192 protein-coding genes, 2 tRNA genes and 1 riboswitch (1 of these 195 only partly in view) are annotated in these 230686 nt (G+C 40.2%); of the genes, 92 read left to right on the plus strand and 102 right to left on the minus strand.

Translation table 11 applies throughout. The features are described 5' to 3' along the window. Positions 1-2253, minus strand: partial view of a M14 family zinc carboxypeptidase gene (locus QOL76_RS04860; RefSeq protein ID WP_283411906.1) — the 5' portion only. Its footprint begins 303 nt before the window's first position; only the first 2253 of its 2556 coding nucleotides appear in the window; it begins with the start codon at positions 2251-2253; its stop codon lies beyond the left edge, outside the window. A 94-nt stretch (positions 2254-2347) separates the two neighbouring features. On the opposite strand from QOL76_RS04860, the gene QOL76_RS04865 reads away from it, so the two are divergent. The 5 genes from QOL76_RS04865 to QOL76_RS04885 are packed head-to-tail and all read left to right on the plus strand — an operon-like array spanning position 2348 to position 5380. Continuing rightward, positions 2348-2614 (plus strand): PLDc N-terminal domain-containing protein, encoded by a 267-nt coding sequence (locus tag QOL76_RS04865; protein ID WP_283411907.1) that lies wholly within the window; start codon positions 2348-2350, stop codon positions 2612-2614. Next, on the plus strand, positions 2615-2848 hold the full coding sequence (locus tag QOL76_RS04870; protein ID WP_283411908.1) for a PLDc N-terminal domain-containing protein: 234 nt from the start codon (positions 2615-2617) through the stop codon (positions 2846-2848). Between the two features lies 1 nt (position 2849). Further along, entirely contained in the window at positions 2850-3023 is a 174-nt protein-coding gene (locus tag QOL76_RS04875) for a PLDc N-terminal domain-containing protein (RefSeq protein WP_283411909.1), read from the plus strand. Between the two features lie 44 nt (positions 3024-3067). Continuing rightward, the gene (locus tag QOL76_RS04880; RefSeq protein ID WP_283411910.1) at positions 3068-3349 is read left to right on the plus strand and encodes a hypothetical protein; all 282 of its coding nucleotides are present in this window, start codon (positions 3068-3070) and stop codon (positions 3347-3349) included. Between the two features lie 6 nt (positions 3350-3355). After that, on the plus strand, positions 3356-5380 hold the full coding sequence (locus QOL76_RS04885) for a MutS-related protein (protein WP_283411911.1): 2025 nt from the start codon (positions 3356-3358) through the stop codon (positions 5378-5380). Between the two features lie 30 nt (positions 5381-5410). On the opposite strand, the gene QOL76_RS04890 is transcribed toward QOL76_RS04885, so the two are convergent. Further along, positions 5411-6298 carry a TIGR01777 family oxidoreductase gene (locus QOL76_RS04890; RefSeq protein WP_283411912.1) on the minus strand — a complete coding sequence of 296 codons (888 nt, stop codon included), beginning with the start codon at positions 6296-6298 and terminating at the stop codon, positions 5411-5413. 179 nt (positions 6299-6477) lie between these two features. Here QOL76_RS04890 and QOL76_RS04895 point away from each other — a divergent pair, with 179 nt between their 5' ends. From QOL76_RS04895 to QOL76_RS04905, 3 genes are read left to right on the plus strand one after another with little or no spacing between them, the layout of a single operon-like run. Further along, positions 6478-7698: a voltage-gated chloride channel family protein gene (locus tag QOL76_RS04895; RefSeq protein ID WP_346771397.1), complete on the plus strand. Its 1221-nt coding sequence runs from the start codon at positions 6478-6480 to the stop codon at positions 7696-7698. A 27-nt stretch (positions 7699-7725) separates the two neighbouring features. After that, a complete protein-coding gene (locus QOL76_RS04900; protein WP_283411914.1) occupies positions 7726-9540 on the plus strand; it encodes a TrkH family potassium uptake protein in 1815 nt (604 codons plus the stop codon). 10 nt (positions 9541-9550) lie between these two features. Further along, the gene (locus QOL76_RS04905; RefSeq protein ID WP_283411915.1) at positions 9551-10240 is read left to right on the plus strand and encodes a potassium channel family protein; all 690 of its coding nucleotides are present in this window, start codon (positions 9551-9553) and stop codon (positions 10238-10240) included. Here the strand turns inward: QOL76_RS04905 and QOL76_RS04910 are convergent. The 4 genes from QOL76_RS04910 to QOL76_RS04925 all read right to left on the minus strand — a co-directional run bounded on the left by QOL76_RS04910 (position 10237) and on the right by QOL76_RS04925 (position 15478). Continuing rightward, positions 10237-11049, minus strand: a complete 813-nt coding sequence (locus QOL76_RS04910) for an ion transporter (RefSeq protein WP_283411916.1) — start codon at positions 11047-11049, stop codon at positions 10237-10239. The genes QOL76_RS04905 and QOL76_RS04910 overlap by 4 nt on opposite strands. Positions 11050-11086: 37 nt before the next feature. Continuing rightward, positions 11087-13549: a bifunctional UDP-N-acetylmuramoyl-tripeptide:D-alanyl-D-alanine ligase/alanine racemase gene (locus QOL76_RS04915; protein ID WP_283411917.1), complete on the minus strand. Its 2463-nt coding sequence runs from the start codon at positions 13547-13549 to the stop codon at positions 11087-11089. Continuing rightward, positions 13533-14621 carry a lysylphosphatidylglycerol synthase transmembrane domain-containing protein gene (locus QOL76_RS04920; RefSeq protein WP_283411918.1) on the minus strand — a complete coding sequence of 363 codons (1089 nt, stop codon included), beginning with the start codon at positions 14619-14621 and terminating at the stop codon, positions 13533-13535. The genes QOL76_RS04915 and QOL76_RS04920 overlap by 17 nt, the downstream gene beginning before the upstream one ends. 107 nt (positions 14622-14728) lie before the next feature. Then, complete coding sequence (locus QOL76_RS04925; protein WP_283411919.1) at positions 14729-15478, minus strand: segregation and condensation protein A; 750 nt, start codon at positions 15476-15478, stop codon at positions 14729-14731. Positions 15479-15655: 177 nt separating this feature from the next. On the opposite strand from QOL76_RS04925, the gene dxs reads away from it, so the two are divergent. Together dxs and QOL76_RS04935 are read left to right on the plus strand one after the other, a co-directional pair. Continuing rightward, positions 15656-17575, plus strand: a complete 1920-nt coding sequence (gene dxs, locus QOL76_RS04930) for a 1-deoxy-D-xylulose-5-phosphate synthase (RefSeq protein ID WP_283411920.1) — start codon at positions 15656-15658, stop codon at positions 17573-17575. A 1-nt stretch (position 17576) separates the two neighbouring features. Beyond that, the gene (locus QOL76_RS04935) at positions 17577-18350 is read left to right on the plus strand and encodes an alpha/beta fold hydrolase (RefSeq protein ID WP_283411921.1); all 774 of its coding nucleotides are present in this window, start codon (positions 17577-17579) and stop codon (positions 18348-18350) included. A gap of 91 nt (positions 18351-18441) precedes the next feature. Here the strand turns inward: QOL76_RS04935 and QOL76_RS04940 are convergent, their stop codons facing one another. The 5 genes from QOL76_RS04940 to QOL76_RS04960 form a co-directional block, all read right to left on the minus strand. Further along, a complete protein-coding gene (locus QOL76_RS04940; RefSeq protein WP_283411922.1) occupies positions 18442-18903 on the minus strand; it encodes an SRPBCC family protein in 462 nt (153 codons plus the stop codon). 14 nt (positions 18904-18917) lie between these two features. After that, the gene (locus QOL76_RS04945; RefSeq protein WP_283411923.1) at positions 18918-19400 is read right to left on the minus strand and encodes a GAF domain-containing protein; all 483 of its coding nucleotides are present in this window, start codon (positions 19398-19400) and stop codon (positions 18918-18920) included. Continuing rightward, positions 19393-20418, minus strand: coding sequence for a bifunctional diaminohydroxyphosphoribosylaminopyrimidine deaminase/5-amino-6-(5-phosphoribosylamino)uracil reductase RibD (ribD, locus tag QOL76_RS04950; RefSeq protein ID WP_283411924.1), 1026 nt, complete (start codon positions 20416-20418; stop codon positions 19393-19395). The genes QOL76_RS04945 and ribD overlap by 8 nt, the downstream gene beginning before the upstream one ends. Next, on the minus strand, positions 20418-21215 hold the full coding sequence (locus QOL76_RS04955) for a DUF4382 domain-containing protein (RefSeq protein WP_283411925.1): 798 nt from the start codon (positions 21213-21215) through the stop codon (positions 20418-20420). Before QOL76_RS04955 ends, ribD begins: the two co-directional genes overlap by 1 nt. Before the next feature lie 95 nt (positions 21216-21310). Further along, positions 21311-22135: a DUF4382 domain-containing protein gene (locus tag QOL76_RS04960; RefSeq protein WP_283411926.1), complete on the minus strand. Its 825-nt coding sequence runs from the start codon at positions 22133-22135 to the stop codon at positions 21311-21313. 105 nt (positions 22136-22240) lie between these two features. Here QOL76_RS04960 and dgt point away from each other — a divergent pair, with 105 nt between their 5' ends. Together dgt and QOL76_RS04970 are read left to right on the plus strand one after the other, a co-directional pair. Further along, complete coding sequence (dgt, locus tag QOL76_RS04965; RefSeq protein WP_283412535.1) at positions 22241-23587, plus strand: dGTP triphosphohydrolase; 1347 nt, start codon at positions 22241-22243, stop codon at positions 23585-23587. 175 nt (positions 23588-23762) lie between these two features. Continuing rightward, positions 23763-26774, plus strand: a complete 3012-nt coding sequence (locus QOL76_RS04970; protein ID WP_283411927.1) for an AsmA-like C-terminal region-containing protein — start codon at positions 23763-23765, stop codon at positions 26772-26774. A 118-nt stretch (positions 26775-26892) separates the two neighbouring features. On the opposite strand, the gene QOL76_RS04975 is transcribed toward QOL76_RS04970, so the two are convergent. The 19 genes from QOL76_RS04975 to QOL76_RS05065 form a co-directional block, all read right to left on the minus strand. After that, on the minus strand, positions 26893-29301 hold the full coding sequence (locus tag QOL76_RS04975) for a poly(ethylene terephthalate) hydrolase family protein (RefSeq protein ID WP_283411928.1): 2409 nt from the start codon (positions 29299-29301) through the stop codon (positions 26893-26895). Positions 29302-29390: 89 nt separating this feature from the next. Next, positions 29391-29672: a Trm112 family protein gene (locus QOL76_RS04980; RefSeq protein WP_283411929.1), complete on the minus strand. Its 282-nt coding sequence runs from the start codon at positions 29670-29672 to the stop codon at positions 29391-29393. Next, positions 29669-30313 carry a thiamine phosphate synthase gene (locus QOL76_RS04985; protein WP_283411930.1) on the minus strand — a complete coding sequence of 215 codons (645 nt, stop codon included), beginning with the start codon at positions 30311-30313 and terminating at the stop codon, positions 29669-29671. The genes QOL76_RS04980 and QOL76_RS04985 overlap by 4 nt, the downstream gene beginning before the upstream one ends. Continuing rightward, entirely contained in the window at positions 30310-31365 is a 1056-nt protein-coding gene (locus QOL76_RS04990) for an AIR synthase-related protein (RefSeq protein WP_283411931.1), read from the minus strand. Before QOL76_RS04990 ends, QOL76_RS04985 begins: the two co-directional genes overlap by 4 nt. Continuing rightward, positions 31365-32087, minus strand: a complete 723-nt coding sequence (locus QOL76_RS04995; RefSeq protein ID WP_283411932.1) for a class I SAM-dependent methyltransferase — start codon at positions 32085-32087, stop codon at positions 31365-31367. The genes QOL76_RS04990 and QOL76_RS04995 overlap by 1 nt, the downstream gene beginning before the upstream one ends. Before the next feature lie 69 nt (positions 32088-32156). Further along, positions 32157-32255, minus strand: a riboswitch (TPP riboswitch). Positions 32256-32589: 334 nt separating this feature from the next. Further along, positions 32590-33045: a GyrI-like domain-containing protein gene (locus QOL76_RS05000; protein WP_283411933.1), complete on the minus strand. Its 456-nt coding sequence runs from the start codon at positions 33043-33045 to the stop codon at positions 32590-32592. A gap of 326 nt (positions 33046-33371) precedes the next feature. Further along, positions 33372-35159 carry an acyl-CoA dehydrogenase family protein gene (locus QOL76_RS05005; protein WP_283411934.1) on the minus strand — a complete coding sequence of 596 codons (1788 nt, stop codon included), beginning with the start codon at positions 35157-35159 and terminating at the stop codon, positions 33372-33374. A 119-nt stretch (positions 35160-35278) separates the two neighbouring features. Continuing rightward, positions 35279-36454 (minus strand): thiolase family protein, encoded by a 1176-nt coding sequence (locus QOL76_RS05010; protein ID WP_283411935.1) that lies wholly within the window; start codon positions 36452-36454, stop codon positions 35279-35281. Positions 36455-36514: 60 nt separating this feature from the next. Then, positions 36515-38920 (minus strand): 3-hydroxyacyl-CoA dehydrogenase/enoyl-CoA hydratase family protein, encoded by a 2406-nt coding sequence (locus QOL76_RS05015; RefSeq protein ID WP_283411936.1) that lies wholly within the window; start codon positions 38918-38920, stop codon positions 36515-36517. A 45-nt stretch (positions 38921-38965) separates the two neighbouring features. Then, complete coding sequence (locus QOL76_RS05020; protein ID WP_283411937.1) at positions 38966-39436, minus strand: MarR family winged helix-turn-helix transcriptional regulator; 471 nt, start codon at positions 39434-39436, stop codon at positions 38966-38968. 245 nt (positions 39437-39681) lie between these two features. After that, positions 39682-41430: an AMP-dependent synthetase/ligase gene (locus QOL76_RS05025; RefSeq protein ID WP_283411938.1), complete on the minus strand. Its 1749-nt coding sequence runs from the start codon at positions 41428-41430 to the stop codon at positions 39682-39684. A gap of 463 nt (positions 41431-41893) precedes the next feature. Beyond that, complete coding sequence (locus QOL76_RS05030) at positions 41894-43492, minus strand: Ig-like domain-containing domain (RefSeq protein WP_283411939.1); 1599 nt, start codon at positions 43490-43492, stop codon at positions 41894-41896. 71 nt (positions 43493-43563) lie between these two features. Further along, a complete protein-coding gene (locus tag QOL76_RS05035) occupies positions 43564-44463 on the minus strand; it encodes a class I SAM-dependent methyltransferase (RefSeq protein WP_283411940.1) in 900 nt (299 codons plus the stop codon). Position 44464: 1 nt separating this feature from the next. Continuing rightward, on the minus strand, positions 44465-46330 hold the full coding sequence (mnmG, locus tag QOL76_RS05040) for a tRNA uridine-5-carboxymethylaminomethyl(34) synthesis enzyme MnmG (protein ID WP_283411941.1): 1866 nt from the start codon (positions 46328-46330) through the stop codon (positions 44465-44467). 79 nt (positions 46331-46409) lie between these two features. Then, positions 46410-46835, minus strand: a complete 426-nt coding sequence (gene ybeY / locus QOL76_RS05045; RefSeq protein WP_283411942.1) for an rRNA maturation RNase YbeY — start codon at positions 46833-46835, stop codon at positions 46410-46412. Between the two features lie 3 nt (positions 46836-46838). Continuing rightward, positions 46839-47240, minus strand: a complete 402-nt coding sequence (locus QOL76_RS05050; protein WP_283411943.1) for an ATP-binding protein — start codon at positions 47238-47240, stop codon at positions 46839-46841. 33 nt (positions 47241-47273) lie between these two features. Beyond that, positions 47274-48035 carry an exodeoxyribonuclease III gene (locus QOL76_RS05055; RefSeq protein WP_283411944.1) on the minus strand — a complete coding sequence of 254 codons (762 nt, stop codon included), beginning with the start codon at positions 48033-48035 and terminating at the stop codon, positions 47274-47276. A gap of 3 nt (positions 48036-48038) precedes the next feature. Then, entirely contained in the window at positions 48039-48401 is a 363-nt protein-coding gene (locus tag QOL76_RS05060; RefSeq protein WP_283411945.1) for a hypothetical protein, read from the minus strand. Positions 48402-48407: 6 nt separating this feature from the next. Next, positions 48408-48749: a carboxymuconolactone decarboxylase family protein gene (locus QOL76_RS05065; RefSeq protein WP_283411946.1), complete on the minus strand. Its 342-nt coding sequence runs from the start codon at positions 48747-48749 to the stop codon at positions 48408-48410. 81 nt (positions 48750-48830) lie between these two features. Here QOL76_RS05065 and QOL76_RS05070 point away from each other — a divergent pair, with 81 nt between their 5' ends. The 6 genes from QOL76_RS05070 to QOL76_RS05095 are packed head-to-tail and all read left to right on the plus strand — an operon-like array spanning position 48831 to position 52395. Next, on the plus strand, positions 48831-49523 hold the full coding sequence (locus QOL76_RS05070; protein WP_283411947.1) for a ComF family protein: 693 nt from the start codon (positions 48831-48833) through the stop codon (positions 49521-49523). Between the two features lie 5 nt (positions 49524-49528). Continuing rightward, positions 49529-50062 (plus strand): YfiT family bacillithiol transferase, encoded by a 534-nt coding sequence (locus QOL76_RS05075; protein WP_283411948.1) that lies wholly within the window; start codon positions 49529-49531, stop codon positions 50060-50062. A gap of 54 nt (positions 50063-50116) precedes the next feature. Further along, on the plus strand, positions 50117-50875 hold the full coding sequence (locus tag QOL76_RS05080) for an SDR family NAD(P)-dependent oxidoreductase (protein ID WP_283411949.1): 759 nt from the start codon (positions 50117-50119) through the stop codon (positions 50873-50875). 26 nt (positions 50876-50901) lie between these two features. After that, a complete protein-coding gene (locus tag QOL76_RS05085; RefSeq protein WP_283411950.1) occupies positions 50902-51495 on the plus strand; it encodes a hypothetical protein in 594 nt (197 codons plus the stop codon). 4 nt (positions 51496-51499) lie between these two features. Further along, positions 51500-51955 carry a PaaI family thioesterase gene (locus QOL76_RS05090; RefSeq protein ID WP_283411951.1) on the plus strand — a complete coding sequence of 152 codons (456 nt, stop codon included), beginning with the start codon at positions 51500-51502 and terminating at the stop codon, positions 51953-51955. Between the two features lie 26 nt (positions 51956-51981). After that, complete coding sequence (locus tag QOL76_RS05095) at positions 51982-52395, plus strand: hypothetical protein (RefSeq protein ID WP_283411952.1); 414 nt, start codon at positions 51982-51984, stop codon at positions 52393-52395. Here the strand turns inward: QOL76_RS05095 and QOL76_RS05100 are convergent. Further along, positions 52392-52925 (minus strand): RNA methyltransferase, encoded by a 534-nt coding sequence (locus QOL76_RS05100; protein ID WP_283411953.1) that lies wholly within the window; start codon positions 52923-52925, stop codon positions 52392-52394. The genes QOL76_RS05095 and QOL76_RS05100 overlap by 4 nt on opposite strands. An 89-nt stretch (positions 52926-53014) precedes the next feature. Here QOL76_RS05100 and mutS point away from each other — a divergent pair, with 89 nt between their 5' ends. From mutS to QOL76_RS05145, 9 genes are all read left to right on the plus strand, one after another. Further along, a complete protein-coding gene (gene mutS, locus QOL76_RS05105; protein WP_283411954.1) occupies positions 53015-55621 on the plus strand; it encodes a DNA mismatch repair protein MutS in 2607 nt (868 codons plus the stop codon). Positions 55622-55666: 45 nt separating this feature from the next. Next, the gene (locus QOL76_RS05110; RefSeq protein WP_283411955.1) at positions 55667-56464 is read left to right on the plus strand and encodes a LuxR C-terminal-related transcriptional regulator; all 798 of its coding nucleotides are present in this window, start codon (positions 55667-55669) and stop codon (positions 56462-56464) included. Positions 56465-56601: 137 nt separating this feature from the next. Continuing rightward, positions 56602-56674: transfer RNA gene (locus QOL76_RS05115), tRNA-Gly, on the plus strand. Between the two features lie 67 nt (positions 56675-56741). Further along, positions 56742-56825 (plus strand) — tRNA-Leu (locus QOL76_RS05120). A gap of 164 nt (positions 56826-56989) precedes the next feature. After that, complete coding sequence (locus QOL76_RS05125; protein ID WP_283411956.1) at positions 56990-60217, plus strand: CHAT domain-containing protein; 3228 nt, start codon at positions 56990-56992, stop codon at positions 60215-60217. Between the two features lie 154 nt (positions 60218-60371). After that, entirely contained in the window at positions 60372-60962 is a 591-nt protein-coding gene (locus QOL76_RS05130; RefSeq protein ID WP_283411957.1) for an RNA polymerase sigma factor, read from the plus strand. Then, the gene (locus QOL76_RS05135; protein ID WP_283411958.1) at positions 60959-61696 is read left to right on the plus strand and encodes a tetratricopeptide repeat protein; all 738 of its coding nucleotides are present in this window, start codon (positions 60959-60961) and stop codon (positions 61694-61696) included. The genes QOL76_RS05130 and QOL76_RS05135 overlap by 4 nt, the downstream gene beginning before the upstream one ends. 95 nt (positions 61697-61791) lie before the next feature. Then, positions 61792-64311 (plus strand): hypothetical protein, encoded by a 2520-nt coding sequence (locus QOL76_RS05140; protein WP_283411959.1) that lies wholly within the window; start codon positions 61792-61794, stop codon positions 64309-64311. 73 nt (positions 64312-64384) lie between these two features. Beyond that, positions 64385-65251 (plus strand): mechanosensitive ion channel family protein, encoded by an 867-nt coding sequence (locus QOL76_RS05145; protein ID WP_283411960.1) that lies wholly within the window; start codon positions 64385-64387, stop codon positions 65249-65251. Here QOL76_RS05145 and QOL76_RS05150 read toward each other — a convergent pair. Continuing rightward, positions 65246-65713 (minus strand): pyrophosphohydrolase domain-containing protein, encoded by a 468-nt coding sequence (locus QOL76_RS05150; protein ID WP_283411961.1) that lies wholly within the window; start codon positions 65711-65713, stop codon positions 65246-65248. The two genes, QOL76_RS05145 and QOL76_RS05150, sit on opposite strands and share 6 nt — an antisense overlap. A gap of 232 nt (positions 65714-65945) precedes the next feature. On the opposite strand from QOL76_RS05150, the gene dapF reads away from it, so the two are divergent. The 7 genes from dapF (at position 65946) to QOL76_RS05185 (ending at position 75368) form a co-directional block, all read left to right on the plus strand. Beyond that, positions 65946-66719, plus strand: a complete 774-nt coding sequence (gene dapF, locus QOL76_RS05155) for a diaminopimelate epimerase (RefSeq protein WP_283411962.1) — start codon at positions 65946-65948, stop codon at positions 66717-66719. Positions 66720-66817: 98 nt separating this feature from the next. Next, positions 66818-70198: a preprotein translocase subunit SecA gene (secA, locus tag QOL76_RS05160; RefSeq protein ID WP_283411963.1), complete on the plus strand. Its 3381-nt coding sequence runs from the start codon at positions 66818-66820 to the stop codon at positions 70196-70198. Positions 70199-70205: 7 nt separating this feature from the next. Then, positions 70206-70751 carry a hypothetical protein gene (locus tag QOL76_RS05165; protein WP_283411964.1) on the plus strand — a complete coding sequence of 182 codons (546 nt, stop codon included), beginning with the start codon at positions 70206-70208 and terminating at the stop codon, positions 70749-70751. Then, a complete protein-coding gene (locus QOL76_RS05170) occupies positions 70732-71922 on the plus strand; it encodes a M20 metallopeptidase family protein (protein ID WP_283411965.1) in 1191 nt (396 codons plus the stop codon). Before QOL76_RS05165 ends, QOL76_RS05170 begins: the two co-directional genes overlap by 20 nt. 62 nt (positions 71923-71984) lie before the next feature. Further along, entirely contained in the window at positions 71985-72752 is a 768-nt protein-coding gene (locus QOL76_RS05175) for a S1/P1 nuclease (protein WP_283411966.1), read from the plus strand. 85 nt (positions 72753-72837) lie between these two features. Continuing rightward, complete coding sequence (locus tag QOL76_RS05180) at positions 72838-74694, plus strand: tetratricopeptide repeat-containing sensor histidine kinase (RefSeq protein WP_283411967.1); 1857 nt, start codon at positions 72838-72840, stop codon at positions 74692-74694. Between the two features lie 23 nt (positions 74695-74717). After that, entirely contained in the window at positions 74718-75368 is a 651-nt protein-coding gene (locus QOL76_RS05185; RefSeq protein WP_283411968.1) for a response regulator transcription factor, read from the plus strand. A 97-nt stretch (positions 75369-75465) separates the two neighbouring features. On the opposite strand, the gene ruvB is transcribed toward QOL76_RS05185, so the two are convergent. Then, the gene (gene ruvB / locus QOL76_RS05190; RefSeq protein ID WP_283411969.1) at positions 75466-76500 is read right to left on the minus strand and encodes a Holliday junction branch migration DNA helicase RuvB; all 1035 of its coding nucleotides are present in this window, start codon (positions 76498-76500) and stop codon (positions 75466-75468) included. A gap of 122 nt (positions 76501-76622) precedes the next feature. Between ruvB and QOL76_RS05195 the strand changes: the two genes are divergently transcribed. From QOL76_RS05195 to acs, 5 genes are all read left to right on the plus strand, one after another. Further along, positions 76623-77693 carry an FAD:protein FMN transferase gene (locus QOL76_RS05195; RefSeq protein ID WP_283411970.1) on the plus strand — a complete coding sequence of 357 codons (1071 nt, stop codon included), beginning with the start codon at positions 76623-76625 and terminating at the stop codon, positions 77691-77693. Positions 77694-77783: 90 nt separating this feature from the next. Beyond that, complete coding sequence (locus QOL76_RS05200; RefSeq protein ID WP_283411971.1) at positions 77784-78539, plus strand: ZIP family metal transporter; 756 nt, start codon at positions 77784-77786, stop codon at positions 78537-78539. A 186-nt stretch (positions 78540-78725) separates the two neighbouring features. After that, positions 78726-78989, plus strand: a complete 264-nt coding sequence (locus QOL76_RS05205; RefSeq protein ID WP_283411972.1) for a DUF4212 domain-containing protein — start codon at positions 78726-78728, stop codon at positions 78987-78989. Positions 78990-79008: 19 nt separating this feature from the next. Further along, the gene (locus QOL76_RS05210; protein WP_283411973.1) at positions 79009-80694 is read left to right on the plus strand and encodes a sodium:solute symporter family protein; all 1686 of its coding nucleotides are present in this window, start codon (positions 79009-79011) and stop codon (positions 80692-80694) included. A 48-nt stretch (positions 80695-80742) separates the two neighbouring features. Beyond that, positions 80743-82635 carry an acetate--CoA ligase gene (gene acs / locus QOL76_RS05215; RefSeq protein WP_283411974.1) on the plus strand — a complete coding sequence of 631 codons (1893 nt, stop codon included), beginning with the start codon at positions 80743-80745 and terminating at the stop codon, positions 82633-82635. A gap of 64 nt (positions 82636-82699) precedes the next feature. Here acs and QOL76_RS05220 read toward each other — a convergent pair whose 3' ends face one another. Next, complete coding sequence (locus QOL76_RS05220) at positions 82700-82879, minus strand: hypothetical protein (RefSeq protein ID WP_283411975.1); 180 nt, start codon at positions 82877-82879, stop codon at positions 82700-82702. An 87-nt stretch (positions 82880-82966) separates the two neighbouring features. Continuing rightward, positions 82967-84370: a DUF4403 family protein gene (locus tag QOL76_RS05225; RefSeq protein WP_283411976.1), complete on the minus strand. Its 1404-nt coding sequence runs from the start codon at positions 84368-84370 to the stop codon at positions 82967-82969. 70 nt (positions 84371-84440) lie between these two features. On the opposite strand from QOL76_RS05225, the gene ytxJ reads away from it, so the two are divergent. Then, positions 84441-84776: a bacillithiol system redox-active protein YtxJ gene (ytxJ, locus tag QOL76_RS05230; RefSeq protein WP_283411977.1), complete on the plus strand. Its 336-nt coding sequence runs from the start codon at positions 84441-84443 to the stop codon at positions 84774-84776. A 125-nt stretch (positions 84777-84901) separates the two neighbouring features. Further along, a complete protein-coding gene (locus tag QOL76_RS05235; RefSeq protein ID WP_283411978.1) occupies positions 84902-87760 on the plus strand; it encodes a TonB-dependent receptor in 2859 nt (952 codons plus the stop codon). Positions 87761-88188: 428 nt separating this feature from the next. Here the strand turns inward: QOL76_RS05235 and QOL76_RS05240 are convergent, their stop codons facing one another. Beyond that, positions 88189-88755, minus strand: coding sequence for a fasciclin domain-containing protein (locus tag QOL76_RS05240; protein ID WP_283411979.1), 567 nt, complete (start codon positions 88753-88755; stop codon positions 88189-88191). A 279-nt stretch (positions 88756-89034) separates the two neighbouring features. On the opposite strand from QOL76_RS05240, the gene pheS reads away from it, so the two are divergent. The 3 genes from pheS to QOL76_RS05255 all read left to right on the plus strand — a co-directional run bounded on the left by pheS (position 89035) and on the right by QOL76_RS05255 (position 90774). After that, positions 89035-90063, plus strand: a complete 1029-nt coding sequence (gene pheS / locus QOL76_RS05245) for a phenylalanine--tRNA ligase subunit alpha (RefSeq protein ID WP_283411980.1) — start codon at positions 89035-89037, stop codon at positions 90061-90063. Between the two features lie 173 nt (positions 90064-90236). Continuing rightward, entirely contained in the window at positions 90237-90455 is a 219-nt protein-coding gene (locus tag QOL76_RS05250; RefSeq protein ID WP_283411981.1) for a hypothetical protein, read from the plus strand. Beyond that, a complete protein-coding gene (locus tag QOL76_RS05255) occupies positions 90445-90774 on the plus strand; it encodes a type II toxin-antitoxin system RelE family toxin (RefSeq protein WP_283411982.1) in 330 nt (109 codons plus the stop codon). Before QOL76_RS05250 ends, QOL76_RS05255 begins: the two co-directional genes overlap by 11 nt. A gap of 247 nt (positions 90775-91021) precedes the next feature. Here QOL76_RS05255 and QOL76_RS05260 read toward each other — a convergent pair whose 3' ends face one another. From QOL76_RS05260 to QOL76_RS05270, 3 genes are all read right to left on the minus strand, one after another. Then, entirely contained in the window at positions 91022-92374 is a 1353-nt protein-coding gene (locus QOL76_RS05260; protein ID WP_283411983.1) for an FAD-dependent oxidoreductase, read from the minus strand. A gap of 25 nt (positions 92375-92399) precedes the next feature. Further along, positions 92400-93677, minus strand: a complete 1278-nt coding sequence (gene kynU / locus QOL76_RS05265; RefSeq protein ID WP_283411984.1) for a kynureninase — start codon at positions 93675-93677, stop codon at positions 92400-92402. Between the two features lie 161 nt (positions 93678-93838). After that, entirely contained in the window at positions 93839-94351 is a 513-nt protein-coding gene (locus tag QOL76_RS05270) for a 3-hydroxyanthranilate 3,4-dioxygenase (protein ID WP_283411985.1), read from the minus strand. A gap of 117 nt (positions 94352-94468) precedes the next feature. On the opposite strand from QOL76_RS05270, the gene QOL76_RS05275 reads away from it, so the two are divergent. Both QOL76_RS05275 and QOL76_RS05280 read left to right on the plus strand, forming a co-directional pair. Beyond that, positions 94469-95461, plus strand: a complete 993-nt coding sequence (locus QOL76_RS05275) for a dipeptidase (protein ID WP_346771398.1) — start codon at positions 94469-94471, stop codon at positions 95459-95461. Then, a complete protein-coding gene (locus QOL76_RS05280) occupies positions 95461-96075 on the plus strand; it encodes a thiamine pyrophosphokinase (RefSeq protein ID WP_283411986.1) in 615 nt (204 codons plus the stop codon). Before QOL76_RS05275 ends, QOL76_RS05280 begins: the two co-directional genes overlap by 1 nt. Here QOL76_RS05280 and QOL76_RS05285 read toward each other — a convergent pair. From QOL76_RS05285 to prmC, 5 genes are all read right to left on the minus strand, one after another. After that, complete coding sequence (locus QOL76_RS05285) at positions 96029-96415, minus strand: magnesium citrate secondary transporter (RefSeq protein WP_283411987.1); 387 nt, start codon at positions 96413-96415, stop codon at positions 96029-96031. The genes QOL76_RS05280 and QOL76_RS05285 overlap by 47 nt on opposite strands. Continuing rightward, positions 96412-96696 (minus strand): class I tRNA ligase family protein, encoded by a 285-nt coding sequence (locus QOL76_RS05290; protein WP_283411988.1) that lies wholly within the window; start codon positions 96694-96696, stop codon positions 96412-96414. Before QOL76_RS05290 ends, QOL76_RS05285 begins: the two co-directional genes overlap by 4 nt. A gap of 4 nt (positions 96697-96700) precedes the next feature. Continuing rightward, positions 96701-97069: a helix-turn-helix domain-containing protein gene (locus QOL76_RS05295; protein ID WP_283411989.1), complete on the minus strand. Its 369-nt coding sequence runs from the start codon at positions 97067-97069 to the stop codon at positions 96701-96703. Continuing rightward, positions 97066-97584 carry a hypothetical protein gene (locus tag QOL76_RS05300; RefSeq protein ID WP_283411990.1) on the minus strand — a complete coding sequence of 173 codons (519 nt, stop codon included), beginning with the start codon at positions 97582-97584 and terminating at the stop codon, positions 97066-97068. Before QOL76_RS05300 ends, QOL76_RS05295 begins: the two co-directional genes overlap by 4 nt. Before the next feature lie 171 nt (positions 97585-97755). Further along, positions 97756-98589, minus strand: coding sequence for a peptide chain release factor N(5)-glutamine methyltransferase (gene prmC, locus QOL76_RS05305; protein ID WP_283411991.1), 834 nt, complete (start codon positions 98587-98589; stop codon positions 97756-97758). Positions 98590-98845: 256 nt separating this feature from the next. Between prmC and QOL76_RS05310 the strand changes: the two genes are divergently transcribed. Beyond that, positions 98846-100033: a methyltransferase domain-containing protein gene (locus tag QOL76_RS05310; protein ID WP_283411992.1), complete on the plus strand. Its 1188-nt coding sequence runs from the start codon at positions 98846-98848 to the stop codon at positions 100031-100033. 208 nt (positions 100034-100241) lie between these two features. Next, on the plus strand, positions 100242-101720 hold the full coding sequence (gene guaB, locus QOL76_RS05315) for an IMP dehydrogenase (RefSeq protein WP_283411993.1): 1479 nt from the start codon (positions 100242-100244) through the stop codon (positions 101718-101720). 99 nt (positions 101721-101819) lie between these two features. Here the strand turns inward: guaB and QOL76_RS05320 are convergent, their stop codons facing one another. From QOL76_RS05320 to QOL76_RS05330, 3 genes are all read right to left on the minus strand, one after another. Then, on the minus strand, positions 101820-102278 hold the full coding sequence (locus tag QOL76_RS05320) for an RES family NAD+ phosphorylase (protein WP_283411994.1): 459 nt from the start codon (positions 102276-102278) through the stop codon (positions 101820-101822). A gap of 3 nt (positions 102279-102281) precedes the next feature. Further along, positions 102282-102749, minus strand: coding sequence for an antitoxin Xre/MbcA/ParS toxin-binding domain-containing protein (locus tag QOL76_RS05325; RefSeq protein WP_283411995.1), 468 nt, complete (start codon positions 102747-102749; stop codon positions 102282-102284). A gap of 87 nt (positions 102750-102836) precedes the next feature. Continuing rightward, entirely contained in the window at positions 102837-103313 is a 477-nt protein-coding gene (locus tag QOL76_RS05330; protein ID WP_283411996.1) for a GNAT family N-acetyltransferase, read from the minus strand. Positions 103314-103375: 62 nt separating this feature from the next. On the opposite strand from QOL76_RS05330, the gene QOL76_RS05335 reads away from it, so the two are divergent. Next, the gene (locus QOL76_RS05335; protein WP_283411997.1) at positions 103376-104146 is read left to right on the plus strand and encodes a type III pantothenate kinase; all 771 of its coding nucleotides are present in this window, start codon (positions 103376-103378) and stop codon (positions 104144-104146) included. On the opposite strand, the gene QOL76_RS05340 is transcribed toward QOL76_RS05335, so the two are convergent. Next, positions 104143-104832 (minus strand): peptidoglycan DD-metalloendopeptidase family protein, encoded by a 690-nt coding sequence (locus QOL76_RS05340; protein ID WP_283411998.1) that lies wholly within the window; start codon positions 104830-104832, stop codon positions 104143-104145. The two genes, QOL76_RS05335 and QOL76_RS05340, sit on opposite strands and share 4 nt — an antisense overlap. A 68-nt stretch (positions 104833-104900) precedes the next feature. Between QOL76_RS05340 and QOL76_RS05345 the strand changes: the two genes are divergently transcribed. Further along, complete coding sequence (locus QOL76_RS05345) at positions 104901-105851, plus strand: pyridoxal-phosphate dependent enzyme (protein ID WP_283411999.1); 951 nt, start codon at positions 104901-104903, stop codon at positions 105849-105851. A 6-nt stretch (positions 105852-105857) separates the two neighbouring features. Here the strand turns inward: QOL76_RS05345 and QOL76_RS05350 are convergent, their stop codons facing one another. Continuing rightward, a complete protein-coding gene (locus QOL76_RS05350; protein WP_283412000.1) occupies positions 105858-108821 on the minus strand; it encodes a serine hydrolase domain-containing protein in 2964 nt (987 codons plus the stop codon). A gap of 280 nt (positions 108822-109101) precedes the next feature. Here QOL76_RS05350 and QOL76_RS05355 point away from each other — a divergent pair, with 280 nt between their 5' ends. The 4 genes from QOL76_RS05355 to QOL76_RS05370 are packed head-to-tail and all read left to right on the plus strand — an operon-like array spanning position 109102 to position 113092. Then, on the plus strand, positions 109102-109515 hold the full coding sequence (locus QOL76_RS05355) for a hypothetical protein (protein WP_283412001.1): 414 nt from the start codon (positions 109102-109104) through the stop codon (positions 109513-109515). Further along, positions 109508-111355, plus strand: coding sequence for a DNA mismatch repair endonuclease MutL (gene mutL / locus QOL76_RS05360; protein ID WP_283412002.1), 1848 nt, complete (start codon positions 109508-109510; stop codon positions 111353-111355). Before QOL76_RS05355 ends, mutL begins: the two co-directional genes overlap by 8 nt. 1 nt (position 111356) lies before the next feature. Continuing rightward, positions 111357-112148, plus strand: coding sequence for a rhomboid family intramembrane serine protease (locus tag QOL76_RS05365; RefSeq protein WP_283412003.1), 792 nt, complete (start codon positions 111357-111359; stop codon positions 112146-112148). A 2-nt stretch (positions 112149-112150) separates the two neighbouring features. Next, on the plus strand, positions 112151-113092 hold the full coding sequence (locus tag QOL76_RS05370) for a rhomboid family protein (RefSeq protein WP_283412004.1): 942 nt from the start codon (positions 112151-112153) through the stop codon (positions 113090-113092). A gap of 104 nt (positions 113093-113196) precedes the next feature. Here the strand turns inward: QOL76_RS05370 and QOL76_RS05375 are convergent, their stop codons facing one another. The 4 genes from QOL76_RS05375 to QOL76_RS05390 form a co-directional block, all read right to left on the minus strand. Continuing rightward, positions 113197-113673, minus strand: coding sequence for a porin family protein (locus QOL76_RS05375; RefSeq protein WP_283412005.1), 477 nt, complete (start codon positions 113671-113673; stop codon positions 113197-113199). Positions 113674-113733: 60 nt separating this feature from the next. Next, positions 113734-116409, minus strand: coding sequence for a TonB-dependent receptor plug domain-containing protein (locus tag QOL76_RS05380; RefSeq protein WP_283412006.1), 2676 nt, complete (start codon positions 116407-116409; stop codon positions 113734-113736). Between the two features lie 74 nt (positions 116410-116483). Further along, complete coding sequence (gene rlmN / locus QOL76_RS05385) at positions 116484-117551, minus strand: dual-specificity RNA methyltransferase RlmN (protein WP_283412007.1); 1068 nt, start codon at positions 117549-117551, stop codon at positions 116484-116486. Between the two features lie 69 nt (positions 117552-117620). After that, positions 117621-118103, minus strand: coding sequence for a peptide deformylase (locus QOL76_RS05390; protein ID WP_283412008.1), 483 nt, complete (start codon positions 118101-118103; stop codon positions 117621-117623). Between the two features lie 177 nt (positions 118104-118280). On the opposite strand from QOL76_RS05390, the gene QOL76_RS05395 reads away from it, so the two are divergent. From QOL76_RS05395 to QOL76_RS05410, 4 genes are all read left to right on the plus strand, one after another. Continuing rightward, a complete protein-coding gene (locus QOL76_RS05395; RefSeq protein WP_283412009.1) occupies positions 118281-118505 on the plus strand; it encodes a hypothetical protein in 225 nt (74 codons plus the stop codon). Positions 118506-118564: 59 nt separating this feature from the next. Beyond that, on the plus strand, positions 118565-119761 hold the full coding sequence (locus tag QOL76_RS05400) for a DUF4934 domain-containing protein (protein WP_283412010.1): 1197 nt from the start codon (positions 118565-118567) through the stop codon (positions 119759-119761). A 129-nt stretch (positions 119762-119890) separates the two neighbouring features. Further along, positions 119891-121792, plus strand: coding sequence for an ABC-F family ATP-binding cassette domain-containing protein (locus QOL76_RS05405; protein WP_283412011.1), 1902 nt, complete (start codon positions 119891-119893; stop codon positions 121790-121792). 75 nt (positions 121793-121867) lie between these two features. Beyond that, a complete protein-coding gene (locus QOL76_RS05410; RefSeq protein ID WP_283412012.1) occupies positions 121868-122338 on the plus strand; it encodes a hypothetical protein in 471 nt (156 codons plus the stop codon). 175 nt (positions 122339-122513) lie between these two features. Here QOL76_RS05410 and QOL76_RS05415 read toward each other — a convergent pair whose 3' ends face one another. Further along, complete coding sequence (locus QOL76_RS05415; protein WP_283412013.1) at positions 122514-124754, minus strand: TonB-dependent receptor family protein; 2241 nt, start codon at positions 124752-124754, stop codon at positions 122514-122516. Between the two features lie 133 nt (positions 124755-124887). On the opposite strand from QOL76_RS05415, the gene QOL76_RS05420 reads away from it, so the two are divergent. The 7 genes from QOL76_RS05420 to QOL76_RS05450 all read left to right on the plus strand — a co-directional run bounded on the left by QOL76_RS05420 (position 124888) and on the right by QOL76_RS05450 (position 133744). Next, positions 124888-126936 (plus strand): alpha-L-fucosidase, encoded by a 2049-nt coding sequence (locus tag QOL76_RS05420; protein ID WP_283412014.1) that lies wholly within the window; start codon positions 124888-124890, stop codon positions 126934-126936. A gap of 19 nt (positions 126937-126955) precedes the next feature. Further along, positions 126956-128344, plus strand: coding sequence for a sulfatase family protein (locus QOL76_RS05425; RefSeq protein WP_283412015.1), 1389 nt, complete (start codon positions 126956-126958; stop codon positions 128342-128344). A gap of 67 nt (positions 128345-128411) precedes the next feature. Continuing rightward, positions 128412-128984, plus strand: coding sequence for a gluconate 2-dehydrogenase subunit 3 family protein (locus QOL76_RS05430; protein WP_283412016.1), 573 nt, complete (start codon positions 128412-128414; stop codon positions 128982-128984). After that, positions 128977-130695: a GMC oxidoreductase gene (locus tag QOL76_RS05435; protein WP_283412017.1), complete on the plus strand. Its 1719-nt coding sequence runs from the start codon at positions 128977-128979 to the stop codon at positions 130693-130695. The genes QOL76_RS05430 and QOL76_RS05435 overlap by 8 nt, the downstream gene beginning before the upstream one ends. A 299-nt stretch (positions 130696-130994) precedes the next feature. Beyond that, positions 130995-132131, plus strand: coding sequence for an N-acetyl-alpha-D-glucosaminyl L-malate synthase BshA (bshA, locus tag QOL76_RS05440; protein WP_283412018.1), 1137 nt, complete (start codon positions 130995-130997; stop codon positions 132129-132131). Between the two features lie 116 nt (positions 132132-132247). After that, positions 132248-132874 carry a sterol desaturase family protein gene (locus QOL76_RS05445; protein WP_283412019.1) on the plus strand — a complete coding sequence of 209 codons (627 nt, stop codon included), beginning with the start codon at positions 132248-132250 and terminating at the stop codon, positions 132872-132874. A gap of 45 nt (positions 132875-132919) precedes the next feature. Next, on the plus strand, positions 132920-133744 hold the full coding sequence (locus QOL76_RS05450) for an NAD-dependent epimerase/dehydratase family protein (RefSeq protein WP_283412020.1): 825 nt from the start codon (positions 132920-132922) through the stop codon (positions 133742-133744). Here QOL76_RS05450 and QOL76_RS05455 read toward each other — a convergent pair. Beyond that, positions 133741-134079 carry a tRNA-binding protein gene (locus QOL76_RS05455; RefSeq protein WP_283412021.1) on the minus strand — a complete coding sequence of 113 codons (339 nt, stop codon included), beginning with the start codon at positions 134077-134079 and terminating at the stop codon, positions 133741-133743. The genes QOL76_RS05450 and QOL76_RS05455 overlap by 4 nt on opposite strands. A gap of 74 nt (positions 134080-134153) precedes the next feature. Between QOL76_RS05455 and QOL76_RS05460 the strand changes: the two genes are divergently transcribed. Beyond that, positions 134154-134510 carry a hypothetical protein gene (locus QOL76_RS05460; protein ID WP_283412022.1) on the plus strand — a complete coding sequence of 119 codons (357 nt, stop codon included), beginning with the start codon at positions 134154-134156 and terminating at the stop codon, positions 134508-134510. Here the strand turns inward: QOL76_RS05460 and QOL76_RS05465 are convergent, their stop codons facing one another. The 9 genes from QOL76_RS05465 to QOL76_RS05505 all read right to left on the minus strand — a co-directional run bounded on the left by QOL76_RS05465 (position 134511) and on the right by QOL76_RS05505 (position 149037). Then, complete coding sequence (locus QOL76_RS05465) at positions 134511-135245, minus strand: 1-(5-phosphoribosyl)-5-[(5-phosphoribosylamino)methylideneamino]imidazole-4-carboxamide isomerase (RefSeq protein ID WP_283412023.1); 735 nt, start codon at positions 135243-135245, stop codon at positions 134511-134513. It abuts the gene before it with no gap. 138 nt (positions 135246-135383) lie between these two features. After that, positions 135384-136418: a WD40/YVTN/BNR-like repeat-containing protein gene (locus QOL76_RS05470; RefSeq protein WP_283412024.1), complete on the minus strand. Its 1035-nt coding sequence runs from the start codon at positions 136416-136418 to the stop codon at positions 135384-135386. A 12-nt stretch (positions 136419-136430) separates the two neighbouring features. Continuing rightward, the gene (locus QOL76_RS05475) at positions 136431-137342 is read right to left on the minus strand and encodes a hydroxypyruvate isomerase family protein (protein ID WP_283412025.1); all 912 of its coding nucleotides are present in this window, start codon (positions 137340-137342) and stop codon (positions 136431-136433) included. A gap of 2 nt (positions 137343-137344) precedes the next feature. Next, the gene (locus tag QOL76_RS05480; RefSeq protein ID WP_283412026.1) at positions 137345-138655 is read right to left on the minus strand and encodes a Gfo/Idh/MocA family protein; all 1311 of its coding nucleotides are present in this window, start codon (positions 138653-138655) and stop codon (positions 137345-137347) included. Positions 138656-138673: 18 nt separating this feature from the next. Next, positions 138674-139633 (minus strand): formylglycine-generating enzyme family protein, encoded by a 960-nt coding sequence (locus QOL76_RS05485; RefSeq protein ID WP_377919243.1) that lies wholly within the window; start codon positions 139631-139633, stop codon positions 138674-138676. A gap of 51 nt (positions 139634-139684) precedes the next feature. Further along, the gene (locus QOL76_RS05490) at positions 139685-143035 is read right to left on the minus strand and encodes a VCBS repeat-containing protein (RefSeq protein ID WP_283412027.1); all 3351 of its coding nucleotides are present in this window, start codon (positions 143033-143035) and stop codon (positions 139685-139687) included. Between the two features lie 64 nt (positions 143036-143099). Continuing rightward, the gene (locus tag QOL76_RS05495) at positions 143100-144959 is read right to left on the minus strand and encodes a RagB/SusD family nutrient uptake outer membrane protein (protein WP_283412028.1); all 1860 of its coding nucleotides are present in this window, start codon (positions 144957-144959) and stop codon (positions 143100-143102) included. Positions 144960-144972: 13 nt separating this feature from the next. Continuing rightward, on the minus strand, positions 144973-148125 hold the full coding sequence (locus tag QOL76_RS05500) for a SusC/RagA family TonB-linked outer membrane protein (protein WP_283412029.1): 3153 nt from the start codon (positions 148123-148125) through the stop codon (positions 144973-144975). A 258-nt stretch (positions 148126-148383) separates the two neighbouring features. Continuing rightward, the gene (locus QOL76_RS05505; protein ID WP_283412030.1) at positions 148384-149037 is read right to left on the minus strand and encodes a Tll0287-like domain-containing protein; all 654 of its coding nucleotides are present in this window, start codon (positions 149035-149037) and stop codon (positions 148384-148386) included. Positions 149038-149183: 146 nt separating this feature from the next. Between QOL76_RS05505 and QOL76_RS05510 the strand changes: the two genes are divergently transcribed. After that, positions 149184-152000, plus strand: a complete 2817-nt coding sequence (locus QOL76_RS05510; RefSeq protein WP_283412031.1) for a YCF48-related protein — start codon at positions 149184-149186, stop codon at positions 151998-152000. 19 nt (positions 152001-152019) lie between these two features. Here QOL76_RS05510 and QOL76_RS05515 read toward each other — a convergent pair whose 3' ends face one another. Together QOL76_RS05515 and prfA are read right to left on the minus strand one after the other, a co-directional pair. Continuing rightward, positions 152020-152544: a GNAT family N-acetyltransferase gene (locus tag QOL76_RS05515; RefSeq protein ID WP_283412032.1), complete on the minus strand. Its 525-nt coding sequence runs from the start codon at positions 152542-152544 to the stop codon at positions 152020-152022. An 84-nt stretch (positions 152545-152628) separates the two neighbouring features. Continuing rightward, the gene (gene prfA / locus QOL76_RS05520; RefSeq protein ID WP_283412033.1) at positions 152629-153708 is read right to left on the minus strand and encodes a peptide chain release factor 1; all 1080 of its coding nucleotides are present in this window, start codon (positions 153706-153708) and stop codon (positions 152629-152631) included. Positions 153709-153822: 114 nt separating this feature from the next. Between prfA and QOL76_RS05525 the strand changes: the two genes are divergently transcribed. Continuing rightward, positions 153823-154047 (plus strand): Kazal-type serine protease inhibitor family protein, encoded by a 225-nt coding sequence (locus tag QOL76_RS05525; RefSeq protein ID WP_283412034.1) that lies wholly within the window; start codon positions 153823-153825, stop codon positions 154045-154047. A 31-nt stretch (positions 154048-154078) separates the two neighbouring features. On the opposite strand, the gene glmS is transcribed toward QOL76_RS05525, so the two are convergent. The 3 genes from glmS to QOL76_RS05540 all read right to left on the minus strand — a co-directional run bounded on the left by glmS (position 154079) and on the right by QOL76_RS05540 (position 158189). Then, positions 154079-155920 carry a glutamine--fructose-6-phosphate transaminase (isomerizing) gene (glmS, locus tag QOL76_RS05530; RefSeq protein ID WP_283412035.1) on the minus strand — a complete coding sequence of 614 codons (1842 nt, stop codon included), beginning with the start codon at positions 155918-155920 and terminating at the stop codon, positions 154079-154081. A gap of 120 nt (positions 155921-156040) precedes the next feature. Continuing rightward, entirely contained in the window at positions 156041-157450 is a 1410-nt protein-coding gene (locus tag QOL76_RS05535) for a DUF4270 family protein (RefSeq protein ID WP_283412036.1), read from the minus strand. Continuing rightward, positions 157371-158189: a glycogen/starch synthase gene (locus tag QOL76_RS05540; RefSeq protein WP_111609750.1), complete on the minus strand. Its 819-nt coding sequence runs from the start codon at positions 158187-158189 to the stop codon at positions 157371-157373. The genes QOL76_RS05535 and QOL76_RS05540 overlap by 80 nt, the downstream gene beginning before the upstream one ends. Positions 158190-158319: 130 nt before the next feature. On the opposite strand from QOL76_RS05540, the gene panC reads away from it, so the two are divergent. The 6 genes from panC to QOL76_RS05570 all read left to right on the plus strand — a co-directional run bounded on the left by panC (position 158320) and on the right by QOL76_RS05570 (position 163564). Then, positions 158320-159168: a pantoate--beta-alanine ligase gene (panC, locus tag QOL76_RS05545; protein WP_283412037.1), complete on the plus strand. Its 849-nt coding sequence runs from the start codon at positions 158320-158322 to the stop codon at positions 159166-159168. A gap of 21 nt (positions 159169-159189) precedes the next feature. Then, positions 159190-159537 carry an aspartate 1-decarboxylase gene (gene panD, locus QOL76_RS05550; protein WP_283412038.1) on the plus strand — a complete coding sequence of 116 codons (348 nt, stop codon included), beginning with the start codon at positions 159190-159192 and terminating at the stop codon, positions 159535-159537. Further along, the gene (locus QOL76_RS05555) at positions 159537-160541 is read left to right on the plus strand and encodes a lysylphosphatidylglycerol synthase transmembrane domain-containing protein (protein WP_283412039.1); all 1005 of its coding nucleotides are present in this window, start codon (positions 159537-159539) and stop codon (positions 160539-160541) included. Before panD ends, QOL76_RS05555 begins: the two co-directional genes overlap by 1 nt. A gap of 31 nt (positions 160542-160572) precedes the next feature. Further along, positions 160573-161262, plus strand: coding sequence for a zinc metallopeptidase (locus QOL76_RS05560; RefSeq protein ID WP_283412040.1), 690 nt, complete (start codon positions 160573-160575; stop codon positions 161260-161262). A 97-nt stretch (positions 161263-161359) separates the two neighbouring features. After that, on the plus strand, positions 161360-162499 hold the full coding sequence (locus QOL76_RS05565) for an acyl-CoA dehydrogenase (RefSeq protein WP_283412041.1): 1140 nt from the start codon (positions 161360-161362) through the stop codon (positions 162497-162499). A 138-nt stretch (positions 162500-162637) separates the two neighbouring features. Continuing rightward, complete coding sequence (locus QOL76_RS05570; RefSeq protein WP_283412042.1) at positions 162638-163564, plus strand: AraC family transcriptional regulator; 927 nt, start codon at positions 162638-162640, stop codon at positions 163562-163564. On the opposite strand, the gene QOL76_RS05575 is transcribed toward QOL76_RS05570, so the two are convergent. From QOL76_RS05575 to QOL76_RS05590, 4 genes are all read right to left on the minus strand, one after another. Further along, the gene (locus QOL76_RS05575) at positions 163550-164329 is read right to left on the minus strand and encodes a phosphoglycerol geranylgeranyltransferase (protein WP_283412043.1); all 780 of its coding nucleotides are present in this window, start codon (positions 164327-164329) and stop codon (positions 163550-163552) included. The genes QOL76_RS05570 and QOL76_RS05575 overlap by 15 nt on opposite strands. Continuing rightward, entirely contained in the window at positions 164301-164684 is a 384-nt protein-coding gene (locus QOL76_RS05580) for a hypothetical protein (RefSeq protein ID WP_283412044.1), read from the minus strand. The genes QOL76_RS05575 and QOL76_RS05580 overlap by 29 nt, the downstream gene beginning before the upstream one ends. Continuing rightward, the gene (locus tag QOL76_RS05585; RefSeq protein ID WP_283412045.1) at positions 164677-165042 is read right to left on the minus strand and encodes a phage holin family protein; all 366 of its coding nucleotides are present in this window, start codon (positions 165040-165042) and stop codon (positions 164677-164679) included. Before QOL76_RS05585 ends, QOL76_RS05580 begins: the two co-directional genes overlap by 8 nt. Before the next feature lie 70 nt (positions 165043-165112). Beyond that, positions 165113-165712 (minus strand): YkgJ family cysteine cluster protein, encoded by a 600-nt coding sequence (locus QOL76_RS05590; protein ID WP_283412046.1) that lies wholly within the window; start codon positions 165710-165712, stop codon positions 165113-165115. A gap of 172 nt (positions 165713-165884) precedes the next feature. On the opposite strand from QOL76_RS05590, the gene QOL76_RS05595 reads away from it, so the two are divergent. The 6 genes from QOL76_RS05595 to QOL76_RS05620 all read left to right on the plus strand — a co-directional run bounded on the left by QOL76_RS05595 (position 165885) and on the right by QOL76_RS05620 (position 173327). Further along, positions 165885-166607 carry an LOG family protein gene (locus QOL76_RS05595; RefSeq protein ID WP_283412047.1) on the plus strand — a complete coding sequence of 241 codons (723 nt, stop codon included), beginning with the start codon at positions 165885-165887 and terminating at the stop codon, positions 166605-166607. Positions 166608-166624: 17 nt separating this feature from the next. Then, on the plus strand, positions 166625-167563 hold the full coding sequence (locus tag QOL76_RS05600) for a lytic transglycosylase domain-containing protein (RefSeq protein ID WP_283412048.1): 939 nt from the start codon (positions 166625-166627) through the stop codon (positions 167561-167563). Between the two features lie 172 nt (positions 167564-167735). Beyond that, positions 167736-170567 (plus strand): excinuclease ABC subunit UvrA, encoded by a 2832-nt coding sequence (uvrA, locus tag QOL76_RS05605; protein WP_283412049.1) that lies wholly within the window; start codon positions 167736-167738, stop codon positions 170565-170567. Between the two features lie 80 nt (positions 170568-170647). Next, positions 170648-171700 carry a sensor histidine kinase gene (locus QOL76_RS05610; RefSeq protein WP_283412050.1) on the plus strand — a complete coding sequence of 351 codons (1053 nt, stop codon included), beginning with the start codon at positions 170648-170650 and terminating at the stop codon, positions 171698-171700. Positions 171701-171714: 14 nt separating this feature from the next. Beyond that, the gene (locus QOL76_RS05615; RefSeq protein ID WP_283412051.1) at positions 171715-172449 is read left to right on the plus strand and encodes a LytR/AlgR family response regulator transcription factor; all 735 of its coding nucleotides are present in this window, start codon (positions 171715-171717) and stop codon (positions 172447-172449) included. A 122-nt stretch (positions 172450-172571) separates the two neighbouring features. Beyond that, on the plus strand, positions 172572-173327 hold the full coding sequence (locus QOL76_RS05620) for a LytR/AlgR family response regulator transcription factor (protein ID WP_283412052.1): 756 nt from the start codon (positions 172572-172574) through the stop codon (positions 173325-173327). A 99-nt stretch (positions 173328-173426) separates the two neighbouring features. Here QOL76_RS05620 and QOL76_RS05625 read toward each other — a convergent pair whose 3' ends face one another. Further along, complete coding sequence (locus QOL76_RS05625) at positions 173427-173648, minus strand: hypothetical protein (protein ID WP_283412053.1); 222 nt, start codon at positions 173646-173648, stop codon at positions 173427-173429. Positions 173649-174105: 457 nt separating this feature from the next. Between QOL76_RS05625 and QOL76_RS05630 the strand changes: the two genes are divergently transcribed. Further along, positions 174106-175458 (plus strand): hypothetical protein, encoded by a 1353-nt coding sequence (locus QOL76_RS05630; RefSeq protein ID WP_283412054.1) that lies wholly within the window; start codon positions 174106-174108, stop codon positions 175456-175458. A 55-nt stretch (positions 175459-175513) separates the two neighbouring features. On the opposite strand, the gene QOL76_RS05635 is transcribed toward QOL76_RS05630, so the two are convergent. The 5 genes from QOL76_RS05635 to QOL76_RS05655 all read right to left on the minus strand — a co-directional run bounded on the left by QOL76_RS05635 (position 175514) and on the right by QOL76_RS05655 (position 185790). Next, positions 175514-176860 (minus strand): PhoH family protein, encoded by a 1347-nt coding sequence (locus QOL76_RS05635; protein ID WP_283412055.1) that lies wholly within the window; start codon positions 176858-176860, stop codon positions 175514-175516. Between the two features lie 361 nt (positions 176861-177221). After that, on the minus strand, positions 177222-180161 hold the full coding sequence (locus tag QOL76_RS05640) for a DEAD/DEAH box helicase (protein WP_283412056.1): 2940 nt from the start codon (positions 180159-180161) through the stop codon (positions 177222-177224). Between the two features lie 219 nt (positions 180162-180380). Then, positions 180381-181013: a lipoprotein signal peptidase gene (locus tag QOL76_RS05645; protein ID WP_283412057.1), complete on the minus strand. Its 633-nt coding sequence runs from the start codon at positions 181011-181013 to the stop codon at positions 180381-180383. A gap of 16 nt (positions 181014-181029) precedes the next feature. Then, on the minus strand, positions 181030-184404 hold the full coding sequence (ileS, locus tag QOL76_RS05650) for an isoleucine--tRNA ligase (RefSeq protein ID WP_283412538.1): 3375 nt from the start codon (positions 184402-184404) through the stop codon (positions 181030-181032). Positions 184405-184683: 279 nt separating this feature from the next. Continuing rightward, positions 184684-185790 (minus strand): Fic family protein, encoded by a 1107-nt coding sequence (locus tag QOL76_RS05655; protein WP_283412058.1) that lies wholly within the window; start codon positions 185788-185790, stop codon positions 184684-184686. Positions 185791-185962: 172 nt separating this feature from the next. On the opposite strand from QOL76_RS05655, the gene QOL76_RS05660 reads away from it, so the two are divergent. Then, positions 185963-186994 (plus strand): glycoside hydrolase family 43 protein, encoded by a 1032-nt coding sequence (locus QOL76_RS05660; protein ID WP_283412059.1) that lies wholly within the window; start codon positions 185963-185965, stop codon positions 186992-186994. 169 nt (positions 186995-187163) lie between these two features. Here the strand turns inward: QOL76_RS05660 and QOL76_RS05665 are convergent, their stop codons facing one another. Then, entirely contained in the window at positions 187164-188408 is a 1245-nt protein-coding gene (locus tag QOL76_RS05665; protein ID WP_283412060.1) for a M20/M25/M40 family metallo-hydrolase, read from the minus strand. Between the two features lie 72 nt (positions 188409-188480). Here QOL76_RS05665 and QOL76_RS05670 point away from each other — a divergent pair, with 72 nt between their 5' ends. From QOL76_RS05670 to QOL76_RS05685, 4 genes are all read left to right on the plus strand, one after another. Then, positions 188481-189590: a TolB family protein gene (locus QOL76_RS05670; protein WP_283412061.1), complete on the plus strand. Its 1110-nt coding sequence runs from the start codon at positions 188481-188483 to the stop codon at positions 189588-189590. A gap of 86 nt (positions 189591-189676) precedes the next feature. After that, positions 189677-190141 (plus strand): hypothetical protein, encoded by a 465-nt coding sequence (locus QOL76_RS05675; RefSeq protein WP_283412062.1) that lies wholly within the window; start codon positions 189677-189679, stop codon positions 190139-190141. 130 nt (positions 190142-190271) lie between these two features. Beyond that, positions 190272-191198 carry a mechanosensitive ion channel family protein gene (locus QOL76_RS05680; RefSeq protein ID WP_283412063.1) on the plus strand — a complete coding sequence of 309 codons (927 nt, stop codon included), beginning with the start codon at positions 190272-190274 and terminating at the stop codon, positions 191196-191198. Further along, positions 191195-191584: a DUF2306 domain-containing protein gene (locus tag QOL76_RS05685; protein WP_283412064.1), complete on the plus strand. Its 390-nt coding sequence runs from the start codon at positions 191195-191197 to the stop codon at positions 191582-191584. Before QOL76_RS05680 ends, QOL76_RS05685 begins: the two co-directional genes overlap by 4 nt. Positions 191585-191611: 27 nt before the next feature. Here the strand turns inward: QOL76_RS05685 and QOL76_RS05690 are convergent, their stop codons facing one another. The 5 genes from QOL76_RS05690 to lysA form a co-directional block, all read right to left on the minus strand. Continuing rightward, positions 191612-193141: a cryptochrome/photolyase family protein gene (locus tag QOL76_RS05690; protein WP_283412065.1), complete on the minus strand. Its 1530-nt coding sequence runs from the start codon at positions 193139-193141 to the stop codon at positions 191612-191614. Positions 193142-193190: 49 nt separating this feature from the next. Next, positions 193191-194216, minus strand: a complete 1026-nt coding sequence (locus QOL76_RS05695) for a PorP/SprF family type IX secretion system membrane protein (RefSeq protein ID WP_283412066.1) — start codon at positions 194214-194216, stop codon at positions 193191-193193. Between the two features lie 3 nt (positions 194217-194219). After that, on the minus strand, positions 194220-196262 hold the full coding sequence (locus tag QOL76_RS05700) for a T9SS type B sorting domain-containing protein (protein ID WP_283412067.1): 2043 nt from the start codon (positions 196260-196262) through the stop codon (positions 194220-194222). Between the two features lie 412 nt (positions 196263-196674). After that, positions 196675-197718, minus strand: a complete 1044-nt coding sequence (locus tag QOL76_RS05705; RefSeq protein WP_283412068.1) for a PorP/SprF family type IX secretion system membrane protein — start codon at positions 197716-197718, stop codon at positions 196675-196677. 224 nt (positions 197719-197942) lie between these two features. Further along, positions 197943-199175, minus strand: coding sequence for a diaminopimelate decarboxylase (gene lysA / locus QOL76_RS05710; RefSeq protein ID WP_283412069.1), 1233 nt, complete (start codon positions 199173-199175; stop codon positions 197943-197945). A gap of 211 nt (positions 199176-199386) precedes the next feature. Here lysA and QOL76_RS05715 point away from each other — a divergent pair, with 211 nt between their 5' ends. After that, positions 199387-201114 (plus strand): sensor histidine kinase, encoded by a 1728-nt coding sequence (locus QOL76_RS05715; RefSeq protein ID WP_283412070.1) that lies wholly within the window; start codon positions 199387-199389, stop codon positions 201112-201114. Then, entirely contained in the window at positions 201111-201806 is a 696-nt protein-coding gene (locus tag QOL76_RS05720) for a response regulator transcription factor (RefSeq protein ID WP_283412071.1), read from the plus strand. The genes QOL76_RS05715 and QOL76_RS05720 overlap by 4 nt, the downstream gene beginning before the upstream one ends. A gap of 274 nt (positions 201807-202080) precedes the next feature. Here QOL76_RS05720 and QOL76_RS05725 read toward each other — a convergent pair whose 3' ends face one another. After that, positions 202081-203094: a dipeptide epimerase gene (locus tag QOL76_RS05725; RefSeq protein ID WP_283412072.1), complete on the minus strand. Its 1014-nt coding sequence runs from the start codon at positions 203092-203094 to the stop codon at positions 202081-202083. 171 nt (positions 203095-203265) lie between these two features. On the opposite strand from QOL76_RS05725, the gene QOL76_RS05730 reads away from it, so the two are divergent. From QOL76_RS05730 to rlmF, 4 genes are all read left to right on the plus strand, one after another. Continuing rightward, positions 203266-204669, plus strand: coding sequence for a M14 family zinc carboxypeptidase (locus QOL76_RS05730; RefSeq protein WP_283412073.1), 1404 nt, complete (start codon positions 203266-203268; stop codon positions 204667-204669). A gap of 83 nt (positions 204670-204752) precedes the next feature. Next, positions 204753-205484 (plus strand): SIMPL domain-containing protein, encoded by a 732-nt coding sequence (locus tag QOL76_RS05735; RefSeq protein ID WP_283412074.1) that lies wholly within the window; start codon positions 204753-204755, stop codon positions 205482-205484. A 71-nt stretch (positions 205485-205555) separates the two neighbouring features. Beyond that, a complete protein-coding gene (locus QOL76_RS05740) occupies positions 205556-206047 on the plus strand; it encodes a CIA30 family protein (RefSeq protein ID WP_283412075.1) in 492 nt (163 codons plus the stop codon). A gap of 90 nt (positions 206048-206137) precedes the next feature. Then, complete coding sequence (gene rlmF, locus QOL76_RS05745) at positions 206138-207097, plus strand: 23S rRNA (adenine(1618)-N(6))-methyltransferase RlmF (protein ID WP_283412076.1); 960 nt, start codon at positions 206138-206140, stop codon at positions 207095-207097. Positions 207098-207208: 111 nt separating this feature from the next. Here rlmF and QOL76_RS05750 read toward each other — a convergent pair whose 3' ends face one another. The 16 genes from QOL76_RS05750 to QOL76_RS05830 form a co-directional block, all read right to left on the minus strand. Beyond that, positions 207209-207622 carry an OsmC family protein gene (locus QOL76_RS05750; protein WP_283412077.1) on the minus strand — a complete coding sequence of 138 codons (414 nt, stop codon included), beginning with the start codon at positions 207620-207622 and terminating at the stop codon, positions 207209-207211. 81 nt (positions 207623-207703) lie between these two features. Further along, on the minus strand, positions 207704-208879 hold the full coding sequence (locus QOL76_RS05755) for a DUF1972 domain-containing protein (RefSeq protein WP_283412078.1): 1176 nt from the start codon (positions 208877-208879) through the stop codon (positions 207704-207706). Then, positions 208855-210003: a glycosyltransferase family 4 protein gene (locus tag QOL76_RS05760; RefSeq protein WP_283412079.1), complete on the minus strand. Its 1149-nt coding sequence runs from the start codon at positions 210001-210003 to the stop codon at positions 208855-208857. Before QOL76_RS05760 ends, QOL76_RS05755 begins: the two co-directional genes overlap by 25 nt. Positions 210004-210018: 15 nt before the next feature. Then, on the minus strand, positions 210019-211137 hold the full coding sequence (locus QOL76_RS05765) for a glycosyltransferase family 4 protein (RefSeq protein WP_283412080.1): 1119 nt from the start codon (positions 211135-211137) through the stop codon (positions 210019-210021). Between the two features lie 107 nt (positions 211138-211244). Next, complete coding sequence (locus QOL76_RS05770; protein WP_283412081.1) at positions 211245-212654, minus strand: O-antigen ligase family protein; 1410 nt, start codon at positions 212652-212654, stop codon at positions 211245-211247. Positions 212655-212776: 122 nt separating this feature from the next. After that, positions 212777-213556 carry a 2OG-Fe(II) oxygenase gene (locus QOL76_RS05775; protein WP_283412082.1) on the minus strand — a complete coding sequence of 260 codons (780 nt, stop codon included), beginning with the start codon at positions 213554-213556 and terminating at the stop codon, positions 212777-212779. After that, on the minus strand, positions 213549-214481 hold the full coding sequence (locus tag QOL76_RS05780) for a glycosyltransferase family 2 protein (RefSeq protein ID WP_283412083.1): 933 nt from the start codon (positions 214479-214481) through the stop codon (positions 213549-213551). The genes QOL76_RS05775 and QOL76_RS05780 overlap by 8 nt, the downstream gene beginning before the upstream one ends. 100 nt (positions 214482-214581) lie before the next feature. Beyond that, entirely contained in the window at positions 214582-215877 is a 1296-nt protein-coding gene (locus QOL76_RS05785; RefSeq protein WP_283412084.1) for an oligosaccharide flippase family protein, read from the minus strand. Positions 215878-215889: 12 nt separating this feature from the next. Beyond that, on the minus strand, positions 215890-216957 hold the full coding sequence (locus QOL76_RS05790) for a GumC domain-containing protein (protein WP_283412085.1): 1068 nt from the start codon (positions 216955-216957) through the stop codon (positions 215890-215892). Next, positions 216957-219533: an SLBB domain-containing protein gene (locus tag QOL76_RS05795; protein WP_283412086.1), complete on the minus strand. Its 2577-nt coding sequence runs from the start codon at positions 219531-219533 to the stop codon at positions 216957-216959. The genes QOL76_RS05790 and QOL76_RS05795 overlap by 1 nt, the downstream gene beginning before the upstream one ends. A 119-nt stretch (positions 219534-219652) precedes the next feature. Next, positions 219653-220657 (minus strand): radical SAM/SPASM domain-containing protein, encoded by a 1005-nt coding sequence (locus QOL76_RS05800; RefSeq protein ID WP_283412087.1) that lies wholly within the window; start codon positions 220655-220657, stop codon positions 219653-219655. A 45-nt stretch (positions 220658-220702) separates the two neighbouring features. Next, positions 220703-221743 carry an adenylate/guanylate cyclase domain-containing protein gene (locus QOL76_RS05805; RefSeq protein ID WP_283412088.1) on the minus strand — a complete coding sequence of 347 codons (1041 nt, stop codon included), beginning with the start codon at positions 221741-221743 and terminating at the stop codon, positions 220703-220705. A gap of 11 nt (positions 221744-221754) precedes the next feature. Then, complete coding sequence (locus QOL76_RS05810) at positions 221755-222138, minus strand: response regulator (protein WP_283412089.1); 384 nt, start codon at positions 222136-222138, stop codon at positions 221755-221757. Next, positions 222135-223052 carry a sensor histidine kinase gene (locus QOL76_RS05815; protein ID WP_283412090.1) on the minus strand — a complete coding sequence of 306 codons (918 nt, stop codon included), beginning with the start codon at positions 223050-223052 and terminating at the stop codon, positions 222135-222137. The genes QOL76_RS05810 and QOL76_RS05815 overlap by 4 nt, the downstream gene beginning before the upstream one ends. Further along, a complete protein-coding gene (locus tag QOL76_RS05820; protein WP_283412091.1) occupies positions 223045-226758 on the minus strand; it encodes a sensor histidine kinase in 3714 nt (1237 codons plus the stop codon). Before QOL76_RS05820 ends, QOL76_RS05815 begins: the two co-directional genes overlap by 8 nt. A 2-nt stretch (positions 226759-226760) precedes the next feature. Continuing rightward, positions 226761-230525 carry a two-component regulator propeller domain-containing protein gene (locus QOL76_RS05830; protein ID WP_346771399.1) on the minus strand — a complete coding sequence of 1255 codons (3765 nt, stop codon included), beginning with the start codon at positions 230523-230525 and terminating at the stop codon, positions 226761-226763. Positions 230526-230686 lie beyond the last annotated feature (161 nt).

The raw sequence follows: 230686 nt of genomic DNA on the forward strand, positions 1-230686 counted from the left end.
ATAGCCGATGGGATGAGTCAGGTCTAGCGTGGCATTGAAGATTGCTCCACCTGTAACTTTTGCACCTGATTCATTTTCATAGTCCGCATAGCTTTTTTGTAAGCTTTTTTCAGGCTCGGCTCTATCACGGAACTTGAAATCGGCCACTTCATTTTGTGCTAGGAACTGAAGTGCTCCACCTTTGGCTAGTAAAGTACCTCCACTTGATACCCAAGACCTCAAGGTTGCAGCGCCAGACTTGCCAAGACCATTATATCTGCCATCGGGCATTAGGATCACGTTGTATCTATCCAGGGTGCTTCCTCCTATATTATCCATCGGAAGGAGTGTGATCGGAATTTCAAAACGCTGATCCAGTAGATGCCAGATCTCTCCGGCTTCGTAACTATCCACGCCACCTTCTATTAGCAATGCGATTTCTGGCTTATCAAGAGCCATAATATTTGGAGAACCAATATTCAAACCGCCAGTATATCCACTTGTCAATCCATATATATCTACAGTCGATACGCTCGCTATTTCAGAGAGCTTATTGAAAAAAGCCTGATCATCCAATCCACTTTCCCCTTTTCCAATCAGTAAAGAACCTCGTCCAAACGTCTTACCGTCTGCTGTGGTAAATTCCCCTGTAGCTACTCTTACCTGAAAATCAGCGTTCATCAATTTGAAGGCAGCTTTTGGCGCATAATAATCCGTCCACTCCATCGCATACTGATAAGCTCCTGCTTCACCGATTACTTTTCCAGGAGCTAAAGCAATAGAGCTTTTCGAGATTTCATTCACACTTGCCAAATTCAAAATCTGACTATTCAAGGCCATATAATCCAGATTGAAAGCCATAGGATAAGTCCAAGCAGAAATATCATAGAACAAGCTATCATTGAATGTGTTTCTTGTTTCAAACATTGCCTTGATCAATCTATACTGTGGCTGATCTGCTGGCACGATATAGGAATTTTCTTTATTGAATTCTTCACCATTTACCGTGATGTCGTCATTTAAGCTGAATACTTTAATGTCATGCTGAAGGATCAAATCAGCTAGATGATAGCTTCTTGCATCATCTTCCTTACTTCCAAAAATGTAAGCCTTATTCACATCTGCATCCACTTCCTTTTGAATGTCACTATAGAAATCCTTCATGAATTGATTTAATTCCTGACGCATTTCTTTAGCTGCCTGAAAAGAGGAAAGATTGGCCGTGAATTGATTTCTGATGGTAAAAGGAAAGCTGAGCATCCCATTTACACTTTCCTGCAAATGGCCTCGGGAACTGGCTTGCTCAAATAAAATACCTATGGAACCTTGGACATCCGGGTAGGTTGAGCCTTTTCCATAGTAGTAATCATCGTAATTCTCCTGATTGTAGTAAAGGGAGCCAATTTGGTCCAAAGCTTTCGCATGGTAGGTGCCTATTTTCTTTGTCAGTTCAAAGTTTTTCTCAGGTGTCAAAGGGTGCATTCTAGCTGGTACACCTGGCTGGAAAAAGAAGGTACTATTTGTTCCCATTTCATGAAAATCCAAGTGGATATTAGGAAGCCATTCTTGGAACACACGAACTCTGTTTCTTGATTCTGGATGCTGTACTGGTAACCAATCTCTATTTAAATCAAACCAATAATGGTTGGTCCTACCTCTTGGCCAAGCTTCATTGAATTCAGCATTGTTAGGATCGCCGTTCATGTTATAGGACTTGTGCGTATTTACCCATGAAGCAAAACGATTCAAGCCATCTGGATTAATTGCTGGGTCAAGTAGCAAAACCATATTTTCCAGATCTCCGGCTATTTCCTTTGCTGCCGCAAAATGATAGGCTGCCAAAAGTGAGGCATTGGCTCCACTTGGCTCATTACCATGAACGGAATAGCCCATGAACATCACAACCGGCATATTTGCTATGTCGGCAGATGCACCAGCAATTCTCAGATTCTTTCGATCAGCCTTGATTTGATCGATCTTGGTAAGGTTTGAAGGTGAGGTAATTGTCAAAAGAACCTGAGGCCTTTTCTCATACGTTCTACCTGTTTCTTCGAATGTCATCCGGTCCGATGCTTCCGCCACAGCCTTCATATACATCACAAGCTGATCGTGGCTCACATGCCATTCGCCCACTTCATAGCCCAAAACTTCCTTTGGCGTAGGGATGGACTCATCATAGGTATATCCAGCCGGCAAGTAGTAGCTTAGATCGACTTGAGCATAGCTACAAAGCGCGAAAAAGGATAAAATCAGCGAAAACAGACTTCTTTTCATATAGATTGGTGGTTTAACTTTTAGCTAAATTGATACTTTAGTTCCTCAAAAAAAGCTATTTTGGTTCAATGGTTAAAATAATTGAAGAATACACATGGATTTAATAGTACCTGGAGATGGGCAACTCATTTGGCAAATTTCATTCCTATTCTCTGTACTCTTCCTAGGTTTTTGGGCTTATGCGCTATTTGATGCGCTAGGAGCGGAATTTAGGGCGGCTCATAGCAAACTCATGTGGGTGGTGACTATAATACTTGCGCCAGTCATCGGCACATTTTTATATCTCGCAATGGCCAGAAGCCAGAGAAAAGAACGGCGTAGATTTAAGCCTACATTTTCAAAATCCCCTAATTCAAACTAAATGACACTTTCTTTTATTCAAAACATGGGCGGAGGCTCCATTATAGTTGTACTGCTGTTTGGTCTTATCTATGGCATATTATGGATTTACTGTCTGGTAGATATCCTTCGCTCGGAATTCAAAGATCCCAATATGAAAATAATCTGGATCGTAGTTATTCTATTTGCCCAGCTTATCGGTCCACTTGTTTACTTGGCGATGGGGAAAAGCACTAAAATAACAAATTACTCTTGATATGTTTGGACTAGGTGCTATTGGGTTAATAATTTATGCAATTACCATTTTTGATGTGGTGAGCAGTAAGTTCGCAAACCCAAACGACAAACTCATTTGGATTATTATCGTAGTACTAGTACCACTTTTAGGAGCCATTCTTTGGTTCTTGATCGGTAGAGGGGAAAGGATTTGAAATCAAAATGCTTTTCGATGTATGCCTTTTAGAGCCACTAAAGCATGAGAAGTCTTTTTTTATACTACAAGCAAATCAGCAGTTTCAACATTCCTTTTTCATTACTTATCGCTTTCCTAGCCTACATAAACGGTGGCAGTTTTGATGTTTTCTTTTTTCTCCCACTTTTGACAATTGGTTACTTACTCGCTCTATATTTATTTGAAGTAAGGTATGCGCATCAGTATTTCTTCTATTTCAATTTAGGGCATGAAAAGTTAAAATTGATTGGCTTTACTTTCGGGGTAAATGCAGCCATTGCCCTCACCTATTTCCTTATTTTTTAATTGCCTATGACTCATCACATCTTAGAAGTAGATAGTCTAATCAAGTCATTTGGCCATAAACATTTACTTACTGATATCTATCTTAAATGCTCCACAGGAGAAGTAATTGGAATTTTAGGTAGAAATGGAACAGGCAAATCCACTTTACTTCAGATAATTTTTGGGTCAACTGATGCAGAAAGTAAAAGCATTAGGATAAACGGTAAATTCCTGGAAAAAGCATTTTCAGATGGAGATAAAATAGCCTATCTACCTCAAGGCAATTTCTTGCCAAATGGCTTATCTGTTTCCTCGGTCATTCGAACATACTTTGATGAAGAAAACAGTAGAAATTCAGTTATTGCTAATACTCGAATAAAGCCGATTCTACATAAAAAGATCTCTGCACTTTCTGGAGGTGAAAAACGATACCTTCAATTACTGCTGATTCTCAATCTTCCAACAGCATTTGCCTTGCTTGACGAACCTTTTTCCCAAGTAGAACCACTCTACAGAGCGGACATCAAAGCACTCATTGATATACATAAGAAAGAAAAAGGCATCATCATTACTGATCACGATTACCTGAATCTGATGGATGTTAGCGACAAAACCTTCCTGCTTACGGGAGGAGCGCTGAAGCCAATATTGGAAACAAAACAACTCATCGAATACAATTACCTTCCTCCTGAGAAATCCGAAAAAGAGGCAGAAGCTGATGATAAGAATTTTCTTATTGACAAGCAGACATCGAAAGATCTGGGTCTAGCTATCAATTACGATGAGGAAAGTTTACTTTCTCTTTTTGAAAAGCCTGCATCCAAAGGTGGAAAAGCTTACTTGGAAAAGTTGTTTGACAACCCAACGAGAAGCAAAATCCTCCTTCAAAATAGACAGGAATCTATAAAATTCTTTCAGCAAAATGATGGCCTACTGAGGCTTGACAGAAAGCAACTTGATTTTATTACTGTCTACTTGGAGTCTGGCATAGCAGTGAATTCTTCCCAATACAGTTCGCTGTCAATCTATCTGAAAAACAAGTATCGCACCTCAAACAATTTTTACATCCAGGAAACAGGGATGCAACATGTGTTTGAATTTTTGAAAGAAGCATTACAACTGGCTACTAAAATCCAAGACCTGAACCCTAATTGGTATCTATCCAATCTTGCTTATCAGATTCAAGAACAAATCAACAGCAGCAATTTGCGGGACTTTATGGATTCCTATGGCCAAAAACCGCTTTACCTCCATTTTTCAGAGTTTGATTTTATGTTGAGAAGTAAGGGAAAGGAACAGCTCCTTTGGTTACTCGAACGCTTTTATGAATTTGATGCATACAACGCAGTAGCTCAGACAAGTAAAAAATTAAAATTCGCTTTTCCTGAATTTGAGAAAACTCAGAGTTCTCTAATAGAAATTGAAGGGTTGTTTCACCCAAAGCTGGCTAATGCTGTTGGTAATGATTTCACTATTTCAGCTAAAGAAAATATGTGTTTTCTCACTGGAGCAAACATGTCAGGTAAATCTACTTTCCTAAAGGCCTTCGGCTTGGCTATTTATCTTGCTCATTTGGGATTCCCTGTTCCTGCTGTCAAAATGAAAACGAGTATTTTCGACGGGCTTTTCACTACGATCAATCTCTCTGATAATATTAATCATGGACTAAGTCATTTTTATAGTGAAGTAAAACGAGTAAAAGAAGTAACGCGTGAGATCAAAAATGATAAAAATCTAGTCGTCATTTTCGATGAGCTATTTCGTGGCACCAATGTAAATGATGCCTCCACTGCTTCTTCTATGATAATTTCTGCTATCGCCCAGCAGCCTGGAAGTGTCTACATTATTTCTTCGCACATCATGGAGATTGCCCAGGAATTGGAAAAACAAAAGAACATTTTCTTCAAGTGCTTTGATGTGAGAGTAGTCAATGACGAAGCCATTTATACTTACAAGCTTGTAGATGGAGTTTCCAAAGACAGCCTGGGACTACACCTTGTTATCAAAGAGCAAATCTTAGAATTACTTCAAGAAAAAAAAGCTACTTCCTAATTCTACCAATAGGAAAAGCCATTACACCCATTAACTATAAATGTGCTTTAGCGCAGGGGTCAAATCTGGACATTCAAAGTCAAACCCAGCCTTCTGGATTTTTTGAGAAGAAACTCGATTTCCGCCAAGAACCATCGCGGCCATTTCCCCTAAAACTAACTTTAGTACGAAACCGGGTACTCCAATTCCAACATAAGGTTTACCCTTTGCTTTAGCTGCTGCCTGGGTTAATTGCTGATTGGTAGCAGGATTTGGTGCAACTGCATTAAAAACACCTTGAAGCGTAGTCTTTTCCAATGCAAAGACAAACATCCTTGCCAAATCCTCTATACTTATCCAGCTCATCCACTGATCTCCTTTTCCAAGTGGTGCAGCAATAGGTGGCTTCATCATTTCTCCAAGCGCTCCGCCATTTGCATCCAGCACAATGCCTATTCTCAGCATTACTGTCCGAAGATGCAATTCTTCCATTTTCTTCACCTCATTTTCCCAAGAGACGACCACTTGAGCTAAAAAATCTGATCCTGACTCATGCGTTTCATCCATTAAAGTTGTTCCGGTATCGAAACCGTAAAAACCAACAGCAGAAGCTGAAATAAACGTATTTGGCTTCTCAGCGGCATTCTCTACTGCTGTATAAAGCAATCGAGTACTATCAATTCGTGAATTTAAAATGATCTTTTTGCGCTCTTCAGTCCAGCGTTTCTCCGCCACACCTGCCCCGGCTAAATGAATGATAGCATCTGCCCATTCTACGGCTTCTGCATCTATAGTTTGCTTTTCCACATCCCATAAAAATGACTTTTGCTGTTGTTTAGATCTACTAAGCCAGGCCACTGAATATCCTTTCAGTTCCAGTAGCTGTGTGATTTTTTGGCCAATAAGACCTGAACCTCCGGAAATAAGAATATTTTTCATCTATGGGTAATTTAATTTAAGATAACCCTATATCAATCCAATATGTTAATCTTATCTGATAATATAAGACTAAGTACGCTTCTTTAAATTCAATATCTATTCCTAATTTGGCCCAACTAATTGAAAAAACTAGTTTGAACAGTACATCTATTTTTCGGTACGTACTACTCTGGATCGTTTTGAGTCTGCTAATCGGCTTACTTTCAGGGTCTGCCTCAGCTATTTTTCTGATTGCCCTGAATTGGGCAACTGATTATCGGGAATCTCATCTCTGGATCATTGGATTTCTGCCAATTGCAGGATTTGTGATAGGCTGGAGTTATTACCGATTAGGGGAAAATTCTGTAAAAGGAAATAACCTTTTACTCGATGAACTCTACAAATCCGAAAAGCCCATTCCACTTAGAATGACTCCTTTGGTCCTTTTAGGGACAGTTTTGACACATTTATTTGGTGGTTCGGCTGGACGAGAAGGTACTGCCGTGCAAATGGGAGGATCACTTGCAGACCAACTCACTAACTATTTTAAAGTTGATCCAGCAGATCGAAGAATCATATTAATAGCTGGAGTTTCAGGTGGATTTGCCTCTGTTTTTGGGACACCGCTGGCTGGAGCAATATTTGCGTTGGAATGGATGCTTCATCGGAAAATCCGATGGAAATCGCTCTTTCCTGCCTTTTTGACAGCATTCGTGGCAAATTGGGTTTGTAGCTCACTTTTCGGAGTTGCACATACGCATTATTTGGTGGATCTGGTGCCGCCGCATACTTTGATGAACCTACTCTGGATCATTCCAGCTGGAATTGCATTTGGGTTATCCGGGAGATTATTTGCCCAAAGCAATCATTTTTTTTCTCATCTATTTTCTAAACACATCTCCTACCCACCGCTTCGCCCGGTCATAGGCGGACTGGTGATCGCGGGAATTGTATACTTTTCGGACAGTACGACCTACATCGGACTAGGTATACCCAGGATAGTAGAAGCTTTCGAGACTCCATTACCTTGGTACGATTGGTTGGCGAAAACTGGCCTGACCAGCTTTACTTTGGGTGCTGGCTTCAAAGGTGGAGAAGTAACACCACTGTTCTTCACAGGAGCTACCCTGGGTAATGCCCTTGCTACTTGGATTCCACTTCCCTTGGCCTTGATGGCAGGTATGGGTTTTGTCGGTGTGTTCTCGGGAGCCACCAACACCCCATTGGCATGTACAGTAATGGGAATGGAGTTATTTGGATATGAAACAGGGATATATTTGGGAATTGCTTGTTTGATAGCCTACCTTTTCAGTGGCAAATCGAGTATCTATTCATCACAAAATCTGGATAAGAAATTCCATTTGTATCCTGCAGAAGGGATTTTTAACTTTTCCAGAAAAAAGTCCCAAGAGAAAGATTGATATTCCTTTAAAGTCTATTGCTAACCCATGAAGTTCAAGCTGAAAATTTTTTCTAACCCTGATCGCAATATCATCTTTCTCAATAAGGTGATTAAGGTGCAGGAAAAAGTCGTTCAGATCAGTAGCATGTTTGCCTTTGGTCTCTTGCTATTTCATTTTGGGTATTCTACAGACCCTCAAAATGAGGTCACTGCTTCTGAGCTCTTCAACATCTCCCTAATCCTCATAGGAGTTGGTTATCTTCTTAGAGTTTTATTGGTAGAAAAATCAATTTTTCCTGCACGTGTAATCCTTGAGTTACTTCTTTCGCTTTTAATGATTCTTACTTCATTAGTCCGCTGGAATGTGCTAGGAGATGAAATAACTCAATTGGTTTTGGATTTCACAGCACATTATCATCTCATTAATGGTCTGGTTATCGTCTTATTTTTCATAGAGCTCAGCAAATTTAGTCTCACCATAAATGAACTAAAACTCAGCCCTTCATTAGTTTTTATACTCTCTTTCATTCTGCTCATCTTCGTGGGAACGGGCCTGCTAAGCCTTCCTGAAGCTACTACTAGGGATATAAGCTTCATAGACGCCTTGTTCACGGCGACTTCTGCTGTATGTGTCACGGGCCTGATCGTACTGGATACTGCCAAGGATTTCACGTTTTTTGGCCAGGTAGTAATTATGATTTTGTTCCAAATTGGTGGACTTGGAATCATGGTATTCACGAGTTTCTTTGGCTTCTTTTTTAAGGGTAGTTATTCCATAGAAAACAGACTTTTCATACGTGATTACATCAATGAGAACAATGTAAATGAGATTTATACAACCCTATTTAAGATCATTTCCTTTACCGTTTTGGTGGAAGGATTCTGCGCCTTTTTGATCTATCATTTTACCGACTCTGCACAATTTTCAGGCCGTGGAGATCAGCTATTCTTTTCGCTTTTCCACGCGATCTCAGCTTTTTGCAATGCAGGGTTTTCTACGCTAAGCAACGGGCTCTATGAGGAAGGTTTCCGAGAAGCTTATAATATGCATTTGGCGATTGCACTGGCGATTGTACTTGGTGGAATAGGTTTTCCTGTAGTGCTGAATTATTATTCTTATGTAAAGCACCTAGTAGTAGGCTATGTGAAAAGTATCCTCGGGATAGAAAAATACAGACATACCCCAAGAGTATCCAGCGTCAACACACGATTGGTAGTATATACTACCGGCATTCTCCTGGTAATCGGTATGGTCGTCTATGCAATATCAGAGCAGGGGCATACCCTAAAAGGACTGAGTCCCTATGGTAAATTTGTGACTACAGTTTTTGGGGCAGTGACCCCAAGAACTGCGGGGTTCAATACGGTGGACATGCGGGAATTAGCTGTTCCCACCGTTCTGGTTTACCTTTTTCTAATGTGGATCGGCGCTTCGCCTGGATCTACAGGAGGAGGGTTAAAAACAAGCACATTTGCGGTAGCTATGCTTAACACATTTAGCATAGCTTCTGGCAAAACAAGAGTAGAGGTATTCAGACGGCAGATTTCAAATGAGACACTGAAGAAAGCATTTGCGGTGATTTCCCTTTCGGTGTTGGTCATGGGTTTAGGAGTTTTCCTCCTGATGGTTTTTGATCCCGAGCTCCCCATGATTGATGTTGCTTTCGAAGTTTTTAGCGCATTTTCAACAGTAGGACTCACGCTAGGCATTACCTCACAATTAAGTTTAGGAAGTAAATTAGTATTGATGGTAATAATGCTTATCGGAAGGGTGGGAACACTCACGATTTTAATTGCAATCGTTCGTAGGATAGGAGAACAACGGTACAAATACCCTGAGGAAACCGTTTATATAACGTAATCGAGAAGACATGAAATATATAATAGTAGGAATTGGAAATTTCGGAGGCTATCTAGCCAAGCGCTTGACTAATCTAGGTCACGAAGTGATTGGCGTGGATTCTAGTGAAAGTCGGATAGAGTTGATCAAAGATAGCATCACGCACTCTATCGTAATGGACGCCACAGATCAGGCAGCCGTAAAAAACCTCCCCTTAAAAGACACTGATGTCGTCATCATAGCGATCGGGGAGGATATCGGGGCTTCTATCATGAGCACAGCTATTTTTAAACAATTAAAGTCCAATCGTATCATCGCGCGAGCTATCAACCAACTTCATGAAACAGTAATTCAAGCCATCGGCGTAGACGAAATCATTCACCCAGAGGAGGAAACTGCCGATCGTCTGTCGAAACGCCTAGAGATGAAAGGCGTCCTGGATTCCTTGGAGATCTCTGATGAATATAACATCGTAGAGGTAAAAGTGCCTAGCCGATATGTGGGAATGACTGTAGCAGAAGCAGACATCAGAAAAGAATTTTACCTCAATATCCTTACGATTATTAAAATAGAGCAGCGAAAAAATCTTTTAGGAATTAATACGCCATACAAAAACGTGATCGGAGTAGTAACACCAGAATACAAATTCGAAAATGAGGATGTGTTGCTGCTTTTTGGGAAAATAAAAAACATACAAGATTTTCTAAAGCTCGGAGATTAAAATAGCTTTTCTCCACAATTTTTGCAGTAGTTATCTGCTGCATGAATTGGGCTAAATCTGCATTTTGGGCATCTGTTATTTTCTAACAGTTTCTCGTCCTTCCTTTTCTGTGCCGCCATTTCTGATGAAACAATCCCCGTAGGCACAGCAATTATTGCATAACCCAACAGCATAATTAGCGACGAAACTAACTGTCCGAGAGGAGTCACGGGATAAATATCTCCAAAACCCACCGTTGTCAAAGTCACTATCGCCCAATACATTCCGATTGGTATACTAGTAAAGCCGTGCTGTGGCCCTTCGATAATAAACATGAACGTGCCCATGATCAGTACAATTGTCACCACAAAACCTATGAAAATCAGTATTTTGTGAGAACTCGATTTCAGAGATTTAGTTAAATACTCCGCCTCCGCGACGTAGCGGCCAAGTTTCAAGATCCGTATCACCCTCAACAGACGCAATGCTCTTACTACCGTGAAAAGTTGGGAATTGAGCACAAAGAAACTGAGGTAAGAAGGCAAAATGGCTAGCAAATCTACCACTCCAAAAAAGCTAAAAATATACCCGCTAGGCTTGCGCGATAGCCAAACTCTAAGAAAGTATTCAATGGTAAATAGAATGGTAAAGACCCATTCCAAAATCAAAAAGACCTCTCCGAATCTAGCTCGTAGGCTTCCGACCGAATCTAAAATTGCCACGAAAATACTTCCGAAAATCATAAATAAGAGTACAATATCGAAGGTCTTCGAAGCCCAATCATCAGACTCAAATACAATATGAGCAAGGCGTTTTTTGGTGAGTTTCATAGGGGAATTTAGAAAAATTTATAAGCCAAAACCAACCCTAGTCTAGGTAATAAATGCGCTTCACTCGGGTACTAATATTAGTCAGAAGTTCATATGGGATCGTACCGATCTGATCCGCAAGCTCTTTCAACGAAATTTTCTCTCCGTATACAATTGCCTCATCACCAGCTTTCACGTCCATTCCGCTCACATCCACCATGCACATGTCCATACAGACATTCCCGATCACAGGAGCTTTTTTTCCATTGATTAACACATAGCCTTTACCATTGCTAAACCGCCGATCATACCCATCTGCATACCCAAGCGCAAGGGTAGCTATTTTACCTCCAGAGATTAGGATGCCTTTTCTCGAATACCCAATTGTTTCTCCTGGTTCAAGAGTTTTTATTTGAGAAATTGTAGTTTTTAAGGTACTGATTGGCCGCAAGGCTAACGCATGTTTTCCTGTCACTTCAACTCCATAAAGGCCGATTCCCAACCTTACCATATCGAATTGAAAGTCTGGAAACGCAACGATTCCAGCTGAATTGAGAGCATGAATGAGCGGTTTGTAAGTGATCACTTGCAGAATATCATTTTTCATCTTTTCAAAAGCCTTCAATTGAGATAAAGAAAACTCCTGATGAATCTCTTCATCCGCCCCAACCAAATGAGTATAAACAGAAGCAATCTCCAATTGCGGATTTGCCTGAATTAATTCCTTCAATCCATCCAGCTGCTTTCTCTCAAAACCCAATCGATGCATTCCCGTATCTATGTCGAGGTGAATACGCATGGTCCTATGATGAATGGTACACCAAGACGCCAAACTCTCAAAAAACTCAGGACTAAAAACTACCGGTTCCAAATCAAACTCACTACAAAGCTCAAACGATTCCTCCATAGTATTAAGCACCATTATTGGCAGCTTGATACCCTGCTTACGCAAAGCGACGCCTTCGTCAGAAAAAGCCACACCTAAGTAGTCCGCCCCCATGGTCTGAATTTGATTGGCGATTTCTACAGCTCCACCTCCGTATGCAAAAGCTTTTACCATTACCATAACTTTGGTCTTTGGGGAAAGAAGCTTTTTATAAAAATTATAATTATGAGTCAGCGCATTCAGATTGATCTCTAATGTAGTCCCGTGGATTCTCTGCTGAAGTCGATTGACTACTTCTTCAAATCCAAAAACCCTTGCTCCTGTGATCAATATCATATCATTCGCAAAAGCCTCAGGGTCAAGACTAGACAGAAGCTCTCCCGTAGAAGTAAATCCCTTGAAAAATTCTGGGAACTCCCTTTCCAATAAGAATATCTCTTTACCAACTCCAAATATCTGATCGAATTGATATTTTCTTATCAGCTCGGTGACTTCTTCATAAATTTTCTCAGGAGAACCTTGCTGAAGCAAATCCGACAAGATCAGTATTTTGCGACGTTTTGGACGCTGCTGTTGCATAAAGTCCAGCGCCACTTTCAATCCGGCCAAATCATTGTTATAGGTGTCATCAATCAGCAGGGAATCGTTTATTCCTGGCTTTAGCGTAAGTCGCATATCTACCGATTTGAGGTGTGATATGCCTTCTTGGATAGATTCTGGGCTTTGCCCCAAAGTCATCGCGGCTATGATGACATGGGTGATATTTTCGAGTGAAGCCATATCAGAAAAGGGCACCTGAAATGTATGTGTACTCAGGTCTGATTTCATCAATATAAGGCGAGCACCGCTCTCCTTCAATTTCACCGATCTGGTAAATTCATAGCCAGCTCTGTCCGACCAACCTATAAGCTTTTCAGCAGGAAATAAGGCCTCTATTTGATCAGAAACCAATTTTTGATCAGCACAGTAAATCAGGAGATTAGAATCTTCAAAAATCGAAAGCTTCTCATTAAGCTTTGATTCCAAGCTTTCAAACCCTTCCTGATGAGCGGTTCCAAGGTTGGTAAAAATCCCCAAATCTGGCTTGATCATTTCTTCCAAAGCTGCCATTTCTCCAGCCTTCGAAATTCCTGCTTCTAAAATTGCCACTTGATGATAGGTCTCTATTCCGAAGATGGAAAGAGGAACACCTACCTGAGAATTGTAGCTTTTTGGGCTTTTGGCTACAGCGTACTTTTGTCCCAAGATCTGTCCTAGCCATTCTTTTACAATAGTCTTACCGTTGCTGCCAGCGATGCTCACCACAGGATTTGTAAAGAGAGATCTTTCGTATTTGGCCAAAAGCTGCAAGGCTCTTCGGGTATCGGCAACTTTGATTATGCAAATATCCGGAAAGACGTTCTCATCAAAATCGTGATGAACCAAGAATGTCTTTACTCCAAATTCAGCTAATTGTGGAATGAAATCAGCTCCATCAGCTTTTGCTCCCCGGAGCGCTACAAATAGTGTTTTTTCGGGATGAAGAATCTGTCTGGAATCGATTGCAATTTGAGAAATAAAGAGCTCATCATTTCCATTGAAAAGCAATCCCGCGGTGATTTCTACGATTTGTGGTTGACTAACTTCCTGAAACATCTTGTCCCGGATTTATTTTCTTGTTCTTTTTCTTGAAAAACACCTGCTTAATCCATCTAGGAAGGAAAAATGCTCCCAAAATCAAGTATGGATAATAGGATAAAAGTCTCCATAAGATACTGGTAACGAATGTGTAATTTCCCAGAAACTCTGTAAAGAATTGCCCAAAGAAAAACTCAGCCGTTCCACTACTGCCTGGAGTCGGGGATATCATCATCACGATCCACATAATCACCTGCCGGGCAAATACGATAACATGCTCAAAGGCCGCCAAAGGGACAAATGCAGAAATCAAAGCATTAAGCATCAGATACCTTGAGCTCCAAATTAGGATAGTCGCTACGACAATTGGGACCCAGTAATTCCATTTTTTACCCGATAGTTCTCTTGATGCTATGATGATTTGGTCACCATATTCCTGAGCATCATGCTTCCACTTCCGAAGCCATTTAATTGAAAATATTTTGATTAAAACCCATTTGAAGACTCTGGGTCTATAAAATAATGCTGCAGCCATCACCATACTGTATGCAGCATACAGTGAATAAGAAATCCAGAATATGGCTTCCATACTGTTTTCCAATTGCATTTCCAGCACCTTACTCGTTGGGAAAATATTTCCTTTTGCAAAAAATAGAATAATTGGAGCTCCGATTACAAAAAATAGATTGTCCAAAATAGCGGTGACCATCACATAGGCAACAGCCCTTCCCAGCTTGATTCCTTCCTTATTCAATATAAAAATAGCCACTGCAGAACCTCCTACTACTGAGGGAGTCACTGCAGAAGCAAATTCCCAAAGGATGATTACATAAATAGCCCGCTTCCAAGTCAGATGCCTATCTGTAATCTCACGAATTCTAAAAACATACCCAGCATCGCGAAACAAAATGACTAAAACGGCCACAACAATCCACGGAATCGATGCATCAAAAATCCCACTTAATGAGTCTTTGTTTACCGAGGGATCAAAGTAAAACATCGCGAAAACAATGGCTAAACCTATGATAACCGGAACCCAGATTTTATTAGGATTGAGTGTTTTAAAGATCTTTTTGTTATCCAGTTTCATCTGTTTAATAGCTTTTTTGGTATCATTCCGATAAGTATCGGGCTGAATTTCGCGCCGAGAAGAAATATGGGGGTATTTGCCACCTGCGACATGCTCGATTTCATAGGCTAGGCTACAGCTATTGGCTCAGTCTTTTCCACCCAGAAATTATTAAAACCATCCCCTATAATGATGGTAACCAGTGAAAGTTGAAGTAATTCTAAAATTGCTAGAAAGGTATAAATCACAAAAATCTTATCGGGTTTGTAGCTGATGAATTCATCAAAAGGCACTTTTTTCTTAAAACTGATTTTCTCAAGGACAAAATCCTTTTGCTGGGCAATCGTATAGGGATACTGAATCACGGTGTGTTTTGTTTCATCTACACGGGCTGCCATTTTAGCCATTGTCCGCTGAAAAACCTTTAGCATTTTATATAAATCCATGTCCTGCATCTCTGCATCCACATCATCTATTTTACTAAGCGACTTCAATTCTGCTGCAATATTTCCCCGCTTTTGCTTGGACATTTCTTCACCTTCCATAGATGAAAGCTCTTCAATAACAGATTTGTACTTCTTGTATTCCAGTAGATTCCTGATCAGTTCCTCTCGTGGGTCAATTTCTTCTCCCTCCTCATTTAGCTCCGGTCTTGGCAAAAGCATTCGCGACTTAATCTTCATCAGCGTAGCTGCAAAAAGGATAAAATCACTTGCAACCTCCATTTCCATTTGCTCCATCTGGTGGACATAATCCAAGAAGTCATTGGTAATCTTGGATATAGGAATATCGTATATGTCCAGTTCATCACGCTCGATGAAGAAGAGCATGAGGTCAAAAGGACCTTCGAAGAGAGGTAATTTGATTTCGAAACTCAAAGGATATCTAAATTATTGGTTAATTTTGCCACCTTGTTGTCAAAGATATTCAATTAAGCTAAATTAATTGGAAACGGCAGGAGAAAGAGGCAATCGCCTAATGTCAATATTTATTGGATGGAAAAACAATAATGCACAATTGTTGTTATTCTAATTTGAACACATTACCGCTGAAAAATGCTGATTGAACCAGGAGAATTATTAGCTCAAATAAATAGTCCCGCAGACCTTAAAAAGTTTCCGAAAGAAAAACTGGTTCAAATCTGTGATGAACTCCGACAATTTATTATTGATAATGTATCCGTTTACGGCGGTCATTTCAGCGCAAGTCTTGGTGTAGTAGAGCTCACTGTCGCGCTTCATTATGTACTTAACACTCCCGAAGATCAACTAGTTTGGGATGTAGGGCATCAGGCTTACGGGCACAAAATCCTTACTGAAAGAAGAGAGCGCTTTCATACAAACCGCCTATATGGAGGCCTTTCAGGTTTCCCAAAAAGAAAAGAAAGTGAATACGATACCTTTGGCGTAGGTCACTCTAGTACTTCAATCTCCGCAGCCTTAGGCATGGCGGTAGCTTCACAATACAAAGGCCTGACCAAAAAGCAGCACGTTGCCGTGATCGGTGATGGGTCAATGACCGGAGGAATGGCATTCGAAGCCATGAACCATGCAGGAGTCAGTGATACCAATTTATTGATCATACTGAATGATAATTGCATGGCGATCGACCCTAATGTCGGTGCGCTTAAGGATTATCTTACTGATATCACTACTTCCAAAACTTACAATAAAGCAAAAGATGAGGTTTGGAAGATTTTGGGCAAACTGAGCAAGTTCGGTACAAGCGCACAAGATGTGATCTCCAAAGTGGAGGGAGGAATCAAATCCGCCTTATTGAATCAAAGCAATCTTTTTGAATCATTAAATCTTCGCTACTTCGGTCCTGTAGATGGTCACGATGTCAATCACTTGGCAGAAGTACTAAAGGATCTTAAAGATATTCCTGGACCAAAAATCCTTCATTGTGTGACAATGAAAGGCAAAGGATATGGTCCTGCAGAAAAAGGAAATCAAACTACTTGGCATGCGCCAGGGGCATTTGACAAAGTAACTGGAGAAATATATAAAAGCACTCCAAGCACTCCTCAAGCACCAAAATATCAGGATGTTTTTGGACATACTTTGGTAGAATTGGCAGAGCAAGATGATCGAATCATGGGTGTAACTCCCGCGATGCCGTCTGGGTCTTCTATGAATATCATGATGAAGGCAATGCCTGATCGCGCTTTTGACGTGGGAATTGCCGAACAACATGCAGTAACGTTTTCTGCTGGCTTAGCAACTCAAGGACTTGTTCCTTTCTGTAATATCTACTCTACGTTCATGCAGCGCGCTTACGATCAAGTCGTGCACGATGTGTGTTTGCAGAATTTACCTGTGGTTCTTTGTTTGGACAGAGCTGGCTTTGCTGGAGCTGATGGACCTACGCACCATGGAGCTTACGATATTGCCTATTTCCGTTGTATTCCCAATTTGGTCGTTTCAGCACCAATGAATGAGGAAGAACTTCGAAATATGATGTATTCCGCATCTCTTCACAATGGCCCTTATTCTATCCGATATCCAAGAGGGAAAGGTGTAATGCCTGAGTGGAAAACACCATTCGAGCAAATTCCACTAGGTCAAGGAAGAATTGTAAAAGAAGGTGAAGAAATCGCCATTTTAACAATTGGACACATCGGAAACTATGCTGTAGAGGCTTGCGAGAAACTTCAAAAAGAGGGATTAAATCCTGCCCAATACGATATGCGATTTGTGAAGCCTCTGGATGGAGAATTGCTTCATGAGATTTTTGGCAAATTCAAAAAGGTGATCACTGTAGAAGATGGTTGCTTGATGGGTGGATTTGGTTCTGCAGTAATTGAGTGGATGATAGATCATGGATACCAAGCTCAGGTGAAGCGTTTAGGCATTCCTGATGATATCATTGAGCATGGTGAGCAGCTTGAATTACATAAAGAATGCGGTTTTGATCCTGAAGGAATAGCTGCTACAGTTAGAAGCCTCACTGAGGTTTCCAAAACTATTTCCTAAGATGTCTTCCATTAGTTTTTTTGAAAAAGGAGAAGGGCAACCTGTTGTCTTGATTCATGGTTTCTGCGAAATCGGAGAAATGTGGAGAGGCTTTTCAAATGCTTTGTCCAGCGACTTCAGAGTAATATGTCCTGATCTTCCAGGATGTGGAGACTCCCCTCTGGCTCTTTCACAAAATAGCTTGGAGGAAATTGCAGTAAAGCTAGAAGATTGGATGGAGGAGAATTCTATAAAAGATCCCATCGTAATCGGTCACTCACTAGGCGGATATGTAATGTTGTCCTTATTAGAATTAATGGGGAAAAGGCTCAAAGCAGTTGGGCTTTTCCATTCCACAGCTTTTGCAGATGATGAAGAAAAAAAGGGAATGAGAGATCGCACAGTCATTTTTTTAAAGAAGCACGGTGTAGAGAAATTCGTTACTTCTTTTGTACCTCCACTTATCCCTGATGAGAGAAGAGAGGAATTAGAACAAGAAATCAACATTGCGATAGAACAAGCTAAACATTGTACTCTGGATGGATTGATCGCATTGACTAAAACGATGAGAAATCGGAAAGATCGTTTCGAAGTATTGAAAAACTACTCCGGCTCAAAGTTAATGATCGCTGGTACACTGGATGGAGCCGTAAAAATCGATGCGAGTCGAAAGCACCAAAAAGCTATCACAGACTATTTCGAACTCGAAAACACCGGACACTTGGGAATGATCGAGCGAAAAGAGGAAAGTTTGAAAATTGTGAAGGAGTTTTGTGAGAGGGTTGTTAGCAGGTAAGTAGGCTTGATATCACTCATCTTTTAGAAAGCCTATTGCCACTGGGTGAAAAATTTACCTCAAATTTGTATTCAAATTCTTAAAAAAGAGATTATAAATTTCCCTCAGCAATACTTTTTAACTTACTATTCCTCTTAAGTAAGAAATCGGTCATGTATTTTCTTAGAATTATTTTATCAAAAAAACTTCCCAATATCCCATAAGGAACTTGGTAATGAAAATAGTCAGTCATTCTTGTTATTTTATCAATACGTTCAAAAAAATGCTCATGACGCATAGATTTAAAAGCACCCTTAGTCATTTTGTCTTCAAAAAAGTAAGGCTTTTCAAATTTTGTAATCACAATAGACAACTGTTGTCTCACCCTTAAATGATTCGCTTCCCAAGTGACAGTATCACCAAGCTCGCATAGGCCATGCATTCTTCCCGCAATTGTTATTTCTTTCGTTTTCTCTGTTGAAAGTTTATGAAAATCTACATCCCTAGCTAGATCAAAACACCTTTCTATAGGAGCATTAATTTCTGTTATTAACTCAATTTTCTGTAAACCCATTATCTAGAAAATAATCACAACTGGCTTCCCAGCACTCCCATCAATTTCTCCAAATATTCCTGATCCACCCCATCAAAATCATCCAGCTGATCTGAATCCACATCAAGTACCATGGCAACTAAACCACCTTTGAAAACCGGTACCACGATCTCCGATTTGGAAGCAGAACTACAGGCGATATGCCCTGGAAAAGCATCCACATCAGGAACAAGAACAGTATTGCCTTCTTGCCACGCTGTACCACAAACACCTTTTCCTATAGATATTCTTGTACACGCAATCGGCCCTTGAAATGGCCCCAATACCAACTGATTTTCTTTCACCAGATAAAATCCAACCCAGAAGAAGTCAAATGCTTCTTTAAGAGCTGCTGAGATATTGGCTAGGTTCGCATATAGATCTGGTTCTCCACTGATCAAGGCTTCGATCTGTGGCAAAATAGCTTCGTATTTTTCAGCTTTAGTAGCTGATTCAGGTATGTATAGACTTTCAGACATGATGATAAATTCTTAAAGTGTCGTCCAAGATCTCTATAGTCTCGGAAACCGGGGTAGGGGGAACAGGAGCTGCTATTCCACTACCAAATTTGTTACTGCTTGTAAACACTCTAGCCTCATCCCAAAGTTCGGAAGCCAAAAACTTATTCAATAAATAACTTCCGCCTTCAATAATTACGCTTTGAATATTTCGCTTATTCAACTCATCCAGAATATCCTTAATCTTAAAGCCTGGGTTCAGCTTAGCATATTCTAAGGTGCCTTTTACTTCAGATTTCAGCGTATTAAAACAGATCGTAGGTACTGCTTCATCAAATAATTTAAGTGAATTTGGCAGCTCGAGTTTGCTATCAATTACTATTCGTAAGGGATTTTTCCCTACCCAATCTCTCACATTCAATGCCGGATCATCGTATTTAGCGGTGTTTTTACCGACCATTATCGCATCTTCCTCAGCTCTCCACTTGTGCACCAGTTGTCTGCTGGAAGAATTTGTAATCCATTTGGAGGAATAATCCTCCCTAGCAACAAACCCGTCTTTCGTTTGTGCCCACTTCAAAATCACATAAGGTCTTTTCTTCTCTATTTGGGTGAAAAACCGTTTGTTCTGAAATCTTGCTTCTTGTTCTAAAAGACCCGTTTGAACTACAATCCCTGCATCTTTCAAAATTTGGATCCCTTTTCCGCCCACTAGTGGATTACTGTCGAAACCTGCAATAATAACCTTCTTCACTTTTTTTTCCACCAGCAAATTAGCGCAGGGAGGAGTTTTCCCGAAGTGCGCACAAGGCTCCAGCGTTACATAGACCGTCGAATCAGCTAATAAATCCTGATTTGCTACCGAATTTATTGCATTGACTTCAGCATGCGGTTTACCATATTGCTGATGGTATCCTTCGCCAATAATCCTGTCTTGATGTACAATCACGCAACCCACCATTGGGTTTGGGCTAACTTTTCCCCTGCCAAGTTCTGCAAGTTCTAGAGCTCGTTGCATGTAGAGTTCATCAGCTTTCATCAGGGTTTTTTCTTAAATGTGATTGGAGCAAGTACACTATCTTCACTCACCACCAACTTTGATGCATAGGCTGTATCTAAATACAACTCGTCCTTCGGATCAAATAAAATATTGTAAGAACCTGCTTGAACTCTGAAATAATATTTGCCAGTGGCATCAGTATGCGTAGATATGGTATCCTCACCATTGCTTAGGTAAATCGCCGGATAAAGAGTCGTTGGTTTCAGCGTTCCGCTGATATCCACCGTACCAATTCCACTTATCAAAGTAAAGGTTGGATCTAGCTCGTAGGTTAGGGGAGATTCTGATACTTGGACTATGGACTTTTCAAGATCCAAATCCAGCAAGATATCATAGGAAATTCCCTGCTCTATATCGATTGAGGTTTCTAATGAAATTTCATTTCTTGTAGGATCCGAAAGCGCCAACACATATTTTTTCTCATTAAAAAACATGGAATGGTTATCCCCTAGAATAATCTTAGCACTTATTATTTGACCAATCGGCAATTCACTTCTTCCTAATAGCAGTGCAGTGCTTCCCACCAGATCACTAACTTTTATCCTTTTGTCACCGGATTTATATTCCAGGAAAAAAGTCTGGCTCTGAGTCTCTCGACCTTCTGCCAATACCTCTATATCGACTCCCTCAATCTCCACAAAAACAGAATCCCATTTGGCAGGACTATCTACCAATATCAGATTGAGTAAAGATCTTGGACTTGAATCAGGGTCTTCGCAAGATGCTAGGAAAAGCACACTTGCTACTGGAAATAGATAAAAGTAAAGTTTTTTCACAAAGCAAATTTAGGCCAAATCTATTGAATACAGTAGTTCAAGATAACCTAGATAAAAAAAAGACCAGCCTAAGCTGGTCTAAATTATCTAAAACCTTAATTTTCCGGTAAGACCTGTGAAGTCACCGTAGTAACCATTTCATCTTCAACGATAATCCCTTCTACCATTACAATTTCATAGGAATCATTTGGAGTAAAGGTAATTTTATAAACCCCTTCGTCTAATCCAGTGATTTTATAATTGCCATTTGCATCTACATATGTATTCATAGATTCTCCTTCCCCTTCAACAGTTACCTGAACTGGCTGAGCTTCCAAAGGTAGAACTTGACCCATAATACCAGTAGAAACTTCGTCTAAATATGCTCTCAATACAGGCTTAAGGATGATTTGCCCAGAATTTCCTGCCTCTACGATAGACTTAGCAGCATCAAAATCAATTACCAAATCATAAGACATCCCACCTTCTATGTATTCATCCACTTTAATTTTCAATCCACTCTGCTGAGCACTTGGTGTTTTCATGTCAAAACGCTGACCGTCTTTGATTACGTAATTGTTCTCACCAAGAATCAATCTGATTTGATCGATTTCTCCTTCAGGAAAATTCTCTGTTCCTAAATGCTCACTAGTTCCTCCTGTTAATTCTAAAAGGTTAATTGGTTGACTTCCGTCATAAATAATTTCTACCCAAGAAGACTCATCGTCGTCATCAATGTCATCATCCTCTATCCCGTCCTCATCTATCTTCACACGAACGGCTAGTACTTCTACCCATACTTCATCGTAAGAGGCTGGTGCATCCACTAATAAAATATTAACGCGTGCTGACTCTCCACTTGGATTCTCATCATCGGAAGAGCATGACATTGAAAAAACAGCCCAGCATGCTATAAGGAGATAGGAAAATATATTTTTCATACGAATCGAGTTTAGTTTAGTGGTAAGGAAATGCCAATGACCATGCCAACTCAAAAATGACAAATAGTAAAGTAATGTCTCAATACCTTCTTATTTTTGGGCATGATGAAATGGGAACGCCTTTTATCCCGAGGCAGATTTGGTGATAATCCGGGATTTATACCTACACAAGTAACCCGAAGCGAATTTGAAGTAGATTATGATCGAATAATTTTTTCTTCTCCATTCCGTAATCTTCAAGATAAAACTCAGGTTTTTCCTCTGCCTGAACAGGCTTTCGTACATACTAGACTTACCCATAGCTTAGAAGTGTCCAGTGTAGGGCGATCCCTGGGAAAAGCAGCAGGGGAAATGCTGTTGGAAAAGTACCCGCAGCTGAATAAAACCGGTATTACTCCATTTGAAATTGGAGCAATTGTGGCCGCAGCGGCATTAACGCATGATATTGGAAACCCTCCTTTTGGTCATGCAGGAGAAGAGGCTATTTCTGATTTCTTTAAATTTCATCCTGCCGGAAAATGCTGGGAATCGCATGTACGTACAGAGCAATTAGCTGATCTCTGCAATTTCGAAGGAAACGCTCAGGGTTTTAGAATGCTTGTTTCCAAGCAGTTTGGACTGAAACTGACTTATGCAACATTGGCGGCATTTACCAAATATCCACGTCCAAGCATGATAGCACAGCGGGATATTGCTCGAAGAAGCCAGAAAAAATACGGGTTTTTCATTAACCAATTAGCCGATTTTGAGCAAATGGGAGCTGTGCTTGGAATGGAAAAATCCAGTCCTGAATGCTGGTATCGCCATCCCTTGGCATTCTTGGTAGAAGCTGCGGATGATATTTGCTATAGCATTATTGATCTGGAAGATGGCTGTACCCTGGGATTGGTAAGCTTTGAGGAAACAGTGAAGCTTCTAGCTCCGATTTTGAAGGATAAATTTGATCCGAAAAAATTAAAGGAGCCTAGAACTGTCACACAAAACCTTGGTGCATTGCGAGCCTTAGCAATTGGGGAGTTAATCAGCGAATGTGTAGAAGTCTTTGCCAAGTTTGAGGAAAGTATGTGCAAAGGCAATTTTGACAAAGCTCTGACTGATATCATCCCTTCGGCTAAGGCACTTCAGAAAATCACTGACGTTTCGGTTCAAAAAATTTATCGTTCTCAAGTGGTTTTGGAAAAAGAGGCGGCAGGTTTTCAAGTTTTGGAAGGATTGTTAGAAGTATTTTCCAAAGCTCTTTACCATCAATTTTATGACCCAGAGAAATTCTCAGGGCAAGACAAAAGCATACTTCGACTTCTGCCGGAAGATTTCCCACTGAAGGGCTGGGGGGCTGAAGTTAACCCATATCCTTTACTTCGGTCGTTAGTGGATTTCATTTCTGGAATGACTGACAAATACGCCCTGAATCTCTATCGTAGAGTGAAAGGCATCTCCATTCCAGGGTCTTAAATTAAATATCCTTGTACTTAGTTTTCCTAAATGCAAGCTCTTCGGAGAATGTATAAGCTTCGCGGCTTAAATTTTGTAACTATTTAGCCTACAAAGGGCAATAATTACGTATCTATTGCCTGACTGGAATCTACCTATTCCAGCAAACCCACCTATTCGCTTAATAAAACCATATATGAAAAAGGCACTGATCATCATTTTAGGTGTATTTATATTTTTGATAGCTGCAGCAGTAGCTGTTCCTTTTCTTTTTAAAGACAAAATTGCTGCCCGAATTGACCGGGAAATTGCCCAATCTGTGAATGCAAAAGTCATTTATGACATTGATAATGTGAGCATAAGCCTCTTTAGAAGATTCCCAAACGTATCGGCAAGAATCACTGATTTCGATATTGTTGGGAATGCCCCTTTTGAAAAGGACACTTTGGTTTCACTTCGTGAATTGGCCATTGATTTCAACCTTAAATCCGTGCTTTTTGATGACTACCCTACGCTCACTGGCGTCCATTTGAATGGTGGAAATGTTTACATCAAGGTATTGGAAGATGGGAAAGCAAATTATGACATCACTTTCCCTTCAGAAACAGTGGCGGAAGATATGGCTGATAGCAATTTTAAAATCGGAGTGGATGAGATGGAAATCAGCAATCTCAATTTGGTCTATGACGATAGACAACTTGATTATTTTATGGCATTAGGAGGGATCAATGCACAGGGGTCCGGTGATTTTACAGCAGATGTGTATGACCTTCCGATTGACATGGAAGCTTTGATAGCAGACATTACCTATGAAGATGTAAGTTACCTTACCAACAAAACTTTCAAGGGCGAAACCCTGCTGAATATTGACATGGAAAATATGAGGTTCACGCTGGGAGAAGGTAATTTTCAGCTAAACGATTTTCTTTTTGGATTGAGCGGATTCTTGGCAATGCCTAACGATGACATAGAAATGGATCTAGTTTTAACTGGAATTGACAATGAGTTCAAGAGTATTTTATCACTTATTCCTGGTATCTACTCGGAGAGTTTTTCCAGTTTAAAAACCTCTGGAACCATGGATTTCAATGGAACTATCAAAGGGATTTACAATGATGTGAAAATTCCTTCTTTTGATATTTCGCTCAAAGTAGCTGACGGCATGTTCCAATACCCAGACTTGCCAAAGCCAGTGAAAAACGTGAATCTTGACCTCCAGGTAAAAAACGAAACGGATAATATTGATAATACTTCCATTTCAATTCCCACATTCAATTTAGACTTTGGAAGTAATCCTATTTCAGGAAAATTGTATCTATCTGATTTGGTAAGTTACACAATGGATGCTGCTTTGAAAGGCAAATTAGATCTGGAGGAATTGACCTCCATTTTCCCAATTGAGGGGCTTGCCTTAAAAGGAAATCTCGATGTGGATGCTACTGCCAAAGGTCGATATGATTCTGTCGCAGGTATTATTCCTGCCATCAATGCAAAGCTTTTGCTGGCTAATGGATATGCAAAAAGTGCAGATTATCCAGCACCCATTGAGAAATTAAACGTGAATGCCTCCGTGCAGAATTCTAATGGAAATATGACGGATTTTCTGGTTGATCTAAGTCAGTTTGGATTTGAGCTGGAAGGTGAAGCAATACGAGGAAACATGAAAATCCGAGATTTTGACAAACTCTTCTGGGATGGAGAAATTATCGGAGGAGTTGATCTCAGGAAGATATTAGCCATTTTTCCAATGGATGACATGACTATGGAAGGTCATATTCAAGCGGATATCAATACGAAAGGATCCTATGCGGCTGTTCAGGCTGAAAAATACAATCAACTGGAGACTCGCGGCAGCATGGATATCAGCAAGTTCAAGTATTCTTCTACTGATGTCCCTCAGGGTGTTGAGATCGCTAGCGCAAAAGCAGAATTCACTCCAGAGCGTATAAATTTAACAGAATTCGATTCGAAGATTGGAGAAAGCCCATTGCAGGCCACTGGTTACCTTTCCAATTACATGGAATACTTCCTTGGTGAAAATGGAACCTTGAAAGGTCAGCTCGCCATGAATAGTAGTAGGTTCAATGTAAATGAATGGATGAGCGAAGATACTTCGGCTGATACGACAAGTACTGAGCTATCAGTAATCGAGCTACCAAATAATATAGACTTTACCATGACTGCGGTCGCAAATGAAGTAATCTATGACAATTTGAACCTAAAAGAGGTGAAAGGAAATATGTCATTAAAAAATGGCGTTCTGAGCTTTTCCGATGCATCAATGAAAACGATGGGAGGTACTATTGGATTGTCAGGTAACTATGATCCTAGAGATTTGACTGAGCCCGCATTTAATTTCAGCTTAAACATTTCAGAACTCAGCATTGCAGAAGCTTTTAAGTCATTTAATACCATTAAAGCTTTTGCTCCAATTGCTCAAAACCTGACAGGAAAATTCAATTCCGATCTAAATTTCTCCGGAAAACTGGGCCAGGATATGATGCCATTATTGTCAAGTCTTGATGGAAAAGGTTTGCTGAAAGTGGCCGAGACAGCTCTGAAAGACAGTAAAATATTAGAAGGAATCACTAGTCTCACAAAGCTAAAAGATGTGAATACTCTTCAGCTCAAGAATATTACCATCCCTATTTCGATTGAAAATGGCGTGATGGATGTGAAGCCATTCGATGTGAAACTGTGGGATTATCAGGCAAACGTGCAAGGTACGGCGGGTTTTGATGGCTCGATAAATTACTTAGTAAATATGCAGATTCCTGCCGGGAAATTCGGATCCCAAGCAAATGCTCTTTTATCCTCTATCACTGGAACTTCCACGGATGAGAATACTACTATTCCATTGGCCTTGAACCTTTCAGGAACGTACAATTCGCCGAAAATTTCCCTTGCCGGAGGAAACAGTATAGAATCATTGCTTGCGAATGCACTGAAAGCTAGAGTAAGTGGTGAGGCAAAAAATCTCCAAACACAAGCTAATGAGCAATTCAATGCTGCTCAGGACAGCATGAAATTGGCACTCAAAGCAAAATCAGAAGTAGCACAGGATAGTGTAAAGAAGGAATTGGAAAAACAGGTGGATGTAGCAAAAGATAAAGCTGTGGATGAAGCCAAAAAGCTCTTGAAAGGATTTTTTCCTAAAAGCACACCAGCCTCCACTAAACCTGATACCACAACTGTGAAGAAGGATTAAACGTGGTACGCCTTTGATTATGGTTAATCAGGCTGAGCGAAGTCGAAGTCTAAATTCTATTGTGCTCGACTTCGTTCGACTTGACTACCTACAAGTTTGACCCTATTAACTATTTCTTCTACAACTCTCGGCTAAACCCAATATTATCCACTACCACAACTCCGGAGGTACTTTGATCAAAGACAAACTTGATAGTCTTGATTTGGGTGGGAGAGAAGCTAGGGTTTGATTTGGCAAATTTTTCTAGGTTGAAAGCGAAGGTTTGAAATACTTTTTCCGATTGCTTATTTCCTTGTATAAAATCAGATTTCCAGATGGTCACGGAAATTTCACGCTGCAATGGAGAAAATTCACTCAATAAGAATTTGACAGATTGCCCAGCAGAATCTAGTAAGTGAATGGTGAAATCCAGAGGCTTCTTCGCTTTCTTCTCTTCAGTGTCATCTTCATCTGATTCCTCAACCTCTTCAAGTTCCTCGTCAGAATTTTCTTCATCCACCTCTTCTTCAGTGTTATTATTATCATTAGCGTTAACAAGCCATTTTCCGGAGGATTTCGGGTTAGCATCTTCGGTTGATTCTGCCATGGAAAACATCAAAACAATGGTGGAATCGAGCAAAAAAGCCTCAGGACCAAAGTTTAAACTGTAGCTGGCAATTAAGGAATCTGCGACAATGTCTATAGCCTTTTCATCTTTCAAACTATCTTCCAACTCATAATTCCATCCCAAAAAAGCTGCTCTCGAGCCTTTTTTCCCCCATTTCAATTGGATTTCAGCTTCCCTCCAAACCGATAAGTTCGTGGATTCTACACCCGCCGAATCAGTGGTTAGAGTTTTAACATCAAAATCCTCGTCAAAATTTGCCAGGGTTTGCAGGTTTGAATCCTCAAACTGATTCAGGTAAATCGTCTCCGGAAGCCAATTCTTCCCTTTTCTGGCATCTAGGAAAAGTGGTAAATATTCCTTTTTCCCCTGCAAAGTAGCTTCAAGAAATGCTGAAATATAGACCTTGGCAATTTTCTGCTGTGTAGAATCATCAAGCTGCTGCTTAAGATTCAAAAGTCCCAGAAAAGGATTACCGGTATCGTTATTTCCCCAAGAAGTATTGAATTGCCCGTGATTGGCACCATAAACATAGAGTCCAGATTTGAAATGATAGGAGGAATCCTGAAAGCTGATCCGCTCGTATTGCATAGACCCCATGAAGGAAGAAACATCCGCATCCTGAGCTCCGTGAATCACGAAGTAATTGATATCCTTCAATTTTGTTCTACTATCTCCTGGCTCGTATTGCCCATCTACAGGAGCGATGGCGACGATCGACTTGATGTTATAATGATAATCCAGCTTGACAGAGGCATCGTCCGGATAAAAATCCAATTCGTTTAACATAGCGGCGTGAGCCACTGCTTCTCCGCCTCTGGAATGACCGATCAAAGCTATCTTTGTGGTGTCTATTTTATTGAAAAATGGGTGATCTGAACTTGAGTTCCAATCATGCCAAACCTTGAGATGCTCCAATAGCAACCAGCCTCTGGCATCATTTTCTTCGCTTAAGCCCTCCCTTATGTCCGTCCACGAACTGTTGATGAAATTCTCGTCGACTGATACCAAAACCATTCCCCTTGAAGCCAATAGTTCTCCCAGGTAATCGTAACCAGGATCAGAATAATCCTGCATGCTATGATTTCCATGAACTACTAAAACTAATGGGAATGGGCCTTGCCCTTCCGGGTACCAAACTCTACCATTGATTGGAAGCGATTTATCATCAAAACCCCAGTATTTCTCCCTCCACCAACCAGAAAAGCCCTTCCAGTTATCTAGAAAAGCAACTCCGTTCACAGAATCTGTTAAAAAATTAAAGGTTACTTTCTCAGCAAACTCAGGTCTATGTTTGTCCTTTCCACTGCCATAAGTAATTGTTTTGACCAAATACTCTCCATTGTCTCCAGGTGATTTTCCCAAAATCGCCGGAATTTTGTCTGCAGTAAGTAATGCTGCATTTTCAATTGGATCTACATCCAAGCCAATAATAGAATAGTAGTATACTGAGGCTCCGATTCCAAAAAGAGCAATACACAAAGCCAATGAAGCAACCATTTTTTTTGGTGTGGTCAATCTGGAGAAGCTCGAACGTACAAAGATAAAATATACCGCGCCGAGTATCGAAAAGAGCACTGCCAATAGTACTACCAATACCACCTGGAAATAAACTATCATAGCCAGAATAGGCAAGCACATAAGAAGCGCAAATTTGAACCCCCTAGGGATTTGGTAAAGAAGCTTTATAATCCAAACTCCCAACGCCCCCAGAAGAGCCATAACAATGATAGTCACTAGACCAAAAAGCAAATAGTACGGATCGCCTATCTGAAAAGAAAATATAACAACATTAAGGATAATCAATAAAACTGTGAATGCTATTAAGCCAAAGGCTGCGCCTTTAAATGCATAAAAACCAGGAGAGATAAGTGACAGCTTAGCAGTTATCCAGTTTTTGGCTTTCTTAATCCATTTCTTCATTTTTAAAAATAGTATGGTAATTCAAAAGTATTCCTAAGCTACTTTTTTCCTAGTAAATAATAGAACCATCCACACTCTTTTCAGCAACATCAGATAGTAGAAGGGCTTTCTTTTAACCTAAAATCCTTTATTTCTCTACCTTCCAATTGATTTTGCCATCTATCCAATACTGGCTGCTCCAAGTGTGCTTCCCTATACTCATCAGGATTCATGATGGGGATACCTTTGATAATTGGGTAGATTCTACTACAGCTTGAACAGTTTAGCCAGCCTTCTAAGATGTTTTCTTCTGCATTTTTGAGGATTATTTTTAAGGTTAAATCTTGCTTATCAAATGGACAGCAGAGCTTTTCTATCGTTTCTAGTTTCATTTTTTTAAGTCAGTAAGTAATTGTTTGTATTGAGAAATGGCTGTCTCTGGATCTGCAGCTTTCATCACACCAGACACCACAGCGATGCCATCAAATTCTAAGGGTTTTAGGTGTTCGATTCTTTGGGTAGTGATCCCACCTGCTAGGAAAATTGGGATGGATGTGAGTTTCCTTGTTTTTTGAACCGTTTCGAACTCCACCAAATCACAGCTATTTGCGGTCGATGAGGGAAACATGGAGCAAAAAGAGAGGTAATCCACATTGGCCCGAATAGCAGCTTTGATCAGGTTCAAGTCATTATTGATCGTCACGCCAATGAGTTTTCCTTGCTGTTTTAACTTAGGAAACGATACGGTATGATCAGGGGACAACTCGTCAAAATGAATTCCATCCATGTCAAACAGCTCGGCCCATTCAGGATGATTATTCATTAAAATAGGAATTCCAGTACCTCTACAGATCTCTTTTATTTTACAAATAAGTGGTGCTACCTGAACCGAAGAAGGGAAATTATCCCAAATCTGCAGAGCGCAAGGTTTTGCCGAAATAGCTTTTTCCAATGATTCTAAAAGCGTGCTTTCTTCCATCGAAGGATCAATCACCAGATATATTCCAGAGTTAATTTTCGCTTTTTCCTTCATTTCCATCCAGCTTTTAATGCATCAAAATAAGCTGCCCAATAGGGATCAGTCTCCATATAGACTAAGGGAGAGGTAATCCCTGATTTTTGGCTTTGAATGCCTGCTATACTTTCAGTCACTCTTCCCACTTGAGTGCAGAGAATATTTATTTCAGCAAGTCGCTTGATCACATCTTCAGATTTATTGCCATCGCAAGCAATGACCATGGATCCAGCACCTACGCAATATCTTGGATCCAGCCCAAACAATTCTGAAATCGCTGCAGCTACATTGCCAATTGGTAATTGGTCAATGTCAATTTCACCGCCCTTATCCGAAGCTACAAGCATTTCATAGATTGCACCCAACACCCCACCTTCAGTGACATCATGCATGGCATGGATTTCCGGGTATTTCTTATCCGCTCCAGCTGCGCAAAGTGCATCTTGAAGCGAGGAAGTTTGGTAAAATTGCTCACACGCAGAATGGTAAATTCCCATCCCAAGCTTTTGCTTGATAGTTTGGGGAAAACTCATCCCCAATATAGCTGTAGCTGTCAATGCACAGGATTTCGTCACCAAAATGGCGTCCCCTTCCTGAGCTCCTGTGGAGCAAAGCATTTCGGATTCTTTTGCAATGGTGATCAACGTACCTCCTCCGGCAAAAGTCGAATTTTGTCCCTGAACAAATCCAGTATGGCCTCCTGTGATAGCAACCCCGATTTCGTGGCAATATCGATCGATAAAACTCCAATAGGTATTGAAATCGGCCTTGGAAAGTGTATCCGGCAAATTCAAGACAAACTGTCCATACTGCGGTGCAAAGCCTGTCGTAGCCATATCATTGCCCATGAGGTGCACACTGAGCCAGGCGGACTCCTGCAATCCCAAAGAGGGAATCAAGGAAAGTGGATCGCTTGTAGTCGCCATCGCCAAACCTCCCGGAAGGGACGTAATAGCGACGTCTACACCGAATGCTGGGCCTTGTTTTACTTCTTTTCGAGCAGCTCCAAATCTACCTGCGAGCAAATCCTGGTACCCTTCAAAGTTGATTTTACCGAGTTGATCTGCCATTATTCTACATCATTCAACTTGACATATAATCCGAAAAAGTCGCCATACGGAACACTCCATTGCTGGACAGGAAACCATTTTGGCAGACCTGTACATGACCATTCAATTGTGTAATCTCTTCCTTCCAAAGCTTCCTCAATAATCTTAATGAGCGTCGCTGGTGTGTAAAAAGTAGCCGTGACATAGAACGGGTTTTTACCAAAAGCCTGCTGAACTCTTCTCCTAAGAACCTTTGGTGAATTTCGATTCATCATTCCCATTGCAATACCATATTTGGCAACACGGGCAGATTCACGAATTACTTTCACAGGATCTTTGTAATACTCGAACGTAGTGATGAATGCCAGCGAGTCGAAAGTATGATCCTTGAAAGGCATGTAATGGGAATCAGCCATTACCAAATCACCATCAAACAAATGGATAGCTTGGGATAGCATCAGAGGAGAAATATCGCCTCCTGTAGCTTTAATGCCAATTTCTTTCCACCAACGTGTAAAACGGGTGGTGCCACAGCCGAATTCCAAGAGTGTCTTTACTCGCTTGTCTTTGGACACCAACTGCTCCATGACCTTCTTTTGCCAGACTTCGGCGCGCTTGTATCGCCCTTCGTACCATAGCTCATAAGTATCTGTGTGTGCGCGGTTGAAAAACCACTCAGGTCGATTTTGCCAGTTTTTCTGCGCGTCGGGCAGTAATTCAAAGTTCTTTTTCTCTAGTTCCATAGGGAATTTAAGGTTGCAAAAATGTTAACTGCAATTCCTGCGGTCAGACAACCAAGAGAAAACAAAGGCGTTTTCTGGCTTTAGCATCCCTACGTTGGCATGATCCAAATCAGGTAATTCGGGTATTATCTCAGCCTCACCAAAAGGAAGGCACCCCGTGCAATTGATTCAAATATAGGTGATTTTTCTTAGCCGTAAAATTCTCTCACCACACCTGTGGCTATTTTAGTTAAAATGGCTAGCATAAAAAAACAGAGGCTTGTGACCTCTGTTTGTTGACTAATTATTTTTCTTACTTTCCTTTTTAGCGGCCTTTGCAGCACGCTTTTCCTTTAACGTTTTGGTAGCCGCAGATTTATCGTTCTTAGGTTTACCTTCTGGTTGCTTTGCCATAGTTTCATTTGAGAAATGATGTAACTGATTCCTGTTAAGGTAGTGGGAATTCTGCGACTCCCAACCTGAGTCAACAACTATTTTTTAGCGGACAATCTACCAGGAATCCTTACTTGACTGCAATAAAAATATCAACCTCAGAATTATCTCCTTGCTGCGATTTGGAGCTATAGACTTCAAAATCTGAAGTATATTTTCTGTCTATTTCAGAATCCTTGGACCAGATTTCCTGCCAAGTTTGGACGACTGCCTCAGGCATTTTTCCAGCAGCTACAAACTTGATATGACTGCCTCCATCGAATTCTCTGGCTACAAGGCCTTTGGCTACATTTTCTAAGCTAGATACTTGATATCCTATTAGGCAAGTATATTCTCCAGTATAGTCAGATTCATAATCAGTATAAATAGCGTAAATATCGTCATTAAGTTTTCCTGAAATTTTTGCTCCAACTTGCTCTTCAAAAAATCTTCCCCAAAGAGCTCCTAAGTCTTCGGCTGCTTTTCCGGAAGAATTAGAAGTTCGTGTGGTAATTCCTATAATTTTAAAAGGGGCTATACTGTGCATCGTGTTTTTGGTTACTGTTAAAAGCTTTAGTCTTTTAAAGAAGCAAGTTAAACCAAAAAGGACTCTATGATCCCAGTTAAACTTTAAGATAATTACAGACTCTGATCTACATTTCTATCAGTTCGGTCATTAAAAAATAGAACTAGAGCAGCTTTTTCATGAATTAGATCATTATGAAATACTATTAGGTCAAAATTGAGCCCTCATTCGCTCGAAAAATTAAGGACTTGTGCTCTCCGCATTTTATTTGTGGACTCTGCGGATAAAACCAAAAAAGCCTCCGAACTCTTTCATTTCGGAGGCTTTGGTACTCAAGTTATCACAACTTAGAACGGATATTTTCCCTGATCAATCATAAAATCAGCGATTTGTCTTCTTAATTCCTTGGTGTTATAAAGTTCAGTCTTGGTGAATCTCTTCAAACCCATAAGCATTACTTTTTGCTCATCGCCTTTGGTGAAGCTACCAATGGCTTCTTTCGCAGCTGTATTGATTTTGTCAACCGCCTCAGAAAGATAGATCTGCGCCATGGCAATTTGATTCTTGCAGGCATCTTCGCCTTTCATTGAAACCAATTTCTCGGTACGAAGGATCGCAGATTCACTTGCGTAGATTTCTATCATCACGTCAGCAAGATTCATCATGATTTCCTGCTCATCTTCAATTTTATCCTGAAGGGCCATGGCAGCTTTGCCACCAACCATCAGGAATACTTTCTTTAGCTTTTTCAGAACTTCTTTTTCAGCTGCAAATAGCTCAGAAGTATCAATTGTCTCAAATGAAGGAACAGAGGTCAGTTCTTTGGAAACTGCCATTGCTGGATCGAAAATATTAATCTCTCCTTTCATCGCTCGCTTCAGGAGCATACCTACCATTAACATTCTGTTGATCTCATTGGTGCCTTCATAGATTCTAGATATTCTAGCATCACGATATGCACGTTCCATTGGCGCATCCGCAGAGTAGCCCATTCCACCATAGATCTGTACCCCCTGATCGACCACATAATCCAGCACTTCAGAGCACTGCACTTTGGCGATGGCACATTCGATCGCAAAAGCCTCAACACCCTTCAGTTTTGCCTCATTAGCAGCCATTCCTTCTGCTTCGAGCGCATTGATCTTATTCTCAATATCCTGTCCAGCTCGGTAGCAAAGTGCTTCCGAGACGTAAGATTTGGTTGCCATTTCTGCCAGTTTGGATTTGATTGCTCCAAAAGAATTGATGCTTACGCCGAACTGCTTACGTTCTGTGGAATATTTGATCGCATGGGAGGTCACCGTTCTAACTCCGCCAAGTACACCAGCTCCGAGCTTTACTCTACCGATATTTAGGATATTTACAGCGATTTTAAAACCATTTTGACGATCAGAAAGCATATTCTCCACCGGCACTGGGCAATCATTAAAGAATACTTGACGGGTGGAAGAACCTTTGATTCCCATCTTTTTCTCCTCTTCATTCATCGTGATTCCGCCAAATGACTTCTCTACGATGAAGGCGGTCAAGTTTTTATCGTTTTCGATTTTGGCAAACACAATGAAAAGATCTGCGAAACCAGCATTTGAGATCCACATTTTCTGACCGTTCAGGTGGTATGTCTTACCATCTTCAGATAGAGTCGCTTTGGTTTTACCGCTATTTGCATCCGAACCTGCATCGGGTTCAGTAAGGCAATAACATGCTGCCCATTCTCCAGTAGCAAGCTTAGGAAGGTACTTTTTCTTTTGTTCTTCTGTACCGTAATACAAAATGGGCAGTGTTCCAATCCCCGTATGTGCTCCGTAGGTAGTAGAAAATGAACCCGCTGCACCAATAATATCCGCGATCAACATGGATGTATTGAAACTCATCCCCATTCCTCCGTATTCCTCTGGAACTGTGATTCCCAAAAGACCAAGATCTCCTGCTTTTTTGAAAATGCGTGGGACTAAATCAGGATCTTTCATGCTATCGATCTCCTGAGCGAAAGGGGTGATCTCCGTATCGATAAAATCCTGACAGGCCTGAGCCATCATTCTTTGCTCTTCTGTAAATTCTGCTGGAATAAAGATGTCTTGCGCATCTGTTTCCTTGATGAGGAATTCTCCTCCTTGGGTTGATTTTGTAGCCATTGTTCTATTGTTATTATCAGCTTATTTTCTTCATTATTCTGAATTCATCATTCACCATTTTACATTTTCAATATGGAATGATGAATGAAAAATGTTGAATAATGAAGTCTGGTGATTGGTTATTTCAAGAGCTCGTAAACCCCAGCAACACCCTGACCACCACCAACACAAGCAGTGACTAGTCCATATTTCTTATTCTGGCGTCGGAGTTCATTGAACATCTGTATGGAAAGTTTAGCTCCGGTACATCCCAGCGGATGACCAAGAGCAACAGCTCCACCATTTACGTTTACGATATCTGGATTGAGGTCCAGCGCCTTGATTACTGATAATCCCTGTGCGGCAAACGCTTCATTCAGTTCGATCAGGTCAATGTCATTTAGAGTTAATCCGGCTTGCTTCAGTGCCTTCGGAACAGCTTCTTTAGGTCCAATTCCCATAATTCTGGGATCAACTCCTGCTGCACTATAAGACATCATTCTAGCAACTGGCTCTATGTTTAATTCCTTCACCATTCGCTCTGACATCACTACTACGAAAGCTGCTCCATCAGAAGTTTGTGAGGAATTACCCGCTGTTACTTGCCCGCCATTTTTAAACGCTGGTTTTAAACTTGAAAGAACATCCATGGTCGTTCCAGGACGAGGTCCCTCATCCGTATCCACTACATATTTTCGGGTTTTCTTTTTGCCTTTTTCATCGAGGTACGTTTCTTCCACTTCTACAGGAACGATCTCATCTTTGAATTTGCCAGCAGCAATAGCAGCAATGGCTTTTTCATGAGATTTGACCGAAAAAGCATCTGATTCTTCGCGAGTGATTTCGTATTCCTTTGCCAGTTCCTCTGCAGTCAAACCCATACTGATGTAGTAGGAAGGATGCTCAGTAGCTATTTTGTAATTCAGCACAGTTTTGTAACCCATCATTGGCACCATAGACATAGATTCTGTACCACCAGCAATGATACAATCTGCCATTCCGGCTTTCACTTTTCCAACAGCCAAGGCAATAGCTTCAATTCCAGAACCGCAATAACGGTTGACGATAAAGCCAGGATTCTCTATTCCTAAAGCAAGAAGAGAAATCATTCTTCCCATTTGCATTCCTTGTTCCGCCTCCGGAACGGCATTTCCTACGATCAGATCATCCACCATTTTGGCTTCTAATCCTGGCGTATTTGCTACCAGATGCTTGATCACATCTGAAGCTAGATCATCTGGGCGGTAAAATCTGAATCCACCTTTTTTGGCCTTTCCAACCGCTGATCTATATCCATTTACTATATATGCTTCCATGTTATTTCGAGTTTTTTGAGTATTGAGTTACTTGGTACATTGTACTTAGTACTTTAGACATCAATTTCTAAGCGGTTTTCCTTTGAATAAAATACTGTGGATTCTCTCCAGCGTTTTCTTTTCACCAGTCAAGCTCAAGAATGCTTCGCGCTCCAAGTCCAATAAGTATCGCTCAGAAACTTCAGTTGGCGAGGACAAATCCCCTCCAGACATTACATAGGCTAGTTTTTTGGCAATCAAAGCGTCATGCTCAGATATGTATGCGCCATACCTCATTCCAGTGATTCCAGCTTCAAAAAGTGCCAATGACTCTTTTCCAAGTACACGAATATCTGTTTGCTCAATTGGCTGAGTATAGCCGGCTTCATTCATAGAAATGACTTTCGATTTCGCTTCCGCCAATTGTCGATTTCGGTTGAGGGTAATTCCATCATCCTTTCTCAAATAGCCCAAGTTTCTGGCTTCCTCAGCAGAGGTAGAAACTTTTGCCATGGCGATATTCATAAATGCATCCTGCAGCCTATTCAATTCTACATCTCCGGATTTTACAGCATTGGAAAATCTCAAGGTCATTTCCTTAGTACCACCACCGGCAGGGATTAATCCAACTCCAACTTCCACCAAGCCCATGTACAATTCTGCATGCGCCTGAATGTGATCTGAGTGGAGTGAAAGTTCACAACCACCACCCAATGCCATATTGTGTGGAGCAACTACCACGGGAACGGAAGAATACCTCGCGCGCATCATGGTATTCTGGAATTGTGCAATCATCAAATTGATCTCATCAAAGTCCTGGTCTCCAGCGAACATAAATAGCATGGCTAGATTTGCTCCTGCTGAGAAATTAGCACCTTCATTACCTACCACTAGGCCTTTGTATGATTTCTCAGCCATTCCAATGGCTGTGTTGATCCCTTCGATCACTTCAGCTCCCATTGAATTCATCTTAGTATGGAATTCCAAACCGATCACATCATCGCCTAGGTCATAGACTGATGCTCCGGCATTATTCCAAATGACTTTTCCAGCAGATTTAAGTGTATCCAAAATGATGAAATCATCCATTCCTGGTACCTCCTTATAGGACTTGCTTGGAATGTCGTAGTAGTGCTTTTTACCGTTTTCTACCTTATAGAAAGATTCATTTCCTGCTTCAAGCATTTCATAAACCCATGCAGCTGGCTTTTCTCCAGCAGCTTCCATTTTTTCAACCGTTACTTTCACACCGAGTAAATCCCAGTTTTCGAAAGGCCCGAGTTCCCATCCAAATCCAGCACAAACTGCTTGATCTATTCTGAATAGTTCATCTGCTATCTCAGGGATTCTATTGGAGCAATACTTGAACAAATCATAGAAAGTGGCCCGGTAGAATTCTCCGGCTTTGTCATCAAAATTCACTAAGAATTTGATTCTCTTTTTCAAGTCTTCAAACTCCTTAGCAGCTTCCAACGCTTTGAATTTTGGCTTTTCTAGATCTTTGTACTCAAAGGTTTCAAAATCAATTTCCTTCAATTCTTTTGTTCCGTCTTTGTGTCGGATCATATTGAAATATCCAGATCCAGTTTTGTCGCCTAACCATTTTTTCTCGTACAGTACTTCCATGATTTTCGGAAGTTTGAATTTCTCACGAGACTCATCATTTGGTAAGGCTTTGTAAAGGTTATTGGCCACGTTAACCGTAGTATCCAAACCAACCACATCCATTGTTCTGAACGTAGCAGATTTTGCCCGGCCGATTAGTGTTCCAGTCAATTTATCAACTTCAGATACACCTAAGCCCATTTTTTCGATGGTGTGCATTGCAGAAATAATCGCGTAAACACCAATTCTATTAGCAATAAATGCTGGAGTATCTTTACAAAGAACGGTTTCCTTGCCTAGGAATTTGTCTCCATATTCCATCAAGAAATCTATGTTTTTCTGCTTAGATTTTGGTCCAGGAATGATTTCTAATAGGCGTAAATATCTAGGTGGGTTGAAAAAGTGTGTACCTGCAAAATTTTCCTGGAAATCTTCGGATCTTCCTTCACACATCATGTGCATAGGAATACCGGAAGTATTGGAAGTGACCAGTGTACCTGGCTTTCTGTATTTTTCTACTTTTTCGAAAAGAGACTGCTTGATATCAAGTCTCTCAACGATCACCTCCATCACCCAATCGTAATCTTTGATTTTTGGGAGATCGTCATCAAAATTTCCTGTAGTAATCCTGGAAGCAAATGCCTTGTCATAAATAGCTGATGGATTTGACTTTAGTGTGCTTTGCAAAGCTCTGGTCACTATTCGATTTCTGACTATTGGATCTTCTTTGGTCAGTCCTTTTTTCTGCTCTTGCTCGGTAAGTTCAAAGGGTACTATGTCCAGTAAAAGCACTTGCACGCCGATATTAGCAAAATGACAGGCAATTCTGGATCCCATAACACCCGAACCTAAAATGGCAACTTTCTTAATGGTTCTGTTCATAATTTTGGGCTTTTGGTAGTTTATACCTTGTGGTCGTTATATGGTTTATAGTTCAAAGATTGGCTTGTTGACATCTATTCCTTTGGCGGTCTGTACTTGATCTATCACCAGTTGAATTTTTTCAAATACTTTGAAGAAATCCTGAAGCTCATCTTCAGTTACGATTTCCCGCACCTGATCATTGAATTCTTTGATTGTATTCACTGACCTTTCTTTTTTCTTCTTGCCTTCATCTGTTAAAAAGATCCTCACAGAACGCTTATCTATCGGGTCAGGCATTTTGTAAATCATTCCTTTCTCCTCCATTGTTTTCAGCATTCTGGTCAAACTCCTAGTCTCTAGACCTAGTTTTGGGGCAATTTTAGTAGCAGGCGTACCTTCTGTAGAATTGATATTGATCAGCACAAATCCAATAGCTGTAGTAAATCCCTCCTCAGCAGCTTGCTGATTGTACATTCTGGAAATCGCATGCCAGGCACTTTTTATATGATAATCAACTGTTTCTTCTCTTTTCATCTCTACGGAATTCTCCAATTATTGAGGAATTCTAATTTACTAAAAATAATGTATGCATGCATACTATATTTGAAAAAAGTTATGCATGCATCACAAATTATCGCCTTGAATACCTAGGTAATTCACTGCAATTATTGTGATAAAGCAAATATTTCACTAAAAAACAGAATAATTAATAAGAAAAAACTCCTTAAGTAAAAGGATATATTAATGTTAATAAATAGTAAAATCTACTTGGTTGGATTTCATTCATGATAAATATGCTCAATCTCTTTGGCATATTTCTGCAAGATGACCTTGCGTTTCAATTTCATTGTTGGAGTCAATTCTCCTGATTCTATTCCCCAAGCTTCCGGCAAAAGCTTGAATCGCTTTATCTGCTCCCATTTACCAAAGTACTTATTGATTTGTTCGATTTCTCGATCGTACTTTTCAACGATTTCGGCTTTGAGAATAATTTCCCTATCAGTGGTATAAGGAATGCCTTTATGCTTGCAATAGTCTTTCAATCCTTCAAAACTAGGCACAATCAATGCGCTTGGATAATTTTTATTTTCACCCACGACCATCAACTGATCTATCAGCGTGGATTCCTTGAATTTATTTTCCATCAGCTGAGGCGCAATATATTTGCCTCCGGACGTTTTGAACATCTCCTTCTTACGATCGGTGATTCTCAGGAAAGATCCGTCTAGCTCACCAATGTCACCGGTATGAAACCAGCCGTTTTGAAGTACTTCTGCGGTCATATCGGGTTGCTTATAGTAACCTAGCATTACATTGGGACCTTTGACTAGGATTTCGCCATCTTCAGCGATTTTTACTTTTACATCCTGAACAATTTTCCCCACCCACCCTATTCTCATTTCTTCATTTGTACAGACAGATGCTGAAATTACAGGAGAAGTCTCTGTTAAGCCATAACCTTCACACACTTTGATCCCAGCAGCCCAAAAAACCCGAGCTAACCTAGGTTGTAATGCTGATGCACCGGAATTAATTTGAAGTACTTCTCCTCCTAAAGCTTCTCTCCATTTACTAAAAATCAGTTTATTGGCCATTTTCAACTGAAAATCATACCAAGCTCCCATTTTTTTACCAGGTTCATAGTCCAATCCTAAATTCAATGCCCAGAAGAAAAGCTGTTTTTTAATCCCTGATAGCTCATAGCCTTTGGCTACTATCTTGTCATAGATTTTCTCTAGAAGACGAGGAACTGTATTAAATGCATTCGGTTTGACTTCTTTCATATTTTCCCCCAAAGTTTCTAAGCTCTCAGCGTAATAAATAGAGAAACCCAAGTACATAAAACAGAAAGAACCTGTGCGCTCATATATATGGCAAAGCGGAAGAAAACTAAGCACTCGGGAAGTGCCACGATCAGGAGTCATAATCGCAGCAATGGATAATACATTCGAAAGAACATTATTATGTGAAAGCATTACACCCTTTGGCCGCCCAGTCGTGCCAGAAGTGTAAATGATGGTGAACATGTCCTCACCCATTACTGTCTCTTTCAACAGCTCTAACGGTTCAATACTTTCATTTACACCTATCGCCAAGAAATCCTCCCAGAATATTGCACCTTTGATTGTAGAAAAACTATAAATTAATCGATCTCCGCTTACTTCTTTGGCTTTATCATAAATCTCCTGATCACCAACGAAAATCATTTTGACTTCGGCATGATCAAAAATATATTCAAAATCTGAAGAGGTGATTGTAGGATAAACGGGTACAGAAATAGCACCGATCTGCTGTAGGGCAAAATCAATGAAATTCCATTCTGGACAGTTTTCAGAAATTATCGCAACTTTTTCATCTTTTTTCAATCCGACCTTTAAAAAAGCTAAGCTTAGGTTGTCTACTATTTCTTTTAGGTCTCTCGATGAAAATGATTTCCAATCGCCATTTTCTTTCTTCGAAAGAGCTATCTCTTTATTGTAAGTAGCGATCTGATAAGGAATCAAATCAAAAAGTCTGGATGGCTTCATAGTTTGTCATTTTGGGTACTTTATAATATTACCAAAATGTGAGGCCATTACAAAGAGTTATCCACGCTCTCTTTTTATAATAGTTGTAAAATAGATTTTTAAAAAAATTCTTTACTAAGGTTATTAGGACTGTGGATTTGTGGAAAAGAAGAAGGTTTATTCTTCTCCACTCTTAGTGGGATAGTAAAGTTGAGTTGTCCACGGGTTATCCTCTTTTTGTCCACATGTAAGACGTTGAGAATTATTGTAGTAATTGAATATCCCAATTTTTGTGGATTAGGTCTTAATTATTCACTGTTGGTAAAAGGGCTGTTGATAGAATGATTTTGTTTAGTGGATAACTGTTGGCTTTTCCCCAATTCTAGGGCTTGATAGAATTGGGGAAGTTTGGTAGGTAGAAAAGTGTTCAGTTATCCTGAAGTAGTCCACTTTTATCCACAACTGATTTGGTACTTATCCACGCCTAATCCTGGTCGATTTTTATGCCTGTATTAGGTGTAGCTTTGATCACTAGATCTTCTACAATCCAACCACCTCTTATTAGAATGTTACCATTTCCTGTTTCTGGATCTAAGAAATTGAAAGTCCGTTCTGCATATCTTTTTTCTTCAAAATTTGCTGGATCCCATCGGTGGTTCTTGTTTGTATCTTCTATTACTCGTATTTGATAGTTTGCTGCTTCTATTAGTTTGAAGGAGAATTGATTACCGCTTTCTATATAGGACTCCCTTATCAGCTCTCCTTTACTATCCAAAAGTTGTACAATAAATGGTCCCTCTGATCCTTCAATTTTTCCTGATATTTCATCTGAGAGTGTTTCTTTTTTCAACTTTTTATAATTAGCACTCAAGGCAACTTCATTGTATTGCCCTTCTATATCTCTGAAGGTGGAATCTGCTGCTTTAAGTGAAAATGTCTCATAGGGTATAGAGTCCGGAACCAACAGATTAATTCTTAAAACATCTCTTCTCAAAGAATCTTTGAAACTTAACATTTCTGGAGAAATCTTAACAACAGAGGCTGTGTCGTAAGCTAGATAAAGGGAATCGTAATTTATGTCTGTGATAGGCTTGTTAAAGGTTAGTTCTATGGGTAGGTTTTGGTAAAAATTTTTGCCTGAATTAGCTGATATGGTAAGTTTCTCTGGTTTTCTTTCTGATTCTTCAAATTTGGCCCAGATTAATGAATCAACTTCATATCCAACCGAATCCTTTACGTTCAAATTAAATGATATGCTATCTGCTATTATTGACTTTGAATAAAGATTGATTCTTTTTTCTCCTATCGTATAAAATATTTCACTTCCAATTTTGTCATTCTTTAATAGTACTTCATTCGGTGTCTTGTTCAATACAATAGTATAATTAGAACCTATTGGTGACGAACGAAGTAAGTTTATAGGGTTTTGATCACCTTTTGAAAGATTGAAATGTAAGCCTTCTATGTTTTGGTTAATGGTGATTGTATCTTTTATGAAATCAAAAGCTTCGGATTTATACTCTGCTTTTAAGCTATTATTATCATCCTGCCACGCATAAGCAAAGTATTTTCCTGCTTTGATGTTGGATATGGAAAAGTTTGCAGCAGTGTCAACTTGACTCAAATAGTATGGAGGTGCTATAAAGACATTTGTTGTATCATCAATAGGATATAGACCTACTATGGCATTTTCTATTTTATCATTTTTCCCTGGAAAATACCTGTTGACAGATCCTGTTACTCTTAGGCTGTCTATTTGTTCTCCTGTGGAAAAAACTAGTTTTAGATTTTCTGCTGGGTTTCCCTCTGATAAATCCTGAATAGATTTCTGGAAATTGAAGACATAGGTTGTGTTATCTTCAAGTTCTTGATTTAATTCTATTTCAAGCGTGTTTTTTAAAGCTGTAATAATTACCTCATCCTTATTGATTCTTGGAGTGATCAGGATGTTTTTGTTGGCATTGTCTAGCTTAATGTATTCGTCAAAAGTGATTACTATCGCCTTGGGTTTTGTATTTAGACTCTGGTCTTTTGGAATCATTTCCAGGACTATAGGTGGGTCTTCGTCTTGAGGCCCTCCCATTGGCGTACTTTGTTTAGCACATGATAAAGCCAATAGGCTTAAAATTAAAAGTGCGATTAGATTTGAATGTTTCACTTCTTTTGGAACACAAATATGTTACTTGAATAATTTCCTGCAGTCTTACGCGCTTCACTGTTTGACTTTTTGCCTGACATGATGGCCTTCCAATATTTTTGTACTAAGGATTGATTTGGATTGATATATCCTTCAGACAATAATGATACATAGTAGCTATCGAAATTCATCGGCATTTGCTTCACAAGTTGTAAATCAAAAATCTCTCCGAAGCTTACAATAGACTTATGGTTAAAATGATATAGATGCCTTGGTACATCCCATCCTGCCCAATGCTCTAGATACTTTTTAGCATCATGACTTTCTGGGTTTGGAACAGCAATAATTATATAACCATCTGAATTTAAGTGATTTATAATTTTTTTTACAGTCTTTCTAAGTGAATGGACGTGTTCAAGTACATGAAAAAGTGTAATGATCTCAAATGAACTTCCTTTGGGTAGTTCATCAATGGATGCATAGACTTTTCCATCTACCTTAGAGTTTGCTAGGTTTCTCGCTTTTTCATTTGGCTCTATACCTTTTACTTTCCATCCACTTTCTTTTGCTTTGGTAAGAAGCTCGCCTGTGCCACAGCCATAATCCAGATATTTGCCTTTGGAAGGCTTTAGGCTATTTAGATGTTTTACTTTTTGGGAAACAGCATATTTTCTTACTTTATGATAAACAAGCTGGGTTAGATTTTTGGCTTTATCCTCGTGAGAGAAGTATTCAGGAAAATCATAGTATGGTCCTATCGTATCTTCGGTTGGTCTAGGATTCGTAAATTTCAATCCGCACTTTGTACAGTTGCATATGATAAATGACTCTTGGCTTACTGCAAAATCTTTAATTTCTTCAGAATTAAGAAAATGTCCACTTTTACAAAGTGGACATTTTGTAAGTCTTTCTAGCATTTTATCTTCCAAGGTAAACAGTGATTATTGATAAGTCTGCTGGTGTCACTCCGCTAATTCGGGAAGCTTGACCCATCGTCTCAGGTCTTATTTTAGTCAATTTTTGTTTTCCTTCTGTCGAAAGGGCGGGTATAGCTTTATAGTCGAAATTCAATGGAATTTTGAAGTTTTCCATGTTACTCAACTTATCTACCATTTGCTGTTCTTTTTCTATATAACTATCGTATTTGATTTGGATCTCTGCTTGTTCTAGTACTTCTATAGAATAGTTAGATAGGTATTCATTTATTTCTGGATTAAAAGATTTGAGGTCTTTAAGTCCTATTTGAGGTCTTTTGAGAAGTTTTTCTGCAGTTATTTTTTCCTTGATAATTGCTGTACCAGATTCTTCCAAACCAGTATTGATACTTACTGGAGATAGTTTTTTCTGTTTAAGGTCGTTGATAAGTCTTGCTGTTTCTTCTTTTTTGGTATTCATTTTGGCCAAACGTTCGTCAGAAGCTAGTCCAATATCATGTCCTTTCTGAGTCAATCTTAGATCTGCATTATCTTGGCGAAGTAATAGTCTAAATTCTGCTCTCGAAGTAAACATTCGATACGGCTCATCTGTGCCTTTATTTATTAAGTCATCAATTAGAACTCCTATATAGGCATCTGACCTTTTTAATAAGAATGGATCCTTTTCCTGCACTTTGAGACTGGCATTTATTCCAGCAACTAATCCTTGTGAAGCAGCTTCTTCATATCCAGTTGTCCCATTAATCTGTCCTGCGAAATAAAGATTTTCGATTAACTGAGTTTCTAACGTTAGTTTCAATTGAGTTGGTGGAAAATAATCATACTCAATTGCATACCCTGGACGAAACATCTTTGCATTTTCAAAGCCCGAAATTTTTCGCAAAGCCTTGAATTGTACATCCTCAGGTAGTGAAGTGGAGAAGCCGTTTATATACATTTCTACAGTGTTCCATCCTTCAGGTTCTACAAAGATTTGATGCCTGTCTCTTTCTGCAAATCGATTGATTTTATCTTCAATAGATGGGCAATATCTTGGACCTAGTCCTTGGATTCTTCCATTGAACATGGGAGATCTGTCAAATCCTTCTTCTAAACTTGAGTGTACATCTTTATTCGTATAGGTAATCCAGCAAGTTCTTTGCTCTTTCAGAGTTGTTGTTTTATCAGAATAACTGAACTTCTCTGGGTTTTCGTCTCCATGTTGAACTTCCATTTTAGAATAATCAAGACTTCTTCCATCTACTCTTGGTGGTGTGCCAGTCTTCATTCTTCCTGATTCAAACCCCAATTGCACCAATTGCTCTGTTATACCTCGCGCAGCTGCTTCACCAGTTCTTCCACCCCCAAATTGTTTTTCGCCAATATGTATTAGTCCGTTTAGGAATGTTCCATTAGTTAGTACGACACTTTTACCTTGGATTTCTAGTCCTATACTAGTTCTGACTCCTTTTAGTTCGCCATTCTTCACTAGTAGTCCAGTGATCATTTCTTGCCAGAAGTCCACATTAGGAGTTTGTTCCAAGGCGAGTCTCCATTCTTCAGCGAATTTCATTCTGTCATTCTGAGATCTTGGAGACCACATAGCAGGTCCTTTTGATCTATTTAGCATCCTAAACTGAATCATAGATTTGTCGGATATAATACCCGACATTCCTCCTAGTGCATCAATTTCTCGCACTATTTGCCCTTTTGCAACACCACCCATTGCTGGGTTACATGACATCTGAGCGATTGTGTTCATGTTCATTGTACATAGTAGTACTTTTGAGCCCATTTGTGCAGCGGCATGTGCTGCCTCACAACCTGCGTGCCCTGCTCCTACTACTATGACATCATATATTGGAAACATCGTATCCTATTTTTGTACTGTTTCACGTGGAACATGAATGTATTTCGTCTTTTGGAAAATACTGTTTCACGTGGAACGTTTAAATCTCTTCGAATAATTTTATAGCAAACTCCTCTTTACTTCTCATCATGATGGCCTCTGCTTTTGTTTTGTCCTTGTAGCCTAGGAGATGAAAAAGCCCATGGCTAATTACTCTACTCAACTCTCTTTCTTCTTTTACTTTATGTGTTGCTGAATTTTCTTTTACTCTCTCTATACTTATAAATATATCTCCTTCTATAATGTTTTCTTCTTCAGAATTATCAAAGGTGATGATATCCGTATATGTATCATGATCAAGATATTCTTGGTTTATGTTGAGTAAATATTCATCAGAGCAAAACACGTAATTGAGATCTTCAATTTTGTGGTTTTCAGATTCTGCAATTTTTTTTAACCAATCTTTTCTTTTTCTCTTTTCTTTCAAGGAAAAAGGGACTTCTTCTGCAAAGAAATTTATCGGCATAGTTTAGTTCATATAAAATGATAAAACCGTCTTGGTTCCATTTTCTTCAAACTTCACATCATCTGATAGGTGTTTGATTAGGAAAATTCCCCTTCCTCCAGGTTTTTCAATGTTTTCGGGTGCTGTCGGATCTTTTAGCTCATTGTAATCAAATCCATCTCCTTCATCCTGAATGGTGAACAAAAGCAATTCATCTTCTAATGCTAGTTCCAAATGTACCAGTTTGTTTTTATCCCCTTGGTTTCCATGGATGATGGCATTACTGATGCACTCAGTCACTGATATCATAATATTACCGTAGATATCATCATTGATCTCGAAGTTTTCTCGAGCGTTGTCGATGAAACTTTCAATTATTTTTATATTCTCAATGAGAGATGGAATGGAAATTTTTATGCTTTTCATCATAATTGTTTTCAATGAGTAGTATCTGCTGTTTTATTCTACTTCTAGTAATATTGGACAATGATCTGAATGTTTTGCATCAGCTAAAATGGTTGAACTTCTAAGACGCTCTTTCATTGGTTCAGTTGCCATATGGTAATCTATTCTCCATCCTAGATTCTTTGCTCTGGAATTTGCTCTGTAGCTCCACCAGGTATAATTATCTGGCTGATCATTAAATGTCCTAAAACTATCAATAAACCCTGATTCTGTGAATTTATCCATCCATGCTCTTTCTTCGGGTAGGAACCCAGAGGTGTTTTTATTTGACTTCGGATTATGGATATCTATTGCCTTGTGACAAATATTATAGTCTCCACTTAAAATCAAATTTGGATTAGTTTTTCTTAAATCCTGCATGTATCCATATATGTCATCAAGAAACTCATATTTGAATGTTTGTCTGATATCCCCGGTTGTACCAGAAGGAAAATAGGCAGTTAAGAATGAGAAATCCTCAAAATCTACTTGAAGTAATCTTCCTTCCTCGTCATACTTGGAAATATCCATTCCAAGCTTTACAGATTTTGGCTTTATTTTAGTCAATATTGCCACTCCACTATATCCTTTTTTGAAAGCTGGGTACCAATAGATTTCGTAGCCTAAATCGTGAAAAATACTCGCATCTATTTGTTCTAAATTGGCCTTAACCTCCTGTAAACCAATTATGTCTGGGTTTACCTGCTTTAGCCAATCTACAAATCCTTTGTTCATTGCGGCACGTATGCCATTTACGTTATACGATACTATCTTCACGATTTAATCAATTATTATTTCATATTCTTTTTCAAAATATTCCAATACCTGAATCTTTAAAAGCTTTTCCTGATCCAACAAATCAAAATGAGGAAGCTCTTTTACTAATTTCCAATGCGGCCATCCATCTTGATCTACATAATCAAGTTCATAAAAACCGTCATAGCTCAGCACCTTGCAAACAGCGATATGCATCAAATCTTGCTTTTGCTCCTTACTAAATATCCTATTGCCTTGACCAAGTTCTTGAACTCCAATAAGAAAGAGTACGCCATTTAAGTCCGCAGGTTTTTTTCCTATGGTTTCTTTTAGCCCTTCCAATAGTTTGGACCAACGTTTTTCTAATGCTAGATCGCGTTTAAACATTGTAAATTATTGATTTTCAAGTGTTTCCCAATATTCTGCAGCTCTTCTTAGGTGTGGGATAACTATTGTCCCGCCTATAAGTGATGCAATAGAAAATACCTCAAATATTTGCTCTTTCGTTAAACCAACTTCATGGCACTTTCCTAAATGGTATTTTACACAGTCATCGCACCTCAGAACCATAGAACAAGCTAGTCCAATCATTTCTTTTGACTTTACATCTACCGATCCTTCAGCATAAGCATTAGTGTCAAGATTAAATAAACGCTTGATTATTTTATTGTCTTCAGCCAAAATCTTTGTATTCATCTGACTGCGGTACTCGTTGAATTCTTCTATGAGATTCATTAACTTAACTGTTTAGGAAAGAATTAAGTAGCAAATATACCACTATTTGCCCTTGGCAGATAGGAACAAGCCTTTTTCACAATGCGTTTATTTTTTGTAAAAGATTTTTTGGATTTAGTTTTCCCACGCAATTGCCTAATGTGTGGAAGATCTCTTTATGACTCCGAGCAGAATCTCTGCATCGTTTGTAAGGGTACTCTTCCTGTCACAAGTTATCATTTGAGACCTATTGATAATGATTTGTGCGATAAGGTAAAAGGATTGAGTACCGTCGGGATGGTGATGGCCTTTCTGAAATTTACCAAAGGCGGAAGTAGCCAAAAACTTCTGCATCAGCTGAAGTATAGAAATAAGCCTCAACTGGGCCAAGAATTGGGGTTAATGTATGGAAAAATTCTAAATGAGAATGGATTTTCTAGATTTTGGGACCTGATTGTACCTGTGCCATTGCATCCATTGAAACAAAGCCGAAGAGGATATAATCAAAGTGAAAAATTTGGGCTTGGTCTTTCAGAAGCCTTATCTGTTAAGTTTGAACTTTCTCTTGTCCGTGGAAAATTTACCGAGACACAAACCCAAAAATCTAGACTCGAACGAATGTATAATGTAGATGATGTTTTTCAGATTGCACCTTATTCTAGTATTACAAGTAAATCTATTTTATTAGTTGACGATGTGATGACGACTGGTGCTACATTGAGTGCGTGTGCAAATGTACTTTTGGCGAACGGAGCAAAAAATGTAGATTTGGTTACTATCGCAGCAGGAGGATAATTACTATGATTGATATCGAATTATTAAAGTACCCTATAGGCAAATTTCAGAAGCCTGAATTGATTTTAGATCAAAATTTAGAGGAGGCAATTACATACTTAGGAATGTTTCCTCAGTACCTGGAAGAAACCGTACAGGGTTTTTCTGAAGAACAGTTAAACACCCCATATCGGCCGGGCGGCTGGACTGTAAGGCAATTGATTCATCACCTGTCTGATAGCCATATGAATGCGCTACTTCGCTTTAAATTGGCGCTAACAGAAGTAAATCCAACTATTAAGCCTTACGATGAAGCTGAATGGGCCAAATTAGAAGATTACTCCCTTCCGGTGTCAGAGTCACTCACGCTTATCAAAGGAATTCATTTGAAATGGGCAATCGTACTTAAATCTATGCAAGCTCAGGATTTTGAGAAAACGTATTTTCACCCAGAATCACAATCTACAGTTCCTCTTTCCGAAGTTACGCTTATGTATCAGTGGCATTCACAGCACCATTTAGCACATATTCAGCATTTGATGATTCGTGAAAAATGGTAACAAACCTGATTTTACAATCACCCATAAGAAGCATTTTGCCTAGTAATTTCTAATATGAATATTTCTCTCAAAAATCAACGAATACTTGTCACTGGAGCATCCAGAGGTATTGGTAGAGCTATCGCAAAACAACTTTCAGAATCCGGAGCTGAAGTGATTATTCATTGTAATAGGAATGCTAGTGAAGCAGAAAAGCTCAAAGGTGAGTTATCAAACCCATCTTATATTGAATTATGCGATCTTTCAGATATTAATCAAGTCGTTGGCTTTATCCCAAAATTGATTGAAAAATATGGAGAGATCTCGGGATTGGTAAATAATGCGGGAATCTCCCGCTCCGCTCCGGATAATTTGCCTACTGAGGATTGGGTCAAAGTTTGGCAAGAAACTATTCAGGTTAATACAACTGCGCTAGGTATTCTTTGTAAAGAATTTGTAGATCACGCTCTGAAAAATCAAAATGGTAGAATTGTAAATATTTCATCGAGAGCAGCTTTTCGTGGTGATACAACAGATTACATAGCTTACGCAGCCTCCAAGGGTGCCATTGTAAGTTTGACAAGATCAATCGCCAGACATTATGGGAAGCAAGGAATCAAAGCGTTTCTTATCGCACCGGGATTCACTCGAACGGATATGGCAGATGAAATCCTGGCTGAATATGGAGAAGAGTTCGCACTGAATGACATTGCTTTAACCGATCTAACTAGGCCGGAAGATATTGCTCCCATGGTGACACTTCTTTGTTCTGGACTTGCTGATCATGCTACAGGGGCTAGCATTGATATCAATGCTGGTTCGTATGTACATTAGTTATATAGTCACTAAAGTGAAATCCTATGCCCCAGCGGCAAAAACCCAACGAAGTATTTACCCCAGAATTAGTCAAGATTCTAAAGATTTTTGGACTGATCTCAATTGGTTTGGTGCTGTTGCTTTCCTTTTTCAATTCAAAAAGAGCAAATAACACTGGAGATGATCTCACATTTCGAATGACCTCTTCCAGTCGTCTTTATTTTTTGAATGTGCGAGCAATTAAATATGATAGAGAAAATAGATCAGATGCGGGAATGGTCCTTTTTCGTCATGGGAATAGAGAAGTTTCTGAGGCTGACCCCTTGCTGGATTTAGTGATAATTCTCAATAGCCAAAAAGATGAGGCATATTTATATCTAGAACCTGTTAATCTAGAGTGGCCTTTGCAAATCCGAGCTTCCAAGGCAGGAAAGGAGAAAATGTTTCAGTTTCAAAACAGTAATAATTCTGATTTTCTAACGTATGTGAGAGATCTCGAGCCCTGGATATTAGATGAAGCTAAATTTGAAATCTATCATGGTTCGGGTTGGGGGTCTCTGTGGGCAAAACCAAAAGAAAAGCAAGCAGTAAAAACTATATTGGAAGACTATTTTAGATTAATAAATGAACGGGAATAACCCTATGAAAAACCAAAGTCCACAGCTAGAGGAATTCAAGAAATTAATTGGTCAGAAGTTAGATAAAATGCCCTATATGGCTGGAAACTGGCTTGCAGGAACGCTTCTGGAAATTGAAAAGGATTATATCAAAGTATCTTACACGGTCACTGCAGCAATGAGTAACCCTGCCAAAATTCTTCACGGTGGTGTAGCTTCGTTGATGATGGATGACGTGATCGGAATGGCAAACTTTGCTGCGGGTTCTGAATTTTTGATGACCAGTATCAATCTGAACGTTGATTTCTTGTCATCTGCAAGAATTGGTGAAAAACTTGAAGTTTCTGCTAAATTAATTCGTTCTGGTGCAAACTTAAATCATTGGGAAGCCGTTATCACTAAAGATTCAGGTAAGCTGGTAGCTAAAGCCAGTTCAAACATGATCAAAACGCATGTAAAACTCAGCGATCTCGGGTTTTAGATTTTAGACAACTTAATTTTAAGCAAATGAAAAAAATTGTACTCATTGCCTGCTTTTGCCTATTTTCATCGGTCGCATTTTCACAAACTACCATTACTTTCCACCAAAGCAACCTCCCTTTTTTAGGAGTTAATTACCAATTTGGTGAGAAATTTATACCTGAATTTAGATTGGGGACTGATCAATATATTGAAGATCTTTCAGCAGAACTTGTAGCAAACTACATTTTTAAAAAGAAAGATAATTTTGAATTTTATGGAGGAGCTGGTTTTAGAGTTGGAAGTTTTGATGGAATAGTAATTCCTGTGGGGTTAAATATTTATCCTTTCGATCAAAAGGACTTTGGCTTCCATATAGAAGGAGCTCCAATTTTAGGTTTTAGTGATGATTCCTTATTCCGAGGGTCCTTTGGTATTCGATACCGTTTCGCCAAAAACTAAAACTGCTCCATTTTCACCATCAAATCCCAAACCGCTATCCCTAGCGAAACGGAAATATTCAAAGAGTGCTTAGTACCCAATTGTGGGATTTCCAGCACCGCATCACATGCATTAAGCACTTCTTCTTCTACCCCAAAAACCTCATTTCCAAACACCAACGCGTATTTTTTTCCTTTTTCGGGAATAAATTCATTCAACATCACCGAGCGATCTACTTGTTCAAGTGCACATATTTGATAGCCTTCAGATTTTAATTTATCCATTGCCAGCATAGTATTGAGACAATATTCCCATTCCACTGATTCGGTTGCACCCAAAGCAGTTTTCTGAATATCACGATGAGGTGGAGTACCGGTAATTCCGCAGAGGTAAATTTTTTCTACACCAAATGCATCTCCTGTTCTGAAAGCAGAACCCACGTTATTTAAGCTGCGAACATTGTCCAAAACGAGCACAATAGGCGATTTATCCATTTCTTTAAACTCCTCGACTGACACTCTTTCGAGCTCTTCCATGCTTAATTTTTTCATGCTTTTTTGTTCTGCTTTATGAATGGCTTATTTTCGACTTTATTCCCAGAGTGAATTTTCGAAATTACGTACAAAAGTAAGCATACCCCATGAGTAAGTCTAAAGACGGCAAAGAAACGCCTTTAATGAAGCAGTACAATGCGATCAAAGCCAAGCATCCTGGTGCGTTATTGCTGTTTCGGGTTGGGGATTTTTATGAGACTTTCGGTGAAGATGCCGTTCGTGCCAGCAAAATTCTGGATATCGTGTTGACCAAAAGAGCTAACGGTTCCGCATCTCATATTGAGCTTGCTGGTTTTCCTCACCATTCTTTGGATACGTATCTACCGAAATTAGTCCGTGCAGGAAATCGTGTCGCTATCTGTGATCAGCTCGAAGATCCAAAGTCGGTAAAAGGAATCGTGAAGCGTGGAGTTACAGAATTGGTGACACCAGGTCTTTCATTTAATGACCAGGTGTTAGACACGAAAAAAAACAATTACCTCGCTTCAATTTATTTTGGAAAGGACAAGCATGGAATCGCATTTCTGGATCTTTCTACGGGTGAATTTATGTGTGCGGAAGGCTCTGCTTCTTATCTAGAAAAACTGATACAAAGCTTTGCTCCAGCAGAAATTATATTTTCCAAAACTGCTAAAAAAGCTGCTTCAGACCTATTAAAGAATGATTTTATCACATTTCACTGTGAGGATTGGGTGTATCAATATGACTTCACGTATGAAAAACTAAAGACACATTTTGGCACTGCTAACCTTAAAGGGTTTGGTGTAGAAGAGCTGGAAATGGGGATCGTAGCAGCGGGTGCGATTTTGTATTATCTGGAAGAAACTGAGCACAAGGAGATTCAGCATATTTCTTCTATTTCAAGAATAGCAGAAGAAAAATATGTCTGGTTGGACAAATTCACCATTCGAAACCTAGAATTGGTTTTCCCTCAGCACGAAGGCGGTATTCCTTTGATCAATATCCTGGATCAGACGGTGACGCCCATGGGCTCTAGAATGATGAAAAAATGGATGGTGCTACCGCTAAAGGAGAAAGCAGCCATCGTGGAGCGTCAGAACGTAGTCGAATTTTTCTACCAAAATTCTGCTCTGATAGAAGAAATGGTCGATCCACTAAAGCATATCGGCGATCTGGAGCGATTGATTTCTAAGGTAGTTGTAGGTCGTGCAAATCCCCGTGAGATCAATCAGATCAAACGTGCGCTGATTAACATTCAGCCGATCAAAGAGCTTCTAAAAAACCAAAAGAACCCTACCCTTAAAAGGCTTTCGGATCAGCTGCACCCTTGTGAGTTCTTACTGGAAAAGATTAATACAGAGCTCAAGGAAGATGCGCCCATGCTCACTCACCAAGGTGGAATAATTAATGACGGTGTAGATTCGGAATTAGATGAATATAGAGGTCTAGCGAATACAGGTAAGGATTTTTTGGTGCAAATCCAGCAGCGGGAAGTTCAGAAAACAGGAATTACTTCTTTGAAAATTGCTTTCAACAAGGTTTTTGGGTATTACCTGGAAGTTAGTAACGCTCACAAAGACAAAGTTCCTGCGGAGTGGATTCGTAAGCAAACGCTAGTGAATGCGGAGCGATACATCACTCCAGAATTGAAAGAATACGAGGACAAGATCCTGAATGCAGAAGATAAAATGATTGCGATTGAGCAGCGATTTTTCTTGGCATTGGTACAAGAGACCGCTCAATATGTAACGCAAATTCAACAGAATGCTCGAGTGCTGGGAACACTGGATGTGTTACTTTCCTTTGCCCAAGTTGCACTTTCCAACGGGTATTGCAGACCAAAGATTTCCGAAACAGAAACACTTGAAATCAAAGATGGCCGTCATCCAGTAATTGAAAAACAGCTGCCTCCAGGCGAAAATTACGTTCCGAACGACATTTATCTGGATCATGATTCTCAGCAGATCATGATTATCACAGGTCCTAATATGGCTGGTAAATCCGCTCTGTTGCGTCAAACGGCTCTCACAGTGCTGATGGCTCAAATGGGTAGTTTTGTACCTGCATCCTTCGCGAGAATAGGTATTATCGATAAGGTTTTTACGCGTGTAGGTGCATCGGATAATCTCTCTAAGGGAGAATCAACCTTTATGGTGGAGATGACCGAGACGGCAAGTATTCTAAATAATCTATCAGATAGAAGTCTGGTTCTGATGGACGAAATCGGAAGGGGAACGTCAACTTACGATGGGATTTCCATTGCTTGGTCTATCGTGGAGTACTTGCACAACCACCCTACCTTTCGGGCAAAGACACTTTTTGCAACGCATTACCATGAATTAAATCAATTGGCTTCTGACTTCCCCAAAATCAAGAATTTCAATGTCTCGGTAAAGGAAGTTGGAAACAAGGTGATTTTCATGCGTAAACTGAAACAAGGAGGTAGCGAGCACAGCTTTGGTATCCATGTGGCCCAAATGGCGGGAATGCCTAATCCTATAGTGTTGAGGGCAGCTGAGATTATGTCGCACTTGGAGAAGGACAAGGCTATGGCGGAGCAAAAGGAAAATGTTAAATCCATTCCTAAAAATAATTATCAGCTAAGCATGTTCGAGATGGATCCAAAGATGAAGGAAGCAAAAGAGCTGATTGAGGGAATAGATATTAACGCAATTTCTCCGATTGAAGCACTCTTAAAATTGCATGAGATCAAAAAGAAAATTGAAACATAAGATGTTTGTTTTCGTGTCTTATCTTAAAAATAAAATGATTTTTTCATGGATAAAGTATTGCTAAAAGATTTGCGGAAGCAAAATAAATACACTCAATTTTTTCAGGAGTGGAAAGAGCAGGAGTTTCAAGACCATCCAGAAGAAGACCATAAAATGGAGCAACTCGAGCAATTGAGCCAGAATATTGGCATGCAGGAAGGTCTTACGATTGCCTGCTTTGACTATAGAAAATTGAGTTTGGCTTTTTTCACGGGCAATGTAGAGGAGTTGACAGGCTATCCAGCAGCTATGTTTCGTTCGCAAGGAATGGAAACTTCCTTTGCAATGATACATCCTGAAGATAGAGAGGAGCTTTTCCGCTTTCAGAAAATTGTTTTCGATAACTTCCATCAACTCACTTTGGCTGAGAAGCATACCTTTGAATTTTCATACACCACGCGTTGGGTTCATCGAAAGACGAAGGCCATTTCTTGGATGCTGGGAAAAGTAAGACCTTATTTAATTGATTCAGCGGGGAATTTTGCGATGGACTTGCATATCATAGTGCAAATGCACAATCCACCTAAATCTGGTGGGTACGATTGGAATTATTCCTACCAAAAAGCAGATGAAACAAGAGTATTTGTGAGTAAAAACTCTCCAAATAGCCGTGTGGTTTCTCTCACCAAAAAGGAAAAGGAAATTGTTGATCTGATTCTGGATGGTAAAGAGTCCAAGGAAATTGCTGCACACTTAAATATTTCAGTGAATACTGTAGGGACTCATCGGAAAAACATCCTTAAAAAGCTCAATGCCCGAAATTTGGGAGAAATGGTAAAAATATTATCTAGTTATCCATTTTGATACTTGTCTGTAAATCAACGGTAAACTCCAGTTTTTTTAGAATGTGTGAAAAAAATAACGAATGAATGCTTGCGATTTTATTAATGACGCTTACCTTTGCATCCACAATTCAACTGGATCACGTTTCAGTTAACAACGCGAGAGTAGCTCAGCTGGTAGAGCACGACCTTGCCAAGGTCGGGGTCGCGAGTTCGAATCTCGTCTCCCGCTCAAAAAGCCCTTGATTCAAGGGCTTTCTTGTTTCAAGAAAACAGTAGCTCCAAAAAGCTGGAGTGAAGCCGGGATGGTGGAATAGGTAGACACGCAAGACTTAAAATCTTGTGGCCGTAAGGCCGTGCGGGTTCGATTCCCGCTCCTGGTACATAAGCCTCACAGAAATGTGGGGCTTTTTGTGTTTTAATACTTTTTTGATGACTTTATTCATTTTGACCGATGTGAATTTGTCTGGGCATTTTTCACCCGGATTATTTCTAACTTTTAAGGGATATAATTTGCATCCTTTTTTCAAAGAAGCCTCTTATCTAAATGAAACCTCTGCAATATGCAACTTCTTTACTTTTCGTTCTTTTGTCTTTTTTGGTAGAAGGGCAGACTTTAGATTCGAGAATAAAGTCTTTAGATAGTTTGATCTCCAAGGATCAAGCAGCGGTTGCGTTAAAAGAGCTTAAGCAAGTTCTTTCAGAAGTAGTAAAGAATAAGCAACAGGAAGTAATACCTGATTATTTGGAAGTATATGGAAGAGCATTACTAGAGATTCATGCGTATCCAGTGGCAATTCAAATGATGGATGATTTGATTTTGGGATGGGAAAAGCAAATGCCTGGCCCTATCTATCAAAAAGACCTTTGGATGACTGCGGCCAATTGGTATGAATACCTTGGCGACACAGAATCAGCATATCAGTTTGAACTCAAAGCATTCGATGCTGCGATAAAGAGCCAAGGAGTAGTTAGTGATAAGGAAAAGGGAAAGATCAAGATGAATCTTGGCGCCTATTCTATCAATCGAATGGATCTGGAATCTGCCAAAATGCATCTCCATGAGGCACTTGATTTCCTCTTAAAAGACCCAGATCCAGAGTCGGTTTACCTCACAAATAGCTATCTGGGCAACCTTTCCTATTTTTCTTCCAAGTTAGATTCAGCAGAGTATTATTATGAACAATGCCTTGAGGCGATCTCTCTGCTGAACCAAACTCCAAGAAATAAGTATTATCGAACAGCCCTGATTTACAATAATCTATCCGGGGTTCAGAGTGCTTCAGGCCATATGAGCCAAGCAATTCAGTCTATGGAAAAGGTGCTCAGTAATCTTGTTTTCTATAAAGATTCATTGAGTGATCCAGCGGAAAAGAATAAAACTTTAGAGTTTTACCTACAAGCGGTAGATAACCTTGGAGGCATTTATAAAGAACTTGGGAATTTTCAAAAAGCTAAAAATCTGCTTGAATATGCTCATTCTAAGAAGTTGAGTTCATTTGGGTTAGCCAATAAAGAAGTAATCAATTCCAAAATTCTCTTGGGTCAGCTATACTATGAAATGTTTGAAATGGAAGATGCCAGAGCTATCCTTCAGACGGGTTTGGATGGACTGAAGCAAATTGCTGGAAACCGAGACTTTTGGGAGGCTGACGGATGGAATGCCTTGGCGAGAGTGGAAGATTATGAGGGAAATGATGAATTAGCTTTGACATACTATCAACGGGCAGATGCACTATATCAAAATGTACTTGGCGGTGATTTTGACCTTGTTTACCTCGAGTTTCTAACTAACTATAGTAAGTTTTTAGCCGAAAATAGAAACCAAAGTCTAGCGGAAAGTACTGCCTCTAAGGCATATCAATATTTAAATACAATTGGAAATGGGACTAGTCTCCAACTCTTTGATCAATCATTGAGCATGGCAGATGTTTCATTCATTTCTGGAAATTACAGAAAGGCTCAAAATCTGAGTATAGAGGCATTGCAAATCCTGAAAATGCATCTTGTAAATCAAACCGAAAGACTGGACTCTATCCGTGTAAATCTGAAAAAGCCTCAGGCAATTTTGCTTAAAGTGAAGTCTCAATATTACTTGGAAACGGAAAAAAGTCCAGCCTTTTTGAAGTCTCTGGTAAGTGAATTAGACGAAGGAGTTGAATTTCTGGAGAGGAGGAAAACATTTTTGGAATCCGAGGATGATGTAAATCTGCTGATTCAGGACAATAAGGATTATTTTGATTTCTTGAAGCAACTGACTTTTGAGCTTTATCAAAAGACCAACGACGAGTCTTATGTTGAGGATTTGCTAAGCTTACACGAATCTGGGATATATCAAAAGATCCGTCTGAGGCTAGAACAAAATGGACAGCTGCGCTTTGCAAATGTGCCAATTGAGATTTTTGAGGAAGAAGAAGCATTAAAATCAAAACTTGAAAATGCTCTTAATAATGAAGTAGATGGGGTGCAAAATTATCTCCTAGCGAATCATGAATGGGAGAGATTTGTGGAAAACCTAAGGACTCAATACTCAACCTATTATGATTTCAGGTACGCAAGTTTGGAAAGATCTATTGATAAAATCCAGGAATCAATCCCTAATAACACTTCTGTGATCCGATATTTTTTTGTTGGAACGGAGCTGAAGGCATTAGTAATGAAGCATGATCAGAAGAAACTTATAGAGTTGGAGTTTGAAGGCCTTGCAACGATTCTGAACCGATTGCAAGACAATTGGTCTGATGAAAAGCAATCGACCGCTGATTTGAAGCAGCTATATGACCGACTTTGGAAGCCTTTAGAGCCCTACATAACTACTGAGCATGTGCTGATCGTTCCGGATGGTCTGCTATTTAATTTGAGTTTTGAGATTTTGACCCCACAACGCATTCATCGTTATTCAGAATTAGCGACAAAAAGCCTGATTGCATCGCATAGCTTTTCTTACCATTATAGCACACTTTTGTTTGATTATGGTAGGAAATCAGCTTCGTATGAATCCGAATTCGTGGCTTTTGCTCCCGGGTTTTTTGATGTAATGAAAGAGAGCTACCTCAGGGAAGTGAAAGATTCGCTGACCCTTGATCGTGCTTATCTGACTCTTTTGCCCCAACCTTTTACCAAACAACTTGTCGCAGGGATTTCTAAAATTTTTGGAGGTAGGATTTTTACAGATGAAAAATCAACTGTGAATAGATTTAAACTAGAGGCCGGAAAGCACAAGATTATCCATATCGGAACTCATGCAGAATCGAATAATATTAGTCCTAATCTCTCTCGTTTATTTTTCGCGAAGTCAACGAATCATCCAGAAGACGAGAACTCGCTCTTCGTGAAGGATATTTATGCGATGGATTTGAGTTCGGAGTTGTCGGTACTCATTGCGTGTGAATCTGGAAAACCTTCCTATTCACCAGGCGAGGGGATGATTTCGCTGGCGCATGCTTTTAACTATGCAGGAAGTAAAAGCATGCTGATGGGTATCTGGAAAATAGACGAACATGCTAGCTCAGATATTGCAATGGATTTTTATGAAAATCTTGCCAAGGGCTTGACTAAAGATCAAGCATTAAGAGTCGCGAAGCTGAATTACCTATCTACTGCCGAAAGTCGCGCATTAGCTCCGAATTTCTGGGCAGGATTAATTGTCATGGGATCTACTGAGCCCTTAGCGTTGGAGAAACCGGTTCCTATGTATTGGATAGTCACTTTAATTCTTCTTGGTTTGATTGGAAGTTGGTTTGTTTTTAAACTATTCAAAAATCCCAAGGGTTGATGACATTTTTGCCTTTGGCCGATGATATAATGAGTTCAATCTTAATTGTGAAGGGAAGTAATAATCTCAATCCTAATATTTAGAAGCTGAGCATATGTCTATTGATCTATTTCCTCAAATATTCTTGAGCTGAAATACATTTAATTGTATCTTCTTGGCAATTGTAACAAGTATGCCAAAGGATATTTTTAATTCTTATTCACAGGAGGAACTCACTAAGGCAATTATCAATAACGATAATGTTGTGTTACAGTCGATATATAAGTTAGGTTTTCCAAAAGTGCAGCATTTTATACTGAGAAATAGTGGTAGTGAAGATCAGGCAAAAGATATATTTCAAGATGCATTTATTTCTTTCTGGACGAATATCAGATCGGGGAAATTTGCACCGGAAAATGAATCTGCCCTCGTTGGCTACCTATTTCAAATTGCTAAGAACAAATGGTTGGATCACTTAAGATCGTCTAAAACAAAAAAGACAGTACCCCTTGAAGAGCGAGATATAACCGATTTTCCGAATCTTGAAGTACATGATAAGGAAGCGTACTATTTAAAAATAGAATATGCTTTTCAGAAAATTGGCAAGGATTGTCATGAACTTCTGACAAGGTTTTATTTCAAAAAAGAATCGTTGACTCAAGTATCAAGGGCGATGGGTTGGACAGCCCAAACGGCCAAAAACAACAAATATCGCTGCATGCAGAAGCTTAAAAATATCATACAGGAAGGAGAAAAAGAGAGTTGAATAATAAAGCGCAAATATCGTCTGAAGACTTTGAGTTGATTGAAAATTACCTCGATGGGAATCTAGATTCCACTAGTATAGCAAAAGTGGAAGCCCGTCTGAGTCATGAGGAAGATTTTAGAATCAATGTGGAAGAAATTCGAGATCTCAGAGAGGGCATTCAACGAGCAGCATTGAAGGAAAAACTGAATGTATTCCATATGGACATAGAAAAGGTCCAACCAGAAAAAAACAAGATTCACCTGATGTATTGGGCAATAGCGGCCTCTATCAGTCTGTTTATTCTGGCTGGAATCTGGTGGGCAACTCAATCCATTTCCTCACAAGAAAAGATTTTTCAGTCCTACTATCATACCGATCCAGGGCTGATTTCCACGATGTCATCAGCAGGCGATTATGAATTTGCCAGAGGTATGGTGGATTTCAAATTAGGTGAATACAGTGAAGCTGTGAATCGATGGGACAAGTTATTAGCCGATAATCCTTCAAGTGATACACTTAATTACTTCTTAGGGCTATCTTATCTGGAATTAGATGATTTTCAAAAAAGTAAGCAGCTATTAGGCAATGTCACGGGCACAGAAGAAAGTTATTTTTACAAGGATGCCAATTGGTACTTAGGACTGATTATGGTCAAAGAAGGTAACTTTGAAGCAGCTATTCCTTTGCTCGATGCCGCTGATCGAGAAGAGTCAACAATGCTAATTTCCATATTGGAGAAAGAAGACAAGTAAGAGGAATGCATAAGTTTTTATAAGGAAATTATTTTTTAAAGTTTTGATGACCTATTGTAAAAGATTTCGATGGAGAAGTATAAACTACTTTTACCATGAAAAATTTACAACTCACTAAATGGATTTGCCTCCTTTTTTCGATACTGGCATTTGCATGTAGCGATCCGGAAAGTCCTATAGACCCTGATCCAGATCCTACAAAACCTCCTACTGGAGGATCCTCCCCACTTGCACAAACTGTGGATGTAGCAGTTTCATTCCCTCAAGGTGTCAATTTTGATTTATCCAAGGCAACGGTCTCTACGGGATTGATGACATTTCCGGTAGCTGCTGATGGCAAATCCAAAGCAATTTTACCAGATAGTGTAACTAGATTGGCTTTTTTATTCGATGAGTCGAATAAGTTGATTTTAATGGGTGTTCTCAACGAAAAAAATAAATCTATAAATGCTGAGACTACCGCCCAGGCGCTATTCTACTTGGGAGCTGGAGTATTTTACTTACCCGATGCGGTGGTCACTGAATTTTTGAACCCATCTATGCCGCTGCCTGGCTATGAGGAATTTAAGGCAAAAGTGGCTACAGGAATTAAGAACGATTTACTTTATCTCGAAAATCTCAAGTTTGAGCAGGACTTGACAGCTTTGCTGACTGAGTATAGTAAGGATGGAGAAGTTTTGGATATGCGAGCGCGGCAAATTAACGTGGACCCTACTGGTTTTCAAAGCGGTATGCAAATTTTCGAACATGATTTCCTGAATATAAAAATAGCCAATCACTACCGTAGACTAGGGAAAGCATTTATCTATAAAACTGCCTATAAGGCAAAAGGATCTAAAGAAGAGGTGATTTTGATCCCGACAATTGGGCCAACTCAAGCAGCTAAATCTATTCATGACGTAGATGGTACCAAAGGATTTAGCAGTACGCTTGGTACTATTGTGGATCAGATTTCTGGTAAGGGAATGGAATATGCAAAAAAGGAATCAGAGCCGATTTTATTGTCTTTGGGAGATAATGAAGATGAGGCGATTTATAAGGTACGCATAGTTGGTTCTGCTTTTAGGCCTGCCGGTTCTCTCACCATGACCACTGAAGAAAATGCTGCTTGGCAGAAATTGATGCTAAAGCAATTTTATGTGGACTATGCTCTACCCATTATTACTGAGATAATTTCTGAGATCAAAGGAACTGGAGATGCTGGTTTTGCTTTTGAGGCTTTCGAAGCTACAATTTCTCAGTCGCCACAAATCATGGATCTAGTTCTAAGTGGCAACTTTAAAAAGGGGATTGAAGAATTCGTGAAATTTATGGTTGATAAGGGAGGCCAAGAATTTCAAAAATTATTTATTCAAAAAGTTGTAGATAAGTATAAAAACCTGAATAAGCCTACTTGGATTGATTTGAATCGTGATTATACTAATGCTGCTGCTGTTGAAAAATATCTGAAAGTAATCAAGGCGGTAGAGATGTGCGTGAAACTTTTGGATATGGGCAAACTCACCACTGAGCTGATCCTTTCAGACCGGATTGTGGAGTTCACAGCAAAAGCGCGTCGATCTGAAGTCAAAATTAATCCTGGAAAAGAATCTACTGTTCCATTTGCTAACGTGGCATTGAAAGCGGACACGCAAACACAGCTGTCAGATGGACAGTCGTTTGTTTACGTTTGGTCCACTACTGGTAAATATGGCTTGATTGCAGCCGGAGCGTCCAAAGGCACTAAAATAGAAACAACTTCAGCCACTGTCAATTTCAGGAGTGAGGTAAATCCGGCCGACCTAGCTGAAAATAATTTTGAAACAGTTACGGTAGAAGTTTTTATTAAAAAAGGTGCTGACTTATCATTGATAGGTGACGCTACCGCAACGATAAACGTCAAAAAGCAAAAACTGCTGATGAAGCCAGATGGCATTACGCTTAGCGGGAAGGAGAAGCATTCCGTGCGACTTTACTTGGAACGAAGTGATAATATCAATGACATTGTCAGTACATCAGCCTTAGAGTACAAAGTGGAATGGTCCACAGAAGGGAAGTACGGAATGTTTGACGGAAAAAACACATTTGCAACTACTCGAGGCAATGCGATTAATTATCAAGCATTGGATGGAGATATCAAAGAAGGAGAGGAAGAGATCAAAGCCAGTGTTTATTTCAGAGTTCCTGGTTCAGGGGAATGGGTCCTACGAGAAGAAGTGATAGGGAAAGTGAAAGTCAATAACGATCCGAAGAAAATCATACTTAATGTCCCTGTGACGGCGAAGGATTATTTATATGAAGTAGTACCCGGTGCATTTTCAAATGGTGTACATGCACTAGTGATTGTCCCGGTCAATCCAGATGCAAAATCTTATACCGTGACAACCTACGGATTCAAAACGTCCTATAAACATCCCTATGAGGGGCGAACCGTTTCTTGGTTAAATGGAGGGTACCCGCCAAGTTATTACGGATGGCCACTTGGTGACACACGATATTATATTTATCAAAACAGTTATTATTATTCTTTAGGAGCGACTTGGTGTAGTGGGCAGTGTCCAGACGCTATTCCTGGGTGGATCGCCGGATCTTTGGCAGCAGGAGGGCAAGCAAATATAGTTATCACGTTGAAATAGCTTTAGGAGCACAGGATCAAGTTTAGACAGCATCGAGTAAACACTCGGTGCTATTTTTCGTATTTTGAGACCTATGAAAGAATTAGAATTTTTGTCTACTGATTGGCCTACTGTAAAGCATTGGCTGATTATAGGAGGAATCGCTCTTGCCACTTTTCTGATTTTCCTTTTTCTCGCCAGGAAATCAAGAACGCTTTTAAGTAGAAGATTGGTAAAGCGAATGGATGACGATCTGCTTGCGAACTTTCTAGCGGGAATTTTTGGCTCTATTGTGATTCTGATTGGCTTGCTGGTCGTCTTTAGGATTATAGGGTTGACAGGTGTCATCTCAGGAATGTTGGCAGGTGCTGGGATTTCTGCCTTTATCATAGGTTTTGCATTAAAAGATATTGGAGAAAATTTCTTGGCAGGAATTATTCTGGCTTTCAAAAGACCATTTCGGGTAGGTGATATAGTTGATATTAACGGGATGAGAGGTCAGGTGCTGACTTTGAATCTTCGGGATACTCAGATTAAAACTGGCGACGGAAAAGATGTTTTTATTCCAAATGGGATAATCCTGAAAAATCCATTGATCAATTTTACCATAGATGGGTTTCTTCGCTATGATTTTATCGTGGGATTGGATTACGGCTCGGATTATTATGCCGCTATTGAAGTGATCAAGTCTGCAATCGTAGAGGTGCCTGGCGTGTTGGATAGTTCCAAATTACCTTCAGTGTGGGTAACCGAGATGGCAGAAAGCACACTGAATATTCAGGTAACTTTTTGGGTTAACACATTTGATCGAGCGATATCTGACGCTATTGTTAAAAGCAGCGCGATTTTGATGGTGTTGACCGCATTAGAAAAGGCCGGCTTTAATATGCCGGCCCGAATTATAGAATTGAAGAATTATCAGGGTAAGGAGTTGAAAACCTCCGTCCCTAATTCCTTATGATTTGATAATTCCAGCTAAATCTGCTGGAGAATAAGCTACTGATTTCAGTGTTTTTCTATCGCCTTCCCTGAACACTAAGAATAAATCTCCTTCTTTTTCATAGAAGCATTCTGTCCCTTTTGCATTGTAGTGCGCCACAGTTGCTTTGGCTTCTTCTTCTGTTTTACAGGCTTTACTCATATTAGAGCGTTGGACTTCGTCGAAGAGCGTTTTGAATTTTTCGCCAAGTCCAAACTCCAAAATCGCCCCAGACAATACGTATTGCAAGTCACAAAGCGCATCAGCCACTTCGACCAAGTCATTGTTTGCAATAGCCTCTTCCAGCTCTTTCAGTTCCTCGGCCAAAAGAGAAACCCTAAGATCACATCTAACTTTCTCAGGGATAGTTGGAGATGGTAAAACCGGGTGTTTGAAAGTTTCGTGAAATAAAGCTACAGAGGTAAGTGACTTAGGATCTTGCATAATTTTGTAATAATTGAAAGCCTGAAATAACTAAAAAAGAACCGGTTTTCCGGACTTTTGCCCTGCGAATTCTAACTACCCTCAGGAGAATAAGAATTTAGCTAAGACAGTTTTCTGTCTTTTTTAAAATTGAGAATCAGACAATAAGTCTGATTTTGTGACAAGATGTTTAAGTTTGTGGTGATACATTGGCTTGGATGAGTTTTTGTCCCACTATTCACAATAATTTTCCATGGAAATTTCATTTTATAAATATCAAGGAACCGGCAATGACTTCGTCATGATCGATGATCGTGACCAGAAATTTGACGATTCTGATTTGAATCTAGTCTCAAAGCTTTGTGATAGAAGATTCGGAGTCGGCGCTGATGGATTGATTTTGATCAGAAATCATAAAGATTATGATTTTGAAATGATCTACTTCAATGCCGATGGTAGCCAGAGTATGTGCGGCAATGGTGCACGATGTGCAGTTGCATTTTCCGCATTTCTAGGGATTTTGGATAAAAAGACGAGTTTCCTGGCCATCGATGGAGCTCATAAGGCGATTTTGATAGATGGTTTGGTGCAGCTGTTGATGGGAGATGTAGCAGGCGTGGATAATAAAGGAGCAGATTTCTTTGTTAATACAGGTTCTCCGCACCATGTTCGCTTTGTAGATGATGTTCAAAACTATCCTATTTTCGCAGAAGGTAAAACCATACGCTACGATCAAATGTATGCTCCAGCAGGCACCAATGTGAATTTCGTGGAGAAAATAGGTGAAGATGAAATCTTTGTCCGTACGTATGAAAGAGGCGTTGAAGACGAGACGCTTTCTTGTGGAACTGGAGTTACTGCTGCTGCAATTGCCTTTGGAAAAAACCAGCAAGCAGCCGAGATAAAAATAAAAACCCTTGGCGGTCAATTATCAGTGAAATTTAAAGCTTCCGAAAATGAAAGTTTCAGAGAAGTCTGGTTGATTGGGCCCGCTCAGCAGGTTTTTGCCGGAAAAATAAGTGTTTGACAAATTTTTGAGTTCTCTTTAGATGAACTCGTTTTATTATCAATTATAACAAAAAGGGCTTAATTTTGAGCCTCAAAGTAGAATTACAATAAGCTAGCATGTTAGATATAATAGCAAAAGGACTTGCAAAAGTATTTGGAACCAAGTCCGACAGAGATATTAAGGAACTTCTCCCAATCGTCAAGCAGATTAATGATGTTTTTTCTGGATTAAAGAGCCTCAGTGATGACCAATTGCGTGCTAAAACGGAGGAAATTAAAGCTGAAATCAACACTCACCTAAAGGAGTTTGATGATAAAATCAGTAGCATCAGAGCTAAGGTAGAAGACTTGCCTGTGAAAGCTATTCATGAGAAGGATCAGCTTTTCAATCAGATCGATCAGGTCGAAAAAGAAAGAAATGAAGCACTTGAGGTTGTTTTAAATAACGTTTTGCCGAAAGCTTTCGCGGTCGTAAAAGAGACAGCGAGACGTTTTAAAGAAAACGGAAAGCTAATTGTAAGAGCGAATGACCGTGATCGAGAGCTATCTGCAAGTAAGCAGAATGTAGAAATACAAGGAGATGAGGCGATCTGGCATAATAGATGGATGGCCGCCGGTTCTGAAGTTGTATGGGACATGGTTCACTACGATGTTCAGCTGATCGGTGGTATGGTGCTTCACAAAGGTAAAATTGCCGAAATGGCCACAGGTGAAGGTAAAACGTTGGTTTCGACTCTACCTGCTTACCTGAATGCGCTTGCAGGACGTGGTGTACACATTGTTACTGTAAACGATTATTTGGCAAAACGTGATTCTGAATGGAATGCGCCACTTTTTGAATTCCACGGATTGACGGTGGATTGTATTGATAAATTCACTCCAAATTCAGCCGGTCGAAAGAAGGCATATAAATCAGATATCGTTTATGGTACCAATAACGAATTTGGATTTGACTACCTGAGAGACAACATGGCTCGTGAAGCCGGAGATTTGGTTCAGGGCAAGCATCATTTTGCAATGATTGATGAGGTCGATTCCGTTTTGATTGATGATGCGAGAACGCCATTGATTATTTCTGGTCCTGTGCCTAAAGGCGATGTTCACGAGTTTGATGACATGAAGCCAAGAGTAGCTACACTTGTTGATGAGCAACGCAAGTTGGTTCAGGGCTTTTTGACCTCGGCTAAGAAAATGCTTGCTGATGGCAATGAAAAAGAGGGAGGCTTGGCTTTATTCCGTGCATTCCGTGGTATGCCAAAATATAAGCCATTGATCAAATACCTTTCTGAACCAGGCATTAGAGTAATTCTACAGAAGACAGAAAATTATTACCTACAGGACAATAAGCGTCAAATGCCAGAGGCAGATGAGCCACTTTTGTTTACTATAGATGAAAAAACAAACGTAGTCGATCTGACAGATCGTGGTATCGAGACGATGACTACTAAAAATGAAAACACAGAATTCTTCATACTCCCTGATATCGGAATTGTGATTGCTGATTTGGAGAAAGAAGAAGGTCTTTCAGATACCGAAAAGCTTGTCCGTAAAGAGGAGGCAATCAAAGATTACAGCGTAAAAGCACAACGAATCCATACTGTAAATCAACTTCTTAAAGCATACTGTATGTTTGAGAAGGATACTGAGTACATTTTGGTAGATGGAAAAGTGAAGATCGTAGATGAGCAGACTGGTCGTGTGATGGAAGGTCGTCGTTATTCTGATGGATTACACCAGGCCATCGAAGCGAAGGAAAATGTGAAGGTGGAAGATGCCACGCAGACTTACGCTACCATTACCCTTCAGAACTATTTCAGAATGTACCATAAGCTGGCTGGTATGACTGGTACAGCGGAAACGGAAGCTGGGGAATTCTGGGAAATTTACAAATTGGATGTAGTAGTAATACCTACCAATAAGCCGATTATCAGAGCTGACCGAGAAGATAAAGTCTACAAGACTGTTCGAGAGAAATTCAACGCTGTCGGTGACGAAATCAATGAGCTAGTTGCAGCTGGAAGACCTGTTTTGGTGGGTACCACTTCGGTAGAAATTTCAGAGGTACTGAGTAGAATGCTTACTTTAAAGAAGATTCCACATCAGGTATTGAATGCAAAGCAGCACGCTCGAGAAGCTGATGTGGTTGCCATTGCCGGTCAAGCGGGCACGGTAACTATTGCAACTAACATGGCTGGACGTGGTACAGATATTAAGCTTTCTCCAGAGGCTAAAAAAGCTGGCGGTTTGGCCATCATAGGTACAGAGCGCCACGAATCCCGTCGTGTTGATAGACAGCTGAGAGGTAGATCTGGACGTCAGGGTGATGTGGGTTCTTCCCAGTTCTTCGTGTCACTAGAGGATAGCTTGATGCGTCTATTTGGTTCCGATCGTATTGCAAAGTTGATGGATAGAATGGGCCTTGAAGAAGGAGAAGTGATTCAGCACAGCATGATTTCCAAGTCTATCGAACGTGCGCAACGAAAGGTGGAGGAAAACAACTTTGGCACCAGAAAGAGACTACTTGAGTACGATGATGTGATGAACTCACAGCGTGAAGTCGTTTACAAGAGAAGAAGAAATGCGCTGAAAGGAGAAAGACTTGAGCTGGATATTCTGAACGTACTCTATGATGTATGTGAAGGCTTAGTGGATATGGGCAAATCAACAGCAGATCCTGAGGATTTCAGAATGAACGTATTCACTACCTTGGGTATAGATTATAATGTCACTGAAAATGACCTCAAAACCAAGGACGCAGGTCAATTGACCCAAGAGCTATATACTGCATCTTTTGAGGCTTATCAGAAGAAAAGCGAAACAATGATGAGTACAGCTCTTCCGATTTTCAAGAGAGTGCAGGAGGAAAGAGGAGCTACTGTGAAAGATATCATGGTTCCGATTTCTGATGGAATCAAACAAATCGGAGTAGTTGCAAATCTTGAAGCGACAATTAACTCTGAAGGTCGAGAGCTAGTACGAGCGATAGAGAAAAATGTAACACTTGCTATCATTGATCAAAACTGGAAAGAGCATTTGAGAGATATGGATGATCTAAAGCAGTCGGTACAAAATGCCGTTTATGAGCAAAAAGATCCGCTGTTGATCTACAAGTTCGAGGCATTTGAAATGTTCAAACGCTTCATCGGTAAGCTGAATGAGGACATGACCACATTCTTGACTAGGGCAGACTTGCCTAAGCAAGATCCAAATCATGTGCATGCAGCAGCTCCTCAACATACTTCAGAACCTCAAGTACAAGCTTCTAAAGCTGAGGCAGGAAGCACTCTAAACCCAGGTGCAAACCGTGCAGCAGTCGCAGCATCAAATGCTGGAAGACCAGCTCCGCAGGTAGTTGCTCCTAGAAAATCTGATAAAGCCTACGGAAGAAATGACAAAGTTTCTGTTCAATACACAAATGGAACTACCAAATCTGACGTGAAATATAAAAGTGTGGAACAGGATGTGCAGGAAGGAAAGTGTGTAATCATCGACAATTAAGCAAAGCATGAGAATTTTCTGGATTTTAGGATTGGTATTGATTTTAGCGAGTTGTAAAACCACTAGCAAAACGTCTAGTTCTGCCTCCAGCTATGCGAATTATCAGGAGAACCTTACTGCTTCTCTTCCGGTATACCCGGATTACCGTGCGCAAATGAGCTCCAAATCATCTTTCGAATCCGCAGAATCTACTGAGGCGATCGATGAACAACTTGATCAGATTCAGGCAAGCTTGGTAAGTAAAAATAAGTCTGAGCCATACTTTAATGGCTATTCCGTCTTGGTTTATTCAGGTATTGATCGCAACAAAGCTTTCAAAACCCGTGATGATTTAACCATGAACTTTCCTGATCTGACACCACAAATGCAATACGAACAGCCGAGATATTTGGTGAAAGTTGGAAAGTATGCACACAAAATAGAGGCTCAAAAAAGCTTCGCAGAAGTAAAAACACAATTCCCAACAGCGAGAATTATTCAAGATCGCTTTCAGCGTGAAGAATTCAAGACGCTAAACGAACTCAATCAAGAAGATGTTGAAGGACAAAATTAAATCTCTGGCTAAGGCCTATAAAGAAGAAGTAATTGCAAACCGTCGTCATCTTCATGCAAATCCCGAACTCTCTTTTCAAGAGTTCAATACGGCAAATTTTGTAAAGGAAAAGCTTCAGGAAATCGGAATTACCACGATAGAATCCAAAGCGGATACTGGGTGGGCAGCATTGATTGAAGGCAAAAACCCTAGTAAACGGGTTATAGCTCTTCGAGCGGATATGGACGCACTGCCGATCATTGAGGCAAACGATGTTTCCTATAAATCTAAGAACCCAGGTGTCATGCATGCCTGTGGACATGATGCGCACACTGCCTCTTTATTAGGTGCTGCCAAAATCCTAAATGAAGTCAAAGATGACTTTGAGGGCACAATCAAATTGATTTTTCAACCAGGCGAAGAAGTTGCTCCAGGCGGGGCTTCTTTGATGATTGCTGATAAAGTACTAGAGAATCCACGTCCAAATGGAATAATCGGTCAGCATGTGATGCCTTTTATAGAAGTTGGCAAAGTCGGCTTCCGACCTGGAATTTACATGGCAAGTGCTGATGAAATCTATGTTACGGTGAAAGGTAAAGGTGGTCATGCGGCAATGCCTGAGACCTTGATAGATCCAGTTTTGATCGCTTCCCATATGATTGTTGCTCTGCAGCAAGTGGTAAGTAGAGCCGCAAGCCCTAAGATACCATCTGTGCTTTCTTTCGGTAGAGTGGAGGCATTGGGAGCGACGAATGTGATTCCGAATGAAGTGAAGATTCAAGGTACTTTCCGCACACTAGATGAAGAGTGGCGAGCAAAAGCTCACACGAAAATGCTATCAATTGCTCACGGTATTGTAGAGGGTATGGGTGGAGAAGTAGATTTTGAGATCAAGAAAGGGTATCCATTTTTGAAAAATGATCCTGAACTGACTCATAGATCACATCAGGCGGCAATAGCTTACCTAGGTGAGGAAAATGTACTTGACCTGGATATTTGGATGGCGGCTGAAGATTTTGCTTTCTATTCACAGGAAGTAGAAGGTTGCTTTTACAGATTGGGAACAAGAAATGAGTCCAAAGGAATTACTTCCGGTGTACACACCCCTACATTTGATATTGATGAAGATGCACTGGAGATAGGTGCAGGATTGATGGCATTTTTGGCGGTTTCAGAACTTGAAAAAGCATAACCTTACAATAACCTTCATTTCTCTTTATTGAAGTATCTTCGCCTTTCTCATCCTAGACGAAAATGAAAAAATTCCTTGCTACCGCAATTTTTGTTTTACTTATAGCTACGCAAAGCTTTGCCTGGGGGCAGTTGGGCCACTATTTGATCGGCTATATGGCCGAAAAGCAGATGAAAAGATCTGTTCGAAAGAAGGTCGAGAAAGTTCTATACCCCATGTCTATAGGCAGAAGCGGAACTTGGATGGATGAGATTAAGTCTGACAGATCCTTTGATTATGCTAATTCCTGGCATTATATGACTAGTGTCGCAGGGGAATATGATGAATCCATTCAGGAGAGAGGTGGAAATGTTTATGCCGAAATTAATCGAATTAAACAAGAGCTGAAGGCTGGTGGTCTTGATCCGAAAAAGGAGGCTGAAATGCTTAAAATGCTCATTCATATGGTAGAGGATATTCACCAACCGTTACACGTGGGAACTGGTGAAGACCGTGGTGGAAACGATGTGAAGGTTGATTATTTCGGTAAACCTACGAATCTCCATGCAGTTTGGGATTCCAGTATAATTGAGGGCTGGAATATGAATTATACCGAAATCGGTGATGAACTTTCTAGACGTATTAATAAGGATTTGATTGCTGGATATCGCGCAGATAGGATGGATACCTGGCTTGCAGAAGCAGTTTCCTTGAGACCGATGGTTTACAACCTTCCAGAAAGCAAGAAGCTTTCCTATAATTATGGGTACGATACCCGAGAGGTAATCGAAGAAAGATTAATTGCCGCAAGCATACGCTTGGCAAAGATTTTAGAAGAAATCTACGGGTAGGGATAAAAATATTTCTTTAAATGCCGTGGGACCTGTGTAGGCCAACGGCATTTTTTTGTATTTTAACAGTCATAAACGCTGATAAATGCAAAGACTTTACACCCTAAGTCTCTTCTTTATTCTGATTTGTTCAACAGCTTTTTCTCAGGACCTGAGGAAACGGCTTGGTAGGACCTATTCCAACCCTGACTCTGTCGATATTATTTTCGAACTCGAAAAGAAGAATTTACATTCGGCGAATGACAGCGGGATCTACTATTTTTTTGTCGCTGAAAAGTATAATCGTGCATTTGAGAATGAGATAGCTCATAAGACTTTTCTAAAGAGCGCCTCTCTGCTTGATCCTAAGCTAAGCAATGACTTGATCAGCTTGTGTTATATTCGATTGAATCGTTTGGAGGCAAATTCCGGCAACTGGGATCAAGCTTTATATTACTCACAAAAAGGCTTAGAAAATGCAACTGTCGGACTAGATAGCAATTATATGGGTTATGCCCTGTTGGATATTTCTGTGGTCTATCATGATATGGAGGATTATGCCAAGGGAGTGGAATATGGAAAGAAAGCCCATGAATTGCTCACACATTTTACTAAAGCGAATCCAACTTTTGTAGCCTTTTCCTTAAATGCGATTGGGATAAATTTTGACGATTGGGGCAAGCCGGATTCAGCACTTTATTACCACTATAAGATCTTCGATAACATAGATAAATTAGACAGTTCCAGAATTACGTTTACTTTCAATAATATAGGCAACACACTTCTCAAACAAGAAAAATACAATGAAGCTGAATCCTGGATAAAGACTGCAATAAACCTCAATAGGAAGGATCAGGATCAATATAGTTTGGCAGCTAATTATACCAATTTGGCTACAATTGCCTACAAACTTCGCGACTTCTCAAAAGCGGAGATAATGATGGATTCTGCTTACAAATATGTAGAGGAAAGTCAATCTACGGAGAAAATGCGGGATTACTTGGAGGAGCAATACAGGTTCAATAAGGCGAAGGGAAATCTTGCAAGTGCAATGGATTACCTGGAGCAATATTCCACATTGAAAGATTCCATCTTCAAGGAAGAGCGAGTGAAAATGCTGGGAGAATTGGAGGCAAAGTATCAGGTTCAGACTAAAGAAAGAGAGCTAGCCGAATCACGTGCCGCATTGGTAGAAAATGAGTTACTGGTCAAAAACAGGAACAATCAGATATTACTACTTGTGGTATTTCTATTGATAATTCTAGGCGTAGCCTTTTTCATTTATTATCGTCAAAAAACTAAAAATAAGCACTTGGAGCAGGAAGCTAAGTTGCAGCAAATCTACGCCGAGCAGGAAACTCAAAAGCAGCTTCATGAGCAGCGCAATAGAATTTCCTCAGACCTTCATGATAATATAGGTGCTCAGTTGACTTTCATCGTTTCTTCCTTGGACAATCTAAAATACTTCGAGCTGAGTAAGGAGAAAATGGCGGGGAAAATTGACCAGATATCTGCCTTTACAGTGGAGACGGTTAATGAGCTCCGTGATACCATCTGGGCAATGAATAAGGATAATATCAGCTTGGGTGATTTACAGACTAGATTAGCAGGTTTGATCGCAAAAGCAAAGTCTGCCTGTCCTCAAATCAATTTTGAGCTGGAAATTCCTGATGACTTAGAAATGGACTTGTTACTCAATTCTATGGAAGGAGTGAATTACTATCGCGTGGCTCAGGAAGCTTTGAATAATGCTATCAAGCACTCTGGAGCAAGTCAAATTAAAATTGTTTTTTCTAAGCATAATGAGCAAATCCGTGTTTGCATCGAAGATAACGGCAAAGGCATACATCAAGCAGGGATTGGAAATGGCCTAGCTAATATGCGTAATCGTGCTGAGCGAATCGGGAGAGAATTGAAAATTGAATCTGCCCTTGGTCAAGGCACACAAGTTTGTATCTTTTAGGTGCTTTTTAAAACCTATTATCAATGTCAATAAAAATAGCAATCGCCGAGGACAACAGTTTTCTGCTCAAAACCATCTTAGAAAAACTTTCATTTTTTGAAAATATTGAAGTGAAATTCTCTGCTTTTAATGGCTTGGAGCTGTTGGAAAAATTGGAGAAAGACTCAAATGTTCACTTGATTCTGATGGATATAGAAATGCCAAAGATGAATGGAATTGAGGCCGTCGCGCAGGTTTCCCAGAAATATCCACAGATCAAAACCATCATGTTGACGGTGTTTGATGACGATGAGCATATTTTCAAAGCAATTCAGGCCGGTGCAAATGGCTATTTCTTGAAAGAGGTGGACCCAAAAACGTTAATGCAGGGAATCATAGATACCTTAGAAGGAGGAGCAGCAATGACTCCTTCAGTAGCAATGAAGGCTTTAAAACTTCTGCGTAATCCTCCGGATTTTTCAGAACCGGTGGAGGAGATCAAGTTGACGCCGCGAGAAATCGAGATCTTGGAGCAGACATCAAAAGGTTTGAATTACAATCAGATCGGTGAAAATTTGTTTATCTCTCCGAAAACTGTCCGAAAGCACACGGAGAATATCTACCAGAAATTGCAGGTTCACAGCAAGCTCGAAGCAGTGCAGAAGGCGGTTAAGAATCGGATAATTGAGGGGTGATGTAAATTTAAAATTGCTAATTAAGGAATTTAAAATGTGTAGACGCTGCCTTGTTTCACCTATCTAATTCTTCATTTTAAATTCAATCATTACTTTCTTACATCCCTTCAAACAACCCGCCCATTCCCTGAGCTGGTTTAATTTTCAAGTGCTTATAAGCCAATTCAGTTGCCATTCTACCACGTGCTGTTCTTTTCAAATAGCCTTCTTGGATCAAAAAAGGCTCATACACTTCCTCGATGGTTTCCGCTTCCTCACTGCATGCAGTAGCGATCGTACTTAGTCCAACTGGCCCGCCTTTGAATTTTTCAATTATAGTCAGCAGAATTCGGTTATCCATTTCGTCCAAGCCATTCATATCTACATCCAGTGCATCCAAAGCGATTTTGGAAATCTCCAGTGTAATCGTTCCGTTGCCTTTTACTTCTGCAAAATCACGTGTTCTTCGAAGCAACATGTTCGCAATTCTGGGTGTTCCCCTACTCCTTCTGGCTATTTCATATGCTGCAATTTCATCGATTGGCGTATTCAAAATCCCGGAAGAACGCATGACTATATCTGTCAATAGCTTAGCATCGTAATATTCCAATCTGGAATTGATCCCAAATCTGGCACGGAGCGGTGAAGTCAACAGACCAGAGCGAGTAGTCGCCCCGATGAGGGTAAATGGACTGAGAGAAATCTGAACCGAACGGGCATTAGGACCAGAATCCAACATGATATCGATCCGGAAATCCTCCATCGCCGAATACAGGTATTCTTCCACAATAGGGTTTAGCCTGTGGATTTCATCTATAAATAGCACATCACCTTCATCCAGATTGGTAAGTAAACCTGCCAAATCAGAGGGTTTATCAAGTACTGGTCCCGAGGTGATTTTTAGGCCAGCATTCAGCTCATTTGCGATAATGTGACTCAACGTTGTTTTGCCCAAGCCTGGAGGGCCATGCAGCAACACGTGATCCAATGGCTCATTTCTGTTTTTTGCAGCCAGTACAAATACCCGTAAATTCTCTACGATCTTGAACTGCCCCGTAAAATCCTCAAAGCTTAAGGGTCTTAATGCTTTCTCGAAATCCTTGTCTTTTGGGCTTAGACTTTCGTCATCGCCACTTAAATAATCTTCTCTCATAGTTTGTCCGTACGCACACAAATATAGAAAAATACGAACGCCTTCTTCTCCCTTTTTGAATTGCTAGCTTTCCTGCGAAACCAAAAAATAAGCCTTAAATTTGCCCTCAAATTCATAAGCTCATGCGCCCTAACGCCCGTAAAAACATCATTTATTCCATTGTTCTTCTAGTTGCTATTATGCTGGTTTACTCCTGGCGCAATCGTGACAAGACCGAGACAGAATTAACGGAAACTACAGTTGCGGTTGCTGGGAAAATGACTCTTTCGGGTAAAACCATGGGGACAACTTATAACATCACCTATCTGGATGAGGAAAGCCGCGATTTACAAAATTCTATCGATTCACTTCTGGTGGTTTTCAATCAAAGCCTTTCTACTTACATCCCAGACTCCGAACTAAGCCAGTTTAATCAAGGAGACACGCTGGATTTTAACTTGCCCTATTTACTTCCGGTATTGCAGCAGTCTAAGGTTGTTTTCGACAATACAAATGGAGCTTTTGATCCGACTGTAGGACCTCTTGTTAATATCTGGGGATTTGGACCAAGCGGACCAGAGCTGAAAGACAGTGTGGATATCAAAAACCTGCTCACTACTGTTGGCTTTTCAAAAATAGAGTTTGATCAAAAGCAGCTTCGCAAAAAAGTGTCAGGTATTTACCTGGATTTTTCTGCTATCGCAAAAGGCTATGGGTCCGATGTAGTTGCTGAGTTTTTGAAAAATAAAGGAGTATCAAATTACCTGGTGGAAATCGGAGGCGAGCTTGTGGCTAACGGGACAAACGAAAAAGGTGAGCTTTGGAAAGTCGGTGTTAATCGCCCAGAGGAATCCGCCAATGCCTCAGACTTGATCAGTATCATCGCTTTGCAAAATCGTGGAATGGCTACTTCGGGAAACTATAGAAATTACTATGTGCGTGATTCTGTAAAAATCTCACATACCATCAACCCTGCCACAGGTTATCCTGTTAATCATACGTTGCTCAGTGCGACTGTTTTGGCCGATAATTGCATGACTGCAGATGCCTATGCTACGGCAATGATGGTGATGGGAAAAGACAAAGCCATCGCCTTGGATTCTGCACTTAGTGAAATAGAAGTATTCTTGATTTACGATGATGGGCAAGGAGGATTTAAGACTTTTGCAAGTGAAAGCTTAAAGCCATTCTTGTCTTTTGTACAGGAAAATTAATTTTAAATGCAACATTATTGAATTTTATTACCTTTGCCTGAGTTATCACTTTCTCCTTTTCAATAGAAAAAAGAAAAGTAACTCAGGCCGATGGAATTCAAATTTTTACTTTTATTTCTCACAGCAATGATCTCCGGATCATTGGTGTTTTTCGCTCCCAATTTCAGAGAGAAATATTTCCGTCTGGTTCTGGTATTTGCAGGTTCCTATCTCTTTGCGATTACCATTCTCCATATTTTGCCCGAACTCTTTGACAGTGGATTTTCCAGTAAAAGAATGGGTCTATACATTCTGATCGGATTTTTGCTACAGCAATTGCTGGAATTCTGGTCCAGTGGCGTTGAGCATGGGCATATTCACGCACATGTGCATCAGGGCAGCAAAGCGATGATGACCATTATGGTAGGCTTGTTTATTCATGCTTTTCTGGAGGGTACGTTGCTTTCCCATGGAGAATTGATGGATCAAGGAGAGCATGTCCTTGGTCATGTGCACAATAGCAAAACGGTGTTACTGGGGATAATTCTACACAAAGGTCCTGCGGCATTTGCACTCGCAGCGGTGCTTTCCAGTTCTTTGAGTAAAAAGACAACTTTACTATTACTGACGCTTTTTGCCTTGGCTTCACCGCTTGGGATGATGTCAAGTTCATTTTTATTTGAAAGTGGAATTCTCGAAAAACAAGGAATAGGAATTTTATACGGTTTAGTAGCAGGAGGTTTTTTGCATATTTCTACCACGATCTTTTTTGAAAGCAGCCCTCATCACAAGTTTCAGCTCAACAAATTGTTAGTGAGTTTTCTCGCTGCTGGTCTGGCAATTCTGTCAGAGTTTTTTATGAAATGATTAGCTCTTTATAGCACTCATTTTTGAAGGTTTAATTCACAATTGTATCTGCTAAGTTTGTCAGAACTTAGTATTTTCTTCCAATACGGCTAGTTTTTGAATATTTCACAGAAAACAGTTTGCATTCCTACGGTTGCATTGACTAGTTTCAAGGGATTATTACGTTCTCAACCTAAATCCCAAAATATGCCCACACACAATGACAAAATGAAAGCTTACTGGAGGAAAAACCTCCAAACACTTTTTATACTCTTACTCGTCTGGTTTATCGTTTCTTTCGGCTGCGGCATTCTTTTCGTCAATGAACTTAATGAATTTCGACTTGGCGGATACAAGCTTGGATTCTGGTTTGCCCAGCAAGGATCAATTTTCGCTTTTGTGATTCTGATTTTTGTCTATGTAGTTCGGATGAACAGGTTGGATAGGGAATTTGATGTGGACGAGGAATAACTTTTTAAGCTAAAAAACTATGGAAATTTTAACCTGGACCTACATTCTAGTAGGCTTATCTTTCGCACTTTATATTGGCATTGCTATCTGGTCTAGAGCTGGATCTACCCAAGAATTTTACGTTGCTGGTGGAGGCGTTTCACCTTTGGCAAACGGCATGGCAACCGCTGCAGACTGGATGTCTGCCGCTTCCTTTATCTCTATGGCTGGCATCATTTCCTTTGCGGGATATGATGGCTCGGTTTATTTGATGGGCTGGACTGGTGGGTACGTTTTGCTTGCACTTCTACTCGCTCCTTATCTTCGGAAATTCGGAAAATTCACTGTTCCGGACTTTGTGGGAGACCGATATTATTCTAAAACTGCTAAGGTGGTTGCAGTGATCTGCGCTTTATTTATCTCCTTCACCTATGTGGCTGGGCAAATGCGGGGAGTTGGAATCGTTTTTTCCAGATACTTGGAAGTTCCTATCGAATGGGGTGTGGTCATCGGGATGTGCATAGTTTTCTTCTATGCTGTTTTGGGTGGAATGAAAGGCATCACGTACACGCAAGTAGCTCAGTATTGTGTGTTGATCTTCGCGTATATGGTGCCTGCGATCTTCATTTCTATGCAGCTGACAGGAAATGCGATTCCTCAACTTGGTCTGGGAGGATCTGTAGCAGATGGAACTCCGCTTCTCGATAAATTAGATGGAGTGCTCACTGAGCTTGGTTTTGCTGCTTATACTTCCGGAAGGAAAAGTATCACGGACATGTTTATGATCACGTTGGCTTTGATGGTGGGGACGGCTGGTTTGCCACATGTGATTGTTCGCTTTTTCACCGTCCCTAGAGTAAAAGATGCAAGACTTTCTGCGGGCTATGCTTTGGTATTTATTGCTATTCTATACACCACTGCTCCTGCGATAGCTGCATTTGGAATGTATAATGCTATAGAAACAACTTCAGAGAAGAATATTTCTGAGCTTCCAGAGTGGATTGCCACTTGGCAAAAAACAGACCTGATCAAAGTAGATGATAAGAATGGAGATGGGAAAGTCCAGTATGTCGCGGATCAGGATGCAAACGAGCTGACGATTGATAGAGATATTATGGTGTTGGCAAGTCCGGAGATTGCCAAGCTTCCAAACTGGGTAGTCGGATTGGTAGCTGCTGGAGCGATGGCAGCTGCACTATCTACAGCTGCTGGGTTATTATTGGTGATTTCTACTTCAGTTTCCAGAGACTTATTTAAGACTTTCAGACCTGAGATTTCTGATAAAAAAGAGCTGAGAATTGCACGTTTTGCAGCTGCTGGAGCAGTACTTCTTGCAGGATATTTCGGAGTGAATCCTCCTGGGTTTGTCGCTCAGGTGGTGGCCTTTGCATTTGGCTTAGCGGCCGCATCCTTTTTCCCGGTAATTATCATGGGTATTTTCTCTACGAGAATAAACAAAGAAGGCGCTATTGCTGGCATGATTACCGGCTTGGTATTTACAATTGCCTATATCGTTTATTTCAAATTTATCAGCCCAGAGATGAATACTGCGGATAATTGGTGGTTTGGAGTGTCTCCAGAAGGAATTGGGTCTATAGGAATGATCCTTAATTTTCTAGTATGTGGTATTATTTCTCACTTGACCCCCCCGCCACCTCAGGAGGTACAGGACATGGTAGAGGAAATAAGGATCCCACGTGGTGCTGGAAAGGCACAGGATCATTAAATTAGTAGATATTTTACCCAGATTTGAAAACAATAAACCAAACATAAAATGAGTGACAGAATACATACCCTCAGTGGATACCTCTACGAATACCAAAAAAGTGTAACTCAGCCTGAAGAGTTTTGGGCTAGAATTGCAGATTCATTTCATTGGAGAAAACGCTGGTCTAAGGTATTGAAATGGAACTTCGACGAGCCTGATGTAAAGTGGTTTTTGAATGCAAAACTCAACATCACGGAGAATATTTTTGAACGCCACCTATTTACTATTGGAGATCGCCCAGCAATAATCTGGGAGGCAAATGATCCTAATGAAGCAGGTAGGACGCTAACTTACCGAGAGCTTTTTTATGAAGTAAATCGCTTTGCAAATGCGCTGAAAAGGAAAGGAATAGGTAAAGGGGATAAGGTAATTATTTACATGCCAATGGTGCCGGAAGCTGCTATTGCAATGCTTGCCTGTGCCAGAATAGGTGCAATTCACTCCGTTGTCTTTGCTGGTTTTTCCAGTTCAGCTTTAGCAGATAGAGTAAATGATTGCGAGGCAAAAGCAATTTTAACTTCTGATGGGAATTTCCGTGGCAGCAAGAAAATAGCCGTGAAAGCAGTCGTAGATGAGGCTTTAGAGAAATCATCAGTAGAAACAGTAATTGTTTACGAGCGAACCAAACAAGAAGTGACCATGAAAGAGGGTCGCGATTTCTGGTGGCATGATGTGATAGCTGAGGAGTCTCAGGAATGTGCTGCGGAAGAAATGGACAGTGAAGACATGCTTTTCATACTCTATACTTCTGGTTCTACTGGTAAGCCAAAAGGCGTGGTTCACACGACAGGAGGATACATGGTTTATTCTCAGTATTCCTTTGACAACGTATTCCAATATTCCGAAGGGGATGTGTATTGGTGCACTGCGGATGTCGGCTGGATTACTGGACATTCCTACATAGTTTACGGGCCACTTTTGGCCGGTGCTACTACGCTAATGTTTGAGGGGGTTCCGACTTTTCCAGATTGTGGAAGATTTTGGGCTGTAGTGGAAAAGCACAAAGTGAATGTGTTCTACACCGCCCCTACGGCCATAAGAGCATTACAAGCATATGGAACAGTAGAGATTGAAAAATATGACCTAAGCTCTCTGAAGGTACTTGGTTCGGTGGGTGAGCCTATTAACGAAGAAGCGTGGCATTGGTACCACACACACATCGGTAAAAATAAATGCCCTATTGTGGATACTTGGTGGCAAACGGAAACTGGGGGAATCATGGTATCTCCGATTGCGGGAATCACTCCTACCAAACCCGCTTTTGCTACTCTTCCACTTCCTGGAGTTCAACTTTGTATCGTAGACCCAGAAGGAAACGAATTAACGGGGAATTCTGTGGAGGGAAATCTCTGCATTAAGTTCCCATGGCCATCCATGATACGAACCACTTATGGTGACCATGAGCGTTGCAAGCAAACTTATTTCTCGACTTACAAGGGAATGTACTTTACTGGTGATGGCGTGAAACGTGATCATGACGGATATTATAGAATTCTTGGCCGTGTAGACGATGTGATCAATGTGTCTGGCCATAGAATGGGAACTGCAGAAGTGGAAAATGCGATTAATGAGCATCCAAAGGTGATTGAATCCGCAGTGGTTGGTTATCCACATGAGGTCAAAGGTCAAGGAATCTATGCTTATGTAATTGCTGATTTGACTAATCGTACGGAGGATAATCTGATCAATGAGATCAAGGAAATGGTTTCTAAGATAATCGGCCCAATTGCCAAACCGGATAAAATCCAGTTGGTTCCAGGGCTCCCAAAAACGCGATCTGGGAAAATTATGCGCAGAATCCTACGCAAAGTGGCTGAAGGATCACTTGATAATATGGGCGATACGAGCACGCTGCTTGATCCAGATGTCGTGAAGCAGATTATTGAAGGGAAAAAGTAAATTTGGAACCAAAACTTCCAAGCCAAGAGCCAAGATCTTAGAATGAAGAGTCTTGGCTCTTTTTTTAATCTTTGGGAGAAGAATCATCCTGCTCTTCGTCGATTTGAATAGATGACACAATAGAATCAGCAGAGTCCATTTCTTGCTTGTAGAAGTTGTGAACACCCACCATGAAGGCCACAATCAAGGCCCAAACTAATCGGCGGGCAGGTCTTAAAAATTTGCGAAATGGTATAATTGGCATTGATTTACATGAATTTACCAATTATTATTCCATTTAATCAAGCTGTCTACATGGCAGAGAATCCAAGTTTCGCTGTTCTATTCTATCTCATTTCCACTTCACATCCACTTCTCCACTGGCTTTCATATGAATTACCAATTCTTTCGCCATTGGGTAAAATCCGGAAGGCTGAATAGTGAGGTCAGCAATTTTTAAATTAAGGATTGGGGTACTAAGACCCAATCGTTCTGTGATACTCCCGAAGCTTTCTTCCAAAACATCCCCAATAGGGAAAATGGCTCTGTCTTCGATTCTACGAATAATCTTGCGTTTTTTCAATCCAACTCCAGTCTGCGCTCCAAAGCTTCCCGTTTCCATTTTAAAGTTGATATCTTCAAATTTGAGGCTTTGAGAATCTGGATCATATGCTGGTTTTCCTACTACAAATAGTGTCCCGCTGACCGTTTTTCCATTGGTCTGCTCGGCCTTGAAGTCCATATTTATAGCTAATAAATCTCCGAAAGCTTGGGTACTGATATTGGAGGGAATCATTGTAGTCTTTTTATCCACTCGAAATGCTTTCCCATCCAAATTTTGCTGCAAGAGCTCATCCAGAGTGGAATAGCTCACACCTAGAGGAATGAGTATTTCTAGCTCATTTGCTGAGTTTTCATTCGAGCTGAGACCAGGAAGTGGAAATGCTCGAGTTGGCGCAGCATCAGCAGGATGAGAATTTACTTTCCCATCCATTCCTAGCCAGAGGTTATAATTCTGGTCAGCATCAAAAAACTCATTTATTTTTACCTGCTGAGGTTGGATGGAAAATGCAGTATTTCCTCCAATCCAATCTATGGAAAAAGGCTTCCCGACCTGGGCCCAGGCTAAATCCACTAGAGTTTTCAAACTTGCTATTTCCTTTCCGTCAGTAAGATTTACATTACCCCATTTTTGTAATTCCTTACTAAGTAGGCCACTTAGATCCACCTTCATTCCTAATACATCTATGGCTAAATTTCCTCCCAGCTCTACCAATTCAAAGCTTTCAGCACCGATTCCCCAATTAGCATTGATCACAGGGTCAATAATAAAAACAGGTGAAAAATCTTCATTCAGAGGCAATTTGGACTGAAATAAGCTTCCCAGCCCTTTCGGCTTGAGACCTAATTCTCCGACTACATTTATTGGGACAGTCAATTGAATTCGCTGACTATCCAGAGCCGTCCATTTGATGGTTCCATTTCTCTTGAGTTCTAAATCACCAGTAATTCCACTTCCCATGTCCATTCCTTTTTCTTGGAGTAAAGTAGTGGGGATTTGACTATTCAATAATTTGGTCAAAGTTTCCTTTGGGATTTTCAACGGCACATTTACTCCTGCTGAAGCAATAGGCGGAGGTGTGGATGGTCCTGGATTTGCAGCAGGATTTATGCTTTTGCAGGAAAACAAGGCAAAACCAATTAAAGCAATAGGTAAAGAAAGGTTTATAAATCTCCGGTGGAACTGTAATTTCATAATTGAAGTTTGGTTTTCAATGGTGATCTATCCTCTACAACTATTGCCCCAAAAATAAAAATTCGAGAATATGAATTGGAATAAACTTACTGAAGCTGGCCAAATCGAAGAAATAAAGTCTTTGAGCAAGGAAAAACCTGTTTTGATTTTTAAGCACAGCACGAGCTGCTCGATCAGTAGCATGTCTATGGATCGTTTGACCCGAAAATGGCAAACCTCCGATAATGAGAAAGTGGAGCCTTATTACTTGGATTTGATTGCCAATAGAGAATTGTCGAATCAGGTCGCAAGAGAATTTGGTGTACCGCATGAATCTCCGCAAGTTTTGTTGATCAAAAGCGGAAATGTCATCTATGACAACAGCCACTTTGGAATCTCTTATGCAGACCTAATGGGAAAAATTTAGTTTTTTGATTTTTAAATGGTTTTTACACCATTTATCCGCTTGAACATCCATTCTTATTTTTCTTAAGATGCTGAATAAACCTTTGACATTGCTTATCAGTCAAAGTGTTAGAAATTCGCATAATTATGAAAAAACACTACCTAGTTATAGTTCTGATTTTTAGCCTATTAATGAGCTATACAGCTTATGGACAACGGCCTACAGGTGAAGACCGTCCGGAAAGAAAATTCACTGGTACCGTCATGGATGGAGCTACTAAGACGCCGATGGCAGGAGCAAATGTCCTGATTAAAACAGTGACAGATTCTCTTCTGGCAGGCACGGTAACTGACGCCAAGGGGCAATTTGAAATCGCTAGACCAAGAATACCTTCAGTAAAAATAGAAATCAAGTTCATTGGTTATGAAACCATTTCCAAAGTCCATACTGGGCGAGAATCTGTAGAACTTGGGGTATTGACTCTTGTAGAAGATGCGCAGGTTTTAGGCGAAGTCATTATCGAAGGTCAAAGTCCATTAGGTGAAATGAGGGGCGATACGACTTCCTTCAATGCCAGTGCATTTAAGACAAAAGAAAATGGAATGGCAGAAGACCTTGTAAGGAAATTACCAGGGGTAACAATCCAAAATGGTCAGGTACAGGCGCAGGGAGAAAATGTTCAAAAGATATTGGTTGATGGGAGAGAATTTTTCGGCTCTGACCCAAATATTGCATTGAGAAACTTGCCAGCAGATGCTATTGACCGCGTGGAAGTGTTGGATCAGAGATCGGACCAAAGCCGGTTGACTGGTTTTGATGATGGTACGTATACAAAGACTATCAACATTATATTAAGAGAAGATCGGAAAAATGGACAATTCGGAAGAGCGTATGCCGGCTACGGGACAGACGATAGATATAGCGCCGGAGGAAGCTTAAATCTTTTCAATGGTGACAGAAGGGTTTCTATTCTTGGATTATTTAACAATATCAACCAGCAGAATTTCTCCAGTGATGATCTTGCAGGCGTTAATGCTAATGCATCTGGCGGTGGCGGAAGAGGTCGTGGTGGATTTGGTGGAGGAAACAGTAATTTCTACGGAGGAAATGACATTGGAACTATTACTACAAACGCTATGGGTCTTAACTATAGTGATAAATGGGGTTCTAAAGTCAATTTCACCGGCAGCTATTTTTTCAACAATACACAGAATACTCTAAGACAAATCACTAATCGTCAAACGGTAATTAATGAAAGCACTACCCAGAATTATCAGGAAAACCTGATCAATTCGGTGGAGAACTTCAATCACCGGGCAAATGCAAGAATTGAAGCAGATTTAAATGAGAAAAACTCCCTGATCATAACCCCTAATATTTCCTTTCAGACGAGCAACACCTTTAATGACAGAGATGCCTTGACTTTAGCCAATGGTACCGATTCGCTTTCTTCACTTCGTTCTATTACCAATGCTACTAACAGCTCATACAGTTTAGGCAATAATATTACCTACAGATACAAGTTTGATAAAAAAGGAAGAACCCTATCGACTGATATCAATACATCTTGGAGCAATAGAGATCAAGATTCTGAGCTTTCTGCTGCTAGTAAAGACTATGGTAGAAATCAATTAGATACGACCCTACAAGAAACGTATTTACTATCTAAGGGATTTAATTATAGGGTAAATGCAACTTTAACAGAACCTCTAAGCGAAAAATCAATCGCTACATTGGGTTATCAGATCGGAAACAATAAGACTGATTCAGATCAAAAAACGAGAGTGCTCAATGCTGACAATATCCCTGTTTTGGATACTGCCTTGAGTAATGAATTTATTAACAAGTTTGTCACGCAAAGATTACGTACGGGTTATGCATACAATAATGCAGGATGGAATTTGAGCGCAAACTTGGATTATCAATATGCAAAACTGGACAACGAGGCTTTTTTCCCAACAGAAGGGGTATTCGTACGTGATTTCAATAACCTACTTCCTAGCGCAAGTGTGAGCTATAGAAATAGAGAAACAGGTATGAACTTCCGGGTGAGGTATAGAACCAGCACAGATGAACCATCCGTATCCCAGCTTCAGAATGTGGTGAATAATCAAAACCCGCTGAGCCTTAGTGTAGGTAATCCGAATCTTGCTCAGAGCTATCAGAACAGTATCTTTGCCAATATTGGTAGGTTTAATATGGAGAAAAATAAAAGCTTCTTCATGTTTGTAAACCTTTCTACAACTAAGAATAACATCGGTAACAGTACGTATATAGCTTCTCAAGATACTTTAATCAATAACGAAATTCTGCTTCGTCCTGGAGGGCAAATCTCCATGCCTGTCAATTTGGATGGGGCTATGAATAGTACTGTTTTTGTGAGCTATGGTACACCTTTGAAGGGAATCAAAACCAATATGAACTTGAACACACGTATTGGATTTAACAGATCTCCCGGTATGATTAACGGTGAGAAAAACATCAATGATAACATTAACTTAGGTCAGGGGATTACTTTTACTTCAAACATCAGTAAGAACTTAGATTTTACCATTAGCACTACCGGTACCTATACTATTGTTAACTCAAGTTTGCAGGAAAGTCTGGAAAACAATTACTACGTACAAGAATCAAATCTTCGCTTGTACTATTCACCAAATGACGGAAAGTTATTTATGGGAAATACAATCAACAATAGCTTGTATCGCGGACTTTCCGAGGGATTTGATCAGTCTGTTTGGCTATGGAATATAGAAGCTGGGTACAGATTTGCCAAAAACAATAAGGCTGAGCTAAAAGTCGTAATCTTCGATTTGCTCAATCAGAACAACAGCATCTCCCGTACAATCTCAGATGTGTCAGTATCCGATGTTTATACCAATGTATTGACTCGTTATGGCTTGCTGACATTCACGTATATCTTGGGTAACTTCAAGCAGCCGGAAAACGACGGTGGGCAGATGCCTTGGAGAGGTGGACCTCCAAGAGGTGGAAGAACTTGGTAAGTTCTTAAATACGAACTTTGAATTAAGATTTGCGGGATCAAATGATCTTCAAACCGACTGGATATTTTCAGTCGGTTTTTTTATTATCAATAGTATCCTATCCTTTTTTTGACTCTGTACTGATCAATAGTCTAAATTCTAGTGTACGAGTGAATGAAGCTACAAACGAAATCTACGGACTGACCAGAGACGAAGATCCAGAGATTGCTGTTTTCAAATTCTCCGGGAGCTTTTCTGACAAAATTTTTTTGCCAATCACATCTCCAAAAAAATAGAGTTGAGGATTATTAACTACCGGCTACGGGAGAAGCAGGCTAACAAAAGTTTAGCGCCCTCCGCGAAAAACTTTGTGCGCTCTGCGGCTAAAAAATTCACAAAAAAACCGACCCCTTACGGAGCCGGTTTAGCAATTGAGCAACCAGCAACAATTACATTTTAGGAAGAACCACAGAATCTACTGAGTGGATCACTCCATTTGATTGCCATACATCCGCAATAGTCACTTTAGATTCTCCACCGTTTTCGTCTGTGATATAAAGGTCTTTGCCTTTCATCCAAGCAGTTAATTTTCCGCCTTGAACTGTAGTAAGTACAGCCTTACCATTTCCTTTTTTGATCGCAGCAGCGATTTCTTTGGATCCCATTTTACCAGCTACTACGTGGTAAGTAAGTACTGCTTGCAGTGTAGCTTTGTTTTCTGGCTTCAAAAGTGTCTCTACCGTTCCTTTTGGAAGCTTATCGAAAGCCATATTATCAGGAGCAAAAACTGTAAATGGACCTTTTCCTTGAAGCGTCTCTACTAAACCAGCTGCTTTTACAGCTGCTACTAGGGTGGTGTGATCAGCAGAATTCACTGCATTTTCGACTATATTTTTTGATGGATACATTTCTGCGCCACCTACCATTTTTGTTTTTTCCATTTGAGCAAAAGCTAGGTTTGCAGAAAGAAAAATAAAGGCTGCGAAAGCCACTTTGAAGAAATTTTGAATTTTCATGATCTTGTTAGTTTGATGATTTTTTTTGGTTTCTTATTTGGGAAGAGATACGGGAGTTGATTAGGGATTGGATTTACAGAGATTAAAAAATTTACGAATTTTGATATGTGATTTACGAGATCATCAGAACCTCTTCCGGTGATTTACCTTCAGGCCTTTTGATTTGTTTCTTTTTAAAGATTTTCTGACCTGTTGGGACTTGGAAGGCTAAAGACAGGTTTTAGGCTTTCCAAAAGACCTCAAAATTGGTAGCTTTGTCCCTCGAATAAATTGAATCCCATGTACCAAGAGAAAATCGAAGCTATCAAAGCCGCTATTTCAGCAGCTGACGCAACTAATCCAGAGGAGCTAGAAGCCTACAGAATGGAGTATATATCCAAGAAATCTGTGGTGGGTGAGCTTTTTGCAGGCATGGGTAAAATTCCTAATGAGGAGAAAAAAGCCTATGGTCAGCTGGTAAATGGAGTGAAGCAATTGGCAGAAGCGAAGTTTCAGGAGCTGATCGAAAAAGTCAATCAAGCCAATAAAAAGTCAAAATCGGCTGGTATCGATTTGACTCTACCTCCGTCTAATCAAAGTTTGGGAGGAATTCACCCGCTGACTGCTACCCGTCAGCGCATCATAGATATTTTCGAACGAATTGGTTTCAACCTCTCCGAAGGTCCGGAGATCGAAGACGATTGGCATAACTTCACTGCGCTGAATTTCCCTGAAAATCACCCAGCTCGGGAGATGCAGGATACTTTCTTCATTGAGAAAAACCCTGATATCGCGTTGAGAACACACACCTCATCTGTTCAGGTACGCGTGATGGAGAATCAGAAACCTCCTATCCGCACGCTTTCCCCGGGTAGAGTTTATAGAAATGAAGCCATTTCAGCCCGTGCACATTGTATTTTCCACCAGGTAGAAGGATTATACGTGGATGAAAATGTTGGTTTTGCTGATTTGAAGAATACGCTTTATCACTTCGCTAAAGAGATGTTTGGCAAGGAAACCAAAGTGCGATTCAGACCATCTTATTTCCCTTTTACAGAGCCAAGTGCAGAGATCGACATCACCTGTCTGATCTGTGGCGGCAAAGGCTGTAATGTCTGCAAAGGCAGTGGCTGGGTAGAGATTGGAGGATCAGGAATGGTGGATCCAAATGTTTTGGAAAACTGTGGTATTGATTCTAAGAAATGTACTGGCTTTGCCTTCGGTATGGGTATAGAGCGAATTGCTATGCTGAAATATCAGATCAAAGATCTTCGATTATTTACGGAGAATGATGTGAGATTCCTGAGGCAGTTTAGGCCCTTGCTTTAGCAAAATTCAGTTGAACCTTTCTTTAGATAGTTTTCGTAAACAAAATTACTTTAACTTAATTGTATGAAATCGTGTCAGGTTGATGCTAACAGTAATGACAAAAAAGGCAGACACTTGGATGATTTTAACCTTGCGAGATTCCATGTGACTTCTAAAAATCAAATTATAAAGGCATGAAAATCACATTAGAAATAAAAGATAATAAGGCATCTGCCTTTTTGAATTTTATCAAAAGTCTGGATTTCATTCAAATCAAGTCTGAAGAAAATTTGGACGAGCCTAGTAAAGCTGAACTTCTTGAGAATGTAGCTGATGGCATAAGAGAAGTAAAAGAATACGAAGCTGGTAACCGAACGATGAAAAGTGCTAAGGCTTTTTTAGATGAGCTATAAAGTTTTAGTCACTAGCACTTTTCAAAAGGATACTAAACGACTTTTTAAAAAATATCCTTCAATTAAATCTGACCTTCAGCACCTTATAGAGACACTTGAAACTAATCCAACTCAAGGAACTGCTCTTGGTAATGATCTCTATAAAATCCGTCTTGCAATCGGTTCTACTGGAAAGGGGAAATCAGGAGGGGCAAGAGTAATTTCACTTGTCAAAGTTATACGTGAGGAAGTGTTTTTGCTATCCCTTTATTCCAAAACAGAGAAAAGTACGATTTCTAAAGAAGAGCTTAGTGAGTTGATTTCTAAACTAAATAGATAGAATACTTTCTCTCATAACATAATCATTCTGCGGAGAAAGCATTTTTTTGCTGTTCGTGTGCTGAACAGCGGCGGAAGATTTTATGGCTTTAAAAACTGCTTTTTGCAATTCTTGAAAACAGCAACAATGTCAAATTTTAGGACAAAAAAAAAGGCTCAAATCTACCGACTTGAACCTGATTTTCTCTTGGTGCCAACTCTGCGATCCCGATGGCTGTCGGGACTCCACGTGCTCTGCGGTTAAAGAACTACACCGCTTTAGCTGTTTCCATTTTATAAATAATATCCTCGTAGTCGAGCTTATTCCAATTCTCTGTAATCAACGGATCAGCCATAACGCGATCCATAATTGCTTCCTGAAGTTTTCCCTGAGTATAAGCTTCAGAATACCTCATATCAGTAAAAGTAACCATGGAATAGAGCGGAATCCAGTCATTTGGGTACAATTCGTATAGCTTTGCTTCGATTTTTTTGCGAAGCACAAACTTCGGATCTGCCACGGAATCTCTCATTTCTTCAAAATTCTCCATTGCCAACTGACAGATGGCATCGGTATCTACCTTGCGTTTTTTCTGGAATTTCTCAAAAACCAAATCCCAGGAATTAGTCCCATACTTATCGATCAGACCATTCAAAATAGAGCAATCCTCAAAACCGCAATTCATACCCTGCCCATAGAAAGGAACCATCGCATGACTCGCATCACCCATCAGCAAACTTGTGCCCTGAACCCATGGGAAGCATTCCACATTGATTAGCGCCGAAGTTGGGTTAGCAAAAAACTCAGTCATCAGATCTGGCATGAGCTTATAGGCATCGTCAAAATAATTGGAGAAAAGGATCTCTAGATCATGCTCATCATTGATTTTGTCAAAGCAAACTTTTGATCCACTGTGAGGCAAAAACAAGGTACAGGTAAATGTCTTGTCTGGATTCGGAAGTGCGATCAGCATAAACTTGCCTCTAGGCCAGATATGCAAGGCATTCGGATCCATCGCAAATTCCCCGTTAGCAGTTGCCGGAATAGTTAGCTCCTTGTATTCGTGAGTGATGTATTCCTGCTTGTAGTTGAAACGGATCTGCTTTTGCATCGCCAATCTAAGCGATGAATAAGCTCCATCAGATCCAAATAGTACAGGAGCTTTGATTTTTTCCTCTCCCTTCGGAGTCTGGAAAGTAATTTCTTGGGAGTTGAAATCCACTTCCAGACATTTATGCTCGAAATTGTATTTTGCACCAAGCTTTTCTCCTTCTTCTACCAGAAGCTGGTTAAATTTTCCCCTAGAAAGGGAATAAATAGCCTGATTCTCTTTTCCGTAGGAAATAAAAGTAGTACCACCATGTTCATCATGAACTTTACGTCCATACATGGGAATAGCCAATGGCATTACCTTTTCTTTGAGTCCAACTTCCTCTAGTGCCTTCCATCCTCGATGGCTTAGCGCCATATTGATAGATCTTTTGCCTTCTTCGAAAGTAGATTTACGTTTGTCAGGTCTTTTGTCAAAAACAGCAACTTCTAAGCCTTGGCGCTTCAGATATATAGCCATTAGAGAACCTATCAATCCGGCTCCTAATACGGTAACTTGATTCTTTTCCATTTGGATTGTTTTATCCACGCTTCCTTTAAGCGAATTTCTTCAGAGATTGTTCCAAAATCTGTGCAAATCGGAACACGTCTAGGAAGCTGTTATAGAGCGGTGTAGGTGCTAGACGTATCACATTTGGATTGCGCCAGTCGCCTACGACTCCGTGTTTATACCATTCATCGAATACAGCCTTGCCTCCGCGATGAATGTGCAAAGATAACTGACAGCCTCTTTCTACAGGATTATTAGGAGTAATAATTTCCAAAACCCCTGAATTTCCGCTGATTTCCTCAATTAGATAAGCTAAATATGCTGTCAGCTGTTCTGATTTTCTCCTCAAATTTGCAATTCCAGCTTCCTGAAAAATATCTAAGGATGCCTGATGAACGGCTAAACCGATAATATCGGAATTGGAAAGCTGCCAGCCATCGGCTCCATGCATTGGCACAAATCCCTTTTCCATCTTGAAGCGCTGCTCCTGATCATGTCCCCACCATCCGGCAAAGCGATTCATATCTGGACGCTCCGCAAATCGCTCATGGATAAATACTCCAGATACGTTCCCAGGACCGGAGTTCATGTATTTATAACTGCACCAAGTCGCAAAATCAACATCCCAATCATGGAGGCTCAATGGAGCATTTCCAACAGCATGCGCCAGATCAAATCCAGCATAAGCGCCTACTTCATGGGCTGCTGCCGTAATGGCTTTCATATCGAAAACCTGTCCGGTGTAATATTGCAAACCAGCCATATTCACCATAGCTAGGGAATCACCCTGCTTTCTTATTTCTGCCAAAATATCCTCGGTACGAAGCGTATGCTCACCTTTTCTTGGTGCCAGTTCCACAATAACATCCTCAGGATCTAAACCATGAAACTTCACCTGAGTTTCCAGCATGTATTGATCTGAGGGAAAAGCGCCAGCTTCTACGATGATTTTGTAGCGCTCTTTTGTGGGCTGATAAAATGAAACCATTAACAAATGAAGGTTCACGGATAGGTTATTCATGGCTACCACTTCGTGCTCATGAGCTCCCACGATTTCAGCTAAAGCTGGCTTTGATTTTTGCTTCGCAAACATCCAGGCATCTTCTCCATGAAAATGTCCATCAACAGCCATTTCTGCCCAATTGGATAATTCCTTTGCTATGTAATCTTTAGCTGATTTGGGCTGTAAGCCTAGAGAATTTCCACAGAGATAAATCGCATCTTTTCCATCAACTTTCGGAAAAAGAAAACGATCCCGAAAGTGTGAAAGAGAATCTTTCTCATCCATCTCACGCGCAAATTCAGCTGAATATTGGTAGTTCATTCTAATCTATTTGGGGTTATATGAACTTCTGTCAAAAAGGCAAAAGTGTCTAAAGTTTTGGTGAGCCTATCTTTTAGGTGCATCGGTCATCGGTCACCCGGCAATTATTCAAAAGAAAACAAAAAGTTTAACTCTATATTAATGACCTTAATAACACAACTCTATTTCTCCATTACTGTTCCGCAATTCTTGCATGTCGTGTGCTCTGGATTGCCCCAAAACCTTTCTTGAACTGGAGGGAGCTGCTTAACAATGTCCGTAACTTCAAAAAATTCCTCATAAAGCTTTTCACCACAGTTTTCACAGTGCCAGATAAACCCATCTACCTCACCAGCTCTTCGATATCGCTCTATCACCAAACCAATTGTATTTGCCGGACGGCGAGGAGAGTGAGGTACCTTTGCAGGAAGTAGGAATATTTCTCCTTCGCGGATATGAATGTCTTTAGGCTTTCCGTCTTCAATAACTTTCAGGACAATATCTCCTTCTAGTTGATAGAAAAACTCTTCTCCTTCATTGGAATGATAGTCTTTGCGGGAATTTGGCCCGCCCACTACCATGACGATAAAGTCGTCATTTCCTTTGTAAACCTGCTGGTTTCCAATCGGTGGTTTCAACAAATGTCTATTTTCGTCTATCCATTTTTTGAAGTTGAACGGTTGAGCTAATGCCATATCGCTTATTTTTCTGGTGAAATTGAAAATCTATCTGAAGATTACCTAACAGTAATACTCCCTAAAAGTATTAAAAAACATACGCTTTTTTGGCTTACTTTGCCATAACCCCAAAAAATGATGAGCTTCCCAATAATTGACATGCACTGTGATTTACTGTCCTATTTGGCAAAAATTCCAGGTGCAAATGCCTATGCAAAAGATGAAATCACCTGCGCTATTCCTTGGCTGAAGGATGGAAATGTGCGCATGCAAATCTTGGCGATTTACACTGATGTAAAGCCAGAAAGCATGAGTTTGGCTACAAGACAAGCTCAGATTTTCTCAGAATTATTAGAAAAGCATGAGAATGATCTTGCCTTTGCTGATGCTGATTTTTTGCAAAACTGGGACAAACAAAACTGTGTTGGAATAAAAGCGTCTGTGGAAAACGCTGCAGGTATTGGCAATGAAGATGCGACTTGGGAGGAAATCTACAGGCAGTTTGATGCAATTCTGGAAAAAGTAAAATCTCTTGCATACATCAGCCTAACCCATCATACTGAAAACCGCTTTGGTGGGGGAAATTATACCAAAGGAATTGGGTTGAAGGACGACGGGAAAAAGCTGCTGGATTACATGGCTGGCAAAAGAATTCCGGTTGATTTATCGCACACCTCTGATTTGCTTGCTGAAGGGATTTTAAATCATATTGATAGTAATCAACTGGATATCCCAGTGATTGCAAGTCACTCCAATTTCAGAGAAATATGGAATCATCCCCGAAATCTTACCGATGAGTTTGCCAAAGAAATCATACATCGTGGAGGAATCATAGGAGTAAATTTCTTGAGAGCTTTCTTGGATCCTGAGGTTCCGGAGCGATTATTTGATCATATTTTCCATGGGTTCCAGATTGGTGGAGAAAAATCAATCTGTTTTGGAGCAGATTATTTTTACACCAAGGATTTTGGCGATCCTGAGAGGCATCCTTTTTATTTTCCATTAGTAGAAAATGCTGGAAAATATCCTTCTCTGCTGAAAAGTATGGAAGATAAATTAAGCGCTGAAAACCTGGAAGACTTAGCTTACAGCAATGCGCTAGAATTCTATCGAAAAATCCAATCCTAATGTCTTCACATCATTTCGTAAAAGATAAGCAGGAGCCAGCCGTTCTCATTTTGGAAGTTGATCAAATTAGCTTTGATCAAGTTTCCCCACTTTTGGAATGGGTTCCAACTGTCCTTGTCAGTGAAAAAGTGCTTGACCAAGTGTTGAGCTGGGGAATTAAAATAGATGTAATTCTAGCTACTGAGGCTTTTCAAGCAGAAAACCAACACTTACTGGAAGAGCAGTACCCTGTGAAATTCATCAACATACTAGATGGTAATTATTTGCAATCAGGGTTGGATTACCTGGTCTCCACTGAGCACAAAGCAGTGCATTTGGTAGGGATTTCACATCTGGAAGCGCTTGATCTTCAAGACATACTAGTGATGATGAATCTTACGATTTTGGATGGAGATTGGAAATATTACCCGGTGAAATCGGGGGAATTCAAAAAATGGTTTGCAGAAAGTAGCATCCACATCCATGGTAAGGAAGGTATGCCTGTACAGATTCAGAATGAAAATGGAGAATTGATTTTGCCCATCACCTATGCCACTATGCTGGAAGTTCCAGAAGGAATTACAGAGATCAAAGCGCCCGGGATTTTTTGGATTGGGGAGCAGGTTTATTCATAAACTTTAGGAACACTAACGTTCCCAATCCATAGCAAAACACATCGATTGGATCTGCTGTATAAGTCTTTGAAACCAGTGGTAATACGATTTCAAAAACAACAGAAAAATAAACCAGTCCAATTAAAACCTGTTTTTTGCTAAATGTAAGTTGATCGCCCATCGGATGAAACCATCTCATTAGCTGCAGGCAAAGACCAAAAACTACAGGCATTGCCATCAAATCATCACCGTATGATTGATAGAGTGGAACAAAAATTCCCATTGATTTTTCTAGGTATTGATTTGCCCAAAAAGCAATGGAAGCAAAAATAAAAATTGGGTTTTTGAATAGATTTATCATCCTGGTAAAGCTGCAATCAACCACATGATAAAGGTCATGATAGCCATGAAAACGGTATAAAATAAGTTTCCGGATTTCTTAAAGAATTTCTTAGCCCCAGAATCTTCAGGATTGATGTAAAACATCCAGTCTTTTTCTTGGCGGTCTTGCTCTAGAATGAATTTTTCCTTCCGCTCAAGCTCTACTGGAGACAGAAACTCTCCGCAATGCTCACAGCGATCCTCGTAATTGTTTGTCCATACAGACCATTCACCGCAATGGGGACATTTCTTCTGACTCATAAGCTTATACTACCGCTTTACTTGATTTACCTACCAATATATCGACTGGAAAATCAAGCTTCTCACTTAATCCACGAATCATATCAACAGTCAGGCTTCTTTTCCCCTTCAAAATTTTTGAAATATTACCTGGATCCCCCATTATGGGTTCCAGGTCTTTGTTCTTCAAACCCAAATCCTCCAATCGAATTTTAATTGCTTCTATCGGGTCAAGAGAAGGTAACTGAAAATTTTCTTGTTCATAGAGTTTGACTAGAGTTACTAATAATTCTAACTTATCACCTTTCTGTGTTCCTTGTTCAGCATCAAATATCTCATCTATTCTCGCTAGATAGTTTTGATACATCGCTTCATTTTGGATTATTTTAATCATTTGCTAAAGTATTTTCCGTAAGTACTTTCTGCATTGAATGAAGAGCATTGGTTGGTATATACTACGATTTCATTTTCCGCAATTTTATTCCAATGTTCTACAAGTTCCATTTCAATATTGTAACATTTCATCTTCCTAATTGTCAACCCTCCGATTGGTGGCGGGGGTGGAGAAGCGACGGTCTCAAAAATTTTATCTTCTTTATAAACTGCTTCACTGAAAGGGCGGAGGTTTTCAAATTTTTCTATTCGAGTACCAACTATGATATACTTTTCACCAAACCTGAAGGCTTGAATGCAATTGTCTGTTTCAAATTGATTGATATAAACGAATTCAGCTTGCAAGCTTCCTTTGTAAACCTTCTCTACTTTAAATTTTACATCTATTCCGAACTTTTCGCTATCCAAAGTAGCTTTTATAGAGTCATTATGATGAACATTTTCAACAGCAGTGCCCAATAAAACATAGTCAGCATTCTTTGTGATTTTTTTTACATTTTTTTTAGTTAGGGACATGCAGGTGCAAGTCCATCCAATAGTCGGAAGGCTTAATAAGAAAAGGATGAGCATTATCCTTTTCAGATATGAAACAAAATGATATTGATGATTCTCTGTTTGTTGAATTTTTTCTGTCATTATTACAATCTAATTACTTGATACTTAAGTCTAGTATCTTGCTACTCAAAGCTAGCGCCTACCTACTGCAATTCTATATTTCCCATTCAGATCTTTCAATATCTGAACTTCGGAATAACCCGAGTTCTGCATCAATTCTGCAACTTCTTCCCCATACTTTTCATTGATTTCAAAATACAATTTTCCTCCTGACTTAAGAAGTTGCTTTCCTTTTTCAGCTATTGTTCGGTAAAAAATCAGTGGATCATCATTGCTGACAAACAAAGCCAGCCCAGGCTCAAAATCCAGTACATTTCTATGCATTTGTGTTTTCTCCTGCTCAGGAATATAGGGAGGATTACTTACCAAAATATCCAGTTCCGAGACATCTGGAGTTTGCGTCAGAATATCACAGCTGGAAAAAGTGACATTTGCTTTCAACACATCCCCATTTTTCTTTGCGATTTCCAAAGCTTCCTCAGAAATATCCACAGCAAAAACCTCAGGATTATTCATCTCCAATGCCAATGAAATAGGAATGCAGCCTGTTCCAGTGCCTATATCCAAAATCCTCAACCCAGCTTTCTTATTCTCTTTGATGATCATGTGAACCAACTCCTCTGTTTCATTTCTTGGGATCAAAGTAGCCGAACTGACGATAAACTCTCTTCCATAGAAAGGCCCTTTTCCCATAATATACTGAATAGGCTCTCCGATTTTCAATCGCTCAAAGTCTTCAAATAGCTTCGGTGGAAAGCTAGCTTCATCAGCTTGATCCAAAATCTGAGTTCTCCTCCATCCCAGATGATGCTCCAAAAGCCAACTTACCAGTGATTCGGCTTCTTGTTTCTCATAAATGGGAAGTTTCGAAGCCCAAGAAGATAGAAGCTCTTGAAAGGTTGACATGGTAAGATAGATTTTGGAAGATTTAAAAATGTAAAGGTATCAAAACCAAAATTCCTATTTTAAACACTCAAGTCATATTCTCAAGACACAGTTTTTCAGTCCTTTTCAAAATCTCATTCTGACAGACTCAGAAAGAAAAACTACCTTTGTGCAGAATTTATTTGCCATGAAATCGAGCACAACTCTAGAGTCACACAAAGAGATGAATATATGTTGCGAGATTCCATCTGACCAATAAAGAACAATAAACAAACAGATGAAGCTACACAACAACACCATCCGCGGAGTTCATACCGCACTTGCAGCCATTTTTGAAGAAGGTCAGTACGCCGATAAAGTAATCGAGCGCACGTTAAAGTCAAACCCAAAATGGGGTGCGCGTGATCGCTCTTTCATTGCAGAGACTACCTATGAAATGGTTCGCTGGTGGCGTTTAATCAATTATTTGAGCCCAAGTAAGGAGCCCTATGATCTTTTTGGAACCTATTGGTTGATGCAGGGCCACACGCTCCCTCCATGGGAAGAGTTTGCAAAAATTAACCCTGATAAGCTTAAAGAAAAGTACGAGAAACTGGATGATCCAGCCAAATTGGAGTCTGTCCCTGATTGGCTTTTTGATCTAGGAAAGAAAGAATTGGGAGACAAATGGGAAGCTGAAATCCACAGTTTGAATCAGGAAGCTCAAGTAGTATTGCGTGTAAATACGCTTAAGACTACCCGCGAGCGTCTGAAAAATAGATTGGCCGAGGATAATATCCACACCCATATTATCAAAGGTTATCCGGATGCCTTGATTCTGGATGAACGTACAAACGTATTCCGAAATCCTGCTTTCAAAGAAGGTCACTTTGAAGTACAAGATGCTTCTTCGCAATTAGTTGCCGCTGCACTTGCTGTGGAGCCGGGAATGCGGGTAATCGATGCATGTGCAGGTGCTGGAGGGAAATCCCTACACATAGCTGCTTTGATGCAGAACAAAGGAAAAGTTCTCTCAATGGACGTGGAAGAATGGAAACTACAGCAAACCAAGCTTAGAGCACGCCGAGATGGTGTTTCCATCATTGAGCGAAAGGTAATTGAAGGCTCGAAGACCATCAAACGAATGAAGGAAACTGCTGATAGATTACTATTGGACGTACCTTGTTCCGGTTTGGGAGTTCTTCGTAGAAATCCTGACACCAAGTGGAAACTTAGTGAAGAATCTATAGAGAAAGTACGTCAAACGCAGCAGGAAATTCTTCAAAGCTATCCTTCTATGGTGAAGCCAGGTGGCCAGATGGTCTATGCTACTTGCAGTATTTTACCATCTGAAAATCAAGACCAAATCGCCAAATTTCTGGAAAGCGAAGCTGGCAAAGATTTCGAGTTAATTGAAGATCAGAAAGTACTAGCGCAGGAAAGCGGGTTTGATGGATTCTATATTGCTAGACTTCAGAAAAAGTAGATTTTCCCAATACCTCATTTTACACATAAAAAGAAGTTAGCTATCCACATTAATTCAATTTCAAACTATTTTCTTCCTGCCTTCATATTTGGTTTAGACTAGAAACAGCTTCCTATTCCAAATTTATTTTGGAGTAGATTAGTTTGGCATTGAATTTTGTGTGTAACTTTGACGGGCAAATAGGGTTACCTCCATACCAATATTTGCCATGAATAGAAATTCCGACAAGTTCCTTTACGAAGCACTCACCTACGACGATGTGCTTCTTGTCCCAGGTTATTCAGAAGTCCTTCCACGCGACACGAATACCTCTACCCAACTCACCAAGAAAATCAGGCTAAACATTCCTTTGGTTTCCGCTGCTATGGACACGGTTACTGAGGCTGAATTGGCTATTGCCATTGCTCTTGAGGGTGGTCTTGGATTTGTTCACAAGAACATGTCAATCGAGCAGCAGGCCGCGCAAGTTCGTAAAGTAAAGCGTTCGCAGGCAGGTATGATCCTGGATCCTATCACCTTGCATGTAGATGCAAAAGTGAAAGATGCAGAGGCTATCATGCGTGAATATCATATTGGTGGCATTCCAGTGGTTGATGAAAACAAAGTTTTGAAAGGTATTATTACCAATCGTGACCTTCGTTTTATCAAAGATCAAGGTCGACCTATTATGGAAATAATGACCATTGACAATCTCATTACAGCTAAATCTGGTGTTTCGCTAGAGCAAGCTGAAGAGATTCTTCAGGAATATAAAATCGAAAAACTTCCAATCGTTGATGAGGAGTACAAGTTAACTGGCTTGATTACTTACAAGGATATTTTGAAGAGAAAAGACAAGCCAAATGCTTGTAAGGATGAGTTTGGAAGACTACGTGTAGGAGCAGCAGTTGGTGTGACGGCAGATATTGTGGAGCGAGTAGAAGCATTGAAAAATGCAGGTGTTGACGTGGTTTCTATTGATACAGCACATGGTCACTCGAAGGGAGTAATCGAAACTTGTAGAAAAATAAAAGATGCTTTCCCTGATCTGGAAGTGATTGTAGGAAATATTGCTACTCCTGAAGCAGCAATTGCACTAGCAGATGCAGGAGCTGATGCGGTAAAAGTTGGAGTTGGCCCAGGATCTATCTGTACTACTAGAATCATTGCTGGTGTAGGTGTTCCTCAATTATCTGCAGTGTTTGAATGCTCTGAAGCATTAAAAGGTCGCGGAGTTCCCGTAATCGCAGATGGTGGAATTCGCTATTCAGGTGATTTAGTTAAAGCGATTGCTGCAGGTGGAAGCTCCATTATGATTGGCTCTTTGCTAGCAGGAACAGAGGAAGCTCCAGGTGAAATGATCATTTTCCAAGGAAGAAAATTCAAATCTTACAGAGGTATGGGTTCGCTTGAAGCAATGGAGTCAGGTTCCAAAGACCGTTACTTCCAAGATGCTGAAGACAATATCAAAAAGCTGGTTCCTGAAGGAATCGTAGGACGTGTTCCTTTCAAAGGATTAGTTTCGGAGGTTCTTTATCAGTTGGTAGGCGGACTTCAGGCTGGTATGGGTTACTGCGGAACTCAGACTATTGAAGATCTTCAGAAAAACGGAAAATTTGTAAAAATCACTGCAGCAGGTGTGAAAGAATCACATCCTCACGATGTATCTGTGACTAGAGAAGCTCCTAATTATAGCTTGAAAGGATAAATATAAAGCTTATATAAGAACAAAGGCCGAGAATTTCTCGGCCTTTTTTGCTTATTGCTTGTCAATTTTTCAATCTTCTAATTTTGTAATCTTTTAATCTCAACAATTCACCTCAAAACTCACATCCCATTCTTCCACTACTTTCACTGAATTTTGAAAATCAGGATGGAGAGGATTGATCAGCAGATTATGCTCACTTGGATAGCTTTTTAAAGGAATTCTACAGGAGGGGATTTTCAGAGCAGGAGAAATCATCCCTTTTGCCCAGGCTGTACCAAACTCCTGTGTTGATTTAGGATGGGGTCTATTTTTCCAGTCTGAGGGTAACAGCGAAGCATCTAATTCAGGTATTGGAGTTTGTATCTCAAGAACAACTATCTTCCACTTACTTTGGGTAACTATTGGCCCTTTAATACTGAGAAGCTCCAGAAAATTTAGTGATGACACACTGCATCCATAGATAATTGGTGTTCCATATTGATTCCACCTTCCTGCCCCCAGACCAAATCCAAGTGAACTTCTACCCGATAGATTTTCAATTAGTCGAAAATACCTCACAGCCTAAAGTATAGATCCCCAAGACATAGCTTCCATAGCCTCATCCACACGATCCACACCATAAGGACTCTTCATCAATAGAGATGGCTTTTGATCACCCAAGGAGGTATTTTCAGTATGTAGCCATTGCGAAAGCAATTCCTCAGAACCGAAAATCCTGATGCCTTTGGCAATCACCTGGTCCATTTCTAAAATACTCTTAGTAAGCATCTTGGTAAGTTTTTTGTCCTCTTTGCGCCAGCGAGATAAGGTGCTCGGGTCCACTTCCAGCATCTCTGATACATCTTGCTGGGTGAAATCTAAAAAATCAAAAATCTCTCCTGTGTCATGAAACGAGACTGCAACATCATAAATAGCGGCAGGCTCACTGACCATTGAAATAGCCTCTTGGAAAAAATAGTATTCATCATTACCTGTACGTATGGTCTCAGCTCCAGCCTCTCCAAATGATATTTTCCAAGTGTGTGTCATAGCTATGCAATTAACTCCCACTAATTTACACACATTTATTGCAAATACAATACCCTAATATTGTATTTGCAATAGTTGAATTATCTTTTAATCAAGAAGCTTTTTGATCTCGTAATCTTGAAGGTGTGCATTGAGCCAGCCAGCCTCTAAGTCGGCACCATATTTTCGGTAGAAATTTATTGCAGGTTCATTCCAGTCGAGCACTTGCCACATCATTCCTGTGCAATTTTCTTCTAAGCCTTTCTTCATAATACGATCAAATAGTAATTTCCCTGCACCATGTCCTCGCTCAGATTGAGTGACTACCAGATCTTCCAGGTAAATACGTTTACCTTTCCAAGTACTGTATCGATAATAGTAAATGGCAATTCCTATAATCTCAGCCGTTTCGTTTTTCTCACATACAAACATTCCAAAAACAGGATTTTCACCAAATCCATCAGCTTCCATCATAGCAATGGTATTAGTGACTTGCTCAGGTGCTTTTTCGTAAAGTGCCAACTCATTTATTAATTCCAATACACGAGGAAGATCCTCGATTTTTCCTTCTCTTAGCGTATACATGTTCAAAGTTTAATAATCCGTTTAATTTTGGGAAAGGCTAATTTAATCAAATCCGAGAAACAATGTTTTTAGCAATAGATGCGGGGAATTCAAATGTGGTTTTTGCGCTGTACGATGAAAAGAATGAAAGCTGGAAAAATCACTTCCGTATCGAAACGCATGCCGCAAAATTCGCTGCTCAGCTTCACAAGAAAGTCCCGATGTACTTTTTGGAGCATGGCATCAGTCCCTCAGATATCAATCAGATCGGGTTCAGCTCTGTAGTGCCAGAGATAAATGAGCAGGTTCTTCAATTTTGTGAGAATTACTTCGGTACTCAGCCTTACCTTATTTCACCAGCAAGTTTTAAAAAGCTTCCGATCAAAAGCCTTCGGCCAAATGAAATCGGTACTGACCTGATGTGCAATGTGATGGCGGCTCATACTAAGTACAGAAAGGCATTAATAGTAGTGGATTTTGGAACCGCACTCACGTTTACTGTAGTAGATGACAAAGGTGAAATTATAGGGGTAAACATTGTTCCAGGGCTGAAAACTGCGCTCAATTCGCTTTTTCAGAATACTTCAAAACTCCCAGAAGTAGCCTTGAAAATGCCGGAATCGGCACTTGGCCAAAACACCATTCATGCGATTCAAGCAGGGATTTTATATGGATACACAGGCTTGGTAAAAGGAATGCTGGAAGCTATTGAAAATGAAACCAAGCAGAAATTCCAAGTAATTGCCACGGGAGGACTTTCCTCGGTTTTAACTCCACTAGCGGAAGTTTTCGAAGAAATAGACAGAAACTTGACGCTGGAAGGATTGCGATTGATTACAGAAGCGAATTCCTAAAGTACTTCGCTTCGCAAAATGAGATTAGGGTCTGGGCAATTCGCTTGATAAATGTCCATGTCTCGCTTGGAACAAACTCCTGGAAAATCACCAAAATTCCCCATCAAATCCCACATCAATTGGAAATGTAAATGCGGGGGCCAATCGCCATTTTCCGGAAAAGGACCAATATGAGCGATGAGGTCTCCAGCTTTTACTTCTTGGCCGATTTGTAATCCTTCAAGATCAGACAGAAAAAGATGACCATAAAGGGAATAGAGCTTTTTTTCAAAAACCTCATGTTCTAAAATGATGGTAGCTCCATAATTCCCGAAACCGACATTGTCCTGAAAACTGTGAATTTTTCCTTCAAAAGGAGAATATACTGGTGCTCCAGCTTCAGTCCAGATATCCACACCGAGATGAATATTCCGAAAATCAGCTTCTGAAGTAGCAAACACAGCACTTCTACGGTAAATAGCTCTATGTTCTAAATATCCACCAATACCATAGGTACTGCCGGAGTTCTTGATTTGCTTAGTTACATATTCATCAAATGCAGCAGTATTTGACAAGTCCAAGGTTTCCAAATCTGGATTTGATGGACTGAAATCCAATTTGACAGTATTCCCTAAATTCAGCTTTTCACCCATCACTGGGAAAAAATCCAACGTATTCCAATTCATGCCCTGAAGATAAATAATCATCCTTAAGTCAGTTAACTATTTCTCCAATCTCTAAATCTCCTTTCTCTTTTTCTCTTTAATTTTAGTCCATGAACACTGCTTTTCCAACAATCGATGATATTCAAGCTGCACACGATCGCATTCAGCCTTTTATTCACCGCACACCTATTTTGACTTCATCAGCAATCAATGAGATCGCAGGATGTCAGATTTTTTTTAAGTGTGAGAACTTCCAAAAAGTTGGAGCATTCAAAGCTCGAGGAGCGGCAAATGCAGTGATGAAACTTACGGATTCACAAAAATCAAAAGGAGTAGCAACCCACAGCAGCGGAAATCATGCGGCGGCTTTAGCTAGGGCGGCTTCTGTCGCTGGGATTCCAGCTTACATTGTAATGCCTTCAAATGCTCCGGAAATCAAAAAGAAAGCTGTTAAAGGCTATGGTGGTGAAATCATAGAATGTGAGCCTAACCTGAAAGCCCGAGAGACTACCTTAGAAAGTGTGGTTGAAAGAACCGGAGCTACTTTTATTCCTCCTTATGATTTCATGGACGTGATCGAAGGACAGGCAACTTGCGCTCTTGAGCTAATCGAAGATCAAAGCGATCTAGATATTATAATGGCTCCGGTCGGCGGTGGAGGTTTGCTAGGTGGAACGGCGCTAACGGCACATTACCTAAATTCAAACATAAAAGTAATCGCTGCCGAACCTCAGGGGGCCGACGATGCATTTCAGTCTTTCCACGCTGGAAAAATCATTCCTCAATCAGGCCCAAACACCATTGCAGATGGATTATTGACTTCGCTGGGAGTTTTGAATTTTGAACTGATAAAAGCCTATGTTTCGGATATTTTGTTAGCCACAGATCCGCAAATCATAGAAGCAATGCGATTGATTTATGAGCGCATGAAAATAGTCATAGAACCTTCTTGTGCTGTTCCCTTAGCAGCTCTGCTTGCAAATCAAGATAGATTCCGAGGAAAAAAAGTCGGTATTATCCTTTCCGGAGGTAATGTAGATTTGGGAAAATTGCCTTTTTAATCAATTCTACTTTTTCTTGCCCATTGCTTCATAAATGATATCATGAATATCAGTACGAATTCCTTCTTTTAGCAGCTTGGTGTTGGTTGCATCTGGGTAGACGCGATTGGAAAGAAAGATATAAATCAGATTATTATCCGGATCGGCCCATACACAGGTTCCTGTAAAGCCAGTGTGTCCAAAGGTTGATTTTGGAGCCAAATCTCCTGCTGAACCTCCACTCCCTACTTCAGTATTTGGCTTATCCCAACCCCAACCTCTACGGCTTTGGCGGGATTGATTTTTGGTGAATTTTTCCACCGTCTCCGGACGGATCAGATTCACACCCCCATAATTGCCTCCATTCAGCATCATTTGCATCATCACTGCCAGGTCATTTGCTTTGCCAAAAAGCCCAGCATGGCCCGCTACTCCGCCATACATCGCAGCGCCCTGATCGTGTACATATCCCTGTACCTGTCTTTTTCTCCAGGTGATATCATTTTCGGTCGGTGCTATATTATCAATCGGTATCTTCAAAGCCGGATTGAAAGTCATCGTGTTAAGACCTAAAGGGGCATAGAAATTTTGATCCAAAAAGGTTTCTAAAGGTTGATTTACCACTCTTTCAACCACCGCCTGCATCAAATACATTGTGAGATCAGAGTACACATATTTATGTTTGCTAGCTCCCCGTGGAATCGGGGTAACTTTTGATTCTATAGTCCAATGCCAGATGCTGTCACGTAGCGCATCCATTCCATACATATCATTGGAGACTGGCCTTGTAAATCCTGGCGCTGCATTAGGTTTGTAATAATCACCTCGCCATTGTCCAGCTTCTACGGTTCTTGCATAGTAGGGGATAAATGCCACCAGCCCTGCTTCATGAGCCATCACATCACTAAGGATCATTTTACCTTTATTGGTGCCTTTGAGCTCTGGCAAATAGTCTTCCAGCGTATTTCCCATATCCAATTCACCCCTACTTTCCAAAAACATCACCGCCTGGGTTGTTGCCAAAACCTTTGTAATGGAAGCTAAATCAAAAACAGTTTCAGAGTTCACCTCAGGGCTGGACTTGTATTCCAGTTTTCCATAAGATCTTTCAAAAACCACTTTCCCATCCTTTACTACCATTACATTCGCACCCGGAGTAGCTTGAATTCGAATTGCTTTTTCCGCAACAGCATCGATTTTATCCAAAATTTTACCATCTAAGCCTACGCTTTCCGGCGTACTATAAGAAAGTCTACTGCTTGGAGCCAAATATCCCCCCACTCCATGCGCAAATTGCTCATTTACTGAAACAGGTAAAATACCTTTGGCAGCCCTGCCTCCGAATAAAATCTGGGGAGCTAATTCCTGAGTTACCTGATTGTTTTCATAGGCAAAAACTACATTACCTAGCCCCTGCAACTGTTCAGAAGCATAAGCATTTCCGAAAAGTACCGTAACAACTTTTTGTCTTTTCGCTAAATCTTTGATCAGCTGCACATCAGCCGGAGCTACACCGAACTTACGTCTAGGACTATTGGTCACTCCCATCAAACCCACTACAATCACATCGTAATCTTCTAATTGCTTCAGCGTATTGTTATGAGTTGTTTCATTAGCTGCTTTGTCGATCTTGAAATGATCAAACTTGGTGTATTTGCTGAGGTATTTTTGAAATTCTTTACCCTCATCCCCAATACTCAAACTTGCAAATGAATTCAAATCCAGGTTTTTGAATGGGATTAAGTCGTCCTTATTGGTTGCCACAGTGAAGGCGTCAGCATAAAGGCTCTCGATGATTACCTCAGTCTCAGGAGTATCCAATCGATCTACTAGTTTGTAGGTATTGATTGGTTTGTAATTATTCAATCCCGCCCAATACTTCGCCTTTAATATTTTCTTAACTCTTCTGTCTATTTCTTTCTCAGTAATTCTTCCATCGGCTACTGCCTGCTTGATCAGCATTTTGGCTTTTGGGACATCTTGGGAATAAAGCAATACATCATTTCCTGCCAATAATGCTTTCAAATCCACCTCACCTGGAGCATTTGCTACTGCCACACCTTTCATGTTTAGTGCGTCAGTGAAAATCAAACCTTGAAAATTCATTCGGTTTTGCAGGAGGTCTGTCACGACTTTTTTAGAAAGGCTAGTTGCTATGTTGCCTTCATCATCTAAACTTGGGACGTTCAAATGAGCTACCATCACCGACATCAAGTTTTCTTTGAATAGCTCTTGATAAGGGTACAAATCCACATCCCAAATCTGATGCTCGGGATTCTTGATCACAGGCAAAGAATAATGACTATCCGCTTCTGTGTCTCCATGACCAGGGAAATGTTTAGCGTTTGCAATCACTCCATTGTCCTGAAGGCCTTTCATATAAGAAACAGCATGCTGTGCTACCACTTCTTTTTCTCCCCCAAAGGCACGATATCCGATTACCGGGTTATCCGGATTCGAATTCACATCCACCACGGGAGCAAAATTGATGTGCATTCCCAATTCTTTAAATTGTCGGGCCATTTCTTTTCCCATAGCATACACTAGCTTTTCATCCTGCACAGCTCCCAAAGTCATTGCCTTAGGAAAGTCAGGTACGGAGTCCAAGCGCATGCTTATTCCCCATTCGGCATCCATGGCTATAAAAAGTGGGGTTTTGGATTGTGCCTGGTAATAATTGGTAAGGCGGGCTTGTCTATCCGGGCCGCCTTGAAAAAAAATCAACCCGCCGAGATTCTCAGATTTTATTAGCTCACTAATTTCATTTACGTGAGCCTGATCCTTATTGGAATAGGCAGCAACCATAAAAAGTTGCCCTAATCGCTCCTCAAAGGTCAAACTGTTAAATACAGAATCTACCCAATTAAGTTGGGATATTGGATCGGTGGAAATCAATGGATCCTCTATTAATAATGATTCGTCGAGTTTTCCAGAGGAAAAAGTAAGTCCAATAAAACCTATTGCTAAAACTCTCCAAAGCTTGCTGCTCATTCCAGGGTAAATTTTTAATCCTTAACTTTTAAAATAAATTTGTACGGAAGACTGATTTTCACAGCGAATATGAATTTTCATATCGCTTACCGTTTTCCAAGTGTGCATCCTGAAGCTGGATGAAATCATTTGATTATTGAAGTTACTAAAGATAAGGCAACATCGGGTCGTAATTAAGGTTAAAAAGGGCATAAATTTGATGTCTGGTTAATCGATCCGGAACTTATTCCTTCTCGGTGCTTTTACTTAACGTGACACTCGAATTAAAATTTAATAAGTCATGAAATTTCCATCCGTATTTCGAACTGCCGCTCCAATGAGATTTGATATCAAACCTAGGTATTATGATCCGGTGAGAGAGGAAATCGAGCAAAGAACCTCTCAAATTAAAAGAGATCTGGAGGCTCAGGGCTTGTTGGATAAGGATGAGTTGACTTCACGTGAAATTGGATCCTATGGTGCGGGTATTCGAGGCTCTTTTGCGCAGCACAAGGGGATTAAAGAACGAGACGGAGTAAATATGTTTGCCTCTACGGCCATGATCCGCACGTTCATTTTTCTATTGCTTCTCGGATCTATCTTTGGCTATGTTTATTTAGGTCCAGTAATATTTGAATACATGGCCTACGCAGTAGCTCTTGTGGCTGCGATCTATTTTTTCTTCAGGCTAAAACCCAAGAAGAAATATGAGTGATATTATTCAACTCCTTCCCGATGCGATCGCTAATCAAATCGCAGCAGGAGAAGTAGTTCAAAGACCGGCATCTGCACTAAAGGAGCTTCTGGAAAATGCAGTAGATGCTGGTGCTACCCAAGTTCAGGTGGTGGTAAAAGAATCCGGAAAACAGCTAATCCAAGTAATTGATAACGGAAAAGGTATGTCTGCTACCGATGCTCGTATGAGTTTTGAACGTCATGCCACTTCTAAAATCCGTAGCTCAAATGACCTCTTTTCTATCCGAACTTTTGGGTTTCGCGGGGAGGCATTAGCCTCGATTGCAGCGGTAGCTCAGGTGGAATTAAAGACCCGACAAGCAGAATCAGAACTTGGCACATTGATCCAAATCGAAGGGTCTGAGGTTAAAAAACAAGAACCATTCGCAGGAAATGTGGGGACTTCGGTTTCTATGAAAAATCTGTTTTATAATGTTCCTGCCCGAAGAAATTTCCTAAAATCAAATCCCGTCGAAATGCGTCACATCGTGGATGAATTTCAGCGGGTAGCGCTTTCTTATAATGAAATTGGCTTTTCACTTTTTCAGCAAGATCTCGAAGTATATAGTCTCACCCCGGGTAAACTCAGTCATAGGATAGTTGGCCTTTTTGGTAAAAACTACCAAGGTCAACTGGTGCCTTGCGAGGAACTGACTCCACATGTAAATGTGAAAGGCTACATAGGTAAACCTGAAAATGCCAAAAAAACCCGAGGTGAGCAGTTTTTCTTTGTGAACAATCGCTTCATCAAATCCAGCTACTTGAATCATGCAGTGAGCTCAGCTTTCGAAGGTTTGTTGCAATCAGATCAACATCCATTCTATGTTCTTTTCCTGGAAATTGACCCTTCTCACATAGATATCAATGTTCATCCGACTAAAACGGAAATCAAATTTGACGATGAGCGAACGATCTATGCGGTCATTCGATCTGCGGTAAAACAAGCCTTAGGCGCGCATCACGTAGTACCTTCACTGGACTTTAGCTTGGATGTAAATTTCAACGAAAAATGGGACAAGGATCCAGAAAAAAAGGCTCAGGTAGATCGGGAATACAGTTATAAATCCTTCAATACACCTGAGTTCAAGCAGGCCAGCACTTCAGGCTGGGAAAGGCTATTTGAAGGAACTCAACAAGAAACTAAAGCAATCGAAAGATCCACTCAATCCGAAGAAACAGAAGTTTTAACTTTTGAAAGCAGAGCCAAACCAGACGATGCCACGGAGTTTATTCCTAGGCCCACCGAAACTGAGTCCACTGGGACAACATTCCAAGTAGAGCTAAGCTATGTGGTCGCGCAGATGTCGACAGGGTTTTTGATTATCGACCAGCAGACGGCTCATGAGCGAATTCTATACGAGCGCTATTTGCGTCAGCTGAAACTCGCACAAGGCACTTCTCAGCAATGTCTTTTTCCGCCGACTGTCAACCTCGGACCTTCCGATTATGCTTTGGTGATGGATATCATGCCTGAGTTGCATAGCCTGGGTTTTATGGTTTCGGAGTTTGGAAAAGACACCGTACTTATTCAAGGCGTCCCGGCAGACTTGCCTGTTAAAAATGAAAAGGAGCTTTTCGAAGGACTTCTAGAGCAGTACAAGCATTTCAAAAGTGAGCTTTCGCTCGACACCAGAGAAAATCTAGCTCGTTCTTTGGCGCGAAAATCGTCCTTGAAAAAAGGGCAAAAACTAAATTCACAAGAAATGGAAACACTAGTTGGGCAGCTTTTTGCCTGTCAAAATCCAAATTATGGGCTGGGAGGGAACAAAACCTTCGTGAAATTAGATTTAAGCAGTATTCATTCCTTCTTCGGCAAATAGCATGTTTAGAAATATTACACCGGTAGTAAAAAACCTTCTTCTTATTAATGTAGGGCTACTTATTGTGTCCAGCTTTATCTTTCCTCAGTTAAATCAGTGGTTTGCATTATACTACATTCATAGCCACTATTTCCAGCCTTTTCAGTTTCTGACCTACATGTTTATGCATGCCGATTTTTGGCATTTGTTCGGTAATATGTTTGGGTTAATGATTTTTGGCCCACTGCTTGAGCAGTTTTTGGGGCCAAAGAAATTGTTGACATTATGGATGGTTTGCGGTATAGGGTCGGGAGTGCTTTATTCAGGATATACTGCTTACCGAATGAACAATCTGGAGGAAAAAGTGGCGATGTTCCAAAACAATCCCAACCCTGATTCCTTCAATCAATTAGTGATTCAAAACAAGGGGTTTTTCAAGCGGACTATTTATGATTTTGTAGATGATTATAGCCGTAATCCTGATGATCCAAATAAAATCAGTCAAGCAAATCAAACCTTAGAGGCGATCCTCGAAGTTCAGGCAAATGTACCTATGGTAGGTGCCTCAGGCGCTCTTTTTGGTGTTTTGATAGCTTTTGCCATGCTTTTCCCCAATACTCAATTATTCTTACTCTTTCCGCCGATTCCTATCAAAGCAAAATATATGGTGCTTTTCTACAGCCTTTATACCATATATAACGTATTTGTAAATAATCCGCTGGATAACGTAGCCCACTTTGCTCACCTCAGTGGATTGGTGATTGGAGGAGTCTTGGTTTACTTCTGGAAAAAAGACAGAAACAGTTTTTATTAATTATGTACGGTAACTTTTGGGATAATCTTCGGAACGCATTCAAACACAGCGACAACAGCCTCTTTAAGCTGATTGCGATCAATATTTTAGTGTTTTTTGTTGTGCTGGTTTTCCGGGTGTTTATGACTATCGGTGGACTAGGAGAGTTGTATTCTACAGTGCTAGGATATCTGATGATGCCAGCTTCCCTTCCTAGATTGGCGACGCAGCCTTGGAGTATGTTTACTTACATGTTTCTACACGAAGGGATATTCCACATCCTCTTCAACATGCTTTTCCTCTATTGGTTTGGTCAGCTGATCCATCAATTTCTTGGAAGCCGTAAACTTGCCAATCTGTACATCCTTGGTGGACTTGCCGGTGCAGCATTTTATGTGCTCATTTACAATTTAGCCCCTTTTTTTAGTCAGTCTGTAGATAGTTCTTTGATGCTTGGAGCTAGTGCTGGCGTATTTGCTATTGTCGCCGGAGCTGCGACACTCTCGCCAAACACTACCTTCTTTCTTCTATTACTTGGACCGGTAAAAATCAAATACATCGCAATTTTCTATGTGATCTTATCTTTTGCTAATTCTGCTGGCGCAAATGCAGGAGGAGAATTAGCTCACCTTGGTGGGGCACTTCTTGGTTACTTATATATTGTTCAGCTGCGCAAAGGAATAGATTGGGGTGTGCCTGTTCAGAAAGTAGGGATATTCTTTGAGGATCTTTTTTCTGGAAGAAAAAGCAAGGTAAAAGTATCCTATCGTAGTAAAGCCAAAACCTCTAGCGGTGGAGGATTTTCGTCTTTTAAAAAGGCGACAAAATCCACATCAGCCCAAGTTAGTTCTGACGAAGCAACTCAGGAGGAAATTGATAAGATTCTAGATAAAATCGCGGATAGAGGCTACGAAGCTTTGAATAAAGAAGAGAAGCGGAAGTTATTTGAGTTTTCGAAAAAGTAGCAAGTACTTTGACATAAGACTTTAGACTGCTGCAACTTGCTCTTCTATCTTAGCTCTCGACACTAGTGTCTTATATCTAAAGTCTTAAGTCTTGATACTTTAAATTACAATGGTAAAGCTAAGCCAACTCTAAATCCAACTTCCCTTGGATAGGGACTTTGGAAGCGGAATTCGGTACTCAACCCGATACCTTCAGTTAATGCAATATAGGCACCCACTCCCATATTAGCTCCCTTCGAGTTGCGTCTTGCACCCGCTCCATCCGGCTGAGTATCTTGCCAAGTTTGACTGTAGCCTGCCATGAAATAAAGCTGTGATGCGCCCTCTGACACATAATATCGAAGATCTGCACTGAAGTTACTTTCTTTGCCCACCTGTGGAAAAACAAAAGTAAAACTCGGCATCAGTGCGAATTTGTCTACAAAGAAATATTCAATCCCCGCTCCAGCGCCAAAGTTATTGTATCGCAATCCGTAGGTTCCATATCCGTGAAAGCGGGCATTTCCCTGCTCTTGAGATTGGGCAATAGCTACAAAAGAGAGCATTAAAGTGGCGCAAAAAATCAGTAAAGCCTTTTTCATAAATATTCAGGTTAACATATGGGTTAGAAATTAGCTGAGATTAGGAAATAAAACAATTCCTCATTCTAAAACTCTGACCAATCTACCCAATCTACCTGATTCATCCATTCCCTCGATTACTATTACCAGCCTTTTAGCCAGATCCGTGTTAAAAAATTCCAAATTTGTCTCTCCTTTTTCATCCAAGGTGACTAAAGGGTTCCAATACACTGTGGATCTTTCATCTGTCATGGCATTTTCCACTGTTTTGGTGTCATATTTTGGCAGGTAAAACTCCCTTGGGACAGCATATCCGCCAAAGCGGGTGACCAGACTTCCTTTTTCATTTGTAAATATCTCTCCACCGGTCTTGGTATATACCGCGATCACGCCATTCGCCCCTTGGGCTCCGAAAATAGCAGCTTTTGCAGGATCTTTGAATACATCCACACTTTTGACCATGCTTGGATTTACTTGCATCAGTGTGCCTGCATCCACTGGCATATTGTCCAAAAGATAGAGCGGTTGCGTACCAGAAGTAATCGAACCCACTCCTCTGATAAGTACATTTACATCCAAGCCAGAGACAAACACCTGAACACCAGCGACCCTGCCTTGTATCAACTGAAATACATTTGTAAATGCAACAGCTCCTGGGATTTTTTCCGGGAGAAGCGTTACATCTCCTGAGCCATAAATTTTTTGAATTTCATCCTCCTCTTTTTGTAAAGTCGTCGATTCTACCGTCACTCCTTCTATATCCACTATTTCATCCTGACCGTTGATCATTTGATTCATCCTAAATCTAGATTCATAAGTGGCGGCAAGCTCCTCAGACCAAAGTGGCTTGTCAGAATATTTTCCTGCTATAGTAAAGAATACGGGCTCAGGTAGTTCTAAATCTATATCCACAAAATTCTTAAGTCTATTATCATCAGCAGTAATGGTGATTGTAGCTGAATCTAGGTAATTCAAATCCTTAAAGATAAACCTGCCATTTGGACCAAACTCCGATGTTATTATCTCAATACCTTCACCGACTAATGCCGTTATCTTGCCCCCGGCTAAGCCTTTCTTGGTGTCCTCTGCATCAGAGACTTGGCCTTCTACATTCAATCCTTGTTCTATAAAATTATCGATTTTTGGAAAGGTAGATGACATCACATCTTCCCAGCTAAACCGTCTCCATCCATGGGTTAGCATTACCAAGTCCAAGGATTGCTGGTTTTCTGGACTATCATCAAAGTACCGCCCAGCCTGATATATATTACCGTGCAAGTCTGAAGTCAACAACAGCGAGGATAGAATATTGCTTCCCATATCCTTAGATGGGTCCACCTGATCTGCATCTAATACGGCTACCGAGAAGCTTCCAGTGCTAGCTCCCCCTGGAAAAGAAGCGTTAAGTCCAAGGTTTATTTTTTCTCGTTTGGCAATATTTCCAGATTTTGACAATTCAATATCGATCAGATCGTCCTGTTGGAAGAAAAGCAATCGCTGAAGTAGTGGAGTTCCATCAGCACTTAGGACGGTGATTTCATTTATTCCGGATATGAGATTTTCCTTAGGAATTCTAACCCCCCATGTTCCGTTTGATAAAACCCCCTTTATCATATAATTAATAATTCCTCTGGTTTGGGAGACCAGCAAGAGCTCTTTAGGGTTATGCTCACCCTGTATAAATACTGTCAAGTAGGCTACTGCCGGATTATTGATTACCTGCATGACTAAGCCGGACGCATCGATCTCAGGAAGATTTACTAAGACTTCCTGACCGGTTGTCTTTTCAAAGATTTTAGCCTGATGACTATTGCCAGTAGGAGTAAATTCAAATTTGCCTAAGCCTGCAAAATTACTTTCAAAGCTAGTTTCACTGCCTAAGATATTGCCGTTAATAGCTGCTGGAAGTCCATCAGGATAGAGTGCACGGAAGGCAAAGTTTGACTTCATATCTACAACAGCGTGTCCTCCCTCTGGCAAAAACTGAATGTCTGCTAACGTCAAACTATAAGGTAGCCTTATTTTTTGGGTGACAGAATAGTTCTCATTCTCCAGATAAGTCAGCTCCAAATGCTGGGATAAATTTGCCTTTTCAGGTATGCTAAACGTAAAATTGACTTCCCCATCAGCATTTAAAATTACCTCCTGAGAATATACTTCTTCGCCTTCAGCTAGGACTTTTACATCAATTGCCTTACTACTCAGCGGGTTTCCTTTACTATCTACAGCTGCTAGATTTGCTTTATAGGTTACTTTTCCATTAGAAGTGGTTATACTTCCGTAGGTGATTTTCGGTAGGAAGGAGCCTCCTGCTCCGTCGATGACATTCACCACGGAAGTGGAAAAGTACTCTTCTCCGAAATTACGCATCCAAGCCGTATAGGCTTTGATCTGATATATTCCAGCTTTGCCAAAGGCCGGCAATACAAAATCTCCACTTCCCCTTCCTTTCTCAAGCCGCAGGACTTTTTGCTCTAGAAGCAATCCTTCTCCATCAAATAGGTCCACATACAATGTAGAACTGAGTGGGGAAGGAACTTGAGCGCTCCCAGCCGTAAGATATGCACTAAACCATAAGTCTTCACCCAGGGTATAAGTACTCTTGTCCAGATGTAAGTAGGCCTTCTCTATCGGGAATTCTTTCTGATAAGTATCAAAAAAAGTCTGGATTTTTGGTATTATTTCATCTTGAGCAACTACTGGTTTCAAAAAAGAAAAGCTAAGAAGTAGCGTAAGAACGACAATATGAACTTTCATATAAAAGGAGTTGGCATGTTTGAAAGAAAGTCTTAATAAAACTAAAGGACGTTTAATTAACAATTAAAAATACGTTAATTAGTATTAAGTTCACCTACCTCATTTTTGTTTGCCAATTGCCCACAGGCTGCATCGATGTCCTGACCACGGGATTTTCTCACTTTAGCAATGATGCCCTGCGATTCCAATACGCGAACATACATATCGACTGCTTCCTGCTTAGCCTGGCGGAATTCTCCCTCGTCGATAGGATTGTACTGGATCAGGTTGACTTTAGAAGGAATGATTTTACAGAATTTGGCCAACGCCCGAGCATGCCGCTCATCGTCATTGATTCCTTCCCAAATCACATATTCGTAGGTAACTTTGCGTTTGGTCTTTTCATACCAATACTTCAATGATTCACCCAACTCTTCCACTGGATTGCTATCGTTGATTGGCATGAGCCGTGACCTAGTTTCGTTGATCGCAGAGTGGAGCGAGACGGCCAGATTGAAGCGAACTTCATCATCGGCTAGCTTGCGGATCATTTTGGTGACTCCCACAGTAGAAACAGTAATCCTTCTTGGCGCCATTCCCAATCCTTCCGGAGAGGTGATTTTATCTATCGCTTCCAGCACATTCGCATAGTTTAGCAATGGCTCCCCCATTCCCATAAAAACAATATTGGTCAAGGGACGCTGGAAGTAAGTTTCAGCCTCATCTTTGATAGCCACTACCTGATCGTAGATCTCATCCGGATTCAGATTTCGCATACGTTTTAATCGAGCAGTCGCGCAAAAATTACAATCCAGACTACAACCAACCTGGGAAGAAACACAAGCCGTAATCCGCTTAGTCGTTGGGATCAAAACAGACTCTACGATCTTATTGTCATAAAGCTTCACCGCATTCTTGATGGTGCCATCTGAGGAATGCTGCATCAGATCCACGAGAATATGATTGATCTCAAAATGCGTTTTGAGCATCTCCCGCGTACTCAGCGAGATATTACTCATCTCGTCAAAGTTCTTCAGAGACTTATTCCACAGCCATTCATAGACTTGCTTGGCGCGGAATTTCTTATCCCCCTGCGCCAAAAAGAATTCTTCCAACTGCGCCAGAGATAGCTTACGGATGTCTTTTTTCTGAATTGCTTCCATGATGCAAAGGTAAGAGATTCTTGGGTATCAAGAAGCTGGGGTATGAGTATCAAGATGAAAGGTGCGGGATTATTTCCACTTGAAGCTTTTCTGATCTATAGCTCGCATGGTACAAAGTATTCCATTTAGGTGATCGAATTCATGCTGAATCAATTCAGAAATAGCTCCAGAAACATTCCATTCCTTTTGTTCCCAATTCTCATCTCTATAAGTCAGGGTCACGGATTGATGTCTTTTTACCTTGACTAGCAAATTCGGAAAACTCATGCAGTCATCCCACAACTCAAACTTCTCGTCACTGAGATTTTTAAGCTCCGGATTGAGAATCACATAGGGTTTATCCAAGTTTAGGTAAAACATCCGCTTCATAATCCCTAGCTGTGGAGCAGCGATTCCTCTCCCAAAACCATAAACGCTTCGAATATCGGCCATGGCCTCATGTAATTCCTGGACCCAACCCGATACTTGATCCAGTTCGGATTCTAAAATTGGCTCACATACTTCGTAAAGCCTAGGATCGCCGAGTTTGAGGATGTCGTGAATGGTTTTCATATCACCTAATAAATTAGCAATTTATACCCTATATAGGGTATTTTTAGTCAATCGCCGATCTTCTTCGTCTTAATGTTTGCATAATAATAATAATAATAATAATATGTTGCGACTAGCGAATCAGTTGATTTGTCGCTCTTGGCCAAGGGGTAACTATCTAACAAAAATTTAATTATTATGAAAAAAGTAATTTTAGGTATACTACTCCCAGTCTTCTTCATTTTTGCATTTTCTTCTAGTCCAGTATTGGCTCAAGAAGAAGAAGAACCATGTGAGGAAAGTGAAGGTTGTGAAGAGGAAACTCCGAAATACTATAAAATGGGACAGACAGGACCCAACACCTTTTGTTGTGTACCTAGTACAAATTCATTGGACACATGTACAGGAATACCTTGTTTATAATCAATACTTTCATCAATTACAAAAAAGAGGGGGGAGACCCCTTCTTTAACTTTCACTCTATGAAAAAATGTCTTTACTTTTTACAGTTTCTTATTTTAGCATCATTATTTTTCAATTGTTCTTCTCCAGAAAAGAGTGAAATAATTGAATCAAAAACAGTTTCAATAAATCTTCAAGAAGCAAATCCTGATAAATTTGACTCAATGTTTGCAATAGAGGAAATGATGTCTATTGGAGGGTCTGAAAATATCCCAATAAAGCAAATCAAAAGAATCCTGCAGAGGGAAAGTAAGTATTGGATCCTTACTTCGAATAAAATCTTGAAACTAGATTCAGATGGTGAAATTTTGGGTTCGATTTCTAGTCAGGGAAATGGACCAGGAGAATTTCAAACTGTTGATGATATCCGATGGAATGATGGTTCCAATTTTATAGAGGTGTTAGATAAAAACAGCGGCAAATTAATACGATTTAATTCCCAAGGGGAATTTCAAAATGAATGGAATAATCCTTACCTATACTTAGCCACTTCCTTTATGCCTCAAGGGGATGATTATTTCATTTATGGCGGCGTATTTTTTAGTGGAGATGGAGATCGCGCTGTCTTGGTATCTGGAAAAACTGGTGAGAAAAAGGAAGGATTCAGCAAAATTGGAAATGAAAGAGGCTATTTAAGCGTACTTAATAATGACACTTTTTATGCTAAAGATGGAGCTATCGAGTTTTTTTATTCCGATAGTGACTCTCTTTATACACTGAGCGAAAATGGATCTAGTGTAAAATATATTTTTGACTTTGGAAAATTTCAAACTCCTCCAGAGTTCTTTGATCGTTCCTTTGAAAACATCATGGACTTTAGAAATCAAGCAGCAGAAAATAATTATGCTTCAGTTTTTTCAATACAACCCACAGACAAACATATATTCCTTTTCATAATTCAGGGTTCTAATTATTATACTACAACAGTAGATAGAGCTAAAAATAAGGTTAGAATAGCAAAAGGTTGGTCGACCGAATTTGGGAGTGATTTTTCAAATTTGAGTTCTTATTCAGCCTATACCCCGATTGGTAGTGATAGCCAATTCTTATATTTCTCTATAGACCCTTACTCAATTAAATCGGAAATCGATAAACTGAGTGGAAATCCGTCACTTCCTGAATTTTTAAAAAAGAATGCATATGTTGATCGTATCTATCAAGATTTTGATCAATATGAAAACCCGTACCTACTTAAGATCCGAATCAATGATTTTTAAAAAGAATAGTCATTATTTTAGATAATATTTACAGACTAACCCAATCTGCCTGTAGATAAATTATTGATACGCTGGGGAGAATTTACAATTCCACCCTTTTACGTACCTTCTTTTCCTTACTTTTGCGGCATGAATTACCTTTCGGTCGAAAATCTCAGTAAAGCGTTCGGTGAGCGCAAGCTTTTTTCCAATATCTCTTTTGGCATTTCTCAAGGTCAGAAAATCGCCCTTGTCGGCATCAATGGTGCAGGCAAATCCACGCTGATGAAAATCATCATGGGTTTGGAGATTCCTGATACAGGGCAGGTTGGAATAAACCAGCAGGTAAAAGTCGCTTATGTGCATCAAAACCCGGTTTTTGAAGGTACGATGAGCATCTACCAAACGATTTTTGATCAAAGTAATTCGGAAGTGCTCAAAGTGATTGAGGATTATCACAAGGCAATGCTGGAAGCGGAGCGCGGTATTGACAACTCGGATAAAATGTCCGTTTTGTTTGAGAAAATGGATGCTTTCCAAGCCTGGGATTTTGAATATCAGGTGAAGGAAGTACTCGGCAAACTGGGGCTTCATGACACCGATCTTCCAGTAGGAACACTTTCCGGTGGTCAGCGTAAGCGGGTTGCTTTGGCGAAAGCAATCCTGGAAAAGCCTGACTTACTTTTACTTGATGAGCCTACCAACCATCTGGATCTGGAAACTATCGAATGGCTGGAAGACTATTTGGCAAAAGCCAATCTTGCACTTTTCATGGTAACTCACGATAGGTATTTTTTGGAGAAAGTAACCAATGAGATCCTAGAGCTAGATCAGGGTAAAGTGCATAGATATTTAGGCAACTATGGCTACTTCTTAGATAAAAAAGAAGAGCGTATGGAGATCGAGGATATAGAACTCGAAAAAGCCAAAAGCCTCTACAAAAAAGAATTGGATTGGATTCGTCGTCAGCCAAAGGCGAGAAGCACCAAAGCAAAGTATCGTGTGGACGCTTTCGAAGAAACCAAAGAAAAAGCCTCTCAGAAGCGGGAGGAACGTGATATTCAATTGACGGTGACCACTCAACGTTTGGGTAATAAGATCATTGAGATCGATAAGATGAATAAGGCTTTTGGCGATAAAACTATCGTCAATGACTTCTCCTATACCTTCAAAAAGAAAGACAGAGTAGGAATTGTAGGCCCAAATGGTGCTGGAAAGACTACCTTTCTTAATATGATCACGGGTCAGTTAGCGCCTGATTCTGGAAAAGTTTCCATCGGACAAACTACTGCTTTTGGTTATTACAGACAGGAAGAAAGTAGCTTTGATGAGGAAAAGCGTCTGATAGATATCGTGAAGGAAGTGGCTGAAGTGGTGACTATCGCGGGAGGTGCAGAAATTACTGTTTCCCAGTTTTTGACACAGTTTGGTTTTCCTCCCAAGCAGCAACATACGCCAATCGCCAAACTTAGCGGTGGGGAGAGAAGAAGACTTCAACTGCTGATGGTCTTGATCAAGAATCCTAACTTTTTGATTCTCGATGAGCCTACCAATGATCTGGATTTGATGACGCTTAATACACTGGAGGAGTTTTTGGATTCTTTCCCGGGCTGCTTGATCATTGTTTCCCATGATCGATATTTTATGGATCGCTTGGTGGAGCATTTGTTTGTATTCGAGGGAGAAGGTGAGATCTCTGATTTCCCTGGGAATTATTCTGAATTCCGGGAAGTGGAAAAGGACCGAAGTCCGAAGACGGAAGACGGAAGTAAATCAGCACCAAAGAAGCAAGATGAGAAAGTTGAGGTGAAAGAAATTGCTCCGACGAAAGTAAAAGCCAGCTTTAAGCAAAAGAATGAGTTTAAGGAAGTGAATGCTTCCATGGCCAAATTGGAGAAAGAAAAGGCAGAAATCACTGATAAAATAGCCGCAGGAATAGCTGATCACGAAGAACTAATCAAGCAATCCAACCGGATCGGAGAAATCGATTCAGAATTGGAAGAATTGGAATTGACTTGGTTGGAGTTGAGTGAGTTGGACGGGATAGAGTAGTACTTCGTCATTGCGAGCGACGCAGGAGTGAAGCAATCTTTATTAAAACAGAGAAGAGAAATTTAAATAAGCGAAATGGAAAGTAATCATTCCTATCATTTACTTTTTAAATATGTGCTATTAGGCGCTGGTTTAGTAATAATATCAGTGCCTTTGCTCTCACTTCTTTTTCCAAACCTAGTTGAGATAAATGGTAAAACTGGAGCTATGAGTCCTATTTCATCTAGTTTATTTGGAATTATTGGAGTGATTCTGATCGTACTTTTTCTTTCAATAAAGGATAAGTTTGCAGTGGTTAAGATAGGAAATCAAACAATAACGATTAAGCAAAATGGAAAAGTGTATACTTTCCAATGGATGGAGATCGAATCAGTAACTCAGTTTCAGTTTGTCTTTCCTCCTTTGTATAAACTTACTATCAAAGACAATGAAAAGACAGTTTGGTTTAATACAGAGCCAACCTACACAAGTATTGGAGGTTATACTACAGACAATAGTGAAATGGGAAATTTGATCAAAAAAATGAAAAGAGAGTTGAGTCTTTAAATTCTAAAACTACAACTTTCTAAAATCTCCCTGCCCCCTTTAATTGACTTTTCGAATCCAAGCAAACTGTGCAATCTAAGGGGGAGCTACGGCAATGAAGAGTTGCGCAAGTCTTGGCTCTCGAATCTTGGTTCTAATATCTATTGTCTTCCGTCTTGCTACTAATGTCTAGCTATCAATACAAAAACGCCACCTTCACCCCTCCAAACCAGTTCCTTGTCGGCGCTGGTTGATAATATCTTCCGCCAAAGGGATTGAGGTCATTTCCAAGTGAGTAGCTTTCATTCAGTAAATTATCCACACCCGCAAAGGCTTCCAATTCCCATTTTCCCGCAAAACTTCTTGCCCAGCCGAATCTTGCATTCACCAAATTATAGGCATCCTGATAAACAGTATTGGCATCATTGAGCGGGATCTCATCGGTGAATTGGTGAGTGAAATTCAGGTAAAATCCTGGAGCAGTTCGAAGATCCAAGCGAGAAACCAGCGTATTTGGGGAGACGCCGGTCAGGTCATTTCCTGAGTAATCGTTATCTCCCTTCTGATAATTCGTAAAAGTGAAGTAATTCCCAGTGAATGCAGTCCCGATTTTTAGATTACGGACAAATCCCGTTTCATTGCTGATTAGCGCATAATCAATCGCTGCTTCTATTCCTTTTTGATTTGTGGACCCTGCATTTCGGAATAGAACCACGCCTTGCGGATTGGTGTAAGTGGTGATGGTTTGATCAAGTTTGAAGTAAAAAGCAGTCAGATCCAGATTTAATTTTCCTTTTCCCAGCCTATAGCCGAGTTCATAATTGATTCCCTTTTCTGCTTCCAAATCAAGATTCAAACTTCCCTCATTTGTCCGAACTTCGTCTATAGTCGGTGGAGAAAAACCACTGCTGATACTTCCATATACTCCTGAGTAGTTGTTGAGCTGATAATTCAGCGCAAAACGCGGAACAACAATCGGATCAAATTTCCGCGTTTGCAAACCTAAAGTTCCGCCAGAAGCGTCGATTTGTCGATCGATTTCCAGACTGCTGAAATTCTCGCTCAGTGCGATAGTCACCATGAAGTTTTGCATCAAATTCCACTCTGCCTGTTGAAATAAAAATCCTTGAGTAGCCCGAAGCTTATCAGCGAATCTGACCGTATCGGCTACACCATTCACATTTCCAAAATTTTGGGCATCCGTCAAACTGGTTTGATATTCACCTCCTGCGATGATTCTCAGGTTTTTTGCGGCTAATTTTCCATCATAAGTGAATTTCGTTCTGCCACCAAAACCAAATCCCAGTTCCTTTTTGTAATCCAAAAGAAAGGGGTTTTCAAAGTCATTGGTGTTCAAATAGAGGGTAGTGGAATTCTTTACTTTGGAAGAAAAACGATACAAATGACCAATTGAAGCAAATACGGATTGCTGGGAAATTGAACTGTTTTGATTTACTGATCCAGGTCTGGATTGAGTTGGGTCTTCCGCCACCTGATCCGCATTGAGTCCTCCAGGAATTTGATAATTCAAATCAGAAATCAATAGCTGAGTGCGAACCTCCTGCTTGTCTGAAACACTGAAAAATCCTCCCAATTGGAAGACTTGTCTATCCATTGCTGATTGCTCTCTATAGCCGTCTGATTTTTGGCTAACGTAGGAAGCCTCAAATCCACCATTTCCAACTTGCTGAGAAACTCCCAATCTGAAGCGCGTCATTCCGAAATCTCCAGCCATAAAATCGGCCGTTACTCTTCCACCAATTGGATCAGCAGGACTGTAGAGATTTACCACGCCGCCATTACCAGCGCCATAGATGCTTCCCGATGGGCCCTTGATGACTTCAGCATTTCGGATATTAGATAGATCTAGCAAATTCAAAGCAGTGGTACCATCAGGAGCGGTAAATGGGACTTCATTCCAATACACCTTCACATTTCGCACGCCAAAAGGAGCTCGAATGGAACTGCCACGAATCGAAATTCTATAACTTGCTGGGGCACGTTCTTCTATACGTACTCCAGGTTTCGTGTTGAATGAATTGACAATCGACGTTTCATTAAAGCGATTAAAATCCTGCTCTGAAACAACGACAATTGCTGCCGATTGCTCTAGCAGTGGGCGCTCAGATTCAAAGGCTGAAACGGTGATTTCGGATAGGTTAAGCGATTTTTCGGTTAATTCAACGGTATGCTCGCCTTCTCCCAATATCGCAGTGAGAGGTTCATAACCCGATTTGAAGAAAGAGAAACTCTGATTTTCCGACCCTGAAAAAGCCAAAATTCCTGAGATGTTGGTGAGTTGAGCTTTGCCTTTTTCAGGTTGTACTCGCACGTTTTCCAATGGAGTTTGTGTTTTAGCGTCGATGACTTTTATCTGAATCTGTGCCTGGCACAAAAAGGAGGAAAGAAGAAAAGCCAATGTCAAAATTTTATACATAAACGCAAATTAATGTCTTTCCCTCGAAGTTAGTATTGAGATTACACCAATGATCATTTCTAATATGTTTAGATTTGATACTTCTTTCAATATTGAGGCATAAGCCCTAATTTTCTCGCATAATTTATTCCTTATGAAAAAAATACTTTGGCCTGCACTTTTGTTAATTCTTACTTTCTGTCAAGAAAAAGTTGCTCCACCTGCCCCTGTTCTTCCCGTTCCAGATGCAAAGCAGATTGCTTGGCAAGAATTGGAATATTACGGTTTTGTGCACTTCAATATGAATACATTCTCAGATAGAGAGTGGGGATTTGGTGATGAGAAACCAGAGATGTTTAATCCAACTGATCTCCAGCCTAGGCAATGGGCTCAGGTAGCTGCCGAAGCTGGTATGAAAGGATTGATCATCACGGCTAAGCACCACGATGGATTTGTCCTTTGGCCTTCGGCTTATACAGAGCATTCGATTAAAAATAGCCCTTGGAAGGATGGAAAGGGTGATTTGATCAAAGAACTGGCTGAAGCATGTAAGGAATACGGATTGAAATTCGGAATCTATTATTCGCCTTGGGATAGAAATCACCCTGACTATGGCAAGCCGGAATATATCACCTACATGAGAAATCAGTTGACGGAATTGCTTAGCAACTATGGAGATATTTTCGAAGTCTGGTTTGACGGAGCAAACGGCGGAGACGGTTATTATGGTGGAGCAAATGAGGCTAGAAAAGTAGATAAACTAACGTATTATGATTGGCCAAATACCTATAAGCTTGTGCGTGAGTTGCAGCCGGGAGCCATGTTATTTAGCGATGGCGGGCCTGACGTACGTTGGGTAGGAAATGAGCATGGCTTTGCCTATGAGACAACTTGGTCAAATTTAATGCGTGACTCTGTCTATGCTGGTATGCCGGAGTATCCCGAAAAATATGCTTCAGGTCAAGAAAATGGTACGCATTGGGTTCCCGCGGAAGCAGATGTTTCCATTCGCCCAGGATGGTATTATCATAAATATGAAGATCACAAGGTCAGGTCACTTGAACAGCTTCTGGAAATTTACTATAAAAGCATCGGGAGAAACAGCTCTTTACTGATCAACTTTCCCGTGGACACGCGTGGCTTGATTCACGAAAATGATGTGGAGGCGATTTTAAAATTTGGTGAAAAAGTGAAAGAGGACTTTGCTGTAAATCTTGCAGCCCAAGCCAGCGTAAGTGCTGATGAGGAGAGAGGAGCGGGATATGAGGCCGAAAATATTCAAGATGAAAATTATGAAAGCTATTGGACTATTCCTGATGGAGGAAAAACTGGAGAGATCACTATAGATTTTGGTAGAGAAACGACTTTCAATAGACTTTTAATTCAGGAATACACCCCTCTTGGCCAGCGAGTGAAAGCATTTGTCCTTGAGAAAGAATCTGGTGAAACCTGGGAGAAAATCGCTGAAGGAACGACCGTTGGTCACAAAAGAATTCTCAGATTTCCTGATGTCACAGCGACAAAGGTTCGGGTGAGATTCACCGATGGGAAGGATATTCCGGTTATTTCAGAGATAGGAATTTACAATGCACCTAAGCTCTTACTTCCTCCAAGCTATTCCAGAGCTACGACAGGTGATGTGTCTTTAAGCGCTCCGGACGAAGGATTGGAAATCTATTACACTGTAGATGGATCAGAACCAAGCGTAGCAAGTCAGCAATATTCAGAGCCTTTTCAAATCGAACAAGCAAGTACTTTGCAAGCAATTTCTATCGATCCAGCTACTGGTAAGAAAAGCGAGTCACTTCGAATTGATGTGGATTTAGCAAAATCAAAATGGGTCGGCTCAACGGAAAAATCTGCCAAAGCAATTGACGAAAACGCCGGGTCTTACTTTACCAGTGAGAATAATATTCTTACCGTGGACTTAGGTGAATCGGTTTCTTTGAAAGGTTTCACCTACTTGCCTATGCAGGGAAGATATCCAAGTGGGTTTATTACCAATTTTGCGTTTGAAGTAAGTGAAAATGGCACTTCATGGAAGCAGGTAGCTTCAGGAGAATTTTCAAATATTGTCAATAGTCCAATCGAGCAAACCATCAGATTTGATGCTGTGAATGCACACTTTATCCGCTTGAAAGCAACCAAAACTGCAGATGGAAATCCTGCGACTTTCGCGGAAGTAGGAGTTTTGACAAAATAATATCAGAAAGTAAAATATAATGAAACTCCAATTAGGTCTAATTCTGGGAGCTACTCTTTTGCTAGCTTCCTGTGCCAAAGAAGAAAAAAAGGTTGCTCCAACTAAGCCCAATGTTATTGTTATCCTTTCGGACGATCAAGGCACGCTGGATTTGAATAGTTATGGTTCAACTGATTTATCCACACCAAACCTTGGCCGATTGGCAGCTTCGGGAGTACGATTCACTCAATTCTATGCTGTGGCGCCGGTTTGCTCACCCTCCAGAGCTGGACTTTTGACGGGAAGGTATAATTACAATGCAGGTCTCTATGGAAACGTGGATATTCCTGCTCATGACCCGGAAGGAAAGTCAGGTATGCCAACCGAGCAAATTACTATGGCTGAGCTATTCAAACCGGCAGGTTATAGAACAGCTTCCATTGGTAAATGGCATTTGGGACATACCCCAGAACAGCTTCCAAACGGTCAAGGTTTCGATTATTTCTTCGGGCACCAAAGGGGTTGTATCGATAATTACTCCCACTATTTCTTCTGGAGCGGGCCAAATCTTCACGATTTGTATCAAAACGAGAAAGAAATCTATCGTCCTGGAGAATTCTTTGGCGACTTGATGGTGGAGGAAGTGAAGGAGTTTACTCAACCTTCGGCAGATCCCTTTTTCATCTATTGGGCGATCAATATGCCTCACTATCCATATCAGGGCAGACCTAGTTGGTTGGAGCATTATAAGGATTTACCAAGTCCGCGTAAGGAATATGCAGCTTTTATTTCCACGTTGGATGAGTTGGTAGGAAATGTATTGGATCATTTGGAGGAAACGGGTCAGTTGGATAATACAATTATCGTCTTCCAATCCGATCATGGACACAGCACAGAAGAACGTGCCTATTTTGGTGGAGGTAATGCCGGGCCCTTCAATGGCGCAAAGTTCAGCATGCTGGAAGGAGGTATCCGAGTACCTGCGATCATTTCCTGGCCAGGTGGTGATCTTCCCAAAGGCGAAGTAAGAAATCAATGGGCTGGAAGTGTGGATTGGTTTCCCACACTTGCTGACTTGGCAGAAGTAGAAATGCCAAATGCAGCGGATATGGATGGCATCAGCTTAAGAGATGTCATTTACGATAACGCACCTTCTGGACATGATGTGATGCATTGGGTTACTGGCAACCCTGAAGTAACTACCAACTCTTGGGCAGTTCGAAAAGGACCGTGGAAACTACTTGGCAACCCTCGTGATCCTGCCAAGAAATTGACATTTTCCGAGGAGGACGAACTCTATCTGGTCAATTTGTCTCAGGACAGCACGGAATCCAAAAATCTAAAATTGGAATATCCTGAGGTTACAGCAGAATTATTACTTCTACATGAGGATTGGCTTAAAGGAGTTTTGGACTCCAAATCAAAATAAGGTGGAAATTAATAATTGATTTGTCTATTTTGAAGGCAAAGTTTATTACCCATAACTTAGTTATAACATGAACAGACGAATCGCACTTAGGCATCTCGCGCTGATTTCTGGAGGACTTGCCCTAATTCCTTCCTGCGACTTCAGCTCAGACGATATTCTTGCCGCATATGAAAATCTCAAGGTTACTGCTTCGCAAAAGCAACTTTTGGGAGACATCTCCAATACAATAATACCAGCAGGTGAACTCAAAGGTGCTTTAGAGTTGGAAGTACCTGACTTCATTCTCGTAATGGTGAATGATTGTATGACTTCGGATAATCAGGTTCTTTTCAGTACCGGATTAGCAGCTTTTTCTGAATACGCCAAGAATACATCAGGCAAAAAATATGATAATCTCAGTAGCAAGGAGAAAGAAGATCTGATCCAACAGGGAATTGATTTGAAGCCTGCTGAAACGCCTGAAGGTGAAAAAGAACGAGCTATCTCTTATTTCCTTAATACAACCAAGAGATTAACCATGCAGGGCTATATGGCCTCAGAGTATATTCAGACAGAAATTATTCCTTACTCACTTATTCCTGGACCATATAATGGTGCAGCGCTAATCTCAGAAACTCAAAAACCTAGAATCAATGGCTAATCTGAATATCAGAAACAAACAGGAACGAACGTATCAAGCCATAGTCGTAGGTTCTGGAGCCAGTGGAGGATGGGCAGCCAAGGAGTTTGGAGACTTGGGGGTGAAAACTCTTTTGCTCGAAAGAGGTAGAAATGTAGAGCATATCAAGGATTATCCTACCACCAACCTTCTTCCTTACGAATTCAAGCATAGAGGAAAATTACCCCAAAAGGTCCTCGATGAAAACCCTATTGTTTCTAAATGCTACGCCTTTGGAGAAGATTCTGAGCACTTTTTTGCCAAAGATGCTGAGCAGCCTTACATCCAGGAAAAGCCATTTGACTGGATTAAAGGATATCAGGTAGGTGGAAAATCCCTTCTTTGGGCTAGACAAGTTCAACGCTGGTCAGACTATGATTTCGAGGGTCCAGCGAGAGATGGATTTGCGGTGGACTGGCCGATTCGATACAAGGATATTGCTCCATGGTACAGCCATGTGGAAAAGTTTGCGGGTGTTTCTGGAAATCTTGATGGACTAGATACGTTGCCTGATGGGGAATTTTTGCCTGGATATGATTTAAATATTGTAGAGAAGCATTTTGCCCAAAAGCTAAAAGAAACCTATGGTGGGGATCGACATATGATTTCTGCCAGATGTGCGCACATTCATGAGCCAAGGCCAGAATTTACTGCACAAGGAAGAGCTTCTTGTCAAAACAGAAATCTTTGTCAACGCGGATGTCCTTTTGGAGGATATTTCAGTAGCAATTCTTCTACGATTCCCTGGGCTTTGAAAAGTGGAAACGTAACGCTAAGACCAGATTCGGTGGTCCATTCCATTATTTACGACGATAAAAAAGGTAAGGCAACTGGCGTTAGAGTAATTGATGCACATACTAAAGAAGTTGAAGAATTCTATGCAGATGTAATCTTTATCAATGCTGCCGCGATTAATTCCAATGCCATTTTGATGAATTCTACTTCTGCTAGATTCCCTAATGGACTTGGAAACGACAGTGGGGTTTTGGGTAAATATTTTGCTTTCCATAATTACCGTGCACAAGTAAATGGCTCTTACGAAGGATTTATGGAATACACCACCACAGGCGGACGTCCTACCAGTGGTTATATTCCTAGATTTAGAAACGTGAAAAAGCAGGAAACCGATTTTTTACGTGGTTATGCAGGGGGATTTAGTGCTTATAGAGGTGGAGGCTACGTAGCTGACGCGAGAGTAGGAATGGATTTGAAAAATAGCATGCTCAATAAAACTCCGCCTGATGGACCTTGGAGAGTTGGCTCACATATGATGGGAGAGACTATCCCTAAAGAGTCGAATTACATTGCTTTGGACAAAGACAGACTTGACCCCTATGGTTTACCTACCTTGAAATTCAATGTGTCTTACGATGACAATGATGAGAAGATGATCTTGGATTATCAGGAGCAGGTTTCCGAAATGTTTGAGAAAGCAGGATTTACAGACATTAGGGTAAATGACGATCATAGAACCCCAGGATTGGATATTCACGAAATGGGGGGCGTAAGAATGGGCAAGGATCCAAAAACGTCTATGCTCAATGGCAATCATCAGCTACATGCCGTCCCAAATGTATATGTGACCGACGGTGCTTGCATGACTTCTACCTCTACCCAAAATCCTACATTGACCTACATGGCATTTGCAGCGAGAGCTGCGCACCACGCAGTGAATGAAAGCAAGAAAGGTTGATTGAGCATTCAATTGATTGGTAAAAACCCTTAGGAAAACTTGTATTCCTAAGGGTTTTTTGATTTTGAACAGTAATAAAAAATTGCTGGAAGTGTTGGTTTTCAGAGGTTTTCATATAAAAGTCTTGATTAATTGGTTAATTGACTTAGAATTTGAACAAAATAGGGGTTAACGCGTGTTAAAAATCAGGTTTATAAACCAGCCCACACAAATATGAAATCGAGCACTCCTTTATCCTTTCTGGAAGATGTTAAAAAGAGCGAGATTCCTTGTGGCCTTTTATTGAAAATTATTTGCACATGAAAATAGGCATTGTTTGCTACCCGACCTTTGGAGGTAGTGGAGTAGTAGCGACAGAATTAGGTAAAGGTCTTGCGAAAATTGGTCATGAGGTTCATTTCATTACCTATAAGCAACCTACCCGATTAGACTTTTTTAGCGAAAATCTATACTACCATGAGGTGGATATAAAAAGTTATCCTCTTTTTGAACATGCTCCCTATGAGCTGGCTCTAGCTAGTAAAATGGTTAGTGTAGTTAAGTACGAAAAATTGGATTTGCTCCACGTTCATTACGCTATTCCTCATGCATCTGCTGCATACATGGCTAAGCAAATTCTGAAAACTCAAGGAATTCAAATTCCTGTAGTGACTACCCTTCACGGTACAGATATTACTTTGGTGGGTAAAGATCCAAGCTATGAGCCGGTTGTTACTTTCAGTATCAATCAATCCGATGGAGTTACAGCCGTTTCTGAAGACTTAAGGAAGGAAACTTATGCTTTTTTTGATATACAGCGTGAGATTGAAGTCATTCCAAACTTTATTGATTTGGAACGCTTCAAACGACAAAAGAAGGAGCATTTCAAATTGGCAATTTGTCCAAATGGTGAAAAACTTTTGGTGCACACCTCAAACTTTAGAAAAGTAAAGCGGGTCGAGGATGTCATTAGAGTATTTTATGAAGTCAGAAAAGAAATTCCAGCCAAATTATTATTGGTAGGAGACGGTCCTGAAAGAGATAAGATGGAGCGGCTTTGTCGAGAATTGGGTACCTGCGATGATGTCCGTTTTCTTGGAAAGCTAGATGCAGTAGAAGAAGTACTTTCTGTTGCGGATTTATTTTTGATGCCTTCTGAGAAGGAAAGTTTTGGACTGGCAGCATTAGAGGCAATGGCATGCGAAGTGCCTATTCTTTCCTCAAATGCAGGGGGGATTCCAGAACTAAACGTGGATGGAGTCACCGGTTTTGTTTCAGAGATTGGAGATATCAAGTATATGAAGGAAAAAGCGCTCTTTATTTTAGATGATGCAAACCTTCCTACCTTCAAAAAAAATGCCTTGGCAAGAGCTCAGGAATTTGATATTTCCAATATTCTACCACATTATGTTGCATATTATCAAAAGACTATCGAATCAACAATGGCACAGATTTGATTAAAAACTGATTATTGTCATTAATTTTTCAGTGACAAAAGGCCGTTTTGAATTATCTTTGCATGTAGGTTCTTAATTGGATCTCAGAATTTTAGTAAAATTAGAATTAGTAGCGTATGAAAAAGATTGGAAGATTGGATAAGCCGGACAACTTTGGCACAGCCCAGATGTTCACCAACCCTATTCTTGAGAGGTTAACCCGGACACCGATTTGGATGCCAATTGCCATATTTATCCTTTTGGGCGGTGTTTCTATATATTTTGGTATTGAGAAAACATCTGTAAGCATTGGAACAGCAGTCGTGTTATTTATAGTTGGCTATATTGGCTTCACTTTAGTGGAATATCTGATGCACAAGCATTTTTTCCACATGGAGCCGAATACCCCTATCAAAGATAAATTGCAATACACTGTACATGGCGTTCACCATGATTATCCTAAGGATAAGTATAGACTGGCAATGCCTCCATTTGTGAGTGCTGCCTATGCAGCTATACTTTATCTTATATTTAAATTGACCATGGGAGATTTGGCTTACTACTTCTTGCCAGGTTTTCTGTTAGGATATGCATTATATCTTGGCATTCACTATTTGGTGCATGCTATGCAGCCACCAAAAAATTTCATGAAAGTTCTTTGGGTACATCACGCTATTCATCATTATAAAGATCCAGATGTAGCATTTGGAGTGAGTACGCCATTATGGGATTATATACTAGGTACTATCCCTAAGAAAGATTAATAATCATAAACCTCTCAAATTTGAGAGGTTTTTTCTTTACGAGTTATGACGAAAGTTTCGATTATAGGATTAGGGTGGATTGGCTTGCCACTAGCTCATTTGCTTCAAAAAGCGGGTCATTCTGTCATAGGAAGTACTACGAGTGAAGAAAAAAAGAGGGAGATTCAGGATCAAGGAGTACAGGCTATTCAATTTGCACTTGTACCTTTTCCTCAAGGCAAAGCTTTTCAGCAACTGTTCACCAGCGAAGTGCTTGTCATTAATATTCCTCCTAAATCACGTACTACTGACGGTAAATTTTATTTAGAGCAAATGAAATACCTGCGGACTATGATAGATCAAGCAGGAATTCAAAAAGTACTTTTCGTTTCAAGTTCAGGCGTTTACCCAAGTGAATCTAGAGAAGACCCGTATAAGGAGGGGGAAGAGCTTACCGCAAAAACGACAGGAAATTTAACCCTGTTGAAAGGGGAGCAAACATTTAAGAATGCGACTGAGCTGACTATTGTTAGGTTTGGTGGGTTGATTGGCGATGATAGAATTCCTGGCAAATATGTGGCAGGTAAAGAAAATGTAGCCGGGCATACGCGTGTAAACTTCATCTATAGAAGTGATGCTGCTAGAATGCTTGCTTGGATAATAGAAAAAGAACTTTGGAATGAAACCTACAATGGTGTTGCGCCTGTGCATACAGTAAGAAAAGACATCTATGACCAAAATGTACGTGAATTGGGTTTTGAGCCTCCGAGCAGTTACCAAAATGCTTCTGGAAGTATAGATCGCCTTGTGTCAGGAGAAAAAATACTACAAACAGGTTTCGAGTTTGATTTTCCAAACCCTCTTCACTTCCCTTATTTTAAAACCAACTAATGTAGTTTTGCTCCATTTGGTACCTGCCTTTCCACTGAGGTCAATACAATATTTCCCTCCTCGTCACTGAATCCGGTGATCAGGATTTCTGACATAAAATCAGCAATCTGTCTAGGTGCAAAGTTGCACACACAAACCACTTGTCGCCCTATTAAGTCTTCTGGTGTATAATGAACCGTGACTTGTGCTGAGGATTTTTTAACACCAAGTTGCTCACCTAAGTCTACCCAAATTTTAAAGGCTGGTTTTTTAGCTTTTTCAAACTGTTCTACCCGCAGAATTGTACCGACGCGTAATTCTATTTTGTCAAAATCTTTGAACTCAATCGTTTGCATAGTTAATTTTTTTCCTAATTTTATGAGCCCTTTACAAAACCTTTTGTTAAAGAAAAAGGTTACATTAGCCGTATATGATCTTAAAAACTGTTTTTTCCATTAAAAATTTAACCGTTTTCGGCATCGCTGCATTTGGTTTATGCCTCTGGGCTGGCGATTCCATGGCTCAAAGCGAACGGGAGAAATCAGAAATTGAGCGTGAGAAACCAATTACTAAGCCATTGTCAGAAAATCACTCGGATCAAGTTGATATGCCATTGCAAGACAACTTTTCTCCTGCTTCAACTGCTCCTACTCCTATTGTAAAAACAGTTTCTCCGAAAAAAGCAGAAAATCAAGTAAGTGGTGAAGGTAAAAAAGTCGAACCTACACCTTCGACATTATCCTTCAATATTTTTCTTTATATCGTAGATAAATTCAAGGCTGACTAATCAGCCTTTTTTCAAGAAATCTTCTAAATCTTGGATACTTATCATTCCTTCATAATAGGCTCTTCCAAATACAATCGCTGAGACTCCCATGTCTCTAAGCCTTCTGAAGTCATCGATTCCTCTTACTCCTCCGCTTGCTGCCAAATTAATCTGTGGAAATTTGTCCAATACACTTTGAAAGAGTGCAAAGTTGGGCCCCTCCATTACCCCATCTCTAGTTATGTCTGAGCATTTCAGATATTTTAACCCTCTTTCATAAAAGAAATTAATGTGATCGAATAGGTCAATTTCCGTTTTTTTCAGCCATCCTCTGATTTTTATTTTATTATCAATAGGATTGGTATCGGCTGCCAGATTTACTTTTTCCCTCCCATAGCTAAGTAAAAATTGGGCAAAGCGCTCCGGGTGATTTGCCGCCATAGAACTCACGGTAATGGTATTGGCACCGAATTCGAAGCATTTAATCACATCACCATGAGTGTAGATTCCGCCTGTAAAATCCACTTTCAGATTTGTATATCCTACAATAGCTTCCAAGATATGGTAGTTTTTTGGCTCTCCTCTACGTGCGCCATCCAAATCAACCAAGTGCACTCTCTGAATCCCTATAGATTCAAAGGCTTGTGCAATCTCCAGAGGATTATTGGAAATTACTTCTTCAGTAGAAAAATCGCCTCTTTTAAGTCGGACACATTTTCCATTAATAAGCCATATGGAAGGGATAATTTCAAACATCTTATAATTATTCAGGTTTATGGGTACTACGATTTAGCCTAAAGATAGTACGGACTGGCACTTTTCAGCTTACCTAATATGCAAATCTTTTAGGATAAGTCTACTTTGTAAGACTAACTATACTCAATAAAAGGAAAGTTAATACTTCAATTTAGCAATTTTCCCTTGTGCTCCAGATGCCCAAATTGAGCCATCTGCATGCCCCATTTTTACTGCATGAAAACCTTCGTCGGAAAATTTCTGCCAGGTAATACCAGCATCCTTAGCGAAGTCCGAACCGCCCGGTCCTACGGCTATCAGCCATTTCTGCATTGGAAAGTACACAACACCAGATCGGTATCCTCCAGGTTCCTGCTCTGGAATTACCCACTCTTTTGTATTGGAAACAAAAATCCCGGATACTCCTTGTTGTAAATCCTCTTTCAAATAATCTCCGCCCACTCCTACTATTTCACTTCCTCCAATGCTAGTAATCGAAAAAATCCCCTGAGAGGACTCTCCCTGAACAAATGGACTTGTAAACTTCTCCCATGTTCCGCCCAAATCATTCGAATAATGTAGATTGGACTCAGTGCCGCCTGTGCCTATCCATAGCTGGTTTCCTTCAGCCAAAAGTGAGGTTGCGCTGGCCGCAAAAGCCGCTTCTCCTTCAGCAGCTCCAGGCAATGAATCCAGTGGATACCAAGTATCTCCTTGATTTGCTGTTTGCAGGATAGTCCACTTTCCTTCGCTGGGATCACCAATCACAAATCCCCTGGTTTCTGAAGAAAAACTAATTCCATCCAAGAAAGCCAACTCATTTTCCTGATGCTTTAATTCCCAAGTTTCACCTCCATCTATTGTCTTGTAAATCACGGCTGGCTGACCTGCCGAAACAGCAACGGCCGTCAGCGCATCAAAAGCATGAATGGATCTAAAATCTACCGTGTCCAGTCCGGCTATAACGCCATGCTGCCAGGTTTTGCCACCATCTAAGGTGCGCAGCCAAGTTCCATTGCTACCACTTGCCCACGCGATATCCCCTGTGAGTGGAGCTAGCCCTCGTAGGGAGGATTGGATTGGAGTTTCCAAAATATCCCATCCAGTGGGCATTTCAGCTAGGTTTTCCTCAGATTTTTTGCAGGAAAAAAGCGCTATCAATAATGATAGCGCCAATAATTTACTTTTAATCATTTTATTCTAAAATCAGACTACATCAACTTTTCTATAGGCTTGGATCAATGCTTTTTCACCTTCTATTCCAGGAGAGGCATTTCCATGCTCCATACCCATCACACCTTTGAAACCTTTTTCACGGATGTATTTGAATACATTGCTATAATTGATTTCTCCGGTTCCTGGTTCCTTTCTGCCTGGATTATCTCCAATTTGTATATAAGCAATTTCTTCCCAGGTTTTTTCCATAGTAGCTATTAGGTTTCCTTCATTACGCTGCATATGGTAAATATCATAAAGGATTTTGCAAGCAGGGCTATCCACACCTTTGCAGATCATATATGACTGATCAGCATGACGTAAAAAAAGATCCGGGTTGTCGCTCAAAGGCTCCATGACCATAACTAATCCATGTGGCTCCAGTACCTCAGCTCCACGCTTAAAAGCTTCAATTACATTGCCTGTTTGCACTCCTATAGGGAGATTTCTCTCAAAATATCCAGGAACGACAGTCATCCATTTTGCGCCTACGCGCTTGGCTACTTCTACAGATTTTTTACACGTATTGACAAAGGTGTCTATGAATTCCTGCTTACCTGTTGTGAGAGAAACTTTCCAGTTATCTCCACCTTCTATCACAAAAACTCCCATTCTCATACCAAGTGATTCCAGCGTTTTGCCAATCAAAGCTTGCTCTTCTTCTGATCTACGAAGCATTCCATTGTCTTCCAAAGATCTAAAACCTTGATCCGCCATGAATTTCAATTCATCGACAATCCCTCCTGGAGCAGAATTTCTAAACATTCCGAAATGTGGTGCAAAATCCATATTGAAGGTTGGCTCTGCATTTCCAGCAGCAAAGGAGGGCAGACTCATAGCTCCAGAAACACCCAATAGGGTGCTTCCAAGGCCTACTTTTTTTATAAATCCTCTTCTTTCCATTATTAGATTACTTTGGTTTTACCAGGAATGGCATGAGGATAAAACATGTCTTCCCCAGGCAAAACCTTAGGCATTGCATCCCATGCTAGTGTATCTGGCATCAAGTCAATTTGTCCATTCAATGCTTCATCGAATGTTAGTGGCTTGCCTGAGTAAGTTGCATATCTACCCATTATTGCAGTCATGGTACTATTTGCAGCATTTTGCGCATCTGCAAATTTGTATTCCCCAGCAAACAACGCTGCCCATAGTTGGTCATGCTCAACTTGGTATGGGTTAGGCTGATTTTTTCGGTCATGTTCATACAGCATATTGCCTTTCCAATCTTTCAATATACCATAGTTTCCAGCACTTAAATAAGCTGTTCCTTTGGTACCTTGGAAGCTTTCATCCACACGGTTTTGAGCACCCGGGAAGTGACGGCACTCACTGTGAATCACAGTTCCATCAGCATAGGTGTAAGTCAATACGTGGTGATCAAAGATTTCTCCGTTTTCCTTACCTGTACGAATCAATCTTCCGCCGGTACCTTCAGCTTTCACTGGTGGCCCTTGCTTCACCCAGTTGGCCACATCGATGTTGTGCACGTGTTGCTCATTAATATGGTCTCCGCAAAGCCAGTTGAAATAATACCAGTTTCTCATTTGGTATTCCATCTCAGTTTGACCTGGCTGCCGCTCTCTCACCCAAACACCACCATCATTCCAATACACTTGACCGTTGATGATATCACCAATGTCACCATTATGGATACGTTTAATAGTCTCAATGTAATTTGCTTGATAGTGTCTCTGAAGACCAACTACCACATTTAGTTTTTTTGCTTTTGCTTCTTCTGCTGCTTTCAAAACTTTACGAATACCGACAGCATCAACAGCAACAGGCTTCTCCATGAAGATTTGCTTACCTTGTTTCACAGCCTCTTCGAAATGCATAGGACGGAAGCCTGGAGGAGTAGCAAGAATGACTACATCTGCGAGCGCCATCGCATCTTTATATGCGTCAAAACCGACAAATTTCGTTTCTTCAGTTACTGCAAGTTTGTCCGCATATTTTTCACTCAAAGCTTTGAATGCATTATCCAAGCGATCTCTGAAGGCATCTGCCATAGCGACTACTTTGATGTTGTGTCCAGTGGCTAAAGCTTGAAAAGTAGCGCCGGTACCACGTCCACCGCAGCCAATTAAAGCAACTTTCAATTCATTCACAGGAGCAGCATAGGCTCCTGGCAAAACAAAAGGAGTAGTCATCAATCCGCCAGTTACCAAAGCAGAGGTTTTGATGAAATCCCTACGTGAATTTTCGATTTTCATAAGTATAGGTATTAAGGGTTAATAATCAGTTATAGGTGCGGCTTGATAATAAGCCATAATTTCTTCCGGACTTGGTGGGATTTGCGGCCTTACCAATCTCAATCCTAGGAATGGTGCTTCGGGAAACCACCATTGACTTTTAGGGATTTGAGGATCAATTCTCTTCCAATCTGGGGAACTCACAAATCGTTTAGTAGAGCTTATTTCAGCAGTTTCTGTATCATAAGAACCTCCACGTACTACTCTAGGATAGAGCTCAGTAGATGGGTTAGTAGGATTCTCAGATGGCGATTGAGCATAGAAGTCAGGCTCGTATTGATCGGAGGTCCATTCGAGCACATTTCCATAGATATCGTAGAGTCCCCACGGGTTAGGTTTTTTCTCTCCAATAGGATGTGTTATCTCTTCAGAATTCTCTTTAACCCATGCATAGTCTCCTAATTTAGATGGGTCATCGCCAAAAAAGAATCGGGTCTTTGATCCAGCCTTTGCAGCGTATTCCCATTCTGCTTCTGTAGGAAGCCTGTAGAAAATACCAGTTTTCAAATACAGCCAGTGGCAAAATTGAATTGCTCCGTACTGCGTCATTCCAATTGCAGGCTTTCCTTCTTTTCCCATACCAAAAGTCATATCCAAATACGGCATACTTGGCCTAGTCAGTCCATCTACTACTTCTCCAATTGGACCCTCAGAAACGGCTAACTCGTAATTTTTATCTAAGAAAAGCTCAAAGGCATCCCAAGTCACTTCATGAGTTCCCATCCAAAAAGGAGCGATTTTCACTTCATGAACCGGCTTTTCATCTGGAGAACTTTCGGATCCCATCATGAAGGTTCCTTCAGGTATGGGGGTCATTTGGAATGTAACTTCTGTGCCAGGAATTTTCTGGGTGTAAGATTCAAAATTGGCATGATTCACATCAAAGCTCATAAGCATCAATGCACCAATTACAAGGGGTTTTGGGTTTGTTTTAAACATGTTTAAAGAAAAAGTCTTTAGCACTAAATATAATAGTATAGGGGTTCTAATTTAATTTGTTTTTGATGGATGGAGCGAATAAATGCTGACTTTGGATTCATCCAAATAAATCATTATCAGGCTTTTGTCTGCTATTATTTTCCTTACATTTCCGGTTAAATCTAATCCGCTTTTAGATTTATCTACCTTGGTAAAGTGTCCTTTTCCATTGCCTAGCAAAACTAGACCTTGACTTGCATCATATTTACCAAAATATAATTTGCCATACCCCGTATTTCCTCCCAGAATCATATCCAGGTTACCATCTCCATTGACATCAACAGCCTCTGAGGCATATACAGGCGAGAATTGAGCTTGTATGGGAAGTTCTTTCGCTACAAATTTTCCAGTTGCATTTTTGGCAAAATAGCTTGTCGCTAATCGGTTGATAAAGATCGAATTAGAGTTTCTTCGTTCTTCAGTTGTAAATAGTTCACTCATTTTTACATTAGCAAAAGACTTGAAATCCAAGTATCTCTTTTTAAGAAAAAGTACCTGACCAAGAATTTCGTCACGGCTTGCAGCTGGGTATCTTTCTCCCTGAACATAGTACCCCAGAAATGCATCAATTGATCCGTTTCCATCAAAATCCTTGTATAAAATCTCTGCAGGCTCTGAACTGCTTGCTTTGATTTGAGTATTAGTGCCCAGATTGCCCGCCAATATTTCTACTATTCCGTCGCCATCCCAATCTGCTAGGGTCAGATTATTCCAGAATCCAAATTCATGCTTTTCGAAGTAGTTCAATGTTGTTTCTTTCCATTGGTTATCTTGGAAGGAAAATATCTGAATTGGCATTGCCTCCCCTAATACGATTAACTCAGGCTTACCATCTTGATCGAGATCTGCCAAACCAGAGTCAGTTAACATTCCTAAATTGACAAATGTAGGTGCGAGCTGCTTAGTTTGATCGCTGAAGTTTCCGCTGCCGTCATTGACCCAGATTCTTCCGCCAAACGAGGTTGGAAACTGACCTGGATTTATTCTAGCGCCTACAAATAAATCGGGAGTTCCATCAAAATTAAGGTCTGCAACTTGTACAGTGCCTGTAGGGAATGATTCAGTGGGGATTGCTTCTGAGGCTAAGGAAAAATTGCCCTTACCATCATTTAGGTATAGTCGATCACGCAAAGCTTCGTCTCCTACATTAAAATCATATACTCCTCCGCTGCCAACAAATAAGTCTAAATTGCCGTCACCATTCGCATCAAAGGCGATTGCGTCAGTATCCTCAGCTTTTGAAGCTGAAGCAAATACACTAGAATTCTGTTTTGCAAATGATCCATTGGCATTCTGTACATAGAATGAAGCGGTGGCATTAGAGCCTGCTCCTACAAAAAGGTCTTCTTTCCCGTCACCGCTAAAATCTGCGAAAACCATGGCCTTTCCATTTCCAGAAACAGGGTTAATCAGAAGTGGTTGTCTTTTGTAATCATTAAAATTTCGTCCGACTTCGGTGTTCAATTCGTTTTTTTGCTTGAGGTAGGTATCATAAGATTTCGGCCTAATGGAAGGAGTAGAAATGGCATCACTTGCGCTTAATTCCAATGTTTGATTTACACCAACCTTATACTGCTTAGTCATTTTTCCGCCAGGCCAGCTCACTTGAATAGAATCTATCTCGGTAATTTTGCCTAAGCCAAAATGAAGAGTAGTAGAAATTGAGGACTGGTATCCTCGGTAAGGATTTTGTTCCAATACCTGAACTGTACTGCCTGTATATAACTCAACTTTAGCTCCAACTGCTGAGGAATTGGTCTCCGATCCTGAAAGTTTAAGATTTAGATAATTTGCTTCTTTCAATTGACTTGCTTGATTTTCAAAAATATAAGCAGGTGAATTGATGTTGTTGATAATAAGATCAAGGTCGCCATCATTGTCAAGATCACTGTATGCTGCTCCGCTACTGTTTGCAGCATGATTGATTCCCCAAGTATCGGTTTGGTTTTGGAAAGCCAGCTTACCTGTGTTTTGGAAAATGTAATTAGTCAAATTGGAGGATGGCATGGTTTTGACCATATTCAGTAAGTCCTCGCGCTTTAATTTCCCTCCTGATGTACGTACATAATTGTCCATGTACTTCAAAAAGTCTTGATTGTTGTAGTCCCTCAAGTAGCCGTTAGTTATGAATAGATCTTTCCAGCCGTCATTGTCAAAATCAGCAAAGAGAGATGACCAGCTCCAGTCGGTATTGGACACGCCGGCCAGCTGTCCTATTTCTTGGAATGTACCATCGCCAGAATTTACATGAAGCATATTTCTCATGTATTGGTGATGAAATCCCTTGTTTACATTCAGTTCAAAAAGCTCAAAATTATCTGGAGCAAGAAGTAGCTTTTGTCTTTCATTTCCCTCTGGTAGCATATCCAACGTAAAAATATCTGGCAAGCCATCGTTATTGAAATCTGCTATGTCATTTCCCATGGAGAAATGCGAAGTATGCCCTAATCGGGCTAGAATCTCATCTTTGAATGTACCGTCCTGCTGATTGATGTATAGGTAATCCGGCATGGAGTAATCATTCCCTATGTAGATATCCGGCCAGCCATCTTGGTTAATATCGGATATTGCGACTCCTAAACCATAGGAAAGGCTTGAGCTTGAAATGCCTGCATCCAATGTGACTTCGGAGAACTTTCCATTTTTATTTTCAAAAAGCTGTGGTCCTGCTTCGTGTTTTTCTTTAAGTAATACTTTAGTGAGATTCACATCCTGATTTTGGATGGATTTGGTGTTATGGTTTAAGATGAATAGGTCAAGATCTCCATCCAGATCATAGTCAAAAAAGCTGGCTGATGTGCTAGGCGCATTGGAAGCTACGCCATATTCTTCTGCCATTTCTTTAAAAAGAGGAATGCCATTTTGGTCATTACCTTGATTCACAAAAAGTTCGTTCGTACGTTTCTCAGTTGGTAAATTCCCAGAGTAGCACTGATAAATGTCTAATTTCTTATCGCCGTTTATGTCGACGAAGACGACTCCCGTCTTCCAGGGACCTGATCTTCCGGTAGCTCCTGAGGCTTGGGCCGTTTCTTTAAATTTGAGATTACCTTGGTTTAGGTATAGTTGATTGCCACTGACATTGGCAGAAAAATAAATATCCTCCAAGCCATCACCATTTAGATCGCCCACTGCTACGCCACCTCCATTGTATAGGTACTCGTACATGAGGACATTGAGGTTTAAGTTCTCTTCTATTCTGTTTGAGAAGGTAACTCCGCTTTGTTCTGGAGTCAATAAGTTAAAGAGAGGTGTGGTATTAGAAGTTGAGGAATTATCAGCTTGGTTGGCCTGGTCTGTTTCAGTGCAAGACGCCATCAATACACTGAAAGCCAAAGCTGTTATGAGATTTCTTTTAGTCATAATCTAAAATAATCTAAGCCACCCCAATGGAATGGCTTAGATCAAATTTATAAGAATACTTACTTTATTCTATTCCAGGATTCTGGATAAGGGCACCATTCCTGTTAATCTCATCTCTGTGGATTGGTACAAAATACATTTTGTCTAGCCAAGTTCTATTTTCTTTTCCAGGGTCAATAGGAAGAACTTTGTAAACGTAATTGTAAAAATCCGTGTCATAACGATAGGTTGAAAGCGTCTTACCTGGTTTAAGTGTACCAGTGATATTGATAATATTCGCTTTGCGACCTAAGGTTTCCTCTGCAATCATCCAGCGACGAGTATCATGATATCTTTGCTCTTCATAAGACATCTCAATTCTTCGCTCATTAATGTAGCGAGCCATCAATGCATCACCAGATTCAGTAATTGCAGGTTGCCCTACACGGAATCTGATTTTATTCAACCACATTCTAGCTTCATCTTCTTGACCAAGTTGTATGGAAGCCTCTACATAGTTCAACACTGCTTCAGTGTATCTTAAGATAGGCCAAGGAACTTCTTGCCAAGTATTCTGATCTACAATTGCTGGATCTGCATCAACAAATTTTCTGGTATAATAGCCAGTGTAACTACCATTCCAGTCTTCAATAGGACTGTTTCTAGTATCCAATCCAAAATGAGTCACTTTAGCTCCAGAACCATCAATTACTTCATAAGTACCTGATTGGATTTGTCCTAAAGGATCTCTGGATTGATTAGCAGAAGATCTAGGCTTCCATTGAGCTCCATCATATAGGATGGACGCATAGAAACGTGCGTCTCTATTTTCATAAGGTGCAGATGCATGTTCAGGATTTGACCAGTCAAACTTTGTACCATCCATCATCTCATAATCATCAACAAGCAATTGAACAGGACTATTACCAGCCCAGTTATTGTAGCCATTTGGTCCATTAAAAAGACCCTGACGCCCACCATTCTCCTGCTTCATGTTAATAAAATATCTACCGAGAATTATTTCATTTTCGCCACCATTTCTTGCCATGGCATTGTTGATATAATTCTGGATACCTTCTTCATGCGATACTGGTTCAGTAAAACCCAAATTATTTCCGCTGGCCATATCCAATACAGCTTTCGCTGCATTCTGGGCTTTCTGCCATCTTTCGGTTCTATTTCCGCTAGGATAAGCAACAAGATCAAGGTTTGGATAGGAAGCCAATAGAGAAGAATTAGCTGCTGCAGTAGGACCATCATGTAGATCACTAGCCGCATATAGTAAGACTCTTGACTTTAGTGCCAATGCTGCAAGCTGAGATGCGCGGCCAGCCACCTTAGGCTTGCCTTCTAATAAAGCAGCTGCTTCAGTTAGATCTTTTTCAATAAAGCTAATAGTCTCGTCCCATGTTGCTCTTGCAATTTCATAGGACTCTTCACCAAGACCATAAGGTCTATCTACAATAGGAACACCACCATAGTATCTGGCGAGTTGCTGGTAGTAATAAGCTCTCATGAACTTAGCTTCACCAAGAAGCTTATCTACTATGCCACCATCGTTAGGAAACTGAGGATCTGATAGGTTCTCAATTGCAATATTTGCTCTACGAATGTAGCTATACATGTTACCCCAGCTGTAGGTATTGTTTACCCAGCCTAAATCAGCAGAGTTAACTCTAGCTTCAGTGATGGTAGTTATACCTCGTCCAGGGTGTGTAAAAATTGCCTCATCTGTTAGGGAAGCAAGTCTTTGCTCGTCAAACCCACCATTTCCAAATCCTTGGTAGATTCCTATTACAAATGCCTCTGCCAAGGCAGGGTCAGTCCATACCGCCGATTGAGAAATTTCCCCAAGCGGTTCTGTATTTAGAAAATCACTGTTACAGCTGGCAATTGTTAAGCTTGCTGCAATCAGAATTACTAATTGTTTAATATTTCTTTTCATTATTTTGGGTTATTTAAAATGAAACAGAAAGACCTGTATTGATTACTCTTGCTTGAGGATAATACTGTCCTGTAGAAGCATCTGACTCTGGATCATACACTTTCGTCTTACTCCAGGTGATTAAGTTCAGTCCATTTACATATAAACGAGCATTTTTGATTCCTATTTTCTCTGTAAGAGTAGCAGGAATATTATAGCCTATCTCTACGTTTTTCAATCTCAAGTAGTCAGATGGTCTAAACCAATAATCATTACCTCCAGACCAATACTGATCATTTCTGTTGGCAAGTCTTGGCTCTGTGCTGCTTGGATTGTCGATTGTCCATCTTCCATCATAGATATCGGATAGGTAGTTACCAATGTTTCCAGACTCACCAGCGCTTATATACTGTCTTGCTCCTAAAGAGCCTTGGAATAGAATCGCTAGATCAAAGCCTTTCCAGTTTGCTCCTAAGTTAATTCCACCTTGAAACAGTGGGATTGTATTATTATCCAATCGTACTCTATCATCAGGAGTAATTTTTCCATCACCATTGTAATCCTTATATTTCATATCACCCGGTCTTAGATTGCCTGTGATAGCAGAATAATCTAAAGTCTCCGAATCAATGGATTGCTGATCTGGGAAGACACCATCGTACTGATAAACTAGGGCTGTGCCCATAGGTCTGCCAGTGGATTGTTGCCACTCAGGCGCTCCTGGAGACTCATCCCAGAACAAAATAGAATTCTTAGCATATCCACCATTTATACTAGCTGTATATTGGAATTCACCTTTACCTCCTCTAATACCCAGATTCAAGTCAAATCCTTTGTTTTCCACTTCTCCAATATTCTCAGCAGGTAAAGAAAGACCTGTTGTCTGAGGGACGGATGCATTTCTCTGCCAAAGGATATTCGTACGCTTGTTGTAGAACAAATCAAACTCGAAGAATATTTTTCCTTGAAGGAACTGACCTTCAAAACCTAAGTTAGAGTTGTTAGCTACTTCCCAAGTAATTGCTTGGTTAGGAACTCTTGTTTCATAGAGAGTTTTAGTTTCAGCACCACCAACTATATAAGAACTAAAGCCATAAGTTGACAAGAATTGATATTCACCAATCTGATCGTTTCCTAGCTGACCCCAAGAACCTCTAACCTTGAAGAAATCAAAGGTTTTTCCTAGAGAATTTTTCCAGAAATTTTCTTCAGAAACAACCCATCCGAGCATTAAGCCAGGGAAGAAACCAAATCGGGTGTCTTCAGGGAAGATGTATGAACCATCATATCTCCAAAGAAACTCGGCTAGATACTTTTCCTTGTAGTTATATGCCACTCTACCGAAGTAGTTCAGACGTGCTCTATTGAAAGCTCCGCCACTATTATCTTTTTGAAGATCGCCACCAGCAAATAGTTGATCAATTGCTGTGGAGATGAAGAACCTTCTGTAAGCACTGAAGCCATTTCCTTCAATTGTTTCGCGGTTCACACCAGCAACCAAATTAATGGTATGCACGTCATTAAAAGTCTTATCGTAATTCAAGACACCTCCTAAAAGGATATTCAATTGATTTGAATTAGACTCATTTAGATTTGGCTCAGCTGGACCTCTTTTACTCGGAACCAATACTGGAGTTACGCCATCTGCCTCGAAGCCATTTCCTTTTTGGTACAAAGTCCAAGGAATTTGCCATCTTTTAGTGGTCTGTATATATTTATCTATGGCTGCAGTACCAGTGAATTTCAATCCTTCAACTCCAGGAATTTTGATTTCCAAGGTACCCGTGGTCTGAATATAATCACGCTTATCATTATCATATCCAGTTTGGTTAGTAGTAATCACCACTGGGTTTTGACCATTTTCAATATCTGGTCCTGGTTTGCCATTTGGCCAGTAAGCAGGCTGATTTGGCTTACCTCTCATTTGCATACGGAAGATCGCTCCGGCCCCTACAGTAGGGAAAAACCTAAATTCCTCTCTAGCTAAGATTCCCAAACCAACTTTCATATACTTATTGATATTAGCATCTAGGTTGATACGGAAATCATATTGTTTGTAGCCGGTAGCGGCATCTTTATAGTATGCATCTTGATTTTGGTAGCCCAAAGAAGTCAAGTATTTAACATTTTCGCTACCACCTACCAACTGTAGATTGTATCTGCTTTGAGGAGACCAATTTTTAAGTGTTTCACCATACCAATCGGTGTTAGGATAATTCCATGGGTCAGTACCGTTTCTATACAACTCTAATTCATCAGGCGAATAAGGAGCAGTTCTTACCTGACCATTTGGTCTGGTGTATTCACCATTTTGCTTATAAGCTTGATTTGCAGCTGCCCACTCACTCGTTGGGAGTTCGTAGATATTGATTTCATTCAATGCATTAGCATACTCAGCAGCATTTAATAGCCCTGGAAGTAATGCTGGCTGAGCAAATCCCTGGTTTACTTGGAATGTCAATTCTGGAGCACCAGTAGTACCTCTCTTGGTTGTTACTAGAATTACACCATTTGCTGCTCTTGATCCGTAGATCGCCGCGGATGCATCCTTCAATACGGAGATATTCTCGATGTCATTTGGATTCAAACGCTCCAAACCACCAGCTCTTGCTGGAATACCATCGATTACTACCAAAGCATTGTTGTTACCTAAGGTATTGGAACCACGAATTCTAATGCCTGATCCATCATAACCTGGTTCACCGCTTCTGTTTACAGCTACCACACCAGCCATACGACCAGCGATTGAGTTAGATAGGTTCATGGCAGGAGATTTCACGAGCTCCTTACCTTTTACCGTGGCTACTGAACCTGTAATCGTTTCCTTTTTCTGCTCACCATAACCTACCACGATAACCTCTTCCAAGGATTTTGTGTCAGGCATCAAGGTAAGATCAAACGTAGATCTGTCTCCTACGGGAACTTCCATATTGGTGAAACCAATAAAAGATAAAACCAGAATATCAGAAGGACCTGATACAGTAAGAGTGAATTTACCGTCAATATCAGTGACGGTACCATTTGTTGTGCCTTTGACAAGAACAGAAGCACCAGGCAGAGGTAAATTATCCTCTCCTGAAATTACCACACCAGACACCTCCCGGGTCTGTGCGAATGCAGTGCTAAGTAGCCCTAGACAAAAAATGATTGTCAGACTAAATAGCTTTAAATGAGTAAAGTTTCTCATTGGCATAGGGGTTTATTATTAATTAATAAAATTTAACAATTCAATTTCCGCCTATGCTTTGGCAAAAGCAAGCTGTTTTTTGCTAATAATTGACTGAATTTTGACTCAATTGGGGCTCAACTATAGTCTTAACAGCTCAATATTGTGTTATTTGGTGAAAAGTTGTATAATAGCTATATGTCAACTGAAAGACATAGTGCTAGCCACCCCCTAAAAATAGCCCTGGATTAGGATGCAATCGATTTCTAAAAGTGATTTCTACAATCGGTTGACTACAGCTTTTTTAGGAATTTTTAAAGACCACATTCCTCTCAATTGTCCCAGTCCAAAACCTCTTGCCAAATCATTCGGATAAAGAGAATCTATTTTATCTAAAAGCTCTACTTCTATATCATTCTTCACCTCGCCATGGCATGCCAAACAAAATTCCGAAGGAATAACAATTGCCTTAGTATAAAGTAAAATATCTCCGCCTTCAATTTTTTGAATATTCGGCTCATTTTCTATGCTGTTTTCTACATTATATTGATATGCATCTAGGATTTGAGATTCCTCTGCTGTTGGCAGGTTAGCTTGATTCCTTGCACGGAAAGAAGTTCTACGGATTTGCACACCATATTTCTCACTTAGCTCGCTGACAATCGGCGCTGCATTTACATTACAAAAACTAATAGCACCTCCAAACCCTTTTTCTTCAACTGCTTTGTGTAGGCTGGACATTAATTGTTGTTGCGCTACGGTACTTATGGAGTCTCCCCAAATCAATGCTTCTTGCGTAATTTGGGCTTCTGAAAGTTTTTTTGCTTCCATAGAATTATTCACTTTGTCAAATACCTCTTTGGAAATACGCTCTCGAGGGCCACAGGAAACCAGAAAAACAATGGCCAAAAGAAAATATGGGAAATGCTTCATGAGATTGAGTAGTATAGGGAATATAAATTTACTAATCATTATTGGCTTTTTATTTAAGCTGCCAGAAACGCTCTAAGTTAATTCGTCCAAGTGGCAAGGATCACTTTGAGAAGACTTTAAATAACTTATTTTTGTTTTATTCAATTATGAAGATGCAAAAAATCGTAGGTCTGTTTTTTTTAGGGATGCTGGTTAGCACGCAGCTTTTTTCCCAAACTTGGGCCAGAATGCAAAGCTGGGGCCTTGACCTTGAAGCCATTATCTGGGTGGATGAAAATGTAGGGTACAGCGTTGGTGAAAACCTGATAATTAAAACAGCAGATGGCGGTACTACTTGGCAAGAATTGCAGGTAAGTTATGAGGGAAAACTTCTTGATGTAGCCTTTTGGGATGAAAGTACAGGAGTTGCAGTGGGAGAGAATGGCTTAATTCTGAAAACTCAAAACGCTGGAAATTCTTGGGCTTCAATTCCATCAGGAATTACACAATCCTTGAAAAATGTAGAAATAGCTTCTGAGAATAAAATACTCGCAATTTCCGAAGGGGGCCAAATTCTCGTCTCTAACAATAAAGGAGAAACTTGGGCACAGCAAACTTCTGGGACTACCCAGAGCTTGAATAACCTCAGCTTTGTCAATACTGACACTGCCTATATAGCCGGGGATCAGGGTGTGATTTTGAGAACATATAATGGAGGTAGTCAATGGTCCACATTGAATTCTGGCCTCTCCTCAAATCTTAATGGAATTGCTTTTTCAACATCTTTATTAGGCTATGCTGTCGGGGACGCTGGAATTATTCTGAAGACATTGGATGGTGGGGAAAACTGGTTGCCTCAAACTTCGCCAGTAACCACTGATTTGAAGAAAGTCGCTATTAGCCCTTTAGATAATCGTATTGTTGCAATTGTAGGGGATTCGGCCACCGCGCTCCGTTCTACTAATTCAGGAGCAACATTTGGAAAAGCAAATCTAGGCACCACGAACATCAGAAATGTCAAAGGTTTACATTTTAAGCCTGCTAGCAATCTAGTATATGCAGTTGGACAGGATGGCTACATGATTTCTTCAACTAATGCCGGAAGTAGCTATACCCAGCGACTGGCAGGTATCCGAAATGATTTCTCTGGAATTGATTTTAAAACAGATCGGGTGGGACACATTATCGGCCAGCAAGGTGCCGTTTATGTGACCTCCAATGGAGCCACCACTGTTGTTTCCAGACCAATTAATGAGCCTCTAGATTTGGTGGGATTAGATTACTGGAATAACTCTTTTGGCTATGTAGGGTCAAACGCAGGTAAAATATTCAGAACATCAAACAGCGGATCCACTTGGGTTCCTGTGCCAGCTCAAACTGCAGAAACCATTACTGGATTTTACCTATTCGCTCCTTCCGTATTGTATGTCACTGGGACCAATGGTTATATAGCCAGATCATTTGACTCCGGCGGAACTTGGGATGCAGCTGGAATTCAAACGAACACCACTGAAAACTTACGAGACGTTACTTATTTTGATTATCAGGTAGGGTTTGCCATGGGTGATAATGGGCAAATCAGCTGGACAAATGGAGGAAATACTTGGGAAAATCTTCCAAAGTTGACATCCGAAAATTTAAATGCGCTTTCAAAATTAGATTCTTCCACTGCCATAATAGTAGGTGACGCTGGGGTTATTCTCAAGTCTGAGGATATGGCAAAAACCTGGCGAAAGATTGATGTTCCCTATACTGAGAATTTCACTTCAGTAGACTTTTGGGATAATTACCTGGGATTTATATCAGGAGAAAATGGCTTGATTTTGCAGACAAAAGACGGAGGAGAATCTTGGATACAAATTCCAACAGGTACAGGTCGAAACCTTTCCGGAGTAAGTGTAGGAACTCCGACTGTTGCCTTTGCCGTGGGAGATGATGGGACAATTTTGAGGTATGAATGTATTCAACCTACCGATCTTTCGGAGATTATCGGAGAAGGTCAACTTTGCCAAACGATAGGGCAATATGCGATAACAGATGCTGCTATTCCCGGCGCCCAGCTCGTCTGGCGTGTAGATGGAGGAGAAATTATTTCAGGCCAAGGTACCTCTGAGATAGAGGTGTTATGGAATACACCTGGAAGAAATGGGGTATTTGTGAGCATGGAGAATTTTTGCGGAAATGGAAGTACATCTTCTCTGGAAGTTATTGTGTCTGCTAGTCCAACATCAACTATTCAGATATCAGGAAATGGCTCTGTTTGTATGGAAGATGTCGAGCTTTACTCTGTCCCAAATCAATCGGGTATAACTTATACATGGGAGATAAACGGAGGGGAAATTACTCAAGGGCAAGGTACTTCTCAAATTCATGTAAAATGGAATACTTCCGGAAGTCAAAGGATAGCTTTGATCCAAGAAAATCAATGTGGAAAGGCTGATCCAGTGGAAAAGCCTATAAGCGTAAATATGCCGCCAGATCAGCCCGGAGAAATACAAGGTGAGATACAAACGGGGCTTTGGCAAGTAGAATATTCTGTTCCAATTCAGGAATCTGTAAATTTCAAATGGAGTATTTCAAATGAAGGAGGCTCAATTCTGCAAGGGCAAGGAACTGAAAAAGTTACTGTCCTTTGGGAAAAGGAAGGAGATTTTCAGCTTAGTGTGACTCCTGAAAATGAATGCAATAATGGAGTAGCCAGAATCTTAAATGTCAATGTAAATGTGATTACTGCCTTGCCGGAGAAAGAGGATTTGAATGTAAACATTTTCCCAAATCCTTCTTCAGGAGCAATTAAAGTGCAATTGGGAGCTGGTAATTATAAGAGCATCCAAGTCATAAATGCCTTTGGACATATCATCCAATCAATCGATTTAGCAAATGGCACAAAGGAAATCACGCTGGAAAATCTGCCTAGAGGAATGAATTTGATCCAGCTCCATACTGAATCAAGTGTAGTAATCAGGAAAGTGATTGTTAATTAATTGGGCTAAAGGCCGAAAATTATTGCTCTCCGCGAATGTTAACATATTGGAAAATATCCCCCACAGTGGAGTTTTTCACGAATGCTTTTTTCAAGATAGCCTCAGGGAAATAACCGGCTTTCTCCAATACATTCATGGATTGGCCATTGAAATCATAGACTTGAGCAAAGATTCGCTCAATGTCAAACTTCTCAAAAATGTACTTAGTGTAAAGTTTTACAGCTTCAGTAGCGATTCCCTTTCCCCAAAAAGGCTCACCTACCCAGAATCCTAATTCCATATTGGTGCGGAGCTCATCTTTCCCTCTATCTGATCCCACTGATCCAGCTAGCCTTCCTTCAAACTCCACAGCAAAATTTTGTGGAGGGTTATATTTTTGATTGTGCTCTATCCAGTGACGAGCATCATGAATCGTATAAGGCTGAGGATAACTGTCCTTCAGATTCATTGCAATCTTGGGATTATTGGCCAAAGGATAGAGTTGGTGAAAATGAGCCTCATTCCAGGTCACTAATCTTATTTCTCTTTCTCCGGTGATAATCATAAAAGTCTGATGGTTAATTCTTCAAGATAATAGGCTAATCGCAGAATCAATAAAATTCAAGAGTAATTTATACAATTCTTAAGCCTAATCTTCTAATCCGCTGGTATTCATTCGATCAAGATTTTCTGCAAATCGCAGAGCGGATATAAAATCCTCAATATGTCCATCCATTACCTCGGGGAGGTTATACACAGTTTTATTGATTCTATGATCCGTAACTCTTGATTGAGGGTAGTTGTAGGTTCTGATCTTGTCCGATCTGTCCCCAGAGCCAACCATAGATTTACGCTGTGCTCCTACTGCATCGTTGTGTTTGGCAAGCTCAATTTCATATAGCCTTGATCTCAATACTTTCAGTGCTTTCTCGAAGTTTTTGATCTGGGACTTTTCATCCTGACAGGTTACAATCAATCCTGATGGTTCGTGGGTTAAACGAACAGCGGAGTAGGTAGTGTTCACTGATTGTCCACCAGGGCCAGAAGAACAGTATGTATCCTTTCGGACATCATTCATGTCGATATTTACTTCTACTTCATCCATCTCTGGTAAAACTGCCACAGATGCTGCCGAAGTATGAACTCTCCCTTGGGATTCCGTAGCCGGTACGCGTTGTACTCTGTGCACTCCAGATTCGTACTTCATCCGCCCATATACGTCATCTCCGCCTGAGATGGTGGCGATGATTTCTTTGTATCCTCCAGCAGAGCCAAAAGTCAAATCCAATACGGTCAGCTTTAAATTTTGCATTTCGCAGAAGCGCTCGTACATACGGAATAAATCGCCAGCAAAAATGGATGCTTCATCACCTCCGGCACCACCTCTAATCTCAAGGATACAATCTTTCGCATCATTGGGATCCTTAGGTATTAAAAGCTGCTTCAATTCATTCTCAAGCTCTTCTTTCTTTGGTCGTAATTCGTCTAGCTCTGCTTTGGCCATTTCTCTGAAATCAGGATCTTTTTCCTTATCCAATAGCTCCTTTGAACTAGCTATATTTTGCAGTACTAAGCTGTATTCATTGTAGACATTTACAATTTTTTCCAAGTCCTTATATTCCTTGGTTAGTTTGGTGTACTTGCTCATATCGGCCATAGACTCAGGCATAATGATCAATTGACCTACTTCTTCGAAACGTTCTTTGATTGATTGTAATTTGTCTAGCATAGTATTTTTTTCGCTGCGCAAAAGTAGGCAAATTTATCCGGAGGCAGAATATACATCCTAAGTAATAAATTTGAAAAGGAGTAGCGTTTTATACTACCAAATCGTCTCAGAGCTATGAAACAGGTTCCGGTTTTACTCATTTTAATAATTTCCCTTTTTACCATGGCTTGTGAAAAGGAAGAGCCTAATAAGAGCTGCATTGACAAAGACAAAATTAGGGAAGGGCCTTGCACTTTGGAATATGTTCCAGTTTGTGGATGTGATGGCAAAACCTATGGGAATGCTTGCGCTGCTGATATGGCAGGTGTTACTTCTTGGACTTTAGGTGCATGTAATTAAAGAAGGCTGTCCGATTGGACAGCCTTTTATGTTATTCTACAGTTACAGATTTAGCCAAATTCCTAGGCTGATCTACGTTACAACCTCTCATCACTGCTATGTGATAAGAAAGTAGCTGAAGAGGAACCACAGCCACTAGAGGAGCAAAGGCCTCGTGAGTTTCAGGAATTTCAATCACATGATCAGCAATGGCTTTTACCTGCGTATCTCCTTCGGTAACAACAGCGATCACTTTTCCTTTTCGAGCTTTCACTTCTTGGATGTTGCTTACCACTTTTTCATAGGAACTATCCTTAGTTGCTATGAAGAAAACTGGCATTTCCTCATCAATTAAGGCGATCGGCCCATGTTTCATTTCTGCTGCTGGATATCCTTCTGCATGGATATAAGATATTTCTTTCAGCTTTAACGCTCCTTCTAGCGCTACCGGGAAATTATACCCTCTACCTAGGTAAAGTGCATTTCTCACATCCTTGTATTCCTCTGCGATATATTTGATTGCTTCATTAGATTTTAACGCTTGCTCAACTTTTCCTGGAATTGCCTCAAGTTCGTATAGAAGCTGAATGTATTTGCTCTCTGTTAACGTACCTCTTTGATAGCCAAGTTTAAGCGCCATCATAGCTAAAATAGAAATCTGAGCGGTAAAAGCTTTGGTGGAAGCTACGCCAATCTCAGGTCCGGCGTGAGTATAGCAACCTGCATGGGTAGCTCTAGGAATGGATGAGCCTACTACGTTACAAACTCCAAAAATTGTGGCTCCTTTTGATTTGGCAAGCTCAATAGCGGCCAAAGTATCTGCTGTTTCCCCAGATTGAGAGATCGCAATTACAAAGTCTTTTTCTCCTATAACTGGATTTCTATACCTGAATTCTGAAGCATATTCCACTTCGACAGGTACTCGGGCAAATTCCTCGAATAAATATTCAGCGACTAGTCCAGCATGCCAAGAAGTACCGCAGGCAGTGATGATAATCCGCTCAGCGTTTTGGAATTTATTCATATAATCCCGCAAACCTCCAAGCACTAAACGCCCTGCTTTAGCATCCAAGCGACCTCTTAAGCAATCCGCGATTGACTTGGGTTGCTCATAGATCTCCTTCATCATGAAATGCTCGTATCCACCTTTTTCGATGGCTTCCAGCTCCATTTCCAGTTTATTGATGTAAGGATTGGTTTCTACATTCTCTATATTCTTTATAAGAAGGCGATTATTACGGATTACTGCGATTTCAAAATCATCCAGATAAATCACTTTGTTCGTGTACTCTACTATTGGTGTAGCATCAGATGCTAAGAAATATTCATCTTCACCTACCCCAATTACCAAGGGGGACCCTTTTCTTGCTGCAATAAGTGTGTCGGGCTCATCCTGATTGATTAGAACAATCGCATATGCCCCGACTACTTTGTGAAGCGCAAGTCTAAGAGCCTCCTCTAGGCTACAATGATTGTTTAATTGAATGTCTTCAATAAACTTAATAAATACTTCAGTATCTGTATCTGATTGGAAGGTGTATCCTTTTTTGGACAAGTCTTTCTTTAGAACCTCGTAGTTTTCAATGATTCCATTATGAATCATTGCAATTTTTTGTGAAGATCCGCAGTGTGGGTGAGCATTTACATCATTAGGCTCTCCGTGAGTAGCCCAGCGCGTATGGCCAATTCCAATTTTGGATTCTAAATTGGAGGAGCTGTGTAGAACTTTTTCTAATTGAGCTACTTTACCCTTCTTTTTATAGACAGTAAGGCCTTTATCATCTAATAGTGCAACACCTGAGCTATCGTAGCCCCGATATTCTAATCTTTTAAGTCCTTTGATAATAATAGGTAAAGCTTCTTGCTGTCCTACGTAGGCTACAATTCCACACATAAATAAAAATTCTTTCTGTTTGTTTGAACTTCGACAAAGAAACAGCTTTCGTGCCATAAAAAAAATCCACTTCCTATAAATTAGAAAGTGGATTAAGTGTTCTTTATTAAAATACCTCTGCTACCTGGATCTAGAGTAAATCACTTTAACCTTTATTTTATTGTTGTTTACTACAAACTGGCTTAACGATTTTCTAAATGGATCACTACTGGTGTTAAGTTTTCCGCTTATATAACCTCCATAAATTAGCCAATCTTTCCTTGTGAGATCACCTCTAAATAACGCATTCACATGTGAGGTGATTAGCTCACTATATTGTTTGGACTCAGTATCATAAAAAACCCTTGCCGGAGCATTTACATTTAATGTTTGATCTCCGTTTTCATTTGTAAATACCTGAGGCTGACCTTCTGCCTGTACGGTATAATAATTCCCAGAGCTATTCTCTAGAAAATCATTGGTATTGTCAGTAAAATAAATTGATAAATAAGTTGGCTGACTTTGCTCATCGGCAAACGGCTCAATTTCTCCAAGTTCAAGAAGTACCTGATTGAAAGTTACTCCCGAAAGTGTATCCAAAAACTCATCAAACGGACTGGTATCCAATTTGATAACCATCCCAAGATTTGATTTTATTCCCACTAAAGGGCCAATATTGTAAGCGGTTTTTGTTTCAGTAACTGAGGAAGTTGGTGTGCCACTTCGATCACTTTTCACTCCGTTGAAGCTTCTGGAAGAGGCTGTGGTAATATTATAAAGGGTAGAAGTAGTATCTCCATCATAGTGGTAGTAAATCTTCAGTCCAGTAGAACTACCCACACCCACTCCTATCGAAGAATTGTCTCCTTTTCTAGCTTTTACAGCTATTCCTGGGAAATAGTCACGGAAGCTAAAGAGATCATTGAATTCAACACCAGTTTTCATTTTGCTGAAAATTTCTTCTGCAAAAGGTTCTTCCACTTGAAAAGATGCAAGGGAATCTGTCGCCTCTCCAAATACAATTTCTCCAGATGAAAACGGGCTAGCCTCATAGGAAAGCTCATCAAAATTGTAATACAGCGTATCCAATATTGGCTCAGTTAGCTTATGGATGGAGAAATATTTCGGTTCATCTAAGTTAGCTCCATCTACACTCAAAATATTGAGATCAAAATGAATAGAATCCAGAATAGCGTCCATTTCTGGTCTATCAGCAGATGAATTAATGTACAATCTAGAATAGCCGGTTCCAGAGGTTTTACCAAAGAAATCATCTTCCTCTTCTCCTACTACCAGTACAGACTGATTTGTAGTATTAAAAGAATCCAGTAATACTACCGTAGCAGGAAGCTCAAACTCCTCGAAAACAACACCGATTTGGTTGTTTCCGGGAGCAAGCTCAATGCCTACAGTGGCAGGGTCACTACATGAACTAATAAGGATAAGGGACGCGATTGCGCCAAAAGCCAGATTAACCGGCGAGATTCGTGTAAATATCGAACAGCTCTTCGTGAGCTTGTGCTTCTGATTCTGCTTCAATGCTGATGTCAAACTTCTTGTCTTTTGAGAAATCCTCGATTAGTTGGTTTAATTCTGCGGAAACTTCACCGCCTTTGACTACCAAGTCAGCATACTCCATGCCCATCTTGATAAATCCTGTAAAGTCTTTGCTCTTCAAAGGTGCTAAAATAGCGTCATCTATATCCACCATCTTAACCTTGTTTAACAAATCATCGCCAAAGGTATGAGAAAATCCGTTGTTGTAGATCGCAAATACAGACTTCGTGTCTTTAAATAAAGGCTCGCTCTTGTAAGTGGTCTTCAAATACATCGGGATCAAGCTGGTCATCCAGTCGTTACAATGCACGATGTCCGGGGCCCAACCAAGTTTTTTCACTGTTTCAATTACGCCTTTGCAGAAGAAAATAGCTCGCTCATCATTGTCCTCATAGAACTTTTGCTGCTTGTCATGGAATACATGCTTCCGCTGGAAATAATCTTCGTTGTCTATGAAGTAAACTTGAAGTTTTGCATTTGGAATGGAAGCTACTTTAATCACCAAAGGTTTTTCCTCTTCTCCTACCGCAATATTAATTCCTGACAATCTCACTACCTCGTGAAGTCTATTCTTTCGCTCGTTGATCAGGCCGAATCTTGGAACCAAAATTCTAATCTCCATTCCACGCTCTTGCATAGCTTGAGGAAGGGATCTTAAGAAATTGGCGACTTCTGATGTTTGGAGAAAAGGGTTGATTTCACTGGCAACGTAGAGGATACGTAATTTGGACATGTTTATTGGATTTTAATGTTGAAGGTGAAAAAACAACTGCGCAAAGATAATAAAAAAAGCCTTAATAGCCTTGTTTTGTTGAATAATAATATACATTTGCCCCTATTTACCCATACTAAACCCTCTTCCAGTGCATATAGTCTATACTGGCGCCGATTGGCAAAAATACTGGCTTAATTCCCTTAAAAGCGATAAAACGATAGGTTTGGTCCCAACGATGGGCGCACTTCATGAAGGCCATCTTGACTTAGTAAGAAAAGCCAAGTCAGAAACGGATATTGTAGTCGTTTCCATCTTTGTAAACCCTACACAATTCAATAATCAGGAAGATTATGACAATTATCCAACTACGATAAACGAAGATTTGGATAAACTTAGGAAAGAAAATGTGGACTTTGTTTTCCTGCCAAAAACAGAAACAATTTATCCTGAAAAACCTGAACTGAGCATTAATTTTGGGGACCTGGAGAATGTCTTGGAAGGCGCTTTTCGGCCAGGCCACTTTAACGGAGTCGGGATTATTGTTTCCAAATTATTTAATATAATCCGGCCTCATAAAGCCTTCTTTGGTCAGAAAGATCTACAGCAAACAGGAATCATTAAGCGATTAGTCAAAGACTTGTCAATGGATGTCCAGTTGGTAATAGTGCCTACCAAAAGAGAGAATGATGGACTAGCCATGTCATCTAGAAATCTGCGTCTTTCCTCCGAAGAAAGAAAGCAAGCATTGATTTTAATTAACAGTTTGGAAAAGGCAAAGCAGGAACTTTTAGCTAGTAAGCCATGGTTTGAGGTCCAGAATCACATTAATCACGATTTTGAGGAAATGCCTTTGGCTAGTTTGGAATATTTCGAACTGATTCATCCTGAGAGTTTTACAAGATATTCAGCGTTTGATGCAAAACAAAAGTCTTCAATTTGTATTGCGGCCTATCTAGGAAAAATCAGATTAATCGACAACCTTCCAATAATTCCTTAATTTTGCGGCAAAATTAAACCAATGCAAATTCAGGTACTGAAATCCAAAATTCACCGGGTGAAAATTACCCAGGCAGAATTGCACTACGTAGGCTCAATTACCATCGATGAAGATCTGATGGATGCAGCGAATCTAATTGAAAATGAGAAAGTTCAAATCGTCAATGTAAATAATGGCGAACGATTGGAAACGTACGTCATCACTGGCGAAAGAGGGTCTGGGCAAGTATGCCTCAATGGCCCTGCTGCGCGAAAAGCTCAGGTGGGAGATGTTGTAATCATCATTTCTTATGCAGGAATGGAAGTAGAGGAAGCTAAAAAATACAAGCCCGTATTGATTTTCCCAGACGAGCAAAATAAACTCATCTGATGGGTCCAAAATACATCAAGCAATTTATCCAGGTAGTAATTTCATTAGGAATTGCGATCTGGATTTTTTGGTTTTTGTATAAGGATATAGCCTTTGATTCTCTTATTGACCAGATCAAAACAAGTAATTGGGCTTGGATAGTGTTATCGCTGTCTATTTCAATGCTCGGATACCTAGTGAGAAGTTGGCGGTGGACCCTACTGATTGATGCGGAAGAAGGTAAGAAGGTCTCAGTTTCCCGTGCTTATCATGCAGTAATGATTGGTAATCTAGTCAATATGCTTATTCCCCGGGCTGGAGAAGTAGCCCGATGTGGTGTACTCACCCGGACGAATGGAATTTCTGTAGGGTATTTGATAGGTACTGTCATCGTGGAGCGCAGTGTTGATTTGCTTTGCCTTGTTTCGGTAATTTTGTTAGCATTTCTTGTCGAACAAGAGTTGTTTTTAAACCTTGCCAGTCAGCTTATTTCGATTGATACTTTGGCTGAACAGTTAGTTTCAAATCTTCCCATAGTCATAGGAGGGTTAGCAATTCTTTTGCTTTTGGTTATCTATATTCTTAAGAGATTTCGTGATCATGGACTAATCAATAAACTGCAACATTTTTTCAGAGAAATCCTTTCTGGTCTCAAACGAATAGGGACTCTGGCCAACCCTGCCGGATTTTGGATCAGCTCAATTCTACTCTGGATGATTTATTTTTTAACTATGTACACGATTGCTTTTGGAATACCAAGTACTGCCAATTTGTCTCCTGGAGAAGTCCTGTTAGTCATGGTAATGGGCAGTATTGGCATGGTAGCGCCTGTCCAAGGTGGTATAGGTACCTTTCATGCGCTAGTGGCCTTCATTTTGATACAGTTAGGTATATCGGAAATAGATGGAAAAATATTTGCAGCTATTATCCACGGTACACAGGTTCTTCTTGTATTAGGTGCAGGACTTATAAGTTGGTTAATTATGATAAAATTACCCTCTTGGATTAAACCTGAAGAAGTATAACACGTAATCAACTCTGCTAACATTATATCTTATGATACTTATCTTAATTGTAGTCGTTTTCGCCATTGCCGGATTTGTGGTAAGTAGAAAACTCAAAAGTAAATTTGCTAAATACTCACAAGTTGCCCTTAAGGCCAACTTGTCCGGAGCAGAAATCGCTAAGCTGATGCTTGCTGACCACAACATCTCAGATGTCCAGGTTCATGCTGTAGAGGGTCAGTTGACAGACCATTATAATCCTGCAAACAAAACTGTAAATCTAAGCCCTGATGTGTATTATGGAAGAAATGCTGCTGCCGCTGCAGTTGCATCCCATGAGTGTGGACACGCTGTACAACATGCCACATCCTATACTTGGCTTAACCTGAGGTCGACGCTTGTCCCGCTTCAAAACAGTGCTGGAAAGATCCTGAATATTGTCTTGATTGCTTCTTTATTTGGCGGATTTGCTTTAGGCCTACCTTACGAATGGGTTGGTTTTATTGTTGTAGGTGCATATAGCATAATGACACTTTTCACTATTGTAACCTTGCCAGTAGAGTTTGATGCGAGTAATCGGGCTTTGGCTTGGATCAAAACTAGAAATATTGTTACCCCTGATGAATATACCATGTCCAAAGATGCGCTTAAATGGGCTGCAATGACCTACGTGGTGGCAGCATTAGCTTCTATGGCCACTTTAGCTTATTACATTTTCGTCTTCTTTGGTAATCGGGATTGATACAGATCAAATAAAATTTTGGAAGAGGGGCAAAGATTGTCCCTCTTTTTTTTTTGCCATATATTCAATGCAGATAGCTAAACCCAAAGAGATAATTATGCATTTTGAATTAACAGAAGAGCATCGCGCAGTCCAAGAAGCTGCGAGAGATTTTGCTAAAAATGAATTACTTCCAGGAGTAATAGAACGAGATATTGAATGCAGATTTCCAGTAGAAGAAATCAAAAAAATGGGAGAACTCGGCTTCATGGGAATGATGGTCGATCCAAAATATAGTGGAGGTGGAATGGATACTGTTTCATACGTCATTGCGATGGAAGAACTATCTAAGATTGATGCCTCAGCATCAGTAGTCATGTCTGTAAATAATTCCTTAGTATGCTGGGGAATGGAAAAATATGCTTCCGAAGCCCAAAAGGAGAAATATCTTAAGCCTCTAGCATCAGGTCAGAAGCTGGGAGCTTTTGCGCTTTCGGAGCCAGAAGCAGGATCGGATGCTACTTCGCAGAAAACAGAAGCTTATTTAGATGGGGACCACTACATCTTGAATGGAACTAAAAACTGGATTACGAATGGATCAAAAGCTGATACCTACTTAGTTTTTGCCCAAACGGATCATAGCAAAGGGCACAAAGGAATTTCCGTTTTTATTGTTGAAAAAGGCTGGGAAGGTTTTACTTCAGGTCATAAAGAAGATAAACTTGGGATCAGGGCTTCCGACACCACCTCATTGATGTTTACTGATGTGAAAGTGCCAGTCGAGAATCGAATCGGTGACGAAGGATTTGGTTTCAAATACGCTATGGAAACCTTAAATGGAGGCAGGATTGGAATTGCTGCACAGGCACTTGGAATTGCAGCAGGAGCTTATGAGTTTGCTTTGGCGTATTCCAAAGAGCGAAAGACATTTGGTAAGCCAATCAGTCAGCACCAGGCTATACAATTTAAACTAGCTGATATGGCTACTACAATAGAAGCAGCTAGACTTTTGGTGTACAAAGCAGCCTGGCTCAAAGATCAAGGACAAGATTACTCTCACGCCTCTGCCATGGCCAAACTCTACGCATCCCAGGTAGCGATGGACGTGAGTATTGAAGCTGTTCAGATACATGGAGGTTATGGATATGTGAGAGAGTACCATGTAGAACGACTGATGAGGGACGCTAAAATCACCCAGATTTATGAAGGCACTTCGGAAATTCAGAAAATAGTCATATCCCGAGGTATTCTCCGGTAAAAACTATTTTATTCAGAAAAGGGTATAGTTAAATAAAACTATACCCTTTTTTGTTTTTTTAACACCATCTATACAAAACCTATGAATATTCATTAATAAAATTATATTTTTGTTATTCTGTTTTTTTAATAATTATTCATGGAATATTACAACAAGGTGATCGAATCGGTCAATGTGAGGTTCATTAGAGGGAGTAACTTCAGCGTCGAAAAACCTATTTCAGTAAATGATTATGCTGAATCTGATAATACGTTGATTCTACTTCACCATGGTACACTTAAGTTTGGAGAGGACCAAGAATTACTTAACGAAGGAGAAGTACTCTTTTTGCCTGCGGATCAAAAAACCAAACTTACATTGGGAGGAGGGTCAAAAAAAGGTGAAATCTCTAAAGAGCAATTTCAGGAGAATAAGAGAAAGTACTTGCAGAGTATTAGTTTCAGGGATATAAAAAGTACAGAAGACGATTGTATTTCTATTCTTGGTTTTGAATCTAAAGTCTTTGATGTAGTAAACTTTTTTAATTCACTGGATATTCCTCCATTTATTATTCGGTTTAACGATCGTTTGGCGACAATAATTGAGGATCTGATGAAAGAAGTGGAAGTCAGTAACGTCGGTAAAGAGCGAGCGCTGAAATCCCACACGGAATTACTAGTCATCGAGCTACTTCGTCACATTCTCAAAAACAGGTTGTTTCTCGAAGAACTTTCAACCAATGCTACTTACTTCAAAGACCCACGATTGATTGATTTGTTCAATTTTATCAAGACTAACTTGGGAGGTGATTTATCCAATAAGATTCTCGCTAAAGTTGCCAATGTTTCTGAAGACTACGTTGGTCAGTATTTCAAAATGCTTACTGGAATTAATCCCCAGGACTATATCGAATACCAGCGTATGGAAGCAGCAGTGGAGCTCTTGAGAACTACTAAAAAATCCATCAGAGACATAGGCAAAGAAGTTGGCTACAAAGACACAGCTTATTTCTGCCGTAGATTTAAAATGATGTATGGAGTTCCAGCCGGAAAAATGAGAAGAAGAGAGTCGCTAATTAACGTTTAACGACAAGTTTAGAAGCACCTTATAATCTAAGACCTTAGCTAAAAAGCTAGGGTCTTTTTCTATTGCATTACCTATCACCAACAGGTCAGCCCCGCTTTCGTAGGCATTTCTCACTTTTTCTAATGAATCCAATCCTCCGCCGACAATAATTGGTTTTTTGGTTACCGATTTTACTGCTTTTATCACTGCGGGTGACACGGGTGATTTGGCCCCACTCCCGGCATCCATATAGAAATACTTCATTCCTAAATAGTGGCCTGCAAGGGCTGTTGCTTTAGCAAGATTAGGCTTAGAATTAGGTAAAGGAATTGTTTGAGTCACATACTGTACACTAGTGATTTCACCCTCATTTACCAGCATGTAGGCGGTAGGAAGAGGCTCCAACTTCATTTTTTTAATGATAGGCGCAGCTAAGACTTGTTGTCCGATTAAGTATTCGGGGTTTCTACCTGAAATAAGTGAAAGAAATAAAATAGCATCTGCCTCCTCCGCAAGCTGCATTTGGGATCCAGGAAAAATTACTACAGGGATTTCTCCGGCGATTTGTTTCACAGAGAGGACTACCTCCCGAAAATTATCCCGACTAAGCGTGCTTCCACCCACAAAAATCAAATCCAAATAAGAATCCTTAACCCAGTCAAATTTTTCTTTGAAAAGCGTAGGGTTGATAATTTTGTCTGGGTCAACTAACCAAGCCAGTCCTTTGGTACCTGAGCTATTAAGGTCCTTAAGAATTTTACTGACTTTCTTCTTCAGTTGTGACATCTTCTGAATGAGTAGCAAATAGATTTGGAAGAAATTTCTCTTTTGCAAAAGCGAGCCCTAAAATAAATAATCTTTGTCCTATGCTAGGCCAAAAAGATGATTTAGAGCCTTCTGTAAGTTTTTTCTCAATTTCCTTCGTAAGCAAACCTTCTCGTTCGAGTACTTCTAGAGCCTCATCTGTTTTCCGGTCTCTGCGTTTTTTACGAGTTTGTACAATTGCTAAGGCTATCAAACCACCGGCAACCACCATGCCCCCTACTTTTATCCAATCTCCAGATTCAGCTTTAAACAATTCTAATTGTCGTGCTAGCGTTTGCTCAAGCTCCTTTTCCTTATTTTTCAAGTCCTTATTCATCTCCCTTAAGCTTTTTGAATAATCTAGTCCTAAAAACAAAGCTCTTCATTCCCTTTTGTATTTTTTCTTGTGTGGGATCATGATCTCTAGCCAAAAATAAAATCAAAAGAACTAGTAAGTAAAGTAATCCTACAAGCAAGAACCCCATATGAGGAGATTCAAAATATTGGCTTAAGAAAAATGCCAAAGATAAACTCAAGAATAAAAGAACCAGCAGGAGACTGCCTCCCATCAATATCAAGAAAATCATTCTTGATAATACACTCGCAAACTGATCTTGAATGTCCAGTTTGACCATGTCAATTTTGGTCTCAACTATCCCTTTGACTGTCTGTACTATTTCTCCGATTTTTAGCATAATTAAAAATTTGTGAGATATTATTCTTCAAATAGAACACAATATACTTGAATTGAAAGGAGCAAAAAAATTATGCAACCACATCAACTTCCTGCTCCTCGTAGAATTTATATCTCAAAACTAATTCCAATGCAAAGGCGATTGCCTCATTAATTGTGAATTGCTGACAAAGAGACTGATCTATCTCATCTAATCGGCTATAGAATGCAGTAGCAAGCGGAATCTCCATGTCCATGTTAATTCTTTCGCTTGTATTTTGAAACTCCGCAGTCTTCTCTTCCTTTAGAACTTTGCAGATAATGAGGTCTTTTTTGCCATACTTGGTTTTTCGGGCCGAGGCTGCAAATAGGCGGCAGATCATTCCTCTTTTGCTGTGATTGCCACAAAAACCTTGTTTACCGTCTGCGGATTGAGGTCTATAAATCACACAGCTAGCACCTTCCTCGAGGCTATCGAGTGATTCTAAAGTTGATTCGGCCAAGCCTTTGGCATAGAGGTCAAAGGCCAATGGCAGAAATTCTAACGGGGAAGCTGGTACTTTGGGATTTGCACAGCAAAAACCACATCCTGACACACAGCCTAATCCACTCTCAGATACAAATTGCTTTGTTTCTGACTCTAGCTCACCGAACACGTCCAGTGTAGCTTGAGATTTTTCAGCGAGATTCATCTCAATATTTCAAATTGTGGCGCAAAAATACACCAGTCTTAGTCGATTGATTCTCGAGAGCTACTATTTTTTTATATTGAGCATCAGGTAATTAGCTTTCTCAAAGCTTAATAGTGCTACTTTCCCTGTCCATTTCAGCGCAGAGATCGTTTTCTTTATTAAAAACAAGCGTATGAGCAGTATAGAAAATCAAAATGAAGAAGATAAGATCCGCCAAGCATTCAAAGAGCGGGATTGGAATGAAATAAAAAGTGCTGATTCATGGGCAATCTTCAAAGTGATGTCTGAATTCGTGGAAGGCTTTGAGAAACTTGCCAAAATTGGCCCTTGTGTATCTATTTTTGGATCTGCTCGAACTCCTAGGGACCATCATCATTATAAAATGGCAGAAGAAATCGCTGCAAAGCTCGTTCGCCATGGATATGGAGTTATCACAGGTGGCGGTCCAGGGATCATGGAAGCAGGTAATAAGGGAGCTCATTCTGAAGGAGGTAAGTCTGTGGGATTAAATATCGTTCTGCCTTTTGAACAGTTTGACAACATTTATATTGATAGAGATAAGTTGATCACCTTTGATTACTTTTTTGTGAGAAAAGTAATGTTTGTGAAATATTCTCAGGGATTTGTGGTGCTTCCGGGTGGATTTGGCACCATGGATGAATTTTTTGAAGCCTTGACGTTAATTCAGACTAACAAGATCGGGAAGTTTCCTATCGTGCTGGTAGGGAAGGAATACTGGACTGGACTGGTTGATTGGATCAAAAAATCATTGCTAAGTCATCACTATATTAATGAGGAAGATTTAGATCTGTTCTCTGTAGTAGAAGATGAAACGGAAGCTGTGAAAGTAATCGATGATTTTTATGGCAAGTATTTATTAAGTCCAAACTTCTAATTCTACATCTTTATTGCATGAATAAGCCTCAATTACTACCCCTGTATGTTTTAGTTTTTATTTGTCTGGGTATGGCTGGATATGCAATCTGGAAAACACCCGCAGAATTAAGCTCAGAACCCAGCGTAGCGAATGTTCAACTATTACAATCCATGCCTCTTGCTTCTAGAGACACAGTTCGGTTATTTAATATTCCTACTGAGTTGACTTTTGCTGGAGAAAAAGTTCCGCTGGAAATAGAAGATGTAAAAGAGAGATTGGAGCGAGAGATTTATGTGAATGCCTATTGGCAATCAAATATAATTTTGCTAATGAAGCGCTCAAGTAAATTTCTTCCCGAAATTGAAGAAATGTTGAAAAAAAATGGAATTCCCGATGACTTCAAATACTTGGCAATGGCTGAATCTGCCCTAATGAATGTAGCCTCGCCGGCTGGAGCAAAAGGTTTTTGGCAGATAATGGAATCAACGGGTAAAGAATATGGACTAGAAGTATCCAAAGATGTAGATGAGCGATATAATCTTGAAAAAGCTACGCTTGCTGCATCAAAATACCTCAATAAAGCTCATAATAGGTTTGGTGATTGGACAGCAGTGGCAGCAAGTTATAACATGGGGCAGGCTGGCTTTTCCCGGAGACAAGAGGATCAATTGGCTAAAAACTACTATGATCTATACCTGAATGATGAAACGAGCAGGTACCTCTTTAGAATACTCGCTTTCAAAGTAATCTTTGAAAACCCAGGAGAATTTGGTTTTCATTTGAGGGAGTCAGATTATTACCAAAACCCAAGTTTTAAAACGGTGAGCGTAAATGCTGACATTAAAAATCTTGCCCACTGGGCCAAGCAGCAGGGAAGTAATTACAAGGAATTGAAGTTGTATAATCCTTGGCTGCGTGACAAAGACCTCAATGTAAAGCGAGGTAAAACGTATGAGATCACATTACCGGAATAATTTGTTGAAAAAGGTAAGTCGGTTCTTTTCAAGAAAGAGAATAAGCAATACCCGACAAAGTCTGTCAATTCATTGAACCAATCCTCCCAACTCTGGTTATACTCTTTGAACTTTACTGCCTCGTGCAGCTGAAATTTCGTACCTTCGCCGTCTAAAATTGCCCGCCGATTATATGAGTCAAGTCACTCCTGCACAGGAAGAATACATAGAGATATTTGGAGCCCGAGAGCATAATCTTAAAAATCTAGACCTGAAAATCCCCCGAAATAAATTGGTGGTAATTACCGGTCTTAGTGGTAGTGGTAAGAGCTCTCTCGCTTTCGACACGATTTATGCTGAAGGTCAACGAAGGTACATGGAGTCGTTTTCGGCTTATGCGAGATCTTTTCTCGGTGGAATGGAGCGTCCCGATGTTGACAAAATTAACGGGCTTTCCCCTGTCATTGCCATCGAGCAAAAGACAACGTCTAAAAACCCTCGCTCTACCGTTGGTACCGTTACTGAAATTTATGATTTTATGCGTCTGCTTTATGCGAGAGCAGGCGAGGCATATTCCTATTTGACTGGAACAAAGATGGTTCGTCAGACAGAAGATCAGATTATCGATTTACTGTTTGAGAATTTTTTAAACAAGAAACTTTACATCCTTGCCCCTGTGGTAAAAGGAAGAAAGGGCCATTATCGTGAGCTATTTGAACAAATCCGGAAAATGGGTTTTTCAAAAGTACGAGTGGATGGCGTAGTGATGGAGATGGTTCCCAAAATGCAGGTGGACCGCTATAAAATCCACGATATTGAGATTGTTATTGATAGAATAGTAGCTGAAGAATCCGATCGATTTAGAATTACCCAATCTCTTAAATCAGCTTTGCAGCATGGCAAAGGGGTGATCATGATTCGGGATGAAGAAGGTGAAATTCACCATTTCTCTAAGTACCTAATGGATCCAGAGACAGGCCTTTCCTACGAAGAACCAGCTCCAAATACATTTTCATTTAACAGTCCCTATGGAGCATGCCCTACTTGTAATGGCTTAGGGATAACAGAAGAAATCACGCGAGAAAGTATTATCCCAGACCCGACATTAAGTATCACCCGAGGCGGAATTGCACCGCTGGGTGAATACCGGGATATTTGGATTTTCAAGAAGATAGAAGCTATTCTCAAGCACTATAAGTGCAGCATGAGTACGCCAATTAAGAATTTGCCAGAAAATGTGGTCGATATCCTCCTCAGTGGGGATAAAATTGAAGTTGCTGTAGATTCTGTTAAACACCCGGGCACCAAATGGCACACAACGTTCGAAGGCATTATTAACTTTTTGAAGAAATATCAGGAAGGTAGTTCTGACAAAATTCAAGATTGGGTCAGCGAGTTCACTATCACTCAAACTTGTCCTGATTGTCATGGTTATAGGCTAAAGCAAGAGGCTCTTCATATCAAAATTGATGATACGCACATTGGTCAATTGGCGGTGATGGATATTCGGTCTTTAGGAGAGTGGTTTGAAGGCTTGGAATCTAGGCTTTCTGACAAACAAAATGTGATTGCTGCTGAGGTTCTCAAAGAAATTCGTAAGAGAATTGGCTTTCTGCTCGATATTGGCTTGGATTACCTTTCTCTGAATAGGCCGCTTCGAACACTCTCTGGCGGAGAAGCTCAGCGGATCAGATTAGCTACTCAAATAGGTACCCAATTGGTTGGTGTACTTTATATTTTGGATGAACCGAGTATTGGTCTCCATCAGCGCGATAATGAAAAATTAATTCAAGCGCTTCAAAGCCTAAGAGATTTGGGTAATTCTGTTTTAGTGGTAGAGCACGACAAAGACATGATGCTTGCATCTGACTATGTATTAGATATGGGGCCAGGTGCTGGTAGACATGGAGGTCATATTGTTTCAGATGGAACGCCTGCTGAGATATTGAAAACAGACGGACTTACAGCAAAATACCTTGCTGGAAAGATTGGCCTGCCAGTACCTAAAGAACGTAGAAGCGGAAAAGAAAAAACACTAGTAATAAAGGGTGCTACAGGCAATAATCTTAAAAATATTGACCTTAAACTTCCACTGGGGACCTTGATTTGCATCACTGGAGTTTCAGGAAGTGGGAAAAGTACACTCATTCACGAGACGCTTTATCCAATACTCAATCAGCAAATCTATCATTCGAAGAAAAACCCGATGCCATACAAAAGTGTGGAAGGTTTGGAGCATTTGGATAAGGTAATAGAAGTAGATCAGTCCCCAATAGGCAGAACTCCAAGGTCAAATCCTGCTACATACACTGGAGTTTTCTCAGATATTCGCACACTTTTCACCGAGCTTCCTGAAGCAAAAATCCGAGGTTATAAACCAGGTCGCTTTTCTTTTAATGTAAAAGGTGGAAGATGTGAAGACTGTGAAGGCGCAGGAATGAAGCTGATAGAGATGGATTTCCTTCCAGACGTGCATGTGCCCTGCGAAACTTGCAAAGGGAAACGTTACAATCGGGAGACGCTAGAAATCCGATACAAAGGCAAATCGATTTCTGATGTGTTGGATATGACTGTGGAACAAGCAGTGGAGTTTTTCGATAAGCTTCCGAAAATCCTTAGGAAAATCAAAACACTAAATGATGTGGGGTTGGGCTACATCACCCTTGGGCAGCATGCTACTACGCTATCTGGTGGAGAAGCTCAGCGGGTGAAGTTGGCGACCGAGCTATCTAAAAAAGATACAGGAAAGACGTTTTATATCCTTGATGAACCTACCACTGGGCTTCATTTTCAGGATATTGAATTGTTGATGCTGGTAGTTAATGGATTGGTGGCAAAAGGCAATACGGTGTTGATCATTGAGCATAATATGGATGTGATCAAAATGGCTGATTACATTGTGGACCTGGGACCTGAAGGTGGAAACAAAGGCGGAACAATCGTAGTACAAGGCACTCCAGAAAAAGTAGCAGCTACTAAAAACAGCTACACTGGTAAATTCCTGAAAATGGAATTAAATAGCTAACAAGGGGAATAATCAAGGGTATCCTCCTTTTATCAAATTATAAAAAAGGCCACAACTCTGTTATTTATCTTTGGGCGATTATGAACAGAATTAGGCTTTATTGGTTTTTGCAGATATTAGGTTGGGGTGGATTCGCCTTGGTCACTATTGCCTTAGCCACTTTGACGGGCGAAATTTCTTCGGTTCAGGTTTGGGCATTTATTGTACTTGCTGTTACCAATCTTATTTCATCACATTTCCTTCGCCATGTAGTCAAAGAATACAACTGGTTTAAGCTAAGTATTCCTCAGCTATTGTTTCAGTCTTTCCTTGCTATTGTGGCACTTTCTCTTGCCAATTTTGTAGCGCAAATTCTTATTAATATTGCCTTTGGCATTCTTAATCCCTCTGAGGATTTTAAGGTATTGGTGATTTTGTCTAACATATTTTTGGCATTCCTGATATTCGCGCTTTGGTTTGTTATTTACTTCTTAGTTCACTTTTTGGATAATTACAATACCACACTGAAGTATGAGGCTAAAATCAATGAAATCAGACTTAATCACCTTAAAAGTCAGCTCAATCCGCATTTTATTTTCAATGCGCTGAATAGCGTACGAGCATTGGTGGATGAAGATCCTATAAAAGCTAAAACTGCCATTACTAGAATTTCCAATATGTTGCGCTTTTCCTTGATGATGGATAAGAAACAAACCATTGATTTTGGGGATGAACTCAATACGGTAAAAGACTACTTAGAACTTGAATCCATTCGTTTTGAGGAAAGGCTAAACGTAGTGTACCACATAGAAGATGAGGCTTTTAGCTATAAAATCCCACCTATGATGTTGCAGACGATCGTGGAAAATGGAATAAAGCATGGGGTTTCCAATCTAGTGAAAGGGGGGACGATTGAAATCAAGTGTAGGGAAGGTTTGAACGATGATCTGTATATTCAAGTTAAGAATAGCGGACAGCTTACCCATCAGCCCACATTGAATTCCCAAGATGAACAAGGGCACGGATTAAGTAATACTGTACAAAGACTGAAGTTGATATATGGAGATAAAGCAAGCTTCCGTATCTTCAACTCAGGAATTCAGTTCGTTATTACAGAAATTAAGATTCCGAAACAAAAAGTTACATTCGAATAACAAACTCAAGAAAAATGCGAGCCATTGTAATAGATGATGAAAGATTAGCACGTAAAGAACTGATCACCCTCTTAAATCAGCTTGAAAGTGTAGAAGTAGTAGGCGAGGCAGTAAACGTTGATGATGCCAAGGAAAAAATTGATCAATTAAATCCTGATGTTATTTTTTTAGATATTCAGATGCCAGAAAAAACTGGGTTTGAGCTATTGGAAGAATTGGACAATGTGCCCCATGTAATATTTACTACAGCCTATGATGAGTATGCCTTGAAAGCATTTCAGGTAAATGCACTCGATTATCTGTTGAAACCTATTGAGCCCAAACGACTTGAAGAGGCAATTACAAAGCTTCAAAGTAAAATAGAAGGCTATTCCAAGAGTGAGGAATCTACTTCCAGTCAAAATCAAAAAAAGTTAACGCTTGAAGATCAAGTTTTTGTAAAAGATGGAGATAGATGCTGGTTTGTAAGATTATCCAATGTGCGCTTATTTGAATCAGATGGCAATTACATCAAAGTGTACTTTGATAACTTTAAGCCAATGATTCATAAATCACTAAATGCGCTGGATGAGCGTTTGGATGAGAAATCTTTTTTCAGAGCAAGTCGAAAGCATATCATCAACCTTGGTTGGGTAGAAGGTATAGAACCCTGGTTCAATGGAGGCCTTGTAGTGACTTTAAGAGGTGGTGATAGAATTGAGGTCAGCAGAAGGCAAGCGGCACGATTCAAAGAAATGATGAGCCTTTAAAACTTTCATATCCAATAAAAAGCATTTGATTTCAGAGATAAATTCTGTAAATAGAGAGTAATTGCTTGGAATAGCATGATAATTTACTTTTCACACTAAAACGCATCATCTGCCACCATCTTATGAAAGAAGAGCGGATCTTAATCGTCGAAGACGATATCAGTATCGCAGAGAACATTCAGGAAATATTAGAACTCCTGGGATATGTCAATACAGACATTGCAAACTCTGCAAATCAATGCATTAAAATCATCAAGAAATATCGTCCGGATTTGATTTTCATGGACATCAAACTCAAAGGCGATAAGGATGGAATAGAACTAGGAGAAATCGTAAAGCAAATGGTAGATGCACCATTGGTTTATGTGACTTCCTACTCAGATCCTACAATCATCGAACGGGCTAAAAGAATTAATCCAGCTGGATTTATTGTGAAGCCTTTCAATACAAATGACATTCATGCCATTGTGGAGATCGTTCTCTATAACAAACGCACCAAACCTACCACAGAAACTGCTACAGTTAGTGCAGCTAGCGATAGCCCGTTTTTGGTAACTGATGCGGTCTTTATCAAAGCGGATAATGCTTTTGAGCGTGTATCTTATGAAGATATCTATTATGTGGAGGCCAATGGAAATATGGTTACAATATTCACCAAAAATAGAGACTACAATATTAGGAAGTCCATGAAGGAAATAGAGGAGATTCTTCCTTCTCAGTTATTCCTAAGAGTACAAAAGTCATTCATTGTTCAATTGGGACAAATAGAGAGCTTCAATACTAAAGAAATTACGCTTCGCTCTGGATCGATGGTGCAGGTCGGAAGGCAGTATTACAATAGTTTTCTAGCAAAACTAAGTACCATCACAGAAAGTTAAAAACAAAAAGGTGGGTTATCACCCACCTCTTTCGATTAACCAATCAACCAAATCTACCCTTACGAGTATTCGTTATGGGAATTTCACCCAGTAAGATTATCAGAGGACTGCATCAGCGGTCCTTATTTTTTTGAATTCATAGACTTTTTCATTGTCCGAATTAGATGATTTGCCAGTATTGTAAGTTGGTTCAGTATAGTCAATAAGGGCAGTATGCTTTGCGAGATTTGTTTCTACTTTAGCTTGCCAAACAATGGTGAGCGCCATTACCAAGCCCAATGCAGCACAAATGTTTTTTTGGGAAAATAGTGAAGTAATCATGGCAGTAATAAGTTGGTTTAATTTCTATATCCTCTATATGCCAAAAAGCGACCCAAAATTGTAAGATGATGATAATCAGGGAAATGCCTAATATCAAAGCAAATTTGCTGTACGGTTGTGAACACCTGAAACCCAGAGATGGACAATTGTTTATAAAACAGAGGGTTACAATTTAGTGGAGAAATTTTCAATTGGTGATTTAAAAAATTTCCTAAACTGATTTATGTGTGCATTGAAGCTATTAATTGCTCAATTGCAAGATTTGGATTGGAAACACCAACAATGCACTAGTCTTTAGATCATTTCCCAAGGGAAGTATTTTAACAGAAACCGTAATAATTTATCCGCACAGCTGCTGATTTTGGTTATTTTTTTAGCTACCTAAATTAAAAAATTACAAGGGTAGACTAACAAAACAGTTATAAATCCGTATTTTACCTCAACTAACTATCCTACCATGCGACTGCACATTTATCGGATCCTCGGAATCGCTACCATTTTAGCCCTTGCATTGAGCTCTTGTGAGGAAGATCCCTCACCTCTCACACCCAATCCTGATCCGATAGAATATGTCCGACTGCAGGATGAATTGACTTTTCATACTATTCCAAAGTCTGATTCTGTAATCAACTTCCAATTTGATAGAATCGACCGCTTTCAATTCAAAACTATTTTCCTGATGTCGGGTGAGGATACCTTAAGTCAAGCCGATTTCACTACTTCCGATTTTAATACGCAGGAAAAGCTAGCAGTCAGTGTTCCATATAAATTTGACACTGAGGAGGAATACTACTTCCTAGTGGAAGCTGTGGATTATAGTATTCCAAATACTAGATTTACATACCAATTACCTCCTTATAAACACATTTTTGCAGAAGCATTTTCTTTTCGACCAATAGCTGAATTTGATCGAATGGTTGATTATGATTTTAGTCCTTCCAGAGACTTTTTGTTTGTAAGTGATTTCAGTGGTAATGAATTTAGTATTAATAGAATTGATTTGAGAAACCAATCCATGGATACATTTTTCTCTAAAAGTGAAATCTATGGAAACTTGATCCGAGCTGCATCTGATCATGAATTTATTTTCACTGGGCTTCCGAATGAGCCTTACGACCCTGCACATCCTGATAGATCCTTTCTCAGAAAAATGGATATCCATAGCAAAATCTCCACAATTATAGGAGATTACTCTTCGAGCTATGGGAGAGTTTCTAGAATCATAGATGGAAAAATGATAGTAAACACATCTGAACCAACACTTTATTCTCAAAAAGCAATAGATGTTAAATCCGGGGAAAATGTAAACTTAGGAGAAATACAAAATTTCGTTCGTGAAGATAACTTTGAGCGCTTTATTGTTGGGGATTACTACATTGAATCAAACGATTTAAGTTTAAATCCTATTCCAGAGACTGGTGAGGAATCTATCTTTCTATATGAAGACGAGAACGGTTTTGAGTTCTATCTAGATATTCTACCACGGGAAGATGCGTTTTCCTATCGAAAAATGTTCGTTTATAAAGGTGGCCAGAAATTATTTGAAACAAAGCCATCTGATTTAGGGTATGTCCACCTATTCCTAAAATTTAAAGTTTCAAACGGAAAGTTTATCTACCACAAAACTCATAAAAGTAATCACAGTTATTTAATAGATGGAATATATAGCGTAGATCTCAATACAGGTGAAGAAACATTGATCCACGCGGATTTTAGTCCTTACTATTTAGCTGTATATGATTTTGGTGACAAGGGGGTCATCACCCAGCGTAGATGGGAATTTAGTTTTATGGAAAAATTAGAGCCTTGATAATCAAAAAGCTGCTCCTAAGAGACAGCTTTTTGATTAATTTAAAATGAATCTTTTATAATAACTCATTCGCCAGATTGGCGAGCTCTGATCGCTCTCCTTTCTCGAGCTTGATATGCGCATAAAGTGGATGATCTTTTACTCTGTCGATTAGATAAGACAATCCATTCGACTGGGAATCTAAGTATGGAGTATCAATCTGGAAGACATCTCCAGTGAAGATAATCTTGGTATTTTCTCCAGCTCTGGAAATAATCGTCTTGATCTCATGAGGAGTCAAGTTCTGCGCTTCATCCACGATAAAGAAGATATTGGAAAGCGAACGTCCACGGATATAAGCCAATGGCTGAATCACCAACTTCTCCTGATTGACTAGCTCAGTGATTTTCTGAAATTCCTTATCCGTTTCCTTGTATTGATTTTGGATGAATTTCAAATTGTCCCAAAGTGGCTCCATATATGGATTCAACTTGGACTTGATATCTCCAGGTAAATAGCCGATGTCCTTATTACTCAATGGTACGATCGGTCTGGCCAAGAAGATCTGCTTGTATTCTCTTCTTTGTTCCAATGCTCCTGCCAAAGCAAGCAAGGTTTTACCCGTTCCAGCTACACCTTGAATTGATACTAGACGGATATTAGGATTTGTGATGGCATGCAGCGCGAAAGTTTGCTCAGCATTCTTAGGCTTGATATTGTAGGCAAGCTTTTTATCTACTCGCTCCAGAATGCTTTCATCAGAATTGTAATAAGCTAAAACAGAGTTCTTGTCACTTTTTAGAATGTAGTAGGCATTTGATTTTCTCTTGCGGGTTCCCAATACAGTTTTTGCTTCTACGTAGCCCTGATCATAGAGCTTATTGATGTGCTCAGGATCAATATTATCCAGAATGTATTTCCCGGTATTTTCCAGCTCAACGATATTTTTGATCTTTCCAGTTTCATAATCCTCAGCAAGCAAATCAATGGATTTAGCCTTCAGGCGGAGATTAATATCCTTGCTGACCAAGATTACTTTTCTGCCTTTTTCGTGCTGCTTTAGATACAAGGCGCAGTTTAGAATCTTGTGATCATTCTTTTCTTCACCAAAAATCTCATTGGCGTTGATCTGATTCTCTGGATTCATCAGCACCCTAAAATTCCCCTTGGTCTTCCCATTCAGGGGAGTCCAATTGTGAATCATATGATCCTGCGAAAGTTTATCCAGTAATCGGATGAATTCACGGGCTTCAAAATTCTTGGTGTCATTGCCTTTCTTGAATTGATCAAGTTCCTCCAGCACAGTGATTGGGATGACCACATCGTGCTCGGCAAAGTTCATAATGGAGTTGTGTGCGTAAAGGATCACAGAAGTATCCAGCACAAAGATTTTCCGATCTTTATCGGATTTGGCTCTAGGCATGCGCAGGTAGTGTAGTGGTACTATGTGATTTAATTTAGAAAAATATTCGGGCTATTGACAAAGTTTCAATGAGAATTTATGGTTAATTAAATGTGACCATTCTCTATGCTCTTGACTATCAATCCAATAAAAAAAGGGCAGAATTTATGGTTCTGCCCTTTTTATAAAAATCTAAATATTTTATAATGTATATCCGCTTTTCTACCAGTAAGACAGCAAAAGCAATGTAAGATCTGTTAAACTTAAGAATTGAGGCCACTTCTGCCTGTCCCGCCACTGCGGGAGTCTTCGGTCATCGGTCTTCCAACCTGATAAGCAAAGAATCTAAGGTGACTGGCATCATTGCGGATAATCATATATTTTATTCTAATAATGCGGCAATATCATCTTGCCCCAAACTCTTCATGAAGCTTTCTTCCGTATTTATCAGCTCGCCAGCAAGGGCTAGTTTACGATCCTGAAGTGCCATGATTTTCTCCTCTACTGATCCACGCGTAATGAATTTGTAAATGATCACTTTATTTTCCTGGCCTATTCTATGCGCTCTATCTATCGCCTGTGCCTCCACAGCAGGATTCCACCATGGGTCCAGAAGGAAGACATATTCTGCTTTTGTTAGGTTTAGACCTACACCACCAGCTTTTAGTGAGATTAAGAATACCTTGATGTCTTCATTTTCCTGGAATTTCTCCACCTGCGCTTGACGGTCTTTTGTCGTGCCATCGAGGTATGCATAAGGAATTCCCTGCTCTTCCAAGTATTCCTTTACGATAGCCAAATGCCGTACAAATTGACTGAAAACAAGCACTTTGTGTCCTTCAGATATGGTAGACTGTAGCATGTAAGTCACATCTTCCAGCTTTCCTGATTCTCCTTCATAGTCATCTCGAACTAGTTTCGGGTGATTGGCAATTTGACGGAGTTGGGTTAAGCCACGAAGTAAGGTAAACTGCTGATTGTTTCTGCCTGTACTCTGGATATCGGAAATGATCTTCTCTCGATAGTAGCTTTTCACCTCTTCGTAAACCTCCTCTTGCGCAGCAGTCATGTCCGAATACTTGACATTGGTAATCTTTTCTGGGAGATCTGTCGCAACTTGAGATTTCAATCTTCTAAGAATAAAAGGCTTAATCATCGCATGAAGCTTGGCAGATTTATCCACATCTCCTTGCTTTTCGATTGGCTGCAAAAACTGCTTTTTGAAGGTATTTTGATTACCAAGTAATCCCGGATTGATGAAGTTCATCTGCGACCAAAGGTCCATCGTGCTGTTTTCTACTGGTGTACCTGTCAAAATCAGCTTTTGCTTACTTTTCAGCTGATTTACTGCACCAGCAATATTGCTTCCCGGGTTTTTAATTGCCTGGGATTCATCTAAAATGATGTAGTTGAAATAGAAATCCTTCAGAACTTCAATGTCCAATCTGGTTATTCCATAGGATGTCAGTACTAAATCATATTCTCCAAATCTCCACGGATCTTTGATACGCTGAGTACCGGAATACACAAGGATTTTCAGATCTGGAGTAAACTTCCTAGCCTCCAATTCCCAGTTATAAATCAGGGAAGTTGGCATCACCAAGAGTGAAGTCAAACCTGGGTTGGCTTCCATTTCATGTGCGAGCAAAGCAAGTGTCTGCACAGTTTTACCCAGACCCATATCATCTGCTAGGCAGCCACCAAACTTAAATTCATTTAAGAATCGAAGCCAATTGTAACCGGCATGCTGGTAAGGGCGAAGGGTTCCATCGAATCCACTTGGCAGATCATACTCATCTATTGACTCAAAATCTCTGAGTCTCTCCAATTTTCTGCTTAAAGTAACTTGAACCAGATTGCCGATCTCCATTTCTCTGGCTAGTGCCAGATGGTGCTTGCGTAGCACCATGGAGTTCTCGTCTCCACGGTCTTCCATGAAATTGAATAACTCCGAGTAATCCACAAACCAGGAAGCTGGAATCACAGCAATTTCTCCATTTGGCAATTCAAATTCTGCTTTGCCTTGAAGCAAAAGTTTTCTGAGCTTCGCAAAAGGCACCAAGTAAATTCCAAATTTGATCAGTGCTTTAACATCAAACCAATCAATATTTTCATTGACTTCGATTGATATTTGAGCCTTTCCAATATTATAAACCTTGCCTTTAGCATTAGGTTTTTGGACAATTTTGATTTTCTCTATATCCAGAAAATCTTCATTTTCTCCTATCCACTCAAATGCTTCTGTCTTCGGCAAAGCATCCTTTCCCATTTTGAACTCAAGGCCTTGGTCACGAAGTAACTTTATATATGCTTTTTCTTTTTGAGTACTTCGAATCGTCTTGTAGAATGTATAGCTATCCTCTCCTGTCTCCAGCCTTACTGATGCACCATGCTTCTCAGAACTCGGAGTCTGCACCGGGAAATCTATGTTTCCGTACTTGAATCGAAGTTCAAATACGATCTTATCCTCTTCCAATTTCTCTCCATCCTCTCCAAAGAGATTCTTTCCACCTCCTCCAGGTAGATCAGAGATGTTGATAAAAACCTCCGGAGTGCCACGTTCAATATGAATATCAAATCCAACTGACTCCACATCAAACTGAGAAATAAGATTAGCCATAAAGCCTTTATAGTAGCTTGGCTCAATTCTCTTATCGATGACGATGAATTTTTTATTTAAAAAAGCCTTAAGTTTTTTTCCGTCAATTCCTTTTTCGAAGTGAAAGAGCTGGCCATTGACGATCAACCAACCAGGTTCATTACTGATAAAATAGCCGTTCTTATATTGCCAATCTAATTTCTCTCCCTTGTATTTGATCGTTGGCCAGTAGTGCGTGTTTTCTTCATTTTTGTGAAAATGAAATAATACACTTGCCCGCTCAGCATTGACGATAATTTCTTTCCATACCGGGTTTCCATCACTTCCCATTTCGAAAAGTCGCTTGCCTATGAGCAACGGCATTATTTTCGACCGCTTCTTCTCAATCACTTCTTCTATTAAGTCCTGCGTCTTTTTATCTTCCGTTTTCGGGTCAAAAATCTTCTCTAGGTATTGCTTAGGCCGGATATTTCCACGTTTGATAAATGGTTTGACTACCACTTCTGGATTCATAGAATCCATGATTTTTATCAAATCATAATCCGTTTTATTTAAACCAGAATCAAATTCACTCGCATTTGCGGAGCTAATATTTTGATATGCGAGAGAAAGCCTGCCTTGTGGGTCTATCTGAACTACAAAAGATTCAATAAGAAGTCCTAAAGACTCGTGGCTATATATAGAATAAACTATCTGAAAGGGCTTATCAGCATCTACTATCATATTATTGTCGGAAGGACATAACTTCTATATAATTAGGGGTTAAGCAAAAAGAAGTCAAGTCGGGGTTAAGGATCCCAAAAAAGGGAAAAGCAAGTTGAAAATTACAAAAAATACAGCTTAAAAACTTGATTTATGGCAATTATCTGGATGAAAACATGAAAATCCTTCAAAATCACCCTAAATGATCTTGAAGGATTTTTAATAAAAAGAGGTGAATTTTTACTCAGAAACCTGGTTTACTTCTTCCTCCTTTGTTGAGTTAGTATTTTCAGGCTTTTCAGGAAAAAACCTTCCCTGGAAGATCAGAATCATAGCCACACCGACAAATATTGCAGCATCTGCCACATTGAAAATCGGCCAAAGGGCAGTGTAACTACCTCCCCACACTGGCAGCCAATCCGGTAGATAGCCTTCCCATATGTCAAAGTAAAACATATCTACTACCTGACCATGAAACCATGGAGTTGAAGCATTATAAGGAGCATTATTTAACCAAACACCATAAAATACAGAGTCAACTAAATTACCGATTGCTCCTCCAAGAATCATCGCTATACATACTATATATAAGCTAGGTTGTTTTTTCTCAATGATATGATATAGGTAATATCCGATCCCGCACATTGCCACCAATCGGAAAGATGTTAGCAGTAATTTGCCATAATCGGAGCCTAGCTCCATCCCGAAAGCCATGCCCGGATTGGTCGTGTAATGAAGCTTAAACCAGTCTCCGAAAATCGGAATCTGACCAGGGGAGCCAAAATCCATTTGAAAATGAACTAGCATTTTCACTGCTTGATCTATCAGAATTACCAATAAAGCAATGCCGAAGTATTTCAGGTATTTATTCATTATATACGTTTTGCTATCAGGCTTTTTCTACCAAAACAGCTAGTTCAAAATCATCCATATCAAGCACCGTAGCTCCATCTAACGAAGGAGAAAGCTCCAAGTTTAACGCCTGTACTTCAGTTTGGATATATTCCCCAAAAGACTCTAGCGCATTTTTCACCAATTCGTTATCGTCTGCGATCTTGATGTTAATCTTATCCTGAACCTCCAGCCCCATATCTTTACGTAGGTTTTGAATCCGGTTTACAAGATCCCTTGCTACACCTTCTTGCTTCAATTCATCGGAAAGGGTCACATCAAGCGCAACTGTCACACCTTGATCAGAAGCCACAGACCAGCCAGGAATGTCCTGAGAAGTGATCAACACTTCTTCCAAAAGTAACTCTAAACTTTCGCCGTCTACATCCACGGAGATTTTACCTTCACGCTCTATTTCTGCAATTTCGGCTTGTCCCCACTTGTTGATAGCGGCTACTACAAAGCGCATTTTTGGACCTAGTTTCTTTCCAAGTACAGGAAGATTAGGCTTCACATTTTTCACTAAGATACCCGAAGCATCATCGATGAATTCTATGTCTTTGATATTCACTTCTGATTTGATCAACTCCTCTAGATGTAAAATCTGAGCTTTGGTCTTTTCTTTCAGAATTGGAATCAAGATACGCTGCAACGGCTGACGTACTTTCATCTTCTCTTTCTTTCTCAGGGAGTGAACCAAAGAAGAAATCGTCTGCGCCAATTCCATGCTTTCTTCCAGATCTTTATTGATCAGCCCAGCATCTACAGTCACCCAATCAGTAAGGTGGACAGAAGCCTTCGCATCAGAGCCTGATTCAGTCAAGTTTTGATATAACCAATCCGAATAGAATGGTGCAAATGAAGACATCAGCTGAGTAAGTGTTAGCAAGGATTCGTACAAGGTCTCATACGCCGCTTGCTTATCAGCATTCATTTCTCCTCTCCAGAATCTCTTACGAGCCAGTCGAACGTACCAGTTGGAAAGTTGATCTACCGTGAAACTCATGATCGCACGGGTAGCTTTGGTCGCATCGTAATTGTCCATCGCTTCTTCCACTTCAGCGATTAAGGACTGAAGCTTGGAAACAATCCACTGATCTAGCTCAGCACGCTCTGCCACTGGAACTGCTTTGGATTTGTCATAGACAAAAGCATCCAAGTTCGCATATAGCGCGAAGAAATTATAGGTATTCTGAAGTGTACCAAAGAAACGTCGTTGCACCTCAGTAACTCCATCCAGATTGAATTTCAAGTTATCCCAAGGATTGGCATTGCTTAGCATGTACCAACGCACGGCGTCAGGACCATATTCTTTCAGCGTTTTGAAAGGATCTACTGCATTGCCTAAGCGCTTGGACATTTTGTTGCCGTTTTTATCCAGCACCAGTCCGTTTGCAATCACATTTTTGAAAGCCACGCTATCAAAAAGCATCACTGCAATCGCATGAAGCGTAAAGAACCAACCACGAGTTTGATCCACGCCTTCCGCAATATAATCTGCAGGATAGTTTGCGTTGAAAATATCTTCGTTTTCGAATGGGTAATGCCACTGGGCATAAGGCATAGCTCCAGAGTCAAACCAAACATCGATCAAATCTGACTCTCGGAACATCTTTTCTCCAGAAGCAGAGACCAAAATCACATCATCAACAAATGGACGGTGAAGATCCAGCTCACGGCCTTCGTATGGAGACTTCTCCATAAAGCCCTTAGCAATAGATTCCTCGATAGCTTTTTCTAGTTCGGCTATCGACCCAATGCAGCGCTCTTCCTTACCGTCCTCAGTTCTCCAGATCGGAAGTGGCGTCCCCCAGAATCGGGATCTACTCAAGTTCCAATCCACTAGATTTTCCAGCCAATTACCAAAACGCCCGGTTCCGGTTGCCTCAGGCTTCCAGTTGATGGTCTTGTTCAGCTCTACTAATCTATCCTTGTATGCAGTGGTTTTGATAAACCAGCTGTCCATAGGATAGTAAAGTACCGGCTTATCAGTTCTCCAGCAATGTGGATAACTGTGCTCGTATTTCTCTACCTTAAAAGCCTTATTTTCATTTTTCAGGATGATCGAGATAATTACATCGGTGCTCTTAAAGTCCGTCGCATTCTCATCATCCTCGGTGTAGTTTTTCACATAAAAATCATCCACACCGTATTCTTTGTGGGCTGTGATCGCATGTTCGGCTACTTTTTCTACCAAGTATTCACCAACCATCGAAATGAATTTCCCTTGCTTATCCACAATCGGAAGATCCTTTCCTTGCTCATCTTTTACGAATACACCAGGCACATTATTCTGCGCCAAAGTTCTAAAGTCATCCGCACCAAAGGCTTTTGCCAGGTGGACGATACCAGTACCGTCTTCCGTAGTCACGTAGTCACCAGAAACAACCGTGAAAGCTGGATGCCCAAGTGCCAAACCTGCTATAGGGAACAGTTGCTCATATTCCCAACCTAGCATGTCCTTTCCTTTGAATTCCTCGATTAATTCGAAAGGAATCAACTTGTCACCGCCTTTGTAATCCTCCAATTTCAGCTCAGCTGCTTTTGGATTCAGGTAGGCATTCATTCTGGCTTTCGCCAAAATCACCGTGCAGGCATCGTAGGTATAAGGGTTGAAAGTCTTCACTTTCACATAATCCAAGTTCTCACCGATCGCCAAAGCTGAGTTGGCAGGCAAAGTCCAAGGGGTAGTCGTCCAAGCTAGGATATAAGTATTTTCCTCACCTTTCAATTTGAACTGAGCAGTGATAGAAGTGTCTTTGACATCCTTATATGTACCTGGCTGGTTCAGTTCGTGCGAACTCAAACCTGTACCAGCAGCCGGAGAATAGGGCTGAATTGTGTAGCCTTTATAGATCAGATCTTTCTCGTAAAGCTTCTTCAGCAAGCTCCAAACTGACTCGATATAGTTTGGCTCAAAGGTGATGTATGGATCGTCCAAATCCACCCAATAACCGATTTTCTCAGTCATCTCATCCCACTGATTCTTGAAGCGCATGACCGTCTCGCGGCACTTTTGATTGTATTCTTCTACAGAAATCTTCTTTCCAATATCCTCTTTGGTAATACCGAGTTCCTTCTCTACCTGTAATTCCACAGGCAAGCCGTGCGTATCCCAACCCCCTTTACGCTTCACTTGGAAACCTTGAAGGGTCTTGTAGCGGCAGAAAACATCTTTGATTGCACGTGCCATTACGTGGTGAATTCCCGGCGTTCCATTTGCTGAAGGAGGGCCTTCAAAAAAAGTAAATGTCTCCGCACCGTCACGGTTGGCTACTGATTGCTCGAAAATCTGGTTTTCTTTCCAGTACTTCAATACAGATTCCCCGATTTCGGGATAATCCACTTGTTTAAATTCCTGATATGTCTTCACTGTATCCTTTCTTAAGGGCAAGTAGGTGATAATTTATTTTTGGGCGTGCCCCCGTCTGAAAAAGCCGGGGTCGGGCTATCCGCTATATCCACTTCGCTTCGCTGTGTGGATGCCGCTTCTATCCCTCACGCAATCAAGGAAACATCCTCCTCAAAAGCAGGCACAAAGATAGGAGAAATCCCCCTTTTTGGGAGGGTCAATTGGAAAAAATGCCAGCTTTCAATAAATGAAGCAACGGGGTCAATTTTCCAATCTTCAAATTTTCCAATCTTTCGATAGCTAAAGCACCAACTCATAACTCACACTTCTTCCCCCACCTTGCGGCAAAAAGACGCCTAATTCCACCAAAGCCTGTAAATCCCGTGTGGCAGTCGCTTTGGAAGTTTTCGTAATAGCGATGTATTTCTTAGCAGTCATTCCTCCTTCAAACCCCGCTGGTCCTTCAGCCAGCATTCGATTGACAGCTTTGATCTGGCGATCATTTAATAACGCCTTAAATCGATCAAAAAATTTGACTTTTTGAAGGGTGAAATTGACCAATTGCTCGGCACTCAGCTGTGCATGAAAGACAGTTTCAGCAAAAAAATCCAACCAATCAGAGATTTCATTGGAGCTTTGTCCACTTTTCAATGCCTTGTAATACTCATTCTTCTTCTCTTCTATGACACTGGAAAGACTGATCAATGTGGCATGTCCTAATCCTTGATGCAAGGCTTTTTCTGCCAAAGCGCGGCCAATTCGTCCATTGCCATCCTCGAAGGGATGAATAGACTCAAAGTATAAATGCGTAATAGCAGATCGTATCAGGGGATTATTTATAGGCTCAGCCTTGTTTGGAGAAGTTTTGTTAAACCAAGAGATAAAAGCTGCCATCTCCGAAGGAACCAGTGCTGACGGAGGCGCTTCGAAATGCACAATTTCTTTTCCAATAGCTCCAGAAACCACCTGCATGGGCGAAGAATCCGCCCGCCATTGGCCAGCTCGTACATAACGATTGCCTTCCATGAGCAGCTCATGCCATTCGAAAAGCATCTCTTCTGTCAATTCTTGAGCAAATTCCGAACGTACCTTGATCATCAGCTTGGCAATGCCTTTTGCCCGCTGATCCTTTACAAGTAAGGGCTGCTCCTCGTGTATCCCAAGATTCTTTTTGATAGAAGACATTACGTCTGGTCGGCTGAGAAACTCACCTTCGATCTCGGAAGTCTTGATAGCTTCCATCACCATCATTTCAATTAGCAGTTCAGTCTGATTTCCTTCTGCCAAACCAGTGAGTAAGCCAGACATTTGCCCAGATTTCATGAGAAAATCAAGCAGTATTTTCCCAGCCTTACCTTCCGTGTAAGTGAATGTTGGCCAATCTGACTGTTCCCAATTATAACTCATAAGCCGAATATACAACTTATTCGGCTCATAATATCTAGTATTTTGAGCCGAATAATGTATTTATTCGGCTCACGAAAAGAAAAACTCCATAAATCCTCACTTTTCCACCAGACGTATCTTCATTTCATTCACTCTTCTTAAATTTCCCATTCATTCGACTTGAACCTCACTTATGAACCTTAGCTATTCTTTATTATCAGGAAGCCTTGTATTAGCATTTGCTTGCTCGTCTCCAAAAGAAGTGGAAGAAACAGAAGCTCCAAAACTTTCGGGAAATCCAATTGTCGAAGGTTGGTATGCCGATCCTGAAGGAATTGTTTTTGGGGATGAATATTGGGTTTACCCAACCTACTCAGCTGGTTACACTGACCAACTGCACTTTGATGCATTTTCTTCCAAAGACTTAGTGACTTGGGAAAAGCATGAAAATATTCTGGACACTGCAGCGATCAAATGGGCTAGACAAGCCATGTGGGCACCGGCAGCAATCGAGAAAGACGGGAAATATTATCTCTTCTTTTCGGCAAATGACATCCAGCGCCCAAGTCGTGATGGCTGGGATCCGAATAATGACATCAATCATTTTGGAGGATTAGGGGTCGCGGTAGCTGACTCACCTGGAGGACCTTTCAAAGACCATATTGGCAAGCCTTTGCTTTCGGAGTTTTACAATGATGCACAGCCAATCGACCAATTTGTATTCAAGGACACCGACGGGACTTATTATATGCTTTATGGAGGTTGGAGTCATTGCAATATTGGTAAGCTAAATGCTGACTTCACAGGATTTGAACCTTGGGTAGACGGTGAGCTTTTCCATGAAATAACCCCAGAGGGATACGTAGAAGGTCCATTCGTGTTTATCAGAGAAGGAAAATATTACTTCATGTGGTCTGAAGGAGGCTGGACAAATGACAGCTATAAAGTCGCGTATGCTATGGCGGACAAGATTACTGGACCATGGAATCGAATTGATACAATCTTAGAATCAGACACGACGATTGCAACTGGAGCTGGCCATAATTCGGTCATTCAAAAGCCAGGAACTGATGATTGGTATATGGTCTATCATCGACGTCCAATTCCAAATGAAGGAAGAGATCACCGAGTGACTGCAATAGATGTATTGGAATTCAACGAAGACGGAACAATCAAGCCAGTCAAAATGACCTTTGAGGGAGTAGAAGCAAATCCAATTGATTAAACCCTTGAATAAAAGAGTATCTGCAAGCCTTTGAATATGGAGAAGGAAAGTAAAATATGAAAACCCTTATTTTACCTTAATGGTAAAAGGTAAAACAAAACCCCGGGATTCATGAGATCTCGGAGTTTATTTTTTACACTCTTCGTTCTAAATTCAAGCTTCTTGGCTCTTAAAAAACCACTTTCACTTCCTTTTTCTCCCCATCTCGCTCATAGCCTAGAAGTACTTCGTCTCCTTTTTGGAAAGCACTCAGAGCACGCATGTAACTCATCATATCCACAATTGTAGAGTCGCCCATTTGCAGGACAACATCGCCTTTCAAAAGACCTGCTGCCTGTGCTGGTTTATCCTCAGATACCCCGTCGATTCGCATTCCTTTTCCATCATAAAGGTAATCTGGCACTACACCCAAGGAAACTGTAAATCGTGGAGAATCGCCATTGCTATCTTTTGTTTTGGTGAAGGCAAGCTTTGGTTCGGCATCCAGTTGATCTACTAAACGATCAATGAATTTCACAACAAGTAATAAGCCATCATAATTGATCAATTCGGCATCATCCGAAGGCTTGTGATAGTCTTCATGCTGGCCGGTGAAAAAGTGAAGTACTGGCAAATCCTGTAAATAAAAGGAAGTGTGATCGGAAGGACCCACTCCAGATTCTGAAGTTACTAATTTAAGACTATCAGCATTCGCCACATCCAATGCAGGAACGAAGCTTGGACTGGTTCCAACTCCATTAATTGCCAGCGTCTTTTCAGCATTTAATCGACCAACCATATCCATGTTGATCATGTAATTCACATTTTTGAGATCTATTGTAGGATTTTTCACGAAGTAATTTGAACCCCAAAGACCATTTTCCTCTCCCGAAAATGCTATGAACAGGAAGTTACTTTTATGTTCTTCATGCTTCAGAATTCTAGCCAGAGCTACCAAAGCGGCCGTACCACTGGCATTGTCATCGGCTCCATTGTGGATAGCCGAATCACCACGATGAAGGGAACCTTGTCCGCCCATTCCCAAGTGATCAAAATGCGCTCCGATTACTATCGTATTTTCAGACTTGTTGTCAATAAAACCAATTACGTTTCTGCCCTTTACTCCTTCGCCATCTGTACCGATTACTGCTTCCTCATGAGGATTTGATGGCTTTGATACGGTAAATGCCTGGAAGTACTCCTCAGTTCCCTTTGGCTCAAGCCCGATTTCTTTGAATTCGGCAGCCAGATACTCGGCAGCTTTCTTCTCGCCTTCTGTACCAATGGCTCGACCTCCAAGATCATCTGCAGCTAGATAGGTCACATCTTCCTTTAATCCAGCTTTTAGGCTTTCATCCGTCGGAGCAGTATCACAACTCCAAGTAAATAATGTTACTGCAACTGCTGCAAGTGTATGTTTAGGTAGAAATTTCATGCTTTTTATCATCTTTTGGCAAAGATAATAAATGGTAACTTTGTGCAGCAATACTAAAAAATCAATTCAAAAATGAGACAAATCCTTGTTGCCCTCCTGCTACTTTCTTTTGCCTGCAGCCCCAAAAATGATGTTCAAACAGAAATAGAAACTGAAGTTCATTCGGCATCCGATTCTTTATTGTTGACACCAGAAGAAATGAAGTATTTGAAAAATATCAAACAATTGACTTTCGGAGGAAACAATGCAGAAGCATATTGGTCTTTTGATGATTCAATGTTGGTTTTTCAATCCGACTATAGTGAGTGGGGAGCTGAATGTGACCAAGTTTTCTATACAAATTGGAAAACCGATGATCTGCAGAATTCTCAGCCAAAACGACTCAGTACTGGATTAGGAAGAACGACATGTTCCTATTTTCTTCCAGACAATAAAAGTATAGTTTATGCCTCTACGCACCTTGGTGGTGATAATTGTCCTCCAGTTCCTGAGCGCAGAACTGATGGAAAATATGTTTGGCCGATTTATGATTCCTTTGATATTTTCACTTCTGATCTGGAAGGAAATATTATTTCCCAGCTGACGAATGAACCTGGGTATGATGCCGAGGCGACGGTTTCTCCAAAAGGTGATAAAATTGTGTTCACTTCTTTGAGAACAGGAGATTTGGAGCTTTACACTATGAATATCGATGGTACAGATGTGAAGCAAATCACTTCCGATTTAGGATATGATGGAGGAGCATTTTTCTCGCCTGACGGAAGCAAAATCATCTGGAGAGCATCCCGCCCAACTTCTGATGAAGATGTAAAGGAATACAAAGATTTACTCGAGGAAGGTTTGGTAATGCCTACCAGCATGGAATTATATGTAGCAAATGCCGATGGAACTGACGTGAAAAAAATCACAGATCTCGGCAAAGCCAACTGGGCACCTTTCTTCCATCCATCTGGCGAGAAAATCATTTTCGCTTCAAATCACCAAACCGAAAGAGGTTATCCGTTTAATCTTTTCATGATTAATCTGGATGGAACAGGGCTGACTAGAATTACCCATGACGGTACTTTTGATGCATTTCCAGTATTCTCAAACGACGGCAAATATTTAGTATTCTCTAGTAACAGAAATAATGGAGGTACCAGAGACACCAACCTTTTTGTGGCTGAGTGGATCGGTGATTGATATCTGCACCCAATCGATTATAGTAAGACCGTCAAATTTGGCGGTCTTTTTGTTTTTATTACACTCTAACCAACTGAAAAATAGCTATGAAAGCTTTATCCACACTATTTTTCGCTGCTTTAGTAATGTCAGCGTGCAAAGGTCCTAAGGAAGATACCCCAGTTGAGGTAGCATTTTCCCCAGATGAAGAGCATGTTGAAGAAATCAACACAGAATGCTTTCGATACTATGGGGACAAAGATACTGTACTACTTACTACTCATGTAGACGGTATGAAAATCACGGGTACTTTAGACTATTCGCTCTTTGAAAAAGATAAAAATACTGGGACTATCGAAGGAGAAATCCGTGACGATTTGATTATTGCTGAATATACTTTTATGTCAGAAGGAGTCACTTCAAACCGCCAAGTTGTCTTTAAGAATACTGAAGAAGGCTGGAAAGAAGGCTACGGAGAGATAAAAACTGTGGATGGAATCCCAGTTTATGTAAACATGGATTCTTTAGATTACAGTCATCAAATAGCACTTACTCCTGTTCCTTGTGATTAGTACTAGAGTAGCCATTTTTGGCTTTTTAATCTCAATTCCCTAATTTCTAAGCTGAACTCACCCAAAATGCCTTTTTCAGTGACTGGATTTTTCAGTCCAACTTAGTTCCACCCTTTTTCAAATTGAGTTTATGAAGTACTATTACAGATTAATATTTCCATTTTTGGTTACCCTTACTTTGGCATTTTCAAAGTTTTATTTTGGTACGGAGTCCAAAGATTGGGAAGGTGCATTTGCCTACCTACCTCATATCAATACACTTCTTATTATTTGTGGATTTACCTGGTGTTTATTGGTAGGAATGCAGATTGTCAAAAAATTGTTTTTGAAGCAATACGATATTTCTCAGGAGGATAATTTGAGAGCTAGAAAAGTATTGACTCAAATAAATATGCTGGTGAAAATAGCAAACTTCATCATCATTTTACTTGGAATAGGTTTGATTTTGGTCTCTTTCGATTCTGTCCGGAAAGTGGGTGTAGGGTTCTTTGCCTCTGCAGGAGTTGCAGGTATTATTATTGGTTTTTCAGCTCAGAAAGCTATCGGTACCTTGATAGCAGGTATTCAGATTGCGTTTACTCAGCCTTTTCGACTAGAAGATGCTGTAGTGGTGGAAGGCGAGTGGGGTTGGATCGAAGAAATAAATTTGAATTACATCGTAGTTCGCATCTGGGATTTGAGAAGGCTGGTGCTTCCGACTACTTACTTCTTGGAAAATCCTTTTCAAAACTGGACTCGAACTTCAGCCGATTTACTCGGTTCAGTGTTTCTTTACACCGATTACACCGTGCCGTTTGATGAGCTGAGAAAGGAACTAGATCGAATTTTGGAAACAACCCCGCTTTGGGATAAAAAAGTGAAAGTACTCCAGGTGTCTGATGCTAAAGAATTTACAGTAGAAACCCGTATTTTGGTAAGTGCTAAAAATTCCCCAACGGCCTGGGATTTAAGAGTATTTGTTAGAGAGAAAATGATTGAATTTATCCAGAAAAACTATCCTGAAAGCCTTCCAAAAACCCGAGTAGAAATGACCCAAAAGCCTATAGCCAAATCGTGATTATTGATATGCTGATGTATAGCCATTTGGCTACAGTCGTTCCTTGTATTTTTATAGGAGCCTATCTACTCCTCAGTAAAAAAGGGGGTAAAGTTCATCGAACTTTGGGGAAGATCTATATGATATTAATGCTGCTCACGGCGTTTATTGCTATATTTTTAGAAGCTCAAGTTGGGCCTAAATTAGTTAATCACTTTGGCTACATTCACCTTTTCTGCTTGCTCGTATTTTGGACTGTTCCTACTGCTTATCTAGCTATCCGAAAGGGGAAAGTTAAAACTCACCAGCGCAAAATGATCTTACTTTATATAGGCGCCATCATTTTGGCTGGAGGATTTACTCTTGCGCCTGGAAGGTATTTACACGAAGTTTTTTTCGGGGGTTGAAAGGTTAAATTTGCCTTCATTTCAAAATTATAAAGCATCCAAACTCTTCAAATATTCTTCAGCCTGCTTCAATAATTCCTCCTTATTTTTCAATTTATCCAACGTGCGATAAGCCATTCCAATTCTTGGGTTATTCTCCAATTTTTCCCTGTTTCTTTCATAGAAATGCCAATAGAGACTATTGAAAGGGCAAGCTCCTTCTCCAACTTTTTTGGTATGACTATAGGCGCAATGAGTGCAATAATTACCCATTTTATGGATGTAATTCGCCGTGGAAACGTAGGGTTTAGTGCCTACAATTCCTCCATCAGCAAATTGGCTCATTCCTCTTGTATTGGTGATTTCAACCCATTCAATTGCATCAATATACACTCCCAAATACCATTGATCTACCTCATCTGGATGAATTCCGGCTAGCAAAGCAAAATTTCCTATGACCATTAATCGCTGGATATGATGAGCGTATGCCAATTCTAAGGACTGTCCAATTGAATGGCTTAGGCATTTCATTTTGGTTTCTCCTGTCCAAAACCATTCTGGTAATTTCCTCTGATTGTCGAAGAAATTCATGTTTGCGAAATCCGGCATTTTAGCCCAATAAATCCCACGCATATATTCTCGCCAGCCTAGAATTTGGCGAATGAATCCTTCTACCTGAGATATATGAATTTCATCTTGGTGTCCTTTCCAATATGTCTCTACCTCTTGCACAACTTCTAGCGGAGAAAGCATTTTGGTATTTAAAGCAAAACTTAGTCTGGAGTGAAATAGAAAAGGGTCCCAAGTAGTCAACGCATCTTGATAGTCTCCAAAATGCACTAGTAGATGCTTACAAAAATGACTTAAGACTTCCAGACTTTCTTCCCGCGAACAAGGCCAGGTAAAAGATTCCTCATCTAGTTGCCCAATAGTTTTGACCTTAGCCTTCTCAAGCATTTTCAGGATGTCAGCTACCTTTTTAGGATGAAGTTTTGGCTTGCGCAAAAGCCGTTTGTCCTTCAAGGCAGACCTATTCGAATGATCAAAATTCCATTTTCCCTGAAGAGGTTCTTTTCCATCCATGAGGACATTAAAGTCTTTTCGCATTTGTCGGTAAAAGCTTTCCATCAAGAAAGTCTTCTTGCCTTTGAAAAAGTCTTCGACAAATTCTCTTTCGGTCAAAAAATGCTCTGAATCAACACTTCGGCATGGAATGGATAGGTTCTTACTGATTAATTTCAATTGCTTATCCAATCTGTACTCGTCAGGTAGCTGGTATTCGAACTGATCAAAGCTGCCTTTCTTTACAAACGATTTAATCATTTTCTCCAAATCCTGAGAGTTGCCTTCTTGATCCAGCTGCACATAGTTGACCTTGTGTCCCTGAGTTTTAAGATGCTCCGCAAAGTTTCTCATGCTCAGAAAAAAAGCCACTACTTTTTGAATATGATGCGGCACATAGTCAGTCTCCTGTCTTAGTTCAAGCATAAGATAAGTCACAGACGCATCTTTTTCTTCAAACCAGGAATGCTGGTAATTCAGCTGATCACCGAGTATTAATCGTAATGTTTTGGGCATAAAAAAAGGGCTTTCAATTAAAAGCCCTTTTCCTACTACTTTGTTTTACTCAATATTTGAAACAAGGCATAGAGGAAGTTCTTCCAGCTCCGCGCTTATTTGTAGCAAGGAAACTGTAACGTATGCTGATCTCATGAGCACCGCCAGTGTTTGCATTTCCAAGGGAAGAAAGTGTGAAATCATGGCTATAGCCTACATCAAGTCCTCCTCCCAGAGAAATTCCTACCAATCCAATGACTGCTTCATGGTTTGGTAAATTGTCTTGCTGCACAGGAATTCCTCTATACCATACACCTAAAACTAGTGGTTGAATGTTCACCTGAGCTCCCACATCCAGTTGGGAAAAGGATCCTTGATTCTTATAATTAAAGGCAAATGTCAATTCTCTGGTTCCAAATCTTTGATTTAAATATTCGCTAGAACTACCTCCGGAAAGATCAAATTTCACTCCACCATGTGCTGAGATCTTTAGTGGTAGTCTGCTGTTGGCGCCATCCATAAATGAAATATTTGGCTGAGTCAAGTGATGCCCTGCAAGACCTAACCATAGGTTTTCGTTGTGAAAAACCATTCCAAAGCTGTAATCCATAAACTGATGACTGATGCCATCACCTAGACTTTCTCCACTATTTCCACCAACAGCTCCTGTTTGATCGTCGATTTGGCTTCCGAAGACTAAATCCCCGAAGTAAGCATCTCTATCCATGTAGCTTACCTGTCCACCCATTCTTAAAAATGATCTAAATCCTAATCTCATTCTATAAGAATATGTAGCCCCAATTTCAGTCATGCTCAGATTTGCCATACTTTGCTCAGACCTGTTGACAATTAGCCCCACACCGCTATTTGCGCCGAAGATGTAATGATCAGCATAAGCTGAATAGGAATTGAATGATTGATCTAGTCCAGGCCATTGGTTTCTGTAATTGACACCGATTGTTGTCATTTCGGAAGCACCTGTCATAGCTGGATTTAAATACAATGGAGCAGCATAAAACTGTGAGTATTGAATATCCTGAGCATTCGCTGTCAAGCATACTATGCACAGGGTAAATAGCAGATAAACGTTTTTCATATTCTATCTAATAAGGGTGACTCCTCCTGTCTTGGTGAATTGCTCACCATCTTTGGAGGTGTAGGTGATTTGATATAGGTAATTGCCAGGGGGTGATGCCTGACCTTGGTGTGTTCCATCCCAGCCTTTAGTTTCAAGGCTGTTGGTGGAATAGATTTTCTCCCCCCATGTGTTGAAAATAGTCATGGAGAATTCGGTTAAGGCTCTGAGTTTGGGGATAAACATATCGTTCAGGCCATCTCCGTTGGGGGTGAAAGCATTGGGTATGGTAATAAATTCTAGAGGGGCATTTACTTGGATGATATTTTTCTCAGTACTGGAACAGCCATAGATATCGTAAGCAGTGAGAATAACTTCGAAATTTCCTGCAATCTCAAATTTGTGAATTGGGTCTTTTTCTTTAGAGGATTTTCCATCTCCAAAAGACCATTCCCAGCCTATAAATTCTTCGGAAATGATACTTTCGAAGATGATTTCCTCGTCAACTTGAACTTCTGGTTCGCTGTTGATTTCTAACTTTCTATAGTCAAAATCAAGTCTTCCAGCCTTATTAATTTGAGAAGGGAAATCTACTCTTACTTCCGTTTGAGCAGTACAGCCTAAAGCGTCTGTTATTTGGACTTTGAGACTACCTGAAGAGTTGAAATTGATTTCTCGAGCATTATTTTCTCCATTGCTCCAAGAAATTTTGTATGGTTGTACTCCACCTTGTATTGATACCCACGCCACTCCGGTGATGGTACCAATGGTACAATCCACATCTAGGGCAGTTTCTATTCTTGCTTGTATTGGCTCAGCGTCCGCGATGGTAAATGATTTGCTCACGGTACAACCACTTTCATCTGATACTAAAAGTTGGTAAGTGCCAGCAGACAAATTCTCTCTATTTAAGCCAGCAGATGGATCGTCTAGCCATTTTGTAGCGTAGTTTCCTGAATTGCCTTTCACTTTTAATCGGATGGTTCCGGAATTTGAACCAGCACAGGAAATATCAGTTTGCTCTATTAATTCCAATTCGAGTGCTGAAGCTGTGCCAAGTGTGAAATGTTTTTCTACAGTACAGCCTAGTGCATCTGTAACCTTAAGAGAATAATTTCCGGCTGTTGCACCACTTAGCTTGGAAGAAGTCTGGCCGTTACTCCATATATAAGTATAGGGTGCAGATCCACCTTGAATAGTCACTTGGATTTCTCCATTCCCTGCACCAGCACAACTTTCTGGTAAAAGCTTTTCTTCTAGCTGAATTGAGGTTGCTTCTTTGATAGAATAGGAAGCTTGAAATGAGCAACCTGTCTGGTCTTTTATTAAGACACTGTAGGTACCTGCTGCAAGATTGCTTAGATTTTGGGAGGATGATCCGGTATTCCACTTATAGGTATAAGGTGCCTGACCACCTTTGATGTCCAAATTTATTGACCCATTATTTTGGCCAGAGCAACTTAAGTTTTCAATGACTTCAGATACTTGCATTCCTTCTGAGGCAGCTTTGATCTCGAATGAAGTGGTGACGTCACAATTGAATATGTCTGCAATGGTTACAGAGTAAAAACCAGGCGCGAGATTAGTTACCTCCCAGGTATCTTTCATGCCATTACTCCAGGTGATTTGGTAAGGTTCTCCTCTACCTACTTTTACACTTATTTTCGCCGAACCGTCATTTCCCGAGCCGCATGAAGCATCTGTTTTCTCGAGCGGATTAAGAATTAGGGGGTAAGGCGGCTGAACTACGATCCTTTCTATATGTACAGTGCCGGCTGCATCTGTAATTTCTACTGTATAAGTACCTGCGAATAAATTGGTTCTGTCTTTGGTAGTCTCCAGAGTGTTCCAACGATAAGTATAAGGAGCTAACCCTCCTTTAACATCTAGTATAATGCTGCCTTTTTCGCTATGTGAGCAAAGTGCAAGCTTTCCTGAAACCTCTACAGAGATTCCGTTTGTAGCAAGTATTCTATTATTATCACTATCCAATGCTGCCTTTTCCGCACGCAGCTGGGCTGAAGCAGGGATACAGATCATCACACTCAATAGGAGTGGGAGTATCATCAGGCCATATGTTGAATATACCTTTTTCAAGAGCTTTGTAGTTGAGGGAAGCTGGGTGACTTTTCAACTTTCTAAAATTGTCTTATAAATCAAGATTACTGCATTTCATTTTTAAGAATATTATTTTATGTATATCATATACAACAAAATGATATTCTTTTAAATGGGGCGTATTCCGAAATAAGTATAGAATTATTCTTTTATGCAAGCGGTTGATGAAAAGTCGCTAAAACGAAATGCATCTAAAAAAAGTATTATTTTTCCTTATAAATTACCATAGTCAAAAAAAGTAGGAAATGATGCTTTTTTGTTATTGTAAAAATGAAAAAGCCTCAAAAAGAGGCTTTTAAAAAAAAAATTGTGAATATTTTAAATTTTTTTTCCTGAAAGGTATAATAAGTTGTTATCCAGCTTAATACTTGAAGCAAGGGATAATTCGATCTCTTAGATTTCTGCTCTTAGAATCTCCCCATAAAAATGAATAAGTAAGGGAAATCTCATGCGCACCACCACTATTTCTAAGACCTAATTTTGATATGGTTACATCATAGGAGTAACCAATATCAAGCCCATTTTCGAGAGAAACACCGACTAAGCCAATGAAAGCTTCATTATTAGGAAGGTTATTTTTTGTGGGGATTCCGCGATACCAAATCCCAAGGACTAGCGGCTCTAGAAAAAATTGTGCTCCGATGTCTAATTGATTGAAAGGGTCTTGTTGTTTGTAGTTGAAAGCAAAGGATACAGATCGCTCTGAAAAAGAATGGGTGAAGTAATTTCTTCTACCTCCACCAAGGTCAAACTTAATTCCACCTTGCGCAGATAGTTTCATAGGCAGTTTTGAAACTTGACCTTCTACGAAAGATGTATTTGGCTCCGAAAGATGATGAGCTGAAGCTCCGAGCCAGATCCTCTTAGAATAAAACATGCCTCCAATGCTATAATCCAGAAAACTGTATCGACTATCGATAGGAATTCCATTGAGTTCATCCGTGATTCCGCCAACCGTTCCATTGATGATATCAATCTGAGATCCAAATACCAAGTCTGAGAAGAATGCATCTCGTTGCATATAACTGACCATACCTCCGACTCTGAAAAATGTATTTTCACTCAATTGCAATCGATATGCGTAAGAAAGACCGATTTCATTGGTGGATAGGTTTGCCAAGCTTTCTTGGCTTCCGTTAAATATTAATCCAATACCACTATTATAGTCAAATATATAATGATCAATATAAGCTGAATAGGAGTTGAAATTTTGGTCTAAGCCTGGCCACTGGTTACGGTAGTTTACCCCTATACGGGTAAGTTCACTGGCTCCAGTTAAAGCAGGATTTAAGTATAAAGGTGCAGCGTAGAATTGAGAGTACTGGGTATCTTGAGCTATTACATCGGACAAAATGCAACAAATAGCCCCTATAGTAATAAATACACCGAATATCCTCCTGAACATAGACAATTACGCCTTTACCAGACAAATTTATGCATTTGTTAACTGGCAAGGGTTATATTATTATGAATTAACGACTTGAAACACCTAGGGCTTATGATTGGGGCTCAATCAAATGAGTTTCAAAGCATTGTTTTTGAAGCACTACCAATTTGTAGCGCATTCGAATTAATGCTACCGCTGTTCAATAATTATACCAAAGGGTAAGAGAATTATGATAGGTGGAATTAAATGTCTATTTCGACCTGATTTCTTATCAAATCTTCAAATAATTCTCGGTTTCTAATCAATTGCGCTTTTCCTCCCCAAACCAATACCTCAGCAGGTCGAAGTCTGGAATTGTAATTAGAGGCCATACTGATTCCATATGCCCCAGCATTTTTAAATACTAAAAGATCCCCTTTGCTGACTTTTGCAAGCATACGATCTTTTGCCAGCGTATCTGTTTCACAGATGTAACCAACTACATTATATGGATTCAATTCTCCCTCAGGATTGCTGAGATTATATACATCATGAAATGCGTCGTACATCATTGGTCTGATGAGATGATTCAGACCCGAATCTACTCCTACAAATGTGATTTGAGGCGTCTTTTTCACGACATTGGATTCTACCACCAGATAGCCAGATTCACTCACTAGGAATTTCCCAGGCTCTAACCAAAGCTCTAGTTTTCTACCGTATTTCTCGCAAAAAGTATTGAATGCTTTGGATACTTTAGTGCCAACTTCGGCCATATCGGTGGATGGGTCGCCATCTTTATAGGCAACTTTAAATCCTCCCCCAAAATCCAGGAATGAGAGATTTGGAAAATTCATAGCGGCCTCAAAAAGCACATTTCCACCTCTCAAAAAGATCTCAGCATCAAGTATATCAGATCCTGTATGGATATGAAGCCCCACGATATTGATATTGTATTGCTTCACTACCTCTAGGATCTCGGGAAGCTGATGAATAGATATTCCAAACTTACTTTGAATATGGCCTACAGAAATTTTCGCATTTCCACCAGCCATAATATGAGGATTAATACGAATGCAAGCTGGCTTTGTATTTCCATAGACTGCACCAAACTCCTCCATTAGTGGAATGCTGTCAAGATTGATCATTATTCCCAATTCCACCGCTTCTTGTACCTCTCGAAAGTTAACTCCACTAGGCGTATACATGATTTCAGAAGCAGAAAACCCTGCCAACATACAAATCTTCGCTTCTTCGATAGAAACGGCATCGACGCCTCCTCCAGCTTTTTTCACCAATTTCAAAATACTTATATTGGATAAAGCTTTAGTAGCATATTTAATCTTTAGAGGAACTGAGGCAAAGGCAGTCTGTAGAGATTTGATTTGACTTACGATCTTTTCTCCATCATATATATATACCGGCGTACCAAATTCTTTAGCAATCGATTCTATGCTTATTCCTTGAAGCTGAGTAGGATGTTGAGGTGCTGACATTGTCTGAAATTTGCGGGCAAAGATAGCCAAATAACAAAAAAAGGAGGCATTTGCCCCCTATTTTCATTAGTTATAGTGTAATTAAGAAAATTTTATTTCCGAGTTTAAATATAGATGAAGGAGGTCAATTTAACCTCTTTCTACCCAATTTGAAGCGGTTAAATATTGTTAAGCTCTCTACTTGGCCTGATTATAGGATTAAATTTGTACAATGTCGAAGAGTAATATTATCCTTATCGTTGTTTTGATGTCCCTAGCCAGCTTTGGTTTGATGGGCTTTCAATTCTATTGGGTGAAGAATGCTATTCGCATTAATAGAGAGCGATTTGATCAAAATGTGTATCAGGCACTTTCCTCCACTGTAGATGAGTTGGAGAAAGGAGAGACATCAGCGGCTTTTTATGGCTATATGATGCAAGACTCAATCATGAGTAGATCTCTATTTGAAAAGATCGATCCGATTGATTTTGACCTTACGGTAAATTCCAGAAGAACCCTAAGATCCAGACCCTCATTAGTAGATTCCTTTTTTCAGGAAAGTCCTCCTCGGGTAAGCCAAACCTTCAGGAGAATCCTTGAATCAAGAGGATTGGACATGAATCAGCTGGAAGAGTTAGAGTCCTTTTTTACCTACATGACTCCCGAGCTAGCCTCCAAGATGCAGTTTACTCCAGATGAAATGGAAGTTTTGCTTCAAGAAAAGGAACGCCAACTTTTGTATTTAAGCCAGCGGGAAAATTCTCCTAGAAAGCCGAATGTTCCTACTACAGAACAGATTGTGGAGATGCAACCTGAGTTCAACATCAGCCCAGATGCTTTGGAGAAAGTATATAGAACAAATATTAAGATCGATTTCATAAATAAAGCCTGGGAAGAAGTAACTGCAGGGCAAAAAGCGATTCTAGATCGGCTAGATACGGCACGAGTCAGGCAACTACTGAAAAGATACCTCCTGGAAAGAAATATTTCAGAAGAATTTGAGCTGGGACTGCTTAAGGATGATGGGCTATTGCTTCCTATCGGACCTGTCAAGCAGCAGTTTGTACTTGTACAGCAAGGTATTCAGGCAAGACTTTTCCCAAATGATATTTTTGGTAAGGAAAATTTCTTAACCATCTATTTCCCAGAGAAAACCAACCATGTTATTCGGGAAGTTTGGCTACCTATATCCAGCTCCATTGTATTCATCGTAGTGATCATTTCCTGCTTTATCTATGCGATAAAAGTGATTATCCGTCAAAAAGCCCTCTCGGATACGAAAAATGATTTCATTAATAACATGACTCATGAATTCAAGACTCCTTTGGCCACGGTGAGCCTGGCTGTGGAGGCGCTTCAAGATCCAGAACTCTCCAGTCAGGATAAATTCCGGACAAGGTATTTGGGCATAATTAAGGATGAAAATAAGCGCTTGGTGTCTCAGGTAGAAAACGTTCTTCAGGCGGCTGCGTTGGATAAGAAGGATTTCAAATTGAAAATAGAATCTCTAAATCTGGCAGAAATTTTAGAAACTACTGTTGATCATTTTGGCCTGCAAGTCGAAAAGAAGGGTGGACAGATCACCTTTATAAATGAGCTAACTGAACCTATGGTTCAAGGAGATTTATTTCACCTTACCCATATTTTCAATAATCTATTGGATAATGCAAACAAGTATTCTCCTGACTCTCCGTTTATAACGATTGTAGCAAAAGATAATACGGAAGAGGTATTCATTACCATCAAAGACGAAGGAATTGGGATGAATAAAGATGCGCAAAGGAAAATTTTTGATAAATTCTATCGTGTTCCTACAGGAAATGTTCACGATGTCAAAGGTTTCGGCCTAGGGCTTTCTTACGTAAAGGCCATGTTGGAGGCACATAAAGGAGGAATTCAAGTAAGTAGCGAACTTGGAAAAGGAAGCTCATTCACCATTAACATACCAAAGAAACAATGAGTAAAGCAAAATTATTAGTGGTCGAGGACGATCCAAATTTGGGAGATATCCTGCAGGAATATTTGGAAATGAAAGGGTATGAACCTACGCTTTGCCGTGATGGTGAAGAGGGTTGGAATAAATTCAAGAAGGGGAAATTTGATCTTTGTCTTCTGGATATTATGATGCCGAAAAAAGATGGGTTTACCCTAGCTAAAGAGATTAAAAAAGTGGAGGAAAACTTACCGATACTTTTCCTCACGGCAAAAAACCAAAAGGATGACATTATCGAAGGCCTTAAAATTGGCGCGGATGATTACATCACTAAGCCATTTAGCATGGAGGAATTACTACTTCGTGTCAATGCGATCTTGAAGCGAACTCACAAAAGTGAAGATATCAATCCGCTGAAAATATATACTTTCGGAGGTTTCACACTGCATTACGATGAGCAATTCTTAGATGGACCAAAAGGCCGTCACAAGTTGACTTCGAAGGAAAATGAGCTTATTCGCCTACTTGCTTCCGAAATCAACAATCTGGTAAACAGAAGTCATGCTCTGAAACAAATCTGGGGAGACGATAGCTACTTCAATGCGAGAAGTATGGATGTGTATCTAAGCAAAATCCGTAAGCTTCTGAAAGATGATCCTAAAGTGCAGATCATTACCGTTCACGGAGAAGGCTTTAAGCTGATCGTCAGCGAAGGATAATGGATTGCCAGAAGTTGGGTGTCCGATGTCGGATGTTTTTACAATGGTGACTTTCCGAAAACAATACTAAAAGTAGAAAGCCAGAGTGATTTAAGATCGCTCTGGCTTTTTGTTGTAGGGAAATCTATTCCTTTTTTATCTAGAATCTTGGCTCTATTATTTAACTGCTAGATTGCTTCGTTGTACCCCCGATTCTCCAATCGGGTCTTCTCCTCTCAATGACGATCTAATCTTAACTCTCTTATCTTGATACTAACGTCTAGCTACTTGATACTTAAAAAATCATTTCAGCTCCAATTCCATTTCCTTCAGGGAAAGTGACTTTTTCTGGCGTGATGATTACTCCTTTCGCAGGATCTTTGGATAGTAGCATTGCTCCATCCATATCTACATAATCCAGCAGCGGAGCAATGTGCGCAATGGCTGTGATACCCACCGAGGATTCAGTCATGCAACCTACCATAGTTTTCATTCCAAGTTTCTTCGCCTCGTGGATCATGCGTAATCCCGGGGTTATTCCTCCGGCTTTTACCAGCTTCACATTGATTCCATGAAAAAGTCCATGGCATTTTTTAACATCGGATTCTACGATGCAGCTCTCATCTGCAATCACTGGTAATTTACTGTGCTTGTAAACCTCTTTCATTCCCTCCAGATCATCTTTGCCAAGAGGTTGCTCCATAAATTCCACGCCCAATTTTTTCAATTCACCAGAATAATTGATAGCCTGATCTGCAGTCCAAGCACAGTTCGCATCAATTCTGAAAATTGCATCTGTATGCTTCCGGAGTTCACGGATAATTGCCAAATCATCAGAAGTACCTAGTTTAATTTTATAGATCGGCCAGTGAACTTCCTTCATTTTTGTCACCATCTTCTCTACCGTATCGATTCCAATTGTAAAGTTGGTAAGTGGAATTCCAGCAGGATTTAGATCTAAGAGTTCATAAAGTTTCTTTCCAGATTTCTTGGCATAGATATCCCAAGCTGCCATATCTAAGGCACATTGAGCAAAAGGGTTCTCTTTAAAAATTTCTTTCCCTAAATCCCAAAGTTCAGCGGGAGTTTTCCACTCAACTTTTTCTACTATAGGTCTGAATCTCTCCAAGCATTCCATCATATTAGAGATAGTCATGCCATAGAATGGATTTGTAGTTGACTCACCTAAACCGAAAAATGCACCATCTTGCAGTTTTACAATTAAGGTATCTTGAACATCCCTGCTTTGATGTGCGATGGTAAATGTGTGCTTGAGAGGAAGATCGACTACTTGAAAAGATAAGTTCATTTCGATAAATATTCTATTTGGAGCAAAATTAACCTGTTTTTTGCTTGAATGGTAGGTAGATTTATATTTTATTCAAGGTAAATAGAAATTACTATGAAAGTCAATTCTAAATTATCAATCAGCTTCTTTTTGCTGTTTTTGGTTTTAATACTTAGTTGTAAAACGGCAAAGATGCCAGTTTCTTCAGCAAGCAATGTCTCTACATTGGAATCTGCCTTTTCCAAATTCAAGGAACCTGCTATCACGCATAGGAGATTCAAGCATGCAGATCTACAGCCACTCATCCAAAAGCACTCAGGAGCTTTTGAAATCACAAAATTGGGAGAATCAGTAGAAGGTAGAAGTATTTCCAGCTTGGATTGGGGAGATGGAAAAACCAAAGTAATGCTTTGGTCTCAAATGCACGGAAATGAAAGTACTGCGACGATGGCTCTGTTCGATTTGTTCAATTTTCTTGAAGGCAATGGAGATGAATTTGACGATTTGCGTACTCTTCTAAAATCACAGCTGGATCTTAAATTTATCCCTATGATTAATCCCGATGGGGCGGAACAATTCAAACGAAGAAATGCGATTGATATAGATTTGAATCGAGATGCAATATCTCAGATTTCTCCTGAGGCTATCATCCTGAAAGGTGCGCGAGATGATTTTGAACCTGAGTTTGGTTTCAATTTACATGATCAACAAACCTATTATAATGCCTCTGGAACTCCAAAACAGGCCACAATTTCAGTTTTGGCGCCAGCATATAATTATGACACGGACGTGAATGCAGTAAGGACTCGAGCTATGCAAACTATCGTTGGCATGAATGAGATTTTGCAAGAAGTAGTGCCTGGTCACGTGGGAAAATACGACGATGCATTTGAGCCGAGAGCTTTTGGTGACAACATCACCAAGTGGGGAACTAGCACGATTTTGATCGAGTCTGGAGGATACCCGAATGATCCCGATAAGCAATATATCCGCCAGCTGAATTTTATGATTATTCTTAATGCCTTGGAGCAAATTGCCACCAAAAGCTATGAGCAATACACTATTGAGGAATATTTTGCTATTCCTGATAATGACCTGCAGTTGGTTGACTTGCTACTTAATGAAGTTCAGGTGCCAGTAAATGGCAAATACTTTCCAGTCGATCTGGGAATCAGAAGAAGAGATATTACAGCTGGGGAAACCTATTACATGTCTGCTTCAGTGGATGATTTAGGTGACCTGCAGGTGTATTTTGGATTAGAGGAATTTGATGCTTCTGGGCTGAACTATGCAGAAGGGAAAGTCTATGCAAGTGAATTTGAGTCCGTCAGCATGCTTGATGAAGCAAAAGCTATAGAGCTTTTGAAGCAAGGGTATTTGGCAGTAAAAGTGAAAAATGGTGCTAAAGGCGATTTGCATAATCTTCCCATCTTGGTGTTGAAAAGTACAGAAACCTTTTCTTCTGGCTGGAGAACCGGGGAAGGGACAAATTTCTTTTTGGAGAAAGATGGAGTGAGAAAATATGCAGTAGTTAATGGATATCTGATTGATCTGGAACATCCAAAAGATCAGGAATTTAAGCAGAGAATTTATTAAAGGTTAATATTTCAAAATGTTTAATTTAATCCGCCACTTGGCGGGTTATTTGTTATTAGCCATATAAATAATTTTTAGAATCCATGAAAAATAATGTATCAGCCATTCTATTTGCAGTAGCGATCGTAATTGCTTCGATTGTTTTGGGAAATGCAGTAATCAACCGAAACCGACCTCAAGGCACGATCAATGTCACGGGCTTGGGAGAGAGTAATTTTACCTCTGACCTAGTGGTGTGGGAAGGTAATTTTAGCCGCGAAAGCTCTGATTTGAAATCTGCCTATGCTGATTTGGAGAAAGACAGAAAGCTAGTTTCGGACTATTTGATTTCAAAAGGAATTCCTGCTGAGAAGTTGATTTTCAACGCGGTTAATACCAACCCAAACTATGACCAAAATTATTCAAATGATGGCCGATATTTGGGACAAACCTTCAAAGGTTATACTCTTAGTCAATCCTTGAAAATCGAATCTACAGAAGTGGAAAAAGTTGAAAAGATTTCGCGAGAGATCACAGAACTGCTCAACCAAGGAATTGCTTTTTACTCCCAGTCTCCACGCTACTACTATACTGAGCTGGAATCACTGAAATTGGAAATGATTGCTAAAGCTACCGAAGATGCAACCATCCGTGCTGAGCGAATCGCCGAAAACTCCAAAGGGGATCTTGGAGACCTGATCTCAGCCAATATGGGAATCTTTCAGATCACAGGTCAAAACTCAGGGGAAGACTATTCTTGGGGTGGCACATTTAACACCGCAGACAAAAACAAAACTGCTTCGATTACGATGAAGTTGATTTTTGAGGTCGATTAAAAGACGTTCTCAAACAATTGCTGCCCTTTGTGCTTTTACATGATGTGAAAGCTCTAATCTTATTTTCCCTTATGTCTTCATTTATTGTCCTCTATCAGTTTACCAAAAACTCACCTACTTCAGATTGGAGAATAGTGGATGATGTAGTAATGGGAGGGAGATCATCTGGTGATTTCCATATTAATGAATCTGGCAATGGTGTATTTGAAGGGGTTGTGTCCTTAGCAAATAATGGAGGGTTTTCCTCTGTCAGATATAGGGAAACTTTTCAAATTCAGTCCCACACAACGATTAAAATCCATTTAAAAGGGGATGGTAGCCCATATCAATTTCGAGTAAAGGCATCTGTTTCTGATCGCCATTCCTATATCTCTCAATTTGAAACAAGCGGAGAATGGGAAACCATAGAAATCGATCTAGCCGATATGTACCCTGCATTTCGAGGGCGTAAACTTTCAATTCCTAACTTTGACAAAGAGCAGATTGAGGAATTGGCATTTTTGATTGGGAATAAAAAAGAACAGAAATTTCACCTGGAATTAAAGTCTATCGAGCTAATTTAAGACTAGTATTTTCAAGTAATAGTCAGGCAATTAGGATAAATAAATCACCATTCCGCCTAGGCAGTTATCTTTGTGCTAGATTGAATTGATGTGAAAGAGAATAAGACTACAAAAACCGCCCTTCACCCCCGCAATGCCCACCGGGAGCGTTACGATTTTCCAAGCTTAATTGCCACTCAGCCTGAGTTGGGCAGATTCGTGGCAGAAAATAAATACGGAGACCTCAGCATTGATTTCGCTGATCCAAATGCAGTAAAGGAACTCAACAGAGCTTTGTTAAAGCATTTTTATAAGATTTCATCCTGGGATATTCCAAGTGGATACCTTTGCCCTCCCATACCCGGAAGAGCAGATTACCTTCATTATTTGGCAGATTTACTTACTGATAGCAATGGTAATAAACTGCCAGCCGGTGATCAGACCAAAGTGTTGGACATCGGGACAGGAGCGAACTGCATCTATCCTATGCTAGGAAATGCTATTTACGATTGGTCATTTGTTGGCTCCGAAATAGATACTGTAGCGTTGGACTCAGCTCAGGAGAACCTATATGCGAACCCTCAGTTTCGAGGAAAAATCACCTTAAGACTTCAGGAAAATTCAAAGGAAATACTTTCTGGCATCATCAAATCAGATGATGTTTTTGATTTAGTTACCTGTAATCCTCCATTCCATGAGTCCCAAGCTGCTGCAGAAGCAAGTAGTACTAGAAAAGTGAAAAACCTACAAGGAAAAGTTGGTAAGAAGGTCACATTGAATTTTGGAGGAAAAAACAACGAGCTTTGGTGCGAAGGAGGCGAGTTGGCATTTATTCAAAAAATGATTCGTGAGAGTATCACTTTTAAATTCAATTGCTTTTGGTTTACCTCCATTGTCTCTAAGGAAGAGCACATAAAGGAATTGGTTTTAGCTTTGAAAAAAGCCCGTGTTGCAGATCGGAGGATCATACAAATGACTCAGGGTAACAAAAAAAGCAGGTTTATCGCATGGACTTTCTTGAATCCAGAGCAACAGGAAAACTGGAGAAAAAGGAGATGGATCAAAATTTAAAATTGGAGAATTTATAATTTAAAATTGACCCATTATCGAAAATAAAAACGGCGCTTGAATGAATTCAAAGCGCCGTTTTTATGTCTAGTCACTTGATACTAAAATATAGTATTATGCATTTAAAGTGCTTTCCACACTTATTTCTAGCTTCAATACTCTTGAGATAGGACAATTTTCCTCAGCGTCTTTCACTAGCTCATCGAATTTATCCTGAGCGATACCGTCCACTTTAGCCTTTAGGACTAAGTGAGATTTTTTAAGTGTTCCTTCTTCAAATGTGATGTTTGCAGTCACATCTAATTCTGTTGCGGTGTAGCCAGCTTCTTGCAGATTGAAACTCAATTTCATTGCGAAGCATCCAGAGTGCGCTGCAGCGATTAACTCTTCAGGGTTAGTGCCTACTCCGCTTTCAAATCTGGATCCAAACGAGTATTGAGTTTTGTCTAAAACAGTGCTTGGCGTAGTCAAAGTACCTTTGCCATCTTTACCTGTTCCTTGCCATACGGCGGTTGCTTTTCTGATCATTGTCTAAAGGATTTTAGGGTTAAAAGTTATAATTGTTAAAGGGAAATATGTGCGTATAAGTTCAGCTAAAGCTTAGAATCATCAATTTTCCACCTTTTCCATTTTCGGTTTTTCAGGCGGGTTAGTTGATGCTTTTTTACCTGACAAATTCTGAAATACCTCCAAATATTGATCGGTCACATAGTCCCAATTGTATCTTTGTACAAGCCCCTCGCGAGCGGTGCTTCGGAAATATGCCATTCTTTCCTTACTACTTTCCGCTGCTTCCACGATGTCCTGAACCGATTCTTTAGTCTTTTGAAAGTACCAACCATGTTTACCGTTCTGGAGCATTTCCTGATTGAATGGGGTATCCAAAGCTAAGATAGCGCAGCCAAAACCAAGTGCTTTCAACATCGCTGGATTCGTCCCACCATATTCGTGACCGTGAAAATAGGCGTAGCAATGAGAGTACCATGCTGCTAATTCATTCTGATCAGTGATGTATCCCAAAAACAATAGCCTTTCGTCTTCTATGTTTTTGAGGACATTGGCATACTCGTCATTGAATGGTACGTCGCCAACTATTACGAGCTTTCTCTTTGAGTTAGACTTTAAAAATCCATCGATTATAAGGTCTGCATTGTTGTCCGGAATAAGTCGGCCTACGATCAGGAAATAATCCTGCGGTTCAATTCCCCATTTCTCAATGGGATCAGCTGCTACATCTGCTCGTGGATTTGCCCCATAAGCGATGACTTTGGAATCTGCATTGAATAATTCCTTGTAAACACGCTGCATTTCATCCGAGTCATTGATCAGTTGATCGTAGTATTTCGTGGCCATCTTAGATGCCCAGAAAAAATACTTTGATCCCATGCCTTTCCATTTTGGTCTGAGCCACTCCAGACCATCCACGTTGATCACCGTTTTTTTTCTGAAAAGTCTGGAAAACCAGCCGATAGGTCCATTAGCGCTGTTGACCACGAAAATCACATCCACGTCTGAGAAACAGGCATGCATCATGGAGAAAAAAGTATGCGAAAGTTGGGTGCCTATCTTTGATTCAATTGCTCCTATGTAAATGCATTCTATTCCATTTACAAATTTTGGTTTTTCTTGAAATAGGGCTTTGTGATTATATACGCGGACATGAACACCCTTGGCTACGAGTCGCTCACCAAGCTCTTTGACCATGGTGTCGTATCCTCCATACACATAGGGATATCCTTTTGCCCCCATTATGGCTACTTTTAATTTCTTCTTAGCTGCTGCCATAAATGGTTTTCAATTTTTTTTCTAAAACTATCCAAACTGAACTCCTTCAATACCCGATTTCTACCGGCACTCCCAAACCTCTCTCTAAGTTCTTGATCCAAAATTAAACTAATTAACGCATTTACTCCTTCATCTAGATTGTAAATTGGGATTAAGTATCCTGTTTCACCGTTCACCACCATTTCCGAAGCTCCTCCGGATTGCGTAGCAATGACTGGACAGGCTGCTGCCATGGCTTCCAGTATGACCGTAGGAAATGAATCCGGTAAAATCGATGGTAAGACAAAAATATCTGTTGTCTTCAGGATGGAGCCTATATCTTCTCTAAAGCCGAGATTGGTTACATGATTTTCCAGTCTATGCTCATTGATAAAATGCTTCATTTGCACCTCCAAATTCTCATAACCAGGATATGGATCTCCAACTAATAGAAAGTGGCAATGTGGATAAGAACTTACTATCCTCTTGGCCATTTCTAAGAAGAAAAGTTGTCCTTTACCAGGATTGATTCTACCAACCATGGTAATAATCAGGTGATCATCGGCTATTCCTAACTCCTGAGGGCGTATTCCAGGTTTTTCAAGAAACTCTGAATAGGGTATTCCATTGTGGATAACTGTAGGTTTTGACACCTCTAACTTATTGTCCCAGTGATTTTTCACCGCATGTGATACTACGATGGGTGAGGGAGTAGTACGATCTAACAATCGTCGTAAGAGGCCTACCAAAGGTGTAGGCCCAAGCAGGATTTCATGTATGTGCCAAATGTGTGGCAGGTTATGCAATTTTGCCCATTGTGCCCCGACTACCACTGCGAGGGTATTGGAGTAAACTAGGTTGAATTTGAACTCACTGTGCAGTTGGCTTAAAAATCTATAGGCTTTGTAATTCATAGATAGCCTATTCAGTAGTCCGGGAATGTTCACGTATTTACGTCTCAAAATTCCAAGATTTTGAATGCGGACTATAGCTCCTTCTTCTACAAGATATTGTTGCAATGGCCCCGGTTCGGGCAACACCACAACTGGTTTTAGTCCAGCATTTTTATAAACCTTTACTACTTCAATCAGTATTCTGGAAGAGCCATATCGGTCTGATGAACTATTAAGGAAGAGTACTGTCAATTGAAAAACCGGTTGCTATTTTTTAAGGATTACATTTTGAAATCCTTCAATAAATTTCTGAGCAGAAAATTTCTTGGATTGCTCAAGACCTTTACCAACCATCGAGTTGATTTGGTCATCATCTAAAGCCAAAAATATCATTTTTTCCATTAAATCTTGCTGATCACCAGTTTTGAAAGGAAGTCCACATCCTCCAGCTACCTCCATCAATGCAGGTTGGTCAGAGTGAATCACAGGAATTCTATTTGCCATAGCCTCTAAAATTGGGATTCCAAAGCCCTCGTTTTCGGAAGGGAATACATAAGCAAAAGCATTTTTGTACAAGGCAGCCACTTGATGATCATTTACATATCCAGGCAGGAAAACTTTGTCCTGAAGGCCAAGCTCTTCCACCAGCTTTTCTACAATGGGGAGGTCATTCATTTGCGCACTTTGTCCGGCACCTCCAGCTAATACCAATTTGAAATCAGCTTTGGTTTTGTTGAGGAAATTGTCAAAAGCGCGAACGAGCATGGGAAGGTTTTTGCGCTTATCGAACGTGCCCAAATGCATAAAATATTTTTGGTCTGCCAATCCATTCTCTTCCAAAAAAGTAGTATCCAGGCCATTCTCAAGCCTTTTTGGAGCTTGATAAATAACGGTCATCGGATATATTTTCTTTAAGTATTTGTAGAGTGATTTTCGGGAGTATTCCGTTGTGGTGATGATCTCGGTATTTTCTTTCAGGCCTTTTTTGATCAACCGCAGGAAGTATGTTCTCCACCACTTTGGGTAGTTTTGAGGCATTTGCCAGAAGAAAGCATCATGGATCACTGTTAATCTCCGGCATGGAAGGCTTGCCACAGGCGAGACAAAATCCGGGCAAATCAACACATCCGGCTGGTGCTTTTTCACCAAATCAGGTAATTGGAATTCCTTCCAGCGAAAGTAATCCATGTGATAATTGAGACGCTGAATTTTGGATTGATGCCCTTTAAAGGTCTGATCAGCACTTTGGATTTTTGGATCATGGGAAAAAATCCATTCGATCTCTGGATGTGGATAAGCCAATGCGGCTTCCGCCAATTCCATCATATAGGTTTTGATACCTGTAGTGGCGACGTTCAAATATTGTAAATCGAGTAGGACTTTCATGTAGAGTTAATAGATTTCTTTCATTCAGTTTCTTAAAAAGTATAATATTCTGATAAATAACTTTATAGCCGAATCTTTAATTATACAATTTTTTAATTGGCCTAAAATTAGACTACTATTTCTTTGCCATAGTTTTCTACTTGGATTCTGGAATATTCCCTCACGCTAATTCCAACCATCCACCAGGAAATCCATGAGACGTAAGTATAGATTTCCACATTTGCAGTAAATAAGGGTAGTAATAATCCTGCTTTTACAGTTCCTGCTACAAATGCCATTCTTGCCAAATTCAAATTATCAGAATTTTTAAAGACATAGATCGAAGTCCAAATACCTGAGAAGAGTGTTGCTATGTACAAAAACATACCAACCCAACCCAGTTGAACTCCATATATTAAAAACTGATTTTCGCCGCCAACCCGTAATTCTTCAGTCACACTGCCAAAATTTCCACTCATAGCAAGTCCAATGCCCATAGGATTTGTCATCATTGAGTCTAATGCCAGTACCCATTCCACCACGTGGCCAATGCTGGATGTATCTGCGAGCGTTAAGGTATCAATCACGTAGAAGTAGAAATCCTCCGGTGCAAAGAAAAGCACGTATCCCACAAATAAGACTAAACTCAGGAACCCAAAACCAATTAATTTATACAGTTTGAAGACCAGGGCAACAAAGAATATCATCAGAAAAAATGCAGCAAATGATGCTCTGGAAGAAGCAAAGACAAGACTTCCAATAGAGCAAAGCATCACAAGAACATATTTCCATTGATGTGACCTCTCTGAAGTTAAGAACCAAATCAATCCTGCTGAAAACCCCATTAAAACAGAACTGGCCAGCTCTAAAGGATCTGAGAAAAAACTCCCGAGTCGCTTCATTGCATTGGTAGTTTCAAAGGTCCACGTCAGGTTATAATGCCCCTGTGGCTCAATATTGTTTATTTCTTCGTTGAAAAGGGCATAGCCAGTAAATTGCTGTAGGTGTGCATTTAAAAGATAGTTTTCCACCAAGTTCATTAGAAATGCTCCAATGGCAATGATAAAAATGATCTGAAACAATCGCTTCAACTCGAAATCACCAAACTGAGTATTTCTGCCAAGCAAGTAGATCAAACTAGGAATGAACATACTCTTGAAGTAGAGTGCTTTGTTCACAAAACTTGCCTGTCCTATTGGTACCACAAGGAAAACGACTGTCAATACCATAAAAGCCAGCAAGTACCAATCTGTGGATTGAAGTCGCAAGGGGTAGCTGAATATTTTTTTTTGATAAATAACAAAAATCAACCCTGCCGTCAGAACGATGATTTCCTTACTGACCTGAAATAAACTTACGATCATGGGCGACCTAGTCACCAAAAATGCCACACTGAGCGTGGTGATATAAAACGGCAAAAAAGCAGCTAGGAAGAAGATAAAATAAGTCCATTTCCCTTTAAATATCATTTCCTGAAGCGTCCAGAGAGATCCGGCTGCTACCGCAAGTGCGATTAAAATGAAAAATATCAAAGGCATCGGCTTACCATTTTGTTATACTTTCAGGTTCAGTAATAATTGAATCAATGCTTGAAACGACAATAAGCAAATTAACCAGCTTTTGAAAATTGTACAAGCAAGTTGCAATGCCGAACCTAAAATCAACTTTTAGTAATGTATTGGTCTTTGTAAAGCTGATTATCAGCTCTTTTTCTGATTAGCTCTTCAATTTCAGGGTTTGAGATTTGATCCTCCGTTGGTGCATAGAGAGCACGCTGACGATTGACAGAATTAGCAGGAGGATCGCATAGATAATAGATCGCAAGAGACTTTCGGATATTCGTTCCTTCGGTGCTCACTTCTCTACTTAAGCCATGCCATGACTGGAAGGTAGTATCAAAAATAACTGCCCTATTAAATTTCACTTCCACTTCCTTTTCCAGCTTTTGAGGTCGATGGTTTTCAGCATCATTACTCCAAAGTCCAAAATGGCCTCCGAATTCAGGTTTCCAATCTTGAGAAAGATATAAAATCAGATTTATTCTTCGCTGTAATCCCAGCTTAGGATGAATGTTGTAGTCTAGATGAGGATTGAGTTTTCCTCCATCAGGATGCATGTGCCATCCGCCACCATGTAAGCCAAAATCTGGATACAATTTGATTCCCAAAATTGCTCCTAAGTTGTTGACAAATGTCTCAGAGCATAAGTATTCAAAAAATTTATAAGTATACTCAGGAAACTTATTCCAATCGTTCAGAGCTGACTTTTTTTCAAGCGGATTTGAATAGGTGAATAGACTAGCATCACCTATCACCGGAAACTCTTCTGAAAGAGATTTTGCAAATTTTTCTTCTACAAAATCATCGATAACTAAATGTGGAAAAGGTGCAGCGGAGTGAAACTCTTCTACTCTATTTTTAATCTCCTCAATCTTAATCATGGTAGGTTTTTATTAGGCCATCTGCAAAGCCTTTCCAGGCCATCTTTAACTTTTGAAGCCTCCATCTACCAATAAAATAAATGGAATAAAGAAGCATTTTGCCAAATTGGACGGCCACGGCCAAAGGTATAAAAATATTTTTAGTGTGATGTTTAATGAATATCATTTGATTTCTCTGGGCCAAATAATGGACTATTGGGTTTAGAAAACCCTCTTTTCCCTTAGTCTTTGACTTGGAAGAATTCCCTACGGAATGATAGATTTTTGCCTCTGATTCAAACCAAAGCTTGTAGCCTTTTTCACGAACTCGCATGGAAAGATCCACATCTTCAAATGAACCGAAAAAGAAGAATTCCTTCAGAAGACCTGCTTCCCGAAGTACTTTTGTTTTAATTAAAGTAGCGCAACCAGTCGTCCAATCTGTCTCCTCCGATCTCACATCACTTAGATCAGTTTTTCCTTCCTTTTTTGTGAGAGAAAGACCTAGAAAAGCAATGAGTTTACCACCTGCATTCCATATGACATTTCTACGTTCGCCATTATAGAAAATTAGGGGCTGTGCAATACCATACTCAGGCTTATCATCAATAGAAAAAACCAATTTATCCAGGAAATCGGGTTCGACTTCAGTGTCATTATTTAGTTCTAGGATGTAGTCAAACCCATTCTCCAAAGCATATCGAAACCCCACATTGTTACCCCCCGAGAAGCCTAGATTTTCCTGAGTAAAGATAAAATGTGCAAAATCTCCAAATTCATTCTCAAGCCTTTCTCCAGAACCATCACCGGAGTGATTGTCTATCATAATCGTTTTAAAATTGGGATAGGTACAGTTTTGAAGTGAGAGAATGCATTTTTTAGAGTCTTCATAATTTTTCCAATTGATCAAAACTATTGCTACGGAAGGAAAAGGTGAAGAACTCATTCAGAAAGGTTTGTGGAAAATGTATGTGGTTGCTGTAGTAATATGTGTATCAGCGCTCAAATATAAGACTCAAATAAAAATCAAAGATGAATTTTAAAAATCAATTTTTAGTAAAAAGACCAAGTACCAACGCTTTATTGTGGCTCCAGTTGAAATAGCATGAGATAATAAAAGCAACAACTTCGGTGGATAGTAGTGCAAAAGCTAGGCCTATTTCCCCATAATAAGCAGTTGCGAATACAGAGGCTATAAGCATGTAAATACACATCAGCCAAGAAGTTCTGAACATTAGTTGTTTCTGGTCATTGATAAGAAACACTATAATATTCCAGATATTAAAGGAAGCCAGAAGTGGGATAAAAGCTAAAATCTTTAGAATTTCGACAGATTTTGGAAGAGATTCTCGTGATAAAACTGAGATAATGAAATCTGACCAAAGAAAGGTTACTAATGACAAAAACGCACTTAAACCAATGGAAAGGAGTAATACTTTGATTGAAAATCTCACAAATGCTTTTTTGTTTACACTGTATAATTTGGCAGCATTTGGATAAACCGCTTGTACAATTAGCGAAGGAAGCATACGCATCACCATGATCACCCGCTCGGCTAAGCTATACATACCTAGCGTTTCTGCAGCGGTGAAAAAGCTGAGTATTATCAATCCTCCATTTACGGCTATATGACTTCCTAGATTAGAGAAAAACAGGAGAACATTTGATTTAAGGCTCTTCCAAATAGCATGAAACTCGGGTCTATAAAATGTGATCCGCATATAGATTCTAATGTAGATCAGCAGAAAAATATTAACTCCTAGACCAAAAAAACCCATCATGAAATTTACCCATTTGCTTTGTTCTGGCTTGTGGATAAATAGCACAATACCTAAGAGGAAAAGTAGCTTGCTGAAAATATTCGCTATGCTGACCAGCTTCATTTTTTCCATACCCTGAAAAAACCAAAGCGGTAACGTAGCTTCAGAAAAAAGGAGCATTAGTGAAAACACCAAAATGACCTGATATTCTTGGAATAGGTTAAAGCCGAAAACTCCGATGATTATAGCAAGGCTGGCTATTGTAGCAAGTAAAATTTTAGCCGAAAAAATGTTGGAAACTATATGTGATAATTCAACTCTATTTTGCTGATTAATAGCAACTTCCCGGGGGGCGTTTAGGTTGTAGCCAAAGCCTACAATTATGTTCAAAAGTATAATGACCGAAAGTGCGAGATTAACTAATCCAAATTGATCGACTCCAATCCCCTGAATCAACAGAGGCATGGAAATGATAGTGATCAAAATATTGGAGGATTGAATAATCGCCAGAAAAAGAAAATTCTGGATAGATTTATTCTTAACGATGTTACTTAAGGGAATGAGCCCGAGTTTTTCTAGCATGCCAGCTGTTATTTAGCTTTCCTGCACATGCTTCCGGTATAATCGTCGGAAATAAAGCCACATAATTGTGAGCATTCCTAGGATAACGCATCCATAAACCATGCCTTTTACCAGACGAATCTCCGATCGTTCCAATGGAAATCTCGGGGAGTCGATGATTTGAATCAAAGGAGAATTGTTTCGATGATTGACTTTGGCGATTTCCAGATTTTTTACCACTTCCTCATATACCGCACCAGTTGCTTGTACGTCAATTTGCCTCTTTTTCGTCTCTATGGTTGCTGAAGAGCGTAGTGGGTTGGCATTGGGAACACGGTCAGTTGCGGATGCAAAGGCTCCTATGCTTTCATCTAATATTTTGCGAACGCTATCTGCCTGAGACTGAAGAATAGCTAAGTTTTCGCTGGTTTTTTTGGTTTTAGTCTCTCTGTAAAATTCATTTACATTCTCTACCAGATGTTCATTGAATGCCTTGGCATAGTGTTCGTCTTTTGAGGAGACACTTACTTGGATGATTGTCAATTTACGGTCAGGTTTAGCGACTGAAAGCTGATTTTCGCGGACAAGTTTTGCTACTTCTTTGACTACAGAATCCTGGGCTATGGTGAAGTTTTCCCGTGGAATAGAAAAGTCCATTGACGCTATATCTACTTTGGAAGCCCACTTTTTATCGATTTTTTCAAATTCAATAAATCGATCGATCAATAGTTGGTTCTCATCAAAAGGACTTAATAGCGCTTCATCCAGCATACGCTCAGATCTATAAAGCTCCATAATATTATCGCCTTGGAAAAGCCCACTGGTCCCGCCCATGGAACCCAAATTAACTCCTACCAATGATGCTAATCCCGACATTTGACCCATTCCGGCACCATCTCCATCTTCCAGTACAAATGAAGTAGTCGCGACGAAAACAGGTTTTTTATAAATAGAAACTAATGCTCCCAATCCTATTCCCAGAAGTGCTGCAAAGAGGAGAATTTTCCATTGGGAAATGAAATAAGCGATCCAACTACCGAAGTTTTGGAGGACTTCCTTGATGGTGAATTGATTTTCTGTGAAATGTTTTGATCCGGACATTACCAGTTGATTTGAGAAATTACCAAGCCTAAGGTTGCCAAACCAGTAGTGATTCCAACTACTTCACCTAATCTTAAAGGTACTTTTGGACCTTTGGTTGGTACTATTACTTCTGCCCCAGGTTCTACCGAAGGATAATTTCTAATTCCTAAGAAGCCTTTGGTTCGTTTTACTGCCCCGTTGGCATAAACCACGTACGTTTGCTTTCTATTTGCACGACGCTCAAAACCTCCTGCACCATTTATGTAGTGTTTCAAACTTCTTCCTGACTCGTGACGAAGGGTAGTTGGATACACTACATCACCTCTCATCCGCACTGTTTGAAAGAGCTTTGGCACAGAAAGTATATCTCCTTCTTCAATTAGAAGGTCGTCTTCTGAGCCTGGATTTCTTAGTATTTCTTCCAAATCTATAGCGACTGCTTCAGTTTCTTTCAGTTTCACCGCAAATCCTGGGGTTTCTGATGCTATTTGATCCAGTGACTCCTTTTTGCTTTGAGCTAATTGGTTGTCAACTGGAGACTCTTTTGATGGAGATTCTGTCAATAAGCGTTGCAGCAATTCTGATTGAGCTTCAGAGTTGCTCGGGTCTTCAGCAAGTTTCATCTTTAAGCCTTCCAAATTCCGTTGACGTCGAATTTGCTCGGATTCTGTATTGAAAAACTCAGTGCGTCTGATTAAAGTAGCCCCTTTTGCGTAAGCAAATTGATTGAGCCCCCCAGCTCTTTTGATCAAATCTGAAATGCGTTCTCCACTACTTTGAATGGCGAAAATCCCGGGTGAATTTACTTGACCTTCCACAGCAGTTAATTTCTGCATAGTAAAGCTTGCTCTTTTTCTTACAATGACTTGGTCAAATGGCACTAAAGAAGGAGAGGTTGGATTGTAACCCAAGTCTGGATTTACCTGTGTTGGAATGATGTCGGCTAATGTGCCTAAATCAGAATCTTCCAATCTTCTGGCAATTTCTATATCCTGAGCATTAGCAGATTCTTGGAATCCTCCCGCCATTACGATCAAATCTTCTACTTTCATCTCAGCAGAATACGGATAGACACCTGGTTTTTTAACTTCGCCAAGGATCTGCACATACTGTTCATTGTTAATATCGTAGATGCTCGTAATTCTTACCACATCTTCGCGGCGAAGTGGTACGTCAGGAGCAGTTCCATCCATAACTCCCCTTAGATTAACCTGAATCATCTCTGTGCTTAGGTCATCCTTAGTTCTTAGGATACTTGCCTGAGTAGTATAAGCATCGCCTCGAAGTCCTTCCGCATTTTTCACTAATTGGGATAAGGTAAGCCCCTCATCTAAAGCAAAAGTACCTTCTCTGTAAACAGCACCCTTAATCTGAACTCGATTGGAATAGCGATTCAGGATACGCTGAACTGTGATTTCATCTCCTCCTTTGAGGATAAACATGTCAAATTGGTTCTGATAAACATCGGATACAGAGCGCTGATTTCCTGTGATTCTGGAAATGGCTACTCGGTCCTTGAATGCTTGATCGGTAAATCCACCAGCATAATTTAAAATATCAGAAAACGTATCATCCTCTACAGCCTCAAAAACCATTGGGCGCTTCACTTCTCCTTTGATTTTGACATGGGAAATGTATGGAGGTACTAGGATTACATCCTGATCTTGTAGCTTTAGATCAAGTTTTGCAGTGCCATTAATCAACAAATCGTAGACATCTATCTCAGCGATTTGTTTATTATTTCTTACCAACTTGATTTTCCGCATTGAGCCGTTTTCATTTGGCCCACCAGCGGCATACAATGCATTGAAGACAGTGGAGAAGGCGCTCAGGGTAAATGTACCGGGCAGGCGAACTTCCCCTAAAATGTTGACTTTAATGGAGCCTACATTTCCTAAAGTCACTTGAAGAAATGTGTTGGGATTGCTCCCTAGTATACCAGGATAATATTTTCCGACTCTATTTTTCAGGATTCCAGTAGCTTCTTCAATAGATTTTCCAGATACAGATACCGGTCCAATATTATCCAATAGAACAAATCCATCCGGATTAACTGTCGCTTCATAATATTGCTCTGATTGCCCATAGATATCTACATAAATCAAGTCTCCAGGACCTAATACATAACTTTTTGGAGTGGCTTGATTTAGACTTGGCTCAAAACTTAAGCGTCGATTTCTATGATAAAAAAGAGATGTTCCAAAGATTTCATTCCCATCTGTGTGATTTACTGTACCCTCAGAAAATTGTAGCATTCCTAAAGCTATTTCATCCATGTCGACTTGCTCGCGTTCGTCACGTTTGGAAACTTTGGTGTTGCGGATGGATTCTTCTTCTCCTTGAGATATTCTCATTCTCATTTTAGCCACTTCGCTCGGAGGCATGCCTTGTATTTCAAGCGTTTTCAAAAACTCTGACTTTGAAAGCCCAGCGTTTGTTGCCCGATCAAGTAAACCTTGAACTTGATCGTCAGACAGTTCATCAACTTTGATTTTGCTAGCATCATTAATATCCTGTGCAAAAGTCGGAGCAACTGTCAACCCCAAAAAGGCTATAAATACAAAAAAGTAAGAGAATCGTATAATTGAAATCATATAGAAAAGGTAGTCCCAGGTGAATCAAGAACAAATATGGAGATTAAAAATCCATGAATTTCTTAATTCTACCAAATATAGTTCCAAAAACCTAAGTTCTCATGCCGCCTCGAAGATACTCACTCCGTACAATTCTTACATATTTCGATCTGTGATCGATCGTTTAGCAATTGCTTTCTGAAGTTTTGGTAAGGTAGGGACGACCAGATGGATTGAAATGATTCGTTTTGTAATTCTCCGATGACATATTCAGCGTCTTTGTCAAAGCAGCAGGGTACAATCTTTCCGTCCCAGGTGGATACTGCACCTTGCCACATGCGCCAGCATTTGTTTTCTAGGCGCTTTTTTAATTTCCATTTGCCATTTCCCGCAGGTATATACCTTGAATAGCCTAAGTCGGAAGGTATCAACTCAGAACCATTTTCAAAGTCATAGATCTGGGTTGTTTTCAATTGAAGTTCATCAACTTCCATTTCTTTGGCCCAACGCTTTAATTCTGGAAGCTGGTGCTCATTTTGTCCGGTGACGAGAAATTGTAAGACGACACGCGGGAAGTTTTGTCCGGATTTTTTTCGTTCAGACAAGAGTAATTTTAATCCTGCCTGTACCTTTCCCAGATTACCTCCAATCCTATATTTTTCATAGATGTCTTGTGTAATTCCATCCATCGATACGATCAATTGCCTGAGGCCACTCTGTAATATTTCAGCTACTTGTTTTTCCTGTAAATAGTGTGCATTAGTAGAAGTGGAGGTGAAAATGCCTTTTGAGTTTGCATACTTGACCATTTCCAAAAAGCGGGGATTGAGAAAGGGCTCGCCTTGGAAATATAGGTGTAGCCAGGTTAAATGGTCTTGAACCTGATCTATTGTTTTTTTAAATAGCCGTTCTTGAAGCATTCCAGTCGGACGGGAAAAATCACGTAATCCGGAGGGACATTCTGGGCACCTTAAGTTGCAGCTGGTAGTGGGTTCTATCGAAAGTGTAGTTGGTTTTCCCCAGAGAAAAGGTCTGCCTAAAATTCTTGAAACCTGAAAAGAAATCGCCAACAAGGCATAATTCAAAAGTTTCCGAAAAGTCAGGAATCGTAGGAAGAGAACTGCCGTGAGGAGATTGTTTTTCACGGTACTAAGTAAGGAATAGCTAGAGGAATAAGCAATTCAGGTAGCTTATTTTACTACTTCCAGGACTGATACAGGCTTGGCTTTATTTTTAAGTGTGAACTCTCCTAGATCTTTAAATGTAAACATATCCTGGATTTCAAGGGTACATTTCTCCAAGATCAAAATTTGGCCAGGAACTGCAGCATTTTGAAGTCTTGCAGCTACATTTACTACATCCCCAATTACCGTATAATCAAGACGTTTCAAAGACTGCGAACCAATATTTCCAGATACCATTTCACCGGAATTCAGACCAATTGACACTTTAGGGCTAAAATTCGATTTTTCGGAGTACATAGGCATAGCATTCATTTTATCTCTGATCGCTACACAAGCTCTTAGTGCTCTGGCAATTTGATCTGGACCTTTAAAAACAGCCATCACAGCGTCTCCAATGAATTTGTCCACAGCACCTTTTTCCTCGATTATCTCCCGGACCATCAAATCAAAATATTCATTGAGTAGCGGGACTACGATATTAGGCTCTTCATTTTCAGAAATCTTTGTAAACCCACATAAATCCACAAAAGCCACGGTGGCCTCCACGGTTTCATTTTCCATCAATGAGGTTTCAGATTCCTTTCCCACCATGAAATTGAGCACAGTCTCATCCACATACATTTTCAGAATGTTGTTTTCCCTCATGGCAGTAAGGGTTGATTTGATCTGATTGATGTGCTGCAGTGTCTTCTCAATGGTGATCTCCAAATCCTGAAAATCTACCGGCTTGGTGATGAAATCAAATGCTCCTCGATTCATCGCGGTGCGGATATTTTCCAAATCGCCATAGGCTGAAATAATTACAGCTTTCAGCAAAGGGTTTTGCTCTTTCACCTTGGTCAATAGGGTCAAACCATCCATTTCTGGCATGTTGATGTCACTCAGAATCATGTCGATATCTGGTTGCTCTTTTAAAATATCTAATGCTTCACGACCATTTAGAGCAAACACAAAATCGTATTCTCCTGCTCTGATCTTACGCCTGAATTTCTGGGTAATAAGGACTTCTAAATCTGCCTCATCATCTACTACAAGTATCTTAGACATAGTTTAATTATCTACTCTTGGTTAATAATTTTACCGATTTCTTTACGAAGTGAATCAAAATCAATCGGTTTTGTGAAAAATTCTTTAGCGCCAGACTCCATTGCTTTTTTAAAATTCTCAGTATCTCCATAAGCAGAAATCATACTGACATTAATAGCTGGAAATTGGCTTTTCACTCTTTCCAACAATTCTAGGCCTGTCATGCCTGGCATATTGATGTCTGAAAATACATAAACAACCTCGGGTGGGTGCTCGCTATCAAGTAGCTTCAGTGCCTCATCCCCTGAAAAGGCAAAGGCAAGTTCTAAAAGTCCACTTCTAACTTCTTTTCTAAATTTTTGACGAAAAAGTAGTTCTACGTCTCGCTCATCATCGACTATTAATATTTTTGTCATGCTGTTGGTGATATGGGTGGTAATGAAATTTCAAATCTGGTAAACTCGCCTTCTTTAGATAAAATCGCCAAGCTGCCTTTATGGGCTTTCACTATATCGTGCGTTATTGACAAGCCTAAGCCTGTACCTTCTTTTCCTTTTTTTGTGGTAAAAAAGGGCTCCAAAATTTTGTTCAAGATTGGCTCTGGGATTCCAGCTCCATTGTCTTCTATCTCAGTTATTATTTTAGTTGCCTTTTGTTTAGTTCTTATGATCAGCTTTGGCTGATAGGTTGGTTTTTGGTCTCCTTCGGAAAGTAAGTTGAGCTTACTTCTCATCGCATCAAATGCATTATTACATAGGTTCACAATCACTCGACTGAAATCTTCTGCGATGATGGATACCAATCCAATTTCTGAATCTAAATCCCACTCAAAACTCACATTAATTGGGTTTTTACCTGCACGCATCCCATGAAAAGCTAAGTTCACAAATTCTTGAAGCAAGCCATTCAAGTTTGTCTGCACAAACTCACTCTGCCCACCTCTTGAGTGCATCAACATGGACTTCACAATTCCATCAGCGCGCTTTCCGTGCTGGAGGATTTTTTCAAGGTTTGATCTGATATCATGCAGCAATTCTTCAATATCCGCGATTGTATCGTTTTGCTTTAGGTTTTTGAGCTCCTCTACTATCTCCTCTACATACTCTATGCTTAGTTCCGAAAAATTATTGATAAAGTTGATTGGGTTTTTAATCTCATGAGCAATACCGGCAGAAAGTTGCCCGAGACTTGCTAGTTTTTCCTGTAATACTAATTGCTCTTGAAGCTCCTGATACCCTTTCAGGGATTTCTCAAGCTCCAGTGTTCTTAGTTTTAGGAGGCGTTTTAGCTCCTTATTTTTCTCAATCCAATCTTCTTGTACCTTATCCATAATTTTGGGTATCTATCGGTAATCGAATACAAAACTCTGTGCCTTCACCTTCTTTGCTTTCTACAAGAATTTTTCCTCCGTGTGCTTTTACAATATCGTAACTTATTGACAAACCTAAGCCTGTCCCTTGTCCAGTAGGTTTGGTCGTGAAAAATGGTTGGAAAATTTTTTCCTTTACTGATTGATTAATTCCTTTTCCGTTATCTTTTATTTTGATTTCTACCCAATCTCCAAGTCGCTTGGTGGAGACTTCGACCAGTGGTTCATACCCAGCCTTGCTTTCGCTCCTTTTTTCAGACACCGAGTAAAAAGCATTGTTTATTAAGTTAAGTAAAACTCTACCTAATTCCTGAGCTACTAGTTCTATTTTCCCAACTGAAGGATCATAATCGGTGTTCATTGAAGAATTAAAAGATTTATCCTTTGCTCTCAAACCGTGATAAGCTAGACGCAGGTATTCATCAGCGAGTACGTTGATATCTGTCAGCGCTCGATTGCCTCCGCTTATCCTACTGTGCTGAAGCATTGCTTTTACGATAGCATCTGCGCGTTTACCGTGCTGGTTTATTTTATCCAGATTCTGTTGTATATCTACACTGATTGCTTTGGCTTCTTCTAGGTCACCCTTTTCCAATTCTTCCCGCATCTCCTCCAGCAGTTCCCCGCTCACTTCAGAGAAGTTGTTTACAAAATTTAAAGGGTTTTGTATTTCATGGGCAATTCCAGCAGTTAACTCTCCGAGTGAAGCCATTTTCTCTGATTGAACAAGCTGACTTTGAGCATTTTTCAGATCGTCAATACTCTTCTTAAGCTGAGCTGTTCTGTGAGATACTCGTTCTTCCAAAATGCGATTTTCTTTTTGAAGATATTTGGAGCGTACTTGGACTATGGCGTAAATAAAAGCTGCTAGTAGGGAGGCGAAAATCAAGTATGCTATCCAAGTCTGCCACCAAGGAGGTGAGATTGTAAATTTAATACTGGCTGGCTCGCTCCACACCCCATTAAACCCTCTTGTAGCCACTTTAAAGTTATATTCACCTGGAAGAAGATTGTAATAGTTTTGGGTAGTACTTCGGTCACTGATTTCAGACCAAGACCTGTCTTCACCTTCTAAGACATATCTATATACTATTTTGTCTCTTCCCAGTACATCCTGATTCATAAATGAAAAATTCATTGAATTTTGATCAAAAGGAAGAACTAAGCCTACCGGCATTTTACTAACCAAATTGACACTATCCCAGGTGATTTGATTTTGAATCAAATAGCTGCTGTCGTTTGGAATATCTTTTTTGGTGTAAAATTCCGTGTGATCTGTATTCCAAATGGAATCTTCATCGGTGAATAAACTTTTAATAAAATTAGTGCCAAGAAAATCAGGATTCTGGTCCATAATATTGATTTTGGTGAGCACTACCGCTGGGGGTAATGTATCAATTTTAGGAACCTGCGTATTTACAGACATTATTGGGGCAGCACCCCACCAGACATTACCATTTGAGGTATAAGTTGCTGTTGCCTGATTGTAATCATTGAAGGGGAAGCCCTCCCTTTTACCATAATTGTAAAAGCGCCAAATGGATTTTGGATTGTCTTGAAGTGGGCGCTTTGCTACTATAATACCATTATCTGAGCCGATGTGCAGGTCATTTCCTACTTCTACCATATCGTACATCACTGGCGGATTTAAGCCTTGCTCCGGAGTTAAGTTTGTAATAGTGTTACTTGTCAAATCAATGATGGAGAACCCAGCATCCCCCCCGATTACTATTTCTTCATTATGAGTTTTGATCATAATCGAAGTGTAATCGCTGGTCAATCCAGTTCGCTCGCTTAAGTAGCTAACCTTTCCAGATGACGGATCCAACACGTCTACTCCTATGTCATTACCGAACCATAGTTTCCCGTTTTTATCTTCTTCTATCAGCCACACACGGCTTGATGCTAGCCCTGAAAATTCATCTGTTTTTTCTAGAGAGGAGAAGTCTGGACTAAATTTGAGTACACCGTCTACCGTTCCTAGCAAAATATTTCCCCTAGAATCACGAATTGACTTCCAAGCGATTCTGGCAACACCTGGGTCTAATTCAAATACGGAGGCACTATTTGTGTTTAGGTCAACAAGGGTAAAGCCACCAAAACTTCCAAATAAGAGTTCGTGATCAGATATTCTGGAGACTGATCGATGGTTATTGATATTTGCATTTCCTGGGAACTTCAGAAGGTATATTCTCTCTTTCGCAGGATCATAAATGTTAATTCCTTCATACGTTGCCATCCAGACCATCCCATTTGGCCCTTCCTGAATCCCCCAAACTTCATCATTTACCAGGCCGCTTTTGGCGTTAAAGTGCTGAGCCAGCATTCCCTCAGGATTGATCAAAAGGACACCAGAATTTTCTGTGCCTAACCAGACATTTCCCTTGGCATCGGTCATCGTAGTCGAGGGAAAACCAGAAACTGCAAATTTGGATCCCGTATGAATTTTCTTGATTTTTTGAATTACTGGATCATAGAGGCTGATGGTATCATTGTCGGTAATCCAAGCCCTGTTATGCAAGTCAAAAGTGACAGACCTGGCTTTGCCGTAGTAACCCTGCTCAGGGCCAAGTCTAGTGAACTTATTCTCTTCTAAAGATATAGCAATGGGTCTTTCTTCAGCTGAGGATATCCATACTTCACCCTTCGAATTTTCTGTAAACTCATAGAAAAAGGAAGTTGAGCTAATTACTTCATCTCCAGCGATAAATCTAATAGATGTTCGCTCAGGGTTGACAACTCCGATTTTGCCTTTCATTCCCAACCAGAGATTATTGGATTTATCCAGGTGTATTCCCGCCGAGGTCCGAGTACTTAGCTCACTCAGGAATTTTAGAGAATGGAGTGTCCTAGTGTTGGGGTTTAGAAAATGAATTCCTGTATTAAGATTAGCAACCCAAAATAGTCCTGATTCATCCTCATATATTCTGGCAAACTGTGTCCCTATTTGATAATTAGTAAGCAAACTGTGGTTTATGTCAAGTACATAAAGACCAGATAATTGAGACAAAATCAAAAGACTGCCATCATTTCCAATTTCTAAGTCTACAATGTAGTCGATCAGCCCATCAGGATTTCTAGGAAGTATATTGTAATTTTCAAATTGATCTCCTGTAAATTTTGAAAGGCCTCTTTCGGTGGAAATCCAAATCATGCCATTCATATCAGTGACCATGGCAAAGACTCTATTTCCAATTAACCCTTCAGTCTGGCCAATTCTCAAAATGCCAGAATTGGATAAGTCTGACTTGGAAAGAAATGCCAGCTTTGTAATCTGCGGTTCTAGTAATAACTGCTTTCTAACAGGAATGGAAACTCCAGCAATAGTATCTAGATTTAGTTTTATTTCATCCTCATTCTGCCAGGGTATTGGCGTAACGAATGGTTTGGATTTTAGAGGTTTAAAATCCAAAATGTCAAAGGGTTTGGAAGGTAGTTTAGTAAAATCGATGGTATGAGTGACCGCCTTTGGGACCTTTTCAGTTGGGATTTTATTCCAGGTTAGCGGTTTGCCTTTAGGTATTTCAAAAGGTTTTACACTTGGTTCCTGGTAATTAGAGGGATTTTCAGGAAAAGGTACCTCACCACTTGGTTGGCAGGACGCTACTATCACTATCAAGCATAGAAAAAGGACATAGGTTGATACAAGACGGTAGCTTTTCTTCATAATTAACTAGGGTTGGAGGATGAAATAAACAGGTTGATTGTAAAGGTTGTCCCTTCCCCTTCAACAGACTCCACCCGGATTTCGCCGTTGTGAGCTTTGATAATATCATAACTCAAAGAAAGCCCCAATCCAGTTCCTTGTCCGGTTGGCTTGGTTGTAAAGAAGGGTTGGAAAACCTTTTCTACGATAGCCTTTGGAATTCCTTTTCCATTATCAGTTACTTTGATTTGAATACCATTTTTGTCATTGCCCATCTCAATTTTCGAGGTTTGCACGGTTACTAAAGGCTTATAATCTTCTCCTGCCTCGCTCTTTTTTTCATTGACTGCATAAAATGCATTGTTAAAGAGGTTAAGTAGTACCCGTCCTACATCCTGACTTACCATTGGAATTAATGGCAGTGTTGAGTCAAAGTCCATTTCAAAATCAGAATTGAATGAGCTGTCTTTAGCACGAAGGCCATGATAAGATAATCTTAAATACTCATCTGCAAGCACATTAATACTTGTTGGTTCTTTGGACCCTTTGCCACTTCTGCTATGCTGAAGCATTCCCTTTACAATAGCCCCGGCTCGCTTCCCATGCTTGGTGATTTTTTCAAGGTTACTTTCAATATCCTCGAGAATATCATCTTCTAATTCTTCGTCGCGCTCATCCTTAGGTCTGGATCTTTCTTCTTTAATTTCTTTAACCAATTCATTGGTCACTTCTGAGAAATTGTTTACGAAATTCAACGGGTTTTGAATTTCGTGTGCTATGCCAGCCATCAATTCACCGAGAGAAGCCATTTTTTCAGAATGAAGTAACTGAGCTTGGGTATCCTTCAAGTTTTCATGTGTCGTTGCCAACTCAGTGTAGGCTACTTCTATAGCTTTGGCATGTTCTAGTTCACGTTCCTTCGTTCGTTCATTTTCAGCCTTGATCACCTGATTTCGCTGATAAATGGTAATTGGGTAAAGTAGTGAAATGAATAGTAACCCGTAAATTAAATATGCCCACCAAGTTCTATAAAGTGGAGGTAAGACCTCAAAACTATAGCTAATTGGAACTGTCCACTGCCCCGCACCTGAGTCTGCAGGACCCGTAAAGCGGGCTTTTACCTTAAATGTGTATTTACCCTCTTGAATATTACCGAAGTTGGCTGTGGTTTTTTTCAGAATCGGGCTCCATTGCTCATCATACCCATCAAGAATATATTGGTACTCCACCAAAAATGGCTTCGATAGTTCGTCTGTTCCAAAGTCAATATTGATGTCATTGTTTCTGTAGGGAAGAACAAGATTTTGTGGTAAAGTATAGAAGCCAGAAATACTGTCGAATTCTATTCCCTTGTATTTATCCTGCAGCTCTTTCCGCTCGGTATCACTCAATTCTTTGCCATAAACAATTAATTCATCAATGGTACGAGGAAAAGTATTAGTAGAAACTGCCTCATATTGCTTACTTAAACTGTGCCATGATACTACTTCCTCGCTTAATCGAAGTTCCTTTATCAGGACAGATGGGGTGGTATGATTTCGCTTTAATTTATTATAATCAAACCGGACTAAAGCAGTTTTGTTATTCCCTGTTCCCGCCCACAGGATACCTTTTTGATCGACATACATTCCATTTTGTCCATCAACAAGATCTTTGACTGGAAAGCCTGTTTCGGAATTAAACACTTCAATATTTCTGAGTGAATCCAGTGGTTTACCTTCTTTGGCTCCATCAAAAACTGCGATCCCAAGATTGGTTCCAACTGCCATTTTTCCATTAGGCAATTCTGCGATTTGTAGGATCACATTGTCTGGAAGCCCTTCATTTGTGGTAAAGTTTTGAAACAAAGAGGTGGAGGCTTCTAAAATTGTCTTGTAATCATTCAGCTCACGAACAGTTTCTATTTGTTTGATTTTTTCCGCACTCAATACGCTTAGTCCATTTTCAGTGCCTATCCAGAGATTTCCTTGTTTGTCTTTTACAAGTCTTATCACGGCATTATCAGCTAAGCCCTGATCAGATGTGAAATTTGTGAAGGTCAATCCGTCAAATCTACTCAATCCACCATCTGCTGCTCCAAACCATAGCTTTTTGAAATTATCTTCTTCAATACCTAAAATCACATCTCCTGCTAAGCCATTCTGTGAGGTGTAAGTAATAAAAGCTTCCCCATCAAATTTGCTGACTCCTCCACCATCAGTGCCAAACCACAAATTTCCCTTATCGTCTTCATTGATATTATAGACTTCGTTTGCTGCCAATCCATGGTCACTAGTGTAGGTAGTGAATGCTTCTCCATCGTACATACTCACGCCTCCTCCACCCGTACCAAACCAAAGATTATCGTTTTGATCACGATGACTACTACTTACGATTTCACCAGCGAGCCCTTGAGCAGCGGTATAGTTTGTGAATTTTTCACCGTTGAAACGGCTTACGCCACCTCCTGCCGTTCCAAACCATAAATCTCCATCTCTATCCTCAACCGTACTTAAAACAATATTTCCACCTAAACCTTGAGATGTGGTAAAGTTGGTAAAGCTACCCCCGTCAAACCTACTGACGCCGCCGCCCTCAGTACAGAACCAAAGTTTGCCATTTGCGTCTATGACTACGTCAAGGATACTGTTACTAGCCAGGCCTTGTTCTCTAGTATAAGTGGTCATCTGCTTTCCATCATACCTACTCGCTCCCAATTCAGTGGCAAACCACAGTACCCCATCTCGGGTTTCTGCTATGTTTCGCACTACCAAGCTTGCAAGTCCATCTGCATGTCCCAAGGATTTGAAGTTTTGCCCATCGTAGCTACTGACACCGCCCCCGATAGTTCCAAACCAGATTTTTCCTGATCGATCAACTTTGATACTTCGAATCCTATTGGATGGGAGCCCTTCAGAAACCGAAAAAGTTGTAAACGTATTACCATCAAATTTGCTTGCCCCACCACCATTGGTACCAAACCACATATTACCAGAATGGTCTTGTGCAATGCTAATCACTACATCATCTGCTAACCCATCCTCCATTGTGTAAACTTGGAAAGTGTTGCCATCAAATTTGCTTGCGCCACCACCATAGGTTCCAAACCAAATATTACCCTCAGAGTCCTCCATTATGCTCAAAATCGCATCATCTCCCAGACCATTTTCAGTGGTATAGTTTGTAAAGACCTTACCATCATAGCGACTGACACCACCTCCCACGGTACCAAACCATAGAATGCCATTACTATCTTCCAACGCCACACGAACCGAATTCCCAGCTAATCCCTGGGAGGTTGTATAATTTGTAAAAGCTATACCATCAAATCTGCTCACACCTCCTCCATTTGTAGCAAACCAAAGATGTCCTCTGCTATCCAAAATGGCGCTGTTGACTGCATCTAAAGCCAAACCATTGTCAGTCGAGTAATTTTTGAATTGTGAAACTCCCCCGTTGCCTTGGATGAAGGGCTTGCCAGCTGAATCTTTTACTAATTGATCATTTTCATCCGTTAAGTAAGGTAAGTTTTGAGAAATTGGGGCTTCTAAATTGACCCGAGACGGTGTGCCAGATTCATTGATGTAGGTATAAGAGCTTCCAGATTGGGTTGGAACCTTTATTCGGACTGGTTCTGGTCCTTTTGATAAATATGTTTTAATCGGCTGTAATGAGTCTGCGAGATCACTCAGAGAGTTCATTTGAGGAATAGCCAGTGGAGTAATTGTAGGTGCGTATTTGCCCTCCTGTGGTGTAGCACAGGAAAAAATAAATAGTACGCCTCCTAAAAAAAAGAGAAAATTTCTCATCACAAAAACTCAATTTGGTATAAATCCGTTGGCCTAGATGTCCTAAAAAGAATTGTAAAAGGTAAATATATTTTATGCCATATAAAATGCCTTACACAAAACTATTTTTGCACTTTTTTAATAATTGCTCCAATCTTAACCCACTGCAAAACGTCTGATTC

The organism is Algoriphagus winogradskyi, assembly GCF_900182815.1.
Taxonomy (GTDB): Bacteria; Bacteroidota; Bacteroidia; order Cytophagales; family Cyclobacteriaceae; genus Algoriphagus; species Algoriphagus winogradskyi.

Excerpts from the sequence above, each read along its gene's own strand:
- QOL76_RS05325 (WP_283411995.1), bottom strand. The coding sequence starts at position 102,749 with ATGACACACACTTGGAAAATATCATTTGGAGAGGCTGGAGCTGAGACC.
- QOL76_RS05770 (WP_283412081.1), bottom strand. The coding sequence starts at position 212,654 with ATGCCTTTGATATTTTTCATTTTAATCGCACTTGCGGTAGCAGCCGGA.
- QOL76_RS05465 (WP_283412023.1), bottom strand. The coding sequence starts at position 135,245 with ATGTTTGAAATTATCCCTTCCATATGGCTTATTAATGGAAAATGTGTC.
- QOL76_RS05480 (WP_283412026.1), bottom strand. The coding sequence starts at position 138,655 with ATGAAAATCGAAAATTCACGTAGGGATTTCATCAAAACCTCTGCTTTG.
- QOL76_RS04980 (WP_283411929.1), bottom strand. The coding sequence starts at position 29,672 with ATGAAACTAGAAACGATAGAAAAGCTCTGCTGTCCATTTGATAAGCAA.
- QOL76_RS05425 (WP_283412015.1), top strand. The coding sequence starts at position 126,956 with ATGAAACTCCAATTAGGTCTAATTCTGGGAGCTACTCTTTTGCTAGCT.
- QOL76_RS04995 (WP_283411932.1), bottom strand. The coding sequence starts at position 32,087 with ATGGAACTAGAGAAAAAGAACTTTGAATTACTGCCCGACGCGCAGAAA.
- QOL76_RS05255 (WP_283411982.1), top strand. The coding sequence starts at position 90,445 with ATGAGCTATAAAGTTTTAGTCACTAGCACTTTTCAAAAGGATACTAAA.
- uvrA (WP_283412049.1), top strand. The coding sequence starts at position 167,736 with ATGAGTCAAGTCACTCCTGCACAGGAAGAATACATAGAGATATTTGGA.
- QOL76_RS05670 (WP_283412061.1), top strand. The coding sequence starts at position 188,481 with ATGAGACAAATCCTTGTTGCCCTCCTGCTACTTTCTTTTGCCTGCAGC.
- QOL76_RS05645 (WP_283412057.1), bottom strand. The coding sequence starts at position 181,013 with ATGAATAAATACCTGAAATACTTCGGCATTGCTTTATTGGTAATTCTG.
- QOL76_RS05260 (WP_283411983.1), bottom strand. The coding sequence starts at position 92,374 with ATGGAAAAGAATCAAGTTACCGTATTAGGAGCCGGATTGATAGGTTCT.
- QOL76_RS05000 (WP_283411933.1), bottom strand. The coding sequence starts at position 33,045 with ATGCACAGTATAGCCCCTTTTAAAATTATAGGAATTACCACACGAACT.
- QOL76_RS05395 (WP_283412009.1), top strand. The coding sequence starts at position 118,281 with ATGAAAAAAGTAATTTTAGGTATACTACTCCCAGTCTTCTTCATTTTT.
- ytxJ (WP_283411977.1), top strand. The coding sequence starts at position 84,441 with ATGAATTGGAATAAACTTACTGAAGCTGGCCAAATCGAAGAAATAAAG.
- QOL76_RS04975 (WP_283411928.1), bottom strand. The coding sequence starts at position 29,301 with ATGAAGAAATGGATTAAGAAAGCCAAAAACTGGATAACTGCTAAGCTG.
- QOL76_RS05335 (WP_283411997.1), top strand. The coding sequence starts at position 103,376 with ATGTTTTTAGCAATAGATGCGGGGAATTCAAATGTGGTTTTTGCGCTG.
- QOL76_RS05715 (WP_283412070.1), top strand. The coding sequence starts at position 199,387 with ATGTCGAAGAGTAATATTATCCTTATCGTTGTTTTGATGTCCCTAGCC.
- QOL76_RS05500 (WP_283412029.1), bottom strand. The coding sequence starts at position 148,125 with ATGAGAAACTTTACTCATTTAAAGCTATTTAGTCTGACAATCATTTTT.
- QOL76_RS05410 (WP_283412012.1), top strand. The coding sequence starts at position 121,868 with ATGGAAAGTAATCATTCCTATCATTTACTTTTTAAATATGTGCTATTA.
- QOL76_RS05450 (WP_283412020.1), top strand. The coding sequence starts at position 132,920 with ATGACGAAAGTTTCGATTATAGGATTAGGGTGGATTGGCTTGCCACTA.
- dapF (WP_283411962.1), top strand. The coding sequence starts at position 65,946 with ATGGAAATTTCATTTTATAAATATCAAGGAACCGGCAATGACTTCGTC.
- QOL76_RS05140 (WP_283411959.1), top strand. The coding sequence starts at position 61,792 with ATGAAAAATTTACAACTCACTAAATGGATTTGCCTCCTTTTTTCGATA.
- dgt (WP_283412535.1), top strand. The coding sequence starts at position 22,241 with ATGAAATGGGAACGCCTTTTATCCCGAGGCAGATTTGGTGATAATCCG.
- QOL76_RS05830 (WP_346771399.1), bottom strand. The coding sequence starts at position 230,525 with ATGAGAAATTTTCTCTTTTTTTTAGGAGGCGTACTATTTATTTTTTCC.
- mnmG (WP_283411941.1), bottom strand. The coding sequence starts at position 46,330 with ATGTTTCCAATATATGATGTCATAGTAGTAGGAGCAGGGCACGCAGGT.
- QOL76_RS04990 (WP_283411931.1), bottom strand. The coding sequence starts at position 31,365 with ATGGCAGATCAACTCGGTAAAATCAACTTTGAAGGGTACCAGGATTTG.
- QOL76_RS05540 (WP_111609750.1), bottom strand. The coding sequence starts at position 158,189 with ATGTCCAAATTACGTATCCTCTACGTTGCCAGTGAAATCAACCCTTTT.
- QOL76_RS05565 (WP_283412041.1), top strand. The coding sequence starts at position 161,360 with ATGCATTTTGAATTAACAGAAGAGCATCGCGCAGTCCAAGAAGCTGCG.
- QOL76_RS05655 (WP_283412058.1), bottom strand. The coding sequence starts at position 185,790 with ATGAGTTATAATTGGGAACAGTCAGATTGGCCAACATTCACTTACACG.
- QOL76_RS05035 (WP_283411940.1), bottom strand. The coding sequence starts at position 44,463 with ATGCTAGAAAGACTTACAAAATGTCCACTTTGTAAAAGTGGACATTTT.
- prfA (WP_283412033.1), bottom strand. The coding sequence starts at position 153,708 with ATGCTAGACAAATTACAATCAATCAAAGAACGTTTCGAAGAAGTAGGT.
- QOL76_RS05365 (WP_283412003.1), top strand. The coding sequence starts at position 111,357 with ATGTTTAGAAATATTACACCGGTAGTAAAAAACCTTCTTCTTATTAAT.
- QOL76_RS05780 (WP_283412083.1), bottom strand. The coding sequence starts at position 214,481 with ATGAGTTCTTCACCTTTTCCTTCCGTAGCAATAGTTTTGATCAATTGG.
- QOL76_RS05430 (WP_283412016.1), top strand. The coding sequence starts at position 128,412 with ATGAACAGACGAATCGCACTTAGGCATCTCGCGCTGATTTCTGGAGGA.
- QOL76_RS05225 (WP_283411976.1), bottom strand. The coding sequence starts at position 84,370 with ATGAAATTACAGTTCCACCGGAGATTTATAAACCTTTCTTTACCTATT.
- secA (WP_283411963.1), top strand. The coding sequence starts at position 66,818 with ATGTTAGATATAATAGCAAAAGGACTTGCAAAAGTATTTGGAACCAAG.
- QOL76_RS05210 (WP_283411973.1), top strand. The coding sequence starts at position 79,009 with ATGGAAATTTTAACCTGGACCTACATTCTAGTAGGCTTATCTTTCGCA.
- QOL76_RS05025 (WP_283411938.1), bottom strand. The coding sequence starts at position 41,430 with ATGAAGCCATCCAGACTTTTTGATTTGATTCCTTATCAGATCGCTACT.
- QOL76_RS05175 (WP_283411966.1), top strand. The coding sequence starts at position 71,985 with ATGAAAAAATTCCTTGCTACCGCAATTTTTGTTTTACTTATAGCTACG.
- QOL76_RS05725 (WP_283412072.1), bottom strand. The coding sequence starts at position 203,094 with ATGAACTTATCTTTTCAAGTAGTCGATCTTCCTCTCAAGCACACATTT.
- QOL76_RS04885 (WP_283411911.1), top strand. The coding sequence starts at position 3,356 with ATGACTCATCACATCTTAGAAGTAGATAGTCTAATCAAGTCATTTGGC.
- QOL76_RS05730 (WP_283412073.1), top strand. The coding sequence starts at position 203,266 with ATGCCAGTTTCTTCAGCAAGCAATGTCTCTACATTGGAATCTGCCTTT.
- QOL76_RS04880 (WP_283411910.1), top strand. The coding sequence starts at position 3,068 with ATGAGAAGTCTTTTTTTATACTACAAGCAAATCAGCAGTTTCAACATT.
- ribD (WP_283411924.1), bottom strand. The coding sequence starts at position 20,418 with ATGAAAGCTGATGAACTCTACATGCAACGAGCTCTAGAACTTGCAGAA.
- QOL76_RS05340 (WP_283411998.1), bottom strand. The coding sequence starts at position 104,832 with ATGATTATTTATCTTCAGGGCATGAATTGGAATACGTTGGATTTTTTC.
- bshA (WP_283412018.1), top strand. The coding sequence starts at position 130,995 with ATGAAAATAGGCATTGTTTGCTACCCGACCTTTGGAGGTAGTGGAGTA.
- ruvB (WP_283411969.1), bottom strand. The coding sequence starts at position 76,500 with ATGAGAGAAGATTATTTAAGTGGCGATGACGAAAGTCTAAGCCCAAAA.
- QOL76_RS05085 (WP_283411950.1), top strand. The coding sequence starts at position 50,902 with ATGCCCCAGCGGCAAAAACCCAACGAAGTATTTACCCCAGAATTAGTC.
- QOL76_RS05510 (WP_283412031.1), top strand. The coding sequence starts at position 149,184 with ATGAAGATGCAAAAAATCGTAGGTCTGTTTTTTTTAGGGATGCTGGTT.
- QOL76_RS05185 (WP_283411968.1), top strand. The coding sequence starts at position 74,718 with ATGTCAATAAAAATAGCAATCGCCGAGGACAACAGTTTTCTGCTCAAA.
- QOL76_RS05735 (WP_283412074.1), top strand. The coding sequence starts at position 204,753 with ATGAAAAATAATGTATCAGCCATTCTATTTGCAGTAGCGATCGTAATT.
- QOL76_RS05240 (WP_283411979.1), bottom strand. The coding sequence starts at position 88,755 with ATGAAAATTCAAAATTTCTTCAAAGTGGCTTTCGCAGCCTTTATTTTT.
- QOL76_RS05080 (WP_283411949.1), top strand. The coding sequence starts at position 50,117 with ATGAATATTTCTCTCAAAAATCAACGAATACTTGTCACTGGAGCATCC.
- QOL76_RS04960 (WP_283411926.1), bottom strand. The coding sequence starts at position 22,135 with ATGAAAAATATATTTTCCTATCTCCTTATAGCATGCTGGGCTGTTTTT.
- QOL76_RS05580 (WP_283412044.1), bottom strand. The coding sequence starts at position 164,684 with ATGAATAAGGACTTGAAAAATAAGGAAAAGGAGCTTGAGCAAACGCTA.
- QOL76_RS05295 (WP_283411989.1), bottom strand. The coding sequence starts at position 97,069 with ATGATTAAAATAATCCAAAATGAAGCGATGTATCAAAACTATCTAGCG.
- QOL76_RS04865 (WP_283411907.1), top strand. The coding sequence starts at position 2,348 with ATGGATTTAATAGTACCTGGAGATGGGCAACTCATTTGGCAAATTTCA.
- glmS (WP_283412035.1), bottom strand. The coding sequence starts at position 155,920 with ATGTGTGGAATTGTAGCCTACGTAGGACAGCAAGAAGCTTTACCTATT.
- mutS (WP_283411954.1), top strand. The coding sequence starts at position 53,015 with ATGAGTAAGTCTAAAGACGGCAAAGAAACGCCTTTAATGAAGCAGTAC.
- QOL76_RS05165 (WP_283411964.1), top strand. The coding sequence starts at position 70,206 with ATGAGAATTTTCTGGATTTTAGGATTGGTATTGATTTTAGCGAGTTGT.
- QOL76_RS05380 (WP_283412006.1), bottom strand. The coding sequence starts at position 116,409 with ATGAAAGTTCATATTGTCGTTCTTACGCTACTTCTTAGCTTTTCTTTT.
- QOL76_RS05250 (WP_283411981.1), top strand. The coding sequence starts at position 90,237 with ATGAAAATCACATTAGAAATAAAAGATAATAAGGCATCTGCCTTTTTG.
- QOL76_RS05030 (WP_283411939.1), bottom strand. The coding sequence starts at position 43,492 with ATGGGAGGGCCTCAAGACGAAGACCCACCTATAGTCCTGGAAATGATT.
- QOL76_RS05100 (WP_283411953.1), bottom strand. The coding sequence starts at position 52,925 with ATGAAAAAATTAAGCATGGAAGAGCTCGAAAGAGTGTCAGTCGAGGAG.
- QOL76_RS05620 (WP_283412052.1), top strand. The coding sequence starts at position 172,572 with ATGAAAGAAGAGCGGATCTTAATCGTCGAAGACGATATCAGTATCGCA.
- QOL76_RS05405 (WP_283412011.1), top strand. The coding sequence starts at position 119,891 with ATGAATTACCTTTCGGTCGAAAATCTCAGTAAAGCGTTCGGTGAGCGC.
- ybeY (WP_283411942.1), bottom strand. The coding sequence starts at position 46,835 with ATGCCGATAAATTTCTTTGCAGAAGAAGTCCCTTTTTCCTTGAAAGAA.
- QOL76_RS05005 (WP_283411934.1), bottom strand. The coding sequence starts at position 35,159 with ATGGCTACAAAATCAACCCAAGGAGGAGAATTCCTCATCAAGGAAACA.
- QOL76_RS05805 (WP_283412088.1), bottom strand. The coding sequence starts at position 221,743 with ATGTCTAAGATACTTGTAGTAGATGATGAGGCAGATTTAGAAGTCCTT.
- rlmN (WP_283412007.1), bottom strand. The coding sequence starts at position 117,551 with ATGGAAGCAATTCAGAAAAAAGACATCCGTAAGCTATCTCTGGCGCAG.
- QOL76_RS04940 (WP_283411922.1), bottom strand. The coding sequence starts at position 18,903 with ATGGGTTTACAGAAAATTGAGTTAATAACAGAAATTAATGCTCCTATA.
- QOL76_RS05145 (WP_283411960.1), top strand. The coding sequence starts at position 64,385 with ATGAAAGAATTAGAATTTTTGTCTACTGATTGGCCTACTGTAAAGCAT.
- QOL76_RS05665 (WP_283412060.1), bottom strand. The coding sequence starts at position 188,408 with ATGAAATTTCTACCTAAACATACACTTGCAGCAGTTGCAGTAACATTA.
- QOL76_RS05280 (WP_283411986.1), top strand. The coding sequence starts at position 95,461 with ATGTCTTCACATCATTTCGTAAAAGATAAGCAGGAGCCAGCCGTTCTC.
- QOL76_RS05490 (WP_283412027.1), bottom strand. The coding sequence starts at position 143,035 with ATGACTAAAAGAAATCTCATAACAGCTTTGGCTTTCAGTGTATTGATG.
- QOL76_RS05495 (WP_283412028.1), bottom strand. The coding sequence starts at position 144,959 with ATGAAAAGAAATATTAAACAATTAGTAATTCTGATTGCAGCAAGCTTA.
- QOL76_RS05455 (WP_283412021.1), bottom strand. The coding sequence starts at position 134,079 with ATGCAAACGATTGAGTTCAAAGATTTTGACAAAATAGAATTACGCGTC.
- QOL76_RS05290 (WP_283411988.1), bottom strand. The coding sequence starts at position 96,696 with ATGAGTCAGAAGAAATGTCCCCATTGCGGTGAATGGTCTGTATGGACA.
- QOL76_RS05355 (WP_283412001.1), top strand. The coding sequence starts at position 109,102 with ATGAAATTTCCATCCGTATTTCGAACTGCCGCTCCAATGAGATTTGAT.
- QOL76_RS05090 (WP_283411951.1), top strand. The coding sequence starts at position 51,500 with ATGAAAAACCAAAGTCCACAGCTAGAGGAATTCAAGAAATTAATTGGT.
- prmC (WP_283411991.1), bottom strand. The coding sequence starts at position 98,589 with ATGTCAACCTTTCAAGAGCTTCTATCTTCTTGGGCTTCGAAACTTCCC.
- QOL76_RS05285 (WP_283411987.1), bottom strand. The coding sequence starts at position 96,415 with ATGATAAATCTATTCAAAAACCCAATTTTTATTTTTGCTTCCATTGCT.
- QOL76_RS05370 (WP_283412004.1), top strand. The coding sequence starts at position 112,151 with ATGTACGGTAACTTTTGGGATAATCTTCGGAACGCATTCAAACACAGC.
- QOL76_RS05610 (WP_283412050.1), top strand. The coding sequence starts at position 170,648 with ATGAACAGAATTAGGCTTTATTGGTTTTTGCAGATATTAGGTTGGGGT.
- QOL76_RS05515 (WP_283412032.1), bottom strand. The coding sequence starts at position 152,544 with ATGATTATCACCGGAGAAAGAGAAATAAGATTAGTGACCTGGAATGAG.
- QOL76_RS04890 (WP_283411912.1), bottom strand. The coding sequence starts at position 6,298 with ATGAAAAATATTCTTATTTCCGGAGGTTCAGGTCTTATTGGCCAAAAA.
- QOL76_RS05110 (WP_283411955.1), top strand. The coding sequence starts at position 55,667 with ATGGATAAAGTATTGCTAAAAGATTTGCGGAAGCAAAATAAATACACT.
- QOL76_RS05820 (WP_283412091.1), bottom strand. The coding sequence starts at position 226,758 with ATGAAGAAAAGCTACCGTCTTGTATCAACCTATGTCCTTTTTCTATGC.
- QOL76_RS05630 (WP_283412054.1), top strand. The coding sequence starts at position 174,106 with ATGCGACTGCACATTTATCGGATCCTCGGAATCGCTACCATTTTAGCC.
- QOL76_RS05585 (WP_283412045.1), bottom strand. The coding sequence starts at position 165,042 with ATGCTAAAAATCGGAGAAATAGTACAGACAGTCAAAGGGATAGTTGAG.
- QOL76_RS05020 (WP_283411937.1), bottom strand. The coding sequence starts at position 39,436 with ATGAAAAGAGAAGAAACAGTTGATTATCATATAAAAAGTGCCTGGCAT.
- QOL76_RS05060 (WP_283411945.1), bottom strand. The coding sequence starts at position 48,401 with ATGTTTAAACGCGATCTAGCATTAGAAAAACGTTGGTCCAAACTATTG.
- QOL76_RS05310 (WP_283411992.1), top strand. The coding sequence starts at position 98,846 with ATGAAGCTACACAACAACACCATCCGCGGAGTTCATACCGCACTTGCA.
- QOL76_RS05275 (WP_346771398.1), top strand. The coding sequence starts at position 94,469 with ATGATGAGCTTCCCAATAATTGACATGCACTGTGATTTACTGTCCTAT.
- panD (WP_283412038.1), top strand. The coding sequence starts at position 159,190 with ATGCAAATTCAGGTACTGAAATCCAAAATTCACCGGGTGAAAATTACC.
- QOL76_RS05205 (WP_283411972.1), top strand. The coding sequence starts at position 78,726 with ATGCCCACACACAATGACAAAATGAAAGCTTACTGGAGGAAAAACCTC.
- QOL76_RS05660 (WP_283412059.1), top strand. The coding sequence starts at position 185,963 with ATGAACCTTAGCTATTCTTTATTATCAGGAAGCCTTGTATTAGCATTT.
- QOL76_RS05415 (WP_283412013.1), bottom strand. The coding sequence starts at position 124,754 with ATGTATAAAATTTTGACATTGGCTTTTCTTCTTTCCTCCTTTTTGTGC.
- QOL76_RS05435 (WP_283412017.1), top strand. The coding sequence starts at position 128,977 with ATGGCTAATCTGAATATCAGAAACAAACAGGAACGAACGTATCAAGCC.
- QOL76_RS04870 (WP_283411908.1), top strand. The coding sequence starts at position 2,615 with ATGACACTTTCTTTTATTCAAAACATGGGCGGAGGCTCCATTATAGTT.
- QOL76_RS05755 (WP_283412078.1), bottom strand. The coding sequence starts at position 208,879 with ATGGCAGCAGCTAAGAAGAAATTAAAAGTAGCCATAATGGGGGCAAAA.
- QOL76_RS05815 (WP_283412090.1), bottom strand. The coding sequence starts at position 223,052 with ATGGATAAGGTACAAGAAGATTGGATTGAGAAAAATAAGGAGCTAAAA.
- QOL76_RS05220 (WP_283411975.1), bottom strand. The coding sequence starts at position 82,879 with ATGCCAATTATACCATTTCGCAAATTTTTAAGACCTGCCCGCCGATTA.
- QOL76_RS05740 (WP_283412075.1), top strand. The coding sequence starts at position 205,556 with ATGTCTTCATTTATTGTCCTCTATCAGTTTACCAAAAACTCACCTACT.
- QOL76_RS05555 (WP_283412039.1), top strand. The coding sequence starts at position 159,537 with ATGGGTCCAAAATACATCAAGCAATTTATCCAGGTAGTAATTTCATTA.
- QOL76_RS05775 (WP_283412082.1), bottom strand. The coding sequence starts at position 213,556 with ATGATTAAGATTGAGGAGATTAAAAATAGAGTAGAAGAGTTTCACTCC.
- pheS (WP_283411980.1), top strand. The coding sequence starts at position 89,035 with ATGTACCAAGAGAAAATCGAAGCTATCAAAGCCGCTATTTCAGCAGCT.
- QOL76_RS05690 (WP_283412065.1), bottom strand. The coding sequence starts at position 193,141 with ATGCCCAAAACATTACGATTAATACTCGGTGATCAGCTGAATTACCAG.
- lysA (WP_283412069.1), bottom strand. The coding sequence starts at position 199,175 with ATGTCAGCACCTCAACATCCTACTCAGCTTCAAGGAATAAGCATAGAA.
- QOL76_RS05150 (WP_283411961.1), bottom strand. The coding sequence starts at position 65,713 with ATGCAAGATCCTAAGTCACTTACCTCTGTAGCTTTATTTCACGAAACT.
- QOL76_RS05445 (WP_283412019.1), top strand. The coding sequence starts at position 132,248 with ATGAAAAAGATTGGAAGATTGGATAAGCCGGACAACTTTGGCACAGCC.
- QOL76_RS05570 (WP_283412042.1), top strand. The coding sequence starts at position 162,638 with ATGGAATATTACAACAAGGTGATCGAATCGGTCAATGTGAGGTTCATT.
- guaB (WP_283411993.1), top strand. The coding sequence starts at position 100,242 with ATGAATAGAAATTCCGACAAGTTCCTTTACGAAGCACTCACCTACGAC.
- QOL76_RS05720 (WP_283412071.1), top strand. The coding sequence starts at position 201,111 with ATGAGTAAAGCAAAATTATTAGTGGTCGAGGACGATCCAAATTTGGGA.
- QOL76_RS05590 (WP_283412046.1), bottom strand. The coding sequence starts at position 165,712 with ATGAATCTCGCTGAAAAATCTCAAGCTACACTGGACGTGTTCGGTGAG.
- QOL76_RS05505 (WP_283412030.1), bottom strand. The coding sequence starts at position 149,037 with ATGAAGCATTTCCCATATTTTCTTTTGGCCATTGTTTTTCTGGTTTCC.
- QOL76_RS04905 (WP_283411915.1), top strand. The coding sequence starts at position 9,551 with ATGAAATATATAATAGTAGGAATTGGAAATTTCGGAGGCTATCTAGCC.
- QOL76_RS05235 (WP_283411978.1), top strand. The coding sequence starts at position 84,902 with ATGAAAAAACACTACCTAGTTATAGTTCTGATTTTTAGCCTATTAATG.
- QOL76_RS05640 (WP_283412056.1), bottom strand. The coding sequence starts at position 180,161 with ATGATAGTAGATGCTGATAAGCCCTTTCAGATAGTTTATTCTATATAT.
- QOL76_RS05125 (WP_283411956.1), top strand. The coding sequence starts at position 56,990 with ATGAAACCTCTGCAATATGCAACTTCTTTACTTTTCGTTCTTTTGTCT.
- QOL76_RS04910 (WP_283411916.1), bottom strand. The coding sequence starts at position 11,049 with ATGAAACTCACCAAAAAACGCCTTGCTCATATTGTATTTGAGTCTGAT.
- QOL76_RS05635 (WP_283412055.1), bottom strand. The coding sequence starts at position 176,860 with ATGCCTAGAGCCAAATCCGATAAAGATCGGAAAATCTTTGTGCTGGAT.
- QOL76_RS05785 (WP_283412084.1), bottom strand. The coding sequence starts at position 215,877 with ATGCTAGAAAAACTCGGGCTCATTCCCTTAAGTAACATCGTTAAGAAT.
- QOL76_RS05625 (WP_283412053.1), bottom strand. The coding sequence starts at position 173,648 with ATGATTACTTCACTATTTTCCCAAAAAAACATTTGTGCTGCATTGGGC.
- QOL76_RS05050 (WP_283411943.1), bottom strand. The coding sequence starts at position 47,240 with ATGAAAAGCATAAAAATTTCCATTCCATCTCTCATTGAGAATATAAAA.
- QOL76_RS05330 (WP_283411996.1), bottom strand. The coding sequence starts at position 103,313 with ATGTATACGCTAAGAGAAGGAAAAATCGAGGATCTTCCTCGTGTATTG.
- QOL76_RS05615 (WP_283412051.1), top strand. The coding sequence starts at position 171,715 with ATGCGAGCCATTGTAATAGATGATGAAAGATTAGCACGTAAAGAACTG.
- QOL76_RS05705 (WP_283412068.1), bottom strand. The coding sequence starts at position 197,718 with ATGTTCAGGAGGATATTCGGTGTATTTATTACTATAGGGGCTATTTGT.
- QOL76_RS05560 (WP_283412040.1), top strand. The coding sequence starts at position 160,573 with ATGATACTTATCTTAATTGTAGTCGTTTTCGCCATTGCCGGATTTGTG.
- QOL76_RS05170 (WP_283411965.1), top strand. The coding sequence starts at position 70,732 with ATGTTGAAGGACAAAATTAAATCTCTGGCTAAGGCCTATAAAGAAGAA.
- QOL76_RS05750 (WP_283412077.1), bottom strand. The coding sequence starts at position 207,622 with ATGATCAGAAAAGCAACCGCCGTATGGCAAGGAACAGGTAAAGATGGC.
- QOL76_RS05390 (WP_283412008.1), bottom strand. The coding sequence starts at position 118,103 with ATGAAAACCATTCACGACATCCTCAAACTCGGCGATCCTAGGCTTTAC.
- QOL76_RS05345 (WP_283411999.1), top strand. The coding sequence starts at position 104,901 with ATGAACACTGCTTTTCCAACAATCGATGATATTCAAGCTGCACACGAT.
- QOL76_RS05300 (WP_283411990.1), bottom strand. The coding sequence starts at position 97,584 with ATGTCCCTAACTAAAAAAAATGTAAAAAAAATCACAAAGAATGCTGAC.
- QOL76_RS04970 (WP_283411927.1), top strand. The coding sequence starts at position 23,763 with ATGAAAAAGGCACTGATCATCATTTTAGGTGTATTTATATTTTTGATA.
- QOL76_RS05485 (WP_377919243.1), bottom strand. The coding sequence starts at position 139,633 with ATGTTTAAAACAAACCCAAAACCCCTTGTAATTGGTGCATTGATGCTT.
- QOL76_RS05595 (WP_283412047.1), top strand. The coding sequence starts at position 165,885 with ATGAGCAGTATAGAAAATCAAAATGAAGAAGATAAGATCCGCCAAGCA.
- dxs (WP_283411920.1), top strand. The coding sequence starts at position 15,656 with ATGCTGATTGAACCAGGAGAATTATTAGCTCAAATAAATAGTCCCGCA.
- QOL76_RS05475 (WP_283412025.1), bottom strand. The coding sequence starts at position 137,342 with ATGGAAAGAAGAGGATTTATAAAAAAAGTAGGCCTTGGAAGCACCCTA.
- QOL76_RS05695 (WP_283412066.1), bottom strand. The coding sequence starts at position 194,216 with ATGAAAAACGTTTATCTGCTATTTACCCTGTGCATAGTATGCTTGACA.
- QOL76_RS05095 (WP_283411952.1), top strand. The coding sequence starts at position 51,982 with ATGAAAAAAATTGTACTCATTGCCTGCTTTTGCCTATTTTCATCGGTC.
- QOL76_RS05675 (WP_283412062.1), top strand. The coding sequence starts at position 189,677 with ATGAAAGCTTTATCCACACTATTTTTCGCTGCTTTAGTAATGTCAGCG.
- QOL76_RS05010 (WP_283411935.1), bottom strand. The coding sequence starts at position 36,454 with ATGGAAGCATATATAGTAAATGGATATAGATCAGCGGTTGGAAAGGCC.
- QOL76_RS04935 (WP_283411921.1), top strand. The coding sequence starts at position 17,577 with ATGTCTTCCATTAGTTTTTTTGAAAAAGGAGAAGGGCAACCTGTTGTC.
- QOL76_RS05790 (WP_283412085.1), bottom strand. The coding sequence starts at position 216,957 with ATGTCCGGATCAAAACATTTCACAGAAAATCAATTCACCATCAAGGAA.
- QOL76_RS04915 (WP_283411917.1), bottom strand. The coding sequence starts at position 13,549 with ATGTTTCAGGAAGTTAGTCAACCACAAATCGTAGAAATCACCGCGGGA.
- QOL76_RS05200 (WP_283411971.1), top strand. The coding sequence starts at position 77,784 with ATGGAATTCAAATTTTTACTTTTATTTCTCACAGCAATGATCTCCGGA.
- QOL76_RS05420 (WP_283412014.1), top strand. The coding sequence starts at position 124,888 with ATGAAAAAAATACTTTGGCCTGCACTTTTGTTAATTCTTACTTTCTGT.
- QOL76_RS05575 (WP_283412043.1), bottom strand. The coding sequence starts at position 164,329 with ATGTCACAACTGAAGAAGAAAGTCAGTAAAATTCTTAAGGACCTTAAT.
- QOL76_RS05270 (WP_283411985.1), bottom strand. The coding sequence starts at position 94,351 with ATGGCATTAGCTCAACCGTTCAACTTCAAAAAATGGATAGACGAAAAT.
- QOL76_RS05795 (WP_283412086.1), bottom strand. The coding sequence starts at position 219,533 with ATGATTTCAATTATACGATTCTCTTACTTTTTTGTATTTATAGCCTTT.
- QOL76_RS04920 (WP_283411918.1), bottom strand. The coding sequence starts at position 14,621 with ATGAAACTGGATAACAAAAAGATCTTTAAAACACTCAATCCTAATAAA.
- QOL76_RS05470 (WP_283412024.1), bottom strand. The coding sequence starts at position 136,418 with ATGATTAAAAGTAAATTATTGGCGCTATCATTATTGATAGCGCTTTTT.
- QOL76_RS05700 (WP_283412067.1), bottom strand. The coding sequence starts at position 196,262 with ATGATACTCCCACTCCTATTGAGTGTGATGATCTGTATCCCTGCTTCA.
- QOL76_RS05195 (WP_283411970.1), top strand. The coding sequence starts at position 76,623 with ATGCGCCCTAACGCCCGTAAAAACATCATTTATTCCATTGTTCTTCTA.
- QOL76_RS05015 (WP_283411936.1), bottom strand. The coding sequence starts at position 38,920 with ATGAACAGAACCATTAAGAAAGTTGCCATTTTAGGTTCGGGTGTTATG.
- QOL76_RS05525 (WP_283412034.1), top strand. The coding sequence starts at position 153,823 with ATGAAACAGGTTCCGGTTTTACTCATTTTAATAATTTCCCTTTTTACC.
- QOL76_RS05065 (WP_283411946.1), bottom strand. The coding sequence starts at position 48,749 with ATGAATCTCATAGAAGAATTCAACGAGTACCGCAGTCAGATGAATACA.
- QOL76_RS04985 (WP_283411930.1), bottom strand. The coding sequence starts at position 30,313 with ATGAAGGAAAAAGCGAAAATTAACTCTGGAATATATCTGGTGATTGAT.
- kynU (WP_283411984.1), bottom strand. The coding sequence starts at position 93,677 with ATGAACTACCAATATTCAGCTGAATTTGCGCGTGAGATGGATGAGAAA.
- acs (WP_283411974.1), top strand. The coding sequence starts at position 80,743 with ATGAGTGACAGAATACATACCCTCAGTGGATACCTCTACGAATACCAA.
- QOL76_RS04875 (WP_283411909.1), top strand. The coding sequence starts at position 2,850 with ATGTTTGGACTAGGTGCTATTGGGTTAATAATTTATGCAATTACCATT.
- QOL76_RS05680 (WP_283412063.1), top strand. The coding sequence starts at position 190,272 with ATGAAGTACTATTACAGATTAATATTTCCATTTTTGGTTACCCTTACT.
- QOL76_RS05460 (WP_283412022.1), top strand. The coding sequence starts at position 134,154 with ATGATCTTAAAAACTGTTTTTTCCATTAAAAATTTAACCGTTTTCGGC.
- QOL76_RS05810 (WP_283412089.1), bottom strand. The coding sequence starts at position 222,138 with ATGACAAAAATATTAATAGTCGATGATGAGCGAGACGTAGAACTACTT.
- mutL (WP_283412002.1), top strand. The coding sequence starts at position 109,508 with ATGAGTGATATTATTCAACTCCTTCCCGATGCGATCGCTAATCAAATC.
- QOL76_RS04900 (WP_283411914.1), top strand. The coding sequence starts at position 7,726 with ATGAAGTTCAAGCTGAAAATTTTTTCTAACCCTGATCGCAATATCATC.
- QOL76_RS05400 (WP_283412010.1), top strand. The coding sequence starts at position 118,565 with ATGAAAAAATGTCTTTACTTTTTACAGTTTCTTATTTTAGCATCATTA.
- QOL76_RS05075 (WP_283411948.1), top strand. The coding sequence starts at position 49,529 with ATGATTGATATCGAATTATTAAAGTACCCTATAGGCAAATTTCAGAAG.
- QOL76_RS05600 (WP_283412048.1), top strand. The coding sequence starts at position 166,625 with ATGAATAAGCCTCAATTACTACCCCTGTATGTTTTAGTTTTTATTTGT.
- QOL76_RS05375 (WP_283412005.1), bottom strand. The coding sequence starts at position 113,673 with ATGAAAAAGGCTTTACTGATTTTTTGCGCCACTTTAATGCTCTCTTTT.
- QOL76_RS05350 (WP_283412000.1), bottom strand. The coding sequence starts at position 108,821 with ATGAGCAGCAAGCTTTGGAGAGTTTTAGCAATAGGTTTTATTGGACTT.
- QOL76_RS05070 (WP_283411947.1), top strand. The coding sequence starts at position 48,831 with ATGCGTTTATTTTTTGTAAAAGATTTTTTGGATTTAGTTTTCCCACGC.
- QOL76_RS05180 (WP_283411967.1), top strand. The coding sequence starts at position 72,838 with ATGCAAAGACTTTACACCCTAAGTCTCTTCTTTATTCTGATTTGTTCA.
- QOL76_RS05765 (WP_283412080.1), bottom strand. The coding sequence starts at position 211,137 with ATGAAAGTCCTACTCGATTTACAATATTTGAACGTCGCCACTACAGGT.
- QOL76_RS04945 (WP_283411923.1), bottom strand. The coding sequence starts at position 19,400 with ATGTCTGAAAGTCTATACATACCTGAATCAGCTACTAAAGCTGAAAAA.